This window comes from Bradyrhizobium sp. HKCCYLS3070 (genome assembly GCF_051167575.1).
GTDB lineage: Bacteria > Pseudomonadota > Alphaproteobacteria > Rhizobiales > Xanthobacteraceae > Bradyrhizobium.
Map to the genome: position 1 here is coordinate 172205 of NZ_JBNPTI010000004.1, position 227135 is coordinate 399339.

At 65.6% G+C, this 227135-nt stretch carries 211 protein-coding genes and 1 other RNA gene (1 of these 212 cut by a window edge); 95 read left to right on the top strand and 117 right to left on the bottom strand.

All coding sequences use genetic code 11. The features are described from left to right. Window positions 1-237, top strand: partial view of a pyrroloquinoline quinone-dependent dehydrogenase gene (locus ACQR03_RS15850; protein ID WP_434841711.1) — the final stretch only. It extends 1638 nt beyond the left edge of the window; 237 of the gene's 1875 nt are visible here — the last part of the coding sequence; the start codon falls outside the window, past its left edge; its stop codon occupies window positions 235-237. 182 nt (window positions 238-419) lie between these two features. On the opposite strand, the gene ybgC is transcribed toward ACQR03_RS15850, so the two are convergent. The 7 genes from ybgC to ACQR03_RS15885 all read right to left on the bottom strand — a co-directional run bounded on the left by ybgC (window position 420) and on the right by ACQR03_RS15885 (window position 5427). Beyond that, window positions 420-869 (bottom strand): tol-pal system-associated acyl-CoA thioesterase, encoded by a 450-nt coding sequence (gene ybgC, locus ACQR03_RS15855; RefSeq protein WP_316194797.1) that lies wholly within the window; start codon window positions 867-869, stop codon window positions 420-422. Between the two features lie 80 nt (window positions 870-949). Then, window positions 950-1870: a metallophosphoesterase gene (locus ACQR03_RS15860; protein ID WP_316194798.1), complete on the bottom strand. Its 921-nt coding sequence runs from the start codon at window positions 1868-1870 to the stop codon at window positions 950-952. 84 nt (window positions 1871-1954) lie between these two features. Continuing rightward, window positions 1955-3004 carry a Holliday junction branch migration DNA helicase RuvB gene (ruvB, locus tag ACQR03_RS15865; protein WP_315713926.1) on the bottom strand — a complete coding sequence of 350 codons (1050 nt, stop codon included), beginning with the start codon at window positions 3002-3004 and terminating at the stop codon, window positions 1955-1957. Beyond that, a complete protein-coding gene (locus tag ACQR03_RS15870) occupies window positions 3001-3420 on the bottom strand; it encodes a cytidine deaminase (RefSeq protein WP_315713925.1) in 420 nt (139 codons plus the stop codon). The genes ruvB and ACQR03_RS15870 overlap by 4 nt, the downstream gene beginning before the upstream one ends. A gap of 45 nt (window positions 3421-3465) precedes the next feature. Beyond that, the gene (ruvA, locus tag ACQR03_RS15875) at window positions 3466-4083 is read right to left on the bottom strand and encodes a Holliday junction branch migration protein RuvA (protein WP_008961684.1); all 618 of its coding nucleotides are present in this window, start codon (window positions 4081-4083) and stop codon (window positions 3466-3468) included. Then, window positions 4080-4607 carry a crossover junction endodeoxyribonuclease RuvC gene (gene ruvC / locus ACQR03_RS15880; RefSeq protein WP_315713924.1) on the bottom strand — a complete coding sequence of 176 codons (528 nt, stop codon included), beginning with the start codon at window positions 4605-4607 and terminating at the stop codon, window positions 4080-4082. Before ruvC ends, ruvA begins: the two co-directional genes overlap by 4 nt. 73 nt (window positions 4608-4680) lie before the next feature. Next, complete coding sequence (locus ACQR03_RS15885) at window positions 4681-5427, bottom strand: YebC/PmpR family DNA-binding transcriptional regulator (RefSeq protein ID WP_316201434.1); 747 nt, start codon at window positions 5425-5427, stop codon at window positions 4681-4683. A 222-nt stretch (window positions 5428-5649) separates the two neighbouring features. Here ACQR03_RS15885 and ACQR03_RS15890 point away from each other — a divergent pair, with 222 nt between their 5' ends. Together ACQR03_RS15890 and ACQR03_RS15895 are read left to right on the top strand one after the other, a co-directional pair. Continuing rightward, on the top strand, window positions 5650-7398 hold the full coding sequence (locus tag ACQR03_RS15890; RefSeq protein ID WP_316225849.1) for a methyl-accepting chemotaxis protein: 1749 nt from the start codon (window positions 5650-5652) through the stop codon (window positions 7396-7398). A gap of 45 nt (window positions 7399-7443) precedes the next feature. Further along, entirely contained in the window at window positions 7444-8874 is a 1431-nt protein-coding gene (locus ACQR03_RS15895) for a methyl-accepting chemotaxis protein (RefSeq protein WP_315713921.1), read from the top strand. A gap of 9 nt (window positions 8875-8883) precedes the next feature. Here ACQR03_RS15895 and ACQR03_RS15900 read toward each other — a convergent pair whose 3' ends face one another. From ACQR03_RS15900 to ssrS, 3 genes are all read right to left on the bottom strand, one after another. Further along, complete coding sequence (locus ACQR03_RS15900) at window positions 8884-9708, bottom strand: TIGR00282 family metallophosphoesterase (RefSeq protein WP_315713920.1); 825 nt, start codon at window positions 9706-9708, stop codon at window positions 8884-8886. A 1-nt stretch (window position 9709) separates the two neighbouring features. After that, entirely contained in the window at window positions 9710-10291 is a 582-nt protein-coding gene (locus tag ACQR03_RS15905) for a 5-formyltetrahydrofolate cyclo-ligase (protein WP_315714372.1), read from the bottom strand. Window positions 10292-10401: 110 nt separating this feature from the next. After that, a non-coding RNA gene (gene ssrS, locus ACQR03_RS15910) (6S RNA) lies at window positions 10402-10563 on the bottom strand. Window positions 10564-11621: 1058 nt separating this feature from the next. Between ssrS and ACQR03_RS15915 the strand changes: the two genes are divergently transcribed. Together ACQR03_RS15915 and ACQR03_RS15920 are read left to right on the top strand one after the other, a co-directional pair. After that, window positions 11622-12077, top strand: coding sequence for a DsrE family protein (locus ACQR03_RS15915; protein WP_315826031.1), 456 nt, complete (start codon window positions 11622-11624; stop codon window positions 12075-12077). 116 nt (window positions 12078-12193) lie between these two features. Further along, the gene (locus ACQR03_RS15920; RefSeq protein WP_315713918.1) at window positions 12194-13441 is read left to right on the top strand and encodes a TAXI family TRAP transporter solute-binding subunit; all 1248 of its coding nucleotides are present in this window, start codon (window positions 12194-12196) and stop codon (window positions 13439-13441) included. Window positions 13442-13759: 318 nt separating this feature from the next. Here the strand turns inward: ACQR03_RS15920 and ACQR03_RS15925 are convergent, their stop codons facing one another. Continuing rightward, window positions 13760-14401, bottom strand: a complete 642-nt coding sequence (locus ACQR03_RS15925; protein ID WP_316193527.1) for a glutathione S-transferase family protein — start codon at window positions 14399-14401, stop codon at window positions 13760-13762. A 3-nt stretch (window positions 14402-14404) separates the two neighbouring features. Then, entirely contained in the window at window positions 14405-15673 is a 1269-nt protein-coding gene (locus ACQR03_RS15930) for a serine hydrolase domain-containing protein (protein ID WP_316193526.1), read from the bottom strand. Between the two features lie 210 nt (window positions 15674-15883). Between ACQR03_RS15930 and ACQR03_RS15935 the strand changes: the two genes are divergently transcribed. Both ACQR03_RS15935 and ACQR03_RS15940 read left to right on the top strand, forming a co-directional pair. Further along, window positions 15884-16087 (top strand): hypothetical protein, encoded by a 204-nt coding sequence (locus ACQR03_RS15935; RefSeq protein ID WP_315713915.1) that lies wholly within the window; start codon window positions 15884-15886, stop codon window positions 16085-16087. A 161-nt stretch (window positions 16088-16248) separates the two neighbouring features. Then, complete coding sequence (locus ACQR03_RS15940; protein ID WP_315713914.1) at window positions 16249-16635, top strand: ester cyclase; 387 nt, start codon at window positions 16249-16251, stop codon at window positions 16633-16635. Window positions 16636-16773: 138 nt separating this feature from the next. Here the strand turns inward: ACQR03_RS15940 and ACQR03_RS15945 are convergent, their stop codons facing one another. Continuing rightward, on the bottom strand, window positions 16774-17157 hold the full coding sequence (locus ACQR03_RS15945; protein ID WP_284423241.1) for a cell division protein ZapA: 384 nt from the start codon (window positions 17155-17157) through the stop codon (window positions 16774-16776). Further along, on the bottom strand, window positions 17154-17504 hold the full coding sequence (locus ACQR03_RS15950; protein ID WP_315713913.1) for a DUF4164 domain-containing protein: 351 nt from the start codon (window positions 17502-17504) through the stop codon (window positions 17154-17156). The genes ACQR03_RS15945 and ACQR03_RS15950 overlap by 4 nt, the downstream gene beginning before the upstream one ends. A gap of 268 nt (window positions 17505-17772) precedes the next feature. On the opposite strand from ACQR03_RS15950, the gene tkt reads away from it, so the two are divergent. The 10 genes from tkt (at window position 17773) to ACQR03_RS16000 (ending at window position 28161) form a co-directional block, all read left to right on the top strand. After that, on the top strand, window positions 17773-19758 hold the full coding sequence (gene tkt, locus ACQR03_RS15955; protein ID WP_434841712.1) for a transketolase: 1986 nt from the start codon (window positions 17773-17775) through the stop codon (window positions 19756-19758). Between the two features lie 213 nt (window positions 19759-19971). Next, window positions 19972-20979, top strand: a complete 1008-nt coding sequence (gene gap, locus ACQR03_RS15960) for a type I glyceraldehyde-3-phosphate dehydrogenase (protein WP_315826029.1) — start codon at window positions 19972-19974, stop codon at window positions 20977-20979. Between the two features lie 104 nt (window positions 20980-21083). Continuing rightward, complete coding sequence (locus ACQR03_RS15965; RefSeq protein ID WP_315713910.1) at window positions 21084-21227, top strand: hypothetical protein; 144 nt, start codon at window positions 21084-21086, stop codon at window positions 21225-21227. A 26-nt stretch (window positions 21228-21253) separates the two neighbouring features. Beyond that, window positions 21254-22444: a phosphoglycerate kinase gene (locus tag ACQR03_RS15970; protein ID WP_315826028.1), complete on the top strand. Its 1191-nt coding sequence runs from the start codon at window positions 21254-21256 to the stop codon at window positions 22442-22444. A gap of 46 nt (window positions 22445-22490) precedes the next feature. Beyond that, window positions 22491-22760: a hypothetical protein gene (locus ACQR03_RS15975; RefSeq protein WP_434841713.1), complete on the top strand. Its 270-nt coding sequence runs from the start codon at window positions 22491-22493 to the stop codon at window positions 22758-22760. Window positions 22761-22950: 190 nt separating this feature from the next. Then, the gene (fba, locus tag ACQR03_RS15980) at window positions 22951-24018 is read left to right on the top strand and encodes a class II fructose-bisphosphate aldolase (RefSeq protein WP_316201453.1); all 1068 of its coding nucleotides are present in this window, start codon (window positions 22951-22953) and stop codon (window positions 24016-24018) included. 429 nt (window positions 24019-24447) lie between these two features. Then, a complete protein-coding gene (locus tag ACQR03_RS15985) occupies window positions 24448-25470 on the top strand; it encodes a class I fructose-bisphosphate aldolase (RefSeq protein ID WP_434841714.1) in 1023 nt (340 codons plus the stop codon). Further along, window positions 25470-26147, top strand: coding sequence for a thiamine phosphate synthase (locus ACQR03_RS15990; protein ID WP_316169472.1), 678 nt, complete (start codon window positions 25470-25472; stop codon window positions 26145-26147). The genes ACQR03_RS15985 and ACQR03_RS15990 overlap by 1 nt, the downstream gene beginning before the upstream one ends. Window positions 26148-26157: 10 nt before the next feature. Beyond that, window positions 26158-27240, top strand: a complete 1083-nt coding sequence (locus ACQR03_RS15995; protein ID WP_316193523.1) for a tetratricopeptide repeat protein — start codon at window positions 26158-26160, stop codon at window positions 27238-27240. A gap of 129 nt (window positions 27241-27369) precedes the next feature. Continuing rightward, window positions 27370-28161 (top strand): inositol monophosphatase family protein, encoded by a 792-nt coding sequence (locus ACQR03_RS16000; RefSeq protein ID WP_315713903.1) that lies wholly within the window; start codon window positions 27370-27372, stop codon window positions 28159-28161. A 268-nt stretch (window positions 28162-28429) separates the two neighbouring features. Here the strand turns inward: ACQR03_RS16000 and ACQR03_RS16005 are convergent, their stop codons facing one another. From ACQR03_RS16005 to ACQR03_RS16025, 5 genes are all read right to left on the bottom strand, one after another. Continuing rightward, window positions 28430-29026 carry an outer membrane protein gene (locus tag ACQR03_RS16005; protein ID WP_434841715.1) on the bottom strand — a complete coding sequence of 199 codons (597 nt, stop codon included), beginning with the start codon at window positions 29024-29026 and terminating at the stop codon, window positions 28430-28432. A 185-nt stretch (window positions 29027-29211) separates the two neighbouring features. Continuing rightward, complete coding sequence (locus ACQR03_RS16010) at window positions 29212-32367, bottom strand: multidrug efflux RND transporter permease subunit (protein WP_434841716.1); 3156 nt, start codon at window positions 32365-32367, stop codon at window positions 29212-29214. Between the two features lie 6 nt (window positions 32368-32373). Further along, complete coding sequence (locus ACQR03_RS16015) at window positions 32374-33570, bottom strand: efflux RND transporter periplasmic adaptor subunit (protein ID WP_316172751.1); 1197 nt, start codon at window positions 33568-33570, stop codon at window positions 32374-32376. 294 nt (window positions 33571-33864) lie between these two features. Then, a complete protein-coding gene (locus tag ACQR03_RS16020) occupies window positions 33865-34893 on the bottom strand; it encodes an SAM-dependent methyltransferase (protein ID WP_434841717.1) in 1029 nt (342 codons plus the stop codon). A 12-nt stretch (window positions 34894-34905) separates the two neighbouring features. Beyond that, window positions 34906-35718: a DUF1295 domain-containing protein gene (locus ACQR03_RS16025; RefSeq protein ID WP_315826019.1), complete on the bottom strand. Its 813-nt coding sequence runs from the start codon at window positions 35716-35718 to the stop codon at window positions 34906-34908. A 180-nt stretch (window positions 35719-35898) separates the two neighbouring features. On the opposite strand from ACQR03_RS16025, the gene ACQR03_RS16030 reads away from it, so the two are divergent. The 3 genes from ACQR03_RS16030 to ACQR03_RS16040 are packed head-to-tail and all read left to right on the top strand — an operon-like array spanning window position 35899 to window position 38438. Further along, window positions 35899-36888 (top strand): flagellar motor protein MotA, encoded by a 990-nt coding sequence (locus tag ACQR03_RS16030; RefSeq protein WP_315713897.1) that lies wholly within the window; start codon window positions 35899-35901, stop codon window positions 36886-36888. Between the two features lie 42 nt (window positions 36889-36930). Beyond that, complete coding sequence (locus ACQR03_RS16035) at window positions 36931-37959, top strand: peptidoglycan -binding protein (protein WP_315734445.1); 1029 nt, start codon at window positions 36931-36933, stop codon at window positions 37957-37959. Beyond that, window positions 37956-38438, top strand: coding sequence for a GNAT family N-acetyltransferase (locus ACQR03_RS16040; protein ID WP_315713895.1), 483 nt, complete (start codon window positions 37956-37958; stop codon window positions 38436-38438). Before ACQR03_RS16035 ends, ACQR03_RS16040 begins: the two co-directional genes overlap by 4 nt. A gap of 227 nt (window positions 38439-38665) precedes the next feature. Here ACQR03_RS16040 and ACQR03_RS16045 read toward each other — a convergent pair whose 3' ends face one another. Together ACQR03_RS16045 and ACQR03_RS16050 are read right to left on the bottom strand one after the other, a co-directional pair. After that, window positions 38666-38866, bottom strand: coding sequence for a hypothetical protein (locus ACQR03_RS16045; protein ID WP_006614616.1), 201 nt, complete (start codon window positions 38864-38866; stop codon window positions 38666-38668). A gap of 147 nt (window positions 38867-39013) precedes the next feature. Then, window positions 39014-40870, bottom strand: coding sequence for an ABC transporter ATP-binding protein/permease (locus ACQR03_RS16050; protein ID WP_316169477.1), 1857 nt, complete (start codon window positions 40868-40870; stop codon window positions 39014-39016). A gap of 223 nt (window positions 40871-41093) precedes the next feature. Between ACQR03_RS16050 and rpmE the strand changes: the two genes are divergently transcribed. Then, window positions 41094-41321 carry a 50S ribosomal protein L31 gene (gene rpmE, locus ACQR03_RS16055; RefSeq protein WP_012046762.1) on the top strand — a complete coding sequence of 76 codons (228 nt, stop codon included), beginning with the start codon at window positions 41094-41096 and terminating at the stop codon, window positions 41319-41321. A gap of 159 nt (window positions 41322-41480) precedes the next feature. Here rpmE and ACQR03_RS16060 read toward each other — a convergent pair whose 3' ends face one another. Further along, window positions 41481-41993: a DUF1465 family protein gene (locus ACQR03_RS16060; protein WP_315713893.1), complete on the bottom strand. Its 513-nt coding sequence runs from the start codon at window positions 41991-41993 to the stop codon at window positions 41481-41483. 614 nt (window positions 41994-42607) lie between these two features. Continuing rightward, a complete protein-coding gene (locus tag ACQR03_RS16065) occupies window positions 42608-42799 on the bottom strand; it encodes a DUF1192 domain-containing protein (RefSeq protein ID WP_315713892.1) in 192 nt (63 codons plus the stop codon). 87 nt (window positions 42800-42886) lie between these two features. Here ACQR03_RS16065 and ACQR03_RS16070 point away from each other — a divergent pair, with 87 nt between their 5' ends. Both ACQR03_RS16070 and ACQR03_RS16075 read left to right on the top strand, forming a co-directional pair. Beyond that, complete coding sequence (locus ACQR03_RS16070; RefSeq protein ID WP_434841718.1) at window positions 42887-43885, top strand: NAD(P)H-quinone oxidoreductase; 999 nt, start codon at window positions 42887-42889, stop codon at window positions 43883-43885. 169 nt (window positions 43886-44054) lie between these two features. Further along, window positions 44055-46934 (top strand): EAL domain-containing protein, encoded by a 2880-nt coding sequence (locus ACQR03_RS16075; protein ID WP_316172631.1) that lies wholly within the window; start codon window positions 44055-44057, stop codon window positions 46932-46934. A 163-nt stretch (window positions 46935-47097) separates the two neighbouring features. Here ACQR03_RS16075 and ACQR03_RS16080 read toward each other — a convergent pair whose 3' ends face one another. Continuing rightward, complete coding sequence (locus tag ACQR03_RS16080) at window positions 47098-47577, bottom strand: MarR family winged helix-turn-helix transcriptional regulator (protein WP_434841719.1); 480 nt, start codon at window positions 47575-47577, stop codon at window positions 47098-47100. 288 nt (window positions 47578-47865) lie between these two features. Between ACQR03_RS16080 and ACQR03_RS16085 the strand changes: the two genes are divergently transcribed. Beyond that, window positions 47866-49722 carry a feruloyl-CoA synthase gene (locus tag ACQR03_RS16085; RefSeq protein WP_434841720.1) on the top strand — a complete coding sequence of 619 codons (1857 nt, stop codon included), beginning with the start codon at window positions 47866-47868 and terminating at the stop codon, window positions 49720-49722. A gap of 165 nt (window positions 49723-49887) precedes the next feature. Then, window positions 49888-51873 (top strand): cache domain-containing protein, encoded by a 1986-nt coding sequence (locus ACQR03_RS16090; RefSeq protein ID WP_434841721.1) that lies wholly within the window; start codon window positions 49888-49890, stop codon window positions 51871-51873. A gap of 16 nt (window positions 51874-51889) precedes the next feature. Here ACQR03_RS16090 and ACQR03_RS16095 read toward each other — a convergent pair whose 3' ends face one another. From ACQR03_RS16095 to ACQR03_RS16125, 7 genes are all read right to left on the bottom strand, one after another. Continuing rightward, window positions 51890-52888, bottom strand: coding sequence for an ABC transporter ATP-binding protein (locus ACQR03_RS16095; protein ID WP_315713886.1), 999 nt, complete (start codon window positions 52886-52888; stop codon window positions 51890-51892). Then, the gene (locus tag ACQR03_RS16100) at window positions 52888-53886 is read right to left on the bottom strand and encodes an ABC transporter ATP-binding protein (RefSeq protein WP_316186665.1); all 999 of its coding nucleotides are present in this window, start codon (window positions 53884-53886) and stop codon (window positions 52888-52890) included. Before ACQR03_RS16100 ends, ACQR03_RS16095 begins: the two co-directional genes overlap by 1 nt. Continuing rightward, a complete protein-coding gene (locus tag ACQR03_RS16105; RefSeq protein ID WP_315826014.1) occupies window positions 53886-54827 on the bottom strand; it encodes an ABC transporter permease in 942 nt (313 codons plus the stop codon). Before ACQR03_RS16105 ends, ACQR03_RS16100 begins: the two co-directional genes overlap by 1 nt. Beyond that, a complete protein-coding gene (locus ACQR03_RS16110) occupies window positions 54793-55752 on the bottom strand; it encodes an ABC transporter permease (RefSeq protein ID WP_315713883.1) in 960 nt (319 codons plus the stop codon). The genes ACQR03_RS16105 and ACQR03_RS16110 overlap by 35 nt, the downstream gene beginning before the upstream one ends. 43 nt (window positions 55753-55795) lie before the next feature. Continuing rightward, window positions 55796-57589 carry a peptide ABC transporter substrate-binding protein gene (locus tag ACQR03_RS16115; protein ID WP_316172635.1) on the bottom strand — a complete coding sequence of 598 codons (1794 nt, stop codon included), beginning with the start codon at window positions 57587-57589 and terminating at the stop codon, window positions 55796-55798. A gap of 508 nt (window positions 57590-58097) precedes the next feature. Then, window positions 58098-58223: a hypothetical protein gene (locus tag ACQR03_RS16120; RefSeq protein WP_410051199.1), complete on the bottom strand. Its 126-nt coding sequence runs from the start codon at window positions 58221-58223 to the stop codon at window positions 58098-58100. An 88-nt stretch (window positions 58224-58311) separates the two neighbouring features. Continuing rightward, window positions 58312-58569 carry a DUF7662 domain-containing protein gene (locus ACQR03_RS16125; protein WP_315713880.1) on the bottom strand — a complete coding sequence of 86 codons (258 nt, stop codon included), beginning with the start codon at window positions 58567-58569 and terminating at the stop codon, window positions 58312-58314. A 143-nt stretch (window positions 58570-58712) separates the two neighbouring features. Here ACQR03_RS16125 and ACQR03_RS16130 point away from each other — a divergent pair, with 143 nt between their 5' ends. Beyond that, entirely contained in the window at window positions 58713-60221 is a 1509-nt protein-coding gene (locus ACQR03_RS16130) for a sensor domain-containing diguanylate cyclase (protein ID WP_316172636.1), read from the top strand. 46 nt (window positions 60222-60267) lie between these two features. Here ACQR03_RS16130 and galU read toward each other — a convergent pair whose 3' ends face one another. Further along, window positions 60268-61149: a UTP--glucose-1-phosphate uridylyltransferase GalU gene (gene galU, locus ACQR03_RS16135; protein ID WP_315713878.1), complete on the bottom strand. Its 882-nt coding sequence runs from the start codon at window positions 61147-61149 to the stop codon at window positions 60268-60270. Window positions 61150-61367: 218 nt separating this feature from the next. Here galU and ACQR03_RS16140 point away from each other — a divergent pair, with 218 nt between their 5' ends. Both ACQR03_RS16140 and ACQR03_RS16145 read left to right on the top strand, forming a co-directional pair. Then, window positions 61368-62762, top strand: a complete 1395-nt coding sequence (locus ACQR03_RS16140; protein ID WP_315713877.1) for a lytic murein transglycosylase — start codon at window positions 61368-61370, stop codon at window positions 62760-62762. A gap of 140 nt (window positions 62763-62902) precedes the next feature. Next, complete coding sequence (locus ACQR03_RS16145; RefSeq protein WP_316169486.1) at window positions 62903-64642, top strand: SGNH/GDSL hydrolase family protein; 1740 nt, start codon at window positions 62903-62905, stop codon at window positions 64640-64642. Window positions 64643-64775: 133 nt separating this feature from the next. Here the strand turns inward: ACQR03_RS16145 and ACQR03_RS16150 are convergent, their stop codons facing one another. The 3 genes from ACQR03_RS16150 to ACQR03_RS16160 form a co-directional block, all read right to left on the bottom strand. Beyond that, window positions 64776-65147 carry a CsbD family protein gene (locus ACQR03_RS16150; RefSeq protein ID WP_315713875.1) on the bottom strand — a complete coding sequence of 124 codons (372 nt, stop codon included), beginning with the start codon at window positions 65145-65147 and terminating at the stop codon, window positions 64776-64778. A 74-nt stretch (window positions 65148-65221) separates the two neighbouring features. Then, window positions 65222-65956 (bottom strand): SDR family NAD(P)-dependent oxidoreductase, encoded by a 735-nt coding sequence (locus ACQR03_RS16155; protein ID WP_315713874.1) that lies wholly within the window; start codon window positions 65954-65956, stop codon window positions 65222-65224. A gap of 121 nt (window positions 65957-66077) precedes the next feature. After that, window positions 66078-67220, bottom strand: a complete 1143-nt coding sequence (locus ACQR03_RS16160; protein ID WP_315713873.1) for a PQQ-dependent sugar dehydrogenase — start codon at window positions 67218-67220, stop codon at window positions 66078-66080. A 136-nt stretch (window positions 67221-67356) separates the two neighbouring features. Here ACQR03_RS16160 and ACQR03_RS16165 point away from each other — a divergent pair, with 136 nt between their 5' ends. After that, on the top strand, window positions 67357-68136 hold the full coding sequence (locus ACQR03_RS16165) for an SDR family NAD(P)-dependent oxidoreductase (RefSeq protein WP_316172638.1): 780 nt from the start codon (window positions 67357-67359) through the stop codon (window positions 68134-68136). 136 nt (window positions 68137-68272) lie between these two features. Continuing rightward, the gene (locus ACQR03_RS16170; RefSeq protein ID WP_316172639.1) at window positions 68273-69160 is read left to right on the top strand and encodes a TauD/TfdA dioxygenase family protein; all 888 of its coding nucleotides are present in this window, start codon (window positions 68273-68275) and stop codon (window positions 69158-69160) included. A gap of 238 nt (window positions 69161-69398) precedes the next feature. Here the strand turns inward: ACQR03_RS16170 and ACQR03_RS16175 are convergent, their stop codons facing one another. After that, the gene (locus ACQR03_RS16175) at window positions 69399-70049 is read right to left on the bottom strand and encodes a YqgE/AlgH family protein (protein WP_316172640.1); all 651 of its coding nucleotides are present in this window, start codon (window positions 70047-70049) and stop codon (window positions 69399-69401) included. A 136-nt stretch (window positions 70050-70185) separates the two neighbouring features. Here ACQR03_RS16175 and ACQR03_RS16180 point away from each other — a divergent pair, with 136 nt between their 5' ends. From ACQR03_RS16180 to ACQR03_RS16190, 3 genes are all read left to right on the top strand, one after another. Beyond that, window positions 70186-71025 (top strand): protein-disulfide reductase DsbD domain-containing protein, encoded by an 840-nt coding sequence (locus ACQR03_RS16180; RefSeq protein WP_316172641.1) that lies wholly within the window; start codon window positions 70186-70188, stop codon window positions 71023-71025. 112 nt (window positions 71026-71137) lie between these two features. Continuing rightward, entirely contained in the window at window positions 71138-72514 is a 1377-nt protein-coding gene (locus ACQR03_RS16185) for a lipopolysaccharide biosynthesis protein (protein WP_316172642.1), read from the top strand. Between the two features lie 175 nt (window positions 72515-72689). After that, on the top strand, window positions 72690-73349 hold the full coding sequence (locus ACQR03_RS16190; RefSeq protein ID WP_316172643.1) for a L,D-transpeptidase: 660 nt from the start codon (window positions 72690-72692) through the stop codon (window positions 73347-73349). 14 nt (window positions 73350-73363) lie between these two features. Here the strand turns inward: ACQR03_RS16190 and ACQR03_RS16195 are convergent, their stop codons facing one another. The 13 genes from ACQR03_RS16195 to cysG all read right to left on the bottom strand — a co-directional run bounded on the left by ACQR03_RS16195 (window position 73364) and on the right by cysG (window position 85549). After that, a complete protein-coding gene (locus tag ACQR03_RS16195; RefSeq protein WP_315713865.1) occupies window positions 73364-73615 on the bottom strand; it encodes a SemiSWEET transporter in 252 nt (83 codons plus the stop codon). Window positions 73616-73728: 113 nt separating this feature from the next. After that, window positions 73729-74520: a 3-hydroxybutyrate dehydrogenase gene (locus ACQR03_RS16200; RefSeq protein WP_172134430.1), complete on the bottom strand. Its 792-nt coding sequence runs from the start codon at window positions 74518-74520 to the stop codon at window positions 73729-73731. A 4-nt stretch (window positions 74521-74524) separates the two neighbouring features. Then, a complete protein-coding gene (locus ACQR03_RS16205; protein ID WP_316172644.1) occupies window positions 74525-75700 on the bottom strand; it encodes a patatin-like phospholipase family protein in 1176 nt (391 codons plus the stop codon). A gap of 140 nt (window positions 75701-75840) precedes the next feature. Then, window positions 75841-76356, bottom strand: coding sequence for a CAP domain-containing protein (locus tag ACQR03_RS16210; protein WP_315714371.1), 516 nt, complete (start codon window positions 76354-76356; stop codon window positions 75841-75843). A gap of 363 nt (window positions 76357-76719) precedes the next feature. After that, window positions 76720-77757, bottom strand: a complete 1038-nt coding sequence (locus ACQR03_RS16215) for a sulfate/molybdate ABC transporter ATP-binding protein (RefSeq protein ID WP_315713863.1) — start codon at window positions 77755-77757, stop codon at window positions 76720-76722. Next, window positions 77747-78655, bottom strand: a complete 909-nt coding sequence (cysW, locus tag ACQR03_RS16220; RefSeq protein ID WP_315713862.1) for a sulfate ABC transporter permease subunit CysW — start codon at window positions 78653-78655, stop codon at window positions 77747-77749. Before cysW ends, ACQR03_RS16215 begins: the two co-directional genes overlap by 11 nt. Window positions 78656-78663: 8 nt before the next feature. After that, complete coding sequence (gene cysT, locus ACQR03_RS16225) at window positions 78664-79500, bottom strand: sulfate ABC transporter permease subunit CysT (RefSeq protein ID WP_315713861.1); 837 nt, start codon at window positions 79498-79500, stop codon at window positions 78664-78666. A gap of 207 nt (window positions 79501-79707) precedes the next feature. Then, window positions 79708-80700 carry a sulfate ABC transporter substrate-binding protein gene (locus tag ACQR03_RS16230; RefSeq protein WP_434841722.1) on the bottom strand — a complete coding sequence of 331 codons (993 nt, stop codon included), beginning with the start codon at window positions 80698-80700 and terminating at the stop codon, window positions 79708-79710. Between the two features lie 211 nt (window positions 80701-80911). Next, the gene (locus ACQR03_RS16235) at window positions 80912-81637 is read right to left on the bottom strand and encodes a phosphoadenylyl-sulfate reductase (RefSeq protein ID WP_315826006.1); all 726 of its coding nucleotides are present in this window, start codon (window positions 81635-81637) and stop codon (window positions 80912-80914) included. Next, the gene (locus ACQR03_RS16240) at window positions 81634-82152 is read right to left on the bottom strand and encodes a DUF934 domain-containing protein (protein WP_434841723.1); all 519 of its coding nucleotides are present in this window, start codon (window positions 82150-82152) and stop codon (window positions 81634-81636) included. Before ACQR03_RS16240 ends, ACQR03_RS16235 begins: the two co-directional genes overlap by 4 nt. After that, window positions 82139-83794, bottom strand: a complete 1656-nt coding sequence (locus ACQR03_RS16245; RefSeq protein ID WP_434841724.1) for a nitrite/sulfite reductase — start codon at window positions 83792-83794, stop codon at window positions 82139-82141. Before ACQR03_RS16245 ends, ACQR03_RS16240 begins: the two co-directional genes overlap by 14 nt. Before the next feature lie 9 nt (window positions 83795-83803). Next, window positions 83804-84118, bottom strand: a complete 315-nt coding sequence (locus ACQR03_RS16250; protein WP_434841725.1) for a DUF2849 domain-containing protein — start codon at window positions 84116-84118, stop codon at window positions 83804-83806. Beyond that, window positions 84119-85549, bottom strand: coding sequence for a siroheme synthase CysG (cysG, locus tag ACQR03_RS16255; protein WP_434841726.1), 1431 nt, complete (start codon window positions 85547-85549; stop codon window positions 84119-84121). It abuts the gene before it with no gap. A gap of 204 nt (window positions 85550-85753) precedes the next feature. Between cysG and cysD the strand changes: the two genes are divergently transcribed. Both cysD and cysC read left to right on the top strand, forming a co-directional pair. Further along, window positions 85754-86578, top strand: a complete 825-nt coding sequence (gene cysD, locus ACQR03_RS16260; RefSeq protein ID WP_315826002.1) for a sulfate adenylyltransferase subunit CysD — start codon at window positions 85754-85756, stop codon at window positions 86576-86578. A 14-nt stretch (window positions 86579-86592) separates the two neighbouring features. Beyond that, complete coding sequence (cysC, locus tag ACQR03_RS16265; RefSeq protein ID WP_315826001.1) at window positions 86593-88509, top strand: adenylyl-sulfate kinase; 1917 nt, start codon at window positions 86593-86595, stop codon at window positions 88507-88509. A 203-nt stretch (window positions 88510-88712) separates the two neighbouring features. On the opposite strand, the gene ACQR03_RS16270 is transcribed toward cysC, so the two are convergent. Beyond that, window positions 88713-89705, bottom strand: coding sequence for a cytochrome-c peroxidase (locus ACQR03_RS16270; protein WP_315826000.1), 993 nt, complete (start codon window positions 89703-89705; stop codon window positions 88713-88715). 380 nt (window positions 89706-90085) lie between these two features. Here ACQR03_RS16270 and ACQR03_RS16275 point away from each other — a divergent pair, with 380 nt between their 5' ends. The 3 genes from ACQR03_RS16275 to ACQR03_RS16285 all read left to right on the top strand — a co-directional run bounded on the left by ACQR03_RS16275 (window position 90086) and on the right by ACQR03_RS16285 (window position 94874). Then, on the top strand, window positions 90086-90814 hold the full coding sequence (locus ACQR03_RS16275; RefSeq protein WP_315825999.1) for an MgtC/SapB family protein: 729 nt from the start codon (window positions 90086-90088) through the stop codon (window positions 90812-90814). A 187-nt stretch (window positions 90815-91001) separates the two neighbouring features. Next, the gene (locus tag ACQR03_RS16280; RefSeq protein ID WP_434841727.1) at window positions 91002-91463 is read left to right on the top strand and encodes a hypothetical protein; all 462 of its coding nucleotides are present in this window, start codon (window positions 91002-91004) and stop codon (window positions 91461-91463) included. Window positions 91464-92711: 1248 nt separating this feature from the next. Next, a complete protein-coding gene (locus ACQR03_RS16285; RefSeq protein ID WP_434841728.1) occupies window positions 92712-94874 on the top strand; it encodes a malate synthase G in 2163 nt (720 codons plus the stop codon). A gap of 64 nt (window positions 94875-94938) precedes the next feature. Here ACQR03_RS16285 and ACQR03_RS16290 read toward each other — a convergent pair whose 3' ends face one another. Beyond that, window positions 94939-95094: a Thivi_2564 family membrane protein gene (locus ACQR03_RS16290; RefSeq protein WP_315713847.1), complete on the bottom strand. Its 156-nt coding sequence runs from the start codon at window positions 95092-95094 to the stop codon at window positions 94939-94941. 178 nt (window positions 95095-95272) lie between these two features. Here ACQR03_RS16290 and ACQR03_RS16295 point away from each other — a divergent pair, with 178 nt between their 5' ends. Further along, window positions 95273-97366 (top strand): methyl-accepting chemotaxis protein, encoded by a 2094-nt coding sequence (locus ACQR03_RS16295; RefSeq protein ID WP_434841729.1) that lies wholly within the window; start codon window positions 95273-95275, stop codon window positions 97364-97366. A 13-nt stretch (window positions 97367-97379) separates the two neighbouring features. On the opposite strand, the gene ACQR03_RS16300 is transcribed toward ACQR03_RS16295, so the two are convergent. Together ACQR03_RS16300 and ACQR03_RS16305 are read right to left on the bottom strand one after the other, a co-directional pair. Beyond that, a complete protein-coding gene (locus tag ACQR03_RS16300) occupies window positions 97380-98039 on the bottom strand; it encodes a DUF2865 domain-containing protein (RefSeq protein WP_315713845.1) in 660 nt (219 codons plus the stop codon). 15 nt (window positions 98040-98054) lie between these two features. After that, on the bottom strand, window positions 98055-98804 hold the full coding sequence (locus tag ACQR03_RS16305) for a L,D-transpeptidase (RefSeq protein WP_316193507.1): 750 nt from the start codon (window positions 98802-98804) through the stop codon (window positions 98055-98057). Window positions 98805-99022: 218 nt separating this feature from the next. On the opposite strand from ACQR03_RS16305, the gene ACQR03_RS16310 reads away from it, so the two are divergent. The 3 genes from ACQR03_RS16310 to ACQR03_RS16320 all read left to right on the top strand — a co-directional run bounded on the left by ACQR03_RS16310 (window position 99023) and on the right by ACQR03_RS16320 (window position 101139). Continuing rightward, a complete protein-coding gene (locus tag ACQR03_RS16310) occupies window positions 99023-100141 on the top strand; it encodes an AI-2E family transporter (protein WP_315713843.1) in 1119 nt (372 codons plus the stop codon). Window positions 100142-100221: 80 nt separating this feature from the next. Next, entirely contained in the window at window positions 100222-100593 is a 372-nt protein-coding gene (locus ACQR03_RS16315; protein WP_315713842.1) for a DUF883 family protein, read from the top strand. Window positions 100594-100695: 102 nt separating this feature from the next. Further along, complete coding sequence (locus tag ACQR03_RS16320) at window positions 100696-101139, top strand: hypothetical protein (protein ID WP_315713841.1); 444 nt, start codon at window positions 100696-100698, stop codon at window positions 101137-101139. Window positions 101140-101230: 91 nt separating this feature from the next. Here ACQR03_RS16320 and ACQR03_RS16325 read toward each other — a convergent pair whose 3' ends face one another. Beyond that, window positions 101231-101671 (bottom strand): hypothetical protein, encoded by a 441-nt coding sequence (locus tag ACQR03_RS16325; RefSeq protein WP_315713840.1) that lies wholly within the window; start codon window positions 101669-101671, stop codon window positions 101231-101233. A gap of 378 nt (window positions 101672-102049) precedes the next feature. On the opposite strand from ACQR03_RS16325, the gene ACQR03_RS16330 reads away from it, so the two are divergent. Continuing rightward, window positions 102050-102535 carry an energy transducer TonB family protein gene (locus ACQR03_RS16330; RefSeq protein ID WP_434841730.1) on the top strand — a complete coding sequence of 162 codons (486 nt, stop codon included), beginning with the start codon at window positions 102050-102052 and terminating at the stop codon, window positions 102533-102535. Between the two features lie 78 nt (window positions 102536-102613). Here ACQR03_RS16330 and ACQR03_RS16335 read toward each other — a convergent pair whose 3' ends face one another. After that, window positions 102614-103417 carry a response regulator gene (locus tag ACQR03_RS16335; RefSeq protein ID WP_315713838.1) on the bottom strand — a complete coding sequence of 268 codons (804 nt, stop codon included), beginning with the start codon at window positions 103415-103417 and terminating at the stop codon, window positions 102614-102616. Window positions 103418-103613: 196 nt separating this feature from the next. Between ACQR03_RS16335 and ACQR03_RS16340 the strand changes: the two genes are divergently transcribed. Both ACQR03_RS16340 and ACQR03_RS16345 read left to right on the top strand, forming a co-directional pair. Further along, on the top strand, window positions 103614-103850 hold the full coding sequence (locus ACQR03_RS16340; protein ID WP_315713837.1) for a NepR family anti-sigma factor: 237 nt from the start codon (window positions 103614-103616) through the stop codon (window positions 103848-103850). Continuing rightward, on the top strand, window positions 103851-104399 hold the full coding sequence (locus ACQR03_RS16345; RefSeq protein WP_006612137.1) for a sigma-70 family RNA polymerase sigma factor: 549 nt from the start codon (window positions 103851-103853) through the stop codon (window positions 104397-104399). A gap of 130 nt (window positions 104400-104529) precedes the next feature. Here the strand turns inward: ACQR03_RS16345 and ACQR03_RS16350 are convergent, their stop codons facing one another. The 15 genes from ACQR03_RS16350 to urtA form a co-directional block, all read right to left on the bottom strand. Then, window positions 104530-106185, bottom strand: coding sequence for a CHASE domain-containing protein (locus ACQR03_RS16350; protein WP_315713836.1), 1656 nt, complete (start codon window positions 106183-106185; stop codon window positions 104530-104532). Between the two features lie 293 nt (window positions 106186-106478). Then, window positions 106479-107102 carry an urease accessory protein UreG gene (gene ureG / locus ACQR03_RS16355; RefSeq protein WP_315713835.1) on the bottom strand — a complete coding sequence of 208 codons (624 nt, stop codon included), beginning with the start codon at window positions 107100-107102 and terminating at the stop codon, window positions 106479-106481. A 68-nt stretch (window positions 107103-107170) separates the two neighbouring features. Continuing rightward, window positions 107171-107893 carry an urease accessory protein UreF gene (locus tag ACQR03_RS16360; RefSeq protein ID WP_316201597.1) on the bottom strand — a complete coding sequence of 241 codons (723 nt, stop codon included), beginning with the start codon at window positions 107891-107893 and terminating at the stop codon, window positions 107171-107173. Next, window positions 107880-108497, bottom strand: a complete 618-nt coding sequence (locus tag ACQR03_RS16365; RefSeq protein ID WP_316201471.1) for an urease accessory protein UreE — start codon at window positions 108495-108497, stop codon at window positions 107880-107882. The genes ACQR03_RS16360 and ACQR03_RS16365 overlap by 14 nt, the downstream gene beginning before the upstream one ends. Window positions 108498-108539: 42 nt before the next feature. Then, window positions 108540-108839 carry a putative quinol monooxygenase gene (locus tag ACQR03_RS16370; protein WP_315713833.1) on the bottom strand — a complete coding sequence of 100 codons (300 nt, stop codon included), beginning with the start codon at window positions 108837-108839 and terminating at the stop codon, window positions 108540-108542. A gap of 47 nt (window positions 108840-108886) precedes the next feature. Next, window positions 108887-110602 carry an urease subunit alpha gene (gene ureC / locus ACQR03_RS16375; protein WP_316169510.1) on the bottom strand — a complete coding sequence of 572 codons (1716 nt, stop codon included), beginning with the start codon at window positions 110600-110602 and terminating at the stop codon, window positions 108887-108889. 54 nt (window positions 110603-110656) lie between these two features. Beyond that, complete coding sequence (locus ACQR03_RS16380; RefSeq protein ID WP_434841731.1) at window positions 110657-111196, bottom strand: HD domain-containing protein; 540 nt, start codon at window positions 111194-111196, stop codon at window positions 110657-110659. 4 nt (window positions 111197-111200) lie between these two features. Continuing rightward, window positions 111201-111506 carry an urease subunit beta gene (locus ACQR03_RS16385; protein WP_315713829.1) on the bottom strand — a complete coding sequence of 102 codons (306 nt, stop codon included), beginning with the start codon at window positions 111504-111506 and terminating at the stop codon, window positions 111201-111203. 128 nt (window positions 111507-111634) lie between these two features. Continuing rightward, a complete protein-coding gene (locus ACQR03_RS16390) occupies window positions 111635-111937 on the bottom strand; it encodes an urease subunit gamma (protein WP_315713828.1) in 303 nt (100 codons plus the stop codon). A gap of 48 nt (window positions 111938-111985) precedes the next feature. Continuing rightward, window positions 111986-112822, bottom strand: coding sequence for an urease accessory protein UreD (locus ACQR03_RS16395; RefSeq protein WP_316172656.1), 837 nt, complete (start codon window positions 112820-112822; stop codon window positions 111986-111988). A 58-nt stretch (window positions 112823-112880) separates the two neighbouring features. Further along, window positions 112881-113576: an urea ABC transporter ATP-binding subunit UrtE gene (gene urtE / locus ACQR03_RS16400; RefSeq protein WP_315713826.1), complete on the bottom strand. Its 696-nt coding sequence runs from the start codon at window positions 113574-113576 to the stop codon at window positions 112881-112883. A 3-nt stretch (window positions 113577-113579) separates the two neighbouring features. Continuing rightward, window positions 113580-114341 carry an urea ABC transporter ATP-binding protein UrtD gene (gene urtD, locus ACQR03_RS16405; RefSeq protein ID WP_316172657.1) on the bottom strand — a complete coding sequence of 254 codons (762 nt, stop codon included), beginning with the start codon at window positions 114339-114341 and terminating at the stop codon, window positions 113580-113582. Window positions 114342-114345: 4 nt separating this feature from the next. Continuing rightward, window positions 114346-115509: an urea ABC transporter permease subunit UrtC gene (urtC, locus tag ACQR03_RS16410; protein ID WP_315713824.1), complete on the bottom strand. Its 1164-nt coding sequence runs from the start codon at window positions 115507-115509 to the stop codon at window positions 114346-114348. Then, the gene (gene urtB / locus ACQR03_RS16415) at window positions 115506-117119 is read right to left on the bottom strand and encodes an urea ABC transporter permease subunit UrtB (RefSeq protein WP_410051200.1); all 1614 of its coding nucleotides are present in this window, start codon (window positions 117117-117119) and stop codon (window positions 115506-115508) included. Before urtB ends, urtC begins: the two co-directional genes overlap by 4 nt. Before the next feature lie 88 nt (window positions 117120-117207). Beyond that, window positions 117208-118530 carry an urea ABC transporter substrate-binding protein gene (gene urtA, locus ACQR03_RS16420; RefSeq protein WP_316172658.1) on the bottom strand — a complete coding sequence of 441 codons (1323 nt, stop codon included), beginning with the start codon at window positions 118528-118530 and terminating at the stop codon, window positions 117208-117210. 508 nt (window positions 118531-119038) lie between these two features. Here urtA and ACQR03_RS16425 point away from each other — a divergent pair. The 3 genes from ACQR03_RS16425 (at window position 119039) to ACQR03_RS16435 (ending at window position 121276) form a co-directional block, all read left to right on the top strand. Continuing rightward, window positions 119039-120448: a DEAD/DEAH box helicase gene (locus ACQR03_RS16425; protein ID WP_316172753.1), complete on the top strand. Its 1410-nt coding sequence runs from the start codon at window positions 119039-119041 to the stop codon at window positions 120446-120448. Between the two features lie 24 nt (window positions 120449-120472). Continuing rightward, a complete protein-coding gene (infA, locus tag ACQR03_RS16430; protein WP_315804701.1) occupies window positions 120473-120763 on the top strand; it encodes a translation initiation factor IF-1 in 291 nt (96 codons plus the stop codon). 300 nt (window positions 120764-121063) lie between these two features. Then, a complete protein-coding gene (locus tag ACQR03_RS16435; protein ID WP_006612155.1) occupies window positions 121064-121276 on the top strand; it encodes a cold-shock protein in 213 nt (70 codons plus the stop codon). Between the two features lie 198 nt (window positions 121277-121474). On the opposite strand, the gene ACQR03_RS16440 is transcribed toward ACQR03_RS16435, so the two are convergent. The 4 genes from ACQR03_RS16440 to ACQR03_RS16455 all read right to left on the bottom strand — a co-directional run bounded on the left by ACQR03_RS16440 (window position 121475) and on the right by ACQR03_RS16455 (window position 124426). Next, window positions 121475-122035 (bottom strand): TadE/TadG family type IV pilus assembly protein, encoded by a 561-nt coding sequence (locus ACQR03_RS16440; RefSeq protein WP_316172659.1) that lies wholly within the window; start codon window positions 122033-122035, stop codon window positions 121475-121477. Between the two features lie 68 nt (window positions 122036-122103). Then, window positions 122104-122649: a TadE/TadG family type IV pilus assembly protein gene (locus ACQR03_RS16445; RefSeq protein WP_315713819.1), complete on the bottom strand. Its 546-nt coding sequence runs from the start codon at window positions 122647-122649 to the stop codon at window positions 122104-122106. 314 nt (window positions 122650-122963) lie between these two features. Continuing rightward, the gene (locus ACQR03_RS16450) at window positions 122964-123464 is read right to left on the bottom strand and encodes a pilus assembly protein N-terminal domain-containing protein (protein WP_316172660.1); all 501 of its coding nucleotides are present in this window, start codon (window positions 123462-123464) and stop codon (window positions 122964-122966) included. A 134-nt stretch (window positions 123465-123598) separates the two neighbouring features. Next, entirely contained in the window at window positions 123599-124426 is an 828-nt protein-coding gene (locus ACQR03_RS16455) for a sterol desaturase family protein (protein ID WP_316172661.1), read from the bottom strand. 452 nt (window positions 124427-124878) lie between these two features. On the opposite strand from ACQR03_RS16455, the gene ACQR03_RS16460 reads away from it, so the two are divergent. The 11 genes from ACQR03_RS16460 (at window position 124879) to ACQR03_RS16510 (ending at window position 135127) form a co-directional block, all read left to right on the top strand. Beyond that, the gene (locus ACQR03_RS16460) at window positions 124879-125043 is read left to right on the top strand and encodes a Flp family type IVb pilin (RefSeq protein ID WP_231317342.1); all 165 of its coding nucleotides are present in this window, start codon (window positions 124879-124881) and stop codon (window positions 125041-125043) included. Window positions 125044-125125: 82 nt separating this feature from the next. Beyond that, a complete protein-coding gene (locus ACQR03_RS16465; RefSeq protein WP_316172662.1) occupies window positions 125126-125260 on the top strand; it encodes a hypothetical protein in 135 nt (44 codons plus the stop codon). 108 nt (window positions 125261-125368) lie between these two features. After that, on the top strand, window positions 125369-125893 hold the full coding sequence (locus ACQR03_RS16470; protein ID WP_315734617.1) for an A24 family peptidase: 525 nt from the start codon (window positions 125369-125371) through the stop codon (window positions 125891-125893). Window positions 125894-126019: 126 nt separating this feature from the next. Next, window positions 126020-126820 carry a Flp pilus assembly protein CpaB gene (cpaB, locus tag ACQR03_RS16475; protein WP_315713815.1) on the top strand — a complete coding sequence of 267 codons (801 nt, stop codon included), beginning with the start codon at window positions 126020-126022 and terminating at the stop codon, window positions 126818-126820. Window positions 126821-126837: 17 nt separating this feature from the next. Next, window positions 126838-128319, top strand: a complete 1482-nt coding sequence (locus ACQR03_RS16480) for a type II and III secretion system protein family protein (protein ID WP_315714366.1) — start codon at window positions 126838-126840, stop codon at window positions 128317-128319. Window positions 128320-128341: 22 nt separating this feature from the next. Next, on the top strand, window positions 128342-129082 hold the full coding sequence (locus ACQR03_RS16485; protein WP_315713814.1) for a CpaD family pilus assembly protein: 741 nt from the start codon (window positions 128342-128344) through the stop codon (window positions 129080-129082). Further along, window positions 129079-130347: an AAA family ATPase gene (locus ACQR03_RS16490; RefSeq protein WP_315713813.1), complete on the top strand. Its 1269-nt coding sequence runs from the start codon at window positions 129079-129081 to the stop codon at window positions 130345-130347. The genes ACQR03_RS16485 and ACQR03_RS16490 overlap by 4 nt, the downstream gene beginning before the upstream one ends. A gap of 21 nt (window positions 130348-130368) precedes the next feature. Then, entirely contained in the window at window positions 130369-131832 is a 1464-nt protein-coding gene (locus tag ACQR03_RS16495) for a CpaF family protein (RefSeq protein WP_315713812.1), read from the top strand. Window positions 131833-131843: 11 nt separating this feature from the next. Further along, window positions 131844-132818, top strand: coding sequence for a type II secretion system F family protein (locus ACQR03_RS16500; RefSeq protein ID WP_315713811.1), 975 nt, complete (start codon window positions 131844-131846; stop codon window positions 132816-132818). A gap of 8 nt (window positions 132819-132826) precedes the next feature. Beyond that, window positions 132827-133801: a type II secretion system F family protein gene (locus ACQR03_RS16505; protein WP_315753445.1), complete on the top strand. Its 975-nt coding sequence runs from the start codon at window positions 132827-132829 to the stop codon at window positions 133799-133801. Window positions 133802-133885: 84 nt separating this feature from the next. Next, complete coding sequence (locus ACQR03_RS16510; protein ID WP_315825980.1) at window positions 133886-135127, top strand: Zn-dependent hydrolase; 1242 nt, start codon at window positions 133886-133888, stop codon at window positions 135125-135127. Window positions 135128-135152: 25 nt separating this feature from the next. Here the strand turns inward: ACQR03_RS16510 and ACQR03_RS16515 are convergent, their stop codons facing one another. After that, a complete protein-coding gene (locus ACQR03_RS16515) occupies window positions 135153-135962 on the bottom strand; it encodes a tetratricopeptide repeat protein (protein ID WP_316172663.1) in 810 nt (269 codons plus the stop codon). A 193-nt stretch (window positions 135963-136155) separates the two neighbouring features. Between ACQR03_RS16515 and ACQR03_RS16520 the strand changes: the two genes are divergently transcribed. From ACQR03_RS16520 to ACQR03_RS16540, 5 genes are all read left to right on the top strand, one after another. Further along, window positions 136156-137535 (top strand): leucyl aminopeptidase family protein, encoded by a 1380-nt coding sequence (locus tag ACQR03_RS16520; RefSeq protein WP_316172664.1) that lies wholly within the window; start codon window positions 136156-136158, stop codon window positions 137533-137535. Then, the gene (locus ACQR03_RS16525) at window positions 137528-138367 is read left to right on the top strand and encodes an NlpC/P60 family protein (RefSeq protein WP_316172665.1); all 840 of its coding nucleotides are present in this window, start codon (window positions 137528-137530) and stop codon (window positions 138365-138367) included. Before ACQR03_RS16520 ends, ACQR03_RS16525 begins: the two co-directional genes overlap by 8 nt. A gap of 1159 nt (window positions 138368-139526) precedes the next feature. Further along, entirely contained in the window at window positions 139527-140711 is a 1185-nt protein-coding gene (locus ACQR03_RS16530; RefSeq protein WP_316172666.1) for a hypothetical protein, read from the top strand. A gap of 38 nt (window positions 140712-140749) precedes the next feature. Next, entirely contained in the window at window positions 140750-143239 is a 2490-nt protein-coding gene (locus ACQR03_RS16535; RefSeq protein WP_316172667.1) for a hypothetical protein, read from the top strand. Between the two features lie 87 nt (window positions 143240-143326). Next, window positions 143327-144133, top strand: a complete 807-nt coding sequence (locus ACQR03_RS16540) for a DsbA family protein (protein ID WP_316172668.1) — start codon at window positions 143327-143329, stop codon at window positions 144131-144133. A 481-nt stretch (window positions 144134-144614) separates the two neighbouring features. Here ACQR03_RS16540 and ACQR03_RS16545 read toward each other — a convergent pair whose 3' ends face one another. The 7 genes from ACQR03_RS16545 to ACQR03_RS16575 form a co-directional block, all read right to left on the bottom strand. Further along, a complete protein-coding gene (locus ACQR03_RS16545) occupies window positions 144615-144896 on the bottom strand; it encodes a hypothetical protein (RefSeq protein ID WP_316172758.1) in 282 nt (93 codons plus the stop codon). Between the two features lie 39 nt (window positions 144897-144935). Continuing rightward, a complete protein-coding gene (locus tag ACQR03_RS16550; RefSeq protein WP_316169637.1) occupies window positions 144936-146573 on the bottom strand; it encodes an ABC transporter ATP-binding protein in 1638 nt (545 codons plus the stop codon). 5 nt (window positions 146574-146578) lie between these two features. After that, entirely contained in the window at window positions 146579-147757 is a 1179-nt protein-coding gene (locus tag ACQR03_RS16555) for an ABC transporter permease (RefSeq protein WP_316172669.1), read from the bottom strand. Continuing rightward, window positions 147757-148869, bottom strand: coding sequence for a microcin C ABC transporter permease YejB (locus ACQR03_RS16560; protein WP_315713801.1), 1113 nt, complete (start codon window positions 148867-148869; stop codon window positions 147757-147759). Before ACQR03_RS16560 ends, ACQR03_RS16555 begins: the two co-directional genes overlap by 1 nt. Window positions 148870-148872: 3 nt before the next feature. Next, window positions 148873-150858, bottom strand: a complete 1986-nt coding sequence (locus tag ACQR03_RS16565) for an extracellular solute-binding protein (RefSeq protein WP_410051201.1) — start codon at window positions 150856-150858, stop codon at window positions 148873-148875. After that, on the bottom strand, window positions 150747-152654 hold the full coding sequence (locus ACQR03_RS16570; protein ID WP_316172671.1) for an extracellular solute-binding protein: 1908 nt from the start codon (window positions 152652-152654) through the stop codon (window positions 150747-150749). The genes ACQR03_RS16565 and ACQR03_RS16570 overlap by 112 nt, the downstream gene beginning before the upstream one ends. A gap of 327 nt (window positions 152655-152981) precedes the next feature. Further along, entirely contained in the window at window positions 152982-153530 is a 549-nt protein-coding gene (locus ACQR03_RS16575; protein WP_315825971.1) for a c-type cytochrome, read from the bottom strand. Between the two features lie 240 nt (window positions 153531-153770). On the opposite strand from ACQR03_RS16575, the gene ACQR03_RS16580 reads away from it, so the two are divergent. After that, window positions 153771-154511: a 3-deoxy-manno-octulosonate cytidylyltransferase gene (locus ACQR03_RS16580; protein WP_316172672.1), complete on the top strand. Its 741-nt coding sequence runs from the start codon at window positions 153771-153773 to the stop codon at window positions 154509-154511. Window positions 154512-154532: 21 nt separating this feature from the next. After that, window positions 154533-155393: a prephenate dehydratase gene (locus ACQR03_RS16585; protein WP_316169528.1), complete on the top strand. Its 861-nt coding sequence runs from the start codon at window positions 154533-154535 to the stop codon at window positions 155391-155393. Here the strand turns inward: ACQR03_RS16585 and ACQR03_RS16590 are convergent. Beyond that, on the bottom strand, window positions 155374-156297 hold the full coding sequence (locus ACQR03_RS16590) for a LysR family transcriptional regulator (RefSeq protein ID WP_316172754.1): 924 nt from the start codon (window positions 156295-156297) through the stop codon (window positions 155374-155376). The genes ACQR03_RS16585 and ACQR03_RS16590 overlap by 20 nt on opposite strands. A 101-nt stretch (window positions 156298-156398) precedes the next feature. On the opposite strand from ACQR03_RS16590, the gene ACQR03_RS16595 reads away from it, so the two are divergent. Beyond that, on the top strand, window positions 156399-157256 hold the full coding sequence (locus ACQR03_RS16595; RefSeq protein WP_316172673.1) for an SDR family oxidoreductase: 858 nt from the start codon (window positions 156399-156401) through the stop codon (window positions 157254-157256). A gap of 78 nt (window positions 157257-157334) precedes the next feature. Next, window positions 157335-158000 (top strand): NAD(P)-dependent oxidoreductase, encoded by a 666-nt coding sequence (locus tag ACQR03_RS16600; RefSeq protein WP_316169531.1) that lies wholly within the window; start codon window positions 157335-157337, stop codon window positions 157998-158000. Window positions 158001-158372: 372 nt separating this feature from the next. Here ACQR03_RS16600 and ACQR03_RS16605 read toward each other — a convergent pair whose 3' ends face one another. Beyond that, window positions 158373-159392, bottom strand: coding sequence for an LLM class flavin-dependent oxidoreductase (locus ACQR03_RS16605; RefSeq protein WP_315713793.1), 1020 nt, complete (start codon window positions 159390-159392; stop codon window positions 158373-158375). A gap of 371 nt (window positions 159393-159763) precedes the next feature. Between ACQR03_RS16605 and metF the strand changes: the two genes are divergently transcribed. From metF to ACQR03_RS16630, 5 genes are all read left to right on the top strand, one after another. After that, window positions 159764-160681, top strand: a complete 918-nt coding sequence (gene metF / locus ACQR03_RS16610; RefSeq protein ID WP_315713792.1) for a methylenetetrahydrofolate reductase [NAD(P)H] — start codon at window positions 159764-159766, stop codon at window positions 160679-160681. Continuing rightward, window positions 160681-164550: a methionine synthase gene (metH, locus tag ACQR03_RS16615; RefSeq protein ID WP_434841732.1), complete on the top strand. Its 3870-nt coding sequence runs from the start codon at window positions 160681-160683 to the stop codon at window positions 164548-164550. Before metF ends, metH begins: the two co-directional genes overlap by 1 nt. Before the next feature lie 325 nt (window positions 164551-164875). Beyond that, window positions 164876-166009, top strand: a complete 1134-nt coding sequence (locus tag ACQR03_RS16620) for an ABC transporter permease (protein ID WP_316169534.1) — start codon at window positions 164876-164878, stop codon at window positions 166007-166009. Further along, on the top strand, window positions 166006-166725 hold the full coding sequence (locus ACQR03_RS16625; RefSeq protein ID WP_315713789.1) for an ABC transporter ATP-binding protein: 720 nt from the start codon (window positions 166006-166008) through the stop codon (window positions 166723-166725). The genes ACQR03_RS16620 and ACQR03_RS16625 overlap by 4 nt, the downstream gene beginning before the upstream one ends. After that, window positions 166722-167744, top strand: a complete 1023-nt coding sequence (locus tag ACQR03_RS16630) for an HlyD family secretion protein (RefSeq protein WP_434841733.1) — start codon at window positions 166722-166724, stop codon at window positions 167742-167744. Before ACQR03_RS16625 ends, ACQR03_RS16630 begins: the two co-directional genes overlap by 4 nt. A gap of 238 nt (window positions 167745-167982) precedes the next feature. Here ACQR03_RS16630 and ACQR03_RS16635 read toward each other — a convergent pair whose 3' ends face one another. Together ACQR03_RS16635 and ACQR03_RS16640 are read right to left on the bottom strand one after the other, a co-directional pair. Beyond that, window positions 167983-168615 (bottom strand): glutathione S-transferase family protein, encoded by a 633-nt coding sequence (locus tag ACQR03_RS16635; RefSeq protein ID WP_316201481.1) that lies wholly within the window; start codon window positions 168613-168615, stop codon window positions 167983-167985. Window positions 168616-168675: 60 nt separating this feature from the next. Beyond that, window positions 168676-169269, bottom strand: coding sequence for a GNAT family N-acetyltransferase (locus ACQR03_RS16640; protein WP_316169537.1), 594 nt, complete (start codon window positions 169267-169269; stop codon window positions 168676-168678). Window positions 169270-169379: 110 nt separating this feature from the next. Between ACQR03_RS16640 and ACQR03_RS16645 the strand changes: the two genes are divergently transcribed. Continuing rightward, window positions 169380-170270, top strand: a complete 891-nt coding sequence (locus ACQR03_RS16645; RefSeq protein WP_316169538.1) for an alpha/beta fold hydrolase — start codon at window positions 169380-169382, stop codon at window positions 170268-170270. A gap of 21 nt (window positions 170271-170291) precedes the next feature. On the opposite strand, the gene glpK is transcribed toward ACQR03_RS16645, so the two are convergent. The 7 genes from glpK to ACQR03_RS16680 form a co-directional block, all read right to left on the bottom strand. Then, entirely contained in the window at window positions 170292-171794 is a 1503-nt protein-coding gene (glpK, locus tag ACQR03_RS16650) for a glycerol kinase GlpK (RefSeq protein WP_316169539.1), read from the bottom strand. Between the two features lie 282 nt (window positions 171795-172076). After that, window positions 172077-172850 carry an SDR family NAD(P)-dependent oxidoreductase gene (locus ACQR03_RS16655; RefSeq protein ID WP_316169540.1) on the bottom strand — a complete coding sequence of 258 codons (774 nt, stop codon included), beginning with the start codon at window positions 172848-172850 and terminating at the stop codon, window positions 172077-172079. Window positions 172851-173086: 236 nt separating this feature from the next. Further along, the gene (pimD, locus tag ACQR03_RS16660; RefSeq protein ID WP_316169541.1) at window positions 173087-174229 is read right to left on the bottom strand and encodes a pimeloyl-CoA dehydrogenase small subunit; all 1143 of its coding nucleotides are present in this window, start codon (window positions 174227-174229) and stop codon (window positions 173087-173089) included. A 161-nt stretch (window positions 174230-174390) separates the two neighbouring features. Then, window positions 174391-175584 (bottom strand): pimeloyl-CoA dehydrogenase large subunit, encoded by a 1194-nt coding sequence (pimC, locus tag ACQR03_RS16665; RefSeq protein ID WP_316169542.1) that lies wholly within the window; start codon window positions 175582-175584, stop codon window positions 174391-174393. Between the two features lie 136 nt (window positions 175585-175720). Beyond that, entirely contained in the window at window positions 175721-176908 is a 1188-nt protein-coding gene (locus tag ACQR03_RS16670; RefSeq protein WP_315825956.1) for an acetyl-CoA C-acyltransferase, read from the bottom strand. Window positions 176909-176927: 19 nt separating this feature from the next. Beyond that, window positions 176928-178592 (bottom strand): dicarboxylate--CoA ligase PimA, encoded by a 1665-nt coding sequence (gene pimA, locus ACQR03_RS16675; RefSeq protein ID WP_434841734.1) that lies wholly within the window; start codon window positions 178590-178592, stop codon window positions 176928-176930. 178 nt (window positions 178593-178770) lie between these two features. Continuing rightward, window positions 178771-180864, bottom strand: a complete 2094-nt coding sequence (locus ACQR03_RS16680; protein WP_434841735.1) for a 3-hydroxyacyl-CoA dehydrogenase NAD-binding domain-containing protein — start codon at window positions 180862-180864, stop codon at window positions 178771-178773. 213 nt (window positions 180865-181077) lie between these two features. Between ACQR03_RS16680 and ACQR03_RS16685 the strand changes: the two genes are divergently transcribed. The 9 genes from ACQR03_RS16685 (at window position 181078) to ACQR03_RS16725 (ending at window position 191033) form a co-directional block, all read left to right on the top strand. After that, window positions 181078-181962 (top strand): IclR family transcriptional regulator, encoded by an 885-nt coding sequence (locus tag ACQR03_RS16685; protein WP_315713776.1) that lies wholly within the window; start codon window positions 181078-181080, stop codon window positions 181960-181962. Window positions 181963-182028: 66 nt separating this feature from the next. Beyond that, window positions 182029-182826 carry an ABC transporter ATP-binding protein gene (locus ACQR03_RS16690; RefSeq protein WP_315713775.1) on the top strand — a complete coding sequence of 266 codons (798 nt, stop codon included), beginning with the start codon at window positions 182029-182031 and terminating at the stop codon, window positions 182824-182826. Beyond that, the gene (locus tag ACQR03_RS16695; protein WP_315713774.1) at window positions 182823-183536 is read left to right on the top strand and encodes an ABC transporter ATP-binding protein; all 714 of its coding nucleotides are present in this window, start codon (window positions 182823-182825) and stop codon (window positions 183534-183536) included. The genes ACQR03_RS16690 and ACQR03_RS16695 overlap by 4 nt, the downstream gene beginning before the upstream one ends. 13 nt (window positions 183537-183549) lie before the next feature. Then, window positions 183550-184428, top strand: coding sequence for a branched-chain amino acid ABC transporter permease (locus ACQR03_RS16700; RefSeq protein ID WP_315713773.1), 879 nt, complete (start codon window positions 183550-183552; stop codon window positions 184426-184428). Window positions 184429-184430: 2 nt separating this feature from the next. Next, entirely contained in the window at window positions 184431-185447 is a 1017-nt protein-coding gene (locus tag ACQR03_RS16705; RefSeq protein ID WP_315713772.1) for a branched-chain amino acid ABC transporter permease, read from the top strand. 10 nt (window positions 185448-185457) lie between these two features. Then, a complete protein-coding gene (locus tag ACQR03_RS16710) occupies window positions 185458-186681 on the top strand; it encodes an ABC transporter substrate-binding protein (RefSeq protein ID WP_315713771.1) in 1224 nt (407 codons plus the stop codon). Between the two features lie 346 nt (window positions 186682-187027). Further along, a complete protein-coding gene (locus ACQR03_RS16715; RefSeq protein WP_434841736.1) occupies window positions 187028-188251 on the top strand; it encodes an ABC transporter substrate-binding protein in 1224 nt (407 codons plus the stop codon). A 249-nt stretch (window positions 188252-188500) separates the two neighbouring features. Beyond that, window positions 188501-189724, top strand: coding sequence for an ABC transporter substrate-binding protein (locus tag ACQR03_RS16720; RefSeq protein WP_434841737.1), 1224 nt, complete (start codon window positions 188501-188503; stop codon window positions 189722-189724). 28 nt (window positions 189725-189752) lie between these two features. Next, a complete protein-coding gene (locus ACQR03_RS16725) occupies window positions 189753-191033 on the top strand; it encodes a glycerate kinase type-2 family protein (RefSeq protein WP_316200334.1) in 1281 nt (426 codons plus the stop codon). 18 nt (window positions 191034-191051) lie between these two features. Here the strand turns inward: ACQR03_RS16725 and ACQR03_RS16730 are convergent, their stop codons facing one another. Further along, the gene (locus ACQR03_RS16730) at window positions 191052-191558 is read right to left on the bottom strand and encodes a MarR family winged helix-turn-helix transcriptional regulator (RefSeq protein ID WP_315713766.1); all 507 of its coding nucleotides are present in this window, start codon (window positions 191556-191558) and stop codon (window positions 191052-191054) included. A 197-nt stretch (window positions 191559-191755) separates the two neighbouring features. On the opposite strand from ACQR03_RS16730, the gene ACQR03_RS16735 reads away from it, so the two are divergent. The 3 genes from ACQR03_RS16735 to ACQR03_RS16745 are packed head-to-tail and all read left to right on the top strand — an operon-like array spanning window position 191756 to window position 195291. Next, window positions 191756-192796, top strand: coding sequence for a branched-chain amino acid ABC transporter permease (locus ACQR03_RS16735; RefSeq protein WP_316174607.1), 1041 nt, complete (start codon window positions 191756-191758; stop codon window positions 192794-192796). A gap of 3 nt (window positions 192797-192799) precedes the next feature. Further along, window positions 192800-194569, top strand: coding sequence for a branched-chain amino acid ABC transporter ATP-binding protein/permease (locus ACQR03_RS16740; RefSeq protein WP_315825947.1), 1770 nt, complete (start codon window positions 192800-192802; stop codon window positions 194567-194569). Further along, a complete protein-coding gene (locus ACQR03_RS16745; RefSeq protein ID WP_315713763.1) occupies window positions 194566-195291 on the top strand; it encodes an ABC transporter ATP-binding protein in 726 nt (241 codons plus the stop codon). Before ACQR03_RS16740 ends, ACQR03_RS16745 begins: the two co-directional genes overlap by 4 nt. A gap of 29 nt (window positions 195292-195320) precedes the next feature. Here ACQR03_RS16745 and ACQR03_RS16750 read toward each other — a convergent pair whose 3' ends face one another. The 7 genes from ACQR03_RS16750 to ACQR03_RS16780 all read right to left on the bottom strand — a co-directional run bounded on the left by ACQR03_RS16750 (window position 195321) and on the right by ACQR03_RS16780 (window position 203014). Then, entirely contained in the window at window positions 195321-196127 is an 807-nt protein-coding gene (locus ACQR03_RS16750; RefSeq protein WP_316201487.1) for a shikimate dehydrogenase family protein, read from the bottom strand. Window positions 196128-196223: 96 nt separating this feature from the next. Further along, on the bottom strand, window positions 196224-197369 hold the full coding sequence (locus tag ACQR03_RS16755; RefSeq protein WP_315713761.1) for an ABC transporter substrate-binding protein: 1146 nt from the start codon (window positions 197367-197369) through the stop codon (window positions 196224-196226). A 214-nt stretch (window positions 197370-197583) separates the two neighbouring features. Next, window positions 197584-198003, bottom strand: a complete 420-nt coding sequence (locus ACQR03_RS16760; RefSeq protein WP_315825945.1) for an acyl-CoA thioesterase — start codon at window positions 198001-198003, stop codon at window positions 197584-197586. 258 nt (window positions 198004-198261) lie between these two features. Then, window positions 198262-199026: an SDR family NAD(P)-dependent oxidoreductase gene (locus ACQR03_RS16765; RefSeq protein WP_315825944.1), complete on the bottom strand. Its 765-nt coding sequence runs from the start codon at window positions 199024-199026 to the stop codon at window positions 198262-198264. A 26-nt stretch (window positions 199027-199052) separates the two neighbouring features. Next, window positions 199053-200954: a feruloyl-CoA synthase gene (locus ACQR03_RS16770; RefSeq protein WP_434841738.1), complete on the bottom strand. Its 1902-nt coding sequence runs from the start codon at window positions 200952-200954 to the stop codon at window positions 199053-199055. Between the two features lies 1 nt (window position 200955). Next, the gene (locus ACQR03_RS16775; RefSeq protein WP_434841739.1) at window positions 200956-201759 is read right to left on the bottom strand and encodes a crotonase/enoyl-CoA hydratase family protein; all 804 of its coding nucleotides are present in this window, start codon (window positions 201757-201759) and stop codon (window positions 200956-200958) included. 730 nt (window positions 201760-202489) lie between these two features. After that, complete coding sequence (locus ACQR03_RS16780; RefSeq protein ID WP_316172685.1) at window positions 202490-203014, bottom strand: hypothetical protein; 525 nt, start codon at window positions 203012-203014, stop codon at window positions 202490-202492. Between the two features lie 253 nt (window positions 203015-203267). Here ACQR03_RS16780 and ACQR03_RS16785 point away from each other — a divergent pair, with 253 nt between their 5' ends. Beyond that, entirely contained in the window at window positions 203268-203594 is a 327-nt protein-coding gene (locus ACQR03_RS16785) for a hypothetical protein (protein ID WP_316172686.1), read from the top strand. Window positions 203595-203965: 371 nt separating this feature from the next. On the opposite strand, the gene ACQR03_RS16790 is transcribed toward ACQR03_RS16785, so the two are convergent. The 4 genes from ACQR03_RS16790 to ACQR03_RS16805 all read right to left on the bottom strand — a co-directional run bounded on the left by ACQR03_RS16790 (window position 203966) and on the right by ACQR03_RS16805 (window position 207542). Beyond that, window positions 203966-204445 (bottom strand): DUF3237 domain-containing protein, encoded by a 480-nt coding sequence (locus ACQR03_RS16790; RefSeq protein WP_434841740.1) that lies wholly within the window; start codon window positions 204443-204445, stop codon window positions 203966-203968. Continuing rightward, a complete protein-coding gene (locus tag ACQR03_RS16795) occupies window positions 204445-205764 on the bottom strand; it encodes a TRAP transporter large permease (protein ID WP_315713755.1) in 1320 nt (439 codons plus the stop codon). The genes ACQR03_RS16790 and ACQR03_RS16795 overlap by 1 nt, the downstream gene beginning before the upstream one ends. A 6-nt stretch (window positions 205765-205770) precedes the next feature. Next, the gene (locus ACQR03_RS16800) at window positions 205771-206280 is read right to left on the bottom strand and encodes a TRAP transporter small permease (RefSeq protein ID WP_315713754.1); all 510 of its coding nucleotides are present in this window, start codon (window positions 206278-206280) and stop codon (window positions 205771-205773) included. A gap of 245 nt (window positions 206281-206525) precedes the next feature. Continuing rightward, the gene (locus ACQR03_RS16805) at window positions 206526-207542 is read right to left on the bottom strand and encodes a TRAP transporter substrate-binding protein (protein ID WP_434841741.1); all 1017 of its coding nucleotides are present in this window, start codon (window positions 207540-207542) and stop codon (window positions 206526-206528) included. Window positions 207543-207954: 412 nt separating this feature from the next. Between ACQR03_RS16805 and ACQR03_RS16810 the strand changes: the two genes are divergently transcribed. Continuing rightward, entirely contained in the window at window positions 207955-208368 is a 414-nt protein-coding gene (locus tag ACQR03_RS16810) for a PaaI family thioesterase (protein ID WP_434841742.1), read from the top strand. Window positions 208369-208499: 131 nt separating this feature from the next. Here ACQR03_RS16810 and ACQR03_RS16815 read toward each other — a convergent pair whose 3' ends face one another. Beyond that, the gene (locus ACQR03_RS16815) at window positions 208500-209384 is read right to left on the bottom strand and encodes a LysR family transcriptional regulator (RefSeq protein WP_434841743.1); all 885 of its coding nucleotides are present in this window, start codon (window positions 209382-209384) and stop codon (window positions 208500-208502) included. A 120-nt stretch (window positions 209385-209504) separates the two neighbouring features. Here ACQR03_RS16815 and ACQR03_RS16820 point away from each other — a divergent pair, with 120 nt between their 5' ends. Beyond that, a complete protein-coding gene (locus ACQR03_RS16820; protein WP_434841744.1) occupies window positions 209505-210137 on the top strand; it encodes a pyridoxamine 5'-phosphate oxidase family protein in 633 nt (210 codons plus the stop codon). Between the two features lie 120 nt (window positions 210138-210257). On the opposite strand, the gene ACQR03_RS16825 is transcribed toward ACQR03_RS16820, so the two are convergent. Continuing rightward, complete coding sequence (locus tag ACQR03_RS16825) at window positions 210258-210986, bottom strand: glutathione S-transferase family protein (RefSeq protein ID WP_315713749.1); 729 nt, start codon at window positions 210984-210986, stop codon at window positions 210258-210260. A 218-nt stretch (window positions 210987-211204) separates the two neighbouring features. Here ACQR03_RS16825 and ACQR03_RS16830 point away from each other — a divergent pair, with 218 nt between their 5' ends. Then, the gene (locus tag ACQR03_RS16830) at window positions 211205-211903 is read left to right on the top strand and encodes a helix-turn-helix transcriptional regulator (protein WP_315713748.1); all 699 of its coding nucleotides are present in this window, start codon (window positions 211205-211207) and stop codon (window positions 211901-211903) included. Further along, entirely contained in the window at window positions 211896-212216 is a 321-nt protein-coding gene (locus tag ACQR03_RS16835) for a YkgJ family cysteine cluster protein (RefSeq protein ID WP_315713747.1), read from the top strand. Before ACQR03_RS16830 ends, ACQR03_RS16835 begins: the two co-directional genes overlap by 8 nt. A gap of 23 nt (window positions 212217-212239) precedes the next feature. Here the strand turns inward: ACQR03_RS16835 and ACQR03_RS16840 are convergent, their stop codons facing one another. The 4 genes from ACQR03_RS16840 to ACQR03_RS16855 form a co-directional block, all read right to left on the bottom strand. Continuing rightward, window positions 212240-212632 carry a hypothetical protein gene (locus tag ACQR03_RS16840; protein WP_315714362.1) on the bottom strand — a complete coding sequence of 131 codons (393 nt, stop codon included), beginning with the start codon at window positions 212630-212632 and terminating at the stop codon, window positions 212240-212242. A 141-nt stretch (window positions 212633-212773) separates the two neighbouring features. Beyond that, window positions 212774-213124 carry a DUF3307 domain-containing protein gene (locus ACQR03_RS16845; protein WP_315714361.1) on the bottom strand — a complete coding sequence of 117 codons (351 nt, stop codon included), beginning with the start codon at window positions 213122-213124 and terminating at the stop codon, window positions 212774-212776. Between the two features lie 307 nt (window positions 213125-213431). Next, window positions 213432-214313 carry a DUF6537 domain-containing protein gene (locus tag ACQR03_RS16850; RefSeq protein WP_315713746.1) on the bottom strand — a complete coding sequence of 294 codons (882 nt, stop codon included), beginning with the start codon at window positions 214311-214313 and terminating at the stop codon, window positions 213432-213434. 20 nt (window positions 214314-214333) lie between these two features. Beyond that, on the bottom strand, window positions 214334-215002 hold the full coding sequence (locus ACQR03_RS16855; protein WP_434841745.1) for a Crp/Fnr family transcriptional regulator: 669 nt from the start codon (window positions 215000-215002) through the stop codon (window positions 214334-214336). 294 nt (window positions 215003-215296) lie between these two features. Between ACQR03_RS16855 and ACQR03_RS16860 the strand changes: the two genes are divergently transcribed. The 4 genes from ACQR03_RS16860 to ACQR03_RS16875 all read left to right on the top strand — a co-directional run bounded on the left by ACQR03_RS16860 (window position 215297) and on the right by ACQR03_RS16875 (window position 218858). Then, window positions 215297-216409, top strand: a complete 1113-nt coding sequence (locus tag ACQR03_RS16860; RefSeq protein WP_315713744.1) for a cyclic nucleotide-gated ion channel — start codon at window positions 215297-215299, stop codon at window positions 216407-216409. After that, window positions 216406-217200 (top strand): enoyl-CoA hydratase/isomerase family protein, encoded by a 795-nt coding sequence (locus ACQR03_RS16865; protein ID WP_316193496.1) that lies wholly within the window; start codon window positions 216406-216408, stop codon window positions 217198-217200. Before ACQR03_RS16860 ends, ACQR03_RS16865 begins: the two co-directional genes overlap by 4 nt. Before the next feature lie 157 nt (window positions 217201-217357). Next, entirely contained in the window at window positions 217358-218092 is a 735-nt protein-coding gene (locus ACQR03_RS16870; protein WP_315713742.1) for a LuxR family transcriptional regulator, read from the top strand. Window positions 218093-218174: 82 nt separating this feature from the next. Next, a complete protein-coding gene (locus ACQR03_RS16875) occupies window positions 218175-218858 on the top strand; it encodes an acyl-homoserine-lactone synthase (protein ID WP_315713741.1) in 684 nt (227 codons plus the stop codon). A gap of 632 nt (window positions 218859-219490) precedes the next feature. Here ACQR03_RS16875 and ACQR03_RS16880 read toward each other — a convergent pair. The 6 genes from ACQR03_RS16880 to ACQR03_RS16905 form a co-directional block, all read right to left on the bottom strand. After that, window positions 219491-220138, bottom strand: coding sequence for a nitroreductase (locus tag ACQR03_RS16880; protein WP_316172756.1), 648 nt, complete (start codon window positions 220136-220138; stop codon window positions 219491-219493). Window positions 220139-220312: 174 nt separating this feature from the next. Next, window positions 220313-221560, bottom strand: coding sequence for an acyl-CoA dehydrogenase (locus tag ACQR03_RS16885; RefSeq protein WP_316167346.1), 1248 nt, complete (start codon window positions 221558-221560; stop codon window positions 220313-220315). 123 nt (window positions 221561-221683) lie between these two features. Continuing rightward, entirely contained in the window at window positions 221684-222928 is a 1245-nt protein-coding gene (locus ACQR03_RS16890; RefSeq protein ID WP_315825935.1) for an acyl-CoA dehydrogenase, read from the bottom strand. Window positions 222929-223084: 156 nt separating this feature from the next. Next, window positions 223085-224212, bottom strand: a complete 1128-nt coding sequence (locus ACQR03_RS16895) for an acyl-CoA dehydrogenase family protein (RefSeq protein ID WP_315825934.1) — start codon at window positions 224210-224212, stop codon at window positions 223085-223087. A gap of 135 nt (window positions 224213-224347) precedes the next feature. Then, window positions 224348-226216, bottom strand: a complete 1869-nt coding sequence (locus ACQR03_RS16900; protein ID WP_316172693.1) for an AMP-binding protein — start codon at window positions 226214-226216, stop codon at window positions 224348-224350. Window positions 226217-226257: 41 nt separating this feature from the next. Then, entirely contained in the window at window positions 226258-227064 is an 807-nt protein-coding gene (locus tag ACQR03_RS16905) for an enoyl-CoA hydratase/isomerase family protein (protein ID WP_316167344.1), read from the bottom strand. Window positions 227065-227135 lie beyond the last annotated feature (71 nt).

Genomic DNA, 227135 nt, shown 5'->3' on the forward strand with positions numbered 1-227135 from the left:
CCGGCGGTTACGGCCGGAGGCGTGATCTTCATCGGAGCCTCGATGGACGCCAAGGTGCGGGCCTACGCGCTGGCCGACGGCAAGGAGCTCTGGTCCGACATCGTCCAGGCTCCCGCGGTCGCCAATCCCGCCGTCTATGAGTACAAGGGCCGCGAATACGTCGCCTTCATCGCGGGCGGCAACACGATCCTCAAGGACCAGGTCGGCGATCAGGTCGCCGTCTACGCTCTACCGTAGTGCGGCGGTGCTCGCCAGCTGGCTTGCGCTGAACCGGAGCAATGGCTTCCGTGCCTACGCCGCGGCGATACAGCTGCCGTCGCATTCGCTGCGCAAATGGCGCGGCCGACTGGACCGCGGCGAGGTCGCGATCGCCGGCGGGCGCATCCTCATCCCTTCGCCCGCCCACCGTTAGGACGTCTTTAGGCGAGGTCCGCCTTCATCAGGTCGCGCAGCGCTTTCGGTATGGGCTGCGCCCTGCCGCCGCTGATGAACGCAACTCTCACGTCGGCCTTGACGAGCACCTCCTCGCCGCGCCTGACCTCCTGCGCCAGCGTGATCGACGCGCCCTTCACCGCCACGGGCCAGGTGACGACGTCGAGCACGTCGTCCATACGGGCCGGCCGCAGGAAGTCGAGCGTCATCGAGCGCACCACGAAGGCGAAGCCCGGGGCTTCGCTTGCCGCCTCCGCGAACAGCGCGTGCTGCTCGGCGCCCATCAGCCGCAGATGATTGGTGCGGCCGCGCTCCATGAAGCGGAGGTAGTTGGCGTGATAGACGATTCCGGAGAAATCCGTGTCCTCGTAGTAGACCCGCACCTGCATGTGGTGGCGGCCGTCGCGGATCGCGCCGTCGAGATGTTGTTGGGTCAAGGGAAGCCCTCGATAGCCGGAAATGGCGATCGTTTCGCCCAGTTCAACGGCCAGCGCAAGAGCAGGCCAGCAAGAGCCGGCTAGGACGTCACCTCGACGGGTTCCCTGCCGACGGTGACCAGCACGATCTCCGGCGGCATGCCGATCCGGACTGGCATGATGCTGCAGCCGAGGCCGCCGGAGACGATCACGTCGCATTGGGTGCGGATGTGGCCGTAGGCCAGATTGACGCCATTGCGCGCGGGAACAGCCGGAGACCAGCCGAGCACGCGGATCTGGCCGCCATGCGTATGCCCCGACAGCTGCAGCGCCACGCGTGGTGGCACCCGGAGCGCGACGTCGGGCTCGTGCGCCAGCAGAATTACCGGGGCGCTGTCCGTCACCTTGCGCAGCGTCCCTGCGAGATCATCGATGCCGATCCGCGGCATCGGCCGGAAGCGCCGCGCTGGCATGTAGGCCAACTGATCGCCAAGGCCGGCAAGCCAGAAGGCATGGCCATTCTTGGTGAGACGCACGACGTCGTTCTCGTAGACGGGAATGCCGGCGGCCTCGAGCGCCTTCTGGGCATACGGCGCGCCGCGGCCGTCGCGCTGCACGGTTCGATCATCCCAATAATCATGATTGCCCAGGATGGCGTGCACGCCCAACGGCGCCTTCAGGCCGCCGAGCACCGGCGCCCAGGCATCGGCGTCGATGCGTCCGATGTGATGACGATGACCGGCGACGTAGTCGCCGAGCAGAACGATCAGATCCGGCTGCAGCGCGTTGGTTCGCTGGACGATCCCGTCGATATGAGCGAGCGACATCCAGGGATCGCAGGCATGGATGTCGGCGATGGCCGCGATCTTCAGTCTTAGCCCAGCCGGCCAGTTGCGTGGATGGATGTGATAGTCGGTGACGCCCAGGCGGAGCGGCTCGACGCCGACGCCGTAGGTCGCGGTCGAAAAACCGGTGGCGGCAAGACCGCCTGAGAATGACAGAAAGCGACGGCGTGACAGCATCGATAAACTCCTCGCAGCGGCTCCCTTCTCCCTGATCATTGCAACCGATTTCGGGTGCGTCTGTGCAGATTGTCAGCAGTTTCGTTAATCATCGTCCTCGCTGCCGAACAGACCGAACTGGCCGGGATCGCGGTTCGAGGGCTCGGCCAGGCCGAGATGCCTGAACGCGTGCGACGTCAGCAGCCGGCCGCGCGGCGTACGCTGCAGATAGCCGCATTGGATCAGATACGGCTCGATGATGTCCTCGATGGCATCGCGCGGCTCCGACAGCGCTGCCGCCATGGTCTCGACGCCGACCGGCCCGCCGCCGTAGTTCAGCGCGATGGTCGAGAGATAGCGCCGGTCCATCGCGTCCAGCCCGGCGGCATCCACTTCGAGCGCGCTCAGCGCGTGATCGGCGATGGCGCGATCGATCGCACTGGCGTTGGCGGCCGACGCGAAGTCGCGCACGCGGCGCAGCAGCCGGCCGGCGATCCGTGGCGTGCCACGGGCGCGCCGCGCGATCTCGTTGGCGCCGTCGGCGGTCATGCCGACCCCGAGCACGCGGGCACCGCGCGTGACGATGCCTTCGAGCTCCTCCACCGTGTAGAAGTTCAGTCGGATCGGAATGCCGAACCGGTCACGCAACGGATTGGTCAGCAGGCCTGCGCGCGTCGTCGCGCCGACCAGCGTGAACTTCGACAGGTCGATCTTGACCGAGCGGGCCGCGGGGCCTTCGCCGATGATGAGATCGAGCTGGAAATCCTCCATCGCCGGATAAAGGACCTCCTCGACCGCCGGGCTGAGACGATGGATCTCGTCGATGAACAGCACGTCGCGCTCTTCGAGATTGGTCAGCAGCGCGGCGAGATCGCCGGCCTTGGCGATGACCGGGCCCGAGGTGGCGCGGAAGCCGACGCCGAGCTCACGCGCCACGATCTGCGCCAGCGTCGTCTTGCCAAGTCCGGGCGGACCGACGAACAGCACATGGTCGAGCGCCTCGCCGCGCTTGCGCGCCGCCTCGATGAAGATCGAGAGGTTGGCGCGCGCCTGCTGCTGGCCGACGAACTCCGACAGCTGCTGCGGACGCAGCGCAGTGTCGCCGACATCGTCGGAGCGCCGCTCCGGACTGACCATGCGCGCCGGCGGCTTCATTCGTTGCCGCGCCTGTATTTGTTCGGCAGCAATTCGCCGATGGTCACCGCCGCAGGCCCCTTGCCGTTCGACGGCACGATGACGCGCGCCTTGGCATCATAGTCGTGGATCAGCTCGCGGCAGGTGCCGCAGGGCGAGACCACGGCGACCTCGCCGGGCTCGCCGGGCTTGGGATGGCGCACGGCAACGATGGTCTCGATGCCGTGGTCGCCAAACTCGGTGATGGCGCGGCCGATCGCGATGGCCTCGGCGCAGACAGCGTTGCGGCCGAGATAGGCATCGATGTTGACGCCGGTGATGATGCGGCCGTCGCGCGTGCGCATGGCGGCGCCGACCTCCTGCCAATCGTTGCGATAGCGGCTCTTGACCGCTGATGCGGCCGCCTCGATCAGCTCCTTGTCCTTCTTGCTCACCATGGGGAAACGGATGTCCTTCTGCTCGCCCGGCCGGGCGACGATAGCCTATTTCGCCAGCTCCTTGAGGCCGAGGCGAATGAGTTGCGCGGTCTCGGCCTTGTCGCCGGCCGCGCGTGACGCGGCGGCAATGGCGGCAGCCGCCTGCGGCTGGCCATAGCCGAGATTGATGAGCGCGGAGATCGCGTCCGCGATCGGCTGCGGCGCGCGGGATTCTTCGATGGCGCCGGACAGCCTGACGACACCGGGATCGACATCGGCGAACGCCGGCGCCTTGTCCTTCAGCTCGGTGACGATGCGCTCGGCGACCTTGGGGCCGACGCCCGGCGTGCGCGCCACCGCGGCCTTGTCGCGCAGCGCGATCGCATTGGCGAGGTCCGCCGGCGGCAGAGTGCCTAGGACCGCGAGGGCGACCTTGGCGCCGACGCCCTGCACCGTCTGCAAAAGGCGAAACCATTCCCGTTCGACATCCGAGCGAAAACCGAACAGCTTGATCTGGTCCTCGCGCACATAGGTCTCGATCGACAATGTGGCGGCTTCACCGGGCGACGGCAAGGCCTGCAGCGTCCGCGCCGAGCAGTGCACCTGGTAGCCGACGCCGCCGACGTCGAGGATGACGAAATCCTCCGCGTAGGAATCGATCAGCCCCTTCAGCTTGCCGATCATAGCCCGGCCACCTTCATGCGCAGCGCCTGGCCCTGGCGGTGATGGGCGTGGGTGATGGCGATGGCAAGCGCGTCCGCCGCGTCGGCCGATGGCGGCTCGGCCTTCGGCAGCAGGATCTTCAGCATCACCGCGATCTGGCCCTTGTCGGCATGACCGGCGCCGACCACGGTCTTCTTGACCTGGTTGGGGGCGTATTCGGCGACCGAAATTCCGAACATCGCCGGCGCCAGCATGGCGATGCCGCGGGCCTGGCCGAGCTTCAGGGTGGCGACGCCGTCCTTGTTGACGAATGTCTGCTCGACCGCAGCTTCCATCGGCGCGAACCGGCCGAGCACCGCCGAGAGCCCCTCATGGATCGCCAGCAGCCGGCTCGCCAGCGGCAGATCATCGGGCGGCTCGACCGAGCCGCAACCGACATAGATCAGCCGGTTGCCCTCGCTCTCGATCACGCCCCAACCGGTGCGGCGGAGGCCGGGATCGATCCCGATGATGCGGATTGCTGCGCGAATCGGCTGGGCTTTCATGGATTAGAGATAGCCTCGCGCCGCACCGATGGAAACATAAACGGAACACACGAACGACGTGGTTGAGCGTCCGTCAACCGCCCATCTTCGCCATCAGGGCGTCCGAGATCTCGAAATTGGCGTAGACGTTCTGAACGTCGTCGTGTTCGTTCAGGAGGTCCATCAGCTTCAGCAGCTTCTCGCCGGTCTCGTCGTCGACCGCGACCGTGTTCTGCGGCTTCCAGGTCAGCGCCGCCTTGCGCGGCTCGCCGAACTTGGCTTCGAGGTTCTTGGCGACTTCATGGAAACTGTCCGGCGAGGCATAGACCTCGTGGCCGCCCTCGCCCGAGATCACGTCGTCGGCGCCGGCCTCGATCGCGGCGTCCAGCACGGCATCGTCGGAAGCGACGCCGCGGTCGAATTCGATGATGCCGACGCGGTCGAACATGAACGAGACCGAGCCGGTCTCGCCGAGGTTGCCGCCTGATTTGGTGAAGAAGGAGCGGATGTCGGACGCGGCGCGGTTGCGGTTGTCGGTCAGCGCCTCGACGATGACGGCGACGCCGCCCGGGCCGTAGCCCTCGTAGCGGATCTCGGCATAGTTGTCGCCCTCGCCGCCGAGTGCCTTCTTGATGGCCCGCTCGATGTTGTCCTTGGGCATGTTCTCGGCCCGGGCGGCGACCACGGCGGCGCGCAGCCGCGGGTTCATCGCCGGGTCGGGCGTGCCGAGCTTGGCGGCGACGGTAATTTCGCGCGCCAGCTTGCCGAACAGCTTGGACTTCATCGCATCCTGCCGGCCCTTGCGATGCATGATGTTCTTGAATTGGGAATGGCCGGCCATGCGAGGTCTCTTGCAATCGTAGGGGATCAGGTGGGGAAGCGCGGCCTTATAGGCCGGGAATCGTCAAAATCAAAGATTTGAGGTGGTTTCAGGGTGGCTGCCCCCTCCTCGGAGAGCCAGTTGGCTGCCCCGCACCATAAGCCAAATGTTAACCATGGCTTCACAGTCAAGTGCAACGATGCCGCCCCTCTGCACCTTTTCACCCGCACCGGGGCCTACCCCATGGCGTTTGGTTTCTTTGCAAGACGAGCCTCTGCGCCCGAGCCGGTGGCCGAACCGAAGCCGGTAGCCGCGCCGGAGCCGCTGGCGTCGTCGGATGCCGATTCGGCCAAGGCCATCCTCGACCTGCTGGAGCTGGAACTCGGCGGCATGATTCGCCAGCTGGAGCGCGCCGCCGATGCGGTCGCCAGCGGCGCCGAGGCGACGGCGGGGACGCTGACGGACATTCGCCAGCGCGCCGATGCGCTGAGCGGACGCAGCAGCACCGCGCAAGGAACGGCGGCGACGTTCGCCCACGCCGCAGAGAAGGTGACCCAATCCGCCCACGGTATCCGTGCCCAGGTCCAGGACGCCGGCCAGCTCGCCGACCAGGCCAGCGCCGCCGCCTCGGAAGCCCGGGCCAACGTCGACCGCCTGCGCGAATCCTCGGCGGCGATCGGCAACGTCGTCAACCTGATCTCCCAGATCGCGCGCCAGACCACCTTGCTCGCGCTCAACTCGACCATCGAGGCCGCCCGCGCCGGCGAGGCCGGCCGCGGCTTTGCCGTAGTGGCCACCGAGGTCAAGGCGCTTGCCGTCCAGACCCAGAACGCGACCGAGGAGATCACCCGCAAGATCGAGGCACTGCAGAAGGACGCCGCCGGCTCGGCCGACGCCGTCCACCGCATCGCCCAGGCGATCGAGGCGATCCGCCCCGTCTTCACCAACGTCAACGGCGCCGTCGCCGAGCAGAACCAGACCACCGGCGAGATGTCGAACAATGCGGCCCAGGCCTCGCAGTTCATATCCTCGGTGGTCGACAGCGCCGCCGACATCAGCAGCGCCACCCAGCAGGCCGAGAGCTATGGCGAGCGCGTCACGAACGCCGGCCGCGCCGTGACGATGTACGCCCAGAAGCTGAAGGCGCGCTGCGCCGTGCTGCTGCGGCAGGGCGATCGGCCCGTGCGCAGCGGCAGCGAGCGTCTGCCCTGCCACCTCAAGCTCGAGATCAAGTCGGGCGCACGCACGATCGGTGCGCCGGTCTATGAGATTTCCAACGACGGCCTTCTGATCACCGGCCCGGATGCGAGCCGCCTGCCCGTGAACGAGCGTCTCGACGCCGTGCTGGAGGACGTCGGTCCGTGCCGCCTGCGCGTCACCGAGCAGGTCAAGGCCGGCGCCCAGGCGCGGTTCGATGCGCCAAGCGCCGAGCTGCGCGAGAAGATCGAGGACAAGCTCTGGGCGCTGCACGAGGAGAACAACGAGTTCGTCACCCGCGCCATGGAAGCCGGCACCGAGCTGAACCGGATGTTCGAGAGCGCCGTTGCGCGCGGCGAGATCACGCTCGAGGACATGTTCGATACCAACTATGTCGAGATCCCCGGCACCAATCCGCAGCAGCACCGCAGCCGGATCCTCGACTGGGCCGAGCGCGTGCTGCCGTCGTTCCAGGAGGCCTTCCTCGCCAAGGACCAGCGCATGGCGTTCTGCGTGGCGATCGACCGCAACGGCTATCTGCCGGTGCACAACCGGATCTATTCGCATCCGCAGCGGCCGGGCGACACGGCCTTCAACACCGCCAACAGCCGCAACCGCCGCATCTTCAACGATCCGGCCGGGCTCGCGGCAGGCCGCAGCCAGCGGCCCTATCTGATCCAGAGCTACGCGCGCGACATGGGCAACGGCAACACCGTCATGATGCGCGAAATCGACGTGCCGATCCGGGTTCGCGGCCGGCACTGGGGCGGCTTCCGCACCGCCTACAAATTGTGAGCCAAGCCGTGATTTTCTGATCCTTTCAAGCCCGGGAGTCTGGACATGTCGGTCGCGCAACGCGCCATTCTGGAAAGTCACGACGCGCGCACCGGCGCCGAACGGCTGATGGACGAGATCGCCGACCGCATCGGCGGTCTCGGCGTCGAGCTCGCCGATGTCGCCGGCAACGTCCAGGAGGTCGCCAACCGCGTCAGCTACCAGTCGCAGCGGTTCGGGCATCTCCAGGCCACCGCCAAGACCATGGTCGCGGCCAATCACGACATCGCCACCGCCTCGCAGGCGGTGCAATCGGCCACGACCGCCGCGGTCGGCGACATCGCCCAGTCGCGCAACGTGGTCGACACCGCGGTGCGGCACATCGCCGAATTGGTCGAGTCCGTCGAGCGCATCGAGCAGCGGCTCGGCTCGGTCGGCGATGCGCTGTCGCAGGTCGCCAAGGTCTCGGTCGCGATCGAGGCGATCGCCAAGCAGACCAACCTGCTGGCGCTGAACGCAACCATCGAGGCGGCCCGTGCCGGCAGCGCCGGCCGGGGCTTCGCTGTCGTCGCAAGCGAGGTGAAGTCGCTCGCCGAGGCGACGCGGCAGGCCACCCAGGAGATCGGCGATACCCTGCGCGGGCTCGACTCGCAGGTGAAGAGCCTGCTCGGCGAGAGCGGCCAGGCCTCCTCCCGCGCCAAGACCGCGGGTGAAGGCGCCCAGCAGATCGGCGGCATCATCGTCCGCGTCCAGGACGGCTTCACCAGCGTCGGCCAGGAGATCGACGGCGTGGCGAAGGCCGCGACCTCCAACCTCGCGCATTGCGACGCCGTGATCAGCGAGCTCAACGAGCTCGCCAAGGGCGTCGACCAGTCCTCGGTCGAGCTCAAACAGGCCGACAGCCGGATCGCCAAGCTGCTCGATCATTCCGAGGCGCTGATCGGGCTGATCGCCGAGAGCGGCGTACAGACCGCGGACGCGCCGCTGATCAAGACCGTCGTCGACACCGCCCGGCAGATCTCGGCGACCTTCGAAACGGCGATCGACCGCGGCGAGATCACGCTCGCCGACCTGATGGACGAGAGCTATCGCGAGATCCCCGGCACCAATCCCAAGCAGTACATGACGCGCTACGTCGAATTCACCGACCGCGTCCTGCCGGCGATCCAGGACCCGATCCAGGGCAGCGATCCGCGCATCGTGTTCTGCGTCGCCTGGGCGCGCGGCGGCTACCTGCCGACGCACAATCCGAACTACCGCAAGCCGCAGGGGCCCGATCCGGTCTGGAACAACGCCAACTGCCGCAACCGCCGGCTGTTCGAGGACCGCGCGGTGAAGAAGGTCGCCGCCGCCAGCAACAAGCCGTTTCTGCTGCAGACCTACCGCCGCGACATGGGCGGCGGGCAGTTCGTGCTGATGAAGGACCTCTCGGCGCCGATCTTCATCAAGGGCCGGCATTGGGGCGCGTTCCGGATGGGTTTTCGGCTCAAGGCCTGATCCAGGCTCTCATCCTCCCCAGAACGAAGGCTTCGCCGGCGACAGCCGGCCGCCGATGCGCACCGGCGCGATCTTGATCGCAAGCCCGGTGCCGTTGTCGGTCTCGACCGCCACGCCGCTCAACGTCGCCTCGCCGGAGGCCGGCTCGAAGCGCGCCGACGGGATGCCCGACTGGAAGCGGCGCAGCGGCTCGTCCTTCTGCATGCCGATGATGGAGTCGTAATCGCCGGTCATGCCGGCATCGGTCATGTAGGCGGTGCCGCCGGGCAGGATCTGGTGATCGGCCGTTGGCACATGCGTATGGGTGCCGACGACGAGGCTGGCGCGGCCGTCGCAGAAATAGCCCAGGCCCTGCTTCTCGCTGGAGGCCTCGCAATGCACGTCGACCACGATCGCATCCGCCGCCTCGCGCAGCGGGCAGGCGCCGAGCTCGCGGCCGACAGCCGCGAACGGGTCGTCGAACGGCGTCATGAACACGCGCCCGAGCACGTTGACCACCAGCGCGCGGGCGCCGTTCTTGGCGTCGACCAGCGCCGCGCCACGGCCGGGCGTGCCCGCCGGATAATTCGCAGGGCGCACCAGGCGCGGTGCGCGCTCGATGAACACCAGCGCCTCGCGCTGGTCCCAGGAGTGGTTGCCGAGCGTGACCGCGTCGGCGCCGGCATCGACCAGCTCCTGATAGATCGCCTCGGTGATGCCGAACCCGCCGGCCGCGTTCTCGCCATTGACGATGACGAGATCGAGCGCCCAATCGCGGATCAAGCCTGGCAGGTGGTCCGAGACGGCGCTGCGGCCGGCCCGGCCGACGACGTCGCCGACGAAGAGAATTCGCAACTCAATTGCTCCGGAAATCCAAGGTCTCGCGCTCGGTTAGCACATAATCCAGCGCCGCGTCGTGGGCCAAGGCCGGGATCGCCTCGGTTTCCTGCACGGCAAAGCCGAGGCCGACGCCGATGAGGTGATGCGATTTACGCAAGTGCGAGAAGGTGTAGTCGTAGTAGCCGCCGCCGTAACCGATGCGATGGCCGGTGCGGTCGAAGGCGGCGAGCGGGACCAGCATCACGTCCGGCACCAGCTCGGCCGCAACGGGCGACGGCTCGGGGATACCGAGCGAGCCCAATGTCAGCCGATCACCCGGCGACCACGCCCGGAAGGAGAGCGAATGGCCGCGCGCCAGGATGACCGGCAGTGCCAGCCGCGCGCCCTTCGCCGCCAGCACGCGCATCAGCGGCACCGGATCGAGCTCGTTGCGAATCGGCGCATAGCCGGAGACCACCTGGCCCGGCTCCAGCGCGAAGGGGAGCCCGCGCGCCGCGATGGCCTGCGCGGCGGCGCTGCGCGCCTCGTCGCTCAGCGCGTCGCGCGCGGCGAGGGCTGCAGCCCGCAGCTGCTGCTTGGTGTGCTGGACGGCCTTCATCGGCATGCGGCGGGATCTCCGTCAAGAGCTCGCGGACGCGGGCACTCCAACGTTCTCAGAAACGCAGCAGATCGGCAATCAAGGGGACAGAACAGAGGGAGAGAGACAAGCGCGAAGCCGCAATCGCCGTTGAAACGCTCGATCCCGGAGTTCCCTACGAAAGTAGGTGGGCACCATATGTCCAGGTCCACGGACCTGGCCAGGGACAGTTCCCTAAAGGATCGATAAGGCCCCGGGGATATGTTGGTTCCGGACGCGCGTCGCAGCCTCGCTGACGCAATGTAACCATGGCGGGGTGATTTTGCCAGCGGTGGAAGCGGATTGACGCGCGCTGCCGTTGTCCAACCTCGGCGTCGTCGCCCGGCTTGACCGGGCGCCCCCGTACGCCGAGGCAGCAGTGGTTGAGCCGACAGGCCGCGGCGTACCGGATCGCCCGCTTTTCGCGGGCGATGACAGTTGTCGGGTGGTAGGAGCCGGGCCGAACACGGCAGAGCAGATCAGAATAGGCATGGCATCGCGTCCTCGTGGCGCTCGGCGTCCGAGTTGTTCATTTGGCTCGCCCTCTCGACACAGAGGGCACAGGGAAGGCCGGGCGTCGGCTGACGCCCGTGGCCCGCCTGCGTAAAAAATGCAGGCGGCAGGTACCACAGGTGCAGCCGGAAACACCCGGCCTTCCCTGCGCGACGGTTTGAACGGCTGCTTCGCGATCTCCCTGGTGCGCCGGGCTTGTTGGCCACCATGCGCGACAACGCGCTTGCGCGCGTTGCGCGGGACACCAGCATCGGGGTGTCAGGACCACGCGACTTGACCGTACGTGCATCGCCGTTCGTCCGCGCGATCAACTCACGCTGCGGCAATCCACGCCCATCGCATCCCACTGCCAACGCCTCGTGACGGTCGCGACACGCCCCTCATGCGGCAGCAGGACGAGCGGAAGCATCCGCCTGATTTGCCCGACACGGCAAGCCCTGCGGCCTGCGACATCGTAACGCGACGGGCAGTTTACGCATGATCGACATGCGCGGTTTGCCCGTCGTGCAGTTTACGACGTGCATCTGCTCCCGTGCCGCCAGCTCAACATTCCGCCGTCGTCCCGGCCTCGCGCGCCCTTGCGCCGAGGCAATTCAGGATCTCTCCGCAGATGCAGCCTGGATTGCTTCGCCTCGCCACTGCGCTCGCAATGACGCCGTGGTGATGACGGCGCTCCCGCGGCAGCGCCGCGTCGGCAGCGCATAGTCTTGCCACGATTCAGGCTCATCGACTTGGAGCTGAGGTTGTGGCAGATCATGCCTACATCCCAATGCCCTGTATCGTACATTGGAGTCCTGGCATGCGCTTCGATCTCAAAACCGTCACGGCCGCCTGCGCGCTACTGATCGCGTCGGCTGCTGCGAGCCTCGCCGCCGACGTCAAGATTCATCGCGTCTCGATCCAGGTCGATCAGAACGATCCGGCGATCATGAATCTCGCGCTGAACAACGCCACCAACATCATGGAGACGTTCAAGGAGAAGGGCGAGGAGGTCGAGATCGAACTCGTCACCTATGGACCCGGGCTGAACATGCTGCGCGAGGATACCTCGCCGGTGAAGGACCGGCTCAAGCAGATCGCCGAGCTCAGCTTTCCCGCCAAGATCAAGTTCTCCGCCTGCAACATCACCAAGCGCGGCATGGAGAAACGCGAAGGACATCCGATTGCGATCGTCACCGAAGCGAGCCTGGTGCCATCGGGCGCCGTCAGGCTGATGGAACTGCAGGAGAGCGGCTGGAGCTACCTGAAACCTTAGGTAGTTTCTGCCCCAAAACTGCCAGCTTTAGGGCTCATTGAGATACGACCTTGGATTGAGCTGTGTCATCAGTCTGCTCGGGGGATGGCGAGCAGACGCGATCGGGGACTAGTCACATGCACAGAGTACTCGCCCGGCCGGCGCTGCTGGCGCTGGCAACGCTTTCGGCTGCCTTGCTCACCCCCGTCGGCGCGGTGCTTGCGCAAGGGCAGTCCGCCGCTCCGCTCTCGATCAAGCCTGCGCGCGCGTCGGAACGGCGGGCCGTCGAGCCTCGGGTCTCCGAGACCCGCGCGCCCGAGCCACGGAGCGCCTCGGACGAAGCCGCCATCAAGACGCGCATGAACCAATGGACCGTCGGCCTGGCCGCGGGCCTGCCCGACGGTGGCTTCGTGCGCTTCGCCAGCGAGATGGCGCGGACCATGGACGACGGCGACAACATGCGCCTGATCCCGATGGTGACGCGCGGCACCACCTCGAACATCGCCGACCTGCTCTATCTGCGCGGTGTCGACGTCGCGATCACCTATGCCGATGCATTCGACTTCTATGCCAGGCAGGCAGGCCTTTCCAACATCAACGACCGCATCCGCTACGTGCTGCGCTTCTTCATCTCCGACGTGCACATCTATGCGCGCGAGGAGTTCAAGTCGCTGCAGGACCTGAAGGGCCAGAAGGTCGCGGTGGGCACGGCGGGCGTGGCCGCCGCCCACACCGGCCCACTGATCTTCCGGCGCCTCGGCATCGACATCGAGCCGGTCGCGGTCGGTGGCCCCGTCGCACTGGAGAAGCTGCACAAGGGCGAGATCGCCGCGATGGTATATGTCGCCTCCAAGCCCGGCGAACTGTTCAGCGGCAAGAAGGCGGATCCTGGATTCCACTTCGTGCCGGTGCCGTACACGCAGCAATTCTCGGACTTCTACTATCCGACCAGCATCAAGGCCGACACCTATCCAGGGCTGGTCGCACCCGACACCGCCGTGGAAACCATCGCCGTGCCGTCGGTGCTGGCCGTCTACAACTGGAAGCCCGGCAGCGACCGCGCCGACCGCGTCAACCGCTTCGTCGACACGCTGTTCACCAACCTCGCGCGGCTGCAGCAGCCGCCGTTCCATCCGGGCTGGAAGGATCTCAATCTCGAGGCCCAGGTGCCGGGCTGGCAGCGCTATCCGTATGTCGACGCCGTGCTGGAGCGGATGAAGAAGGAGGCCAATGTCGGCCTGCCGCCCGCCGCGGCCGGCAGTCTCTCGCAGCAGGAGCGCTTCGATGCCTTTCTCGAATCGCAGGCCAAGGCGCCGACCTCGAAGGCGGAGAAGGAGGAGCTGTATCGCTCCTTCCTGGACTGGAGCCGCAAGCGGCAGAAGTGAGCAGGCGATGGGCTGATGACAGCGGGCGAGGTGGTGGGCTGTCGACCATAAGTTCATTTGCATTCTCGCCCTAACGCTGGCGTGTTGCGAGACGCTGAAAAATAGTGAGACGAGATATGGCGGCTCGGGCAGTCAGCTCTCTCTCCCTGTTCTCGCGGGGAGAGGGTTGGGGTGAGGGGCCGACGCACGGGGAGTGCACGTCGTGAGACCTGTACTCCCTCACCCGGATTGCATCTGACGATGCAATCCGACCTCTCCCCGCAAGCGGGGCGAGGTACACCGAGCAAGCCGCCAAAGCGATCTTCCGACCCGCGACGATCAGCTCAACAACAACGCCATCCCCGGATCCCCCTTGGCCATCGCGCGCTGATAGGCCGGGCGCGCAGCGATGCGGGCGAGATAGGCGCGGATGTTGGGGAAGGGTCCGAGATCGTAGGGCAGGAAGTAGCGCATGGTGGTAAGCGAGAACACGGTCATGATGTCGGCGGTGGTGAGCGCGTTTCCCGCGAGATAATCCACCTCGCCGCAACGCGCCTCGACCAGCGCGAAGGCACGGTCGAGCCTCGCCCTGATGGCGCCGAGAACCGGATTGTCGTCGGGCAGATGCAGCCGGTTGAGGATCATCAGTCGGCCCATCGCCGCCTGCAACGTACCGTTGGCGAAATGAAGCCAGTAGAGGAACGGCGCGAAGCTGGGATCATCAGGCCCAGGCCGCAAGCGGTCTTGGCCGTAGGTCGCGGTAACGTAGTCGACGATCGCGCCGGATTCGGCGAGCACGAGATCGCCATCGGTGATCACGGGCGCCGCGCCGATCGGATGCAGCGCCTTGTACTCGGGCGGCGCCAGCATCGTCCGGGCGTCGCGCGTGTAGCATTTCAGTTCGTACGGAATTTCCAGCTCCTCGCAGAGCCAGACGATACGTTCGGACTGCGACTTGCCGAGGTGATGAACCGTGAGCATGCGCTATTTCACCATCGCGCCATAGACGATGTCCTGCACCTGCTCGCGATAATATTTGCGCAAGTCCCCGGGCGCCGCCGTGCCGACCACGACGACGAGACGCTCCCTGGGATCGCAGAAGAACTGCGTGCCATAGGCGCCGTTCCAGCTGAACTCACCGGGATTGCCGGGCACCGCCGACAGGCCCTCGCTGACGCGCACGGCGACGCCGAGCCCGAAGCTGAAGCCGGCGCGATGCGGCTCCACATTGGCGACGGTGTTCTTGATCTCGGGCCCGAGATGGTTGGAGGTCATGTGGTGCACCGTCTTCGGACTCAGGATGCGCGCGCCGTCGAGCTCGCCGCCATTGAGCAGCATCTGGCCGAAGCGGACGTAGTCGCCGATGGTGGCGAACGAGCAGACGCCGCCGCAGTCCGACTTGGTCGGCGTGTCCAGCAGCTTGATCGCCTGCGGCTTGCCGGTCAGCGGATTGTTCGGAAACGGATGCGCCAGCCGCGGGCGCTGTGCGTCGGTCGGCGCGAACGTCGCATCGGCCATGCCGAGCGGCTTCCAGAGATTGGCCGACAGATATTCCCCGAGCCGCTGCTCGCTGACCTTCTCGATCACGGCGCCGAGCACGTCGATGGAGAAGCCGTATTCGAACTGCGTGCCGGGCTGATGCGCCAGCGGCAGCTTGGTGATGCGCTCGATGAACGCCTGGGTGTCGCCTTCGATCGCAGGCGCGGTGCCGTCGGGATAGAGCCGCGCCACCGCGCTCGAGCTGTCCGGCCGGCCGCCATACATCAGGCCCGAGGTGTGGCGGTAGAGATCATGGATCAGGATGGGGCGGGCCTGCGGCACCAGCAGCAGCGCTCCGTTCTCCTGGGTGACGCCGACCTTCATGTCGGCGAATGCCGGATAGTAGTCGGCGAGCCTGGCCTGCAGCGGCAGCCGCCCCTGCTCCATCAGCATCAGCCCGCCGACCGCAGTCATCGGCTTGGTCATCGAGGCCAGGGCGAAGATCGCGTCGAGCGGCATCGGCGTGCCCTTGACCGGATCGAGCTGGCCGTAGGCCTTGTAATGCACGAGCTTGCCGTCACGCGCGATCGCCACGACGGCGCCGGGCACGCGCTTGGCGGCGATCTCGCGAGCGAAGAAATCATCCATGCGTGCGAGACCCGCCGGCGAGAAGCCGACCTCGTCGGGCTTGGCTTCCGGCAGCGGCGCGGCCGCGAGCTGCGTGATGATCATGGTGAAGGCTGTGGCTACGGCCGCCTTGAGCAGCGTCTTCATGGGCACTCCCTGATGCGCGGGCGATCCCGTTTGTCGCCACGGGATTCAATGGCTCCGCCTGGACAATGAGTAGAGGACACAGGGAGGAACGACAAGCGGTCGCAACACGATCGCATCGCGATGACGTGATCGGCTTCGCTGCCGCACAACGGCGTATCCGCGCGACCAATCGGAGGGGACGGGTGAGACCGCTGACACGCGAGATCACGCATGCTGAGGACAATCGGACTCATCCTTCACACGCTCTGGGCCATTTGTACGCTTGCGACCGGAGCCTTCGTCGGCGCAGCCGTCGGCTTTCACTATCATGGCTGGATCGGCGCCATTGTCCTCGGCGTCATCGGCCTGGGCGTCGGTAGCCTGGCGGCGGCCTACCCGCTGGAGACGATCGCGACGCTGTTGGAGGGTCTTTGACGCGAGGGCCATGTAGCCCGCATGAGCGAAGCGACGCCCGGGAAAGCGCGGGCACCGAGATGGTCTCGGATATCGCTGACCTTCATTGAGGCTACGGGCTGGGAACCGCCATGCCGGCCCCGTGTTGTTCGATGCAACGCGTTCGTCCAAACAGCCGCGCCATGACCGGACCCGAGCTCGCCAATCACTATCGCGGCTATATCGTGTGCCTGAATGCGCAGGCTTGGCCGCAGCTCGGCGATTTCGTGCACGAGCACGTCGTTCACAACGGCCGGCAGCTCGGACTCTCCGGCTATCGCGACATGCTGATCGGAAACTTCGCCGACATTCCCGATCTCCGTTTCAACATCGGCCTGCTGCTATCAGACCCGCCCCGCGTCGCGAGCCGGCTGTACTTCGACTGCACGCCATCCGGCGAATTTCTCGGGCTCGCCATCGACGGCCAGCGCGTCGCCTTCACCGAGAACGTGTTCTACGAATTCCGCGAGCGCAAGATCGTGGAGGTGTGGTCGGTCATCGACAAGGCCGCAATCGAGGCGCAGCTGTGAATGCGAACGCGTGGCGGCACCAGCCGCCCCAATGGGCTCAAGGCCGGGACGACACCTTGGATGAGGCGGCAGGTCAGACAATCGCTGATGGAGAGACCCACAACACGATGATACGTTGTCGCGAGGGCTTGAATCGTCTCACCCGATCGCCACACCACCGCCGATGGTGCGGTTCAGCACCTGTGTGGTGCGCTCGATGCGCTCGGCGGCGGCGTTCAGCGCCTTCGCCACCGCGACCTGCGTGGCACGGGCGCGGTCGCTGGCCTGGTTGCGGACGTTGCGCAGGCCTTCGAGCTCCTGCTCCAGCACCTGGACGCGCTGATTGGCATCGATCAGCTCATCGCACACGGTGAGCGCCGCCATCACGGTGAGTCGGGCGTCGCCGATCTCGCCGAACTTGCCGCGCAGATTGGTGATGCGCGTCTCGAGACTCTCCGCGAGCTTCAGCAGCCGCAGCTCCTGGCCCTCCTCGCAGGCCATGCGATATTGACGGCCGTTGATGGTGACGTTGATGTGGCTCATTCCTCGTCCTCATCATCATGCGCGGCGTCCTGCCCGTCGCCGCCAGCGAGCACCGCGCGGATGGTGCCGATCGCGGTGTCCAGGCGTTCGGCGATCTCGCGGTTGGTGCGCTCGAGCCGGCGCGTCTTCATCAGGGAGCCGTCGAGCTCGTCGGCGAGACGCGAGCGGTCGGCGCCGAGCGCCTGGATGCGCGTCGCCAGCTCGTCCTCGTCACGATCCGCCTCGCGCCGCCGCTCGACCGCGCTCTCCAGCGCGTCGAGGGCCGTCATCAGTCGCCGCGTCGCCGCCTCGAGATCGGCGGCGCCGGGTTCCACCTGGCCGGTAAGATTGGCAGGGTGATCGTTCATGGCACGGATGCGAGGCCCTCGGAGCAAGCGGGATGCGACAAAAGCGCTGTCCGGCAAGCGGTTACGGGCAAAATCTTACGTGGTGGGCGAGCCAAGCGCAACGCTCGGCCGAAACTATGCACTACTAAGCAACTTTTGGGAGGTTCCCGGCGTTGCAGAACCTTTGATTCCCGGAACCGAGGTGCTAATCAGCCCGCAAAATCCCGGCCCGCCAGCAATACCGGCGGCGCTCCTGTCATCAGCATTTCACGTTTGGACGGATTCCAGCATGACGCAGGTCGATCACTCCCGCATGGCCAACGCCATCCGCGGGCTCGCAATGGACGCCGTCGAGAAGGCCAAATCGGGCCATCCCGGCCTGCCGATGGGCGCGGCGGACGTCGCCACCGTGCTGTTCACCCGCGTGCTGAAATACGATGCCGCAGCGCCCGCCTGGCCGGACCGCGACCGCTTCGTGCTGTCGGCCGGCCACGGCTCGATGCTGCTCTATGCGCTGCTGTATCTGACCGGCAACGAGGAGATGACGCTCGACCAGATCAAGCGCTTCCGCCAGGTCGGTTCGCTCACCCCCGGCCATCCGGAGAATTTCCGCACCAAGGGCATCGAGACCACCACCGGCCCGCTCGGCCAGGGCATCTCCACCGCGGTCGGCATGGCGCTGGCCGAGAAGATGCTGCAGGCGGAATACGGCAAGAAGATCGTCGACCACCACACCTATGTGCTGGCCTCGGACGGCGACCTGATGGAGGGCATCTCCCAGGAAGCGATCGCGATGGCCGGGCACTGGAAGCTCAACAAGCTGATCGTGCTGTGGGACGACAACGGGATCTCGATCGACGGCCCGCTGTCGATCGCCGACTCGGTCGACCAGGTGAAGCGCTTCAAGGCGTGCGGCTGGGCCGCCGAGCTGATCGACGGCCATGATCCCGAGGCGATTGCGGGCGCGATCGCGCGGGCGCAGAAGTCGTCGAAGCCGTCGCTGATCGCCTGCAAGACCACCATCGGCTACGGCGCGCCGACCAAGGCCGGCACCTCCAAGGTGCATGGCGAGGCGCTCGGCGCGGAGGAATTGAAGGGCGCCAAGGAGAAGCTCGGCATTTCGCAGGAGCCGTTCTCCGTGCCCGACGACGTGCTCGCCGCCTGGCGTGAGGCCGGCCGCCGCGGCGCAACCGCACGGGCGGAGTGGGAGACCCGGCTCGGCGAGATGGGCCCGCGCAAGCGCGCCGAGTTCGAGCGCCGGCTGCGCCACGAGCGGCCCGCCGCGCTGGCGAAGGCGCTGAAGGACCACAAGAAGGCGCTGCTGGAGACCCCGCTCAACGTCGCCACCCGCAAATCGTCGGAGGCCGCGATCGAGGTGATCGCAGCCGCCATGCCGTTCGAGTTCGTGGCCGGCTCCGCCGACCTCACCGGCTCCAACAACAACAAGGCGAAGTCGGCCGTCTCGTTCTCGGCCAAGACGCCGAAGGGGCGCTTCATCCATTACGGCATCCGTGAGCACGGCATGGCCGCCTGCATGAACGGCATCTTCCTGCATGGCGGCTTCGCGCCGAACGGCGCCACCTTCCTGGTGTTCTCGGACTACGCGCGCGGTGCTATCAGGCTGTCGGCGCTGATGGGCGCGGGCGTCGTCTATGTGCTGACGCATGATTCGATCGGCCTCGGCGAGGACGGCCCGACGCACCAGCCGGTCGAGCATCTGGCCGCGCTGCGCGCGATCCCGAACATGCGCGTGTTCCGGCCGTGCGACGCGGTCGAGACCGCCGAATGCTGGGAGCTGGCGCTGAACCGCACCAACGGCCCGACGGTGCTGGCGCTGACGCGGCAGAACCTGCCGCAGCTGCGCACCTCCGCGCCGGCGGACAACCCCTGCAGCCGCGGCGGCTACGAGCTCGTCGCCGCGCAGGGCGAGGCCAAGGTCTCGCTGTTCGCGACCGGCTCCGAGGTCGAGATCGCCGTTGCGGCGCAGAAGCAGCTCGCCGAGCGTGGCATCCCAGCCCGCGTCGTCTCGGTGCCGTCGCTGGAGCTGCTGCTCGAGCAGCCGGCCGAGGCCAGGGCCAAGATCATCGGCAACGCTCCGGTCAAGATCGCCATCGAGGCCGCGGTGCGCTGGGGCTGGGATGCGGTGATCGGCCAGGACGGCATCTTCATCGGCATGCATTCGTTCGGCGAGAGCGGCCCGGCCAAGGAGCTCTACAAGCATTTCGGCATCACCGCCGAGGCGGCTGTTGCGGCGGCCGTACAGCGGCTGGCGTAAAGCCCGCTCGCTCCTCCGCGGCGGTTCACCAAATCAGGAGCGCCGCGCGAACATGATTCGCGACGGTTGAGCGAGCGCAAAAAAAGGACTACGAAAGGGCCATATCGTCCGCTCGCGCCCGGCAGAACCGGGCGTCAACAGGTCCAAACCCTCGTAGAGCCCTTGCCAGGGGCCGGCTACGAGGGACGAGAAACGTCATTGAAGGAGACGAAAATGGCAGTCCGGGTCGGGATCAACGGGTTTGGCCGCATCGGCCGCAACGTTCTGCGCGCCATCGCGGAATCGGGTCGCAAGGACATCGTGGTGGTCGGCATCAACGATCTCGGCCCGGTCGAGACCAACGCCCACCTGCTGCGCTTCGACAGCGTGCACGGCCGCTTCCCCCATACCGTGACCGTCGACGGCGACACGATCGATATCGGCAACGGCAAGATCAAGGTCACCGCCGAGCGTGATCCGTCGAAGCTGCCCTGGAAGGACCTCGGCGTCGACATCGCGCTGGAATGCACCGGCATCTTCACCTCCAAGGACAAGGCCTCCGCGCATCTGACCGCCGGCGCCAAGCGCGTGCTGGTCTCGGCCCCGGCCGACGGCGCCGACGCGACCATCGTCTACGGCGTCAATCACACGACGCTGACCAAGGATCACCTCGTCGTCTCCAACGGCTCCTGCACCACCAACTGCCTGGCGCCGATCGCCAAGGTGCTGAACGACACCGTCGGCATCGAGACCGGCTTCATGACCACGATCCACGCCTACACCGGCGACCAGCCGACGCTCGACACCATGCACAAGGATCTCTATCGCGGCCGCGCGGCGGCAATGTCGATGATCCCGACCTCGACCGGCGCGGCCAAGGCGATCGGCCTGGTGCTGCCCGAGCTGAAGGGCAAGCTCGACGGCGTCGCGATCCGCGTGCCGACGCCGAACGTCTCGGTGGTGGATCTCAAGATCGTCGCCAAGCGCAACACCGACCCGAAGGAGATCAACGAGGCGATGAAGCGCGCCGCCGAGCAGGAGCTCAAGGGCGTGCTCGGCTACACCACCGCGCCGAACGTCTCGATCGACTTCAACCACGATCCGCACTCCTCGACGTTCCACATGGACCAGACCAAGGTCATGAACGGCAACCTCGTGCGCGTGATGTCCTGGTACGACAACGAGTGGGGCTTCTCCAACCGCATGGCCGACACCGCCGTCGCGATGGGCAAGCTGCTCTAACTCTCGCCCAGTCATTCCGGGGCGCCTTGCAGAGAGGCCCCCGGAATCTCGAGATCCGGGTGCGGTCCTGCGGACCGCCCCGGAACGACGGCTGAGGAAGCGCGATGACCCTTCCCAACTGGCTTGGAATCCCCGGCGCGCTGCTGCTGATCGGCCTGATTGCCTATGGTTTCCGCCAAGGCATGCGGGTGACGACGAAGCAGGAAGGCGATCCGCCGGAAAACACCAACGGCTACAATCAGCCCTGATAGTCCCTCGTTCAACGGTGGCTTCAATGAAACAATTCCGCACCCTCGACGACGTCGACGTCAAAGGCAAACGCGTGCTGCTGCGCGTCGACCTGAACGTGCCCATGGAGAATGGCCACGTCAGCGATGCGACGCGCCTGGAGCGCGTCGCGCCGACCATCAATGAGATCGCGACCAAGGGCGGCAAGGTCATCCTGCTCGCGCATTTCGGCCGGCCGAAGGGGCGCGATGCCAAGGACTCGCTGAAGCCGGTCGCCACTGCGCTCTCGCAGGTGATCAAGCGTCCTGTCGCCTTTGCCGACGATTGCATCGGCGAGCCGGCGGCGACCGCCATCGCCGCGATGAAGGACGGCGACGTGCTGTGCCTGGAGAACACGCGCTTCCACAAGGAGGAAGAGAAGAACGATCCGGCGTTCGTCGCCGAGCTCGCCAAGCTCGGCGACATCTGGGTCAACGACGCCTTCTCCGCCGCGCACCGCGCCCACGCCTCGACCGAAGGCCTCGGTCACAAGCTGCCGGCCTATGCCGGCCGCACCATGCAGGCCGAGCTCGACGCGCTCGACAAGGCGCTGGGACGGCCGGCCAAGCCGGTCATCGCGATCGTCGGCGGCGCCAAGGTCTCTACCAAGATCGACCTGCTGGAAAACCTCGTCACCAAGGTCGATGCGCTGGTGATCGGCGGCGGCATGGCCAACACCTTCCTGCATGCCCAGGGCGTGCAGATCGGCAAGTCGCTGGCTGAGAAGGATCTCGCCGCCACCGCGCTCAGGATCATGGAGAAGGCCGAGGCCTCGAACTGCGCCATCATCCTGCCGGTGGATGCCACCGTCTCCTATCACTTCGCGGCCAACTCGCCGTCCTTCGCCTATGGTCTCGACGCCATCCCGCCGGACAGCATGATCCTCGACGTCGGCCCGCAGTCGACCGCCCGCATCCATGCCGCGATCGACGACGCCGCGACGCTGGTGTGGAACGGTCCGCTCGGCGCCTTCGAGCTGACCCCGTTCGACCGCGGCACGATGGTCGCCGCCAAGCACGCGGCCGAGCGCACCAAGGCCAAGAAGCTGGTTTCGGTGGCCGGCGGCGGCGATACCGTCGCCGCGCTCAACCAGGCCGGAGTTGCCTCGGACTTCACCTATGTCTCGACCGCCGGCGGCGCCTTCCTGGAGTGGATGGAAGGCAAGCCGCTGCCGGGCGTCGAGGTGCTGAAGGCCTGATCTTTCCACGCTTGTCGGCCATGGATGTTTCTGTTATGTTCCTTCCATGGCTGACACCCCGATAGACGCTGTGCACTCGATCCTGATCAAGATTCAGGAAAGCATCGTTGCGCTCCGGGCTGAGTTTCGATCTGAGCTTGGGTCGTTTAGGCAATCGACCGAGACGCGGTTCGATAGCTTGGAAACCTTGATCCGCAAGCAGCGTCGCGATTCCGCTGGCATGCTGGTCATGATGCGCGCGGCGGCGAGCGACTTCGACGAGCGGGTCAGCGAGGTCGAAGAGCGCATCGCGGCTCTCGAAGCCAGGAAGACCTGAGCCCCACCGCGCTACCCGTTGCGACGGATTTCACCGCCAACCTCAGCGGCGCCCGATGGTGCTGCCTGGTCGCCTGCGTCGCCCGCAACCCTTGGAATCTCCCGACCACCGCGTTATGCACGGTGCAGCAGTTTCGACGCGTGCGTCAGCCGCCGCACGGTCCAATCCTTAATCTCAGGGAGTTCCAGCCATGGCTCGTATCACGTTGCGTCAATTGCTTGATCACGCGGCGGAGCACGATTACGGCGTCCCCGCCTTCAACATCAACAACATGGAGCAGGCGCTGGCGATCATGGAGGCCGCGAATGCGGTCGACGCGCCGGTCATCATCCAGGCCTCGCGCGGCGCCCGCTCCTATGCCAACGACGTCATGCTCAAGCACATGATGGACGCGGTCACCGAGATCTATCCGCACATTCCGGTGTGCGTGCATCTCGATCATGGCAACGGTCCCGACACCTGCATGACCGCGATCCAGTCCGGCTTCACCTCGGTGATGATGGACGGCTCGCTGAAGGCCGACGGCAAGACCCCGGCTGACTGGGACTACAATGTCGGGGTCACCAAGACGGTCGCCACCATGGCGCATCTCGGCGGCATCTCGGTCGAGGGCGAGCTCGGCGTGCTCGGCTCGCTCGAGACCGGAATGGGCGACAAGGAGGACGGCCACGGCGCCGAGGGCAAGCTGTCCCACGACCAGCTGCTGACCAATCCGGACGAGGCCGTGAAGTTCGTGCGTGAGACGCAGGTCGACGCGCTCGCGATCGCGATGGGAACGTCGCACGGTGCTTACAAATTCACGCGCAAGCCGGACGGCGACATCCTCGCCATGAACGTGATCGAGGAGATCCACCGCAAGCTGCCGAACACGCATCTGGTGATGCACGGCTCGTCCTCGGTGCCGCAGGATCTGCAGGAGATCATCAACACCTATGGCGGCAAGATGAAGCCGACCTGGGGCGTGCCGGTCAGCGAGATCCAGCGCGGCATCAAGAACGGCGTCCGCAAGATCAACATCGACACCGACAACCGCATGGCGATGACCGGCCAGATCCGCAAGGTGCTGTCGGAGCACCCGGAGGAATTCGATCCGCGCAAGTACCTGAAGCCGGCGATGGAGGCGATGGCCAAGCTGTGCAAGCAGCGCCTGCAGGAGTTCAACACCGCCGGCCAGGCCTCGAAGATCAAGCGCGTGCTGACGACGGCCGAGATGGCCAAGCGCTACGCCAACGGCGAGCTCGCCCCGAAGGTCGCGTGAGCGTTCGTCGTGTAGTTCGACCTTCGCCCTGAACTCGGTGTGCTCCCCTCCCCCTTGCGGGTAGGGCTATCGCATCTGGCGCTTTACGTCTTGCGCCCGCCTTTTTCCACTTCGTCATGGCCGGGCTTGTCCCGGCCATCCACGTCGTCCGGCGACCTTGGAACGACGCGGATGCCGGGGACAAGCCCGGGCATGACGGAGTCGCTCGTTGGCAGCAGTTCGTGCCGCGATTGCCGAATTTCGTCAAATGCGATCGCCCTGCCCGTGCGGGGAGGGGAGCCGACTGCCGCTGAGTTGACAAGGTTGCCCCATCAGCAACCTCCCTTTCACCTCTCCGAGAGTCCGCCTCACCTGCGGCCAATGTTTGCTCGGCAACCGCCCGAGAACCGTCTATTTTGATGGGCAGGGCAGGTGCGTCTGGAGCCAAGCATGAATCTCTCCGCACTGAACACCACGGCCCTTGCCATGGTCGCGCCGGGCAAGGGCATTCTCGCCGCCGATGAATCCACCGGGACGATCAAGAAGCGCTTCGATGCCATCAAGGTCGAATCGACCGAACAGAACCGCCGCGACTATCGCGAGATGCTGTTCCGCAGCGCAGGCATGTCGTTCATCTCCGGCGTCATTCTCTATGACGAAACCATCCGGCAGAACGCCGCCGACGGCACCCCGCTGGTGAAGCTGATCGAAGCGGCCGGCGCCATTCCCGGCATCAAGGTCGACGAGGGAACGCAACCGCTGCCCGGCTGCCCCGGCGAGCGGGTCACGGCCGGGCTCGACAGGCTTGCGGATCGGCTGGCGACGTACTACGCGCTGGGTGCGCGCTTCGCCAAATGGCGGGCCGTGATCGATATCGACAAGGACAACATCCCTTCGATGACAGCGATCCATGTCAACGCGCATGCGCTCGGCCGCTATGCCGCCCTGTGCCAGGCCGCGAACATCGTGCCGATCGTCGAACCGGAGGTGCTGATGGACGGCGATCATGACATCGCTCGCTGCTTCGACGTCACGCGCCGCATCCTGAACGAGGTGTTTCGTGAATTGCGCATCCAGCGCGTCGCGTTGGAAGGCATGATCCTGAAGCCCAACATGGCGGTCCCGGGCAAGCAATCGCCGGACCAGGCCGGGGTGCAGGAGGTCGCCGAAAGGACCGTCCAACTGCTGAAGGAATGCGTGCCTGCGGCGGTGCCCGGCATCGCCTTCCTGTCCGGCGGACAATCCGACGAGAGCGCGACCGCGCATCTCGACGCGATGAACCGGCTCGGTCCGCTGCCCTGGAGGCTGACCTTCTCCTATGGCCGTGCCTTGCAGGCCGCGCCGCAACAGGCATGGGCCGGCAAGGCGGCGAACATCCCCGTCGGCCAGCGGGCCTTCACCCACCGCGCTCGCATGAACGCGCTTGCCAGCCGCGGCCAGTGGACCGCCGCGCTCGAGAAAGAGGCCGCCTAGTGTCCGGCAAGACGACATCCGCGCGGCCCGCGCCGCGCCTGTATCTGGCAACGCCGGTCGTAACCGACGCAGCGGCGCTGGCCGCCGGCCTGCCGGCGATCCTCGCCAGCGCCGATGTGGCGGCGGTGCTGGTGCGGCTGAAGGAGAGCGATCCCCGCAGCATGATCACGACGGTCAAGACGCTGGCGCCGGCGATCCAGGGCGCCGGTGCGGCGCTGCTGATCGACGGCCATCCCGACATCGTGGCCCGCGCCGGCGCCGATGGCGCGCATCTGACCGGCGTCGCCGCGCTGGAGGAGGCGCTGCCCGGCCTGAAGCCGGACCGCATCGCCGGCTGCGGCGGCCTGTCGACACGCCATGATTCGATGCGCGCCGGTGAGCTCGGCGCCGACTATGTGCTGTTCGGCGAGCGCGACGCGCAGGGACGGCGGCCCTCGCCGGATGCCGTCAATGAGCGCCTGGCCTGGTGGGCCGAGCTGTTCGAGCCGCCCTGCGTGGGCTATGCGATTTCGCTCAAGGAAGCCGCGGACTTCGTCGCCGCGGGAGCCGATTTCGTGCTGGTCGACGACCTCGTCTGGAACGACGCCCGCGGTCCGGCCCCTGCTCTTGACGAGATCAGCGCCGCGATCCGGAGCGCGCATACGGCCGTGCCGGCCGACGCGCCGGGACAGAGCTGAACCGCTGCCAATGACGATCCTGCGCTTGACATGTCTTGTTGCTGCGCTCGCCATGGCGACGACGGGCGCGGCCGCGCAGATCTCGTTGACGCCGCCTGCTCAGCAGCCGCCGACGGAAAAGCCCAAGCCGGTCGAAAGGCCGGCGGAGAGGCCCAAGCCGCCGGCACCGTCCGCTGCGAAGAAGCCTGCTCCTGCCCCGCCGGCCAAGCCGGCCGCCCCGGCGCCGACCGCGACGCCACAGCCCGCCGCCAATGATCCCAATGTCGACGTGGTCTACGGCGCCTATCAGCGCGGCCAGTACAAGACCGCCTTCGATCTCGCCACGCCGCGGGCGCAGGCCGGCGATCCCAAGGCCATGGCGATGCTCGGCCAGCTCTACGAAAACGCCATGGGCATCCGCCGCGACTACGACAAGGCGGCGATCTGGTACAAACGCGCCGCCGAGGCCGGCGACCGCGAAGCGATGTTCGCGCTGGCGATGATGCGGCTGGCCGGGCGCGGCGGCCCTGTCGACAAGCTCGAGGCGGTCAAGCTGCTGGCCTCCGCCGCCAAGCTCGGCGAGCCCAAGGCGGCCTACAATCTCGCGCTGCTCTATCTCGACGGCCAGACCTTTCCGCAGGACCTCAGACGCTCGGCCGAGCTGCTGCGCCTTGCTGCGGATGCCGGCAACGCCGAGGCGCAATACGCGCTGGCGACCTTCTACAAGGAAGGAACCGGCGTGCCGAAAGACCTCGAGAAGGCCGCTCGCCTGCTGCAGGCCGCGGCGATCGCCGACAATGTCGACGCCGAGGTCGAATACGCGATCGCGCTATTCAACGGCACCGGCGTGCCGAAGGACCAGCCCGCGGCGATCGCGCTGCTGCGCAGGGCCGCGCGGCAGAACAGCCCGGTCGCCCAGAACCGACTGGCATGGGTGCTGCTGTATGGAATCGCCACCCAGATGGACAAGGTCGAGGCCTACAAATGGCACCTGGTGGCCAAGACCGCCGGCAAGGGCGACCCCAAGCTCGACGAGAAATTCGCCGACATGCCCCCCGAAGACCGCGCCAAGGGCGAACAGGCCGCCAAGCGCTGGCTGGGCACCATCAAGTGACCGGCCGCTGATCCGGCCTTGACGCGGCGGCCCCGGCAGGGCACCCACAGCCAGCCATTTCACCCGCCTTCGTCCGCTTCCGGGGAAGGCGCGCACCGCGAGGTGCGGTCAGCCCAGCGCATCGAGCTCATGATCCATTCCGCCCTCATCAATGTCATGGTCAAGGCCGCGCGCCGCGCCGGCCGCAACCTCAAGCGCGATCTCGGCGAGATCGAGCACCTGCAGGTGTCGCTGAAGGGACCGGCGAACTTCGTCTCGCGCGCCGACAAGAAGGCCGAGGAGATGCTGTACGAGGACCTCTCCAAGGCCCGGCCCGGCTACGGCTTTCTCGGCGAGGAAGGCGGCAAGCGGGAAGGCAGCGACAAGTCGCACACCTGGATCGTCGATCCGCTCGACGGCACCACCAACTTCCTGCACGGCATCCCGCAATTCGCGATCTCGATCGCGCTCCAGCGCGAGGACACCGTGATCGCCGGCGTGATATACAACCCCGCCAATGACGAGCTCTACATCGCCGAGCGCGGCAAGGGCGCGTTCCTCAACGACCAGCGGCTGCGCGTCGCCGCACGGCGCCAGCTCCATGAATGCGTCATCGCCTGCGGCCTGCCGCATATCGGCCGCGGCGACCACCAGCTGTTCCTGCGCGAGATGACCTCGCTGCAGGTCAAGGTCGCAGGGCTCCGCCGCTTCGGCGCCGCCTCGCTCGACCTCGCCTTCGTCGCCGCCGGTCGCTTCGACGCCTATTGGGAACGCGACCTGCAGCCCTGGGACATCGCGGCCGGCCTGATCATGGTGCGCGAGGCCGGCGGCACCGTATCGGGCATCGACGGCAAGGAGGACGCGCTGGCGACTGGGCACGTCGTGTGCGGCAACGAGGTCATTCACCGCGAGCTCGTGAAGGTGCTGAAGGCGGCGGCGTAGTTTTGATTCTGCGCGGCCACGCCGTTCGCCTTCTTATAGAATGCCACACCGCTCGCGTCACATACGGTGTCGTCCCGGCCTTGAGCCGGGACCCATAACCACCGGCTGTTCTGATGGAGCGAGATGGGGCGACCTGCGCGCCTCAAACATCTCCCTGGGGGTATGGGTCCCGGATCTGCGCGCGCATACGCGCGCTTGTCCGGGACGACGCCGAGGATGGAGTTGGCGGCCGAGCTCTACCGCCGGAAAGCTATCTACAGCCTGAACGCTATCTGCGCCCGCTGGTGAACGCCTGCGGCGTCGCGCCGGGCAATGCCGGGGAATTGATGTCGCTGTCGATGCGATCGGACGACTGGCCGGCATAGCTGAAGCCGAGCGACAGGCTGACATTGGACGTCGGCTTGAACTCGACGCCGCCATTGATCGCGTAGGCCGGCGTAGACGTCGAGCGTCCGTCGAATGTTGCGAACGGGCCGCCCAGGCCGGGATTGTATTTCAGCGTGTCGAAGCCGCCGTAGAGGCTGACCCCGCTCTTGAACGTGTAGCCGTACTGCGCGCCCTCGGTGGTGTACGAGCCGAGCGCCCCATAGCGATTGACGATGTTCGAACTCAGGCCGACTCCCGAAAGCGCCGCCCAATTGTTCGTCACGCTGTAGCGCCGCGCGAAGAAGCCGCTGTCGCTGCCGTTCGTCGTGAAGCTCGGAAAGTTGCCGTAGGAGTCGAGGCTGCCGGCATCGCTGAAGCCGACCGGCCAGCCCGGCAGCCAGTATTTGACGGGACCTGATTGGCCGTGAGCCGCGTGGCTGACGAAGGAGAGACCAGCAAGCGCGATTGCGAAGACAGATTTGCGAGAGACCATCGACATGCCGTGACCGTTTAGATGCTGTGGGAGCATACACGCGGAGAGTGGCGAACTCCAGCCGGCGTCGGTGGAGTTCCGTTCTCCCGGCACGAGCGGTGTGCTCCCCTCCCCCTTGCGGAGAGGGGAGCGGACCGCCTGCGAGGCAAGACCGCAGCACAATCCTCCGAAAAAGGCCTATTCGACCTCACTCACGGCTTCGCCGGTGCCGGCGGCCCATAAGCCTCAAGCTCCGCCACCGGCTCCGTCTTCTCCCGATCCCCCGCGAGCACGCGCTGGACCGAGACGAAGAACACGGGGACCATCAACAGCGCCAGGATCACCACCGCGATCATGCCGCCCATCACATTGGTGCCGAGCGCCTGCTGGCTGGCACCGCCGGCGCCCGTCGCCATCGACATCGGAAGCACGCCGCAGACGAAGGCGAGACCGGTCATGATGATCGGGCGGAAGCGCAAGGAGCAGGCCTCGATCGTCGCCGCGACCAGCGGCTTGCCGTGGGCGCGCAGATCCTTGGCGAACTCGATGATCAGGATCGCGTCCTTGGCGGCGAGACCGATGATGGTGATCAGCGCCACCGTGAAGTACACATCGTTGGACAGGCCGCGCAGATTGGCGGCGACGACGGCGCCGAGGATGCCGAGCGGCACGGTCAAGAGCACCGCGAGCGGGATCGTCCAGCTCTCGTAGAGCGCAGCGAGACACAGGAACACGACCAGCGCCGAGAGACCGAGCAGCAGCGGCGCCTGCGAACCCGACAGCTTCTCCTGCAACGACTGTCCGGTCCATTCATAGCCGAAGCCACGCGGCAGCTTGCCGGCGAGGCGCTCCATCTCCTTGAGCGCGTCGCCCGAGGTGTAGCCCGGCTTGGCCTCGCCGGAGATGCGGATCGCCGGATAGTAGTTGAAGCCGGCGATCTGGCTCGGTCCCTTGGCCCATTGGATGGTCGCGAACGACGAGAACGGCACCAGCTGCCCCTTCGCGTTCTTGACGCTGTAGTTGAGGATGTCGTCCGCGTTCATGCGGCTGATGCGGTCGGCCTGCACGACGACGCGCTGCATGCGGCCGCGGTTCGGGAAGTCGTTCACGTAAGTAGAGCCGAGATTGGTCGAGATCGTGGTGTTGATGTCCTCGAAGGTGACGCCGAAGGCGCCGGCCTTCTCGCGGTCGATCATCAGATTGACCTGGGGTCCCGGCGGCAGACCCTCGACATAGACCTTCTGCAGCACCGGGCTCGCATTGGCCTCGGCGATCAGCTGGTCGGCGGCAGCGATCAGCGCAGCATAGCCCTTCTGGCCGCGGTCCTGCAGGCGGAAGCTGAAGCCCGAGGAGTTGCCGAGATTGTCGATCGGCGGCGGCTGCAGCGCCGTGATCTTGGCGTCGCGCAAGCCGGCGAGATCGCGATTGATGTCGGCGACCAGCGCCGCGGCACTGTCACGCTTGCCGCGCTCCGACCAGTCCTTCAGCGAAATGAAGGCCTGGGCGGTGTTGACGCCCTGACCGGCATAGCTGAAGCCGGTCAGGAAGGTGACGTCCTCGATCCCTTCGCGCTTGGCGAGATACTTCTCGACCGCCTCCACCGCGGCCTGCGTCCGCGCGTAGGACGAGTCCGCCGGCGTCTGGACGTCGGTGGTGATGAAGCCCTGGTCGTCGACCGGCAGGAAGCCGCCGGGCAACTGGATGAAGGCGAAGGTCAGCCCGACCAGGAAGATCGCATAGATCAGCATCAGCCGTCCGGTGCGCTTCAGCGCGCCGCCGACCACGCCGGTGTAGCGGTTGCGGCTGTTGTCCATGAAGCGGTTGAACCAGCCGAACACACCCTTCTTTGCGTGGCCGTGGCCGGCCGTGACCGGCTTCAGCAGCGTCGCGCACAACGCCGGGGTCAGCGACAGCGCCAGCAGCGCCGAGAAGCCGATCGCCGCCACCATGGTGACCGAGAACTGCCGATAGATGATGCCGACCGAGCCGGGGAAGAACGCCATCGGCACGAACACCGCCATCAGCACCAGCGTGATGCCGATGATGGCGCCGGTGATCTGGCCCATCGCCTTGCGCGTCGCCTCCTTCGGCGACAGCCCCTCCTCGGTCATGATGCGCTCGACGTTCTCGACCACGACGATGGCGTCGTCGACGAGGATGCCGACCGCGAGCACCATGCCGAACATCGTCAGCATGTTGATGGAGTAGCCGACCAGCATCAGCGTTGCGCAGGTGCCGAGCAGCGCCACGGGCACCACGATGGTCGGAATGATGGTGTAGCGGATGTTCTGCAGGAACAGGAACATCACCACGAACACCAGCACCACGGCTTCGACCAGGGTCATCAGCACCCGCTTGATCGACGCCTTCACCACCGGCGTGATGTCGTAGGGAATCTCATAGCTGATGTTGGAGGGGAAGAAGCGCGACAGCTCCTTCATCTTGGCCTCGACCGCGCTCGCGGTCGCCAGCGCATTGCCGGTCGGCGACAGCAGCACCGAGAGACCCGCAGTCGGCCTGCCGTTGAGGCGGGTGTTGAACTGATAGCTGAGGCCGCCGATTTCGACGCGCGCGACATCGCGCAGCCGCACCGTCGAGCCGTCGGGATTGGCACGCAGGATGATCGATCCGAACTCGTCGGGCGAATCGAGCTGGCCCTTGACCAGCACCAGCGCCGAGGTGCGCTGCGAGGTCGTCGCGGGCTCGGCGCCGATGCTGCCCGAGGCGACCTGCGCGTTCTGCGCGCCGATCGCCTTGGTGACGTCGTCGGCAGTGAGGCCGTAGCCGATCAGCTTGGCGGGATCGAGCCAGACGCGCAGCGAGCGCTCGGTCGAATACAGCGTGGCGCGGCCGACGCCGGGAATGCGCCTGACTTCGCCGAGCACGTTGCGGATCATGAAGTCGCCGAGGCCGACCTCGTCGAGGCTGCCGTCGGTCGACTGCAGCGTGATGATCTGCAGCACGGCGGCGGAGGCTTCCTCGACCAGGATGCCCTGCTGGATGACGGCGCGCGGCAGCCGCGCCTCGACACGCTTGAGGCGGTTCTGCACCTCGACCGAGGCGTCATTGGTCGACGTGCCCGGCACGAAGTTCGCGGTGATCTCGACCTGGCCGAGCGAGTCGCTGGTGGATTCGAAGTTGAGAATGCCGGAGGCGCCGTTGAGCTCCTCCTCGATCAGGCGCGTGACGCTGTTGTAGAGGTTTTCGGGCGAGGCGCCGGGATAGCTGGTCGAGATCGAGATCGAGGGCGGCGCGATGATCGGATATTGCGCCACCGCCAGCAGCGGAATCGCGATCGCGCCGATCAGGCAGATGAACAGCGCGACCACCCAGGCGAAGATCGGCCTGTCGATGAAGAAGCTCGGCATGGCGACTTACCGCGTCGCCGACTTCGATTCGAGCTGCGACGCGGCGCTGACCTCGGTCCAGAGCTGGGGCGCGACCCTGTCGCCGGCGGCGAACTTCTGGAAGCCGTCCACCACGACCTTGTCGCCGGCGCGCAGACCGTCGGTGATCAGCACCAGGCCATCCTGAGTCGGACCGGTGCGCACCGGCCTGGCGATCGCGCGGTTGTCGTCGCGGATGACGTAGACCTCGGACCCGCCGGCCGCGTTGCGCTGCACCGCCTGCTGCGGCACGCCGACGGAGTCGCTGTCGATGCCCTGCTCGATGCGGACGCGGACATACATGCCCGGCAGGAGCTCGCGCTTCGGATTGGCGAACTCGCCGCGCAAGGTGACCTGACCGGTGGCGGCATCGACCTTGGCGTCGGAGAACAGCAGCTTGCCCGGGATCGAATACGGCGTGCCGTCGTCGAGCACGAGACGAACCTTGATCGCGTCGGACGCGATCTGGTCGAGGTCGCCCGACTCGAACGCTCGGCGCAGGCGGTTGAGCTCGCTCACCGACTGGGTGAAGTCGGCATAGATCGGATCGAGCTGCTGGATCGTGACCAGCGAGGTCTCGTTCTGGACCGCGATGGCGCCCTCGCTGACCTGGGCCGCGCCGACGATGCCGTCGATCGGCGCGCGCACGGTCGCATAGTCGAGATTGAGCTGGGCACGCGCAAGATCGGCCTTGCGGGCCTCGATGTCGGCCGCTGCCTCGCGCTCGGTCGAGATCGCCTTCTCGTTCTCGACCGCCGGGGCTGCGCGCTCCTTGAACAGCAGGCTGATGCGGTGGGCCTGCTGCACCGCGCGCTCATGCACCGCCTCGGCCTTGGCCAGCGCTGCCCGGCTCGACAGGATCTCCACCTCGAACGGCTTAGGATCGATGCGATAGAGCGGATCGCCCGCCTTGACCTCGCTGCCCTGGCGGAACAGCCGCTCGACGATGATGCCCGAGACGCGCGGACGGACGTCGGAGACGCGGGTCGGCGCGATGCGGCCGGGCAGCTCGCGCACGATCGCTCGCGCCTTCTGCTCGACGGTCACGATGCCGACGTCCGGAATGACGATCTGCTCATTGGCGGAGGCCTGAGCCTGGATGGGGTCGTTACAGCCGGCCAGCAGCGGCGCGGCGGCCGCGAGCATCAATGCACTGCTGACCAGCGACGCGCGAAAACGTGACATGCGTGGAGGAGCCCCCTCGATGATGATGATGATGATGATGAAAACCAGTCGACTGGATGGCCCAGTCATGGCGCCATTCTGGCGCTCGCCTTGCTGCAACATAGAAAAGAGCTGCTGCGACGCAACGCGAAACCCGGGCGGCTTGATGTCACACGAACTACATAACTGATAGATCAAGCTTTTTCGGGACTCACCTAATTGTGAGTACTTTGTGGCAGCAGGTTCCCAGCAGGTTCCGCGGAGCGAAACGCGAATCCCCCTCCAGCACTGCGGCATCCCGCCGCAGCGAACAAATTAGTTCGCCGGCCGCAGGCGGTAGTGACTGACGCCCCATTCACGGCCTTCGTCGTGCCCGAACAGACCCGCGGTGGCGAGGAAGAACCAGCGCCAGCGGCGCATCCACAGCGCCGTGTCGTCGCCATAGACCGGCTGCAGCACCTGCAGGATGCGGTTGTAATCGGCATCGAAATTGGCGAGCCAGTCCCGTGCCGTGCGCTGATAATGCGTGCCGCTCCAGCGCCATTCCTTCTCGACCGCGAACAGATCCGCGTACTGCCGGATCAGGCCGTGGCTCGGCATGATGCCGCCGGTGAAGAAGTGCTGCGCGATCCAGTCCTCGCGATCGTTGCGGTCGAACAGGTAGGATCCGGTGCGGTGGGTGAAGATGTGCATGAACAGGCGGCCGTCCGGCGCGAGCCATGATCTGACCCGCGACAGCAGCTCGCGCCAGTTCATCATGTGCTCGAACATCTCGACCGAGACGATGCGATCAAAGCGCGCGTCGGGAGCGAACCCGTTCATGTCGGCGGTGACGACCCGCAGGTTGAGCAGGCCGCGCGCGGCCGCCATCTCCTCGATCGCGCGGCGCTGCGAGTGCGAGTTGGAGACCGCCGTGATCTTCGCACGCGGGAACTGCCGGGCCATGAACAGCGACAGCGAGCCCCAGCCGCAGCCGAGCTCCAGAATGGTCTGGCCATCCTGGAGATCGGCATTGGCGACGGTCTGGCGCAGCGCCTCCTCCTCCGCCTCCCGCAGGGTCGAGACCGGCTCCTTGTAGAAGCAGCAGGAGTATTTGCGGTTCGGCCCGAGCACGCGGGCGAAGAACGCCGCCGGCACCTCATAGTGCTGGCTGTTCGCCGCGTCGGTATGCTCGGCGATCGGCCGCGTCGTCAGCAGGCGGGCGAACTCTGGGTCACCCATCGCATCGGCCCCGCCGAGCCGCGCCGCCGTGCGCGAGCACAATTCGGAGATCGCGGAGCGGATGACGGCATCGGGCAGCGGCACGCGCTCGGCGGCGCCGATGATGGTCGAGATGAAGCTCATGCGGTGGCTCCGTTACTTCGTAAAAGGATTTGGCGGCAGGGGAAAGAACGCGCTGGTGCGCGCCTGATAGGCCCGGTAGCGATCGCCGCGCGAGCGCAGCATCTGCTGTTCCAGCGGCGGGATGCCGGTGACGTGGACCAGGATCCAGTACATGAACAATGGCGCGAGCAGGCTGGCGAGGCCCCACGGATGGTCGAACGACAGCGCGATGACCGGATAGGACAGCCAGCACACCCACTCGAAGAAATAGTTGGGATGGCGCGACCAGCGCCACAGGCCGACGTCGCACACCTTGCCCTTGTTGGCAGGATCGGCGCGGAACGCCTTGAGCTGAGCGTCGGCGACGCCCTCGCCGGCGATGCCTGCGAACAGCACGAGGATGCCGAGATAGTCCTGCAGCCGAAGCTCGGCGGCCGGCGCATGGGCGGCGACGAACATCGCGAACACCAGCGGGATCGAGCCCCAGGCCTGCTGCTGCAGGAACAGGAACATCTTTCGCGGTGCGGCCGCACCCCATTGCCGGGCAAACTCCGCGTAGCGCGGATCGTCGGAGATGCCGCGGCTGCGCGCTGCGACATGGCCGCCGAGCCGCAGCGACCAGACCGCCACCAGCACCGCGACCAGCCACTGCCGCGCGTTGGGGGCGGCGCCGCCGGCGGGCCAGATCGCGCCGGCGGCGCCGACCAGCCCGACGGAAAATGTCCAGATCGTGTCGACCCAGCCGGAGTTGCCGGTGCGCTGCTGCACGACCCAGGCGAGCCCCATCAGCACCGACATCGCCACGGCCATCGCCAGCAGCGCCTGCAGATATTCAACGACGGTCATGACAAAGCCAGGGCGTTCCCGTTAGATATGAGCCACGGGACTAACTACGCCGCGGATGCCCGCCGGTTTCAGCCATAGTTCCGCGCAGGGACGGGATTGCGCTGATCGCGGCTTTTTTCCCGCTGCTGCTGTGCCATAGTGGATTTCAGGGACCGGTCCCCGCAACGGATGTCATCGACAATGCCTCAAGGCTCCCCTTCCCGCTCCGCGATGGATCTCGAACCGACCAAGCTGTCCACGCCCCGGATCTTCCTGGTGCGGATGCTGGTCTTCCTGGTGCTGTGCGCCCTGGTCGGTGTCGTGCTGTACAAGCAGATCATCCTGGCGTTCTTCGCCAATCCCGGCCTGAACGCGCTGATCGGGGCGGTACTGTTGATCGGCGTCATCCTGGCGTTCCGCCAGGTGGTCCGGCTCTATCCGGAAGTGTCCTGGGTCAACAATTTCCGCATCGCCGATCCCGGCCTGGCGGTGCCTCGCCACCCGGTCCTGCTGGCGCCGATGGCCGCGATCCTCGGCCGCGAGCGCTCGGGGCGAATGTCGATCTCGCAGCAGACCATGCGGCACCTGCTCGACTCGATCGCCACCCGGCTCGACGAGGCCCGCGACATCTCGCGCTACATGACCGGCCTCCTGGTGTTCCTGGGCCTGCTCGGCACGTTCTGGGGCCTGATCGAAACGGTCGGCTCGGTCGGCAAGGTGATCGAGGGGCTCAAGGTCGGTGGCGACGCCGGCGCGCTGTTCGATACGCTGAAGGGCGGCCTTGCCGCGCCGCTGGGCGGCATGGGCATCTCGTTCTCGTCCTCGCTGTTCGGCCTCGCCGGCTCGCTGATCCTCGGTTTCCTCGACCTGCAATCGAGCCAGGCGCAGAACCGCTTCTATACCGATCTGGAGGACTGGCTCGCTGGCACCGTGCGGGAATATGGCGGCAGCGGCGACACCGGTGCCGACCTCTCGGTTGCCATCGAGCGGCTGCGCACCGCCTTGGAGGACGGCTCCAACCGCGGCGCCACCGCGGCGATGGCCAACCTCGCCGAGGCGATCCAGGGCCTGGTCGGGCACATGCGCACCGAGCAGCAGATGATCCGCGAATGGGCCGATGGCCAGGGCGAGCAGAACCGCGAGATCAAGCGGCTGCTGGAGCGGCTGGCGCGGCAGACCGAGAAGAGTTGAGCTGCTCCGCCGGCCGGCCGAAGACGAACTAGGAGACGCTGAATGGCGCTTGCCCGTACCCGCCGTGGAGATTCCGGCCTCAACTACTGGCCGGGCTTCGTCGATGCGCTGTCGACGCTGGTGCTGTCGATCGTGTTCCTGCTGACCGTGTTCCTGGTGGTGCAGTTCTTCCTGTCGCAGGAGGTCACCGGCAAGGACAAGGCGCTGGAGCAACTCAACGCCAAGATCGCGCAGCTCAACGAGATGCTGTCCCTGGAGAAGCTCGGCAAGCTCTCGCTGGACGACCAGGTTGCGCAACTGCGCGCCGGGCTCGCAAGCGCCGAAGCTGAGCGCGACCGCGTCAAGGGCCTCTATGACGGGCTCGCCAATGCCGGCAGCAATGCCGCCGGCCGCGCCAACGAACTCAACCGGGCACTCGACTCCGAGAAGCAGGTCACGGCGCGGGCGCTGGCCCAGATCGAGGTGCTCAACCAGCAGATCAGCGCACTGCGCCGCCAGCTCGCCGCGCTCGAGGATGCGCTCGATGCCTCGGAGAAGCGCGACAAGGAATCGCAGAGCCGCATCGCCGATCTCGGCTCGCGCCTCAACGTCGCGCTGGCGCAGCGGGTCCAGGAGCTGACCCGGTACCGCTCGGAGTTCTTCGGCCGGCTGCGCGCCATCCTCGGCAACCGTCCCGACATTCGCGTCGTCGGCGACCGCTTCGTGTTCCAGTCCGAGGTGTTCTTCGACACGGGGCAAGCCACCCTGCTGCCCGAGGGCCAGCAGGAGCTGAACTCGGTGGCGACGGCGCTGGTCGATCTCGACAAGCAGATCCCCGCTGAGATCTCCTGGGTACTGCGGGTCGACGGCCACACCGACGTTCGTCCGATCAACAGCCCGGTGTTCAAGTCGAACTGGGAGTTGTCCTCGGCGCGCGCCATCTCGGTGGTGCAGTATCTGATCTCGCTCGGCGTGCCGGCGCAGCGCCTGGTCGCGGCGGGCTTCGCCGAATTCCAGCCGCTCGACCCCGCGAACACAGAGGACGCCTTCCGCCGCAACCGGCGTATCGAGCTGAAGCTGACGGAGCGGTGACGTCGAGCTCCACCCTGCGCCCCTATCGCGCCGACGACGAGGACGCGGCAATCGCGCTGTGGCAGGAGACGTGGCAGCTCGCCTATCCCGCCATCGACTTCGCCGCGCGCGTTCCGTGGTGGCGCGAACGCTGGCGCAGCGAGCTGGTGCCGAAGGCCGATGTGATCGTGGCCGAGGCGGAGGGCGTGCTCGCCGGGTTCGTCACGATCGATGCGACGGGCTATCTCGATCAGCTGGTCGTCTCGCCCGAGCATTGGGGCTCGCCGCTCGCTACTCAGTTGGTCGATGCAGCGAAGGAGCGATCACCTCACGGCATCACGCTGCTTGTGAACAAAGACAACGCGCGCGCGATCCGCTTCTACAAGCGCAACGGCTTCATTGAAGCCGGCGAGGACGTCAACCCGACCTCGGGCCGTCCCGTGCTGCGGATGGTGTGGATGCCAACACAATCTGTTGAATCCGAGATGGTGCCGCAATGACGCTGCGCTCCCTCTCCCCGTTCTTACGGGGAGAGTGTTGGGGTGAGGGGCAGCCACGCGCACCGACCGTGCGGAGAGCCCCCCTCACCCGGATTGCATCTGACGATGCAATCCGACCTCTCCCCGCACGCGGGGCGAGGTGCACCGAGCGCGCCGCGATTTCTATTCACACAATTGCTGGCGCAGGGAGCTAACGACTTCTCTGCTCGACCCGTTTCGTATTGTCCTCAAACGCCGCGAAACAGCACACCGATCGTCAGCACCACGAACGCGATCGCCAGCGCGTCGAAGGCGTGGGCGGCCGACAGCAGCGGCACCGAGGCGTGCATGTAGTGCGCGAGCATCGCGACGAGGGCGAGCACCAGCGCAATTGCGAAGATGACGAACGAGGGCGGCGTGAGGGCAAAACTGCCACGACGATAAGGCATGTCCGTTGCTCCTGTTGGGACCCGGCACGCCTGCTACGAGCGGCGCGCCATCTGTTCCGGCAGGGAACGTACAAGGCGGGAGAAAGGTTGCAGGGTCGGGAACGAGAATTCCGAGGGTGTTGCCGGCCGTCCACGGTGTTGCAGGAACTACACGCCCTCGAACTGCAGCCGGGCCAGCCGCGCATAGAGGCCGTTGGCCGCAACCAGCGACGTGTGGGTGCCCTGCTCGACGATGCGGCCGCGATCCATGACCAGGATGCGGTCGCAGGACAGCACCGTCGCGAGGCGATGCGCGATCACCAGCGTGGTACGGTCCTTCATCAGCCCCTCGAGCGCGGTCTGCACCAGCGTCTCGCTCTCGGCGTCGAGCGCCGAGGTCGCCTCGTCGAGCAGCAGCAGCGGCGCATCGCGCAGGATGGCGCGCGCGATGGCGATTCGCTGGCGCTGGCCGCCCGAGAGCGTGACGCCGCGCTCGCCGAGCGAGGTGTCGAAGCCGTCCGGCAAGCGGCGGATGAATTCGCTGGCATGAGCGAGATCGGCGGCGCGCTCGACCTCGGCGTCGGTCGCCTCCGGCCGGCCGAAGCGGATGTTCTCGCGCGCACTGGCGGCGAACACCACGGATTCCTGCGGCACCAGCGCGATGCGCTCGCGCATCCTGCGCGGGTCGGCCGCGCGCACCGGCACACCGTCGAACGAGATCGAGCCGGAGGCGGGATCGTAGAAGCGCAGCAGAAGATGGAACAGCGTGCTCTTGCCGGCGCCGGAGGGGCCGACGATCGCGACCTTCTCACCGGCGCGGATCGCAAACGAGACGTCATCGAGGACGCGGACATCGGGGCGGCCCGGATAGGCGAAGCTGACCCGCTCGAAGCCGAGGTCGCCACGCGCCGGCTCCGGCATCGGGCGCGGCTGCGCGGGCGCCGTGATTTCCGGCTGCACGTGCAACAGCTCGAACAGCCGCTCGGCGGCGCCGGACGCCGCCGACACTTCGCCCCAGACCTCCGAGAGCTGGCCGAGCCCGGCGGCGGCGAAGGCCGCGTAGAGCACGAACTGACCGAGCCGTCCGGCGCTGATCGCACCGGTCAGCACGTCGTGGGAGCCGACCCAGAGGATCGCGACGACGCTGGAGAACACGATGAAGATGATGATCGCGGTGAGCACGCCGCGCGCCTGGGTCGAGACCCGCGCCGCCTCGTAGGCCTGCTCGACCTCGCCGCCGAAACGCGCCGCCGCGAGCCTCTCGCTGGTATAGGCCTGCACCGTCCTGATCGAGCCGATCAGCTCGGACGCATAGGCCGAGGCGTCGGCGAGCGTGTCCTGGGCGTTGCGCGACAGCCGCCGGACCCAGCGCCCGAACGCCACCAGCGGCAGCACGATCAGCGGGATCGCCAGCAGCACGAAGCCGGACAGCTTCGGGCTCGTGATCACCATCATTGCGGTGGCGCCGATGAACAGCAGCAGATTGCGCAGCGCGATGGAAACGGAGGCGCCCGCCGCCGATTTGATCTGGGTGGTGTCGGCGGTGAGCCGCGACACCAGTTCGCCGGAGCGGGCGGAATCGAAGAAGGACGGCGACAGCGACATCAGATGCGCGAACACGTCGCGCCGGAGATCGGCGACGATGCGCTCGCCGATCGTCATGACGAGGTAGTAGCGGGCCGCGCTTGCCAGCGCGAGCACCGCCACGACGGCGATCATGACGCTGAAATAGCTGTTGATCAGCTCGATGCCTTTCGGCGTGAAGCCGAAATCGATCATGCGGCGGACCGCGATCGGCACCAGAAGCGTGGTCAGGGCCGCGACCGTGAGCGCGATCAGCGCCAGCAGGGCGCGGCCGCGATAGCGCAGGACATAGGGAGACAGCGCCAGCAGCGGGCGCAGCTTCGAGCGCCGCACAGGGCTTGCCGGCTCGGCCAATGCCTCGACGGCCGCAACGGCGTCTCCAACCGGATCCTGCCCTGGGGCAGCGCCCTGCCGCTCGTCAAGCCGTTCCACTGCGCTCATGGGCCACCTGAGAATTCTTCCAAATACCGATCTGCCGTCCTGATAGGCCCGCCGGGCCGGGCTTGGCAAATCCGGAAACGTACCAAGGTGTTCATCCGCGACCTTGGCTTGTTTTAGGCAGAACCTTGGGCTATAGAGCCCGCCAATTGTCCCCCTTCAGTGACGACAGGATCAGGCGCGGCCGCGTCGCATCATGTCTTCGCATCGTGCCGTAGGATCAGCCATGAAAGCCGACATTCACCCGAATTATCATACGATTACGGTCGTGATGACCGATGGCACCGAGTACCAGACCCGCTCGACCTGGGGCAAAGAGGGCGACAAGCTCAACCTCGACATCGACCCCAAGTCGCACCCGGCCTGGACCGGCGGCACCCAGCAGATCATGGATCGCGGCGGCCGTGTCTCGCGCTTCCAGAAAAAGTTCCAGGGCTTCCTCAAGAAGGATTGATGCCTTCTTGCCCTCGGCACCGGCCTTCCTGGCCTGCGCCTGATCGACAGCTCACAGCAAAACGCCCCCGGAAACGGGGGCGTTTTTGTTTCTGAGCTGGTCGCAACGAGACCTTCGGCTGGGGGAGCGGCCCCGGCGGGGGCCGTCCGATGCCGGGGCCTACTGCTCGAACGCGGCCTTCAGCCGGTTGAGATGCGGCACCAGCGGATTGCCGATCGCGCTCTGGTCCGGCGGCGGGGAATGAATGGTCGAGTCGAGCCGGCGGACCCGCACCTGCAAGCTCATCGAGCGCGAGATCAGGCTCTGCAGCTGCTGCGGCAGCTTCTCCAGCAGATCATCCGGCCCGGGATCTGCGGCGGTGAGCTTGACCTTGGTCTTCTCGCGGTTGGCCTGGCTCAGGGTCATCTCGCCCTCCTTCACCGCGCGGTGCAGGAGCAGCCAGGACGCCAGTTGCATCAGGCGGGTGGTGAGACGCATGCTCTCGGTCGCGTAGGTCAGGCTGACGGCGCGGTCGAGCGCCTTGGCCTCGTTGCGGCCGTCGCCATCGAGATAGGCGGCGGTCTCCTCGACCAGATCCATGCCTTCCCGGAACAGCGCGCCGAATGCAGCAGAATTGGTGAGCCGCTCGTTGAACTGAACCAGAGCGCCATCGCCCAGCAAACGGTCCGACATGGTTAACGCCTCTTAAACGCGACTGTTTACGCAACCCGGCAACGTCGCCGGTATGATGAACAAATCATTGCGCGGCCGGTTTCGAGAGTCCAGCAGCAACGCCTTTTATGGTTTCCACGGCGTGGGCCATGCCGTGCCCTCGTACCATTTGCGACTGCAACACGGCCGATCGCGGCCGAGTCGCACGATCAGCTCAACTAGCAACCATGATCACGGCAATAGTTTGCAGTCGTCGAAACGAGGATCGTCACGCCTGCCGCGGCGCACAGGATTTTCGCGCCTGACCTGCTGGCGACCGAAGACCGGCACGGGCGCAATGAGCCGGCACGACGTTCGTTCCACGATCGCCGCCTGCGCATGGGGGAGCGCGCCACGGGCGACCGCCCGGTTCGCCCGGCTCGGCGCGGGCGCAAAAAAAGAGCCGCCGTTTCCGGCGGCTTTGAAGTTGATAACAGGGAGGCGTCAAACAGAGTGGACAGGAGCCACTCGGTGTCCAAACGAGGACGGTTCCGGTTGTAAACGCGAAAGCTTAATCAACCGTAAATGGCGAAAATTTTTCAATCTTCGTTAGCCATGTCGGCCACTGGCCGACCGCGTTTCTACGGCTGCGAGGTTCACGACTTGAAGATGCTGGCGGCGGCATCACGCGAGGCGCGCTTTTTCGCCACCGCCTGCTCGATGCGCTCGATCTCGGCCCGGAGCAGCGCCACCCGGCTGGTCAGCTCCTCGACCGACAGCATCGACAGATCCTGCCCGATCTCGTGCGAAACGGCCTTGCGGGGCCGATCGTCGTCCTCGTTCGCCATCTCACCCTCCTCCCGGTTGCCAGCCATGCCCCGGCTGGCTTAAGCACGCGGCAGCACCCGCTTTCAGCCCTCGCCGAAGGATTTCTCATGGAACAGCTGCCCGCGCAAATGACCGTGGTCGCCATCAGCCAGCCGGGCGGACCCGAGGTGCTCAAGCCGGAAACCCGGCCCGTGCCCAAGCCCGGCCCCGGCGAGATCCTGATCAAGGTGAAGGCCGCCGGCGTTAACCGTCCCGACGTCGCCCAGCGCTCCGGCAGCTATCCGCCGCCGCCCGGCGCCAGCGACCTGCCGGGGCTGGAAGTGGCCGGGGAGGTCGTGGCGCTCGGCGAGGGCGCCGTCCGGCACAAGCTCGGCGACACCGTGATGTCCTTGGTCGCCGGCGGCGGCTATGCGCAATACTGCATCGCACAAGATGCGCAGGCGATGGCGGTGCCGCCGGCGCTGTCCCTCCTGGAAGCCGGCGCCCTGCCCGAGACCCTGATGACGGTCTGGCACAACGTGTTCGAGCGCGGCGGCCTGAAGACGGGCGAGACCCTGCTGGTGCATGGCGGCTCCTCCGGCATCGGCACCATGGCGATCCAGCTCGGCAAGGCATTCGGCGCCAAGGTGCTGGTCACCGTCGGCTCGCAGGACAAGGCCGACGCCTGCGTGAAGCTCGGCGCCGACCGCGCCATCAACTACAAGACGGAGGACTTCGTCGCCGTGGTCAAGGAAGCGACCGGCGGCAAGGGCGCCAACGTCATCCTCGACATGGTCGGCGGCGACTACATCGAGCGCAACTACGACGCCGCGGCCACCGATGGCCGCATCGTCCAGATCGCCTTCCTCGCCAGCCCCAAGGCGTCAGTCAATTTCGTCAAGCTGATGGTGAAGCGCCTGACCCATACCGGATCCACGCTGCGCCCGCGCAGCAACGCCGACAAGGCGGCGATGGTGGCGGCGATCGAGGCCAAGGTGATGCCGTTCCTGCGCGAGGGCCGCATCAAGCCATTGATGGACTCGACCTTTCCCCTCGCAGATGCAGCCAAAGCGCATGCACGCATGGAGACGAGCCAACATATTGGCAAAATTGTGTTGGAAATCTAGGCGCAGTCTAAACACAGCGTGTTTGGAAACTCTTTGATTCTCCTCGCTTTCGTGCCAATGATCGCGCACAGCTGAACCGTGCCTGGAACGGCTCCAATTAGCCCGGCGACGACCTCTTTCGATTTGGCTTGTTTCGCTTTGGATTGGTGTCGAACGCGGAGATTTGACATTGCGTCTGATCAGGTGCCTCGCGTCGTTGGCGGCGCTGGGCCTCGTGATGTGTGGTGCCGCTGCCCCCGCTCAGGCCGTTGACGCCGTCAGCGTTCGCAGCGACGCGCCTGCGATCGACCTCACGGGCATCCTCGATCATCAGCGCAGCGAGAACGACCGCATCCAGGTCTCGACCGCGCCCGGCACCGACGGCATCGTCCGCCGCATCGAGGTGCGGGCCCGCGAGGGCGGCCAGAACTGGATCGTGTTCGCACTGGCCAACAACACCGACGACCAGCTCGACCGCCTGATCGTGGCACCGCACTACCGCGTGGTCGGCTCCGGCGTGTTGTGGCCCGATCTCGGCCTGTCGCGCATCGCCACCATCACGCCCTCGGTCGGCGACCTGCCGGAGCGGCAGGAGAGCCCGACCGCCGACGTCTTCCGCGTCACCCTCGATCCGGGCTCGGTCGTCACCTTCGTGGCCGAGCTGCGCACGGACAAGCTGCCGCAGCTCTATCTGTGGGAGCCCGAGGCCTACAAGGACAAGGTCAACTCGTTCACGCTGTACCAGGGCATCGTGATCGGCATCTCCGGTCTTCTCGCCCTCGTTCTCACGATCCTGTTCGTGGTCAAGGGCAGTATCATGTTTCCGGCGGCCGCGGCGCTGGCCTGGGCGGTGCTGGTCTATATCGGCGTCGATTTCGGCTTCTGGGGCAAGGTCCTGGACATGTCGAACAATGCCGAGCGCGTCTGGCGCGCGGCGGGCGAGGCGATCCTCGCCGCGACCCTGCTGGTGTTCCTGTTCGCCTATCTCAATTTGTCGCGCTGGCACGTTCGCTACTCGCACATCACGCTGGGCTGGCTGTTCTTCCTGGGCTCGCTGGTCGCGGTGGCGCTGTTCGACCCGGCGGTGGCCTCGGGCATCGCGCGCATGTCGTTGCTCTTGATCGCCGTGCTGGGCTTTGCGCTGATCGTCTATCTCTCCAGCCACGGCTTCGACCGCGCGGTGCTGCTGATCCCGACCTGGTTCCTGCTCACGGTGTGGGTCGCCGCCGCCGGCATGACGGTTGCGGGCCAGGTCACCAACGACATCGTCGGCCCGGCGCTGCTCGGCGGCCTCGTGCTGATCGTGATGCTGATCGGCTTCACCGTGATGCAGCACGCCTTCGCCGGCGGCGGCGCCTCCACCGGCATCGTCTCCGACGTCGAGCGCCGCGCGCTGGCGCTCGCCGGCTCCGGCGACCTGATCTGGGACTGGGACGTCTCCGCCGACAAGGTGTTCACCAGCCCGGAGACCGAGAGCCTGCTCGGCCTCAAGCGCGGCACGCTCGAAGGCCCGGCCGCGAAATGGCTCGAGGTACTGCATCCGCTCGATCAGGACCGCTTCCGCGCCGCCCTCGACAGTGTCCTCGACCAGCGCCGCGGCCGCCTGGTGCAGGACTTCCGGCTGCGCACGCCCGATGGCCATTTCATGTGGTTCGCGCTGAAGGCGCGCCCCGTGGTCGGCTCCGACGGCGAGGTCTCGCGCGTGGTCGGCACCTTGACGGACGTGACCGAGTTCAAGAATGCCGAGGAGCGCCTGCTCCACGACAGCGTGCACGACAATCTGACCGGCCTGCCCAACCGCAAGCTGTTCATCGACCGTCTTGCTGCCGTCGCCAATTTCGCCAAGTCGATGCCGGCCATGCGGCCGACCCTGATGGTGATCGATCTCGACCGCTTCAAGCAGGTCAACGACTCCGTCGGCATCGCGGTCGGCGATTCCATCCTGCTGACCCTGGCGCGGCGGCTGTCGCGCATCCTCAAACCCCAGGACACGCTGGCGCGGCTGGCCGGCGATCAGTTCGGCCTGATCCTGCTGTCCGAGCAGGACCCCGCCCGCATCACCGCCTTCGCCGAGACCATCCGCAAGACCATCCGCGCGCCGATCGCCTTCAACGAGCGCGAGATCTTCCTGACCGCCTCGATCGGGCTCGCTTTGTCCGATCCGCAGACGCAGCTGTCGGAGGACATCATCAAGGATGCCGAGCTTGCGATGTACCATTCCAAGCGCATCGGCGGCGACCGCATCGACGTCTACAAGCCGGCGATGCGCGCGCGCAAGAACGACCGCCTGACCCTGGAGAGCGAGCTGCGCCGCTCGATCGAGCGCCAGGAGATCACCATCCTTTACCAGCCGATCGTGCGGCTGGAGGATCGCTCGATCGCCGGCTTCGAGGCGTTGGCACGCTGGGACCATCCGAAGCTCGGCCGGATGTCGCCGATCGAGTTCATCACCATCGCGGAAGAGATCGGCCTGATCGTCGATCTCGGCACCTTCGTGCTCGACCAGACGGCGCGGCAGCTCTCGGTGTGGCAGCGCGCGACACGGCTGCGCGAGCCGATCTTCGCCAGCGTCAACGTCTCCTCCCGCCAGCTCCTGCGCCACGACCTGATCCACGACATCCGCTCGGTGCTGGCGCGCTCTTCGGTGGCGCGCGGCTCGCTCAAGATCGAGCTGACGGAATCGCTGGTGATGGAAAACCCCGAGCACGCCGCGCAGATGCTGGCGCGCATCCGCGAGCTCGGCGTCGGCCTGTCGATCGACGATTTCGGCACCGGCCATTCCTCGCTGGCCTATCTGCAGCGCTTCCCGTTCGACACCTTGAAGATCGACCAGTCGTTCGTGCGCACCACCGCGCGCGGCACCCGTCCCGTCATCCTCAAATCGATCATTGCGCTGGCGCACGACCTCGGCATGGACGTGGTGGCGGAAGGCGCGGAGACCGACTCCGATGCCGTCGAGCTCTATCAGCTCGGCTGCGAATACGCCCAGGGCTACGCCTTCGGCGAGCCGATGGACGCCGACGCCGCGATGCGGCTTCTCACGGAAGAGCGGCTGGAAGCGGCGAGCTGAGGCTGCAATGCATCCAGGACGGCAACAGCCTCAGGATGCATCTTTCATTTTGCTTCGTTTGAGGTAGATTTACCGCGGTACCGCGTAAAGGGTGCCGTGTGAGTGATGACCGATGCGTGCTTGCGGGGCAGAAGGCTCGCGACATGGCCCGTTCGCGACGAGCCTAGTCCGTCTCGAACTGCGACAGCGCCGTGAGCGCGCGGCGATAATTGTCGCCCCCGAGCCGGCGTGCCACCCGCTTCTCGTGCGCGGCGACCAGTGCATTGGCCTTCTTGAGAATCAGGCGGCCACGCGGCGTCAGGCCGAGCGCATGGGCCCTGCGGTCGTGCTCGGAGCGCTCGCGCACGATCAGGCCGGCCTGCTGAAGGTCGTCGAGCAGCGCGACCATGCGCGCGCGCTCGATGCCCAGCGCGCCGGCGATCGCGATCTGCGCGGCGCCGGGATTGGCCGCGATCGTCTCCAGGATCGAATAGAGGATGACGTCGAGGTCGATCGTCGCGAGCGCGGCGTTGACGTCGCGGAAAATCCAGTGCTGCAGGCGGCGGACGAAATAGCCGAGATGGTTCTCGAGCTCACCGAGACCGATCCCGGAATCCTGGCTGGTTGCGTGTCGCTGCGCTCCGGTGCTCGCGCTCTTGGGCATGCTGGCTCGCTGACATGAGGCATCCCTGCCTAGACCGATGCCGTCGCAGGGGCAAGCCGCTCCAATCGGTCACATCCACAATAATTGCAAAGTACAACCATTCTGTTAGTCTCGCGGTCAACGAATACAACATGGGAGGGAAACGCATGCCGTCATCGATGGCGATGGTTGCCTGCATTGCAACCGCAATGCGGCAGCGCATTACACCCGATCGCGGCGCTCGCCGCGCAGCGTGTTCCTCCCGCACTGCAGCTTCAGCGATCACCTCCCGCAGCCCGGAGACGCGCCATGGCTGATGCAGAACGCCGCGCCTCCGAGCCTGCGATGTTCGCCGAGCCGTCGATCGAGGCTGTCAGGCGCGACGACGGCGCGATCATCCTGCGCTCGCGCATGCCGCTGCAGCCGGCCGCGCGCTGCACCGGCGAATGGCTGGAGCATTGGGGCCGCCATTTTCCGGATCGCACGTTCCTGGCCGAACGTCGTGGCGACAACTGGACCTGGCTCACCTACGGCGAAACATTGATGCAGGTCCGCGCCGCCGCGGCCTGGATGCTCGCGCAGGGCCTCGGTCCCGAGCGTCCGCTGGCGATCCTGTCCGACAACAGCATCGCGCATGCCGTGCTGGCGCTCGCCGCGCAGCACGTCGGCATCCCCGTCTGCGCGATCTCCCCGGCCTATTCGCTGATGTCGACGGACCACGAGAAGCTGCGTGCGATGATCCGTCTGCTCGATCCCGGCGCCATCTTCGTCGCCCAGCGCGAGCCGTTCGCGCGCGCGCTCGCCGCCGTCGACGGCCTGCATCGGGCGACGGTCATCGCCGGCGACGGCGATGCAACGAGCGCGCTGTCGCTGCAGGCCCTGCTCGCGACAAAGCCCGGGCCGGAGGTCGACCGCGCCTTCGCCGCGGTCACGCCGGACACGGTGGCCAAGCTGCTGTTCACCTCCGGCTCGACCGGGCAGCCGAAAGCGGTGATCAACACGCACCGGATGCTGACGATGAGCCAGCAGGCCAAGGCGCAGTTGTGGACGTTCCTGCGCGAGGTCGAGGGCGGCCCCGTCATCGTCGACTGGCTGCCATGGAGTCACACCTTCGGCGCCAACCACAATTTCAACCTGGTGCTGAGCCACGGCGGGTCGATCTACATCGACGGCGGCAAGCCTGCGCCGGGCCTGTTCGAGACGTCGCTCGCCAATCTACGCAGCCTGGTGCCGACGGTCTATTTCAACGTGCCGCGCGGCTTCGACATGCTGGTCGCGGCACTCAGGTCCGACGACGATCTGCGCCGCAGATTTTTCTCCGGCGTCAGGTGCATCCTCTATGCGGCCGCGGCCTTGCCGCAAAATCTGTGGGATGCGCTCAACGAGATGAGCCGGGCCACGATCGGCCGTCCTGCACCGCTGGTGTCGGCGTGGGGCGCCACCGAGACATCGCCGCTCGCGACCGACTGCCACTTCTTCGCCGAGCGCGCCGGCAACATCGGCGTGCCCATCCCCGGCACAGAGCTCAAGCTGGTGCCGACCGGCGAGAAGCTCGAGGTCCGCGTGCGCGGGCCGAACGTGATGCCGGGCTATTGGAAGGCGCCCGAGCTCACGGCCGCGGCTTTCGACGAGGAGGGCTTCTACAAGATCGGCGACGCCGTGAAGCTTGCAGATCCCGAGCATCCGGAGCGCGGCCTGTTCTTCGACGGCCGCATCACCGAGGATTTCAAGCTCAGCTCCGGGACATGGGTGAACGTCGGCGCGCTGCGCGTCGCCGGCATCGCGGCGCTGGCGCCGTTGGCGCAGGATATCGTGATCGCCGGCCACGGCACCGACGAGGTGCACTTTCTCATCGTGCCCAACATCGCAGCGTGCCGCGGCGCTGCCGGGATGACCGAGGCCGTCCCGGCCGGCGACGTTCTGGCACATCCATCGGTGCGCACCGCCATCGCGCGAGGATTGGCCAAGCTTCGCACCGAGGCGGTCGGCTCGTCGCGCTATGCGACCCGTGCGCTGTTGATGGCGGAGCCGCCCTTGCTCGATGCCGGCGAGATCACTGACAAGGGCTATATCAACCAGCGCGCAGTGCTCACCCGCCGCGCCGATCTGGTGGCACGACTGAAGGATGAAACCGCGACCGAGCTGATCAGGCCCGACATGTCCTGACCCAGAACTACGTAACTACTCAACTCACTCACAAGATGGCGCCCGTATTAATACGGGAACGCCTCGCGAGTGCGGAAATTAATTACCATCCACACTTAACCGGGCATCAACTGCGAATCCTTAAAATCACTCGCATCTAGCTCCCTCATTTGCCCGGACCGCCCCATGGCTCAGCCGCGTTTCTCTCTCGCTTTCCGCATCTACGCGATCATCGGCCTGTCGTTCTGTGGACTTGTCGGGCTCGCCGCAACGCAGAGCCAGAACCTCGAGACCGCTCTCAAGGATCAGCGGCAGAGCGAGCTGAGCCATCTGGCGCAGACGGCAGTCAGCATCGCCCGCGAGGAATATGACGCGATCGCGCGCGACAAGGTGGCGCCCGAGGTCGCGCAGAAGAAGGCGGCCGAGCGGATCGGCAAGCTGCGCTACGGCAGCGGCGACTACTTCTGGATCAACGACATGGGTCCGAAGATGGTCATGCATCCGATCAAGCCGGAGCTGAATGGTCAGAACCTCGCTGACAACAAGGACCCGACCGGCAAGCGGCTGTTCGTCGAAATGGTCGACGTCGTCAAGCGCCAGGGCGCCGGTGTCGTCGACTACATGTGGCCGAAGCCCGGCAAGGATGCGCCACAGCCGAAGATGTCCTATGTCGCCGGCTTCGAGCCCTGGGGCTGGATCATCGGCACCGGTGTCTATGTCGATGATCTCGAAGCCCAGATGTGGGAGAGCAAGCGCAGCGTGTTCATTGCCGCCATGCTGGTGATGCTGATCATCGGATCGATCACGCTGATCATCGCGCGGCGGATGTCGTCGGCGCTGGCCGCGATGAGTGGCGCGTTGACCGAGCTCGGCAATGGAAACTTCGACATCAAGCTGCCGGGCCAGAACCGCAGCGACGAGCTCGGCGACATGGCGCGCTCGATCGAGCAGTTCAGGCAGAAGACCGAGGAGAAGGCGCGGCAGACCGCGATGCTCGAAGACGAGCAGCGCCAGGTCGCAGAGCGCATCAAGTCCAAGGCGCTGCAGGAGATGGCCGAAGCCGTCGAGCAGGCCGCCAGCAGCGCGGTCGGCGAGGTCGCGCAGGGGACCGGCCACATGGCCGACAACGCCAAGTCGATGACCGACAGTGCGCTGACGCTGGAGCGCAACTCGAGCAGCGTTGCGGCGGCGGCCGAGCAGGCCCTCGCCACCACCCAGACGGTCGCCAAGGCGTCGGCCCAGCTCGCCGCCTCGATCTCGCAGATCTCCAGCCAGGTCAGCTCGTCGCGCGAGCTCACGCGCAAGGCCGTCGCCGCCTCGTCCGACGCCCAGGCCACCATCGCGAAGCTGTCGGAAGCCGCCGACAAGGTCGGCGCCGTGACCAGCCTGATCAGCGAGATTGCCGGCCAGACCAACCTGCTCGCGCTGAACGCCACCATCGAGGCCGCCCGGGCCGGCGATGCAGGCCGCGGCTTTGCGGTCGTCGCCTCCGAGGTGAAATCGCTTGCCGAGCAGACCGCCAAGGCGACCAGCGAGATCGCGCAGCAGATTGCCGAGATTCAGGACTCGACCCGCGCCTCGGTCACCTCGATCGGGGCGATCGGCGAAGTCATCCGCAACGTCGAAGCCGTATCCTCCGGCATTGCCGATGCGATCCAGGCGCAGAACAGCGTGACCATCGAGATTTCCCGCACGGTCGAGGAGACGTCCGCCGCCGCGCGCGAGGTCGCCAGCCAGATCGCCGAGGTCTCTCGCGAGGCCAGCGAGGCCGGCCGGCGCTCGACCGACATCCGCGACGGCTCGATTGTTGTCGCCGACAAGGTGCAGCGGCTGCGCACCGAACTGGTACGGGTGATCCGGACGTCGACGGCCGACGTCGATCGCCGGCTGTCGACGCGGCTCAACATCAACCGCCCGGGCACGCTGCAGGTGAACGGCGAAGCGATCCCTGTCACCGTGCGCAACCTCTCGCTCGGCGGCGCCCTGCTCGAAGCCGTTCCGGTTCGTCTGACGATGAACACGTCGGTGACGCTTGCCATCACCGGCATGGTATCCGATCTGCCGGGGACCGTGACCCGCGTCGGCGACCGCACCGCGTTGGTCCAGTTCGCACTGAACCCGGAGCAATCGGCGCGGCTGACGGCGCTGGTCTCGGACCGTCAGGCGGCGTAACGCGCCGATCTCCGCCTCAACGGAAATGGCAGGCGACGAGATGCCCCTCGGCGCTTGCCTTCAATGGCGGCACTTCCTTGCTGCAGACGTCCTTGGCGATCGGGCAGCGGGTATGAAAGTGACAGCCCGATGGTGGATTGATCGGGCTCGGCACCTCGCCCTTGAGCCGCACGCGCTTGCGCTTGACACTCGGATCCGGGATCGGCACCGCCGACAGCAGCGCCTCGGTGTAGGGATGTTTCGGCGTCGAATAGAGCTGGCGTGACGGCGCGGTCTCGACGATGCGGCCAAGATACATCACCGCGACGCGGCGGCTGATGTGCTCGACGACCGAGAGGTCGTGGGCGACGAACAGATAGGCGATGCCGAACTTCTGCTGCAGATCCTCGAGCAGGTTGATGACCTGGGCCTGGATCGACACATCGAGCGCCGACACCGGCTCGTCGCAGATGATCAGCTTGGGCTCGACCGCGATCGCCCGCGCGATGCCGATGCGCTGGCGCTGGCCGCCCGAGAACTCGTGCGGATAGCGCGTCATGTGGTCGGCCTGCAGGCCGACGGTCTCCAGGAGATGAACGATGCGCGCCTCGTATTGCTGGCGTGAGGTCGCCAGCCCATGGATGGTCAGCGCCTCGCCGATGATGGCGCCGATGGTCATGCGCGGGTTGAGCGAGGCATAGGGGTCCTGGAAGATGATCTGAATGTCGCGGCGAAGCGCGCGCAGGCTTTCGCCGGACAGCGCGATGACGTCCTTGCCCTCGAAATTCAGTTCGCCCGAGCTCGGCTCGATCAGCCGGAGGACGCAGCGCCCGGTGGTCGATTTGCCGCAGCCGGACTCGCCGACGAGGCCGAAGGTCTCGCTCGGCTCGATGTCGAAGTTGACGCCGTCCACGGCCCGCACGCTGCCAATCTGGCGCTTCAAGAGCCCGCCCCGGATCGGGAACGCCTTGGTCAGGTTGCGTACGCTGAGCAGCGGCGCGGGTACGACGGGGGTGGCAATGGCAGCTTCGGTCATCACAGCAACGTCTCTTCGGCGCGGATGCACGCCACCTTGTGGCCGGGCTCGATCTCGCGCAGCAGAGGCTGCGCGGTCCTGCAATCGGGAATGGCGAAGCGGCAGCGAGAGGCGAAGCGGCAGCCCTCCGGCGGATTGACCAGCTTCGGCACGCTGCCGGGGATGCTTTCCAGCCGGCTCTTCCTGACCGCGTCGAGATCGATCCGCGGGATCGAGCGGATCAGGCCCTGCGTATAGGGATGGCGCGGATTGGCAAACAGCCGCTCGACCGGCGCCTCCTCCGCGACCCGGCCGGCATACATCACCACGACGCGCTGCGCGACTTCGGCGACGACGCCCATCGCGTGGGTGATCAGCATGATCGACATGCCGAGCCGCTCCTTCATGTCGAGCAGCAGATCGAGGATCTGCGCCTGGATCGTGACGTCGAGCGCGGTGGTCGGCTCGTCGGCGATCAGGAGCTTCGGGTTGCACGACAGCGCCATCGCGATCATCACCCGCTGGCGCTGGCCGCCGGAAAAGTGATGCGGGTAGTCGTGAATGCGGGCTTTCGGATTGGGAAGCTGCACCAGCGCCAGCATCTCCGCCGCCCGATCCATCGCCGCCTTCTTGGACAGGCCCTGATGCAGCCGGATCACCTCGGCGATCTGGTCGCCGACGGTGTAGACCGGGTTGAGCGAGGTCATCGGCTCCTGGAACACGATCGCGATCTCGCTGGCGCGGATCTTGTTCATCTCGGACGAGCCGAGCGGCACCAGGTCGCGGCCCTGCCACAGGATCTGGCCGCCGGCGATGCGGCCGGGCGGCATCGCGATCAGCTTCAGCACCGACATCGCGGTGACGGTCTTGCCGGAGCCGGACTCGCCGACCACGCACAGGGTCTCGCCGCTGCCGATCGAGATGTCGACGCCGTCGACGGCCTGGACCTCGCCCTCGTCGGTGTTGAAATAGGTCTTCAGCCCCTTGATCTCGAGCAGCGGAGCCACGCGCGCGTCCATCACATCACCTTCCGCGGATCGAGCGCATCGCGCAGGCCATCGCCGATGAAGTTGATCGCGATGACCGTGAGGAAGATCGCGCCGCCGGCGAACAGCGCCCAATGCGGCGCGATGTCGAGATAGTCCTTGGCGTCGAACAGCAGCCGGCCCCAGGTCGGAATGTCCGGCGGGAAGCCGAGACCGAGGAACGACAACGTCGATTCCGCGATGATCGCGGCCGCGACGTCGATGGTGCCGGCGACGATCACCGGCCCCAGCGCGTTCGGCAGGATGTGGCGGACGACGAGACGGGTGTTGGAGGCGCCGAGCGCGCGCGCCGCCTCGACGAATTCCTTCTCGCGCAGCGACAGGAACTGGGCGCGGACCAGACGCGCCACATGCATCCAGCGGAAGCCGCCGATCACGAGCACGATGAGCACGAACACGCCGCCTTCCGGGCCGAGCCAGCCCTTGAGGAAATCGCGGAACAAATAGATGATCAGGAGCAGCAGCGGCAGTTGCGGCAGCGACAGAAACAGATCGGTCAGCCACATCAGCGCGGCATCCACCGGTCCCTTGGCCGAGCCGGCGATCGCACCGACGAGAATGCCGACGAACAGCGCCACGCCCATCGCGGCAAAGCCGACCGCAAGCGAGATGCGGCCGCCATAGATCATGCGCGCCAGCAGATCCTGGCCGAGATCGTCCGTGCCGAACGGGTGCTCCCAGGACGGCGGCGCGAGGCGTGCCGTGAAGTCGATCTCGTTGATCGGAATCCGCCACAGCCACGGGCCGAGCAGGATCGAGAGCGCGAGCAGCAGCAGCACGACGATGCTGGCCGCCGCGAGGCGGTGACGGAGGAAGCGGCGGAGCGCGTCGCGGCCCGGCGAGAAACGCCGTTTGGGCGATGCGACGACCGGCACCGTCTCAACGGAAGGAGATGCGTGGGTCAAGCCAGCCATACAGAATGTCTGCGATGAGGTTGAAGAGGACGACGAGGCAGGCGAACACGAAGGTCACCGCCATGATGACCGGCGTATCGTTGGCGAGGATCGCGCTGATCAGGAGCGAGCCGATGCCGGGAATGCGGAAGATCTGCTCGGTGACGATGGCGCCGCCGAACACCGTCGGCATCTGCAGCGCGACCAGCGTCACCACCGGGATCAGCGCATTGCGCACGACGTGCTTGACGATCACCTTGCGCTCGTCGAGGCCCTTGGAACGCGCGGTCGTGACGTAGTCGAGCTTGATGACGTCGAGCACGGCGGAACGGACATAGCGCGTATAGGACGCCGCCTGGTAGAGGCCGAGCACCATGACCGGCATGATCGCCTGCTTGATGCTCTCCCACCACCATTGCCAGCCGGTCGCCTGCAGGTCGGCGCGATAGACGAACGGCAGCCAGCCGAGATTGACGCTGAAGATCAGGATCAGCAACAGGCCGGTGAAGAAGGTCGGCAGCGAGAAGCCGATGAAGGCGAAGGTGTTGGCGATCTGGTCGAAGATCGAATACGGCCGCCGCGCCGCGAGCACGCCCACCGGCAGCGCCACCGCCAGCGCCAGGATCTGCGCGGTGCCGACCACGTAGAGCGTGGTCGGTATCCGCTGCAGGATCAGCGTGTCGACGTTGACGCGGCTGGCGAAGGAGAAGCCCCAGTCGCCCTGGAACATGGCGACCAGCCAGTGGACATAGCGCAACAGCACGGGATCGTTCATCCCGAACTTGATGCGCAGCGCCTCGCGCACCTCGGGCGGCACGTTCGGGTTGCTCGCGAGCTCGCCGAATGGATCGCCCGGTGCCAGCGCGAGCAGCACGAACAGAATGAGACTGATGCCGAGCAGGCTCGGCACAGCGACGATGAGGCGCCTGAGAAGATAGTTTCCCATCGCTCCACCCCTACAATGTCTGGCTGGTCATGCTGGCCGCGCGTCAGCTCGCCCGATACCAGGTGGCGATGAACGCCAGATCGTTGTCCCAGCCGCTCTTGTACAGCACCATGCCGTTCTTCACGCCGATCGCATTGAGCCGGTTGATCTCCGGCAGGACGTAGTTGTCACGCACGACGAGATCGTTGAGCTTGATGAACAGCGCGGCGCGCTTGACCGGATCGAGCTCGCTCTGGGCCAGCATGTAGGTCTCGTCATACTCCTTGTTCTGCCAGCGGCAGATGTTGCGGCCCTGCCACTTGTTCTCCTTGGTCGCGGCCTCGGTGGACACGAACTGGTTCATGAAGAACTGCGGATCCGCCTGCGGCATCGTGGTCTGATACATCTGCATGTCGCAGTAGAAATGCGAGTAGGTGTCGGGGTTCGCGACGTCCGAGGAGAAGAACACCGACGCGACCACCGACTTCAGCTCGACCTCGATGCCGGCCTTCTGGAACGCCTGCTTGATGATCGCCTGGTTCTTCTGGCGCGGGCCGTTGATCGAGGTCTGGAACACGAATTTGAGCGGCTTGCCGTCCTTCTCGCGGATGCCGGAGGCGCCCTTCTTCCAGCCGGCGGCGTCGAGGATCTGGTTGGCCTTCTCGATCGAGAACTCGAAAGTATTGTTCTTGGAGCGGAAGCGCTCGGGGTTGTTGAGAAAGTTGGGCGTCGCGACGCCGGCGCGTCCATAGATGAATTTCTGCACCGACGCACGGTCGATCAGGAGATTGATCGCCTTGCGCACCTCGGGATCGGAGAACAGCGGGTGCTTGGTCTTCAGGCTGGCGCGCTCGCCGTCGACCTCGACATTGGGGTCGGTGACGTTGAGGCCGATATACTCGATGTTGCCGGTCAGCGTCAGCTCGGTCTTGCCCTGGCCGCCCGCCTCGAGCTTGGTCAGGATCTCGTCCTCGACCTGCAGATTGTAGGCGTAATCGTATTCACCGGTCTGCAGCACTGCGCGCGCAGCGGAGACCGCGTCGCCGCCGCCCTTGATCTCGACCGTGTCGAAATAGGGCTGCGTCGGCACGTGATAGTCCGGAAAGCGCTTGCCGGCGACGGTGTCGCCCGGCTTGAAGTCCACGAACATGTAGGGACCGGTACCGACCGGCTTCAGGTTCGCCGGCGCCTCGCGCGACTTCGCGCCGATATAATCCGCGAAGTGATGCTTGGGGATGATGCAGCCGAACGAGGCGACGAAGGCATCGGCCCAGAACGGCGTCGGCTGCGGAAAGATCAGCTTCACGGTCAGATCGTCGATCTTCTCGATCGACTTGACGTTCTTGTAGCTGCCGATCGAGACCGCCGAGGTCTCGGGGTTGTTGGCGTATTCCCAGTTGAAGACGACGTCGTCGGCGGTGAACGGCTTGCCGTCGTGCCATTTGACGCCCTTCTTCAGCTTCCAGGTCACCGACATGCCGTCGGCGGCAAGACCGCCATTCTCCTTGCTCGGAATCTCGGCCGCGAGAATCGGCACCAGATTGCCCTCCTTGTCCCATCCGGCCAGCGGTTCGTAGAACAGGCGGCTGGCCTCCTGGTCCTTGGTGCCGATGGCGAAATGCGGATTGAGCAGCGTCGGCGCCTGCCAGAGCAGCAGCTTGAGCGGACCGCCGCCACCGGCCTTGGTCGGCTTGTAGGGGATGGCATCAGCAGCGACCGCGGCACCTGAGTAGGAGAGCATCGCGCCAGCCATCGGCGCGGTCAGCCCCACGGCAATCATCCGCTGCACAAATTCGCGCCGTGACAGGCGTCCTGCTTTGACATCAGCGATCTGGCTACGGAGGTCACGCTCGTTCATCCATCGACTCCAAAGGTGGTGCTGAATGCCAAAAACGCGTCCCCGTCCTGGATCGATCGGGAACTGCATAAAATTGGATCAGCCTTCGAAGCGACTGTCAAAGCAGAATCCGGGCCAATTCCGCAATAAAGAACGGATCGATTGTCGCACTTCGCAGATGCGGAAAGATTGACTGCGAGTCACATCCCGGAAAATGGAACTACGTCGCTCGCGACGGTCGCCACACACCGGAATGTTCTGCTTCGGAATGAACGCTCTTGATGTGCGCTCAGCTCTCGCGACACCAGTTCGGCAACTGCCAGATGTCATTGTCCCATTCCGAGGAATGGCTCGACAAACCTTTGCGGATGCCGCTGACGCGCGGACCCGGCGACGCCATCGTTGATCATCAGCATCTCCATGTCGCAGTAGACGTGCGTGTAGGTGTCGGAATTGGCGACGTCGCTGGAGAAGAACGCCGAGCCACCACCGACTTCGGCTCGAGCTCGATGCCCGCCTTCTGGCAGGCCTACGTGACGATGACATGGTTCTTCGGCCGCGGGACGTTGGTGGAGATCTGGACCACGAGCTTGAGCGGCTTGCCGCCCTTCTCGCGAATGCCGCTCGCGCCCTTCTTCCAGCCGGCGTTCTCCAAAACCTCGATCGCCTCGTCGACGTTGAGCGCGAAGCACTACCGCCGGAAAATCAGGACACAGCCCCAGTGCCGCGGACACAGATGCAGCTCAGCGCTCCGGCTTCAGCTTGCGGAAGCGGACGCCCTTGCCATCGGGCAGCCGGGTCGCGACATAGCCTGCCGCCAGGCAGGCCTCGCGCTGCGGCATCTTCTCCTGCGGACTTCGCAGGCTGTCCCACCACGAGGCGCGCTGCGCGGCGCGCGGCAGGCCGTCGCCGATCAGCTCCTCGATCTCGTCGAGGCTGAGCACCAGCTCGGGGCGGGTCTGCCGCTTGAGATAGTCTCGAAGCGCATCATAGTCCGGCAAGTCTCGACTCCATCGTACCAGCGCGTGTGCGGCCGCCTTGACGACAGGCGCGGCGAACGCAACGACTCGTTAACCTAACATGCGTTACTTCGGCTTTATCCGTCAGTCTACGGACGGGACTCCACGGGGGACGGGACGATCCGATGCGCTGGACACGCCGAACGGGCCGGGCGACGCAGCCTTGGCGGCTCTCGGCGCGCACGCTGATCACCTGCTCCATCTCGACCATCATCGGTTTCTCCGCCATCTGCGCCAGCGTCATGATCGACCTGCGCCGGAGCGAGGAAGTCCGCGCCCGGCAGGCGCTGGAGAACATGGCCGCCAGCATCGGCGCCGACATCAGCCGCACCGTCGAGCTCTACGATCTCTCGCTGCGGGCGGTGGCCAGCAACATGTTGCTGCCCGAAATCAACGAGGTCAGCAAGCACGTCCGCCAATTGATCCTGTTCGACCGTTCGTCCACCGCGAAGAATTTCGGCACCATCCAAGTCTTTGATGCCCGCGGGCGGCTGTCGCTCGAGTCGTCGACGCTCGACCCGCTGCCGGAGGACCGCAGCGACGCCGATTTCTTCCAGGTGCATCGCGACCGGCCCGACACCGGGCTCTATGTCGGGCGGCCCGCTCAGCATCATGGCCAATATTCCATCGTTCTCAGCCGCCGCATCTCGACGCCGGACGGACGCTTCGCCGGCGTCGTCGCCGGCTCGATCCGCCTCGGCTATTTCCGCGACCTGTTCGCAAGGCTCACGCTCGGGGCGGGCGACAACATCACCGTGCTCCGGCGCGACGGCACCGTCATCGTCAGCGCGCCGTTCGATTCCGGCGCGATCGGGCGCAACCTGGCGCGGGCGCCGGCCGTGACCCGCGCGCTCACCGAGCCGGCCGGCTGGTCGAGCAGCTATGGCGCGCTGGACGATCTGCCGCGGCTGCTGGTCTGGCGCAATGCCAATGAGCCGCTGGTCGTGATCGCCAGCAAGTCGTGGGACAGCGTCTATGCATACTGGCGCCATGAGGCTGCAGAGATCGGGGCGATGATGCTGGCGCTGATCGTGTTCGTCCTGGCCGCGACGCAGGTCGCCGCGCGCGAGATCCAGCTCCGGGCGAAGGTCGAATCCAGACTGGAGCAGCTCGCGACCACGGATCCGCTGACGGGCCTGAAGAATCGGCGCAAGTTCGACGAGACCATCGAACTCGAATGGCGGCGGGCGCAGCGCGCCGGCGCGCCGCTGGGGCTGCTGATGATCGATGCCGATCACTTCAAGAGCTACAACGACACCCATGGGCACCAGGCCGGCGATCAGGTGCTGGTCGGCATCGCCGTGTGCATCTCCGATTCGGTGCGGCGCGCCGGCGACTGCGCCGCGCGTTATGGCGGCGAGGAGTTCGCGGTGCTGCTGCCGGGGACCTCGGAAGCGGATGCGCTGCGCGTCGCGGAGACGATCCGCAGCAAGGTCAAGCTGTGGGCGGGAGAAGCGTGCACCACCTCGATCAGCATCGGCGCCGCCAGCGTCACGCCGTCGCGCGACACGGACTGGACCGGCCTGCTCAATGCCGCCGACCGCGCCCTATACATGGCCAAGGCCGCGGGCCGTAACCGCTGCGCCAGCGCAGCGGTGCGTCATCCGTCACCCGCGGCTTCGCTGGCGGCGTGATGCCGCCAACCGCCTCGAAGGCGCGGCATTTCGCGCCGGCTTGGCCTCAGCCCTTGCCTTCGAGATAGCGCTTCATGTCCGCGCGCAGGCCATCGCGCAGGTCGGCTCGCGCCATGGCGAAGGCGATGTTGGCCCTCAGGAAGCCGGACTTCGAGCCGCAATCATGCCGCTCGCCGTCGAAGTCCACGCCGTAGAATTTCTGCGTCTTCGACAGACCGATCATCGCGTCGGTGAGCTGGATCTCGCCGCCGGCGCCGCGCTCCTGCGTCGCGAGGATCTGGAAGATCTCCGGCTGCAGGATGTAGCGCCCGGTGATCGAGAAGTTCGACGGCGCGGTGCCCTTGGCCGGCTTCTCGACCATGCCGTCGACCTCGAACATCTTGCCGTCGCGCTTGCCGACGCCGCAGATGCCGTATTGATGGGTCTGATCGGCCGGCACCTCCTGCACGGCGAGCACGTTGCTCTTTTCCGGCAGCTTGCTGGCGGCAGCAATCATCTGCGCCAGGCACCCCGGCGCGTTCAGCACCAGCTCGTCGGGCAGCACCACCGCGAACGGCTCGTCACCGACGATGTCGCGCGCGCACCACACGGCATGGCCGAGCCCGAGCGGCGCCTGCTGGCGGGTGAAGCTGACCGCGCCGGCCTCCGGCTGGTCGCGCGCGAGGATTTCCATCTCGGTCTTCTTGCCGCGCGCCGCGAGCGTCGCGTCGAGCTCGTACATGCGGTCGAAATGATCCTCGATCGCGGTCTTGTTTCGCCCGGTCACGAACACGAAATGCTCGATGCCCGCCTCCTTGGCTTCGTCGAAGACGTATTGGATGAGCGGCTTGTCGACGATCGTCAGCATTTCCTTCGGCATCGCCTTGGTGGCGGGCAGGACGCGGGTGCCGAGACCGGCGACCGGAAAAACGGCTTTGCGGATCTTCATGGGGATGACTAGACCTTGTGGCGATATGAATGCGAAATCGATCGCATTTTAGGTAGCTCGTTTGCAGCCGAGAACAAAGGCGGATGTTGGTCCAGTGTTCCGCTCGACACGGACCGAACGGCTAAATTTCGCTGCGGAAATCGTTAACCTTGTTAATCTCCCGTTAAGCAGGACCGGGCCTCGTGGAGGCCGATCTTCCATGCGATCTGGATCGAGACATGATGCGACGGAACGTGATGCTGACAGCTCTGAAGGCCGGTGCTGGCGCGGCGGTTCTGGTCACGGCGTTGACGGTGGTGTCTGGTTCCGCTGTCGCGCAATCCTCAGGCGGGCCGCTGAACTTTCTCGACGGCCTGTTCACGGGCACCCTGACGAAGGGCGACCCCGCCCCCAACCAGCCCCCTGCCGCCGGCGGGCCGCAGCCGTGGAGCGGCCAGGACGGCGCCTCCGGCCATCCGCTGATGACGGCGGCGGCGATCCGCGAAGCCGCCGGCAATTTCGACAATTGCGTCGCCGGCATGTGGCCAGATGCCGCACGGCGCAACATCACGCAGGACAATTTCCAGCGCTTTACCGCCGGCCTGTCGCCGGACCTGCGCATCATGGACCTGCTCGACGCGCAGCCCGAATTCACCAAATCGATCTGGGACTATCTCGACATCCTGGTGAACGACAACCGGCTGGCGAAGGGCCGCGAGGTGCTGGCGAAGTACAAGCCGCAGTTCGATGCGGCCGAGCGTACCTATGGCGTCGACCGCTACATCGTCGCTTCGATCTGGGGCATCGAGTCCAACTACTCGACCCAGATCGGCGACCGCAGCGTGCTGCAGTCGACCGCGACACTCGCCTGCATCGGCCGCCGCCAGGCCTATTTCAAGGATGAGTTCCTCTCCGCCCTGGAAATCCTCAATCGCGGCGATTTGCGCCCCGAGCAGTTGCGCGGCTCCTGGGCAGGCGCCTTCGGCCCGACCCAGTTCATGCCGACCGCGTTCAAGCGCTTCGCCGTCGATGCCGATGGTGACGGCCGCCGCGACGTCGTCGACAATCCGGCCGACCTGATCGCCTCCACCGCCAACAATCTGAAGAAGGACGGCTGGCAGAGCGGCCAGAGCTGGGGCTACGAGGTCGTGGTGCCCCAGGGCTTCAACTACATGCTCGCCGACCGCGCCAAGAGCATGAGCTTCGCCCAGTGGGAACAGCTCGGCCTGCGGCGGGCCAACGGTCAGCCGTTCCCGACTGGCGCCGAAAAGGCCTATCTGCTGGCGCCGGCCGGCGCCCAGGGCCCCGGCTTCCTGATGCTGCAGAACTTCCGCGTCATCATGAAATACAACCCTGCGGAAGCCTATGCGCTGGCGATCGGACACTTCGCCGACCGCCTCCGCGGTGCACCGCCGTTCGTTCAGGCCTGGCCGCGCGAGGAGCGAACGCTGTCGCGCGGCGAGCGGCTCGAGCTGCAGCAATTGCTCGCCGAGCGCGGATTTTACCGCGGAACGCCGGACGGCCAGTTCGGCGGCCAGACGCGCGAGGCGCTGCGGAACTTCCAGGCCTCGATCGGGGCGCCGGCGGACGGATTTGCCACCTCGGATGTGCTCGAACGGCTGCGGACGCGCTGATCGCAGCCCCAATCTGCCCTGCCGGTAACCTTCTGGGGCGATTACCGGCGCCGTCAACACCATCCGGTGAATGCCCGTTTGCGGCCTGATTCGCGTCCTATTATATGAATCGTCACGATCACGCCGCGCGACGGGTGCGCATGTCAAAGCTGAAGTCCATCCTCAAGCTGTTGAACGAGCCCGGCCCGCTGGTCGTGCTGGCGGTCGTCATCGCCATGCTCGTCGGCATCGCCGGTCCCGCCTCGGCCCAGTTCTTCAACTTCAACCCGTTCGCTTCGCCCCGCCCGGCACCGCGCGGCGGTGGAGGTGGCGGAGGTTGGTTCGGCGGCGAATTCTTCGCTCCGTTCCCGCAGCAACAGCCGAAGAGGGTGATCCAAGACTATTCCAAGGCGCCGCCGCCGGAGAAGCGTGATGGCGCGCCGGACCGCTACGTGCTGGTGCTCGGCGACGCCATGGCCGACTGGCTCGCCTATGGCCTGGAAGAGGCCTATGCCGAGCAGCCCGACATGGGCGTGACCCGCAGGATCCGGACCACGTCGGGCCTCATCAAGTATCAGCCCAGGGGCGAGCCGGCCGACTGGGCCGCCGCCGCCAAGGGTATCCTGGCGACCGAACGCGCCGACGCCATCGTCATCATGCTCGGCCTCAACGACCGCATCTCGCTGCGCGAGCCCGCGATCGAGAAGACCGACGACAAGAAGGGCGACAAGGCCAAGAAGGATGCCAAGGCCAAGCCTGGTGAGACAAAGCCTGGTGAGACCAAGCCGGGCGAAGCCAAGCCGGATGGCAAGGCCGACACGGCGGCCAAGCCCGACGACAAGGCTGCCGATACCGATCTGCCGCAGGACGAGGCCGACAACGACACGCCCGCGGTCGCGGCACCGGAGAAGGCCGCCCGCTCGCCGGGCGGCCTCTACGAGTTCCGGGACGAGCGCTGGGTCGAGCTGTATACGAAGAAGATCGAGGAGATGATCGCGATCGCCAAGAGCAAGGGCGTGCCCGTGCTCTGGGTCGGCCTGCCCGCGGTTCGCGGTCCCAAGGGGACGGCGGACACGCTGTTCCTCGACTCGCTGTATCGCGATGCCGCCGGCAAGGCCGGCATCACCTATGTCGATGTCTGGGACGGCTTCGTCGACGAGGCCGGCCGCTTCCTGCAGAAGGGCCCGGACTTCGAGGGCCAGATCCGCCAGCTGCGCTCCTATGACGGCGTCTATTTCACCAAGCCGGGCGCGCGCAAGCTCGCCCATTATGCCGAGCGTGAGATCAACCGGCTGCTCGCGGCGCGTTCCGCGCCGCTCGAGCTGCCGAACGAGCCGGCCACGCCGGACGCCAATGCCGTACCGGGCCAGCCGGCGCCGCGGCCGGTCGCCGGCCCGATCCTGCCGCTGGTGGCGTCATCCGTCGGCACCGATCAGTTGCTGGGCGGCCCCGGCTCCCGACCTGCGGCGGTCGACGCGCTGGCGGCCCGAACCCTGGTCAAGGGCGAGGCGCTGAGCCCGCCGGCCGGCCGCGCCGACGATTTCGTCTGGCCTCGCCGCGAGGTCGGCCGTGAGCAGGCCAAGGAGCCGCCGAAGGAGCCGACCCGGCCCGAAGCGCCGATGGCAGCGACTTCGCCGGCGGAAGCGACGCCGGCAGCACCTGGGCCGGTGTCGCCGCAGCCGCGGCAAAGGCGGCTGACCACGCCGGGGGCGCCCACCCAGCAGCCGCCAGCCCAAACGCCGCAGCCAAATCAGGGCGTTCGTGAGTTTTTTGGCTTCGGCGCGCCTCAGCAGCAACAGCAGCCGGCGCGGCCGCCCGCCGCGCGCAATCCGAACGCGCCGCCGCGGCCGCCAGGATTGGTCGGCCGCTCGGCAGCATCGCTGGAGACCCAGGGCCGCTGATCGTGACCACATTTCGGCGCTGAGGGCGATCGCCGCGGATCATTCCGGACCAAGGTACCAATGACAAATCGGCCTGCATTCGAGAGCGAATGCGGGCTGATTGTCATCTGATCGTCAGCGGGTCTTTGCAGGCTCAGTAGCGCCAGCGCTGCGGCGGCTGCGGCCGGCTCGGCGAGCGCATCAGCATCGCCAGCAGGAAGCCGATGCCGCCGGCGACCAGCAGCGCGCCCATCGGATTGTCCTGAACCCGCTTGGTCAGCGCCTGCGTGCCGTCACGCAGCGTCTCGGAGCCGTTGCCGAACGTATCCTTGGCGAAATCCATCGCCGCATCGCCGGCCTCGCGCGCCGCGTCCTTGGCCTGGCCATACATGTTCTGCACGACGCCCGAGGCCTCGCGCGCACGCCCCGACGCCTGCGTGCTCTTGTCGCCCAACATCTCGCCGACGCCGCCTTCGATCTTGCCTGCGACATCCTTGGCCGTACCGGTCAGCCGATCCTGATCCATTGCCGCTCTCCTTCTCTGCATTGTGCGGGATTGCTGGCCTGCTAACCGGCCAGCACGGCGCAGGTTCCGGACGACTACAAAATCAGGCCGCCGTCGACGACGAGGGTCTGGCCGATGATGTAGGACGACAGCGGCGAGGCCAGGAACAGCGCCGCACCGGCCATGTCCTGCGGCGTCCCCAGCCGCCGCAGCGGAATGCGCTGCAGCGCGCCCTCGAGGCGCTTCGGATTGGCGGTCGTCACCTTGGTCATCTTGGTGTCGACGAGCCCGGGCGCGATCCCGTTGACGCGGATGCCGTCTTCCGCCCACGCCTCGGCCAGGGTTCGCGTCAATCCCATCGCGCCGGTTTTCGAGGCGTTGTAGGCCGGATTGCCCATGGTCGAATGATAGGCCGCGGTCGACGAGACGATGATGAGCGCGCCCCTGGCATCGCGCAGCAGGCCGTGAAATTTCGTCGCACAGGCCATCAGGCTGATGAGGTTGACCTCGACCACCTTGCGAAAGCCCTCCATGGCGAATTCGCCGCGCCGGTACAATACCGCGCCCTGCGCCAGCACCAGCACATCGAGCCGATCGAGCCGCGGCGCGAAGCTCTCGATCGCGCCGGGATCGCTCACATCGAGCTGATGGTAGTTCACCCCTGCGAGATCGGAGCCCTCACCTTCGGCATAATCGGCGGCGCTCGCCCGCGTGCCGCTGACGTCGACGCGCGCGCCCTGCGCGCGAAACGCCTGCGCGATGCCGTTGCCGATGCCGCTCGATCCGCCGATCACCAGCACCGAGCGTCCCGTGAAATCGAGCGCGTTCATCTCCCCACTCCTTCTCTTGTTGTTTGTCGGATGGTGTGGGGATCGGCGCAGGCCCTGTCAACGGCATCGCGGGCTGTGGCGACCCCGGCATCGGCGCCTTCGCATCAATGCTGCTGCGCAGCTACTTCATCGGTGTCAGCCGCAGCAGGCGGCCGGGCGAGTCGTCCTCGATGACCCAGACGGCGCCGTCCGGCGCCACGGCGACGTCGCGGATGCGCTCGCCCATGTCCCAGCGCTCGGCCTCGTCAGGCTGACCATCGGTCCGGAAGGCAACGCGGACCAGCGCGTGCACCCGCAAGCCTCCGATCAGCGCCGATCCCTTCCATTGCGGAAACATCGGACCATCATAGAAGACCAGGCCGGCCGGCGCGATCACAGGATCCCAATAGAGCGGCGGCGGCGCGAGGTCGGGCCGCGTCGCATGCCGCGGGATCGGCGTGCCGTTGTAATTGTCGCCGTTCGACACCAGCGGCCAGCCGTAGTTCTTGCCCGGCTCGATCAGGTTCAGTTCGTCGCCGCCGCGTGGTCCCATCTCGTGCAGCCAGAGCTTGCCATCTGATGCGAAGGCGAGCCCGTAGGGATTGCGGTGGCCGGTGGTCCACGTCTGGGCCGGCACGCCCTTGTCCTCGGCCATGGGATTGTCCGACGGAGTCGCGCCGTCGAGATCGAGCCTGAGCACCTTGCCGCGCGCCTGACGTGGATCCTGGGCGCTGTTCGGCTGCATGCGGTCGCCGACCGTCAGGAACAGATGCGTTCCCGACGGATCGAACGCGATGATGCCGCCGGGCTGCCCGCCGCCGCCGGCGGGCGTCTGGCGCCAGATGACGGTGGGGTCGGTCAGCGTGGCGTTGTCATTCGAAACCGACAACACGGCACGGGTCAGGACGAGCCGGCTGCCTTCGCTGCTCGGCTCGGTGTAGGTGAGATAGATCTGCGACGTCGTCGCGAAGCTCGGCGACACCGCAATGTCCAGGAGGCCGTTCTGTCCGCGCGCCGCGACGGCAGGCACGTTGCCGATCTGGATCTTCTGCCCACCTTGCGTGACGAGAAAGATCCGGCCTGGCTTCTCCGTGACCAGCATCCGCCCATCCGGCAGGAAGGCGATGGCCCAGGGCGTATCGAACTCGGCAACGCTCCGCGCCTCGAACGGGCGCACGGCGCTTGCCTTGCGATCGCCGGCATTGATGCTCTCGGCTCGCGCGGCCGTGGTCGCAACGAGTCCCATCACCAATGCCAGGCGCAGGAAGGTCGTGGAGAGCACCATGATCACTCCGGTTTGTTGATCCGTGTCGTCGGCAACGAGAATTCGGCCATGCCGGATCGGTGCCTACCGAATGCGTCCGATCAGTGATAATCCCGACGGCGAGCATGCGATCCGCATTTTTCCGTGAGCCGCAAATATGCACCAGCACAGGCAACTCAGCCGCTCGGTCAAGGGATTGACCGTCCTGATCACCGGCGCCGCGTCGGGGATGGGGCGCGCGACCGCGCGCGTGTTCGCCGATGAAGGCGCCAGGGTCGCAGTCACCGATGTCGATGAGAACGCGGCCCGCGCGGTGGCGGCAGACATCGAGGCCAGCGGCGGAACGGCGCGCGCCTGGCGGCTCGACCTCGTCGACCGCAACGCCATCGCGGCCGTCGTCGGCGATGCTGCGACGCATTTCGGCGGGCTCGACGTCATCGTCAACAATGCCGGCATCTCGGTGCATGTCGCGATCGACGACGAATCCTACGACGAGGCCTGGGCAAGAGGGCTTGCCATCATGCTGACGGCGCAGCAGCGCGTCATCCGTGCCGCGCTGCCGCATCTGCGCCGCTCGAACAGCCCGCGCATCGTCAACATCGCTTCGACCGAGGCGCTCGGCGCAACCGCGCGGCACAGCGCCTATTCGGCTGCAAAGGCCGGGGTGACCGGATTGACGCGCTCGCTCGCGGTCGAGCTCGGCCGCGATCGCATCACCGTGAACTGCATCTGTCCGGGCCCGATCACCACGGCGATGACCGCGCGCATTCCAGATGAGCAGAAGGCGGTCTACGCACGGCGCCGCACCGCGCTTGGCCGCTACGGCGATCCCGAAGAAGTCGCGCACATGACCTTGAGCCTGTGCCTGCCGGCGGCCTCGTTCCTCACCGGAGCGGTGATCCCCGTGGACGGCGGGCTGATGGCCCGCAATGCATGACGTCTGACGCGCCGGCATGACAGCCGTGCGGTCGGCGATCCGCGCCTTGCGTTGACTTCGCGCATCGCCGGCGTAGCCTCTTCCATCAGAAGAAGCGGACAGGAGTCCGCCCTGATGAGGACGCGAGGAGGAGACCATGGCGATCGCCATCCGGCAGTTGCATCGGCATTTCGTCGGCGAAGTATCCGGTGTCGATCTGCGAAAGCCTCTCGCTCGGGACGAGGTCGCGCAGTTGCAGGCCGCGATCGATCACTACGCCGTTCTCGTATTTCACGATCAGGACGTCACCGACGAGCAGCAGCTCGCCTTCGCGCTCAGCTTCGGCGACCGCGAGCAGGCGCGCGGCGGCACCGTCACCAAGAAGGAGGATTACCGCCTCACCACCGGCCTCAACGACGTCTCCAATCTCGGCAAGGATGGCAAGCCGCTGCCATCAGACCATCGCACGCATCTGTTCAATCTCGGCAACTGCCTGTGGCACTCCGACAGCTCGTTCCGGCCGATCCCGGCGAAATACTCGATCCTCTCGGCGCGGATCGTGAACCCGAAGGGCGGCAACACCGAATTCGCCGACATGCGCGCCGCCTATGACGCGCTCGACCGGGAGACCAAGGCCGAGATCGAGGATCTCGTCTGCGAACATTCGCTGATGTATTCGCGCGGCGCGCTCGGCTTCCTCGACTACACCGACGAGGAGAAGGAGATGTTCAAACCGGTCAGGCAGCGGCTGGTCCGCATTCATCCTGCCCATGGCCGCAAGTCGCTCTATCTGTCATCGCATGCCGGCGCCATCATCGGTATGAGCATGCCGGAAGGCCGGCTGCTGCTGCGCGACCTCACCGAGCATGCCACCCAGCCCGAGTTCGTCTACGTCCACAAATGGACGCTGCACGACCTGATCATGTGGGACAACAGGCAGACCATGCATCGCGTGCGCCGCTACGATCAGTCGCAACCGCGCGACATGCGCCGCGCCACGGTGGCCGGCACCGAACCGACGGTCGCGCAGCAGGCGGCGGAATAGTTCTGCCTTCAGCAGAGATGCGCGGCCTCATCCCTCTCCATGTCGTCATTGCGAGGAGCGAAGCGACGAAGCAATCCAGACTGCATCCGCGGGGGGACATTCTGGATTGCTTCCGCCTACGCTCTCAAAGCTTCGGCGGACAAGTCGCTGCGCTCGCAATGACGGCGGAGAGGCAGAGCGCCCCATTAAGCCTTCTCTGATCCCAGCGAGCGCGGGGGCTCCAACCGGACAATAAGGCCTATGCGTGCCCGGCGGCGTTGGACAGCATGCCGGGATCGATGCCGATCTTGCGCAGCGCAAGATCGTATTTGGCGTCGACATTGTCGCCGAAGATCAGCTCCGGATCGGCGTCGCAATGCAGCCAGCCATTGTCCTGGATCTCTTCCTCCAACTGGCCGGCGCGCCAGCCGGCATAGCCGAGGGCGAGGATGGCGTGCTTCGGACCGTCGCCCTTGGCGATCGCCTTGAGGATGTCGATCGTCGTCGTCAGGCAGACGCCGTCGTTGATCTTCAAGGTCGCGTTGGCGATGAAGTAGTCGCTCGAATGCAGCACGAAGCCGCGCCCGGTATCGACCGGGCCGCCGCTCAGCACCTTCATCGTCTCGGCGCTGTCGGGCAGGCTGATCTGATCGCTCTTCTCGATGATATTCAGTTGCATCAGGAGCTGAGGGAAGTCGATGCTGCCCGCCGGCCGGTTCACCATGATACCCATGGCGCCCTCGGCCGAATGCGCGCAGAGATAGATCACCGAGCGCTCGAAACGGGAATCGCCCATCACGGGCATCGCAACCAGCAGCTGACCGTCGAGGTAACCACCGTGAGAGGTGTGATCCCCGATCCCTGTCACTTTGCGGCGAATGTCGCTCAGCCTTTTTGCCTCAGGATTCATCCGCAAGGACTCTCATGATCATCGATATCCTGATATTGGGATGCGCATCTGTCAATCAAGGTTCAGGTCCTCGCGAGGAAATCTGCTCACAAGCATTTCAATGGTTTGCGCCCGAACCGCACTCTAAAGACGTCTCATGTCCGCCTTGGTTCCTCACCACTCTGCCACACTGCTCGTCGCGACCGTCGTATCATCCTGCCTTGCGTTCGGCGCGCAGGCGCAGGATTCCTCGCCCTGGCAGCGCGACAGCCACTCCGCGGTGCGCCTGCTCGCGGGCTCGCGCAGCGGTCCGGTCATGCTGGGCGGCATCGCCTTCGCGCTGCAGCCGGGATGGAAGACCTATTGGCGAACGCCCGGCGATTCAGGCGTGCCGCCGCGGTTCGACTTTTCCAAGTCGGAGAACGTCGAAGCGGTGACGGTTCTGTGGCCCGCGCCGACAAAGTTCGACGACGGCGCCGGCGGGCACTCGCTCGGCTATCATGATCAGGTCGTGCTGCCGCTGCGCATCGTCGCCAAGAACCCCGACAAGCCGATGACCTTGCGCGCCGACGTCAGCTACGCGGTCTGCGAGAAGATCTGCATTCCCGTCGAGGCAAAGGCCGAGCTCGCCTTCACCAGCGTCGCCAGCACCGAGGATACGGCGCTCTCGGCGGCCCTCGACACGGTGCCGAAGCCGGCCACTGTCGGCGACGCCATCCCCTTGACGATCCGCGACGTCAAGCGCGACGGCCCGAAGGACGTCGTCGTCGACGTCGCCGTCGCCGATCCGCGCGGCGTCCAGCTCTATGTCGAGGGGCCGACGCCTGACTGGGCACTGCCGATCCCGACCGTGCGCGACAGCGGCATGCCGGGCATCAAGCGCTTCGCCTTCGAGTTCGACGGCGTTCCGCCGGGCGTGAAGCCGGACGGCGCGGCCCTGAAATTCACGCTGGTCGGCCCCGACAAGTCTTACGAGTTCAACTTCACTCTGCCGTGACGGCTGTAGCGCCGCGCGACCGACGCGGCGCCGGCCCAACTCAATCTTAACGTTGCGTTGATAGGGAAGCACCATCGCCGCCATCCGCGCGGCCGTGGAGCCGGACCCCGCCGTGGCCGTGATGGATGCCCGCAACGCCCCCGCATCGACCGGCCTCGCGGCCCGCCTGAAGGCGCGCCTGGCCGCGCTCGGCGGCAGCGGCGAGGCATCGCTGACGCGCCGCCTGGCCGGCACCATCTTCCTGATCCGCGTGCTCAGCGCGGGCCTCGCCTATCTCAGCCAGATCCTGCTCGCGCGCTGGATGGGCGGCTCGGACTACGGCACCTATGTCTATGTCTGGACCTGGGTGCTGCTGCTCGGCAGCATGCTGGATGTCGGCATCGCCTCCTCGGCGCAGAAGATCATTCCGGACTACCGCACCGCGGGCCAGCAGGCGCTGCTGCGCGGCTTCCTCTCCGGCGGACGCTGGCTGACGCTGGCGACGTCCACCGCTGCGGCGCTGCTGCTCGCCGGCCTGATCGCGCTGCTGTCGCCCTGGATCGACGCCGGCGAGCGCATGCCGCTCTACATCGGCTGCCTCACCTTGCCAGCCTTCGTCGTCGCCAACACCCAGGACGGCATCGCCCGCTCGCACGACTGGATGACGCTCGGCCTGATGCCGCAATTCATCATCCGCCAGACGCTGATCATCGGCTTCACGGCGGGCGCCTTCGTGCTCGGCCTCGATCTCGGCGCCACCGCTGCGATGGCCGCGAGCGCGGCCGCGGTGTGGCTTGCGATGCTCGGCCAGATGCTGGTGCTGAACAACCGGCTCCGCGGCCACGTCGAGCCAGGTCCCAAACAATATGATCTCCGCGGCTGGCTCGCGATCTCGCTGCCGATCCTCATGGTCGAGAGCTTCTATCTGCTGCTGTCCTACACCGACGTGCTGGTGCTGCAGCAATTCCGCTCTTCCGAGGAGGTCGGCATCTATTTCGCGGTGGTGAAGACGCTCGCGCTGGTGTCGTTCATCCACTACGCGATGTCGGCGACGACGGCGCATCGCTTCGCCGAATACCACGCGCTCGGCGACAAGGCGCGGCTGTCGGCCTATGTCGCGCATGCGATCAAGTGGACGTTCTGGCCCTCGCTCGCGGCGACGCTGGTGCTGCTCGCGCTCGGCAAGCCGCTGCTGTTTCTGTTCGGCGCGCAGTTCACCGCCGGCTACGACATCATGTTCATCGCCGCAATCGGGCTCGTCGTACGCGCCGCGATCGGACCGGTGGAGCGGCTGCTCAACATGCTGGGCCAGCAGCGCGCCTGCGCCATGGCCTATGCGGCGGCCTTCGTCATGAACCTCGTGCTCTGCATCCTGCTGGTGCCGCAGTTCGGCGGCCACGGCGCCGCGGCGGCGACCTCGCTGTCGCTGGCCTTCGAGACCGTGCTGCTGTTCCGGATCGTCAAGCAGCGGCTCGGGCTGCATGTCCTCGCCTTCGGCAAGGCATCTTGAGGAAACCATATTGACGCATCTGTTGCGTCATCTTGGCCTCGCCTTGGCGGAACTGCGAGCGTCGTGCCGCCACGTCTCGTCTCGCCCGGCGATCACGCAAGTGTTGGGTGCAACGCCTTGATATTGGCGCGATCCTCCGGGCACATGATTTGAATGCGCGCTGGGGGAGAATGAGATGTCGAGACTGGGGGTCGCACTATCGCTGGCCGGAACCGTGATGCTGGCCGGCTGCATGGAAGCGACGCTGTCGCCGACGTCAGACGCGGCGTTGACGCCCCGCGACCGTCAGTTGCTGGCGCACGCGCCCTATGTCGAGGCGCAGATCCCGCAACAGTTCCAGCGCCACATCGTCGACTACACCCGGCAGGAACAGCCGGGCACGATCGTCGTCGATACCGATGCGCGCTTCCTGTACTACGTGCTGCCCGACCGCAAGGCGATCCGCTACGGCGTCGCCGTCGGCGAAGAGGCGATGGCCTTCTCCGGCGTCGCCACCGTCGGCAAGCTCGCGGAATGGCCGGACTGGGTTCCCACCGCCGACATCCAGGCGCGCCTCGGGCCGTATCCGAAGCGCGTCGCCGGCGGCCCGGCGAATCCGCTCGGCGCCCGCGCCATCTATCTGTACGAGGGCAACAAGGACACCCTGTACCGCATCCACGGCACCAACCAGCCCGAATATATCGGCCAGGCGATCTCGTCAGGCTGCATCCGCATGACCAATACCGACGTCGCCGACCTCTACAACCACGTCCAGCTCGGATCGACCGTGGTCGTGCTGCCGCCGGGCCAGAGCGTCGCGTCCACCACCGCGAACGTGTTCGCCCGCCGCAGCTGATCGGCTGAGGTTTCCTAGCCGTAGCGCAGCTTCAGGCCGAGGATCGCCGCCACCAGGCCGAGCGTGATCGCGTTGGCGACGACCAGCGGCAGGTCGCTGATCAACGCGCCGTAGAGCAGCCACATCGAGTTGCCGGTGGTCTGCAGAACGAACATGCCCATCGAGATGTCATGGGTCGAGCGCGACCGCCAGGCCTTGATGACCTGCGGCAGGAACGAGCTCGTGGTGCAGATGGCGGCGCCGAGGCCGATGATGGTGGTCAGCAAGGTGGAGGATCCGTGCGCTGGTCGTGGAAACGCACGCTTGTAGAATGGACCGCGCCGAAGCGAAACCCGCCTCGGCGCGAAACTGGTGCCTTGTTCAGCGCTCCCTGCGATCGTTACGCCGCCGTCCAACCGCCGTCGATCGAGAGGTTGGTGCCGGTGATCTGCGCCGCATCGTCGCCGCACAGGAACAGCGCCAGCGCCGCGACCTGCTCGGAGGTCACGAACTCCTTGGTCGGCTGCGCCGCGAGCAGCACGTCGTTGATGACCTGTTCCTTGGTGAGGTTGCGCGCCTTCATCGTATCGGGAATCTGCTTCTCGACCAGCGGCGTCCACACATAGCCCGGCGAGATGCAGTTGCAGGTGATCTTGAAGGTCGCGAGCTCGAGCGCCACGGTCTTGGTGAGGCCGGCGATGCCGTGCTTGGCCGAGACATAGGCCGACTTGAACGGCGAGGCGACCAGCGAATGCGCGGACGCCGTGTTGATGATGCGGCCCCAGCCGCGCTTCTTCATGCCGGGCACCGCGGCGCGGATGCCGTAGAACGCGGACGACAGGTTGATCGCGATGATCTGCTCCCACTTCTCCGGCGGAAAGTCTTCGACCGGCGAGACGAACTGGATGCCGGCATTGTTGACGAGGATGTCGACCGAGCCGAACGTGGTCTCGCCGAGCGCGATCATGCCGGCGATCTCGGCCGGCTTGCTCATGTCGGCCGGCGAGTGCACGGCCTTGACCTTGAAGTCGCTCTCGATCGCCGCACGCTCCTTCTCGATGTCGGCTGGCGCGCCGAAACCGTTGAGCACGATGTTCGCGCCGGCGGACGCGAAGGCGCGCGCATAGGCCAGCCCGATGCCGCTGGTCGAGCCGGTCACGACCGCGGTCTTGCCCTTCAGATTCGTCGTCATTGCTTCACTCCTTCTTGGCGGCAGCGAGACTGCCGTCCTGCGTGAGATCGTAGGTGACCATGGTCTCGCCGGACTGCGGCCGCTCCAGCCAGTCCTTGTGGCGCATCGACTGGTGGACATCGCGCACGCCCGCTTCCCAATGCTCGACCATCGCGACATGGGAAAAATCGTAGTCCTTGGAGGACGTCTCGTAGTTCTTGCTGCGATAGATCAGGTGCACCACCGTGACGGTGTTTTCCTGCGCCGCCTTGCACAGGACCTCGAGCGAGGGATCGTTGCGCAGCTCGTCGGGCAGCTTGGCATAGAGCTCGCGCAGCGCCTTGCGCGTGTTGTGGATCATGCGGTTCTTGTCGGTGTTCATCCGCGTCCGGCTGGAATAGCGGATGTCCTTCTCGCGCTCGGCGGCCTCCAGCAGCGTCCGCGGCAGATCGCCGCGCGCGGAGAACAGATCGACCTGGAAGATCAGCAGATCACGATCGGTCTCGGTATCGAGCACGTAGTCCAGCGGCGTGTTGGAGGCGATGCCGCCGTCCCAATAGTGCTCGCCGTCGATCTCGACCGGCGGGAAGCCGGGCGGCAGCGCGCCCGACGCCATGATGTGCTCGGGCCCGATCCGCTTGCCCTGCTTCCTGAATTCGACATTGTCGAAATAGGTGAAGTTGCCGGTGGTGACGCCGACGGCTCCGACGGAGAGCCGCGTCTTCAGATCGTTGATGCGGTCGAAATCGACCAGCCGTTCCAGGGTCCGCTTGAGCGGCGCGGTGTCGTAATAGCTGACCGATTGCAGCGTGCCTGACGGCCACAGCGGCGCCGGTGGGAAGCGCGGCGTGAAGAAGCCGGGCACGCCGAACGCCGCGATCAGCCCGGCGCTGACTTCGTTGAAGGCCGAGCGGTGATGATCGCCATTGAGCAGCGGCTTCCACGGCACCGGCGACGACACCATCTCCCAAAATTCCTTGAGACGGCCAATGCGTTTCTCCCGGTCGTTGCCGGCGATGATCGCGGCATTGATGGCGCCGATCGAGATACCGGCGACCCATTCCGGTTCGAAATCGAAATGGCACAGTGCCTGATAGGCGCCGGCCTGATAGGAGCCGAGCGCGCCGCCGCCCTGCAGGACGAGCACGCGTTGCGATTCGGCGGGGGTTGCAGGCAGCGGGGGAAATGGATGTTGCGTCATTACCGCGGTCATTAGCAAAGCAAGGCGCCACCGTGGCGTCACTTCGCGGTGACGTCAATCCACCCCAAGGGCTAGGCCGGCCTGACTCGCGCGCGAGCCATGCGCACGCGGCCTGCGCAGGGCGGCGGCAGCCCAGCCTGTCAGGAGGGCTTCTTGCCGTCCGGCGCGGCCAGGATCATGGTCCAGAACACTTTGTACTTGGTGTTCGGAGCATAGCTCGCTGCGATGCCTATTTTTGTGACACCGCTCTTGAGCATGTTGGCGCGATGCGGCGGCGAGTCACGCCAGCCGGAAAACGCTTCCGCCAGCGTGTGATAGCCGGCCGACACGTTCTCGACCGCGACGACAGCGTCATAGCCGGCACCCGTCAGGCGCTTCGCCAGCGGGGCGCGCACGTCATGATCGAGCTTGTTCTTGTCGGCCATCGCCTGCGACTGCGATTCCGCCAGCCGCATCAGCTCGGGGTCGACCTCGACCGTGCCGAGCCCGTTGTTCTGGCGGTATTGCGAGATCATCGTCGCCGCAGCCACCGCATCGAGCTTGGCGCCCGCGACCGCCATATCGGCATACATGGTCGGCGCCTGCACGACCGGCGTCTCGGCCGCACAGCCGGCGAGCAGGAATGCAATGGAGAGAGCGAGAGCCAGACGCTTCAATGAACCAATCCCTATGCCGATGCGAGAGGCGGGTTGTTGCACATCAACCGTGGCTGAAAGGTGAATCGGCGGTAAGTTCCGTCGCGACAATTGCGGCCATTCCTGCCGGCAACCGTTCGTCAACCATAGGAGCAGTTCGGTCAAGCCAGGAACGGCACGACGCCCTCGGTGTCGTCCTGGCCTTGAGCCGGGACCTTACTCCGCAGCGGTCGTGGTGAGACCCGATGCCGCTCCGGCGTGCCTCAAGCAAGCTTCACGGCGTATGGGTCCCGGATCAGCGCCCGCCAACGCTTTCGCGTTGCCGGGCTTGTCCGGGACGACACCGCATGTTTGGCAGCGATCCGGGACGAGCCCGAGCAGCCCCTACCCGGCCGCGAAAATCCGATAATGCCGCGGCTTCAGGCCGATGCGGTCGCCGATGCGGAGCTCGCGGTCGCGGGGGGCGTCGATCTCGATGGTCGAGCCTTCAGTCAGCGCGATCTCGGCGCGCTGCACTGGGCCGAAGCTGCGGACGTGGGTGACGGCGCCGTGCAGCGTGCCGCTGTCCGCGGAGCCGATCAGCATGTCGTGCCGGCGCACGAACAAGGTCGAGGCGCCCGCGGCCACGCCCTCTGCAGCCAGGTCCAGCGGCCGCCCGTTCAGATGCACGGCGCCGCCGGAGATCTCCACCGGCAGCATGATCGATTCGCCGATGAAGCCGTGCACGAAGGCCGTCGCCGGACTGTCGTAAACGTCGCTCGGCGAGCCGACCTGCTCGATGCGGCCCTTGTCCATCACCACGACGCGGTGCGCGACCTCGAGTGCCTCCTCCTGATCATGCGTCACGAAGATCGAGGTGACGTTGATCGAGTGATGCAGGGTGCGCAGCCATTGCCGCAGCTCCTTGCGCACCTTGGCGTCGAGCGCGCCGAACGGCTCGTCGAGCAGGAGGATGCGCGGCTGGATGGCGAGCGCGCGCGCCAGCGCGATGCGCTGGCGCTGGCCGCCGGAGAGCTGGCTCGGATAGCGATCGGCGAGCCAGTCGAGCTGGACGAGGTCGAGCAGCTCCTTCACGCGCGCGCGGATCTCAGCCTCGCTCTTGCGGATGCGGCGCGGCTGCACGCGCAGGCCAAAGGCGACGTTCTCGAACACGTTCATGTGCCGGAACAGCGCGTAGTGCTGAAACACGAAGCCGACGTGACGCTCGCGCGCGCCGCGATCGAGCGCGCTCTCGCCGTCGAACAGGATCTCGCCGGAATCGGGCCACTCCAGCCCGGCGATGATCCGCAGCAAGGTCGTCTTGCCCGACCCGGACGGGCCCAGCAGCGCCAGCAATTCGCCGTCGGCGACCTTGAGATCGACGCCGTCGAGCGCCTTGAACGTGCCGAACGTCTTGACGACACCCCTGACTTCAATGGTCACGCGGACCTCCCTCATCGAGTTGCCGTTCGAGGACGGTTTTGACGACCAGCGTGATCAGCGCGAGCATCGCCAAGAGCGAGGCGATCGCGAACGAGGCGACCATCTGGTATTCGTTGTAGAGGATCTCGACCAGCAGCGGCATCGTATTGGTCTCGCCGCGGATATGGCCGGACACGACCGAGACGGCGCCGAACTCGCCCATCGCGCGCGCGTTGCAGAGCAGCACGCCATACAGCACGCCCCATTTGATGTTCGGCAGGGTGACGCGGAAGAACGTCTGCAGGCCGGACGCGCCGAGCGAGATCGCCGCCTCCTCCTCCTGCGTGCCCTGCTCCTGCATCAGCGGGATCAGCGCGCGCGCCACGAACGGGAAGGTCACGAACACGGTCGCCAGCGCAATGCCGGGAAAGGCGAACAATATCTGCAGGCCATGGCTCTGCATCCACGGACCGAAGAACCCCTGCGCGCCGAACAGCAGCACGAACACGAGGCCCGATATCACCGGGCTCACCGAGAACGGCAGATCGATCAGGGTGATCAGGAACGTCTTGCCCGGAAAGTCGAACTTGGCGATCGCCCAGGCGGCGCACAGGCCGAACACGAGATTGGTCCCGACCGAGACCAGCGCCACCAGCAGCGTCAGGCGGATCGCGTCCCACGCCTCGGCGTCGGCAAGCGCGGTGAAATAGGCCGCGATGCCCTTGCCGAACGCTTCCACGAACACGACGATCAGCGGCAGCACCACGAACACCGACAGGAACGCCAACGCCAGCGTCGTGATAACGATGCGGACCAGGCGCGGCTCGGTGCGCGGATCAGGGCGGCCGGCCTGCGCGACGTGCGGGCTGGCCGCGGACGATGCCACGGATGGCGCCTGCAGGGTCATCTCCACGCTCATGTCGGGTCCTAGTTCAAGGGCGCCCGGCTCTGCGCCCAGCGCTGCAACCGGTTCACGGCAAAGATGATCAGGAACGCCACGACGAGCATCACCACCGCGATCGCGGTGGCATCGGCGTAGCGGAATTCGGACAGCCGGATCACGATCAGCAGCGGCGCGATCTCGGAGACGTTCGGCAGATTGCCGGCGATGAAGATCACCGATCCGTACTCGCCGACCGCGCGCGCAAAGGCGAGTGCGAAGCCAGTGAGCAGCGCCGGCGTCAGGCTCGGCAGGATCACGCGGGCCACGATCTGCCAGCGCCCGGCGCCGAGGCTCGCCGCCGCCTCCTCGATCTCCGGATCGAGATCGATCAGCACCGGCTGCACGGTGCGGACGACAAAGGGGATCCCGATGAAGATCATCGCAACGAAGATGCCGAGCGGCGTGAACGCCACCTTGATGCCCATTGCGGCGAGCGGCGCGCCGAGCCAGCCCTTCTGTGCGAACAGCGCCGTCAGTGCCACGCCCGCCACCGCCGTCGGCAGCGCGAACGGCACGTCGACGATGGCGTCGAACAGGCGGCGCCCGGGAAAGCGGTAGCGCACCAGCGCCCAGACGACGATGGTGCCCATCACCAGATTGACGCAGGCGGCGGCGAAGGCGAGCCCGAACGAGATCTTCAGCGCGCTCAAGGTGCGACGGCTGGTGACGATGCCCCAGAACTGCTCCAGGCTGAGATCGGTCGAGCGGACGAACAGTCCCGCCAGCGGAATCAGGACGATCAGCGACAGCCAGGTCAGCGTCAGCCCCATGGTGAGACCAAAGCCCGGCAAGGTGCTGCGACGTGGTGCAAGTACGTTCAAAAAAAGGCCTGGTCCGTTGATGATCGGTGTCGATGGGCTTCAATCGATTGTGGTGTCCGCCCGCCGCCCCCAGCCTCGTCTCGGCAATCGAGACCGGGGACCGCGTCTCATGCGCGATATCGCAGATCGCCGCAACGCCAGCTTCTTGCCTTGTTGTCTCGAAGCCGTATCAGACCTGCGGTCACCAACTCGTTCCTTCTGATTCGATCAATTCTTGTAGATTTGATCGAAGATTCCGCCTTCCCCAAAATGCTCTTTCTGGGCCTTGGTCCAGCCGCCGAACACCTCGTCGATGGTGAACAGATCGACCTTGGCGAAGGCAGCCTCGTACTTCTTGGCCACCTCGGGATCACGCGGACGGTAGGAGTTGCGTGCGGCAATTTCCTGACCTTCCTTTGTATACCAGTATTTCAGGTAGGATTCAGCCACACTTCGCGTGCCCTTCTTGTCGGTCACCGAGTCGACCACCGCAACTGGCGGTTCGGCCAGGATCGACAGCTGCGGCGCGACGATCTCGAACTTGTCCTTGCCGAACTCACGCAGGGCCAGATGCGCCTCGTTCTCCCAGGCGAGCAGGACGTCGCCGACACCGCGCTCCACGAAGGTCACGGTGGCGCCGCGGGCGCCGGTGTCGAGCACAGGGACGTGCTGATAGAGGTCGCCGACGAACTGCTTGGCCTTGTCGGCCGAGCCGAACTTCTTCAGCGCATAGCCCCAGGCGGCCAGGTAGTTCCAGCGCGCGCCGCCGGATGTCTTCGGATTGGGCGTGATGACGTCGACGCCCTTCTTGAGCAGGTCGTCCCAGTCCTTGATGCCCTTGGGATTGCCTTTGCGCACCAGGAAAACGATGGTCGAGGTGTAGGGCGAGGCATTCTGCGGCAGTCGCTTTTGCCAATCCTTGTCGAGCAGACCCTTGCCCGCGATCGCGTCGATGTCATAGGCGAGCGCCAGGGTCACGACGTCGGCCTGCAGCCCGTCGATGACGCTGCGGGCCTGCGCGCCGGAGCCGCCATGCGACTGCTTGACCTCGACGCTCTTGCCGGTCTCCTTCTGATACGCGGCTGAAAACGCCTTGTTGAACTCGACGTAGAGCTCGCGGGTCGGGTCATAGGAGACGTTGAGCAGACTGATGTCCGCGGCATAGGCCGATCCTGCCCATGCCAGGCCTGCGACCGCTGCCAGAAGACGTCGCATCTTCATCCAAGCTCTCCGTTCCATTCACCGCCCAAAATGTTGCAGGCGCGCACTGCAGATCGCCAAATGTTCACGTCGGAGTCAACGGAACCGGATTTTCTTGTTTCCGGCCGGACATAGGCATTTTGCTACGAAGCGCTCGGCGTTGGGATAGCTGTTCTTGCCGCGGCACAATGTCGTCATGGGCTGCCAGGTCAGCCGGCCGGTGAGTTTCGAACTACACCGTCGAGGTCGCGACCGTGTGGATGCCGCATTCGGTCTTGTCGCGACCGCGCCAACGGCCGGCCCGCTCGTCCTCGCCGGAGTCGGCGCGGCTTGTGCAGGGCATGCATCCGATCGAACGGAAGCCGGCGGCGACCAGCGGATGCTGCGGCAGATCGGCAGAGCGGTAGATCGCCGCGATCTCCTCGCGGGTCACATTGGCGAACGGATTGAATTTCACCCGCACGCCGTCCTGCTCGACGACCGGGATCGCCGCCCGCAAGCCGCCTTGGAAACGCTTGCGGCCATTGATCCAGGCGGCGAACGGCGCCAGCGCGCGTGCCAGCGGCTCGACTTTGCGGATGCGGCAGCAGGCGTCGGGATCGGAGAACCACAGATCGTTGCCGGCGTCCTCGCGCTCGAGCGTGGCGGCGTCCGGCTTCATCGAGCGCACGTCTTGCAGGCCGAGGATCTCGATGAGCCGGTCGCGATAGGCCAGCGTCTCCGCGAACATGTGCCCGGTGTCGAGGAAGATCACCGGGATCGCCGGATCGACATCGGACGTCACCTTCAGGAGCGCGGCCGACTCCGTTCCAAACGACGACACCACCGCCAGCCGCTCGCGACCGATCGCCGCGAGAGCAGCGGCAATGACCTCATGCGGCGCGGCGGTGCGCAGCGCGGCGTCGAGCGCCGCGACCGGGATCTCCGCAACGGAAGGCGATGCAGCCAGCGTGCTCACAGCCCGGCACTCTCCGAATGGCGCAGTTGCAGGCGCTGATGCAGCGCCGAGATCCGGCCGTCGCCGGTCGGCTGGTAGAACACCGAATAGCGCTTCACGGTCTCGGTGAAGGCCTCGGCATCCGCCTGCTTCTTGACCTCGAAGGCGTCGAAGCCGGCGCGCAGCATGAACACGAACTGGTCACGCAGCACCTGCCCGGTCGCGCGCAGCTCGCCGCGGAAGCCATGGCGCTCGCGCAACAGGCGCGCCTGGGTGTAGGCGCGGCCGTCGCGAAAACTCGGAAACACCAGCGCGACCAGCGCGAGCCGGTCGAGATACGGCACGAGATCGTCGACGTCGCGATTGTTCGGCCAGATCACGCCGAGCTTGCCGGTGGCGCGGCCGACCAGCCCGTCGGGGCCGGCGAGGAAGCGCGTCTCCGAGACGAGGATCGCGCCCTGCGCCGGCAGCTCGGCATCGTCGGTGAGGCGGACGAACGCGTCCGCAATGATGTGTCCGCCCTTAACGAGTGGCATAGACCCGCTCCCTGAATGGTTCGACCCCGAGCCGCTTCACCGTGTCGACGAACAGCTCCTCAGGGCTCGCGCGCAGCGCAAGATAGGCTTCGACGATGTCCTCGACGACATCGGCAACTTCGGCATAGGGCACCGCGGGTCCGATCAGGGTGCCGAGCACGGCGTCCTCGTCGGCGCGGCCGCCGATCGTGATCTGATAGAATTCCTCGTTGTTCTTTTCGACGCCGAGGATGCCGATGTGACCGACGTGATGGTGGCCACAGGCATTGATGCAGCCGGAGATGTTGATGTGCAGCCGGCCGATCAGGTTCGCCGTGTCGTGATTGGCGAAGCGGCGCGTGACCTCCTGCGCGATCGGGATCGAGCGCGCGTTCGCCAGTGAGCAGTAGTCCAGGCCCGGACAGGCGATGATGTCGGACACGAGGTTGACGTTGGGAATCGCGAGGCCAATGGCCTCGAGCGCCTTCCACACCGCCGGCAGGTCGCGCTTGCGGACGTGCGGCAGCGCCAGGTTCTGCTCATGCCCGACCCGGATCTCGCCGAACGAGTATTTGTCGGCGATGTCGGCCAGCGCATCCATCTGGTCGGCGGTCGCATCGCCAGGCGGCTTGCCTATGGGCTTCAGCGACACGGTCACGATGGCATAGCCCTGCACCTTGTGCGGGAAGACCGAGTTCTTGCGCCATGCCTCGAACTTCGGATCGTGCGCCGCCTGCTTCAGCTCCTCCGGCATGTGCGGCAGCGTCTCGTAGGCCGGATAGAAGAAGCGCGAGCGGATGTCCTCGATGATCCCCTGATCGAGCTTGAGCACGCCGTCGCGGATCTGCTGCCACTCCTCCTCGACCTCGGCGGCGAACTTCTCGATGCCGAGCTCATGCACCAGGATCTTGATGCGCGCCTTGTAGATGTTGTCGCGGCGGCCGTACTGGTTGTAGACGCGCAGGATCGCCTCGACATAGCTGAGAATGTCGTGGCCGTGGACGAACGGCTTGATGGTCTTGGCGATGAACGGCGTGCGGCCAAGGCCGCCGCCGACCAGCACCTCGAAGCCGGTTTCGCCCTGCTCGTTCTTCTTGAGACGCAGGCCGATGTCGTGGATCTTGATCGCGGCACGGTCGTGGTCGGACGCCGTGATCGCGATCTTGAACTTGCGCGGCAGGAACGAGAATTCCGGGTGAAGCGTCGTGAACTGGCGCAGTAGCTCCGCCCAGATCCTGGGATCCTCGACCTCGCCCGGCGCGACGCCCGCCCACTGATCCGAGGTGACGTTGCGCATGTTGTTGCCGGAGGTCTGCATCGACTGGATGCCGACCTCGGCGAGGTCGGCCATCGCATCCGGCAGCTCGGCGAGCTTGATCCAGTTGAACTGGATGTTCTGCCGCGTCGTGAAGTGACCGTAGCCGCGGTCGTAGCGGCGCGCGACATGGGCCAGCCGGCGAAGCTGGTTCGACGCCAGCGTGCCGTAGGGGATGGCGATGCGATACATGTAGGCGTGGAGCTGCAGATAGACGCCGTTCTGCAGCCGCAGCATCTTGAACTCGTCCTCGGACAATTCGCCCGACAGGCGCCGCTTCACCTGGTCGCGGAATTCGGCGACGCGCTCGTTGACCAAGGTGCGGTCGATTTCGTCATAAGCGTACATGACAGGCCTTCAGACTTGAGCCGGGAGCGCGATGGAGGCGCCCGTGAGCCGGATGTGTTCGCGCATGTTGCCGGGCTTGACCGCACCGTCGGCGCCCACCTCGACCGGCGCGATGTAGGGACCGATCGCACCGAGATCGTCGGCCACCGCTTCCGACAGCAGGGCGCGCGCCTCGTCGGCGGTGCGCACGATCGCCGCATCGGAGAGCTCATCCGACCAGCTCTTGGCGCCGGTGCGGTAGATCACCGCGCCGTCCCAGGTCCGGTTCGCGGTGATGATCGAGGGACCGGTGATCTTGATCTTCTGTTGCAGCGGGGAGGTCATTCAGACGGGTTCCAGGAGTTGTGCGATCACGCCACTGATAGTCTGCTGACGCCACGGCGCGGAGTGCGCCACGACGTCACCGATGATGAGGATGGCCGGACCGCCATCGATTTGGCCGACGAGATCCGGCAACTGATCGAGCGTGCCGACCGCCGCCTGCGCATCGGGGCGCGTCACCTTCGCGAACACACCGACCGGCGTCTGCGGCGAGCGGCCCGCCGCGAGGAGCCCTGCGCGCACCGCCGGCGCCGCGGTCATGCCCATGTAGACGACGACGGTCATCTTGGTGTCAGTCAGCGCCGACCAGTCGACCGCCTCGGCATCGCGCTCCTTGTGCGCGGTGAGGAAGGTGATGCGCAGCGCCTTGCTGCGGAAGGTCAGCGGCACCTCGAACTGCGCGGCGGCGCCGAGGCCGGCGGTGATGCCGGGCACGATCGTGTAGGACACGCCCGCCTTGCGCAGCGCATCGACCTCCTCGCCGCCACGGCCGAACACGTAGGAGTCGCCGCCTTTCAGCCTGACCGCGCGCTTGCCCTCGCGCGCCGCCCCGATCAGGAGTTCGTTGACGGCGTCCTGGCCGATGCCGGGCTTGCCGACCCGGCGGCCGACCGGCACGCGCGCGGCGTCGCGGCGGATGCGGTCGAGAATCTCAGGAGTCACCAGTTCGTCGTAGTAGACGACGTCCGCGTCCTGCAGCGCGCGCAGCGCCTTGACGGTCAGAAGATCGGGATCTCCCGGACCGGCGCCGACCAAGGTCACATGGCCGTTGCTGCGGCCGGCATGATCGGCGCCCGCAAACGCCGCGGGATCGGCAATGCCATGCAGCGCCGCCTCCGCTTCCTGCTTGCGGCCCGCCAGCACCAGTGCACCGATCGGGCCGTCGACGATGCGCTCCCAGAAGCGGCGGCGCAGCGTCATCTCGGCGATCTGCGGGTTGATGGTCTTGCGGAAGTCGCCGATGAAGCTCGCGAGCTCGCCGATCCGCGCCGGCAGCAGCGCCTCGATGCGTTCGCGCACGCGGCGTGCCACGACGGGCGAGGAGCCGCCGGTGCCGATCGCCACCACCACGTCGCCGCGATCGACGATCGCCGGAAAGATGAAGCTGGAATGCGCGAGGTCGTCCATGACGTTGACGGGCAGACCAACGCTGCGCGCCCGCGCCGACATCGCAACGCCGATGTCACCAGCGCCCGCGCACAGCACGGCGATGACGCCAGTGAGATCGGCGCTCAGCGGGTCGCCTTCGGCGCGCTCGATCTGGCCGTGCTGATCGCGCAGACCCGCGAGATCGAAGTCGCCGTCGGTGGCGAACCAGCGAATCCGTGCGCCCGCGGACAGCAACACGCGAAGCTTGGCGCGCACGAGCTCGCCCGCGCCGATCAGCAGCACGGGGCCGGTCTTCAGATCGAGAAACACCGGCAGATATTGCATTGCGTTCTTCAGCTTCGGCACTTGGGGGTTGACTGGAATTATTTTCTATATAAGTGTCCCGCCTACGACGTAAAGAGAAAATTATTCCTTGGCTCCGCCATAGAATTTTCTCCCAGGCAGGCGATGGCTGATAGCATGCACATTCTCACCAACGACGTTTCCAGAGATCGGTTACCCTCCTCCGAGATCGAGCAAGCATCTTCCATGCCGCGCGTCCTCAACGCCGCACCGACGATGGACCATCTCGACGAGCTGGAGGCGCAGAGCATCTACATCCTTCGCGAGGCCTTTGCACGGCTGAAGAAGCTGGCGCTGCTGTGGTCGCTGGGAAAAGATTCCAACGTGATGATCTGGCTGGCGCGCAAGGCGTTCTTCGGCCGGGTGCCGTTTCCGGCCATGCATGTCGATACGGCCAAGAAGTTTCCCGAGATGTACGCCTTCCGCGACACCTACGCGAAGGAATGGGGCCTCGATCTCAAGGTCGAGCCGTGCCCGCCGATCGATGCCGTCGATCCCACCCTGCCGCCCGCCGCACGCTCGGCTGCGCGCAAGACCGAAGGCCTGAAGATGGCGCTCGCCAAGCATGGCTTCGACGGTCTGATCGCGGGCATCCGCCGCGACGAGGAGGCGACGCGCGCCAAGGAGCGCGTGTTCTCGCCGCGCGGGGCCGAGGGCCATTGGGATGTGCGCGACCAGCCGCCGGAATTCTGGGATCACTTCAACGCCTCGCCGCCGCAGGGCGCTCACTTGCGCATCCATCCGATCCTGCATTGGACCGAGGCCGACATCTGGGCCTACACGGCGCGCGAGAACATTCCGATCATCCCGCTGTATCTGTCCAGGAACGGCAAGCGTTATCGCTCGCTCGGCGATCAGGACATCACCTTCCCGGTCGCATCGAACGCCTCGAACATCCCCGAGATTCTCGCCGAACTCGAAAGCACCAAGGTGCCGGAGCGTGCCGGCCGCGCGCTCGACCACGAGACCGAGGACGCCTTCGAGCGGCTCCGCGTCGCCGGCTATCTGTGAGGGGGGATAAGGCGATGAACATGCGAGTCCCGTCAGCCGCCCCCGCCACGCCGAACGGCACCACCCGTCCGCAGGTCCGCATCGTGATCGTCGGCCATGTCGACCACGGCAAGTCGACCTTGGTCGGCCGCCTGCTGCATGAGACCGGAAGCCTGCCCGAGGGCAAGCTGGAGATGCTGCAGGCCGTCTCCGCCCGCCGCGGCATGCCGTTCGAATGGTCGTTCCTGCTCGACGCGCTGCAGACCGAGCGCGACCAGGGCATCACCATCGACACCACGCAGATCCGCTTCCGCACCAATGCGCGCGAGGTCGTGCTGATCGACGCGCCCGGCCACGCCGAATTCCTGCGCAACATGATCACCGGCGCCTCGCAGGCCGATGGCGCTGTGCTGATCATCGACGCGCTCGAAGGCGTGCGCGACCAGACCCGCCGCCACGGCTATCTCCTGCATCTGCTCGGCGTGAAGCAGGTCGCAGTCGTCGTCAACAAGATGGACCGCGTCGATTTCGGCGAAGACCGCTTCGACGCGATCAAGGCCGAGATCTCGGCGCATCTCGAAGGCCTCGGCGTCAAGCCGGTCGCCGTCATCCCGATCTCCGCGCGAGACGGCGACGGCGTCGCCGAGCTGACCTCGCGGATCGGCTGGTACGACGGCCCGACCGTGGTCGAGGCGCTCGACGGGCTGGAGCCGGCCAAGCCGCTGTCGAGCCTGCCGCTGCGCCTGCCGGTGCAGGCGATCTACAAGTTCGACGACCGCCGCATCGTCGCCGGCCGCGTCGAGGCCGGCGAGTTGCGCGCCGGCGACGAGATCGTGATCATGCCCGCCGGCAAGATCGCCAAGATCAGGACCGTCGAGGGCTGGCCGCAGACCCCGGTGACCACGGCGCAGGGCGCGGGCCGCTCGGTCGGCATCACGCTCGATCGCGAGCTGTTCATCGAGCGCGGCGACGTCATCGCCCATGTCGGCCGCGAGCCGCAGGCGGCGCGCCGGCTGCATGCCCGCATCTTCTGGCTGCACGACCAGCCGCTGTCGAAAGGCGACAGCATCCTGGTCCGGCTCGGCACCCGCGAGGCGCGCGGCAGCGTCGTCGCGATCGCGAAGGCGGTCGACCCGGGCTCGCTGTCCAACGAAGAGAACGCTTCGATCGCGCGCAACCATGTCGGCGAGATCGAGATCGCACTGACCCAGCCGGTCGCCGTCGATCCCTACACCGAGAATGCGCGCACCGGCCGTCTCGTCATCGAGGTGCAGGGCCGCATCGCCGGCGGCGGGCTGGTGCTGTCGATCGCCGCTGGCAAGCGCGCCGCACCGGTCGACATCATGCCGGTGGAATCGGCGCTGCAGCCGCAGGAGCGCGCCGATCGCTATCGCCACAAGGGCGCCGTCGTGTGGATGACCGGCCTGCCCGGCGCCGGCAAGTCGACCCTGGCGCGCGCGCTGGAGCGGCGGCTGTTCAGCCGCGGCGGCGCTCCGGTGCTGCTCGACGGCGACACCGTCCGCGCCGGCCTCAACAAGGATCTCGGCTTCACGCCGGAGGACCGCGCCGAGAACATCCGTCGCCTCGCCGAGGTCGCGACCCATCTCGCCCGTAACGGCCACATCGCGATCGTCGCCGCGGTGTCGCCCGCGCGCGAGGACCGCGCGGCTGCGCGCCGCGTCGCCGGCGACCTGTTCCGTGAGGTCTACGTCGCGACGGCCGCCGAGATCTGCGAGAGCCGCGACCCCAAGGGCCACTACGCCAAGGCCCGCGCCGGCAATCTGCAGAACTTCACCGGCATCGGCACCGACTACGAGCCGCCGCTCGATGCGGAACTGGTGATCGACACCGCGACGCGCGGGATTGCGGACGCCACCGACGAGCTCGAGGCGCTGCTGTCGCGGACATCCGTGCTGTTCGACGACATCGCCGATCTCGGCGCGAATATCTGACGTCTGCTTCCAGACTTGTCATGCACCCCGTCATTCCGGGGCAAGGCCGCAGGCCTTGAACCCGGAATCTCGACATTGCCTTGCGCTCAATCCCCAATCACTTCGAGATTCCGGGTTCGATCGTCAACGCACAGCCGCTTCACGGCTGCGCATTGTCAATCGCCCCGGAATGACGGTGAAGCGCGACCCAGCTCAGCCCGAAGCTACAGCGCGCCGACATAGGCGGTGAGATCGTCGAGCTCGGCCTCGGTCGGCAGTCGCGTCTCCATCTTCTTGGCATAGAACTCCCACATCAGCTTGACGGCGTCGCGCAGCGACGCCGTGCGGCCGTCGTGGAAATACGGCGCGGTCGACGCGGCCGCATGCAGGGTCGGCACCTTGAACTTGCCGCCGGTGCCGATGTCGTCTTTGCTCTTCTTGTCGAAGCTCGGCAATTGATGGCAGGTGCCGCAACCGCCGTCGCCGATATAGAGCTCATAGCCGCGCCTGACGGCCGCGCTGGCATCCTCCCTCGGCGTGCCGTCCCCCTTGACCTGCCAGTTCGCCGGATAGTTCAGCGTGCGCACATAGGCGACCAGCGCCGCCAGGGTCTCCGGCGACGGCTCCGGCCCCTTCATGCGATTGACGATGATGCCGCGGATGCTGTCCTCCAGGGTCGGCGCCTGGCCGGCCCAGCCGAACACCGCACGCTCGCCGACACCCCACAGCGTCGGCGTATTCCGGCCATTGGGATCGCCGTCGGCGACCACGTCGAGGCCGACATAGGTCTTGTTGTTGGTATGCCCGGTCGAGAAGTGGCAGGTCGCGCAGGACGCCTTGCTGCCGCCGGAGAGGCTCGCGTCGTTGAACAGCTCCAGCCCCTTGGCGGCGAGTTCGGCTTCGGAGAGCTGGGCCGGTGGCGCCACGGCGGCGCCGACCGTGGTGGGCTCGGCCACCGGCGCCTCGGTCACGGCAGCTGCTGACGGCGCCTTCGGCTGCTTCCTCACCGCCGCGGTGGCGTGGCGGATTCTCGGCCTGTGCTCGGACGACGCCGCGTGCGCCGATTTCGGCTTCAACGCTGAAGCCAGCATTTGCAGCAAGGTCGGCTTTTGCGGAGCTGCCGCGAGATAGGGCGCTACAGATTTGTCCGCCGCAAGCGCGGGCAGGGCGAGCAGGCCAAGACACAAGACGACCGACCGCAGCCCCGTGAACGACATCGCCCGTCTCCCCCGACATCCCCTTGATGCAAATCGTTATCGATAGCTTTTACGTCCGAAGTGGGACTGTGCGGGGGCAATGAATCGGCGCAGGCGGGATTGAGCGGCGTCAGTGCACGGCCTGACCGCCATCGGCGGACGCGATGCCGGCGTGCGTCGAGAACAGCCGGCGCGGCGAATGTGAGAACCTGTCGCCTCCATCGACGACGGCGCGCCGGCGCGTCAGGCGCTGCGCGCATCCTGGCCGGAGAACTACGGAGGAGTGCGCCGGCTCGTGCCTGGACAGCAGTTTGCCCACGGCGCGGCCGCCGCATCGGCAAGCAGAAATTAGCACTTGATCCGCACAGTTCACGCCACCCGCAGCAACGCGGTCGAGGCGCATGATGGAGCATCTGGCGGCCTATTGGTCGACGGCCGAACTGGAGACGAACGGGATTCTGCTGCTGCACCTGATGGGTGCGGCGGCCGTCGGCCTGCTGCTGGGCTACGAGCGCACCTATCACGGACGCGCGGCCGGCATGCGGACCTACGCCCTGGTTTGCGTCGCATCGACCTTGCTGACGGCGATCAACGGCTTTCCCGGCAGCTGGTATGGCGGCATGGCGGTGTCGCCGACCGTCTCCGATCCGACGCGCGTGATCCAGGGCCTGATGACCGGCATCGGCTTCCTCGGCGCCGGCGTCATCATCAAGGACGGCTTCACCATCCGCGGCGTGTCGACGGCCGCCTCGATCTGGATGACGTCGGCGATCGGCATCATCATCGGCATCGGCTTCTACGGCACCGCGCTGTGTGCCACGGCATTGTCGCTGGCCGCGATGACCCTGCTCGGCCAAGTCGAGAAATGGCTGCCGCATCAGACCACGCTGTCGCTGTCGGTCGTCTACCGCCACGGCCTGCAGCCGAGCGAGGCAGAACTGCGCGAATGCATGCGGGCCTATGGCTTCGACGTGCTGGACTGGTGCTACGAATACAGCGAGGCGAAGCGGCAATTCCATTTCGAGCTGGTGCTGCAGGCCGCCGGCCGGTTCGAGACCGCAACGATGGCGCGCGACCTGTCCACGGCCGAGGACGTGGTGGAATTCCGGCTGGCGCCGTCAAGGGCGTGAGGGGAGCAGCGTTGCTGCGGTCATCGCTGTCCATCGCAAGATCCTCCCGACCTGCCTCTGAATCTGCTCCATTGATCAGACCCAAAGGCTGATGCCGAGAGTTCGAGCGCGGTCTCGAAGCACGGTTCCCGTCCGGCTCGAAGGTGGTATGCTCAATCGTGAGCGATCCGACGGAGGGCCAGAGCCGATGTGGAAGGCGCTTTGGAGAAAATGGACCATCGATCAGCCAGCTCTCCTTGGCGATTGGCTGTGGGACGTTTTCGTCGTCCAGTTCGCCGCCTTCCTGGACCGGCTGACACTGAGGCGGATCGTCGCCTTCCTGCCGGTCATCATCCTCGGCCTGGCCTATTATCATAGCATCCCGATCCCGCCCGAACTGATGCTCGTCGGCGATATCCTGGCCTATATCGATATCTTCTCCGTCCTGCTTCTCGTCGGCATCCTCAGTCGCGTCACGACGATCCTGTTTCTCATCAAGCAGGCGACCGCATCGATCGGACGCCTTGCCAACAGCTTGACGACGGTAGCGAGGCGCTTGGATCGTCGCCATCGGCGCGAGCGCGGCGCACAGGTCCGCAGGCGCGTGATTGAGGGACCCAACAAGGAAAGCGACCGTCCTGCGATCGTGATCGGCATGGCGTGGGCATAGCTCCGCAGTGGCGGAGGGAGGCAATGCGATGCCGCAGGCGGCGTGTACTCACCGCGCCGAGCCGACCAAGCGCATGCATGGCATCCTGCTCGAAGAGCGTGGCGAAGAGCCGACACACAGCCGCGACCAACATTCGAGCTCACCCTGCGTTCGTTTGCAGCCTCCATCTCGTCACGGCTGCACGCCGGCATGATTCCTGTGCACCAAGAAACGAATTCTTTGGGTCCCATCAAGCTGCGCGCGCCGTCCAATCCTCCCGCCCAAAAATTCTACTTTCTTTTTTTCAGAAATCATGATAGGTCTATGTTCATCCCGTCCCACACGAGGGACAGTTCGCGACCGTCACGGACGTCGGGTGCGGGATGCGGTGGGCGCTTTGGGCTGCGGCGTGAGCAATCATGTCGACGGACAGTCCCGAGGCGCACGGCCAAGCCGTGGGGTCCTGGCATCCCGACGCTGATGCCACGCAAGCTGCGACGCCGACGCGTCGCGCGGGCAACGGTGACCAGAAAGCCCGGCGCACCGGGGAGACCACGGAGCAACCGTAGAGCCATCGCGCAGGGAAGGCCGGATGTCCGGCTGAACCTGTGGTGACTGCCGCCTGCATTTTTTTCTGCAGGCGGGCCATGGGTGCAGCCTGCACCCGGCCTTCCCTGCGCCTCTCGTGACCGAGAGGCGGCAAGTGTGCAAAGCTCGGACGCGAACAGGCGCCGCGAGGACGAAGTTGCATGAGCCATCACCACCACGAGCGATCACCTTCGTTGAGTTGTCCGCAGCCGTTTGGTGTACGTCGAAACGCCATTTGCGGCACGCTGTGCGTTGTCACCCTACCCTGGAGGGGGAGGGTCGGCGCGCGTCGCGGCAGCGATGCGCGGCGGGGTGGGGTGATGCCACGGGCACCGGCGCTCGTGGAGAGATCACCCCACCCCGCCTCGCATCTCGCTTCGCTCGTTGCGAGTCGACCCTCCCCCTCCAGGGGAGGGTGGCAGCGTGCCCGATCCGAGGGCTCTGCACGGCTGTGGGCTCGCGGCCGAACTCTGAGGCGGTCGTGCGAAATTACTTGTCATCACTCCGCCCGGAACCAGCCCGCCTGTCCGCTGCCCTCCCCCGACCAACTGCGATACCCCTCCCCCCTTCCTTGGCCCCCGCTTTGGCGCTAAATGCACTGCACACGCCGCCTTCGAGGCGGCCATTTCAGCACGCCCAAGACACGCGCAACGTCGCCCTATTCGAGAGAAACGTCTCATCATGACCCGTATCGACGCCCATGGACTGAAGATCGCCCCCGTTTTGTTCGACTTCATCACCAAGGAGGCCGCGCCGAAAACCGGGATCGATCCGGACGCGTTCTGGGCCGGCCTTGCCACGATCCTGCGCGATCTCGGCCCTAAGAACCGCGAGCTTCTCGCCGTCCGCGACGCCCTGCAGGACAAGATCGACGCCTGGCACCTCGCCAACAAGGGCAAGGCCTTCGACCTCGGCGCCTACACCGCATTCCTGAAGGAGATCGGCTACCTGCTGCCCGAGCCGGCCACGCACAAGGTCGAGACCGCCAATATCGACGAAGAGATCGGCAAGATCTGCGGGCCGCAGCTCGTGGTGCCGCTCACCAACGCCCGCTACGCGCTGAACGCGGCGAATGCGCGCTGGGGCTCGCTCTACGACGCGTTCTACGGCACCGACGCCATCCCGCACGATCCGAGCGAAGCGGGCAAGGGCTACAACAAGGCCCGCGGCGACAAGGTGATCGCCAAGGCCAAGGCCTTCCTTGACGCCGCCGTGCCGCTCGCCACCGGCAGCCACACCGACGTCACCGCCTACAGCGTCATTGCCGGCCAGCTCTCGGCCAAGCTGAAGAGCGGCAACGCCACTGCGCTCAAGAACGCCGACCAGTTCGCCGGCTATCAAGGCTCGGCCGACGCGCCCTCCGTCATCCTGCTTGCCAACAACGGGCTGCATGTCGAGGTCGTGATCGACCGCAGCCATGTCATCGGCAAGGACGATCCGGCCGGCGTCTCCGACATGATCCTGGAAGCCGCGGTCTCGACCATCCTCGACATGGAGGACTCGGTCGCCGCCGTCGACGCCGAGGACAAGGTGCTGGTCTACCGCAACACGCTCGGCCTGATGAACGGCACGCTGTCGGCCGACTTCGAGAAGGGCGGCAAGACACTCACCCGCGCGCTGAACAGCGACCGCAGCTACACCACGCCGTCCGGCGGCAGCCTCACGCTGCACGGCCGCAGCCTGCTGCTGATCCGCAATTGCGGGCATCACATGTTCACCGACGCGGTGCTCGACTCCGAGGGCAAGGAGGTGCCGGAGGGCATTCTCGACGCCGCCGTCACCGGCCTGCTCGCGATGCACGACCTCAAGGGTCTCTCCAAGGTCAGGAACAGCCGCACCGGCTCGATCTACATCGTCAAGCCGAAGATGCACGGCCCGGACGAGGTGGCGCTGACGGTCGAGCTGTTCGCGCGCGTCGAGAAGATGCTCGGCCTGCCCGAGAACAGCATGAAGGTCGGCATCATGGACGAGGAGCGCCGCACCACGGTGAACCTCAAGGCGTGCATCCAGGCCGCGTCCAAGCGCATCGTCTTCATCAACACCGGCTTCCTCGACCGCACCGGCGACGAGATCCACACCTCGATGGAAGCCGGTCCGATGATCCGCAAGAACGAGATGAAGGCGCAGCCCTGGATCAAGGCCTACGAGGATTGGAACGTCGACAACGGCCTGACCTGCGGCCTGCCTGGCCATGCCCAGATCGGCAAGGGCATGTGGGCCGCGCCGGACAAGATGGCCGACATGCTGTCGCAGAAGATCGGCCACCCGCAGGCCGGCGCCACCACCGCCTGGGTGCCTTCGCCGACCGCGGCGACGCTGCACGCTTTGCACTATCACCAGGTCAACGTTCACGCCCGCCAGGCGGAACTCGCGAAGGGCGGCCCGCGCGCCAAGCTCGGCGACATCCTCACCATTCCGGTGTCGCAGTCGAACTGGGCGCCCGACGACGTGCGCCAGGAGATCGACAACAACTGCCAGGGCATTCTCGGCTACGTCGTGCGCTGGATCGACCAGGGCGTCGGCTGCTCCAAGGTGCCCGACATCCACGATGTCGGCCTGATGGAGGACCGCGCCACCTTGCGCATCTCGAGCCAGCATCTCGCCAACTGGCTGCACCATGGCGTGGTCAGCAAGGAGCAGGTGATGGATTCGCTGAAGCGCATGGCCGTCGTGGTCGACAAGCAGAATGCCGGCGATGCGCTCTATCAGCCGATGGCGCCGTCGTTCGACGGCGTGGCGTTCAAGGCGGCCTGCGACCTCGTGTTCGAAGGCCGCACCCAGCCAAACGGCTACACCGAATACATCCTCACGGCGCGCCGCCGCGAGGCGAAGGCAAGCGCCTGATGCGAAAAGCCCCGGCCATCCGCCGGGGCTTTTTTTGATCTGCCGGAGGTAACATGATGCCAGATCATATCACCGCGATGAATCGAAGCAGCGAGATCACGCCGAGCACGATGACGATCACGCGGCAGATCTGCTTGGCCCGGCCGTCGATCGGCAGCAGGTTGATCAAATAGAGGATGAGGATGACGACGAGAAAGGTGACGAGAGCACTGACGAGCATGAATGAGCCCCTGAACGAGAGGAGGATGCGCTGGCGGTGATCAGCTAACACGCTCGGCGGCTGGTAGTTCCACTCCCGGAACCTGAGTGCTCAACGACTGTCTCCGTAGTTCAACGGAGCCAGCCCTCATCCAGATTTTTACGGGTCTGCGGTCAAATGCGGTGAATCGGAGATCAACATGCTGAACCGCCTGACCATTTCCACGACGTTGAAGGCCATCATCCTGGTGACGGCATGCCTGTTTGTCGGCCTGTTCGCCTCGCGGGCCTACAATTCGTGGCAGCAGCTCAAGCTCACCGCGCGCATCAGCTCGATCGTCGATGCCTCCGAAAGCATGTTCAAGGCGATGGACAAGCTGCGGGCCGACCGCTCGACCTCGAACCGCATGGTGACCGTGGACGAGAAGGTCGAGCCAGAGACCGAGCGATACGTCCGCGGCCTGCGCGACGTCGCCATGCCCGCCATGGGCCGCGCGCTGGGCACCCTTCCGGGCATCGAGTTTGCTGACAAGGCGGCGCTGCTCTCGCAATTCCAACAACTGCTGACAACGCTGAGCGATCAGCAGAGGGAATTCTGGCAGGAGGTCGCCAAGCCGAAGGCGTCGCGCCGATTGGCGCTCGGCAAGGAATACATGCAGACCGAGGACAGGCTGCTGGAGACGCTGGAGAAGATCCAGGCCATTCTCGCCGCCGAGGTCAACCATGCGGATCCGACCATCGATCAGCTGTTGCAGATCAAGCAGATCGCATGGCTGCTGCGCAACACCGCCGGCGATGCCTCCTTCCTGGTTTCGAACGGCCTCGCCGCAGGCAAGATCACGCCCGAGGCGCGGCTGAACTATACCAAGGCGGTCGGCGGCGCCGAGGCCGCATGGAAGGCGCTCGAACTCGCGACCAGCGGCGCAAAATGGCCGGCCGCGATGACGGCCGCGCTGGAGGCCACGCGCAAGGCCTATTTCGAGACCGAGTACACGGCGCTGCGCGATCGCCTCGTCAACGCGCTCGCGAGCGGCGAGACGCCGGAGATGGTCGCCAACAAATGGAGCCCGTTCACGGTCGGGCGCCTCAATGCGGCGGTTGCGGTCGCCGAGACCGCACTCGAGACCGCAAGGACCTATATCGAGGAGCAGCATGCGGCGGCCATGCGGACCCTTGGGGTCGAACTCTGCCTCCTGATCGCGGCGACCGTGATCGGCGGCACCGCGCTGATGCTGGTGAGCCGCCGGGTGATCCAGCCCCTCAACAGGATGCGCGATGCCATGCTGGCGGTTGCGGGCGGCGACCTCAGCGTCGAGACGGGCTACATGCAGCGACAGGACGAGATCGGTGCGCTGGCGGGCGCGCTCGAAACGTTCAAGCAGCAGGCCAAGGACAAGCTCGCGATCGAGGCCCAGGAGCGCCAACGCAACGAAACGACGGTCGCGCGCCAGCGGGCGATCGAAAGCTATGTGAGCGAGTTCGAGGGGCTGGTCCGCGACTCGCTCGAGCAGCTCGGCCGCGCCTCCACCGACATGCAGGCGACGTCCGCCGGACTGACCAACGTCTCGCGGCAGACCAATGCCCGCGCCGAGGAGGCCTCGAAGGCCTCCAGCGATGCGTCGACGAGCGTGCAGACGGTCGCCTCGGCCGCGGAGGAACTGAACGCCTCGATCGCCGACATCAGCAAGCAGGCGTCGCATGCGGCCGGAATCGCCAGCCGCGCGGTGGAGCAGGCCCGCATGACCGACGGCACGGTGCAGGGGCTGGCACAATCGGCCAATCGGATCGGCGAGGTGGTCGGGCTGATCAACAGCATCGCCTCGCAGACCAACCTGCTCGCGCTGAACGCGACCATCGAGGCAGCGCGCGCCGGCGAGGCCGGCAAGGGTTTTGCGGTCGTCGCCTCCGAGGTGAAGACGCTGGCGAGCCAGACCGCGAAGGCGACCGACGAGATTTCCGAGCAGATCGCCGACATCCAGCGCGTCGCCAATGACGCGATCGACGCGATCAAGCGCATCGGCGGCATCATTGGCGAGGTCAACGAGGTGGCGACTGCGATCGCCGCGGCGGTGCAGGAGCAAGGGGCGGCGACGCAGGAGATCTCACGCAGCACCCAGTTCGCCGCCGACGGCACCAAGAACGTTTCCGACAACATCACCGGCGTCAAGTCGGACGCCGATGCCGCTGCGGCGGCGGCCGACGACGTGCGCACGGCCTCAGAGACGCTGGAGAGCCAGAGCAGGAATCTCGGTCATCAGGTCAGGGACTTCCTCGGCAAGATCCGCGCCGCCTAACGACCTCGCAGGATCAGTCGGACGCCGTCACCGGCGCGCGCTCGTATTTCGCGCGCAACGCCGCGGGCGCCGGCGAGAAGTTCAGCTCGGCGCGCTTGCCGCTGCCGGTCCGGTTGGCGACCTTGAGGCCGTCGTCGCTGGCGACGACGTCGCCCTTGCGCAGGGTCGGATCGTTGTCGATCGACACCTTGGCAAGGCCGAAATGGTCCTTGCCGTTGCAGGTGCAGCCGTCGACGATCTCGGTGCGATACTTGAAGGCGTTGGGCAGCGCCGAATACGGCTTGCCGCCATCGGTCTCGGCACCGTCGATCGAGCTGCCATAGACAATCTCGGTCTTGGCCGCCGGGCAGAAGCTGTTGCAGGCGGCTTCCTTGCTCTGGTCGCCGGTCGCGCCGAGCGGGAAGTAGCGGCCATCACAGGTGCGGACACACCAGGCGACGCTGCTGCTGCCGCCGCGATAGGTGACGTCGCCCCGCGGGGCCGGCCGTGGCGCCGGTGGCGCCTCGTCGGCGAACGGCATCCGGATATAGGGCGCCTGACGCTGCGGTGCGTTGAAGCCGCCGAACAGCGCCGAGAAAAAATCCTGCGCGCCCGCTGTGGTCGGCGCTGCCAACGCACCCGCGGTTGCCATGGTTGCCACTGCAATGGCGGCGAGTGCACGTCGACCGTTCATCATTCCGCTCCCATATCAATTGACGGCCGAGACGGGCAGCGACATCGCCTGCCGCCCCGACGGCAGCGACGTCACGCGCGGCGTACGGCCGGCATTGGTGCGCGCCTGCAGCGAGCCGGCCTTCGGCAGCACCACGACCTTCGTCCCCACCTGCACGCGGCTGAACAGGTCGGAAACATCCTCATTGGTCAGGCGGATGCAGCCCGACGACACGAACTTGCCGATCGTCGTGGGGTCGTTGGTGCCATGGATGCGATACTCGCTGGACCCGAGATACATGGCCCGGGCGCCGAGCGGATTGCCCGGGCCGCCGGCCATGAAACGCGGCAGATAGGGCTGGCGCGCGATCATCTGCGCCGGCGGATGCCAGTCCGGCCATTCCGCCTTGCGCGTCACCGTCTGGACACCCGACCAGGTGAAGCCCTGGCGCCCCACGCCGACGCCGTAACGCAGCGCGCGGCCGCCGCCGAGCACGTAGTACAGATAGGTATTGCCGGTATCGATGATGATCGTCCCCGGCGCCTCCCGCGTATCGAGATTGACGATCGTGCGCCGCAACCTGTCGGGCAGCCGGCTGTCCTCGTCCTGCTCCACGGCGGGTGCAGTCGCCTCGTCCGGCGGGAAGGCCTGCTGCTGTTCGACCGACGCATATCCGAGGCTCTGTGCGTGAGACGCGGTGGGACCAGCAACAAGAAGAACCGCGACGCAGGCGATCAGCGAAGCGGTCCGCGCAAAGCTGCGGTGATCGGAAACGAGCTGTGTCATGGAGTGCCCCTGTCAGACGAGCATCGCGGTACGATGCGTGATTGCTTTCCAAACGCCGAACGTCTCGCCGTAGTTCCGGCCCGGTGTGGTCGCCCTGCGTCAGTCAAGCGTATGAGTTCTCACGTTTGCGCGACGGAACCGGATGGCCCCTCGGCTGTTGGATGACGAGAACGTCACCACGCGAGCTGTGCGCGAACGACTCGATCGGGAGATTCATGGTGCGTGTACTTCCCACCGAGCGGCTGCTCGCCAGCGGGAACGACGATTCAGCCTTGAATGAAAGTCACCAAGAAGTACCGCCCGTGATCAGGCGGGCTGACGTCGTCGCCATCGCTCTCGTCATCCTCACGGCCGTCTGCGTGACGGGTGTCCTCTATGTCGCCCGGGGGTTTTTCCTGCCGATCGTCATGGCCTTCGTGGTCGGCACCATGCTGTCGCCGGCCGCCAACTTCCTCGAACGCCATCACGTGCCGCGCGGCGTCGGCGCCGTGTTGATCGTGATCGCCGTTGCCACCGGGCTCGCCTTCATCATTGGCCTGATTTCGGCGCCTGTGCTCGACTGGACCAATCGCCTTCCCGAGCTTGCCACGACGCTCAAGGCCAAGCTGCACGTCTTCGATCGACCGCTGGCGCTGTGGCACGAAATGCAGGCGGCCGTCGGCGGCGGAAGCGCACAAGCCTCGGCCAGCCTGGAGCTCCCCAAGTTCGATTGGGTTCAGCCAACGATCGAATTCCTGTCGCCGACCTTCACCGAATTCCTACTGTTCTTCGCGACGCTCGTGCTGTTCATCGCAAGCTGGCGCGATCTCCGGCGAGCGCTGATCATGACCTTTGGTGATCACGAGGCACGGCTGCGGACGCTGCGCATCCTCAATGAGCTCGAGCTGCACCTCGGCAACTACCTCCTGACAGTGACGCTCATCAACACCGGTGTCGGTATTGCAGCCGGCCTCGCCTGCGCCCTCGCCGGCATGCCCAATCCCGCCGGCCTCGGGGCGCTTGCGGCAACGCTGAACTTCATCCCCATCATCGGGCCGATCGCGATGTTCGCGGTGCTCGTCCTGGTCGGCGCAATCGCATTCCCGACCTTGAGCGCCGGCATGGTCGCGCCCGCCATCTTCGCCGTGATCACCTTCATGGAAGGCCACTTCGTCACGCCGACCATCATCGGCAGGCGGCTGGCTCTCAACGCACTCGCGGTGTTCATCGCGCTGGCATTCTGGACCTGGCTGTGGGGCCCGATGGGAGCCTTCCTTGCCTCGCCGCTCCTGATCGTCGCCCTCATCGTCAAGGAGCATCTGCTGCCGGACGATTCGCCGCAACTGCCGGCAGACTAATTCGGTTTCCACCGTCGGAACTTCGGCTGAGACCCCGCGTTTGTCGAGCAGACGCAATCACCTTGCTCCGGGAGCTTGCCATGCCACCGACTGACGGTGAGACCGCCCTGAAAGATCTCGTCGACAAAGCGAACTACGAACGCCTGCAGAAGGATGTCCACGCCGTGAAAAACGATATCGCAGCTCTCACCGAACAGATCACCGACGCGCTCAATGCTTTCGCTGGGCAGGCCAGCAAGCAGGCCCGCAGCGGCTATCGTCAGGCACGCGAGAACGTGGACCAGACGTTCGACGACATGTCCGAGCGCGGCACTGCGATGTTTGGTGCAGCCCAGGATGCCGCAAACTCGCTGGAGGAGCGCCTCGAGGACGTGATCTCCCATCGCCCACTCGCCACCGTGGGTCTTGCGCTCGGACTCGGATTTCTCATCGGCGCCGCCTGGAGACGCTGAGGGTTGGCCCCTGAAATCCAGAGGTCGTCTTGTTTCGGCGCCGCGTTATCGGCGCCGATTTGAGTTTGTTGCGCAGATGAACGAGACGAGGAGGAGAATGACATGCTGCAGCGCCTGATTGCGGACTTCCAGGAATCGACCGGGCATGCCGTTCGGCTCACATCGCTCGCAATCGCTGCAGCGGTCGGACTGTTCGTAACCACGAGCTTTCTGTGCGCCGCAGCTTTTGTCGCCGTCCTGGATCGTTACGGGCTCGTGGCCGCGTGCCTCACAGGTGCCGCCATCTTCTTCGTGGTGACGTTGATGGCCGCAATCAGCTACATGGCGCGCAAGCGCGCAATCGAGAGTCGTGCCGCGCGGACCGCGGAAACGGCGCGGTCGGCAGTCCAATCTGCTTTCGCAGACCCGATGTTGTTGGCTAGCGGCCTGCAGATCGTCCGCATGATTGGCATCAAGCGGCTGATTCCCATTCTGGCTTTGGGCGGTCTGGCGCTCGGATTCATGGTCAGCCGCCCAGCCGCGGAGGAGCAAACTCCCGCAGAGTGAGGACTGCCCCTGACCGTCATCGGACGGCTTTTATCATTTGCCAGGCGTTGATCCGCCGCTTGAGCCGCGGGCCTGGTGCGAGGGGCTGTAACTAAGTCACACACCGTCCCGGTTGCAGGCGCTTGGCGATCTCCGTCAGCACGGACACCGACGGCTCGCACGCCACCGGATGCTTGACGGCCTGCCGCTCGTTGCCGGTGGTGATGAGCTGCGATCCCTGCGGCGATGGTAACGAGCCCGCGCTTACACCCGTGGGGTTGAAGGGAAGCCGCACCAAGAAGGAGGTCTCCGCGAAGGCTGCCAGCTTGATCGACACAGTCTGCGACGGCGCCGCAGTACCGTTTTGTTTGGCGCGGTCAGCCTTGGCGGCCCGGTTCACGTCATTCGCGGTTGCGACGATCGGCTGGGGAGAGGGGCTCTGAACCGGCAGGTTGGCGCCAAGATCATGGCCTGAAGCCAGTTGCATTGCGCCCACGAGCATCGCGGAAGCCGCAAGCGAACCCAAAACGATAACCTTCCTGGTCTGCGACATGTCTCTGCTCCCCTCGCCGTAAGGCGATCGGCATACCAACGTAAGTCGCAGGAACTGGGTTCTCGGTTGGGCAAATCACTTAACCGTGTGTAAACTGCGGCGGTATTCTTCAATTTCATGGCGCCAAAAAATTCGATCTCACGCGGAACGACTTTTCGGGTCGCGCGTCATCTCGGCAGCCGGTTATTCCCCCTGCCCCATTGACCGGCGACGCGGGGCACCGCCGTGGTGATGCCGGCGGTGCCCCGCATTCTTTCCTGATCCACCCTTCCGGTCAGATCGCGGCCCCGACATTCGCGGCGCTTTATCCCCTTTTCGTCCCGGTTATATGTTGAAGCAGCGCGGCTGCGTTCATGGTCCGCGCACGTGGGGGCAGGGATGCTGAGCTCGCTGGATCGCGTCGGCGTATGGAGAGGGTTTGGACTGGCGCTGGTTCTCGTGTGCCTGTTTCCCGGGATTGCAGCGGCCTACGGCGCCAGGGAAACTTGGATCAAGAACCTCGTCGCACAATTGAAGGTTCAGCGTCGCTATCCGCCGCAGGCCTCGGATCAGGGCGGGACGGCCAAGGTCCTGTTTCACATCGACCGCGAAGGCCACCTCATCTCGGCGGCGCTGGCCGAAACGACCGGTGACCCCGCGCTCGACCGGGAAGCGCTCGCCATGGTGGAGCGAGCCCAACCATTTGCGCCACCGCCGCCGGAACTGGCGGACGGCGATCTCACTTTTCTCGTGCCGATCGTGTTCGCGCCTCGACGGACGTCCGCAATCATCCGGCTTGAGGAGACAACGTTGAAGCTCCAAGAGACCAAGCCGAATGACGCGACGCTGAAGGCACGGCTCAACGGCGTGTGCCGCGGCTGCTGATCTCGTCTTCGATGCTGCAACGAAATCCGGCGCGCTCCGTGAGGAACGCGCCGGGGCGACGTTGTGCGCGCGGCTTGATCAGGCCGCCGGCTTGGGCATCCTGTTGCGCGAGTTGCGCTGGAAGAACAGAGCCTGGCTGGCGACTGCCGACACCATGGCCGGCTGGAACGGCTTTGAGATCAGGAACGCCGGTTCGGGCCGCTCACCCGTGAGGAAGCGCTCCGGATAGGCGGTAATGAAGACCACCGGCACTTCGAAGGTGCGCAGCAGCTCGTTGACGGCATCCAGGCCGGACGAACCATCTGCGAGCTGAATATCAGCCAGGATCAGACCGGGCTTCTTGTTCTTGGCCAGAGCCACCGCGTCGGCATGGGTGCGGGCCACGCCGATCACGTTGTGACCGAGATTCTTGACGAGGCTCTCAAGGTCCATCGCGATGAAGGTCTCATCCTCGATGATCAGGACATCGGTGGCGATCTCGGCGGCGAGCTCACGTCCGGCTGCATCCGCCAGCCGGCGGGTTTCCGCGACGTCGATGTCGAGGATGAAGGCCACTTCCTCCTCGGGAAAACCCTCGAGCGAGAGCAGCAGGAAGGCCTGGCGGGGCAAGGGGGTGATGTTGGAGAGGCGCCGCTCCGGCGGCATCGGCAGAGTCGCCACTTCGGCGTCGTCGTTGAGCGCCACCGAGTTCCAGATCTGCGTGAACAGCCTGAACAGCGCAGCCCGCGGGCCATAGCGCTCGTCCAGCAGAGCGGGATCCTGAATCAGCGCCTCGAGCATCGCTCCGACATAGGCGTCTCCGGAACCCTGGCTGCCGGTGAGGGCCCTCGCATACCGGCGCAACAGCGGCAAATGTTCAGCAACAAGCTGTGATCGGCTCATCCCCACTCCATTCGGTCATCTGGGCTTCCCGCCCGGGTTCCATGATGGGCTGATTACGCCCGAACCGACGAAAAGTTCCCCAAACGCGTGGAACTTTTATCGCCCCGTCGCATTAGTTCCCGACAGACCCTCTCGGTGGCGAGAATAATTCTTGAAGCTTCAGGGACTTAACTCTCGGGGAAACGTGGAAAAGGTCATGAAAGATGTAAAGTCTCAAGCCAGCAAGAATGCGGCACCGCGCAAGCCCGGCGGACTGAACGCGGAAATTCAATCCAGAATCGGTCATCAACTCCGCGCGATGTACGACGACGTCGTCCGTCAGGGAGTGCCGGACCGCTTCGCGGATCTGGTGCGGAAGCTTGATGCGCCGGCAGCACAGTCCCACGTGGAGAACGGCGGGGGATCCAACGACCAAACCGACGGGAGGGAGTGAATGCCTCTCACTGATTCCTTGCGGGACGATATCCTCGCGGCCGTCCCCAGCCTTCGCGCATTTGCGATTTCCTTGAGTGGTAACAGCGATCGTGCCGACGACCTCGTGCAGGAAACCCTGCTCCGGGCGCTGGCCAACATCGACTCGTTTCAACCGGGATCGAATCTGCCTGCCTGGCTGTTCACGATCCTGCGCAACCTGTTCCGATCCGACTACCGCAAACGCCGGCGCGAAGTGGAGGATGCCGAAGGGAACTACGCCAAGACGCTCAAGACGCATCCCTCGCAGGGCGCGCATCTCGAGTTCGAGGAGTTCCGCGCGGCGCTCGAGAAGCTGCCTCAGGACCAGCGCGAGGCGCTGATCCTGGTCGGTGCATCGGGCTTCTCCTACGAGGATGCGGCAGCGATCTGCGGCTGCGCGGTGGGCACCATCAAGAGCCGCGTGAACCGCGCGCGCTCGAAGCTGGCAGCGCTGCTCTATGTCGAAGGCGCCGAGGATTTCGGCCCGGACGAGACCGTGCGGGCGGTGATCGGCGGCAGCGGCGGCTGATCAGCCAAGCCGTCGCAAACGAACCAGCAAAGAGGCGGCTCGCGAAAGAGCCGCCTCTTCTTGTTGTTGTTGATCACTTGCACTCGGGCATCGTGCGCCCTGGCATCCTGTTTGCCGACGAGCGCTGCGGCTATCGCGCCGGATGCACCGGCGCGGAGAACTGCTCGGTGCGATCGCGCTCGGTCATGTCGATCACCGTCTCCATCGGAGCGGTCAGCTCATACACATAGCTCGCCTCGGTGAAGAAGCGCTTTGACGTGCCGCCGAGCGCCTCCGGTGCCACGCGATCGAGCAGGATCAGTCCGAAATCGCTGTCCGGCCGCCGCGTTGCTTCACTGGTGTTCAATTCCTCCCAACGGAAGTGGAAGACGGCATTCGGCTCCTCGCCGGTCACCTCCCATTTGGCGGTGATGTGCGGGTGCTTTCCCACGAGCGAGAGGCCTTCGTCCGAGTGCGAGGCGAGTTCGAAAAACAGCAGCGACAGGCTCTGCGCGGCACGCGCGCTCACGGTGATGTCGGGTCCGTTGACCGCAATCCTGTCCGCATGCGGGATCGCGCGAGCTTCGAACAGTCCGCGCAATTGCACGCCTTGCCATTGGCTCTCGCTGAGCAGCGTGACGACGTTCGACATCGCATGGATCCGTCCGATCAGCAGCTCGCGTGCGACGTCCATGTCGCTGCCATGACGCAGCGTGCGCGTCACGATGGACTGGATCACCGCCAGGATGTTCTTGACCCGGTGGTTCAGCTCGTCGATGACCGCCGTCAGTCGGCGCTCGAAGCCGATCCGCACCTGGATTTCGCGGCTCAGGCGCAGATTGTTGTAGGCGACGTAGCCGAACAGGCCGCAGATGATACCGGTCAGCGCCATCCCGATGACGCCGACGATCGCCGCGGTCTGTTGCGCGCGCCGGACCGCATTGCCCTTGGCGTAATAGACCAGCGACCAGTCGTGATTGCCGAAGGCCACGGTGCGGGTCGACGACGGAGCAGGATCGTCCGGCCTGCGGGTCCGGCTCGTCACCGCCCCCTGATCGTTGGCAACCAGCTCATCCGAGGCGTTGCGCGGATCCTTCAACGCCACCGAGAACAACGACAGATCGTCATTGGTGAGCAGCAGTGGCCCGATCTCGTAGGAAAACGTCACGAAGCCCGCCGGCGCAGTGGCACCTTGCGGGACGACCGGGGCTGCCAGCACGATCCCGATCGGACCATCGCTCCGCACCAGCGGAGTGGGATCGGATGCGACCGGCTTGCCCTCGGCCATGGCACGCGCGAGCATCGGTCCGACGATCGGCTGCCGGTCGAGTGCGATACCGGGAAGCTTCGAGGTCTCGGCATTGCGTGGCTCGAGATCCATCAGAACGTCCAACGGACGATCGACGTTCGGCCCGAGCGGCATGTCGTCGAAATTGCGAATGGTTGGATTCGGGAAGCCAGCCTGACGCAGCTCGGCTTGCGCGATGGGGAGCTCATCCGGCCGCAGCCGTGCGATCCACGATGCCACCACGAAGTCGGTCTTGAACGCGTAGATCGACGATCGCAGCGGCTCCAGCATATTTGCCTTGATCACGGAGGGAGCGCGGAACAGCCCGGAGGCCACCCGGGCCAGCAGCTCACGTTCGGTCAGCCGGTCCTGGACGAGGCTGGCATGGACGTCGATGGCACGGGCCAGCGCAATGCGATCGAGCGCCAGCTCCTGGTCGTGTACGCGATAGGCGGCCAAGCCGGACAGCGCCGTCCCGACCAGCGCGATCAAACCGATGATGACACCCAGCCGGAGCACTCGTTCACTCTGAAGTAAAGGGTTGGCGAAGGAGGAGACGAGTCATCCAATAACCGGGCCTGCAACTCAAGGACGCACCTCGGGGCGATCGGAAGTGATCGGAGCGATCAGCGGATAGCGATCCCAGGATACCGGTGCATCGGCGCCGAGACGCCTTGGGCAAGGCGCACCCCGGGTCGAGGCAACACCCGAGGGCTCAAGTTGTTCCGGCCGGATGAGGCTTTTTTGCGTCGGTCATTCCAGCAGACGCATCGAGCAACGAAGAGCCGTGCGACGCAGATCCGTCCCCGCGCTCAGGCCGACGGCTTCAGACCGCCCTTGGCTTCGATGAAGCCGATGATCCGGTCAAGCCCCTGGCTCTTCTTCAGGTTGGTCATGACGAAGGGCCGTGAGCCGCGCATGCGCTTGGCATCCGTCTCCATCTTCTCCAGAGAAGCGCCCACATGGGGTGCCAAGTCAATCTTGTTGATCACCAGAAGGTCGGAGCGGGTGATACCCGGTCCGCCCTTCGACGGGATCTTGTCGCCCGCCGCGACGTCGATGACGTAGATCGTGATATCGGCGAGTTCCGGCGAGAACGTTGCGGCGAGGTTGTCGCCGCCCGACTCGATCAACACCAGGTCGAGTCCGGGAAACTTGGCTCGCATGTCGGCCACGGCGGCGAGGTTCATGGACGCGTCCTCGCGGATCGCAGTATGCGGGCAGCCGCCGGTCTCCACGCCGGCGATACGATCCGGAGTCAGCGATCCCGAGCGAACGAGAAACTCCGCGTCCCACTTGGTGTAGATGTCGTTGGTGATCGCAGCGATGTCGTAGTGCTCCCGCATCGACTTGCAGAGCAGATCCATCAACGCAGTCTTGCCGGACCCGACCGGGCCACCGACGCCAACGCGGAGCGGACCGTGAGACGATGCCATGTCATTTATCCTTCTGCCGTGCGCGCGACCGCGCGGGGCCGTGATCGAGCAGCCGTTGCCCCGCTTCATCACGACCGAAACAGCCTTGTATATTGCGTCTCGTGATGAAGGCTTGCGAGATCGGAGCGGAACGTTGCGCCGCCGATGTGATCGAGCGAGGCGAGCAGAGCGCGGTCCGCCGTCGCGGCGACGACCGGTTCCAACGCGGCGAGCACGCGCTGGCTGTCGGTCTGCCCCAACGGTACGAGACGACTGCCGGCGGAAATCCAGTTCGACGTCAGGGCGTGCAGAAAGCCGTGCAGCAGGGGTCCCAGAGGAACGCCGTGAAGCGCGCCGACCAGCCCCACGGCGACCGGATAGACGATGGTCTCACAGCGCGCCACCGCCTCGTCGAGGCCTGCGCAGTTCCAGGCGGACCGCGCGATCTCGATGAAGGCCCGGCCCTGCGCGGTGGTCTCGAGCTGACGCTCGCGCGACGGTACGAACGCGGCCGCAAGCTCGGCCACCTCGCGGAGGCTGGCCATATCGTCGAGCTCGACCGCGCGATACGCGTGCGCGAGGAAAGCCGCGTCGCAGAAGCCGGAGCCGTTGGTCAGCATCGTCGCGAGCCAGCCGCGCAGCTCCCCCGCATCGCCGATGTCGCCTGCCTCCACGGCCCATTCGATGCCGCTCGAATAGGAGAAGCCGCCGATCGGAAACGCCGGCGACAGCCATGTCAGCAGCCGATACAGCGCAGCCGAATCCGCGGCCCTGATTGCAGCCGGCCGAGCCCCCTCCTCATTTGTGCCCATGAGCATGGGAATGACCGTGATCGTGATGGTCATGGCCGCAGTGCTCGTCATGCACGTGATGATCATGTGCATGGCCGTCGTCGTGGCCGTGATGCGCGTGATCGTGCCCGGCATGATCGTGATGATGATCGTGGCCATGGTGATCATGATCATCATGGCCGTGCGCATGGCTGGGCTCGGCGTAGGCGCCGCCTTCCGGATCGAACGGTGCCTCGATCTCGATGACGCGCGCGCCGAGACCCTTGACCATGGCCTCGATCACGTGGTCGCGGCGGATCCGCAGGCTCTTGGCCATGATCTGCGTCGGCAGGTGCCGGTTGCCGAGGTGCCAGGCCAGCCGCACCAGATGATGCGGATCGGAAGCCCGGATCTCGAGCAGCGGCTCGGCCGCCGCCACGACCTCGATCAGCCGGCCGTCCTCCAGCACCAGGGCATCGCCACCGCGCAATGCGGTAGCGTGCTCGAGGTCCAGCAGAAACTCCAGCCCACGCGTTCCGGTCATCACCAGCCGCCGCCGGTGCCGGTCATCGAAATCGAGCAGGACGGAATCGGCGGCAGCCTCCTTCCAACGATGCTGCCCGAGCACGCGTGTCGCGCGGATCATGCTGAAACTCTCATTCTCTTATTGCGCTCACTCTTATTCCGCTCAGCGGACATCGACCTTCTCAGGCGTGATGATCTCGATCTTCGGCGGGGCCGACATGCATTTGACCGCGACGCGCCCGAACGTCTTCATGTGCTCGGTCGCGCGGTGCGGCACCAAGGCCTCGGCGTTCTCCCACTGCTCGACGAAGACCATCTTGCTCGGGTCGGTGACGCTCTCATGCAAATCATAGGCGATATTGCCGGGTTCTTTGCGGGTCCCCGCAATGCAGGCAGCCGCAGCGGCGATGAATTCCGCACGGGTTTCGGGCTTGATGGTCAAGGTGGCAACGACATAGATCACGAACTCGTCCTCCCGGTACTTTTCTGGTTCTGGTACCGGGCGGAAGCTTAGTACATGAAGTAGCGCTGCGCCATGGGCAGCACCTCGGCCGGCTCGCAGGTCAGGAGCTCGCCGTCGGCCCGCACCTCGTATGTCTCCGGATCGACCTCGATGTTGGGCGTCGCATCATTGTGGATCATGCTCTTCTTCGAGATCCTGCCGCGGGTGTTCTGCACCGCGTAGAGCTTCTTCGAAAGGCCGAGCTTGCGGGCGAGCCCGCCGGTGATGGCCGCCTTCGAGGTGAAGATCACGGACGAAGCCGTCAGCGACTTGCCGAACGCGCCGAACATCGGCTGGTAATGCACCGGCTGCGGGGTCGGGATCGAGGCGTTCGGATCGCCCATGGGCGCGGCGACGATGGTGCCGCCCTTGATGACGCAGTCCGGCTTGACGCCGAAGAAGGCGGGCGACCACAGCACGAGGTCGGCGAGCTTGCCCTTCTCGACCGAGCCGATCAGCTTCGACACGCCATGCGCAATCGCCGGGTTGATCGTGTATTTGGCGATGTAGCGCTTGACGCGGAAATTGTCGTTGTCCTTGCCCTTGTCCTGCGGCAGCGCGCCGCGCTGCTTCTTCATCTTGTCGGCGGTCTGCCAGGTCCGGATGATGACCTCGCCGAGCCGGCCCATCGCCTGCGAATCCGATGACATCATCGAGAGCGCGCCGAGATCGTGCAGGATGTCCTCCGCCGCGATCGTCTCCTTGCGGATGCGGCTCTCGGCAAAGGCGAGATCCTCGGCGATCGACGGATCGAGATGGTGGCACACCATCAGCATGTCCAGATGCTCGTCGATGGTGTTGCGCGTGAACGGACGCGTCGGGTTGGTCGAGGACGGCAGCACGTTCTTCAGCCCGGCGACCTTGATGATATCAGGCGCGTGCCCGCCGCCGGCGCCTTCGGTGTGGAAGGCATGAATGGTGCGGCCCTTGAAGGCCTTGATGGTGTCCTCGACGAAGCCGGATTCGTTGAGCGTATCCGAGTGCAGCATCACCTGGATGTCGTGATCGTCCGCGACCGAGAGACAATTGTCGATCGCCGCCGGCGTCGTGCCCCAATCCTCGTGCAGCTTCAGCGCACAGGCGCCGGCCTTGACCATCTCAACCAGCGCGGCCGGGCGCGAGGCGTTGCCCTTGCCGGAGATGCCGAGGTTCACAGGGAAGGCGTCGAACGACTGCATCATCCGCCCGATGTGCCACGGGCCGGGCGTGCAGGTGGTCGCGAAGGTGCCGTGCGACGGGCCGGTGCCGCCGCCGAGCAGGGAGGTGACGCCCGACATCAGCGCGTGCTCGATCTGCTGTGGGCAGATGAAATGGATATGGCTGTCGAAACCGCCGGCGGTGAGGATCTTGCCCTCGCCCGCGATCACGTCGGTCCCGGGGCCGATCACGATGGTGACGCCGGGCTGGATGTCCGGATTGCCGGCCTTGCCGATCGCGCTGATCATGCCCTCTTTGATCGCGACGTCGGCCTTCACGACACCCCAGTGATCCACGATCAACGCATTGGTGATGACCGTGTCCGCGGCGCCCTGCTTGTTGGTCGCCTGCGACTGTCCCATGCCGTCACGGATGACCTTGCCGCCGCCGAACTTCACCTCCTCGCCATAGACAGTGAAGTCCTTCTCGACCTCGATGATCAGGTCGGTGTCGGCGAGCCGGACCTTGTCGCCGGTCGTGGGACCGAACATGTCGGCGTAGACGGAACGCTTGATCTTGACGGACATCGTTGGCCCCCAATTAGCTCTGCTTGTCGTGATGTCGAGACACCGGCGATCCGCTCACAGCGTTCCTCGCGCATTCGCAACCGTCTCATCGAACAGCACATCGAGCCGCGCGTTGACACCGCGGCAGCCGGCGACGACCTGCTCGGCCCAGCCGAGATACTCCATCAGCTCGAGCTGCTGCTCCAGGTCCGGCTCGAAGAAGATTCGGGCGCGGATGTTGCTGATCTTGTCGGCGATCTTGATCTGCTTGGCACCAGCGGACTTGCCGGGCGCGGCGATGACCTGGACCTGGCGCCGCTCGCTCTTCGGCAGGGTCATGTCATCAGTGACTTCCACGACGAGGTCGGCGACACGACACCCAAAGCGCTCCGCCAGCTCATCAGCGGCCGTATCGGTGTCCTCGATGGTGTCGTGCAGCCAGCCTGCCGCGACGAGCTCGGCATCCTCGCCGTCGCAGGTTGCCGATAGGATGTTTGCGACCTCGGCGAGATGATTGATGTAAGGCTCATCGTCGCGGCCCTTGCGCTGCTGGCCGGCGTGACGGCGCGCCGCCAGCTCGGCGGCTTCGGAAACGAGGCACAATCCGGTCAGCATCGGCTTACAACTTGCCCATGACGTCGCCGCGGAAGCCATAGACCATGCGCTTGCCGGCGAGCGCGACCAGTTGCACGTCGCGGGTCTGGCCCGGCTCGAAGCGCACGGCCGTGCCGGCCGCGATGTCGAGCCGCATGCCGCGCGCGCGTCTGCGGTCGAACTTCAGCGCCGGATTGGTCTCGAAGAAATGGTAGTGCGAGCCGACCTGGATCGGCCGGTCGCCGGTGTTCGCGACCGACAGGGTCACGGTCTTGCGGCCGGCATTGAGCTCGATCTCGCCGTCCTGGATGAAGAGTTCGCCGGGGATCATTTCGCTTTTTCTCCGTCATTCCGGGGCGGTCCGCAGGACCGAGCCCGGAATCTCAAACGATTGTTTTCAAGCCACCTCTGGATTCCGGGCCCAGCGCTGCGCGCTGTCCCCGAATGACGTGCAATGACTTAGCGGATCGGCTCGTGCACCGTGACCAGCTTGGTGCCGTCCGGAAACGTCGCCTCGACCTGGATGTCGTGGATCATCTCGGGGATGCCGGGCATCACCTGGTCACGGGTCAGGACCTGCGCGCCGGCCTGCATCAGCTCGGCCACGGTGCGGCCGTCACGCGCGCCTTCCAGGATGAAGTCGGAGATGATCGCGACCGCTTCGGGGTGGTTCAGCTTGACGCCGCGATCCAGCCTGCGGCGGGCCACGATGGCGGCCATCGAGATCAGGAGCTTGTCCTTTTCGCGGGGAGACAGGTTCATGCGGACTCTCTGGTGATGGTCTTTTGGTAGTCATCAGTTGGTAAACGTCTAGTTGAGCCACAGCCGCGGCAGCGGTCCGGCCGATGCGCAGCCGAGCACCGCCATCATGTCGGCGCGCAGGCTTGCGGCATCTTGGGCACAGAAGCGGGCCATTGCAAATCCATTCCAGGCCGATAGCCCGGCCTCTCCCCGGAAGGCCGGCAGGCTCTCCCGGATACGCTCGACCAGCGCGGCGTCCCCGGGCGCGATCAGCGCGGTCCCGATCGCCGCGCCGCCGTTGGCGATGGCGGGCTGCGCCAGCTTGTCGCCGATGTCGCCGTCGAGGCGGACCGTCTCGGCGAACACCAGCTTGCCGCCGCGCCGCACCCGCCAGCGATCGACGAACTCGCCCTCGCGCATGCGCTCGCCCATGGCCGTGCGGCCGAACACGACGATCTCGCACAACAACAGCGAGGCGGTATCGGCAAGGTCGATGTCGATCCGGCGATGGATGCGAGCGCGGTCGAACAGGATGGTCTCCTGCGGCAGCCAGGAGATGTGGGCACCCGCATGGACGGTCAGCGCGATATCGAGCTCTGCGGGCTTGCCAGCGGCGCGATAGACCTTTTCGGCCGCGGCGCTCGACAGCGTGACGCGGCTGCCCTCGCCGGCCGCGACCTCGATCGCAAAGCGGTCGCCGCCGGCGATGCCGCCGGCCGTGTTGACGAACATCGCCGACAGGCCATCGTCCTCGGGCGAGGGAAAGCGCACCCGCAGCGAGCCGGATTCATGCAGATGATGGCGCCGCGTCACGCCGTCCTGCAGCCGCACGTCGAAGCGCACCGCGCCTCGGGCGCGGTTGGCCTCGAAGATGTCGGCAGCGGCGCTGGCGGGATCGGCCCGCATCGATCCCCTCCCCTGGGACCAGACGCGGGCGAGACCGCGTCGAGAAGCTACGTGATGATCACAGCGCCATTTGGCGGCTGATCTCGGCCTGATCGAGATTGGCGCGGGTGCAGGTGAACTTCACCGCGCCGCGATCCATGACGGCGAAGTTGTCGCCGAGTTCGCAGGCAAAGTCGAGATACTGCTCGACCAGGACGATCGCGATGTTGCCGAGATTGCGCAGATACGAGATCGCCCGGCCGATGTCCTTGATGATCGAGGGCTGGATGCCCTCGGTCGGCTCGTCGAGAAGCAGGAGCTTTGGCCGCATCACCATGGCACGGCCGATCGCAAGCTGCTGCTGCTGGCCGCCGGAAAGATCGCCGCCGCGGCGGCCGAGCATCGATTCCAGCACCGGAAACAGCGAGAACACGTCGTCCGGGATGCTGCGATCGCTGCGCTTCAGCGGTCCGAAGCCGGTCTTGAGGTTCTCCTCCACCGTGAGCAGCGGGAAGATCTCGCGCCCCTGCGGCACGAAGCCGATGCCCTTGCGCGCCCGTTCATAGGGCTTGAGATGGGTGATGTCGGCGCCATCGAAGGTGATGCTGCCGGAGGCCAGCGGATATTGTCCGACCAGCGCCCGCAGCAGCGAGGTCTTGCCGACGCCGTTGCGGCCGAGCACGCAGGTGACCTTGCCGGGCTCCGCCGCGATCGAGACGCCGCGCAGCGCCTGGGCGGCGCCGTAATAGAGGTTGATGTCCTTGACGTCCAACATCGCCTAGCGCCCCAGATACACTTCGATCACCCGATCGTTCGACGACACCTGATCGATGGTGCCCTCGGCCAGCACCGTGCCTTCGTGGAGGCAGGTGACCTTGACGCCGAGCTCTCGCACGAAGGTCATGTCGTGCTCGACGACCATGACGGTATGATCCTTGTTGATTTCCTTGAGCAGCTCAGCCGTCTGATGCGTCTCGACGTCGGTCATGCCGGCGACCGGTTCGTCGACCAGCAACAGCTTCGGGTCCTGTGCCAGGAGCATGCCGATCTCCAGCCACTGCTTCTGGCCGTGCGACAGGCTGCCGGCGAGCTTGCGTCTGGCATCCTTGAGCCGCACGGTTTCGAGCACCCGGTCGATCTGCTCGGACTCGCTCCTCGAGCCGCGCCAGAACAGCGTGCCCTTGACGCTGTGATCGACATTGAGCGCGAGCAGCAGGTTGTCCTCGACCGACTGGCTCTCGAACACCGTCGGCTTCTGAAACTTGCGGCCGATCCCGAGCTCGGCGATGCGGGTCTCGTCGAGGCGGGTGAGATCCGTCTTGCCGTCGAACAGCACCGTGCCCTCGTCGGGCTTGGTCTTGCCGGTGATGATGTCCATCATCGTGGTCTTGCCGGCCCCGTTCGGACCGATGATGGCGCGCATCTCGCCGGGCTCGAGCGTCAGCGACAGATTGTTGATGGCGTGGAAGCCGTCGAAGGAGACGTGCACGCCGTCGAGATAGAGCAGCGACGACGTCGCGCGGGTGTCCATCACGTTCATGCGCTCACTCCGCCATCTTGGGTTCGGTGACGCCGTCCTCGCGGGCGGCGCTCTCGGCGTTCAGCCTCCTGCTGCCGAGCTGATCCCACCAGGAATTGAAGGTGCCGATGATGCCTTTGGGCAGCAGCAGAGTGACGAGCACGAACAATGCGCCGAGCATGAACAGCCAGTACGGCGCCAGCACGCCCGAGGTGAAGAACGTCTTCGCGTAGTTCACGACGACGGCGCCGAGCGCAGCACCTACCAGCGTGCCTCGGCCGCCGACCGCGACCCAGATCACGGCCTCGATCGAATTGCCGGGCGCGAACTCGGACGGATTGATGATGCCGACCTGAGGAACGTAGAGCGCGCCTGCGACGCCGGCCATGCACGCCGACAGCGTGAACACGAACAGCTTGTAGGACTCGACACGATAACCGAGGAAACGCGTCCGCGACTCGGCGTCGCGGATCGCGATCAGCACCTTGCCGAGCTTCGACGACACGACGGCCCGGCAGATCAGGAACGCCAGAATGAGCGCGAGACAGCTCAGCGCGAACAGCGCGGCGCGGGTGCCTTCCGCCTGGACGTTGAAGCCGAGGATGTCCTTGAAGTCCGTCAGGCCGTTGTTGCCGCCGAAGCCGAAATCATTGCGGAAGAAGGCGAGCAGCAGCGCGTAGGTCATCGCCTGGGTGATGATCGACAGATACACGCCGGTGACGCGCGAGCGGAAGGCGAGCCAGCCGAAGCAGAAGGCGAGCAGGCCGGGCACCACGAGCACCATCAAAGCCGCGAACCAGAACATGTCGAAGCCGTGCCAGTACCAGGGCAGCTTGGAATAATTCAGGAACACCATGAAGTCCGGCAGGATCGGATTGCCATAGACGCCCCGGGTGCCGATCTGGCGCATCAGATACATGCCCATCGCATAGCCGCCGAGCGCGAAGAACGCGCCGTGACCGAGCGAGAGGATGCCGCAATAACCCCAGATCAGGTCGATGGAGAGCGCCAGGATCGCGTAGCAGACATATTTTCCCCACAGCGCGACCAGATAGGTCGGCACCTGCAGCGCCGAACCGGCCGGCAGCAGCAGGTTGGACAGCGGGATCAGCACGCCGCAGGCGGCGACGACGAGCACGAAGACGGTCGCAGCGCGGTCCAGCGACCGGGTGAGGACGTGCGGCATCATGCTTCCACCGCCCGGCCCTTGAGCGCGAACAGCCCGCGCGGGCGCTTTTGAATGAACAGGATGATCAGCACCAGGATCGCGATCTTGCCGAGCACGGCGCCGGCGACCGGCTCCAGGAACTTGTTGGCAATGCCGAGCGTGAAGGCGCCGACCAAGGTGCCCCAGAGATTGCCGACGCCGCCGAACACCACGACCATGAAGGAGTCGATGATGTAGCTCTGGCCGAGATTCGGACTGACATTGTCGATCTGCGACAGCGCCACCCCGGCGATGCCGGCAATACCGGAGCCGAGCCCGAAGGTGAGCGCATCGACCCGCGAGGTCGCGATGCCCATCGACGCCGCCATGCGCCGGTTCTGCGTCACTGCACGCATCTCCAGGCCGAGCGCGGTGTAACGCAGCATCGCCAGCAGGATGGCGAACACGGCCATCGTGAAGCAGAGGATCCAGAGCCGGTTGTAGGTGATGGTGATCTGGCCGAGTTCGAACGCACCGCTCATCCAGGAGGGATTGCCGACCTCGCGGTTGGTCGGACCGAACGCCGTGCGCACCGCCTGCTGCAGGATCAGCGACAGGCCCCAGGTGGCGAGCAGCGTCTCCAGCGGACGCCCGTAGAGGAAGCGAATGATGGTACGCTCGATCAGCACGCCGATCGCGCCGGCCACCAGGAAGGCGAGCGGGACGGCAATCAGCAGCGAATAGTCGAACAGCGCCGGGTAGCGCGTGCGGATGACCTCCTGGACGACGAAGGTGGTGTAGGCGCCGAGCATCACCATCTCACCATGGGCCATGTTGATGACACCCATGACGCCGAAGGTGATGGCAAGGCCGATGGCCGCCAGCAGCAGCACCGAGCCGAGCGACAGGCCGTACCAGGCGTTCTGCACGCCGGACCAGATTGCGAGCGAGCTCTGGATCGACGAGATCGCGCTCGCCGCGGCCTTGGCGACGGTTGCCGGCTGGTCCGCGCCGCCGATCTCCGTCAGCAGCGCCAGGGCTTCCTGGTCGCCGCGCGCCCTCACGGTGGCGACGGCTTCGAGCTTGTCGACCTCGCTGGCGTCAGACTTGAACAGGAGGATGGCGGCACGCGCCTCGGTCAGCGCCTGCTTCACGGCGCGATTGGTTTCCTTGGCGAGCGCCGACTCCACCGTCGGCAACGTCGCCTCGTCATGCGACTTGAACACCGATCTTGCGGCGGTCAGGCGCGTGTTGGTATCCGGCGACAGCAGCGTCAAACCACCGAGCGCGGCATCGACGCTGCGGCGCAGCCGGTTGTTGAGGCTGACGGCGGCGGCATTGTCGGGCAGTTTGTCGACGGCGGCGCCGGTGGCAGCATCGATGATCCTGCCGTCGGCCTGCTTGATGAAGACCTTCTTGGTGTCGGCATCGAACATCAGCCGCTCGTCCTGGAGCGCGCTGATGATCGGGAAAGCCAGCGGGTTGCCCGACACGGCGATCTCGCCGACGGCCTCGTCCGTGTCCGAGAAATCATCGTTCGCGAACTTCGCGACGGACTCTTCGAAACTGGCTGCGAAGGCGGGAACGGAAACGGCGATCAGGGCGAGCAAAACAAGCAGACGGCGAATGATCGCCAGAAAAAGAGCAGGCACTGGACAACCCCGGCAGGAGTTCAGGAGGTCAGGAGAAGGCGGCAACATCGCCGCCTTCTCCTGTCGTCATGGTCGCGTCAGGTCGAGATCAGGAGCCCGAGCCCAGGCACTTGTTGGTCTTGACGTTGAAATTGCCGCACTTCTTGCCGACCCAGTCGCCGATCAGGTCCTTCGAGCCCTCGAGCTCCTTCGACCAGGCGTCGCCGGGGACGAGGTCCTTGGTCTTGTAGACGACACTGAACTGGCCATCGCCCTTGATCTCGCCGATGAACACCGGCTTGGTGATGTGGTGGTTCGGCAGCATCTTCGACACGCCGCCGGTCAGATTCGGCGCCTCGGTGCCCGGGAGAGCGTCGATGACCTTGTCCGGATCGGTCGACTTCACCTTCTCCACCGCCTTCACCCACATGTTGAAGCCGATCACATGCGCTTCCATCGGGTCGTTGGTCACGCGCTTCGGGTTCTTGGTGTAGGCCTGCCAGTCCTTGATGAACTTCTCGTTCGCCGGGGTCTTGATCGACTCGAAGTAGTTCCAGGCGGCGAGATGGCCGACCAGCGGCTTGGTGTCGATGCCGGCGAGCTCTTCCTCACCCACCGAGAATGCGACGACCGGAATGTCCTTGGCCTTGATGCCCTGGTTGCCGAGCTCCTTGTAGAACGGAACGTTGGCGTCGCCGTTGATGGTCGAGACCACGGCGGTCTTCTTGCCGGCCGAGCCGAACTTCTTGATGTCGGCGACGATGGTCTGCCAGTCGGAATGACCGAACGGCGTGTAGTTGATCATGATGTCGTCCTGAGCCACGCCCTTGGACTTCAGGTAGGCTTCGAGGATCTTGTTGGTGGTGCGCGGATAGACGTAGTCGGTGCCGGCCAGCACCCAGCGCTTCACCTTCTCTTCCTTCATCAGGTAGTCGACCGCCGGGATCGCCTGCTGGTTCGGCGCCGCACCGGTGTAGAACACGTTGCGCTCGCTCTCCTCGCCTTCGTACTGGACCGGGTAGAACAGGATGCTGTTCAGCTCCTTGAACACCGGCAGCACCGACTTGCGCGACACCGAGGTCCAGCAGCCGAACACGACCGCGACCTTGTCCTTGGTGATCAGCTCACGCGCCTTCTCGGCGAACAGCGGCCAGTTCGAAGCGGGGTCGACCACGACGGCCTCGAGCTTCTTGCCGAGTACGCCGCCCTTCTTGTTCTGTTCGTCGATCAAGAACAGGATCGTGTCCTTCAGCGTGGTCTCGCTGATGGCCATGGTGCCGGACAGAGAATGCAGAACGCCAATCTTGATGGTGTCGTCAGCGGCCTTGGCCGGGCCAAAGCCGGCTGCGCCGAGCGCCAGGCCGGCAGCAGCAGCCAGCCAGCGACGGCGGCTGAACGGCGCCGTTAATTCCTGAGTGAGTCGAGTAAGCATGAGGTAATATCTCCCTGACGCAGACATGCTTCGCAGCCAAGGCGGCCGGCGGTCTGCGCAGGAAGAATCGCAAGAAGTGTGCCATGCCGTGCACATCTGGTAAGGCATTGACACAAAAGTGGAACTTGGCGTTCTCGTAGAGAGGCGCCGCGGCCTTCTGCTGCCGGATTGAGCAAGCCCGATGATTAATCAGATGGCATACAGCGCAGGATTTGTGCACTTTGTTTCGAATGGCTAAATTTAAAGCAGCCGAGTACCACCCGGAAAGCCAATCCGTTGCGCACCGGCCTTGAAAGTGCCGTCCATCTGTTCCATATAGCTGGTAGATCAAGGCGAATCGGCCGGATCTTTGCAAGCCGCGTGTTCTTTAGCTCGACCAGAGCTTCTGGCTTCGCATTCTCACCCATCCAATCTAGGCGCTCCAAACACGCGGGTGTCTCTCAACCACCCACCCGCGTCCGGCTGCCTGCCGACACGGGCCTTATCCTCTTATGGAAAGCCCCATCTTTTGACATCCTTCCAGGATTTTAACCTCGCCGACGCGCTGACGCGCGCGCTGAAGGAAGAGAACTACACCACCCCTACCCCGATCCAGGCCCAGACCATCCCGCTCGCGCTCGAAGGCCGCGACGTGATCGGCATCGCCCAGACGGGAACCGGCAAAACGGCCTCGTTTGCGCTGCCGATCCTGCACCGCTTGCTGCTGAACCGGATCAAGCCGCAGCCGAAGACGGCACGCGTGCTGGTGCTGAGCCCGACCCGCGAATTGTCGGGTCAGATCCTCGACAGCTTCAACACCTATGGCCGGCACATCCGGCTGAGCTCGGCGCTCGCGATCGGCGGCGTGCCGATGGGGCGCCAGGTCCGCGCTATCATGCCCGGCCTCGAAGTGCTGGTTGCCACCCCTGGCCGGTTGCTCGATCTGGTTCAGAGCAACGCTTTGAAGCTGACCCATGTCGAGTTCCTGGTGCTCGATGAAGCCGACCGCATGCTCGACATGGGCTTCATCAACGACATCCGGAAGATCGTGGCCAAGCTGCCGATCAAGCGGCAGACGCTGTTCTTCTCGGCCACCATGCCTAAGGACATCGCCGAGCTCGCGGACGCCATGCTGCGCGACCCCGCGCGAGTCGCGGTGACCCCCGTCTCCTCGACGGTCGAGCGCATTGCCCAGCGCGTCATCCACGTTGACCACTCGGCCAAGCCGAACCTTCTGGCTCAGTTGCTCAAGCAGGAGCCGGTCAACCGCGCGCTGGTGTTCACCCGCACCAAGCACGGCGCCGACAAGGTCGTGAAGAGCCTCGAAAGAGCCGGCATCCCCGCCCAGGCGATTCACGGCAACAAGTCGCAGAACCACCGCGAGCGCACCCTGGCGGCGTTCCGCACCGGCGAGATCCGAACCCTGGTCGCAACCGACATCGCGGCCCGCGGCATCGACGTCGACGGCGTCAGCCATGTCGTCAATTTCGACCTGCCGAACGTGCCCGAGACCTACGTCCACCGGATCGGCCGCACGGCGCGCGCCGGCGCCGAGGGCGTTGCGATTTCGCTCGTGGCCGGATCGGACGAGCTGTCCTACCTTCGCGACATCGAACGGCTGATCAAGATCTCGCTGCCGCGCGACGATCGCCGCACGCCCGGCCTCCGCGAGGCCGCTGCACCGGCCAAGCCGCCTCAGCGCGGTGGCCGTCCTGGCATGCAGAATGCGCGGACCAACGACGGTGGCACCGCCGCAAAAGGCCCTCGCCGTCACCGTCGTTCCAATGCTAAGATGGCGTCTCTGCCAGGCAATCGTCAGGAGCCCCAGCGGCCGTCGCAAGGCGGCGGCAAGGCCGGGTCGATTCAAGGCGTTGCTTTCCTGCATCGCGAGGGCAGACCCAAAAACCACGCTCAAAACCGCAACCAACGGCCAAACTAGACGTCTATCGATCTGGAGAAAGACATGGCTAAGGAAGAGCTGATCCAGTTCGAAGGGCTGGTCACCGAAATCCTTCCCGACGCACGCTATCGGGTACAACTCGACGCGGGGCACGAGATCGTCGCCTACACCGCGGGCAAGATGAAAAAGAATCGCATCAAGACGCTCGCGGGAGACCGCGTGACGGTCGAGATGTCGCCCTACGACCTCGAAAAGGGCCGGCTGATCTTCCGCCACAAGGACGAGCGTCCCAGCTCGCCCGGCGGTCCTCCGCGTGGCGCAGCGCAGCGCGGCGGCCAGTTCCGTCGGCGCTAGGGGCATTGGGCGGAGCAATGTTCCGCCCGGCCCGGCGGATTGATCAAGCCTTGCGCAATCAGCGACAATTCAGCGCGTCGGCGTCGAGCCGGCGCGTCAAAAAATCATGCACTCTCGCGCAGCTCAGGATTGTTTTGCGCGGGCATTTCCAATAATATATCCCGCAATCGATTTTCGGCCGGACGAGATTAGCTATTACCGGTACAGCCGGTTCAGACGCTGACGACCCTTCCAAAAATTCGATCTAACCAGCCCAGGAGACTGGGCTACGCATTTGGTATCTGAGAAGGGAACTACCCCGTGAGCATGGGAACCGTGAAGTGGTTTAACGCAACCAAGGGCTATGGCTTCATTCAGCCGGACGACGGCGGCAACGACGTGTTCGTGCACATCAGCGCCGTCGAGCGCGCTGGTCTCGGCACGCTGCGGGAAGGCCAGAAGATCTCCTACGAGATCGTGGCGGACCGCCGTTCGGGCAAGTCGTCGGCCGACAATCTCCGCGCCGCCAATTGAGCGACGCCGGGCGATCGCGCATGCGATTGCCCATCTGGACAACGAAAGGCCGCCTTGCGCGGCCTTTTTTATTGCCTTGATTGTTTGCCGCCGAGTTCTGCTCGTCCAAATGACCGTAGTGTCGGTCGCTCCGGTTCGCAGGCGCGTATGCGACTGCGGCCCCGGGGCCGGGCGGGCTCCGTTGCGGCAGCCCTCACCTCAGCAGGAAGTCGCCGGGCTATACATCACACAGGTCGACTGCCGCGGGCGGGTATAGGCGACGTCGCTGAGATTGACGCCCGTCTTGCCCATGACGTAGCCGATCGTCGGAACGTACTGGTAGTTCACCTCGCTGAAGATCAGATAGGTGCCGGACACCAGCAATTCAGCCGGCACGCCGACCGTCATGCCGACGGTTCGCGGCGTCGATCCCTTGCTCCACTTCACCGTCGCCTGCTTGGTGGTGGGATCGACATAGAGCTCGGTGATCGTCGCATTCACCGGCGTCGTGGAATACGGGTACATGATGCCGGTCGAGGCGGCGAAGAAGTTCGACATGTCGCTGTCGCCGACCGAGGTCGATTGCGAGGTCAGATCCGACAGGGTGCGCGCCATCAGGGTGACCTTGCGGTCGACGGCGATGGCCGAGCAGAATTCGACCGTGCCGAAGAACATCACCAGCATCAGCGGCACGATGAATGCGAACTCGGTGGCCGCGACACCGCGACGATCGGCAGCGAAGGCGTCGATGCGACGCCACAGGCGCAGGCTCGAAGACATACCCGGCATTCTTCCCAACGGCATGATGAATTCCTGGTGTCCCTCAGACGCAGCTCGCGAGGTCAGTGTTATGAATACGGCTCGTTCTTGAATGCGGCCGTACCCACCAGCAGCCGCTTACTGCCGCTCAGATTGGCGATGTTGTAGCCGAGCCCCGTCACGAAGATCGGCCATTGATAGAACAGCCTGACGACGACGATGTCTCCGGCCGCGCCCGGGCTGTAGGTCATGTTGTTGACGAAGTTGCCGCTGTTGTCGATCTGGTTGCTGATGGAGACGCTCCCGAACGAGGAGTAGCTCTTCACGTCGATATAGATCTTGTTGCAGTCGAACAGCGCGGGAACCTGGGTGCAGACGTAGCTCGCGAACTGCGACTGCGTATAGGCGCCCTGTTGCGCCTGTCCGGTCAGGATCATGCGCGCCGAGTCCTGCGTGATCGTCTCGAGCACCTGGCCGGCAAAGAACATCAGCGCCGTTTCGATGATCGCGAACAGCAGCGCAAAGAAGACCGGCGCGACCAGCGCGAATTCGAGCGCGGCCGATGCCCGCCGGTTGCGCCGGAAGCGGCGCAACAGCCGGCGCATCGAAGCGGTCAAGGAGACGGGGGCTTGCATGGGGTCATCCGGACTGGGAAGGCACATCAACCTGGGTGAAACGAATAGCGGAAACTCCTTGGGAAAGAGTTTCCTACAATACGGACAGTATGGCCCGCCGCATCAACGTCCCGCTAACCATGCTTGGGGGGTCGCTCGCAGTCGGCCCCTCCGAGGCAGCGCGCCACCTGCCCGACCCGATCATCGAAACCAAACGAACCAGGCGATCCAGCCGCAGCACCGGCGGCGAGGCTCACCGCATCGTCGGTGCGGAGGCGCGTGGAGATGCGGTCAGGCGCTGCCATCGACCCGGCCAAGCATGGCCAGGCCAGCGTTCAGTTGGTCTTCGAGGCCGCTGCCGCGTTGCCGCTCGCCGTGCTGGACATCGTTCCAGCCTGGTCGAGCACCGATTTGAAGTAGTTGTCGCCGTCGCCCAAGGTCACCCGGCGCTGGCAGATCGGCATGCAGCTATAGGTCTCGCGATCGACGCCCCGATACACCGTCACGAGCTGGTCGGTGGGTCCGGCGACCTGGATCTGGCGATCGATCAGCACCTGTCCACCGCGATCCATCGCAATGAAGTTGGTGGCACCGTAGCTCTTGCCGGTGACGACGATGATGCCGCCGCTCTGCAAGGTCACATCGGCGATCATCGGATTGCCGACGACGAGCGTGGCGACCCGGTCGGGCAACTTGACCAGCTTGGCCTGGTCGACATTCACGGCGATGGCGGGATCAGGCTCCGCCGAGGCGGCAGCCGGCCACAGCAGCACCGCGGCGACGGCCGCCCGCAATGCGAAGGAAACACTAGGACGACGCGACACAAAGAACGACATACTCAACCCCGGGACATTGACGAGCCGTCTCAAGCGATACGCAGCGGTGACGGCGCCCGACGCGGCAAATCTGCGCTCAATTGGTGAATGATCTGCAAACGTCGCGACGAAGCCTCGGGCGGTTGCAGAACACGTCATCTTCGGAACGGAAACGCGAGCTGACCGCCGAACTCACCGGGCATCGTCGCCTCGTCCTTGCCGTAGGCCATGGGCAACTGCCCCTCCGGCATCCGAAACGTGCCGAACAGGATGTCCCAGATCGGGAACGTGCCGGCGAAATTGGTGTTGCCGCCCTGCTCCATCGACGTGTGGTGCCAGCGATGGAAGACGGGTGTGGCGAGGACATATTTCAGCGGGCCCAGCGTCCAGTTGAGATTGGCGTGGACGAAGGCCGAATGGAACGTCGTGAACGGTCCGACCCAGATCATGACGTTGGGCGAGATGCCGGCCATCAAGAGGAGGACGTCGACCGCGATCGTGCCGAGGATCAGGTTGATCGGATGGAAGCGGGCCGCCGAAATCCACTCGAGATCCTCCGACGAATGGTGAACCGCGTGGTATTTCCAGAACTCGCCGCCATGGAACAGACGATGCATCCAGTACAGCATGAAGTCGGAGAGCACGAGGAAGAGCACCCCCTGCAGCCATTCGGGAAGCTGCGCCAGCGGGCCGTGCCCGTTTTCATAGAAGGCGATCAACTCGTCGGCGTCGCGGATCTTGAAGACAACGCTGGCGCCGAGCACGAGAAAGCCGATGCGGAGCACCCGCGCGAACACCGGTACGAAGAACCAGTAGACCACGTCGGTGACGAGCTCGCGCTTCTGCCACCACGGCTTTCCGGGATTGCAGGCCCAGAAGTGACTGAGCACCGAGAACACCACTGCCAGCATCAAGGTGATCGGCAACACCTTCTCGATGGTCTGGCCGAGCATCAGCGCGACTTCCCATGGCAGACCGGACATCACATTCCTCATCTCATGAACTGTTCCGAGGGGTACTCCCAGGCGCTTAAGGAGCCGTGAACCTGCGCGCCCGCAGAACCGCCCTGCCGATCGGCCCAGCGCGATCGACATCGAGCCACATGCTCCACCAGCCAGGTCGACACGGCCCCATGCATATAGTGTGGAATGCGGAGCAGGCCCGGCGATGGATGGGGCCGGGCATGACGGCCCAAACCCTGCGCTCGTCTTTCAGCGAGACCGACTGCGGCGTGGCCATGCGTTATTTCGAATGGTCGTGCCGCGCTTCATCCAATGTTTACTCTGCACAATAACAGCCATTTGTCGCCGTGTTTCGGCGACCGAATTAACTACGCCGAAATTCCTGCCCCCTACGGTGGCCGCATGGTCACGGTGCTGAGAACGCCGCAACGACCAGAGTTTGTTCGACCAGCCACGTGTACATGGAGTTACCTATGAAGAATCTTCTTGCTCGCTTCGTGAAGGATGAATCCGGCGCGACCGCGATCGAATACGGTCTGATCGCCGCCGGCATCTCGCTCGCGATCATTGCCGCGGTGAACGGTCTCGGCTCCAGCCTGAGCTCCAAGTTCGGCGCGATCAACACCTCGCTGAAGTAAGCGGTCGTCACGGCCGAGCAAAAAAGGCCCCGGACATCCGGGGCCTTTATCATTTCCACATTCAGCTTCGCGGCGTTCAGTGATGCGTAACCACGTTTTGTCCGCAGCCGCGTCCCGGCCTCCGTCCAGCGGGGCCGACGTCGCCTTGCGCTGGATCTGCGGCGGCCTCGGCCTGTCCATCCTCGCTCTGGCGGCCCGCATCGTCAGCGTCTGGTGAGAACGACAACCAGCCGGCCATTCCGGCTGTTTCCCGATCGTTTATTTCTTGCAGCTAGGCTCTGGCGCAGCGGCGCACCCATGCCCGCGTCGATGCCATTGAGAGCCCATGACCCTCGATCTCGCGCGCCTTCTGCTGTTTCCGGCCCTGATGGCCTTTGCCGCGGCGAGCGACCTGTTCACGATGACCATTTCGAACCGGGTCTCCCTGGCGCTCGTCGCCGGCTTCCTGGTTCTGGCGCCGCTGAGCGGGATGAGCATGGCTGACATGCTGATGCATCTGGGCGCGGGCGCGACCCTGCTGGTGATTGCTTTCACCTGCTTTGCATTCGGCTGGATCGGCGGCGGTGACGCCAAGGTCGCATCCGCCGCCGCCCTGTGGTTCGGCTTCGCCCACCTGATGAACTACCTGTTGTACGCCTCGATCTTCGGCGGCGTGCTCACCCTCGCCCTCATGCAGTTCCGGCAATGGCCGTTGCCCTACATGCTGGCGGGGCAACCCTGGCTTGCACGCCTGCACGCCAAGGAGAGCGGCGTGCCCTATGGCATCGCGCTCGCCCTGGGCGCTCTGATGGTCTATCCGGAGACCGATTGGGTGAAGGCGATCGACGCTGCGCGCCTTGCATTGCTCTGAACACACCGTGTCAACGCGGTGTTAAGGCGATTTAGATACGCCTCATTAACCATGCTTTGACGAATAACTGCTCAACTCCCATCACGGCGGCGGAAACGTCGCGGCGTCATGTGGAAAGTGAAGCGTATGAATACCGCACGCATTGTGGTTCTGACCATCGCTGTAGGCGCTGGCGGCGTGGCCGCATATCTCGCGAGCGGGTCCGACGACCGGCCGGCTCAAGTCGCCGCGCCCGCGCCGCAGATGCCGACCGTCGACGTTCTCGTCGCCAAGGGCGACATCGCCCTCGGCCAATCCCTCAAGCCCGAAGATCTGCAGTGGCAGAGCTGGCCGGCGGCCACGGCCAGTGCCAGCTTCATCCGCCGCAACGAGCGGCCTGAAGGACAGACGCAGATAACCGGCACGATCGCGCGGGCGCCGTTCATTGCCGGCGAGCCCATCCGCGAACAAAAGCTCGTCAAGGCCGACGGCTCGGGCTTCATGGCCGCGATCCTGCCGGCCGGCATGCGCGCCGTTTCCACCGAGATTTCTCCGGAGACCGGCGCCGGCGGCTTCATCCTGCCGAACGACCGCGTCGACGTGATCCTGTCCAAGCGCGAACGCAATCCGGATCAGCCCAACGCGGGCGACGTCGTCAGCTCCGATATCATCCTGTCGAACATCCGTGTGCTGGCGATCGATCAGGCCCCCAAGGAAAAGGACGGCCAGACCACGGTGGTCGGCAAGACCGTCACGCTGGAGCTGAAGCCGGAACAGGCCGAGACGCTCGCGCGTGCCCGTCAAACCGGAACGCTGTCCCTGGCGCTCCGCAGCATCGCCGACGTCAACGTGGCCGAGCGCCGCACGGACGAGACCAGCCGCAAGCGCAGCGACAGCGTTGCCGTCGTCCGCTTCGGCATTCCCAGCACGATGACGACGCAGAAGTGAGCAAGAGGACCACCCAGATGACCTGCAGCGAAAATCAGCGGAAGATGCGGACCCTGCTGGTCCGCGCGCTGTCGTTTTCGGCCGCCGCTGCGCTGACCCTCAATCCGGCGATCGCGCCGGTGATCGCGGCAGACTATCGCCCGGCGACTGCAGCCGCCGCCGCGGACGGCCAGATCAATGCACGTTTCCTTGCGCTCGGCATCGGCAAGTCCGTCGTCATCGATCTGCCGCGCGACATCAAGGACGTTCTTGTCGCCGATCCGAAGATCGCGAATGCCGTCGTGCGCTCCTCTCAGCGCGCCTACATCATTGGTGCGGCGATCGGTCAGACGAATATCGTCTTCTTCGACGCGCAGGGCCAGCAGATCGCGGCCTACGACATCGCGGTCAAGCGCGACCTGAACGGCGCCCGGGCGGCGCTGAAGCAGTTGCTGCCGAATGCCGATATCCAGATCGAGGGCCTCGCCGACAGCATCGTGCTGACCGGCTCGGCGTCGAGCCAGATCGAAGCCCAGCAGGCCGGCGAACTGGCCGCCCGGCTCGCCGGCGGCGCCGACAAGGTCGTCAACTCGATCACCGTGCGCGGCCGGGACCAGGTGATGCTGAAGGTGACCGTCGCCGAGGTGCAGCGCTCGGTCGTCAAGCAGCTTGGCATCGATCTCTCCGGCCAGCTCAACTACGGAACTGCTGTCGTCAAATTCGCGAACTCCAATCCGTTCACCGCCTACGGTAGCAATCTCGTCTCCAACAACGCCGTGACCGCAGCGTTGGGCGGGGCGACCCCGACGGTGCAGGCGACGCTGCGCGCGATGGAGAACGCGGGCGTGATCCGTACGCTCGCCGAACCCAATCTGACCGCCATCTCGGGCGAGTCCGCGACCTTCATCGCCGGCGGCGAGTTTCCGGTTCCCGCCGGTTACTCCTGTGATCCGACGACCCATGTCTGTACGACGCAGATCAGCTTCAAGAAGTTCGGCATCTCGCTCAACTTCACGCCCGTCGTGCTCAGCGAGGGCCGGATCTCGATGCGGGTGATGACCGAGGTTTCGGAGCTCTCAAACGAGAACTCGATCACGCTGTCGCAAGCCGTCAGCTCGACGACGGTCAACTCGTTGACGGTTCCATCGATCAAGACCCGGCGCGCCGAGACCACGCTCGAAATTCCGTCCGGCGGCGCCATGGCGATGGCCGGCCTGATCCAGCAGCAGACCAAGCAGGCGATCAGCGGCATGCCGGGCCTGATGCAGCTGCCGGTCCTCGGCGCGCTGTTCCGCAGCCGCGACTACGTCAACAACCAGACCGAATTGATGGTTCTGGTGACGCCGTTCGTCGTCCGCGCCGTGGCACAGAAGGATCTCTCCCGCCCTGACGACGGCTTTGCGGCCGCGTCCGACCCCCAGGCCGATCTCCTGGGTAGCATCAACCGCATCTACGGCGTACCCGGCCGGGTCGAACCCGGACGCAACTATCGCGGCACCTATGGCTTCATCACGGACTGAGCCGGGACAAGGACCTGCAACGATGACCACCACATCCAGCCCCGCCCGATACCGACGCCTGCCCCTTGCCGCAGCGCTCGCCGGAGCCGCAGCCCTGCTCGGCGCCTGCAACTACACCAGAGACGCCGCCACCACGGCGAGCATCCCCGACGACTACCGGCTGCGCCACCCGATCGCGATCCAGGAGGCCCCGGACTCCCTGGTGGTCTTCGTCGGCCAGGGTCGTGGCGGCCTGACGGCCGAGCAGCGCGCCGACGTGATGGGACTGGCCCAGAGCTGGATTCGCCAAGGCACGGGCGCGATCAGCGCCGACGTGCCGAGCGGCACCCCCAACGCACGGGCGGCCGCCGACTCGATGCGGGAGATCCACTCCCTGCTGGCCGCCGCCGGCGTCCCGCCGCACGGCATCACCGTACGCAACTATCAGCCGAAGGACCCGCGCCAGATGGCCGCGATCCGGCTGAGCTACCCAAAAATGTCGGCCACGGTGGGGCCCTGCGGGATCTGGCCGGATGACCTCGGGCCGTCGATCAAGAACAAGAACTGGTTCGACAACAAGCCTGACTGGAACTACGGCTGCGCCTACCAGCGCAACATGGCGGCAATGGTCGCCAACCCGTCGGATCTCGTGCAGCCGCGATCCGAAACGCCGTCCTATACCACCCGGCGCACGGCATTGTTCGACAAATATCGCAAGGGACAATCAACCGCGATCACGTATCCAGAGGCCGACAAGGCCAAACTCAGCGACACAGGCAAATGATCAGCTACGCCCGACAGACCCAAGAGGAGCAGCCTGACGTCGTGCCGCCGCCGGCCGACGATCACATCGCGCCCGCGCCGCGCGTGTCCGTGCAGGCGTTCTGTGAGACGGTGGAAACCGCCGCGACGGTCCAGGCCGCCGGTGAGGACCGGCGCCTCGGCAAGGCCCATCTGAAGGTTCAGATGGGTGGCATGGCGGCGGCGATCGAGGCCTACCGGTCTGCCCCGACCCCGAACGTCATCATTCTGGAGACGGATGCACGCACCGACATCCTGGCCGGCCTGGATCAGCTCGCGACGGTTTGCGACCCGGGCACGCGCGTCGTCGTGATCGGCCGCGTCAACGACGTCACGCTGTATCGCGAGCTCGTTCGGCGCGGCGTCAGCGACTATGTGCTGTCGCCAGTGACGCCGATCGACGTCGTCCGCTCGATCTGCAACCTATTCTCCGCGCCGGAAGCCAAGGCCGTCGGGCGCATCGTTGCCGTCGTCGGCGCCAAGGGCGGCGTCGGAGCCTCGACCCTGGCCCATAACATTGCCTGGGCGATCGCGCGCGACCTGTCGATGGACTCCGTGGTGGCAGATCTCGATTTGGCGTTCGGCACCGCCGGCCTCGACTACAACCAGGATCCCGCGCAGGGCATCGCGGACGCCGTCTTCTCACCGGACCGGATCGACATCGCCTTCATGGACCGGCTGTTGTCGAAATGCACCGATCATCTGAGCCTGCTGGCCGCGCCTGCGACGCTCGACCGGGTCTACGATTTCGGCGCCGAGGCATTCGATGCGGTCTTCGACACGCTGCGGGCCTCGATGCCATGCATCGTGCTCGATGTTCCGCATCAATGGGCAGGCTGGACCAAGCGGGCGCTGATCTCCGCGGACGACATCCTGATCGTCGCGGCGCCGGATCTCGCCTCGCTGCGCAACACCAAGAACATGTTCGATCTCCTCAAGGCCGCCCGGCCGAACGATCGCATGCCGCTCTACTGCCTGAACCAGGTCGGCGTTCCCAAGCGGCCCGAGATCAATGCGAGCGAGTTCGCCAAGGCGATCGAAAGCCCGCCGATCGCAACGATCCCGTTCGAGCCGCAGATCTTCGGCGCGGCCGCCAACAACGGCCAGATGATTGCGGAGATGTCTCCCAGCCATCGGACGACGGAGATGTTTCTCCAGATCGCGCAGCGGCTCACCGGCCGCAGCGAGACAAAGAAGCCGAAAGGCTCCTTCCTGTCGCCTCTGCTGGACAAGCTGAGGGCGAAGTAAGCACGCGTGGAGTTCTAAGTCGTGTTTGGTAAGCGTAGCGGATTGGACAACGATACCAGGGCCCTCAGGCCGGCCGCGCCGGCGCCCGAGCCGGCGCCGGCTGCACCACGCGCGGCGTCTCCGGCCGTGCCGTCGCCACCTCTAGCTCCGACCCGGCAGGCTCCGCCGCCGCCACCACCGGTTGTCGAGGCCCGGCGTTCGGACAGTTACTATCAGGTCAAGGCGACGATCTTCGGGGCGCTGATCGAGGCGATCGATCTCGCTCAGCTGGCCAAGCTCGACGGCGAATCCGCGCGCGAGGAAATCCGCGACATCGTCAACGAGATCATCGCGATCAAGAATATCGTGATGTCGATCGCCGAGCAGGAAGAGCTGCTCGACGATATCTGCAACGACGTGCTCGGCTATGGCCCGCTGGAGCCGCTGCTGTCGCGTGACGACATCGCTGACATCATGGTCAACGGCGCCGGTACGGTCTTTATCGAAGTCAACGGCAAGATCCAGCGCACGGGCATCCGGTTCCGCGACAACCAACAGCTCCTGAACATCTGCCAGCGCATCGTCAGCCAGGTCGGCCGCCGCGTCGACGAATCGTCACCGATCTGCGACGCGCGTCTCGCTGACGGCTCGCGCGTCAACGCCATCGTTCCGCCGCTGGCGATCGACGGCCCCGCGCTCACCATTCGTAAGTTCAAGAAGGACAAGCTGACGCTCGATCAGCTCGTCAAGTTCGGCGCGATCTCGCCGGAGGGCGCGGAGATCCTGCAGATCATCGGCCGCGTCCGCTGCAACGTGCTGATCTCCGGCGGTACCGGTTCGGGCAAGACCACGCTGCTGAACTGTCTGACCAATTATATCGATCACGACGAGCGCGTCATCACCTGCGAGGACGCCGCCGAGCTCCAGCTGCAGCAGCCACATGTGGTGCGCCTCGAAACCCGGCCGCCCAACATCGAGGGCGAAGGCCAGGTGACGATGCGCGAGCTGGTGAGAAACTGCCTGCGTATGCGGCCCGAGCGCATCATCGTCGGCGAGGTCCGCGGACCCGAGGCCTTCGACCTGCTGCAGGCCATGAACACCGGTCACGACGGATCGATGGGCACGCTGCACGCCAACAACCCGCGCGAGGCGTTGTCCCGCTGCGAATCCATGATCACGATGGGCGGCTTCTCGCTGCCGTCGCGGACCATCCGTGAGATGATCTGCGCCTCGATCGACGTCATCGTCCAGGCGGCACGCCTGCGCGACGGCTCCCGCCGCATCACGCACATCACCGAGGTGATGGGCATGGAAGGCGACACCATCATCACCCAGGACATCTTCCTCTACGACATGATCGGCGAGGACGCGAACGGCAAGATCATCGGGCGCCACCGCTCGACCGGAATCGGCCGGCCGCGGTTCTGGGAACGTGCGCGCTACTACGGCGAAGAGAAGCGGCTTGCGGCTGCACTCGATGCCGCCGAAGTTGCGAGCAAGGACTGAGGAGAGACCCCATGAAGCTCCAGGCTCTCGCCCTTGCCTTCCTCGCCGCCACCGCGATCGGCGGCATCGCCTGGGTGTTTCTTTATCCCCTGCTGTCGGGTGAGCGGAAGGCCGAGCAGCGGCGCAGCACCGTCGCCAAGTCCGAGCCGGTGGTCCGACAGGCCGAGCGCAGCCAACGCTCGCGCCGCGAGCAGGTCGAGTCCTCGCTGAAGGATCTCGAGGCGAAGGCCCAGAAGCAGAGCAAAGTCCCGCTGAACATGCGGATTTCGCAGGCTGGACTCGACTGGACCGTGCAGAAATTCTGGATCGTTTCCGGTGTCCTCGGCTTCGTCGTCTGCGCCGTTGCCTTCTTCGCCGGTGGCGGCCCGCTCGGCGCGCTCGGGCTCGGCTTCGCCGCCGGTCTCGGTCTGCCGCGTTGGATCCTCGGCTACCTCAAGAAGCGTCGCGAGAAAAAATTCCTGGCGGCATTGCCGGACGCCGTCGACGTGATCGTGCGCGGCATCAAGGCGGGCCTGCCGCTGTTCGAATCCATCAAGGTCGTCGCCGCCGACGCGCCGGAGCCTTTGCGCAGCGAGTTCCTCGGGATCATCGAGACCCAGGCGATCGGCATGCCGCTCGGCGAGGCTTGTGCGCGGCTCTATGAACGGATGCCGCTTCCCGAAGCCAACTTCTTCGGCATCGTCATCGCGATCCAGCAGAAGTCGGGCGGCAATCTCTCCGAAGCGCTCGGCAACCTCTCGAAGGTGCTGCGCGACCGCAAGAAGATGAGCGAGAAGATCCAGGCGATGTCGATGGAGGCCAAGGCGTCCGCGGGCATCATCGGATCGCTGCCGCCGATCGTGATGCTGCTGGTCTATCTGAGCACGCCCGACTACATCTCGTTGCTCTGGACCCATCCGACCGGCCAGTTGATGCTGGTCGGCTGCGTGATCTGGATGTCGATGGGCATCCTGGTCATGAAGAAGATGATCAATTTCGATTTCTGAGGTGGACCATGGTCGACATTCTGGTCTCCAAGCTGCACGACCCGCACTTCATGACGATGTTCTTCGCCGCCATCGCGGCGACGGCCACCGTCTATACGCTGATCATGCCGCTGTTTGCAGGCGAGAACCTGAACAAGCGCATGAAGGCGGTCGCCAGCGAACGCGAGCGGATCAAGCAGCGCGAGCGCGAGCGGTTGAACGCCGGCGAGAAGGTCTCGTTGCGGCAGACGCCGAAGCAGCTCATCTCTCGTGTGGTGGAGGATTTCAACCTCACCAAATGGCTCGCTCAGGAGGCGGCCCGCGAGAAGCTCATCATGGCGGGCTACCGCGGCCAGGCGCCCTACATCACCTTCCTGTTCGCGCGCCTGGTGACGCCGCTGGTTCTGTTCGTCGGTTCCGTGCTGTACGTCTTCGTGATCGCGCATCTGCAGAAATCGATGCCGGTCAAGATCGGCATCTGCGTCGGCATGGCCTATCTCGGCCTGCAGGCTCCGATGCTGTTCCTGAGCAACGCGATTTCCAAGCGGCAGCTGTCGATCAAGCGCGCGTTTCCCGACGCGCTCGACCTGCTGCTGATCTGCATCGAATCCGGCATGTCGATCGAGGCCGCCTTCCGCCGCGTGGCGATCGAGATCTCGAGCCAGTCGATCGCGCTGTCGGAGGAGTTCACGCTGACCACCGCGGAGCTCTCCTACCTGCAGGACCGCAAGGTGGCCTACGAGAACCTCGCCCGGCGCACCGGCCTCGAAGGCGTGAAGTCGGTCTGCCTCGCGCTCCAGCAATCGGAGCGCTACGGCACCCCGCTCGGGCAATCGCTGCGCGTGATGGCGCAGGAAAATCGCGACATGCGCATGAACGAGGCCGAGAAGAAGGCGGCCGCGCTGCCGCCGAAGCTGACGGTGCCGATGATCCTGTTCTTCCTGCCGGTGCTGTTCGTGGTCATTCTGGGACCGACCGGCATCAAGGTCGCGGCCATGCAGTAGAGGTAGACCGCTCGCGAAAAATTTCGCTTGCGGTCGCGGCTCTACGCTGGAAGCTAGGCGGCGCATGATCGAGGTCTCCGCCTGATGTCCGACAAGCTCCGCCGCGCCGATGGCGCCCGCGTCCTCGCCGATCTGAACGCACTGCGCGCCTTCGGCACCTACAAGACCGGCGTGCACCGGCCGACCTTCTCCGACGCCCATCGTCAATCGCTCGCTTGGCTCGCCGAGCGCCTGCCCGACGCGCAGCTGACGCCTGATATCGACGGCATCGGCAACGTGCTAGGCACCAGCGCCAAGCCAGGCCCCAAGCTGCTGGCCGGATCGCATCTGGAGAGCCAGAACCAGGCCGGCTGGCTCGATGGCCCGCTCGGTGTCGTCTACGCGCTGGAGGCGGCGCGCGTGCTCAATCCCGATCCGTCCATTGTCGGTGCGGTGGAGGTCGCCTCCTGGTGCGACGAGGAGGGCCATTTCGGCAGCATGCTCGGCAGCCGGTCCTATGTCGGCGACGTCAGCGAGGCCGAAATCGATGCTGCCCGCGACCGCAGCAGCCCGCGTACGATGCGGGAGGCGCTTGCCGAGATGGGCCTCGCCGGACGGCCGCGCCTGCAGGCCGAGCGCGGCCGGCATATCGGCTATCTCGAAGCTCATATCGAGCAGGGCGACACGCTCGAGGCGAGCGGGCTCAAGATCGGTGTCGTCACCTCGATCGTCGGCATCTGGCAATACCGCATCACCTTCACCGGCGAGCAGAACCATGCCGGCACGACGCGGATGGCGGTGCGCAAGGATGCCGGGCTCGCGCTCGCCAAGTTCTGTGTGGCGATCGATACGCGCTTTCCGGCCGCCTGCGGCCCGCGCACGGTGTGGACCACGGGACGCATCACGCTCGATCCGGGCGCACCGAGCATCATCCCCGGCCAGGCCGAGATGCTGTTCCAGATCCGCGACGACAATGCCGCCGTCGTCGACCGGCTCGAAGAGCTGCTGCGTGAGATGGCTGCGCAGGCGTCAGCGGCAGGTCCATGCCAGGTCGTGGTCGAGCGCATCCGGACCGGCGCGCCGGCCATGATGGACGGCACGTCCCAGGATGCGATCGAGGCCGCCAGCCGCGATCTCGCCGCCGGCAAGTCGCTGCGGATGCCGAGCGGCGCCGGACACGACGCGCAGGTGCTGGCCACCATCATGCCGGCGGGCATGCTGTTCGTGCCGTCGATCGGCGGCATCAGCCATCACTGGACCGAGAACACCTCCGATGCCGACATCGTCACCGGCGCCGCCGTGTTCGTCGACACCTGCCGCCGCCTGCTGACAGGAGCGACACGATAGGCCACGTCATCAGCGAGGCACGTCGTCAGTCCGGCTGGTTGAGCGCGGCCATCGGCGCGGCATTGCGCGCCTTGCCCTTGCCCTGGCTCTGCCCTTGAATCATCTGCTTGAGATAGGCGACGTTGGCGGCGGCCTCGTCCGGCGGCAGATCGGCCCGTGCGATCTGCTCGGCCTCCGCAAAGCGTCCCTGCAGGCCGACGACGAGCGCGAGGTTCTGGCGCACCCGCGCGTCCGCCCCCTGCGAGCCGTAGGCCTGCCGCAGCACCTCCTCGGCCTTCGGCAGCTCCCGCGTCAGCATGTAGGACAGGCCGAGATTGGACAGCACCGAGGGCTCGCCGGGCACGATCTTCAGCGCGCTATCGTAATAGCGCCGCGCCTCCTCGTGGCGGCCCATCTGGTCAAGCACCGTGCCCTGCACCGACAGCAGCTTCCAATCGGGATTGTCCGGCGAGTGCGCGCGCGACAGCACGTCGAATGCGAGCTTGAAATTGCCGTTGTCGGCCAGCGCTCGGCCATAGGCGGCGAGCACGGTCTTGTTGCCGGCGTTGGCGAGCGTCGCCTGCTCCAGCACCGCAACCGCCTGCTCGCGCTGGCCGTTGTTGCGCAGCGCCTGGCCGTAGGCGACCGCGATGGCCGCATCCTTGGGGTTGGCCCGGTAGCGCTCGCCATACACCTCGACCGCGCGCTGCGGGGTCGCGGGCGGCGGCGGCTCGGCCCGGCTGCGCAGCGAGCCCGTGACGTCGGACATGGTCTGGCAGCCGCCGAGGCCCGCAGCGACGAGCGCGGTGAGGGCAACGGACGCAAGCAGCCGGGGAATGGAAGACGATTGACGCATGTCACGTGGACTCGAACGAGCGAATTGAACGCGCCAGCAATAAACTGTTAACGCTAACAGCCGGTTAATGGCGCGATCCAGGCGCAGTCGTCACATCCGCGTCGGTTTGCGGGCCAGGCGGCCGGCGTGATTGCAGCGGCCTTCAAACTCTGCGAAGTCTGGCTGCCGCGCGCCAGTTAGGGAACCATTAGGCATGCCGTCGATGTTCGAGACCGCCTCCACAACGTCCGCCATCCCGATCACCTTCGTAACGAAGGCGAGCTGGCCGGGGATCAAGGAGAGCCTGTCGGCTGAAGCACGCAACTTCGCCGAGGCCAACGTCTACACCGCAAAGCCAGGCAGCTATCTGGCGTTGCCCGCCGCCGACGGCCACATCGCGCAGGTGCTGTTCGGCCTCGACGACGACGCCAAGCACCGTGACCTGTTCCGGCCGGGCGCCCTGCCCGGCCTGCTGCCCGCCGGCACCTACCGCTTCGCCAATGCGCCGCATGATGCACGGCTCGCCGCGCTCGCCTTTGCGCTCGGCAGCTACCGTTTCGGCCGCTACCGCAAGACCGAGACGCCGGAGGTCCGCCTCGTTCCGCCGGATGGCGTCGACGCCGCCGAGCTGAACCGCCTTGCCGACGCGGCGACATTGGCGCGCGACCTCGTCAACACGCCGTCCAACGACATGGGACCCGAGGAGCTCGAGGCCGCGGCGAAGCAGGTCGCCGACCGCTTCGGCGCGCGCTTCACCAGCATCGTCGGCGACGATCTGCTGCGCCAGAACCATCCGCTGATCCATGCCGTCGGTCGCGCCTCGACCCGCGCGCCGCGGCTGATCGAGCTCGTCTGGGGCGATCCATCGCATCCCAAGGTGACCCTGGTCGGCAAGGGCGTCTGCTTCGACACCGGCGGGCTCGACCTGAAGCCGTCGAGCAGCATGCTCTTGATGAAGAAGGACATGGGCGGCGCCGCCAACGTGCTGGCGCTGGCGCAGATGGTGATGGACGCCAAGCTCAAGCTGCATCTGCGCGTGCTGATTCCAGCGGTCGAGAACGCGGTCGCCGGCAACGCCTTCCGTCCGCTCGACGTGTTTCCCTCGCGCAAGGGCCTCACCGTCGAGATCGGCAACACCGATGCCGAGGGCCGGCTGGTCCTGGCCGATGCGCTGGCGCTGGCCGACGAGGAGAAGCCCGACCTGCTGATCGACATGGGCACGCTGACCGGCGCCGCGCGCGTCGCACTCGGTCCCGATTTGCCGCCGTTCTACACCCAGGACGAGGCGCTCGCCGCGGACGTCGCGCGCTGCGCGGCCGCCGAGAACGATCCGCTGTGGCGGATGCCGCTATGGGCGCCTTACGACTCGTGGCTCGACTCCAAGGTCGCGACCATCAACAACGCGCCCTCGGGCGGCTTCGCCGGCTCAATCACCTGCGCGCTGTTCCTGCAGCGCTTCGTCGAGCACGCGAAGAGCTGGCTGCATCTCGACATCTTCGCCTGGACGCCGTCGGCCAAGCCGGGCCGGCCCGAAGGCGGCGAGTGCCAGGCCGCACGCGCGCTCTACAAGCTCCTGAGCGAGCGCTATGGCTGATCCGCGCCTCACGCCCGCGCGCGGCGACATCGCGGCGAAGCATCTCCAGGGACAGGTGACGGCCGCGCGCTTCGTCGAGGGCGAGGCGCTGGTCGTCATCGATCCGATCGCGCCGCTGCGCCAGCAGCCATATTCGGGCGCCGAGCTGGCGACGCAGGCGCTGAAGGGCGAGCGCGTCATAGTCTACGATCGCAATGGCGAGGGCTGGGCCTGGGGCCAGCTTGCAGCCGATCAGTATGTCGGCTGGCTGCCGGAGGCGGCGCTGGCAACGCCGGCTGCGGCGCCAACGCACAAGATCAGCGCACTGCGCAGCTTCGCGTTCCCGGGTCCGTCGATCAAGCTGCCGCCGGTCGCGACGCTGCCGATGGGGTCCGCTGTCGCGGTGGTCCGCGAGGACGCGAGCTTCGCCGTGACGGCCGAGGGCTGGTTCGTGCCGAAGCCGCACGTGGCGCTGCTCGGTGCCATCGAGCCCGATTATGTCGCGGTCGCCGAGCGCTTCGTCGGTACGCCCTATCTGTGGGGCGGCAAGAGCAGCCTCGGCATCGACTGCTCCGGCCTGGTGCAGGTGTCGTTGAATGCTGCGGGTGTGCCGTGCCCGCGCGACAGCGACATGCAGCTCGCCGCGCTGGGGCGCTTGCTCGACGGGGGAGAGCCGCTTCGCCGCGGCGATCTGATGTTCTGGAAGGGCCACGTCGCCATCGTGCGCGATGCTGACACGATCGTCCACGCCAACGCGTTTCATATGGCCACGCAGATCGAGCCGATCGGCGAAGCGATTGCCCGTATCAAGGCGAGCGGGAGCGATGTGCTCGCGATCAAGCGGCTGGATTGACTCGCCTCATCGCGCTGGCGCGTCCTCCCGATGAGGTTTTGAGACGCAGGCTCCCTCCTCCGTCATTGCGAGCGTAAGCGAAGCAATCCAGAGTCCCGCCCACGACTCTGGATTGCTTCGCTGCGCTCGCAATGACGCGGAGAGAGCGGCGCAAGAGTCCGATATACCTATCAAACAGCAACAGGCCGCGCCAAACAGCAGGGCAAGCATCCGCATTCTCGCGGCCGCATCGGTCCGAGTCCTGCTGCAATCATCCGCCCTCGGCAACATGAGAGGGCGCAGGGAAGGCCGGGTGCCGACCGCACCCGTGGTTGCGTGCAACAAGCACGCGGTAGTCACCACAGGTACGGGCCGAACATCCGGCCTTCCCTGCGCGATGTTTTGCGACTTACTTCGTGATCTCCCCAGGGACCGGCTTTCTTGCCCCTGTCGGCCGCAGGCCTCATCGGCTCCCGCGACCTTGACGCCAGCATCGGGGCGCCAGGACCACACGACTTCGCCGTCCGCATGACGCCGTTCGTCGGTGCGCACATGCACACTGCAACATCATCGCGGCCATCGCATCCCGCACCCGACGTCCGTGACGACGCGTACGTCCCTCTCGTGGGGCAGGACGGGGCGGAGTATGCACGATTTCCGAAAAAAAGAAAGATGAATATTTTTCGCGAGAGGACTGGACAGGCGTTCGCGGACCGCGCCCGTCGGCCAAATCACCCGCAATCGCGTGGGTTCTCGCCGCAGCCCAAGAGAGCTGAGATTCTGACTGTCGGCGCTTTTGGTAATTCGCCCGATCTCGAGAGTATAGCGACAGATTCGTGGCCCGGCAGACGATTGCCGCTTCTGTGAAGGGTTTCGGATGCCGGCCGCACGATTGACGGCGCGGCATGTTCGGGCGGCCGGCGTCCGAAAGCTTCCAAGGGAGGAAGCCGCGCATGGTGGGCAGGACTGGTGCGGAGGCGCTTTCCACCGTGGCCGGTCGATGAGCGGCGGGCACGACGAGCAGCTTTGCAGAACGGCGGTCGTGCGGTGATGAGGTGTCGATCCTGATGGCGCCGGTTGGCGCAGTCGGTCGATGGCGCGGCTGCCGTCGCCTCTGTTGATCTAGCGCAAGGCTGGAATTGAGAAGAACGCCCACGTTGATGCGACAGAGGGGCGGACCATGGTGTGCGCAGGACGCTGGCGGGTTCAAGGAGCGGCCATCGTCGCCGCGATGATTCTGCTGGCATCGCCGGCGCGGGCGGGCTGCAGTCCAGAAGACATCGCGGATGCCTTTATCGGGACGCTGTCCGCCGCATATGAGTGCAAGTCGGTCTATGAGAATGACGCAAGCCGCTACGCAGCGATTGCACTGACCGCAGCACTCAGCGGCGTCGCCTTGTCAGGGTCGGACACGGGGAAAGGGCAAGCCCTGGTCAATCAATTCTGCGCAGAGGCGCAGGGCAACGCCGACCAAGTCGTCAGCAAGCTGAACACGATCTTTGGCAACGCGATCGCGGAAAATGTTCTCGGCGATCTTTCCAAGGAGCTCGCAGCCATTGGCGCGGCCGCAGACGTCGTGAAATGCGCCTGCAAGAGCGAGCAGAGCACCGTTGGATTGGGTTCCGAAATCGGCTCATGTCTTCAGGAGGCGCTGTGCTGGGGGCAGGAAAAGCTTGGCATGCAGTCCTGCGGGGATTGCGAGGTCCTTCCGCCTGTTCAAGCCACATGCGCAGCGATCAACGCGACGTGCGAAAAAGTACCTTACATGGAGTGGTGGAGGTACCCGGAATGTCAAGGCATCGGCGGTCCCGGCTCGATCTTCAGCCCTTCCAGCAAAGGCGTCTATCAGGATCAATACGATCGATATGGCGTGGGCATGGTGGAAACCGGCGACGGGACGCTGGTGGTCACGGATCCCGGCGCCTATGCCTGCCACACAGGGAGCAGTTACTGCACCTGTCCGAAACCGATGGTGCCGCACTGGCAACAGGTCCCCAACCCCGGATCCGGCGATAGCAAGTACGTGTTCTCGTGCGATTGCCCGAAGGACACCCATCCCGGCGCGTTGAAGTCGGACGGGCTCTCCGAGTGCCTGTGCGACGACACCAACCAGGTGGCGGTCTTCGGCTTTGCGCCCTACGGCATGTGTCCGCCCGCGGCCTGCCCGGCCGGACAGACAAGACTCGGCGGCGACAAGAACAGCCCCTGTGTCACGCCCTGCTCCGACAAGAGCCAGGGAATGGCCTTTGACGGGAGCTGCTGCAATCCCGCGCAGATGACCAATTGTGGAGAATGTTGCCCGCCGGACACCGTGCCCAACGTCAAGACCGGCTCCTGCGAGCCGCGGCCCAAGCAGCCGAAATGAGGCGGACCGACATGATGGAGCTTGGCCGACAGACGTCCATGACAGCCGCCGTCCGTGCGATGCGGCACCTCGCCTGGCTGCTGATCCTGCCTCTCGCACTCGGGGGGCCCGCGTCGGCGCAAACGCCGCCCGGCGTTTACACCCCCGGCGATGCTGCAGTCACCGGATTCTCCGGGGCTATTCGCCCGTTCGAGATCGAGCCCGGTCAGGATCCCGACGTTCGGACCATCATCAATCCTGGAGGGCCGTCGCTGCGCATCGTCGATCTAAGACGCATGGGCGGTCCGCCCCAGGCGCAATTGGTCGGTGCGCCGAAACCGTTCACCGTCAGCGCGAAGTCGATCGGGCAGGTGTTTGGCGTCGCTCTGGACGACAGTTCCCCCGCCAACATTTACGTCGCGGCGACATCCGCCTATGGTCTCTCGATCGTCGCGCCGGGACCTGAAGGTCGACCGCAACATGTCAGGCTCGGGACTAGCGGCGCGACCTTCATGCCGGCACAATGGGGTCCGGGCGGCGGTCCGGGATCGATCTGGAAGATCAATGGCGCCACCGGCGCGGTGACGCTGTTCGCGAATGTCACCACGGGCGACAAGGCCAATTCGGGCGCGGCGCTCGGGGGATTGGCCTATGATCCGGCGACCAAGTCTCTGTTCGTCGCCGACCGTGAGACCGGGCTGATCCATCGCTTCGGCCCGAACGGCGTCGACCTCGGTGTCTATGATCACGGCGTCGCCGGCAGCGCAGCCGCGGAACTTCCAACGGCGCCGGCGCCAGCCGGGCCAGGCGTCGATATTACGAGTCCTCAATTCGACAGCGCGCAGCCCGAGACCTGGGGCTACGCGGCACCGGATCGGCGAGTGTTCGGCCTCGCCATTCGCGACGGCCGGCTCTACTACGCGGTCGCCGAGGGCTTGCGGGTGTGGTCGGTCGGGCTCAACGCGAACGGCTCGTTCGGTGCGGACGCCAGAATCGAAGTCGTCGTACCGTCCGCCGCCGGTCCCACCGAGATCTCCAGGATCACTTTCGACGATGAGGGACGGATGTTTTTGGCCGAGCGGCCGGCGCCGACCGGGGCGCAGGATTTCGAGGCCTTGTCCGCGCCGTCGATCGGCCGCGTGCTGCGCTATACGCTGATCGGTGTCACTGAGATCAAGCAGCCGATCTGGCAGCCCTTGCCGGACGAATATGCGGTGGGATTCCCCGAACGTTTCCGCAATGGCAATGGCGGCGTCGCGATCGGCTACAGCTACGACATGGGCGGGACCATGAATCCGGCCTCCTGCGGCGGCTTCGTCTGGACCACCGGCGAACAATTGCGCAACGCCACCGATCCCAAGCTCGTGGCTCAACTCGGCCAGAACGACGCGCTTGCGATCGACGGACTGCAGGGGAATCCGATCTGGCGCATCCGCCGCGGCGATGAGCCACCGCTGCTCAGTTACTTCATCGACTATGCCGACGCGCCGCCCGATCTATCAGCTCGCGGGCACATGGGAGATATCGCCATCTTGCGCGCGTGTACAAGGGAAGCCGCACGGATACGGCTGGCGCCTCGTCCAGCCGGCGCGCCGCCTCCCGCCGGCATGCCGAGGCCGCCGGGTCTGCAGACCTGCAAGACCCATGTCTGCGGTTCGGACGGATCGGTTTGTCCGCCCAATCAGATCTGGATCATCAAGACCAAGAGCTGCGCGTCGAGCTGCGCCCCGCCCAATGTTCTGGTCAATGGCCAATGCTGCTCGCCCAAAGACCTGCAGCCGGGGGGCATCTGTTCGAACAACAATCCGTCGACTGATATCGCCAAGCCGATGTGCGGCGTCAACCAGACGGCGATCGGCCCGAACAATGAATGCTGCGAGAACAGCCAGATCTATTCCGGCCCGATTGGCCAACAACTTTGCTGCGGGACGACCGTGGTGAACGGCGTGTGCGATCCGTTGAAGCCGAAAATTCCGGACTGGAAATGCCCCGGCTGCTGTGCGCCCGGCTATATGAAGATCGCCGGCAAGTGCTGTCTCAAGAGCCAGGCGACATCGAAGGGACAGTGCTGCCCGGCCGGCCAGATTGCGAGCCCCGACGGCACGCTATGCATACCGCTGCACTGGCTGCCGAGACTTTCACAGTGTTGCGCCTCGGGCTTCGTGCCGACTGCGAATAGCAAATGCTGCGCGTCCGCGAATCTGACGACGAGCGGCGAGTGCTGCGCGGCCCCGGTCGACCCAAAGGATCGAAGCCAGTGCTCCAAGACGATCGAGAAGAAGTCCACCACGGTCGTCCCCGTGATTCCGAAGCTGCCGACGACGTGCCAACCTGGTGAGCGGCGCAATGCCGACGGCGTGTGCGTGGCCCGCAAGCCGGGGGTGACGCGGGACCGGCAGGCGCCGGATGTCGGTCGCCCGATCGTCTGCCCCCCCGGTTGGATTCCGGGGCCGCTTGGCGCGCGCTGCCGGCCGACCGGCCGATTTGCGCCGCGCATGCGGGGGGTCAGACCGGTCCCCCCGCCCGGCATGATGATGCCGCGACGATGAAGGAAGCAGCGATGCACGAGGACACGAATTCGCAAATCATTGCTGCACGCCAACTGCGGAAGTCGGCAGCCATATGGAGGATGACCGATGACCAATTTGATCCGTAGCGTTGCCACGGCGGCTGCCGTCTTCACGCTGTCTTTGCTTTGCGTGCAGCCCGGCCGAGCGGAGAGTTCGCGCAGCGACATCGAGGCGATCGTCAAGGACTACATAGCGACCCATCCCGAAGAAATCGAGCAGGTCGTGAAGGACTACCTCGCCAAGCACCCCGAAGCCGTGCAACAGGCCATCTCCGACCTGATCAAGAAGCGGCAAGCCGCGATGCCGGCGGCAGCGCCCGGCTCCGACAAGACCGCACTGGTCAAGCAAAATGCGCCGGCCTTGTTCGCGTCCGCGCACCAGGTCACGCTCGGCAACCCGCTGGGTGATGTCACCCTGGTCGAGTTCTTCGATTACAGCTGCGGCTACTGCAAGCGCGCGCTCGGCGAGATACTCGAATTGTTGAAGAGCGACCCCAAGCTCAAGATCGTGCTCAAGGAATTTCCGATCCTCGGCCCCGGCTCGCTGGAGGCGGCGCGCGTCGCGGTAGCGGTACGCATGCAAGACCCGACGGGCGCGAAATACCTCGACTTTCATCAGCGGCTGCTCCAAAGCAGCGGACCCGCCGACAAGGCGCGCGCGTTGGCCATCGCGCAGACGATCGGTCTCGACGTTGCTCAGCTTGAAAAGGACATGGACAGCCTGGAGGTGCGCCAAAGCCTCGATGAGAGCGGCAATCTTGCGCAGAAATTGGGATTGAACGGGACGCCGAGCTATGTCATCGGCGGCAATGTCATCGTCGGCGCGGTCGGACTTGCCACGCTGAAGGCCAGAATTCAGCAGGCTCGCCAGTAGTACGCTCCGATCGCGAAGATATGCATCGACGCCCGAGGTCTCGATTTGTGCAGCGCGCGAGTCCGCTGCTGTGAAGGGCTTCGGATGCCGGCAGCATGATTGACGGCGCGGCACATTCGGGCGGCCGGCGTCCGAAAGCCTCCAAGGGAGGACACCACGCATGGTGGGCAGGACTGGTGCGGCGGGCTCTATGGGGATTTGAGCGCCGCAGGCGATCTGGCTGATTGAGCTCGAAATGATGCAGCGAGCTTCGCGACGATGGCGCCGCGTTGCGCCTCGCGTGAAGTCGGTCTGCCTCGCGCTCCAGCAACCGGAGCGCTACGGCACCCCGCTCGGGCAATCGCTGACGACGCGTACGTCCCTCTCGTGGGCAGGACGGGGCGGAGCACGCACGACTTCCGAAAATAAGAAACAGAAATATTTTTTCAGGAGGGGCTGGACGGGCTTTCGCAGACACGACCCGTCGGGCAAATCATCACACCTATCCGCCGTCGTCGCCGGCGGCTTGGCTTTGATGGATCATGACTGCCCTGGCCGCGATCAGGCGATCCGCTTCAGGACGACCCGGAAGTGACATTCTGTCGGTGACGACTTCGGTGAGATAGTTCGCGATCGACTCGGCATCGGCACCATCGTCAAGCATGCTGAAGACCTGCAGAGCGTAGCGGTCATATTCGTCTTCGGCGCCCTCGCAGCCCGAAAGGCCGATCGGGTCCCACTCGGACAGCAGAAGAGCTCTGATGAGATCCAGCTTGGATGGCATTGTCTCGCGATTGCTCGGCTGCGGAGGTCCGCTGATCCTCTACGAAGCCGCCGCGCCGTTCCCCGCCGTCTCGTTCCGGAACGCCGCCGCAAACAGCGCGCGAGTGTAGTCGGTCTTCGGCGCCTTGAACAGCTCCACCGCCGGCCCCTCCTCCACCACCTTGCCGTGGCGCATCACGATCAGGTGGCTGGCGAGTGAGGCGACCACGCGCAGATCATGCGAGATGAACATGTAGGTGAGATCGAGCTTGCGCTGCAGGTCGCGCAGCAGCGCGACCATCTGCGCCTGAAACAGCATGTCGAGCGCCGAGGTCGGCTCGTCCAGCACGACGAAGCTCGGCTCGAGCACGACGGCGCGCGCGACCGAGATGCGCTGGCGCTGGCCGCCGGAGAATTCGTGCGGATAGCGGAAGCGCGTCGCCGGATCGAGCCCGACCTCGTTCAGCGCCTTGATGACCTTGGCCTCCCGCTCCTCTTCGCTGAGCCTGGGCTGATGCACGCTGATGCCCTCGGCGATGATGTCGCCGACCGACATGCGCGGGCTGAGCGAGCCGAACGGATCCTGAAACACGATCTGCATGTCGCGGCGGAACGGCCGGACATCCTTGAAGGACAGGCCCTGGATCTCCTTGCCCAGGAACACGATCGGACCGTCGGAGGAGATCAGCCGCAGCAGCGCCAGGCCCAACGTGGTCTTGCCGGAGCCGGACTCGCCGACGACGCCGAGCGTCTCGCCCTTGCGCACGGCGATGCTGACGCCGTCCACGGCCTTGATGTGGCCGACCGTGGAGCGGAACAGGCCGCGCTTGATCGGAAACCAGACCTTGAGGTCCCTGGCCTGCATCACGACCGGCTGATCGGGCCGCGGCGGCGCCGGGTCCGGCTTCGGCTCGGCCGCGAGCAGCGCCTTGGTGTAGGGATGGGAGGGCGCGGTGAACACCTGCTCCACCGGCCCCTGCTCGACGATCTTGCCACCGTTCATGACGCAGACGCGATCGGCGATGCGCCGGACGATGCCGAGATCGTGGGTGATGAAGAGCAGGCTCATGCCGAGCCGCGCGCGGATGTCGGCGAGCAGCGCCAGGATCTGTGCCTGCACGGTGACGTCGAGCGCGGTGGTCGGCTCGTCGGCGATCAGCAGATCCGGCTCGTTGGCGAGCGCCATCGCGATCATCACGCGTTGGCGCTGGCCGCCGGAGAGCTGATGCGGATAGCTGCCGAGCCGCGTTTCCGGCTCGGGGATGCCGACCTGCGTGAGCAGCTCGAGCACGCGCGCCCGCGCCGCGCCGTTCGAGATCGGTCGATGCAGATGCAGGATCTCGCCGATCTGCCGCTCGATCGTGTGCAGCGGATTGAGCGAGGTCATCGGCTCCTGGAAGATGATGGAGATGTCGCTGCCGCGGATGCCGCGCATCTCGCCCTCCGACAGCGGCAGCAGATCGCGGCCGTTGAAGCGGATGCTGCCCGACGGGTGCGAGGCGACCGGATAGGGCAGCAGCTTCAGCACCGACAGCGCGCTGACCGATTTGCCCGAGCCGGATTCGCCGACGAGGGCAACGCACTCGCCGCGCCTGATGTCGAACGAGACGTGGTCGACGGCGGTCGACACGCGGCCCTGCTGGTGGAAGGTCACCGAGAGATCGCTGACCGAGAGCAGCGGCTGGCTGATCGCATCCATGTCGGTCACCTGAACGTCTTGCGCGGATCGAACGCGTCGCGCACGGCCTCGCCGATGAAGATGAGCAGCGACAGCATGATCGCGACCGAGAAGAAGCCGGTCAGGCCGAGCCACGGCGCCTGCACATTGGCTTTGGCCTGCGACAGCATCTCGCCCAGCGACGGCGAGCCGGGCGGCAGGCCGAAGCCGAGGAAGTCGAGCGCGGTCAACGTCATCACCGAGCTCGACACGATGAAGGGCAGGAAGGTCATGGTCGCGACCATCGCGTTCGGCAGGAGATGCCGCCACATGATGACGGCATTGGAGACGCCGAGCGCGCGCGCGGCCTGGATGTATTCGAAATTGCGGCCGCGCAGGAATTCGGCGCGGACCAGGCCGACCAGCGACACCCAGGAGAACAGCAGCATGATCCCGAGCAGCGTGAAGAAGCCGGGCACCAGCACCGCCGACAGGATCAGGAGCAGATAGAGATAGGGAATCGCGTTCCAGATCTCGATGAAGCGCTGGAACAGGAGATCGACCCAGCCGCCGAAATAGCCCTGCACGCCGCCGGCGGCGATGCCGATGATCGAGGAGAAGAACGTCAGGGACAGGCCGAACAGGACGGAGATGCGGAAACCGTAGATCAGCCGCGCGACGACGTCGCGACCCTGATCATCGGTGCCGAGCCAGTTGTATTCGAGATCCCGGCAGCTCTTCAGCCCCTTTCTCTCGACCACCGCCTTGCACTGCGATTCCTTCAGCATCCAGGTCGGCGGCGACGGCGCGGGCGTCGGCAGGTCGAGATTATGCGTGGCGTAGGAATAGCGGATCAAAGGCCAGATCACCGTACCGCCCTTGTCGGCGATCAGCTTCTGCAAATAGGGATCGCGGTAGTCGGCCGCGGTCTCGAAGTCGCCGCCGAATGCCGTTTCCGGATAGGAGACGAACGCAGGGAAGTAAAGGTGGCCGTCGAACTTGATCAGGAACGGCCGGTCGTTGGCGATCAGCTCGGCGAACAGCGACACGACGAACAGGAACAGGAACAGCCACAGCGACCAGTAGCCGCGGCGGTTGGCCTTGAAGTTCTGCCAGCGGCGCTGATTGAGCGGCGACGGCCGGAAACGATGCCGCGTCGGCGGCACGGCCTCGCCGAGCGGGGCCTGCGTCGTGGTCTCGACCGGAGGGGGGGCTGTGATCGTCATCAGACCTCCCGCGCCTCGAAGTCGATCCGCGGATCGATCCACATGTAGGTCAGATCCGAGACCAGGTTGATGGCGAGGCCGAGCAGCGAAAAGATGAAGAGATTGCCGAACACAACGGGATAATCACGATTCAGAATGCTCTCGAACGAGAGCAGGCCGAGCCCATCCAGCGAGAAGATGGTCTCGATCAGCAGCGAGCCGGAAAAGAACGCGTGGATGAAGGTGCCCGGAAAGCCGGCGATCACGATCAGCATGGCGTTACGGAAGACGTGGCCGTACAGCACCTGGTTCTCGCTGCAGCCCTTGGCGCGCGCAGTCATGACATATTGCTTGCGGATCTCGTCGAGAAACGAGTTCTTGGTCAGCAAGGTCATGGTCGCGAAGGCGCCGAGCGCCATCGACACCAGCGGCAAAGTGAGATGCCAGAAATAGTCGATGATCTTCCAGTACCACGGGAAGTCCGACCAGCCATCCGAGGTCAGCCCGCGCAGCGGGAAGATGTTGAGGAACGAGCCGCCAGCGAGCAGGATGATCAGCAGGATCGCGAACAGGAAGCCCGGAATGGCGTAGCCGACGATGATCACGGCCGAAGTCCAGACGTCGAAGCGCGAGCCATCCTGCACCGCCTTGCGGATCCCCAGCGGAATCGAGATCAAATAGGTCAGCAAGGTCATCCAGATGCCGAGCGACATCGACACCGGCAGCTTCTCCTTGATGAGCTGCAGCACTGACGTGTCGCGGAAATAGCTCTTGCCGAAATCGAAGCGCGCGAAGTTCCAGACCATCAGCGCGAACCGCTCCGGCGCCGGCTTGTCGAAGCCGAACTGCTTTTCGAGCTGCTTGATGAAGGCGGGATCGAGCCCCTGCGCGCCGCGGTATTTCGAGTTCAGCTCGCTGCCGGATCCCACCTGTCCCGGCGGCCGCGCGCCGAAATCCGAACCGCTGCCGCCTGAAATCCGCGAGGTCCCGCCGGTGTCGGCGCCGGTCAATTGCGCGATGACGCGCTCCACCGGACCGCCCGGCGCGAACTGCACCACGACGAAGGAGATGAAGAGGATCCCGAGCAGGGTCGGGAGCATCAGCAAGATGCGACGGGCAATATAGGCAGCCATGAACTACTTCGCCTGCTCCAACTTTGCGGCCTTGGCGGCATCGTACCACCAGATGTCGGGAGCGCCGACGCCCGAGGCGTATTTCGGCGGCTTCGGCGGATGGTCGAACTGATCCCAATAGGCAATCGGGTGGGTCTGGCGATACCATTGCGGTATCCAGTAGTGGCCGGCGCGGAACACGCGGTCGAGCGCCCGGCAGGCCAAGGTCAGCTCGCTGCGCGTCTCCGCGGCGATGGCCTTGGCGACCAGCGCGTCGAGCGCGGGATTGCTGATCCCGGCGAGATTGTAGGAGCCCTTGGTCTTTGCCGTGTCCGAGGTGAAGTAAGCCCGGAGGCCGTCGCCGGGGGTCGGCGACATCGACATCCGCTGAATGGCGATGTCGAAATCGAAATCCTCGACCCGCGCGCGATATTGCACGGCGTCGACGATCCGCAACTCGGCGTCGATGCCGAGCGTCTGCAGGTTCTTGATCAGCGTGCCGTGGTGCGGCTTGAACGAGACCTCGTCGATCAGGAACTCGATCGCGAACACCTCGCCGGACGGCAGCAGCCGCTTGCCGTCCTTGACCGGCAGGCCGGCCTGCTGCAGCAGTTGCGTCGCCTTGCGCAGCAGCGCGCGATCCTGGCCGGAGCCGTCCGAGACCGGCGGCACGAACGGCTCGCCGAACACATCGTCGGGCACCTGGCCGCGGAACGGCTCGAGCAGCTTCAGCTCCTCGGGCGAGGGCGGCCCGACCGCGACCATGTCCGAGTTCTGGAACGGCGACACCGTGCGCGCATAGGCGCCGTACATGATGGTCTTGTTGGTCCACTCGAAGTCGAACGCGTAGGTCAACGCCTGGCGGACGCGGGGATCCTTGAACTTGTCGCGGCGGGTGTTGATGAACCAGCCCTGCCCGCCGGACGGCGTCTCGTCCGGCAAGAGCTCGCGCTTGACGCGGCCGTCCTTGATCGCCGGGAAGTCGTAGCGCGTGGCCCAGATGCGGGCGGTGAACTCCTCGCGGAACAGATAGCTCTTGGCCGTGAAGCCCTCGAAGGCGACGTCGCGGTCACGATAGAACTCGTAGCGCACGATGTCGAAATTATACATGCCGCGGCTGACCGGCAGGTCGGCCGCCCACCAGTCCTTGACACGCTCGAACTCGACGTAGCGGTTGATCTCGTATTTGCCGACCTTGTACGGCCCCGAGCCGAGCGGCACGTCGAGCGGACCCTCGTCGAACGCGCGGTTGGCGTACCAGGCCTTGGAGAAGATCGGCAGGGTCACGACATAGAGCGGCACGTCGCGCGCGCGCTTCTCGACGAAGCTCACCACGACGGTCGCATCGTCGATCGCCTCGGCCTTCACGAAGTCGCGCAGCTGAACAACGATCAGTGGATGGCCCTTCTCCTTCAGCGTGTTCAGCGAGAAGGCGACGTCTTGCGCGGTGATCCTGCTGCCGTCATGGAAGCGCGCCTCGGGCCGCAAGGTGAAGCGGTAGGCCAGCTTGTCCGCGGAGATCGCCACGGATTTCGCGACCAGCCCGTACACCGCGTCCGGCTCGTCGCTCGCGCGCACCATCAGGGTCGCGAACGTCATGTCCATGCCCTGCGCGCCCTCACCTTTCAGGACGTAGGCATTGAACGAATTGAAGGTCTGATAGGACTGGTTATAGGCGCGCACCGAGGGGATCAGCGAGAACAGCCCGCCCTTCGGCGCGTCCGGATTGACGTAGTCGAAATGGCGGAAGTCGGCCGGGTACTTCAAGTCGCCGAAGGCCGACATGCCGTGCGACTCGGCACCGAACTCCGCCGCCAAAACCGGCTTCAGAAGGGGAACGCTCAACGCGCCCAGGCCGAGCCCGAGCACGCTGCGACGGGACAGATCGCGATGGGTGCTCAAGAGCGTCCACCCGTCTTGGCCGCCTTCGCAGCGTCCCACCACCAGATGTCGGGAAACCCCGATAGGCCGAACTTGGGCAGTTGATCCGGGCGACCAAATCGGTCCCATCGTGCCGCCCGCAGTTTCGGGTAATTCCATTGCGGCACGACATAGTGATTCCACAGCAGCACTCGATCGAGCGCGCGCGTGGAAGCGATGAGGTCATCACGGCTCTTGGCGAAGATGACCTGTTCGATCAGCTTGTCGATCGCTGGATTCTTGATGCCAATGTAATTTTCAGACCCGCTGGCGTCGGCCGCCTGAGATCCCCAATATTCACGCTGCTCGTTGCCGGGCGAGAGGGACTCGCCCCACGAGTGGAGCGCGAGCATGTCAAAGTCGCGATTGCGCAGGCGATTTTCATATTGGATGGCATCGACGGCGCGAACGGAAACCGAGAAGCCAAGACGCTCGAGCGAAGGCTTGTAGAACAGCGCGACGCGTTCATACGCCGGATCATCGGTCAACGTGAGCAACTCGATGCTCATGGGTTGCCCCGTCTTCGCGTTCACGAGCTTTCGCTCGCGAACCTCATATCCCGCATCCTTCAGGAGGCGCAGGGCCTCCAGAAGGTTACGCCGAACGGCCTCCGGGCTGCCGCCCACCGGATTGCTGTATTCCGTCGTGAAAACCTCCGCAGGCACGTCGCTGCGGACCATCTCCAGAATCTCAAGCTCGCGCCCTTGCGGAAGCCCAGAGGATGCGAGCTCCGTTCCGTCGAAGTAACTCGATATCCTCTTGTAGGCGCCGTAGAAGAGTTGCTTGTTCATCTCCTCGAAGTCGAAAGCGAAATTGAGCGCCCGCCGGACACGAGGGTCCGTGAACTGACTCCGGCGGGTATTCGGTACAAACGCCTGCATCACGCCGGAGCTGCGATTGGGAAACTCCTCCAGCACCACACGCTTGTCCTTGACAGCCGGAAAGTCATAGGCCGTCGCCCAGTTCTTCGCCGAGCTCTCGGTCCGCCAATCGCATTGATCGCCCTTGAACGCCTCCAGTGCCACTAGGCTGTCGCGCACGTAGTCGAAGCGCAGCTCATCGAAATTATAACGACCGACATTGACGTTGAGGTTGCGAGCCCAGCAATCATTCACGCGCTGCAGAACGATCGTACGTCCGGCGACGAACTCCTTAATCCGGTAAGGCCCGGATCCGAGCGGCGGCTCCAAAGTGGTTGCGGAGATATCACGCTTCTGCCCGTTGCTGTTTGACCCTTCCCACCAATGTTTTGGCAGCACCATCAGTTCACCGACAATCTGCGGCAGTTCGCGATTGCCCGGTGCATCGAAAGTGAACTTTACGTCACGCTCGCCAACGGCCTCTGCTCCCACGACATGCTTGTAGTAGGCGCTATAGCGTGGATGGTGTGTCTTGAAGGATTGTAGCGAAAAGATCACGTCGGCTGGCGTGACCGGCCTCCCGTCGTGCCATTTGGCATCCGCCCGCAGACGGTAAATGACCCAGGAGTAGTCGCTGGGGTACTGCGCCGCCTCGGCCAGCAGTCCATACTCCGTGGCCGCCTCGTCGAGAGAACGCGCCATCAAGGTCTCGTAGATGTAGGCCGTGCCGACCCCGAGCGAACCTTTGACGCCCGAAACGACAGGATTGAAGTTGTCGAATGTTCCGGCCGGCGCCAACCTTACGGTGCCGCCCTTTGGGGCGTCCGGATTGACGTAGTCATAAAGCTTAAAGTTCACCGGATATTTGACATCCCCAAACAGCGACAGAGCATGCCGCCAGGCTGGATCTTCGCCGGCCTGCGCCTGCGCGGCGTCGAGCGGGGCAAGGCTGGCGGCGGTGCCGAGCGCCGGGGTCATCGCAGCGAAGACGCTGCTCTGCAGGAGCTGTCGTCGGGTAATCGTCAAATGAGACTTCCTCTGAATAAGACCGCTTGAAGCAGGTGGTCGGCCGTGGCCGCTGCTGCTCCCAGATCCAACGTTCGATCGTAACCCAATTCGCAAGGGCAGGTTTCGCCGGCCTCAGCCAGGGTGCTCCGGCCCCGCGAACCCGTTCCATTCAGGGGACCAATATACGGCAAGGTTTCGACCAATAACCTTGCTTTTTCCTCATGATACCGGGTTGTGAACGAGGTGGATGCGACCAAAGGTCCCAAATGCGGCGAATTTCGTCCCGCAAAGCAAAACGGCCGGGCTTGAGGCCCGGCCGTCGGAAATTGGGGGGTTAGCAGCCGATCACTTGGCTGCGGTCGGCAGCGGCGCCGGATTGTCCGACAGCGAGTTCAGGTAGGCCAGCACGTCGGCGCGCTCCGAGTCCTTCTGGATGCCGGCAAAGCCCATCGCGGTGCCCGGGATGTAGCCCTTCGGATTGGCGATGAAGTGGTTGAGATCCTCGATCGTCCAGGTGCCGCCCTTGGCCTTCATCGCGGCCGAGAAGTTGAAGCCGCGGCCTTCGCCGATCTTGTCGCCGACGATGCCGTAGAGGTTGGGGCCGACGGCATTCTTGCCGCCCTTGTCGAAGGTGTGGCAGGCCGCGCATTTCTTGGCGGCGGCAGCGCCCTTCTCAACCGAGGCGGTTTGCAGCAGCTTCTCGATCGGCTCGGCCGCGGCCGGCGCAGCGGCTTCCTTGCCTGCGCCCTGGGCCTCCTTCACGGCGATCTCGAACCCCGGTTTCTCCGGCATTTTCGGCGCGAAGATCGCGCCAGCGGAGAAGCTCGTGACCAGCACGACCAGACAGGCGGCCAGAACGGCGCCGAGGATTTTGTTCAGTTCGAAGGAGTCCATTTTGGAATCAGGCTCCGAGGGCGGATTTCATTGCTTGGAAGGCCGCGGGGCCGCGACCGTGAATCGCCCCAGGATTCGTCAAGGCATCGAGCGGAATCGAGCCGTCGCGCCTCCCCCTGCGGCAGAAGTGAGATATCGGTTTGCCCGTGCTCTGGCAACCCGTATAAGCGGGCCGCCCCTGCTGTCCCCATCCAGTCCGGCCCGCGCTGTTGCGACCGGCTCCGACCTGCCGTTTCCCGGATGACCAAGTCCAAAATCCTCGTGCTGATCCCTGCCCGCATGGCCTCGACCCGCCTGCCCGGCAAGCCGCTGCTCGACATCGCCGGCCAGCCGATGATCGTGCAGGTGCTCCGGCGCGCGCAGGAGGCCGCGATCGGCCGCGTGGCCGTGGCAACCGACACGCTGGAGATCGCGAACGCCGTGACGGCGGCGGGTGGCGAGGTGGTGATGACCAAGCCCAATCATCCCTCCGGGTCGGACCGCATCTACGAGGCCATGTGCAAGCTCGACCCTGCGCGCGAGGCCGAGATCGTGGTCAATCTGCAGGGCGATTTCCCGACCATCGACCCGCAGAACATCAGCGACGTGCTGCCGCCGCTGGACGATCCCGCCGTCGACATCGCGACCCTTGCCGCGCAGATCCATACCGAGGAGGAGAGCCTCAATCCGAACGTCGTCAAGGCGGTCGGCTCGCCTCTCGGCGGCCGGCGCATGCGCGCGTTGTATTTCACCCGGGCCACGGCGCCGTATGGCGACGGACCGAGGTACCATCACATCGGGCTTTACGCCTACCGCCGGGCGGCGCTGGAGCGCTTCGTCAGCCTGCCGCCGTCGCCGCTGGAGCAACAGGAAAAGCTGGAACAGCTGCGGGCGCTGGAAGCCGGCATGCGCATCGACGTGATGGTCGTCGACGCCGTGCCCCGCGGCGTCGACACCCCCGCCGACCTCGAAACCGCACGCCGGCTGCTGTCCAAGTCCTAAGCTGCTGCTACAAGGCCCCTCATGAGCAAGATCTTGAAAATCGCATTCCAGGGCGAGCCGGGAGCCAATTCCCACATCGCCATTTCCGAGGCCTATCCGACCGCCGAGGCCATGCCGTGCGCGACCTTCGAGGACGCGCTGAGCGCGATCTCCTCCGGCGAGGCTGACCTGGGCATGATCCCGATCGAGAATTCGGTCGCCGGCCGCGTCGCCGACATCCATCACCTGCTGCCGGCCTCCGGCCTCTACATCATTGGCGAGTGGTTCCTGCCGGTCCGCCACCAGCTGATGGCGCTGAAGGGCACCAGGCTCGCCGACATCAAGACGGTCGAGAGCCACGTCCATGCGCTCGGCCAGTGCCGCCGCATCATCCGCCAGCTCGGCGTCCGGCCGATCGTCGCCGGTGACACCGCGGGCAGCGCCCGGGACGTCTCCCAGCGCGGCGACAGGAGCGTCGCGGCGATCGCCTCGCGCCTCGCCGCCGAGATCTACGGCCTCGACATCCTCGCCGAGGACATCGAGGACGAGGCCCACAACACCACCCGCTTCGTCGTGCTGGCGCGCCAGGAGCAATGGGCCGAGCAGAACTCCGGGCCGTTGGTCACGAGCTTCGTGTTCCGCGTCCGCAACCTGCCGGCTGCGCTGTACAAGGCGCTCGGCGGATTCGCGACCAACGGCGTCAACATGACCAAGCTCGAGAGCTACATGGTCGACGGCAATTTCTTCGCGACGCAGTTCTACGCCGACGTCGACGGCCATCCCGACGACAAGGGGCTGGCCTTCGCCCTGGAGGAATTGAAGTTCTTCTCGCGCGAACTGCGCATCGTCGGCGTCTATCCGGCGCATCCGTTCCGCGCGACCTTCAGCGAGCGGATGGAATGATCGGACCGTCATCCCGCGGCTCCACATAGGCCGCCAGCTCGGCCGGCGTTCCCACCGGGAATGCCTGCTTCAGATGGTCGAGAAAGGCGGAGACGCGCGCGCTCAACAGCCGCCGCGACGGATACAGCGCCCACAGCGCAACCGCTGGCGCGTCCAAATCGCCCCAATGCGCCAGCCGGCCAGCCGCCAGATCGTGGCTGACGAGCGAGAGCGGCAGGCATGCGGCACCGACGCCGGCACGGACCGCATCGCGCACCATGATCAGCGATGACAACCGCAGGATCGGATCGATCGCGATGCGCGACGATCCCGTTGCAGCCATGACGTCCCACGCTGCGATCTGCTCGGTGCTACGAACAACCGCAGGAACGAGCGCGCCGTCCGCCGGCCGCGTCAGGCTTGGGCTGGCCACGACCACCAGCCGATCGCGCAGGAAGATGCGGCCGACGAGGCTCTCATCGGGATCGGGATTGACCCGGATCACTAGGTCATAGCCCTCCTCGACCATGTCGACGGCGCGGTCGTCGGTCGTCACCTCGAGCCGGACCTCCGGATATCTGAGCGCGAACGTAGCGGCGAGCTTACCCATCGCGGTCTGCGAGAACAGCAGCGGCGCGCTGATCCGCAACCGGCCGCGCGGCTGATCGCCGCCTGAGGCTATCGCACCGACGGTCTCGTCGAGCTCGGTCAGCAGCGCGCCCGTGCGCTCGAACAGCGCCCGCCCTTCCTCGGTCAGCCTCAGTGTGCGCCCGCCGCGCTCGATCAGCCTGATGTCCAGGCTCGCTTCGAGCTCCGCGACGCGGCGGGACAGCGTTGCCTTCGGACGACCGCTGGCGCGGGCGGCCCGGCCGAAGCCGCCGTGGCGGGCGACGAGCGTGAAATCGGCGAGCGCGAGCAGATCCATCTGTTCCATCAATGAGACGACATGTCCAAATATAGCGCCTATTGGCTCGCGTTTGGATCGATATCTTCCGGGTGTCTCAACACCAACCCCGGAGTGATCCCATGACCATCCTCGTGACCGGTGCCACTGGAACCGTCGGCCGTCGCGTCGTCGAACAACTCGTCAGGCGCGGGGCCGATGTCCGCGCCCTCGTCCGCGATCCTGGGAAGGCCAAGCTTCCGGCGGGCGTTCAGATCGCCCAAGGCGACCTGCTCGACGTCGATTCGCTGCGCGGCGCGTTCTCGGGCGTCTCGACCCTGTTCCTGCTCAACGCCGTCACGCCTGATGAATTCACTCAGGCGCTGATCGCGCTCAATCTGGTCCGCGAGGCCGGCATCGAGCGCATCGTCTATCTGTCGGTGATCCACGGCAACGTCTACGTCAACGTGCCGCACTTCGCCGGCAAGTTCGCCGTCGAGCGGATGGGCCTGAACGCCACCATCTTGCGCCCCGCCTACTTCATGAACAACGATCTCGCGATCAAGGACGTCGTGCTCGACTACGGCGTCTACCCGATGCCGATCGGAGCCAAGGGCCTCGCGATGATCGACGTCAGCGACATCGGCGAGATCGCAGCGATCGAGCTGATCCGCCGCGAGCAGTCAGCCGTGCCGCTGCCGCTCGATCGCATCAACCTGGTCGGTCCGGACACGCTGACCGACGCTGATGCCGCTGCGATCTGGTCTGACGTGCTGGGCCGCACGATCGCCTATGGCGGCGACAACACCGCGCAGTTCGAGACCAACCTCCGGCAGGTCATGCCGAGCTGGATGGCGTTCGACATGCGACTGATGGCCGAGCGCTTCCTGACCGACGGCATGGTGCCGGGCGAGGGCGACGTCGCGCGCCTCACCACGCTGCTGGGCCGGCCGCGGCGCTCGTACCGCGACTTTGTCGCCGAGATCTCGGCCACGGCCTGAAGCCGAGCCGCTCATCATCCCCCGAAACCAAATTGCGCGGCGCGCTTCCGCGAATGCGCCCCCTCCATGGAGATCATCATGACCAGTCAAGATAGCAATGTCACCACACCCAAGTCTAACATCCTCGTGCTTGGCGCCACCGGCGGCACCGGACGGCTGATCGTGCGCGACGCGCTGGCGCGCGGCCATCACGTCACCGCGCTGGTGCGCTCGCCCGACAAGGCCGGGGACCTGCAAGGCGCGCAACTGATCGTCGGCGATGCGCGCGACGAAGCCACGCTTCGCAAGGCGCTCAAGGGACAGGATGTCGTCATCAGTTCCTTGGGCACCTCGCTCAGCCCGTTTCGCGAGGTCACCACGCTCTCGACATCGACGCGGGCGCTCGTCAAGGCGATGGAGGCCGAGAATGTTGCGCGCCTTGTCGCCATCACCGGGATCGGCGCAGGCGACAGCCGGGGACATGGCGGCTTCGTCTACGACCGGCTGATCCTGCCGCTGCTGCTGCGCAACGTCTATGCCGACAAGAACCGGCAGGAGGCGATCATCCGCGATAGCGGGCTCGACTGGGTCATCGTCCGTCCCGCCATGCTCAACGACAAGCCGGGCGGCCAGACGGTCCGCGCGCTGACGGACCTCACAGGTTTTCACGGCGGCACGATCGCGCGGGCCGATGTCGCGCGCTTCGCGGTGGACCAGGTGAGCGACGACAGCTTCCTGCGTCGTTCGCCGCTAATCACGTGGTGAGACCGGCACGGCGCGCTTCGAAGTCCCGATCACGCCATTGTTCGCCTCAACTCTCTGCACGAACTCCGTTCGTCCAAGTGGGGGCTAGTTCGAGCACACATCTTCGCGGCGACGGGATTTTACCTCGCCCCGCTTGCGGGGAGAGGTCGGATTGCATCGAAAGATGCAATCCGGGTGAGGGGGGCTCTCCGCGAATGCGGTGCTCGCGGAGAGCCCCCCTCTCCCCGCAAGCGGGGCGAGGGAGCCCACCGTCCGTGCCTTGAAGTGACTGGATCCGACTTCGAGATGCGTGCTCACGCTAGCCCCGTCGGGGAGAGCTGAATCTTGATGCTGCACGATCCAGAACTCATCGGCTGCTGGGCTCGTGCGGGACTACGCCGCCGCCTTCCGCTCCAGGCCGAAGGCGTCGGCAAGCAGGCTGTAGGAGCGCTTGCGGGCGTCGTGGTCGAAGGTCGCCGTGATCACCATCAGCTCGTCGGCCTGGCTTGCCGCGATCATCGGATCGAGCTTGGCTCGCACCGTCGCCGGGCTGCCCACGAACAGCCGCGACCGGTTGCGTGCGATCGAGGCGCGGTCGGCGTCTGTATACATGTACGCCGCGGCCTCCTCGGGGCTCGGCAGCGGCAGGAACTGGCCGCGGTCGCGCCTGAGGCGGTTGAGGTCCATCGACGACGCCAGCCGCTCCGCCTCGGCGTCGGTCTCGGCCGTCACCACCGCGACCGCCAGGATCGCATGCGGCTGTGTCCGCCAGCGCGACGGCGTGAAATGGGCGCGGTAGGTTCGCATCGCGTCGACGGCGTCGTGGCTGGCGAAATGATGTGCGAAGCCGAACCCCATGCCGAGCTGCGCCGACAGCTCGCTGGAATAGTCGCTGGAGCCGAGCAGCCAGATCGGCGGCAATGGCGCGTCGTCGGGCATGGCGATGACGTTGTTGTAAGGATGACCGGCAGGGAACTCGCGGGTCTCCCACAGCATCAGCTCATGCAGCCGCTCCAGGAAGTCGTCGCCCTCGCGGCGGTCGAGCCGGCTGCGCAGCGCATAGGCCGTGGTGCCGTCGGTGCCCGGCGCGCGGCCCAGGCCGAGATCGATCCGGCCGGGAAACAGTGCCTCCAGCATCTTGAAGCGCTCCGCGACCACCAGCGGCGCATGGTTGGGCAGCATGACGCCGCCGGAGCCGACGCGGATGTGCTGCGTCGCTGCCGCGATCTGCCCAATCATGATGTCGGGCGACGGGCTCGCCACCGACGGCAGGCTGTGGTGCTCAGCCAGCCAATAGCGGACGTAGCCGAGCTGATCGACATGGCGGGCCAGATCGATGCTGTTGCGCAGTGCCGCCGAGGCAGGCGTGGCGGTGGTCGTGACGGAGAGGTCGAGCACTGAAAGCGGGATCATGGCTTCAACCTAATGACTGCGCGGCGTGCCACAATGGGCCAACCGCGGCGGAGCCCTGCTGGAAATGCAGGGATCGACATCATCCCGAGTTGGGACGCGGACATTGTATACAACGTCGCCCTCGAAACATCCCACACTCGATCTCGATCAAATCCGTTCACCCACAGCCAACACACATTGAAACATCAACATTTTATCTGCCCATCACATGATCGATGATAGCGGACAAAAGTCATCAAAATACATACAAGTGGGCTAAATCCCATTTAGGGTGGGCTGTCTATTGCGACGCACTTCCCTTATCTTCCCACATCCAAAGAGCGATCCCCTCTTGAGTTGAAATTTACGCGCCACCGGGAACCTGCGCTGCCATGACCGACCTCGCCACCGCCATCGCCGACGGCCACTCCGCAATCATCCGGCCGAAGATCTCGTTCGAGTTCTTCCCGCCGAAGACCGAGGAGATGGACCGGACGCTGTGGGCCTCGATCGAGCGCCTCGCCCCTCTGGAGCCGAGCTTCGTCTCGGTGACCTACGGCGCGGGCGGCTCGACCCGCGAGCGCACCCACGCCACGATCGCGCGCATCCTGAAGGAGACCGCGCTGCTGCCGGCGGCGCATCTCACCTGCGTCGGCGCTTCGCGCCACGAGATCGACGAGGTCGTCGACCGCTATCACGAGGTCGGCGTCCGCCACATCGTGGCGCTTCGCGGCGATCCGCCCGGCGGCATCGGCACGCCCTACTACACCCATGCCGAGGGCTATCAGAGCTCGCCCGAGCTGATCGCCGGCATCAAGAAGCGCCATCCCGACATCGAGGTCTCGGTCTCGGCCTATCCGGAGAAGCACCCCGAGAGCCGCGACTTCGACGCCGACATCGACATGCTCGAGGCCAAGGTCGACGCCGGCGCCACCCGCGCCATCACCCAGGTGTTCTTCGACAACGATCTCTACTTCCGCTACCTCGACCGTGTCCGCGCCCGCGGCATCACGATCCCGATCGTGCCCGGCATCATGCCGATGCACAATTTCAAGCAGGCGCGTGGCTTCGTGACGCGCGCCGGCACGACGGTGCCGGACTGGCTGGCCGAAAAATTCGACGGTCTCGACGACGATCCCGAGACCCGCAAGCTGGTCGCGGCGACCGTCGCCGCAGGCCAGGTGCAAAAGCTCGCCAAGCATGGCGTCGACACCTTCCATTTCTACACCATGAACCGCGCCGACCTCGTGTTCGCGATCAGCCATCTGCTCGGCATCCGTCCGAAGTCCGCCAACAAGGCTGCCGCCTGATGTCCACCCCTGTATCTCCAGCGCGTACCGCCTTCCTTGCCGCTGCAGCCAAGCGCATCCTGATCCTCGACGGCGCCATGGGCACGATGATCCAGGCGCTGCAGCTCGACGAGGCCGCCTTCCGCAGCGAGCGGTTCAAGGACTTCCATCGCGACCTCCGCGGCAACAACGACCTGCTGATCCTGACGCAGCCCGACGCCATCGAGGACATCCACGCGCAATATCTGCGCGCCGGGGCCGACATCGTCGCCACCAACACCTTCTCGGCAACCTCGATCGCGCAGGCCGATTACGACCTCTCCGACATCATCTACGAGCTGAACCGCGAGGGCGCCCGGCTCGCCCGCAATGCCGCGACCCGCGTTGCGGCCGAGGACGGCAAACAGCGCTTCGTCGCCGGCGCAATGGGCCCGACCAACCGCACCGCCTCGATCTCGCCCGACGTCTCCAACCCCGGCTACCGCGCCGTGACCTTCGACGACCTCCGGCTCGCCTATGGCGAGCAGGCGCGCGGGCTCCTGGACGGCGGCGCCGACATCCTGCTGCTCGAGACCATCTTCGACACGCTCAATGCCAAGGCGGCGCTGTACGCCATCGCCGAGCTCTGCGAGGAGCGCGGCATCGACGTGCCCGTGATGATCTCGGGCACCATCACCGACAAGTCCGGCCGCCTGCTCTCGGGCCAGATGCCGGAGGCGTTCTGGAATTCGGTGCGGCATGCCAGGCCGCTGACCATCGGCTTCAACTGTGCGCTCGGCGCCGAGGATCTGCGCGCCCATGTCGCCGACATCGGCCGCGTCGCCGACGCGCTGGTGTGTGCCTATCCCAATGCCGGCCTGCCCAACGAGTTCGGCCAGTATGACGAGACGCCGGCCTACATGGCGCGACTGATCGGCGAATTTGCGCGGGACGGCCTCGTCAACATCGTCGGCGGCTGCTGCGGCACCACGCCCGAACATATCGCGGCGATCGCCGCCGCCGTCGCCCCGCACAAGCCTCGCGCCGTGCCGGAGATCGCGCCGCGGCTGCGGCTGTCGGGCCTCGAGCCGTTCGAACTCACGCCCGCCATTCCGTTCGTCAATGTCGGCGAGCGCACCAACGTCACGGGCTCGGCCAAATTCCGCAAGCTGATCACCGCCGGCGATTACACCGCGGCGCTGCAGGTCGCGCGCGACCAGGTCGAGAACGGCGCCCAGGTCATCGACGTCAACATGGACGAGGGCCTGCTGGATTCGGAAGCCGCGATGCGGACCTTCCTCAACCTCGTCGCTGCCGAGCCGGACATCGCCCGCGTTCCCGTGATGGTCGACTCCTCGAAATTCCACGTCATCGAGGCCGGCCTGAAATGCGTGCAGGGCAAGCCGGTGGTGAACTCGATCTCGCTCAAGGAAGGCGAGGAGAAGTTCATTCACGAAGCGAAGATCGCGCGTCGCCACGGCGCCGCCGTGGTCGTGATGGCGTTCGACGAGACCGGCCAGGCCGACACCTACAAGCGCAAGACCGAGATCTGCGCCCGCGCCTACAAGATCCTGGTCGAGCAGATCGGCTTTCCGCCTGAGGACATCATCTTCGATCCCAACATCTTCGCCATCGCGACCGGACTTGAGGAACACAACAATTACGGCGTCGACTTCATCGAAGCGACACGCTGGATCCGGCAGAACCTGCCGCATGCGCATGTCTCGGGCGGCGTCTCCAATCTCTCCTTCTCGTTCCGCGGCAACGAGCCGGTGCGCGAAGCCATGCATTCGGTGTTCCTGTATCACGCCATCAAGGCGGGCATGGACATGGGCATCGTCAATGCCGGCCAGATGATCGTCTATGACGACATCGATCCGGAGCTGCGCCAGGTGTGCGAAGACGTCGTGCTCAACCGCGACCCCGGCGCCTCGGAGCGGCTGCTGGCGCTGGCCGAGAAATTCCGCGGCCAGGGCAAGCAGACCAAGGAGGCCGATCTGGCCTGGCGCGAATGGCCGGTCGACAAGCGGTTGAGCCACGCGCTGGTGCATGGGATCACGGAGTTCATCGAGCAGGACACCGAAGAGGCGCGCGCCGCCTCGACGCGGCCGCTCGACGTCATCGAAGGCCCGCTGATGGCCGGCATGAACGTGGTCGGCGACCTCTTCGGCGACGGCAAGATGTTCCTGCCGCAGGTCGTGAAGTCCGCGCGCGTGATGAAGCAGGCGGTGGCCTATCTGATGCCGTTCATGGAGGCGGAGAAGGCTGCCAACAAGGGCCGGGCCAACGAGCGCTCCAACGCCGGCAAGATCGTGCTCGCCACCGTCAAGGGCGACGTCCACGACATCGGCAAGAACATCGTCGGCATCGTGCTCCAGTGCAACAATTTCGAGGTCATCGACCTCGGTGTCATGGTGCCCGCGGCCAGGATCATCGACACGGCCAAGGCCGAGAACGCCGACATCATCGGTCTCTCCGGCCTGATCACGCCCTCGCTCGACGAGATGGCGTATCTCGCCTCGGAGATGGAGCGCCAGGGTCTCAACGTGCCGCTCCTGATCGGTGGCGCGACGACGAGCCGTGTCCATACTGCGGTCAAGATCGATCCGAACTACCAGAATGGCCCGGTCGTTCACGTCAACGACGCCAGCCGCGCCGTCGGCGTCGCCTCCTCACTGCTGTCGCCGGAGCGCAAGGATACCTACGCCACGGAGGTTCGCAGCGAGTATCAGAAGATCGCCGCTGCGCATCTGCGCGGCCAGGCCGACAAGAAGCGGCTGAAGCTCGCGGACGCCCGCGCCAACGCGCCGAAGATCGACTTCGCCAAGGTGAAGCCGGTGAAGCCGACCTTCCTCGGCACCAAGACGTTCGTCGACTACGACCTCGCCGAGCTCGTGCCCTATATCGACTGGACGCCGTTCTTCCAGACCTGGGAGCTTGCCGGTCGTTTTCCTGGCATCCTCGACGACGCCAAGGTCGGCGAGGCCGCGCGCGCGCTGTATGACGACGCGCTGAAGATGCTCAAGCGCATCGTCGACGAGAAGTGGTTCACGGCCCGCGCCGCGATCGGCTTCTGGCCGGCAAATGCGGCCGGCGACGACATCGTGCTCTATGCCGACGAGGGCCGCACCAAGCAGATCGCGACGCTGCACACGCTGCGCCAGCAGCTCGAGAAGCGCGAGGGTCGCTTCAATACCGCACTCTCCGACTTCATCGCGCCTGTGGGTTCCGGCGTGCCGGACTATGTCGGCGGCTTCGTCGTCACGACAGGCCTCGGCGAGGATGCCGTCGCCGACCGCTTCAAGAACGCCAATGACGACTACTCCTCGATCCTGGTGAAGGCGCTGGCCGACCGCCTCGCCGAGGCGTTCGCCGAGCGCCTGCATGCCCGCGTCCGCCGCGAGTTCTGGGCCTACGCCCCGGACGAGGCGCTCTCGCCGGACGATCTGATCCTGGAGAAGTATCACGGCATCCGTCCCGCGCCCGGCTACCCGGCGCAACCCGACCACACCGAGAAGGCGACCTTGTTCGAGCTGCTCGACGCCGAGAAGAATGCCGGCGTGCGGCTGACCGAGAGCTTTGCGATGTGGCCGGGCTCGTCGGTGTCGGGCCTCTATTTTGCTTCGCCGGAGAGCTTCTATTTCGGCGTCGGCAAGATCGAGCGCGACCAGGTCGAGGACTACGCCGCGCGCAAGGGCATGACTGTCGCCGAAGTCGAGCGCTGGCTGGCGCCGATCCTGAACTACATTCCGGCAAGGGGCGGCCAGCAGGCCGAGGCGCCTCGCGCAACCGCTGCGCCCGCTCCCGCCGCAGCCAACGACGCCGCCCCTGCCGAGCTCGCCAGCCACCCCGCGGGCTGCACCTGCGCGGTGCATCTTGCCTGGCGCAAGAAGGCGGTTGGCGCGAAGTAGCCGGCGCGGTCGCCCCATCCACAGCTGTCGTCCCCGCGAACGCGGGGACCCATACCGCGTGATCTACCCGTCGTCCGCGGTGGCTGATATCGCGCAAAACGACATCTCCCTGTGGTTATGGGTCCCTGCGTTCGCAGGGACGACAGCGGTTATGACGCCCCCTGCTCGGCTCACACGCTGCACTTGGACGCCCCTCCTCCGTGTCCCCCGCGCCACGGCCGCCGCGAATGACAAAGCGCCACAGCCGGTGCCATGCGATGCAGCGTGGACTTATCCCCGGTAACCGGCTGAAATGCCGCCGGGGCCTCCGGGTGGTTTTTCGTTCATGTCGTTGCAGTTCAGGCTTGCGTCCCGAAACCTGTTCCATGACAGGCTTCGCTTCATCGCGACCATCATCGGCATCATCTTCTCGATCGTGCTGGTAACCGTGCAGATGGGTCTCTATGTCGGCTTCCGCCGGATGGTCACGACCATGATCGATCATTCCCCGGCCGAGCTGTGGATCATGCCGGTCGGCACCAAATGCTTCGAGGACCCCTCGCTGCTCGACGAGCGGCAGCGGTTCCGCGCGCTTGCTGTTCCCGGCGTGGCGGAGGCGACGCCGCTGGTGATCGGCTATGCGCAATGGCGGCTGCCGCAGGGCACCACGACGCCGGTCTTCGTGGTCGGCTCGGAACTGCGCGGGCTCGGGCTGCATCCCTGGAACGTGGTGGAGGGACGGCTGGACGACCTGTCCGTGCCGGGCGCGGTCGCCATCGACCAGACCTATTTCGAGCGGCTCGGCATCGGCGGCGCCGGCCAGGCTGCGGAGCTCCGCGACCAGAAGGTGCAGGTGATGGCTGTCACCAAAGGCATCCGCTCGTTCACGACAACGCCTTACGTGTTCACCGACGTCGACCGCGCCCGCGCCTATACCGGCATCGCCTCGAACAAGGCGTCCTATCTGGTGGTCAAGCTGGCGGCCGAGGCCGACCTCTGGACCGTGCAGCGGGCGCTGCGCGACAGCCTGTCCAATGTCGACGTGCTGACCGCAGCCGAGTTCGCGAGCCGCAGCCGCTCGTTCTGGCTGTTCGGCACCGGCGCGGGTGCCGCGCTGTTCGCCGGCGCCCTGCTCGGCCTCATCGTCGGCACCGTGATCGTGGCGCAGACGCTCTATTCCAGCACCAAGGATCACATCAACGAGTTCGCGACCCTGCGCGCGATCGGCTCGTCCAGCCGCTACATCTACACCGTCATCATCTGGCAGGCGCTGCTCAGCGCCATCGTCGGCTTCGCCGGCGCTGCGGCGATCGGCAGGATCGTGGCGGCCGCGACCGCGGAATCGGCGCTGCCGGTCATCATGACCCCGACGCTGACGGTCGCGCTGTTCGTGCTGACGGTGACGATGTGCGTCGGCTCGGCGATCGCGGCGATCCTCAAGGTCATGCGCATTGACCCGACCCTGGTGTTCTCGCGATGACCGACACCGTGCTCGAGGCCACCGATCTCGTGCATCACCTCGGCCAGGGGGCCGGCCGGGTGCAGGCGCTGAAGGGCGTGAGCCTGTCGTTGAAGGGCGGCGAGCTGGCGCTGCTGATGGGCCCCTCAGGCAGCGGCAAGACGACGCTGTTGTCGATCCTGGGCTGCCTGATGACGCCGGATGGCGGTGCCGTGCGGGTTGCCAACCAGCCGGTCGCGGGGCTCGATCCCGAGGCGCTGGCGAAGCTGCGCCGCGAGCGCATCGGCTTCATCTTCCAATCCTATCATCTGTTTCCGACGTTGAACGCCGAGGACAATGTGCGGCTCGCGCTCGACGTGCGCGGCGAACGCGCGCGGGCCGCGAAACTGGCGGCGCGCGAGGTGCTCGAGCGGGTCGGCCTCGGCCCGAAGAAGCGGTCGTTCCCGCGCCAGCTCTCGGGCGGCGAGCAGCAGCGCGTCGCGATCGCCCGCGCCATCGTCGGCAAGGCGCAGGTCATTCTCGCCGACGAGCCGACCGGCGCACTCGATACCGCCAACGGTCAGGCGATCATGACCCTGCTCGCCGATATCGCCAAGGATCCGTCGCGCGCGGTGCTCGTGGTGACGCACGATCCGCGCATCCTGCCGTTTGCCAATCGCGTCATTCACATCGAGGACGGCCGCATCGTCCGCGAGGAGAGCGGCGGCGAGTCCATGAAGAAAGTCTCGCACGCATGATATCGGGAATTCCAGAACGCGCTCACCTGCTCGGGCTCGTCGCCGCGGCTGCATTGGCTATCATCGTCACGCCGACCTCGATTCCACCGACGGCGCGTGCCGCCAATGCCCAGGAGGAACGCTGGCTGGCCGTCGCACCCGGCCGGGTCGAGCCGGCATCCGGCCTGATCAAGCTCGGCGCGCCGGTGGTTGGGCTGATCCAGGAGGTGCTGGTCAGGCCAAACGAGACCGTGTTCGCCGGCCAGGTCCTGGTGCGGCTCAGCGATGGCGAAGCTCGCGCGCAGCTCGCCAGCGCCGAGGCGCAGGTCGCGATGCGCAAGCGCGTGCGCAACAAGGAGTCGACGCCGTCTGGCGCGGGTCCCCGGCGCCGCGCCGAAGACGGCCTCGCCGATGCGCAGGCGGCGGTGTTCGACGCGCGTGCTGCGCTCGACAAGGCCGTGACCGAGCGGCGCGCCGGGCGCGGCACCGATGCCGATGTCGACACCGCACGCACGCAATTGACAGCCGCGCAGGCGAAGCTGGAGCAGCAGGCCGACGAGCTGCGCAAGGTCACCGCTGATGCGCCACTGCCGATCAGCGCCGAGGGCCAGCTCAACGTCGCCCGCAGCGAACTGCAGGGCGCCCGCGCCACGTTGGAAAAGCTCACCATCCGCGCGCCGCTCGACGGCACGGTGCTACAGGTCAATGCGCGCACCGGCGAGATCGCTTCGCCGCAGACGACGCCACCGCTGGTGCTGCTCGGCGATACGTCCTCGCTGCGCGTGCGCGCCGAGCTCGACCAGCGCGACCTCGACAAGATCAAGGTCGGCCAGCAGGCGGTGGTCCGCTCCGACGCCTTCCGCGGCCGCGACGTCGCCGGCAAGGTCGCCGCCATCGCCCCGCTGGTCGAGAGCAGCCGCACTGCTGCGCTCAGCCAGCGCAACATGACCGACGTCGACGTGGTGGAAGTGCTGGTCGATCTCGCCGAGCCGGGCCCGTTCGCGGTGGGTATGAAGGTGGACGTGTATTTCAAGCCGTGAGGGGCGCGCCGCTCGGCCCACGCCTCTTGCGCTGCTGCCCACCCTCCCCTGGAGGGGGAAGGTCGCTCGCACGCGCAGCGGGCGAGCGGGGTGGGGCGAAGCCACGAGCACTGCTGCTGATGGAGAGATCACCCCACCCCGCCTCACGTTTCGCTTCGCTCATCGTGAGGCGCCCCTCCCCTCCAGGGGAGGGTGAGCACCGAGCAAGCGGCACGGTCTGGCGTCTCGATGGACTCCATCAATCCCCGCTCGGAGGGGCCAGCGGCTGGACGATCTCCTGGAATGGCGGCAGCGCCTCGCACCTTGCGGCCTGGGCCGCCAGCGCCGGATAGCGCGCGGCGTCGAACAGATGCGGATGCGCCTCGCGTGTGAAGCGCAGCACGCAGGCGACGGCGATGTCGGCGTGGCCGATGTTGTCGCCATACCAATAGGAGCTCGTCACATCTGCGCGCTCGGCCTCCAGCATTGCCAGCACGCCGGAGATCTGGGCCTCGCAGCGCGCGACCCACAGCGCGAGGCGGTCCTTGCGCAGCACGCGCTCGTAGATCAGGCTGACGGCCTTGTCGCCGAGACCGGTCGCGAGCGCGATCGTATGCAGCTGCCTGCGGCGCAGCGCGCCGCTCCGCGCCAGCATCGCGCGCTCGGGCCCGACGGTCTCGTCGAGATGATCGAGGATCGCCACCGAGTCGATCAGCGCCTCGCCGTCATCCAGCACCAGCACCGGCACGCGCAGCAGCGGATTGTACGGCGCGATCTTGTCGGCATCGCCGAAGGTCGACCAGGGCTTGTGCTCGAACGGCACGCCGTAGAGCTTGAGCGCGATCGCGGTGCGGCGGACGAAAGGCGAGTCGTATTGGCCGATCAGGAACATCGGTTATCCTCCTGTGCGGCGCATTGAAGCGCCGTTCGGCGCCGTTGTCAGCTCCGATGTTCAGGCCAACAGCGGCACATGCGCTGCGACGTCGCGCGGCAGCGTGCCGTCGAGGCGCGGGTCGGGGGCGATCTCGATCTGGCGGCGATAGGGGCGGAAGCCGGAGCGCTGGTAGAAGACGAGCGCGCGGGGATGATCGAAGCTGCAGGTGTGGACCCAGAGCCGCGTCAGCGGCTGCGCCCAGGCGCGGCGCAGCGCGTGGTTCATCAGCAGCCGTCCGGCGCCGGTGCCGATCAGCTTCGACGTGACGCCGAACAGCACCAGCTCGCAATCGGTCTTCTTGCGGAAGTCGAGCTCCAGCAGGGCTTCATCACCGCCGCCATGCGCCAAGGTGTAGATCTCGACTCCGTCAGCGCGAATCGTCTTGGCAAGCTCCGCATCGCTCATCCGCGTGCGCTGCGACCACAGCCACTCCCAGCCGACACGGGCATAGAGGTCGCGGTACCAAGCGAGATCGGGCTGCGCGACGCGGCGAATGCTCCAGTCGCCGACCGGATCGGGCGGCAGCACTGGCGGTGCCAGCATTTCCAGCGAGGTCACCACGGCCGCGACCTTGCCGGGCGGGACGTCGACATATCCGTCGGGAATGGTCACTCAAGACGACCTGATTGAAGGGTGATCGGCAACCAGCTTACCCCGGACGTAATTGGAACCGCATAAGGGTCCCGGCATGGTCGGCGCATTCAACATCAGGAGCCATGCCCATGCAACGACGAGACGTGCTGCTGACCGCGGCAGCAGCCAGCTTCGCGGCGACGGGACCGAGCCTCGCCGCCGCACCGACCGCGGCGCGCCCCCGTATCCGCTGCAGCGACGGCGTGACGCTCTATCACGAGGAGTGGGGCAGCGGCCGGCCGGTGCTGTTCGTACATGCCTGGGCGCTGACCAGCGCGATGTGGACCTACCAGATCTCCGATCTCAGCCAGCGCGGGCTGCGCTGCATTGCCTTCGACCGCCGCGGCCATGGACGCTCCGACGTGCCGGGCAGCGGCTACGAGCTCGACCGCCTGGCCGACGACATCGCCGAGGTCATCGCGCAGCTCGACCTTGATGATGTCGCGCTGGTCGGCATGTCCATGGGCTGCAACGAGATCCTCAACTACGTCGCGCGGCACGGCACGGGACGCATCTCGCGCATCGCGATGCTCGGACCGACGACGCCGTTTCCGCTGCAGACCGCGGACAATGCGTTCGGCGCGCCCCACGGCTATTTCGAGCAGTGCTGGGCCGCGTGGCAGAGCGACTTTCCGAAATGGATCGAGGACAACAAGCTGCCGTTCTTCACGAAGGACGCCTCGCCGCAGATGATGGAATGGGTCGCGGCGATGATGCGCCAGATGCCCATTCCCGTCGCGGTCGCCACCAACCGCGCGCTGATCGCGACCGACCTGCGGCCGGTGCTTGCGAAGATCGACCGTCCCGTGCTGATCCTGCACGGCGACAAGGACGTCTCAGCGCCGCTCGACATGACGGCACGGCCGACCGCCAAGGGCATCAAGGGCGCCGAGCTGAAGGTCTATCCCGGCGGCCCGCATGGGCTATTCGTGACCCACATGAAGCAGGTCAATGCGGACCTTGCTGCGTTCCTGGCTTAGCTGCTGTGGGAGGCGAGCGCCCTACTCGCCCTCGCCGCTCGCCAGCACCCCCTTCACGGCGCGAGCCCAGCCGGCGAGCTTGCGCTCTCGCGTCGCCGCGCTCATCGCCGGCCGGAAGCGGTGCTCGAGCCGCCAATTGTCGGCGAACTTTTCCGGCTCCGGATAGACGCCCGCGTGGAGGCCGGCGAGATAGGCGGCGCCGAGCGCGGTGGTCTCCTGGATCATGGGACGGTCGACTGGTGCGTCGAGCAGGTCGGCGAGACGCTGCATGGTCCAGTCCGAGGCGGTCATGCCACCGTCGACGCGCAGCACGATCGTGGCGGCGGACGCATCGGGCCAGTCGGCGCGCATCGCGGCCCACAGATCGTAGGTCTGGTAGCACACGCTCTCCAACGTGGCATGCGCGAGCTCGGCCGGGCCGGTATTGCGGGTCAGGCCGAACAGCGCGCCGCGCACGCGCGGATTCCAATACGGTGCGCCGAGGCCGACGAAGGCCGGCACCAGATAGACCGACTGCATCGAGTCGGACTTGTCGGCGAGCGGGCCGGTTTCGGCGGCATGCTTGATGATGCCGAGCCCGTCGCGCAGCCACTGCACGGCCGAGCCGGCGACGAAGATCGAGCCTTCGAGCGCGTAGGTCCTGACGCCGTTGAGCTGATAGGCGATCGTCGTCAGCAGCTTGTTGTTCGATTTCACCGGCGTGGCGCCGGTGTTGAGCAGCGCGAAGCAGCCGGTGCCGTAGGTCGACTTCATCATGCCCGGCGTGAAGCAGGCTTGGCCGATGGTGGCCGCCTGCTGGTCGCCGGCGATCCCCGCGACCTTGATCGGGCCGCCGAACAGATCGGGCGTGGTGGTGCCGAAATCGGCGGAGGAATCCTTCACCTCGGGCAGCATCGAGCGCGGCACGCGCAAGAGCTTCAGCAGCGTCTCGTCCCACGCACCGGTGTGGATGTTGAACAGCAGCGTGCGCGAAGCGTTGGTGGCATCGGTGGCATGCACCTTGCCGCCGGTCAGCCGCCACAGCAGGTAGCAATCGACGGTGCCGAACATCAGTTCGCCGCGTTCGGCGCGCTCGCGCGCGCCAGGGACGTGGTCGAGGATCCAGGCGACCTTGGTGCCGGAGAAATAGGGATCGATGATCAGGCCGGTTTTGGCGCTGACATCCGGCTCGTGGCCATCGGCCTTGAGCTTGGCGCAGATGTCGGCGGTGCGGCGGTCCTGCCAGACGATGGCGCGGTGGACGGCCTGGCCGGTGGCGCGGTCCCATACCACGGTGGTCTCGCGCTGGTTGGTGATGCCGATCGCCGCGATGTCCTTGGCCGTCAGTCCCGCCTTCTCAAGCGCATCGCGGCAGGTCATCACCGTCGAGGTCCAGATGTCCTCCGGCTCGTGCTCGACCCAGCCGGAGGCCGGGAAATGCTGCGGGAATTCCTGCTGCGCGACCGCGGCGATCGAGATGTCGGAGCGGAACACCATCGCGCGCGAGGACGTGGTGCCCTGATCGATGGCCAGCACGAAGGACATGGGTTTTCTTCCCGGTAGGTTGACGACGTTGGGCCGACAAGCAAGCGGATCGGGCGGGCGAGGTCAAGGTGGAGCGGCACGTGTCTATCCACCCTCCCCTGGAGGGGGAGGGTGGATCGCCCGCGCAGCGGGCGAGCGGGGTGCGGTGAGCCACGGGCGATGGTGCTTGTGGAGAGATCACCCCACCCCGCCTCACGTCTCGCTTCGCTCGTCGTGAGGCGACCCTCCCCCTCCAGGGGAAGGTGAACACCCGCGATCAGCACCGCCGCTCGGATACGAAGGCTACACCGCGGCCGTTGTCACGCCGCCGTCGACGACGATGGTCTGGCCGGTCATGAAGGTCGACGCATCCGAGGCGAGGTAGGCGACCGCGCCGGCGATCTCGTGCGGCTCGCCGATGCGACGCAGCGGGGTGGTGGCGCAGCGCTGCTTCAGGCGGGCTTCGTCCTCCCACAGCGCGCGGGCGAAATCGGTCTTGATCAGGCCGGGCGCGACGCAATTGATGCGCACGCCGTGCGGCCCCCATTCGCCGGCAAGGCTGCGGCACAACGCGAAGTCGGCGGCCTTGGAGATGCCGTAGGCGCCGATCACGGTCGAGCCGCGCAGGCCGCCGATCGAGGAGACGATGATGACCGAGCCCTTGCCCCGCGCGGCCATCGGCGGGATCGCCTTGGCGCAGAGCCAGAGATTGCTCTTCACGTTGGAGGCCATGATCTTGTCGAAGGCCTCGTCGGTGATGTCGAGCAGCGGACCGTAATACGGGTTGACCGCAGCATTGCAGACGAGGATGTCGATCTGGCCGCAATGCTTCACGGCGCCGTCGATCAGCGCGTCGACCTCGACCCGCCGGGAGATGTTGCAGGGGATGACGTGGGCCTCGCCACCATTGGCGCGGATGGCGCTCGCGACCTCCTCGCAAGCGTCGGCCTTGCGGCTGGAGATCACCACCTTGGCGCCGAGTTGCGCGAGCAGCTCCGCCGACGCCCGGCCGATTCCGCGGCTCGAGCCGGTGATGACGGCGACCTGGCCGGAGAGGTCGAAGGGATTGGGGGTCATGTCTGCTTCCTCCGCGTCATTGCGAGGAGCGAAGCGACGACGCAATCCAGATCAAGCATACCGCCCTGGATTGCTTCGCTTCGCTCGCAATGACGGCTCGATCGATCAAATCACTCCGGAGCCGGTCGACACCGGCAGCGTAGCCCTCTCAAATCCGTCATGCGCGGGCTTGACCCGCGCATCCATCTTCAGAAAGCGATGGGTTGCCGGGTCAAGCCCGGCAACGACCAAGCTTTCTAGATCAACCCGCCCGCCTCGCTGACGCGGCGCATGTGGTAGTCGGTGTCGCCGAAGGTGCTCTCGATCATCGTCAGACGCTTGAAGTAGTGGCCGATCTTGGCCTCCATGGTCATGCCGATGCCGCCATGGAGCTGGATCGCCTGCTGGCCGACGAACTTAGCCGACTTGCCGATCTGCACCTTGGCCGCGGCGATCGAGGTGGCGCGCTCCTTGGCGTCGTCGAACTCGGCGGCCATGGTCGCGAACATCGACATCGAGCGGGCCTGCTCCAGCGCGACGAACATGTCGGATGCCCGGTGCTGCAGCGACTGGAACGAGCCGATCGCGACGCCGAACTGCTTGCGCGTCTTGATGTACTCGACCGTGGTCTTCAGCGACTCGTCCATCAGGCCGACGGCCTCCGCGCACAGCGCGATGCGGGCCTCGTCGACGACGCGTTCGATCAGCGGCAGGGCGTTGACCGGATCGCCGATCGCGGCGTCGGCGCCGATTTCCACACCGGTGAAGGTGATGTCGGCGGCATGCAGACCGTCCTGGGTCGGATAGCTCTTGCGGGTGACGCCCTTGGCGTCGGCCGGCACGATGAAGACGCCGATGCCCGACTTGTCGCGCTGGCCGCCCGAGGTGCGCGCGGTCACGATCAAGGTGTCGGCGTTCTCGCCGTTGAGCACGACGAACTTTTCGCCGTCGATGACCCAGCCATCGCCCTTCTTCTTCGCAGACGTCGCAACGTCGAACAGGTCATAGCGCGACTGCTTCTCGAGCTGGGCGAATGCAAACGTCCTGCTGCCGTCGATGATCCCAGGCAGATGCGCGGCCTTCTGCGCCGCCGAGCCGCCATGACGGAGGAAACCGCCGGCCAGCACCACGGTTGCGAGATACGGCTCGAGCACCAGCGCGCGACCCATCGCCTCCATCACGATCATGGTCTCGACGCCGCCGGCGCCGAAGCCGCCGTCGTCTTCCGAGAACGGCAGGCCGAGCAGGCCCTGCTCGGCGAGCTTGGACCACATCGCGCGGCTCCAGCCGCCCTTCTCCTTCATGTACAGCTTGCGCTTGTCGAAATCGTAGGCATCCGCCAGCAGGCCGTCGATGCTGTCCTTGAGGAGACGCTGCTCCTCGGTGAGATCAAAATCCATGCTCTCTATCCTCGTACCCGGAATTCATCATCGGCGTCATTCCGGGACGCGCCGCAAGGCGCGGGCCCGGAATCCATACTCACGATGGTGGTTATGGATTCTCCGACGCGCAACTGCGCGTCGTAGCTCGCCGCTTCGCGGCGCCCCGGAATGACAGCAACTCAAAGCCCCAGCACCGCCTTGGCGATGATGTTGCGCTGGATCTCGTTGGAGCCGCCGTAGATCGAGACCTTGCGGTTGTTGAAGTAGCTCGGCGCGATCTGCGCGGTCCAATCCATGGTCTCGTTGCTGCTGTCGTCGTCACCGTGGACGTCGTAGGGCGCGGCGAACGGACCGATGACCTCCATCAGCAGCTCGGTGGTGGTCTGCTGGATCTCGGAGCCCTTGATCTTCAGCACCGAGGAGGCCGGGTTGGGCTTGCCCTTGCCGTGCTTGCCCTCGTCGGCGACGACGCGCAGCTGCGTCAGCTCCAGCGCCTTCAGCTCGACCTCGCAGGCCGTGAGCTTCTCGCGGAACGACGGGTCCTCCAGCACCGGGCGGCCGCCGGATTCGATCTTGGCGGCGAGCTCCTTGATGCGGCGGATACGCTCCTTGGAGACGCCGACGCGGGCGATCCCCGTGCGCTCATTGCCGAGCAGGAACTTGGCGTAGTCCCAGCCCTTGTTCTCCTCGCCGATCAAGTTCTCGATGGGCACTTCGACGTCGTCGAAGAACACCTCGTTGACCTCGTGGCCGCCGTCGATGGTCTGGATCGGACGCACCGTGACGCCCTTCGACTTCATGCTGAACACGATGAAGGAGATGCCCATCTGCTTCTTCGCGGACGGATCGGTGCGGCACAAGCAGAAGATCATGTCGGCGTGCTGCGCGAGCGTGGTCCAGGTCTTCTGGCCGTTGATGATCCACTTGTCGCCGCGGCGCTCGGCCTTGGTCTTCAGCGATGCGAGGTCGGAGCCCGAGCCCGGCTCGGAGAAGCCCTGGCACCACCAGTCGTCGACATTGGCGATGCGCGGCAGATACTTCTTCTTCTGCTCCTCGTTGCCGAAGGTGTAGATCACCGGGCCGACCATGCTGACGCCGAAGGCGAGCGGCTGCGGCGCCGGATAGGCCTGCAGCTCCTCGTTGAAGATGTAGTGCTGCACGGAGGTCCAACCGGTGCCGCCATATTCCTCCGGCCAGTGCGAGACACCCCAACCCTTCTTGTTGAGGATGCGCCACCAGGTCACCATCTCGTCCTTCGACAGATGGCGGCCTTCGATCATTTTGCGCCGGGTCTCCGGCGGGACATTGTCCTTGAAGAACTGCCGGACTTCCTCGCGGAACGCCTGCTCTTCCTTCGTGAATGCAAGATCCATCGGATCCTCCCGTGTGTATATATTCGTCGACAAATCGAGCTGTCATTCCGGGGCGCCTCGAAGAGGCGAACCCGGAATCCATAACCACCATCGTGAGTATGGATTCCGGGCTCGCGCGCCCCGGAATGACGAAGACCTATTGCAGCACCTCGAACAGGCCGGCGGCGCCCATGCCGCCGCCGACGCACATCGTCACCACCGCGTACTTGGCCTTGCGGCGGCGGCCTTCGATCAGCGCGTGGCCCGTGAGCCGCGCGCCCGACATGCCGTAGGGATGGCCGACCGCGATGGCGCCGCCATTGACGTTGATCTTGTCGGGGTCGATGCCGAGCTTGTCGCGGCAGTACAGCACCTGCACGGCGAACGCCTCGTTGAGCTCCCACAGGCCGATGTCGTCGACGGTCAGCCCGTGGCGCTTGAGCAGGCGCGGCACCGCGAACACCGGGCCGATGCCCATCTCGTCGGGCTCGCAGCCATGCGCGACGAAGCCGCGGAAGATGCCGAGCGGCTGCAGGCCGCGCTTCGCCGCGGTGGCGTCGCTCATGATGACGCAGGCGGAGGCGCCGTCGGAGAGCTGGCTGGCATTGCCGGCGGTGATCGAGAAGCCGTCGCCGCGCACGGCCTTGAGGCCGGCGAGACCTTCGGCCGTCGTCTCGGGACGCGGACCTTCGTCCTGCGACAGGGTGACGTCCTTGAACGAGACGTTGCCGGTGGCCTTGTCGGTGACCGCCATCTTGGTCGAGATCGGCGCCAGCTCGTCGTTGAACTTGCCGCCCTGCTGCGCGGCAGCGGTGCGGCGCTGGCTCTCCAGCGCATATTCATCCTGGCGCTCGCGGGAGATGCCGTAGCGCTTGGCGACGATCTCGGCGGTGTCGATCATCGGCATGTAGACGTCGCCCTTGATCTCGAGCAGCGCCGGATCGGTGGCCTGGAACGTGTTCATCTTGTCGTTCTGGACCAGCGAGATCGATTCACCGCCACCGCCGACCGCGATCTCGACGCCGTCGAAGATCACCGAGCGCGCCGCGAGCGCAATCGCCTGCAGGCCGGAGGCGCACTGGCGGTCGATGGTGGTGCCGCCGACCGACACCGGCAGGCCGGCACGCAGCAGCGCCTTGCGCGCGATGTTGCCGCCGGTCGAGCCCTGCTGCAGGGCTGCGCCCATCACGACATCCTCGACCTCGGCCGGATCGACCTTGGCGCGCTTGACGGCCTCGCCGATGGCGTGGCCGAGCAGCGTCGCGCCGCCGGTGGCGTTGAGCGCGCCGCGATAGGCCTTGCCGATCGGCGTGCGGGCGGTGGAAACGATGACGGCATCGGTCATGGGCGACCTCCTGTTGTTGTTACGGATGTTTGCTGTGAGACGTGGGTGATTGCTGCTGGCGCAGTTCGTGACGCGACAGCTTGCCGACCGGCGTGCGCGGCAGCTCGTCGACGAACTCGACCGCCGCCGGCAGCTCGTGCTTGCCGAGCTTGCCGGTGAGGAAGGCACGGAGATCCTCGACCGGGAACGGCGCGAAGCCGTCGCGCAGCTTGATGAAGGCCTTGGCCGCCTCGCCGCGATAGGCGTCGGGAATGCCGATCACGATGACCTCCTGCACCGCCGGATGGGTGTAGATCGCCTGCTCGATCATCTGCGGATAGACGTTGAAGCCGCCGGAGATGATCATGTCCTTCTTGCGGTCGACCAGGAAGTAGAAACCGTCGGCGTCGACATAGCCGATGTCGCCGGTCAGGAAGTGATCGCCGACGAACGACTGCGCCGTTTCGTCCGGCCGGTTCCAATAGCCCTTGGTGACGTTCGGCCCCTTGATCCGGATCTCGCCGACCTCGTTCACGCCGAGCACCTTTGCGGGATCCTCGAGCGACACGACGTCCATCTCGATGCCGGGCAGCGTGATCCCGATCGAGCCGGGCTTGTCCGGGCCACCCTTCGGATGGGCGGTGCCGGGCGAGCAGGTCTCGGTCATGCCCCAGCCGCTCTTCAGCTTCATGCCGACGCGGCGCTCCAGGATGCGCGCGACCTCGACTGGCAGCGGCGCGCCACCGGAGCCAACGCTGGTCAGCGACGACAGGTCGCGCGTGTCGAGATCGGGCAGGTTGGCGATCGCGATCCACATTGTCGGCACGCCGGGAAAATAGGTCGCGCGCTTGACCTCGATGTCGCGCATCACGGCGTCGAGATCGAAGCGCTGGTGCAGCGAGATCAGGCTGCCGAGACGCAGCGAAGTCAGCAGCACCACCGTCAGTGCATAGATGTGGAACAGCGGCAGCACGCAGATGACTCGGTCGGAGCCGTTGCCGTTCGCGCGCGTCGCGCGGCCCCAGATTTCGGCGATCGACACCGCCGAGGTGAGATTGCCATGGGTCAGCATCGCGCCCTTGGGCAGGCCGGTGGTGCCGCCGGTATATTGCAGCAGGGCGATGTCGTCGGGCGAAATCGAAGGCCACTCGGCAGGCGGCACGGCGCCCTCGACGAAGGCGCGGTGGGTGATCACGGCGGGGCTATCCGGCAGCGCCGTCTGCGACGTACCGACCTTGCCCCAGTGATCATCCTCGCAGACGATCAGGCGGTCGAGCAGGCCCTTGGCGAGGAACTTCAGCGCGGTCGGCAGCAGCGCCGACAGGTTCGAGGTGACGAGAATGCGTGCGCCGGAATCGCTGAGCTTGTGCGACAGCGCGATCTCGCCATCGAGCGGCGACAGGTGCACGACGCGGGCGCCGGCCTTGAGCGCGCCGAAGAAGTTGATCGGATGATCCGGCGTATTGCCGAGGAACAGCGCGATCGACGCGCCCTTGCCAAAACCGGCACGCAGGAACGCGGCGGCAGCCTGGTCGACGAGCGCCGCGAGTTGCTTGAAGGTGATGGGGCGGTCGCGGAATTCCAGCGCGTCACGATCGCCGAAGTCACTGACCGCCTTTGCCAGCAGATCTGGCAAGGTGCCACGCGCGATCGGCGCGTCCCAGCGGACGCCTTCGGGATAGAACTGTTCGCCAGGATGGGTCATGCGGACTCTGTGTTTCTTGCCGTAAGGCGGCCCCGCTCTTCCCGTTCCCTCTCCCCTTGTGGGGGAAGGCCAGGGAGGGGGGTGGCTCCGGGCGAGACTGCTGTTGTGGACCCCCACCCCCAACCCCTCCCCGCAAGGGGGAGGGGGGCGCAGCTGTGCACGGAGCTAGGGCAAAGCCTCAAGCGGCCTTCCCCTGCGCCAGCGAGGCGAACGTCTTGCCTTCCTCCGCGAGCTGCTTCAGCAGCGGCGCCGGCTCGAGCGAGGGATCGTTGGTCTCCTTGGCATAGAACGCCAGCCGCTCGGCGATGTGCTTCAGGCCGACGCTGTCGGCCCAGTACATCGGGCCGCCGCGATAGATCGGCCAGCCATAGCCGTACAGCCAAACCACATCGATGTCGGACGGACGCGCGGCAATGCCTTCGGCGAGGATCTTCGCGCCCTCGTTGATCATCGGATACATCATGCGCTCGAGGATCTCCTCGTCGCTGACCGCGCGCCGCTTGAGGCCGAGCTTGGCGAGCGTCTCGCCAATCAGCTTCTCGACATCGGGATCCGGCAGCGGCGCGCGCGAGCCCGCCTCATATTTGTAATAGCCCTTGCCGGTCTTCTGGCCGAAGCGGCCGGCCTCGCACAGCGCATCCGCGATCTCGCTCTTGATGCCGCGGTCCTTGCGCGAGCGCCAGCCGATGTCGAGGCCAGCGAGATCGCCCATCGCGAACGGGCCCATCGGCATGCCGAACTTGGTGACGACCGCATCGACCTGCTGCGGCAGCGCGCCTTCGAACAACAGCTTCTCGGCCTGCTTGCCGCGCTGCGCCAGCATGCGATTGCCGACGAAGCCGTCGCAGACGCCGACCACGGCCGGCACCTTTGCGATCTTGCGCGCGATCGACACCGCGGTGACGAGCGCATCCGGCGCCGTCTTCTCCGCACGCACGATTTCGCACAGCTTCATGACGTTAGCCGGCGAGAAGAAATGCATGCCGAGCACGTCCTGCGGCCGGCTGGTCTCTGCGGCGATGGCGTCGATGTTCAGATAGGACGTGTTCGAGGCCAGCACCGCGCCCGGCTTTGCGTATTGATCGAGCTTGCCGAACACTTCCTTCTTCACCGCCATGGTCTCGAACACCGCCTCGATGACGAGGTCGGCGTCCTTGACGTTCTCGAGACCGACCTTGCCGTCGATCAACGCCATGCGCTTGGCCGGTGCATCCGCCGGGATGCCGCCGCGCGCGGCGGTCGCCTCCCAGTTCTTCTGCATGACGCCCATGCCGCGCTTCAGCTGCTCCTCGGCGGTCTCGATCAGCGTGACCGGAATGCCAGCATTGGCGAACGACATCGCAATGCCGCCGCCCATGGTGCCGGCGCCGATGATCGCGACGCGCTCGACCTTGCGGCCCTTGGTGCCCTCGGGCACGCCGGCGATCTTGGCGGCCTCGCGCTCGGCGAAGAACGCATAGCGCTGCGCCTTGGACTGATCGCTGGTGAGCAGCTTGAGGAAACCTTCGCGCTCCTTCTTCAGGCCCTCGTCGAACGGCAGGTCGATCGCATAGCCGACCGCGTCGGCCGCTGCGAACGGCGCCTCGAGCCCACGCGACTTCTTGGTGATCGCCGCCACCGCACTGGTGAAGATCGTGCGATCGGCCTTGGCGGCCGCCAGCTTGGAATCGTCATCGCGCAATTTGCGCAGCGGACGGTTCTCCGCCACCACCTTGCGCGCGAAGGCTTCGCCGCCCGATGCCGGCCCCTCGACGATCTCCTCGATCAGGCCCGCCTTCAGCGCTTCCACTGCGCCGATCGGGTCACCGCCGACGATCATCTTGACTGCGAGCTCGGGGCCTACGGCGCGCGGCAGGCGCTGGGTGCCGCCCGCGCCCGGCAGCAGGCCGAGCTTCACCTCGGGCAGTCCGAGCTTCGCCTCCTTGGTGGCGACACGATAATGACAGGCGAGCGCCACTTCGAGACCACCGCCCAGGGCCGTTCCATGAATCGCCGCAATGACCGGCTTGGGGCTGTTCTCGATCGTGCTCAGCACGTCGTTGAGCGCCGGCGGCTTCGGTGGCTTGCCGAACTCGGTGATGTCGGCCCCGGCGATGAAGGTACGGCCGCCGCAGGTCAGCACGATCGCCTTGATCGCGGGATCGGCGATCGCCGCCTTGACGTTGTCCAGGATGCCGCCGCGAACTGCGGCACTCAGCGCATTGACGGGCGGGCTGTCGATGGTGACGATGCCGATGATGTCATGACGGTCAAGCTTTGCCACTTCGCTCACGCGTAAGCTCCTTGGGATGTCGTTTCTTTGCGGCCGGTTAACGCACCGGCCAATTCTTGGCTCTTCATTTGCGCAGAGTATCAGCCTTGCTTGCGTCTACCCGCTGCCGAACATCAATTCCGCAGTGCGAAATCTAATTCCACATCTTGACATCCAGGGTTATTTTGAAGCACGAGCGTTGTCAACGAGGCTCATCAATCAACAGCCGATGACATGAAACGCCCAGGGAAGAAACCCGCGACCGATCGGAGCTTCGTCGTCGCGCTGGCGCGCGGCCTCGACGTGCTGCGGGCGTTCCGGCCGAATGACGGCCTGCTGGGCAATCAGGAAATCGCCGCGCGCACCAACCTGCCGAAGGCGACGGTCTCGCGCCTCACTTACACGCTCACCAAGCTCGGCTATCTCACCCCGGTGCCGCGCTTCGAGAAATACCAGCTGGCCCCAGCGGCGCTGGCGCTGGGCTACGCCGCGCTCGCCAATCTCGGCATCCGCCATCTTTCCGAGCCGTTCCGCGAGCAGCTGATGCGCGAGACCGGCGGCGCGGTGGCCATCGGCGGCCGCGACCGGCTGAGCATGATCTATTTCGGCCAGAGCCGTCACGGCGTCATCAACGTTCAACTCGACGTCGGCTCGCGCATTCCGATTGCAACGACCGCGATGGGCCGCGCCTACATCTGGGCGCTGCCGGACGAGGACCGCGCCGCGTTGATGCGGGAGATGCGCGAGCATTACGGCAGCCGTTGGCCGAAGATCCGCGACGGCATCGAGCGCGCCGGCGAGACCGTTGCGAAATATGGCTTCACGATCTCCGCCGGCGAATGGCAGGACGACGTTCATGCGGTCGGCGTCGCGTTGCGGCTGAACGACGGAACCGGTCCCTACGCCGTGAATTGCGGAGCACCGGCATTCCGCTTCACGGAAGAGCGCTTGCGCACCGACATTGGACCTCGTCTCGTCGCGATGGTAAGGAACATCGAAGCGGCGCTCGGCGGCCTCGCGCCGTCAACTAATCAAACAAGCAGCCCATCAAACAAAGAACTCAATAAAAAGCCGAAGCCAGGAGGAAAAGTTGCCCGTGTTGCCGAGGGTATCAGATAGCCTGCATCATCGCGGTCGGCTGGCGCCGCGTCCTGACCTGAACGATTTGGGGAGGGGCGAGACGAGATGACGCAGGCACAACTCGCCCAGACCAACGATCCGCTGCTCGTCGTCCGCGACGTCAGCGTCGTGTTCGGCGGCATCGTGGCGCTGAACGGCGTCTCGTTCGAGATGCGCGAGGGTCAGATCCTCGGCCTCATCGGCCCGAACGGCGCCGGCAAGACCACCCTGTTCAACTGCCTCAGCCGGCTCTACCAGCCGAGTTCCGGCGACATCCTGATGGAAGGCCACAGCATCCTGAAGCGGCCGCCGCACCGCATTGCCGAGATCGGCATCGGCCGCACCTTCCAGAATGTCGCGCTGTTTCCCAATCTCTCCGTGCTCGACAACGTCCGCGTCGGCACCCATGCGCGCACCTCCAGCGACATCATCTCGGATTCGCTGCGTCTGGCCTGGGTCCGGCGCAGCGAGAATTCCGTCAACACCAAGGTTCACGAAATTCTCGCCTATCTCGACCTCGAGGAGGTCGCGCACAAGACCGTGTCCGGGCTGCCGTTCGGCACCCAGAAGCGCGTCGAGCTGGCGCGCGCGCTCGCCGCCGATCCCAAGATCCTGCTGCTCGACGAGCCCGCCGGCGGGCTCAATCATGAGGAAGTCCATGTGCTGGGCGATCTGATCCGGCGCATTCGCGACGACCGCAAGGTGACCGTGCTGCTGGTCGAGCATCACATGGGACTGGTGATGTCGATCGCCGACCACGTCGTGGCGCTGAATTTCGGCCGCAAGCTCGCCGAGGGCACGCCCGCCCAGGTGCAGGCCGATCCCGACGTCATCAAGGCCTATCTCGGGAGCAAGGATCAATGACGCCGCTGCTCAACGTCAAGGACCTGCGCGCCTATTACGGCCAGGTCCAGGCCCTGCACGGCCTCTCCTTCTCCCTCAACGAGGGTTCGCTGACGACCCTGCTCGGCGCCAATGGCGCCGGCAAGACCACCACCCTGCGCGCCATCTGCAACATGGTGCGCTCGACCGGTGCGATCGAGTTCGAGGGGAAGCCGCTCAACAACAAATCGACCGAGAGCATCGTGCGCTTCGGCATCGCGCACGTGCCGCAGGGCCGCGGCACCTTCACCAACATGACGGTGGAAGAAAACCTGCAGCTCGGCGCCATCACGCGCAGCGACAAGGCGGGCATCGTCGCCGACATCGAGCGGATGTACTCCTACTTCCCCAAGCTGAAGGAACGCCACACCCAGCAGGCCGGCACCTTATCCGGCGGCGAGCAGCAGATGCTGGCGGTGGCCCGCGCGCTGATGCTGCGACCCAGGCTGATGCTGCTCGACGAGCCGTCGTTCGGCTTGGCACCGCTGGTGGTCCGCGACCTTTTCGGCATCCTCGGCAAGATCAACCGCGAGGAAAAGGTCTCGATCCTCGTGGTCGAGCAGAATGCGCAGCTCGCGCTCGAGCTCGCCGATCGGGCCTATGTGATCGAGACGGGCCGCATCGTCATGTCGGGCGCGGCCTCGGACATCGCGAAAGACGAGAACGTCCGCAAATCCTATTTGGGCTACTAACGGAGGCGGGACAATGGAGCTCTTCACCAACCAGGTCCTGGCCGGCATTGCGACGGGCGCGATCTACGCCTGCATGGCGCTCGCCGTCGTGATGATCTACCAGGCCATCGACCATCTCAACTTTGCGCAAGGCGAGATGGCGATGTTCTCGACATTCATCTCCTGGCAGCTGATGCAATGGGGCCTGCCCTACTGGGTCGCCTTCGTGGTGACGCTGGCCTTCTCCTTCGCCGGCGGCATCGTGATCGAGCGGGTGCTGTTCAAGCCACTGACCAAGGCGCCGATCCTGACCCAGGTCGCCGGCTTCATCGCGCTGTTCTCGATCATCAACTCCTGCGCCGGGCTGATCTGGGACTTCACCATCAAGCAGTACCCGACGCCGTTCGGCTCCTCGCCGTTCCTGGGCAGCCAGCTGATCTCGACCCATCAGGCCGGCATGATCGGCATCACCCTGCTGCTCCTGATCGGGCTGTACTTCTTCTTCCAGTACACCCGTGTCGGACTTGCGATGCGCGCGGCCGCAGCCTTGCCGGAATCGGCGCGGCTGGTCGGCATCAACACCTCCTGGATGATTGCGCTCGGCTGGGGCATGGCGGCCGCGATCGGCTCGATCGCCGGCATGCTGATCGCGCCGGTGGTGTTCCTCGAGCCCAACATGATGGGCGGCGTGCTGATCTACGGTTTCGCCGCGGCCGTGCTTGGGGGCCTCACCAGCCCCTTCGGTGCGGTGCTCGGCGGCTTCCTGGTCGGCATCTTCGAGAATCTCGCCGGCACCTACATTCCCCACGTGGGCAATGAGATGAAGCTGCCGATCGCACTGGCCCTCATCATCTCCGTCCTAGTCATCAAACCGGCCGGCCTGTTCGGCCGCAACATCGTGAAGCGAGTCTGATCATGAGCGCAGTCGAGGACATCGCATCCCAGGCGCCCGCGGTCGATGCCGTTCCGAAGCGGGCCATGACCTTGAGTTCCGGCACCACCTTCGTCGTCGTGCTTCTGCTTCTCGTGGTTCCGCTGTTCGTCAAGAACTTCATCATCTTCCAGATGACGATGCTCCTGATCTACGGACTCGCCGTGCTGGCGTTGAACATCCTGACCGGCGGCTCCGGACAGTTCTCTCTCGGGCAGAGCGCGTTCTATGCGGTCGGCGCCTATACGTCGGCGATCCTGATGGAGCAGTACAATGTCAACTACGCGCTGACCCTGCCGGTCGCCGGCGTCATCTGCTTCGGCTTCGGCTTCCTGTTCGGCCAACCGGCGCTGCGGCTCTCGGGCGTGTATCTCGCGCTCGCCACCTTCGCGCTCGCCACCGCGATGCCGCAGATCCTCAAGCTCGGCTTCTTCGAGGAATGGACCGGCGGCGTGCAGGGCCTCGTCGTCACCAAGCCGGACGCGCCGTTCGGCCTGCCGATGTCGCAGGACATGTGGCTGTACTACTTCACGCTGGCGATCACGATCGCGATCTACGTGTTCTCGGTGAACCTATTACGCTCGCGTTCGGGGCGGGCTTTCATGGCGATCCGCGACAACGAGATCGCAGCGTCCGCCATGGGCATCGACGTCGCGACCTACAAGACGCTGGCGTTCGGCGTCAGCGCCGGCATCACCGGCGTCGCCGGCGGCCTCGGCGCCATCGCCGTGCAGTTCGTGGCACCCGACAGCTACACGATCGTTCTCGCGATCTCGCTGTTCCTCGGCATGGTCGTCGGCGGCGTCGGCTGGCTGCCCGGATCGTTCGTCGGCGCGGCCTTCATCATCTTCGTTCCCAACATCGCCGAAGGCATTTCGAAGGGCCTGTCCGGCGCGGTGTTCGGCGTGCTGCTGTTCCTCGTCATCTTCCTCGTGCCGCACGGCTCGCGGCAGGTGGCGATGGTGGCGCAGCAGCTGCTCGGCAAACTCAGAAAGAACTAAGGAGGAACTCTTGCAGGTCGTTCAACAACTACGAATCGCCGCGATCGCGACGGCGGTCATCGCCCTCACCTCGGGCGCAGCACTCGCCCAGAAGAAATACGACGCCGGCGCGTCGGATACCGAGATTAAGATCGGCAACATCATGCCCTATAGCGGGCCGGCGTCCGCCTACGGCGTGATCGGAAAGACCGAGGAGGCGTATTTCAAGAAGATCAACGCCGAGGGCGGCATCAACGGCCGAAAGATCAACTTCGTCAGCTATGACGACGCCTATTCGCCGCCCAAGGCGGTCGAGCAGGTGCGCAAGCTGGTCGAAAGCGACGAGGTCCTGTTCGTCTTCAACCCGCTCGGCACGCCCTCGAACTCGGCGATCCAGAAATATCTCAACGGCAAGAAGATCCCGCAACTGTTCGTCGCCACCGGCGCAACCAAGTGGAACGACCCGAAGAACTTCCCCTGGACCATGGGCTGGCAGCCGAGCTACCAGAGCGAGGGCCGCATCTATGCGAAGTACCTGCTCAAGGACAAGCCCGGCGCCAAGGTCGGCGTGCTGTTCCAGAACGACGATTTCGGCAAGGATTATCTGAAGGGCCTCAAGGATGGCCTCGGCGACAAGGCCGCGTCCATGATCGTCATGGAAGAGAGCTACGAGACCTCCGAACCCTCGATCGACGGCCACATCGTCAAGCTGAAGGCCTCCGGCGCCGACGTCTTCTTCAGCGTCACGACGCCCAAGTTCGCGGCGCAGGCGATCAAGAAACTTGCCGAGATCGATTGGCATCCGACGCATCTGGTCGTCAACGTCTCGGCCTCGGTCGGCAGCGTGATCAAGCCGGCCGGCTTCGAGAACTCGCAAGGGATTCTTTCGGCCGCCTATGCCAAGGACGCTGCGGATCCGCAGTGGAACGATGATCCCGGCATGAAGAAGTTCTTCGACTTCCTCGCGCAGTATTATCCCGACGCCAACAAGCTCGACAGCTCGACCGTCTATGGCTACGGCGCCGCACAGACGCTCGTGAAGGTGCTGCAGATGTGCGGCGACGACCTCACCCGCGCCAATGTGATGAAGCAGGCCGCCAGCCTGAAGGACTTCGCGCCCGACACCTTGCTGCCGGGCGTCAAGATCAACACCTCGGCGACCGACTTCGCGCCCATCGAGCAATTGCAGATGATGCGGTTCAAAGGCGAGAAGTGGGAGCTGTTCGGCGAGGCGATCAGCGGCGCCATCGAGTAATCGTGCAATCGAGCATCGCCGCCGAGAGCGGTGCCGATCTCAACCTCGCCCTCCGCGCCATCCGCGCGGAGGGCTTTTTCGTAGGTCGCACCGACGATGCCATGAACGGTGGACAGACACCGTTTAGCTGATCTCAGGCTGTTCTCGCAGAGCAATCACCCGCCCAAATTGTGCGCGCTTCTCGCAACTGCGCAGATGTTGCGCGGACGCGGACCGATAAAACACGGACCGTGCCGTGATGTCGCAACCACGCCGCGGCGGCTCTGCTATAGTCCCCCGACACACGAGAGCTTCCGTCAAGGAGGCCACGGCACGTCATCCAGAACCAACACGGGAGAAACGCACCATGATGATCACGCGACGGGCCGCCCTTGCCTCGGCTGCCGCCATCGTTCTCGCCTCGAGCTCCGCAATCGCCGCCGACAAGAAATACGATACCGGCGCCTCCGACACCGAGATCAAGATCGGCAACATCATGCCCTATAGCGGGCCGGCCTCGGCCTACGGCATCATCGGCAAGACGGAAGCGGCCTACTTCAAGAAGATCAACGCCGAGGGAGGCATCAACGGTCGCAAGATCAACTTCATCTCCTATGACGACGCCTATTCGCCGCCGAAGACGGTTGAACAGGCGCGCAAGCTGGTCGAGAGCGATGAAGTGCTGTTCATCTTCAATTCGCTGGGCACGCCGCCGAACTCGGCGATCCACAAGTACATGAACTCGAAGAAGGTCCCGCAGCTGTTCGTCGCCACCGGCGCCACCAAGTGGAACGATCCGAAGGATTTCCCCTGGACCATGGGCTGGCAGCCCAACTACCAGAGCGAATCCCGAATCTACGCAAAATATCTGCTGAAGGAAAAGCCGGACGCCAAGATCGCGGTGCTGTATCAGAACGATGATTACGGCAAGGACTATCTGAAAGGGCTGAAGGATGGGCTTGGCGCCAAGGCCGCCTCAATGATCGTCATGGAGGAGAGCTACGAGACCGCCGAACCCTCGATCGACAATCACATTGTCAAACTCAAGTCCACCGGGGCCGACGTATTCGTGAACATCACCACGCCGAAATTTGCGGCGCAGGCAATCAAGAAGGTCAAGGAGATCGACTGGAAGACGCTGCATATCCTCAACAACGTCTCCGCCTCCGTCGGCAGCGTGCTGAAGCCGGCCGGCTATGAGAATTCGCAGGACATCATCTCGGCGGCCTATCTCAAGGACGTCTCCGATCCGCAATGGAAGGATGACGCCGGGATGAAACAATTCCTCGACTTCATGGCAAAGGATTTCCCCGAGGGCGACAAACTCGATGGCGGCACCGTCGTCGGCTACAGCGTGGCCCAGACGCTGGTGCAGGTGCTGAAGCAATGCGGCGACGACCTCACTCGCGAGAACGTCATGAAGCAGGCCGCATCGCTGCGCAACTTCCGCACCGAGATGCTGCTGCCTGGCATCACGATCAACACCTCGGCGACCGACTTCGCACCCGTCAGCCAGCTGCAACTGATGCGCTTCAAGGGCGAGAAGTGGGAGCTGTTCGGCGACGTGATCTCCGCGGACGTCGGCGGCTAACGACGAGACGCAGTTGAAACCGCCGCCTGCGGCCTCGCGCCGCAGGCGGCGCTCTCTCCAAGCATCTTTGCTGTCTTTGCCAAGAATTTCTTAAGCTAGGAGTTGAAAGAGAGGCGGTCATGCAGCGGCGGCGGTTACGCCGAGCGCGCGGCTGCGCTATGGGGACTCGTCCAGAGTGAAACGAGTCGCCCGCCTTGCGGGCGGATCCAACAACAAGGCCAAGCTCCAAGGCCGAGAAGGAGTCCCCAAGTGACCAGTGCCCTCACCCGCCGCACCGTCTCCAGCATGCTCGGTCTCGCCCTGGCTAGCGCAGTTGCCGGCAGCGCTCATGCCGACAAGAAATACGACACCGGCGCCAGCGACACCGAGATCAGGATCGGCAACATCGTGCCCTATAGCGGCCCCGCCTCGGCCTACGGCTCGGTCGGCAAGGCGATGTCGGCAGTGTTCAAGAAGGTCAACGACGAGGGCGGCATCAACGGTCGCAAGATCAATTTCATCTCCTACGACGACGCCTATTCGCCGCCGAAGACGGTGGAGCAGGCACGCAAGCTGGTCGAGAGCGACGAGGTGCTGTTCCTGTTCGGTGTGCTCGGGACTGCGCCCAACACGGCGATCCAGAAATACATGAACGCCAAGAAGGTGCCGCAGCTATTCGTCGCCACCGGCGCCACCAAGTGGAACGAGCCCAAGACCAATCCGTGGACCATGGGATGGCTGCCGAGCTATCAGTCGGAAGCCCGCATCTATGCCAAATATCTCACCGCGCAGCAGCCGACCGGCAAGATCGCAGTGCTCTACCAGAACGACGACATGGGCAAGGACTATCTGAAGGGTCTCAAGGACGGCCTTGGCGACACCTCCCGTGTGGTGCTGGAGGAGAGCTATGAGATCGCCGAGCCCACGATCGAGTCGCACATCGTCAAGATGAAGTCGGCCAATCCGGACATCGTCGTGCTGTTCACCACACCGAAATCCGGCGCACAGGCGATCAAGAAGCTCGGCGAGATGAACTGGAAGCCGCTCACCATCATCTCGAATGTCAGCGCCTCGACCGCGGCGGTGATGCGGCCGGCCGGCGTCGAGAACTCGCAAGGGGTGATCTCGGCCGCCTATGCCAAGGATGCCTCCGATCCGCAATGGGCCAACGACCCCGGTCTTGGCGCGTTCAGGGAGCTGCTCGCCAAATATCTGCCGGAAATCAACCCCGTGGATTCGTCGGCGCTGACCGGTTACAACATCGCCACCACAATGGTCGAGGTGCTGAAGCGATGCGGCGACGAACTGACCCGCGCCAATGTCATGAAGCAGGCGGCAGGCCTGAAGCAGTTTGCGCAGGGCGGGCTGTTGCCCGGCATCACGCTGACCACCGGTCCGGACGACTTCCAGCCGATCGAGCAGCTGCAGCTGATGCAGTTCAAGGGCGAGCGCTGGCAGTTGTTCGGCGAGGTCATGAGCGGCGAGCTGAAATAGGCTCTGCACGGCAGACGGGCGGCGCCGCATGACCAGCCGCCGTCCGTTGTTGCGCTCGATCTTCGATGCCGCCGTCGCCGCGGCGCATCCCGACGTCGTGCTGCCGGCATTCCTGCCGGCGGCTCCCAAAGGACGAATCATCTGCCTCGCCGCCGGCAAGGGCGCGGCCGCGATGGCGCTCGCGGCCGAGCGCCATTACCTGGACACGCTCGGGTTCGATCCCGCGAAGCTGACCGGCATCGCAACCACCCGCCACGGCCATGGTGTGCCGACCCGGCGGGTGAAGGTGATCGAGGCCGGACATCCGATGCCGGACGAGGCCGGGCTGAAGGCCGCCGACGAGACGCTGCAATTGGCGGCAACCGCCGAGCCCGGCGACCTGATGCTGGTGCTGCTCTCCGGTGGTGGGTCCGCCAATTGGGTCGCGCCGGTGAACGGTGTCAGCTTCGCGCAGAAGCAGCAGCTGACCCGCGCGCTGCTCCGCTCGGGCGCACCGATCGGCGAAATGAATACGGTCCGCAAGCATCTGTCGCGAATCAAGGGCGGCCGGCTGGCGCGGGCCGGGCAGAAGGCCGAGATCGTGACGCTGGCGATCTCCGACGTGCCGCATGACGATCCCTCGGCGATCGCATCGGGTCCGACGGTGCCCGATCCGACCACGCTGGCCGATGCCCGCGGCATCGTCGCCAAATACAAGCTCGAGGTCGACCCGGCGATCGGTCGGGCGCTCGATGATGCCGCCAATGAGAGCTGCAAGCCCGGCGATGCCGCCTTCGCCCGCGCCTCGTTCGAGCTGATCGCGCGCCCCGCCAGCTCGCTGGAGGCGGCCGTGGCCAGCGTCAAGGCCGCGGGCTACGACGTGCTCGATCTCGGCGCCGATCTCGAGGGTGAGGCCCGCGAGGTCGCGGCCGATCACGCCAAACTGGCACGCGAGGCCCGCGCGCTCGGCCGCCGCATGGCGATCATTTCCGGCGGCGAGCTCACCGTGACGGTGCGCGGCCAGGGCCGCGGCGGCCCGAACCAGGAATATGCCCTGGCGCTCGCCGACCTCCTCAAGGACATGGAGGGCGTCGCGGCGCTCGCCGGCGACACCGACGGCGCCGATGGCGGCGGCGGCAGCGCCTCCGATCCGGCCGGTGCGCTCGTCGATGCCGAGGTCATCGCCGCGATGCGGGCGCAGGGGCTGGATCCGCAGGCCTATCTCGCCAACAACGACGCCACCGCGTTCTTCGCCGCGACCGGCGGCCTGCTGCAGACCGGACCGACCCTCACCAACGTGAACGACGTCAGGGTCATCCTGGTCGATTGAGGGGCGCGACTGCGTCCTTCAGAACTCCTCCGCGATCTTGGTGAGCATCGCCAGCAGCGCGTCGCGACCATCCGGGCCCAGCAGCTCGTTGAGCCGCGCCTCATGCTTCGACACCACCAGCTTCTTGGCGCGGGCCAGCACGGCGCGGCCCTTCTCGGTCAGCATCAGGATGTGCGAGCGCCGGTCGTTGGCCGAACGCACCCGCGCACACAGGTCGCGGCTCTCGAGGCTGTCCAGCAAGGACACGAAGTTCGGCCGCAGGATGCCCAGGGTGTTGGCGATCTCGGTCTGGTTACGGCCCGGATTGGCGTCGAGCAGCAGCAGCACCGAGAACTGGGCCGGCGTCAGTTGCAGCGGCGCGACGCAGCGCAGGAAGTCCTCGAACACCTTCAACTGCGCCCGTTTCAGCACATAGCCAAGCAGATCCGACAGCTCGCCGAGCTGGACCGCTTGCGTCTCGTCGGCCGCTACGGCAGCTTCCTTGCGGCTTTCCCTCTTGCTGACGGGCTTGGCGCTATCGGCCATCACGGTCCGCCAAATTCATCGCATTTGCTTCCATCCCTGGTCTCGAATGCCGCAGCCGGAACAGCGGCCTTGAGATTATAATCGATAATTGTTATCCACTATATCAAACACGGGCAGCCCAATTCAACTGCCCAAGACCGGCGGACGGCGCAGGGCGCCGGCCGCGCCCGGTCACCACAGAGGGGGAGCGTCCTGTCTTGAACACAACGATCTTGCTGTTCCTGTTGCAGGACGGCATTACCAATGGCGCGATCTACGCGCTGCTCGGGCTGGCGCTCGTGCTGGTGTTTGCCGTCACCCGGGTGATCCTGATCCCGCAGGGCGAATTCGTCACCTACGGCGCCCTCACCTATGCCTCGCTCGCGGCCGGCCAAATGCCGGGCACCGCGAAGCTCGCCGTCGTGATCGGGCTCGCGGCCTTCGCCTTCGACCTCTACGCCATGCGCAAGACGCTGCACGCGCCGAAGATCGCGCGCACCTTCGGCCTCAACGTCGCCCTCCCTGTCGTCATTCTGCTCGCCAGCATGTGGGCGGCGAACCAGCGCATGCCCGCCGGCGTCAGCCTGGTGCTGTCGCTGCTGATCGTGGCCAGCATCGGCCTGTCGCTCTACCGCATCGTGTTCCAGCCGCTCGCGCACACCTCGGTGCTGGTGCTGCTGATCGCCTCGGTCGGCGTTCACCTCGCACTGCAGGGCCTCGGCCTGCTGTTCTTCGGCGCCGAGGGCCAGCGTGGCCCGACCCTGCTCAATGCCACGGCGACGCTCGGCTCGCTGCGCTTCACCGGGCAGGGCATGGCGGTCTACGGCATCACCATCGCCTTCATCGTCGGCCTCTGGCTGTTCTTCGGCCTGACGCTCTACGGCAAGGCGCTGCGCGCCACCGCCGTCAACCGGCTCGGCGCCCGCCTCGTCGGCATCCGCACCACGCTGTCGGGCCAGATCGCGTTCCTGCTGGCCTCCACCATCGGCGCGCTCTCGGGTATCCTGATCGTCCCGATCACGACGCTCTATTACGACACCGGCTTCCTGATCGGCCTCAAAGGCTTCATCGCCGCGATCATCGGCGGCCTGATCAGCTATCCGCTGACTGCGGTCGCCGCGCTCGTCGTCGGCATCGTCGAGGCGTTCTCCTCGTTCTATGCCTCCAACTTCAAGGAGGTGATCGTCTTCACGCTGCTGATCCCGGTTCTGCTGCTGCGTTCGCTCGCCGCGCCCGCGGTCGAAGAAGAGAAGGATTGAGCCGTGCGCGAGCGTTGGCCTCTCATCATCTTTGCCGTCATCGTCGCGGCGATCCCGTTCATCCCGGGCATGCCGCCGTTCTGGATCGTGCTGCTCGACAATATCGGCCTGTCGGCGCTGGTCGCGATGGGGCTGGTGCTGCTGACCGGCGTCGGCGGTCTGACCTCGTTCGGCCAGGCCGCTTTTGTCGGCTTCGGCGCCTACACCACTGCGGTGCTGTCGGCCAATTACGGCGTATCGCCGTGGCTGACCCTGCCGCTGTCGCTGCTGGTGTCGGGCCTCGCCGCCGTTCTGCTCGGCCTCGTCACGGTCAGGCTGTCCGGCCACTATCTGCCGCTCGGCACGCTCGCCTGGGGCCTCGGCCTGTTCTATCTGTTCAGCAAGCTCGCCTTCCTCGGTCGCAACGACGGCATCTCCGGCATCCCGCCGCTGTCGATCGGCAGCCTCAAGATGCTCGATCCCGGCACGATCTATTTCGCGATCTGGGCCGCCGTTCTGATCTCCGCACTGTTGACGATGAACCTGCTGGACTCCCGCACCGGCCGCGCCATTCGCGCGCTGCGCCGCGGCCACATCGCGGCGGAAGCGTTCGGCGTCTATGCACCTCGCGCCAAGCTGCTGGTGTTCATCTACGCCGCCGTGCTCGCCGGCCTCTCGGGCTGGCTCTATGCGCACTTCACCCGCGCCGTCAACCCGACGCCGTTCGGCGCCCAGGCCGGAATCGAATATCTGTTCGTCGCCGTGGTCGGCGGCGCCGGCTATGTCTGGGGCGGCGTGCTCGGCGCGGCGATCGTCGTCGTGCTGAAAGAGGTGCTGCAAAGCTACCTCCCGCTGCTGCTGCATGGCGAGGGCCAACTCGAGACCATCGTGTTCGGCATTCTCCTCGTCACGCTTCTCCAGCTCGCCCCGACCGGCCTGTGGCCGTGGCTGACGGCGCGGCTGCCTTTCAAGCCGGTTGCCAAGCAGCCGGACACGTCGGTCAAACTGCCGGCGCGGGAGCGATCTGCGACGACTCCAAACGTGCTGCTCCAGGTCGACAACGCGCGTAAGCAGTTCGGCGGCGTGGTCGCGGTCAACAACGTCTCGTTCGATGTCCAGTCCCGCGAGATCGTCGCGCTGATCGGCCCGAACGGCGCCGGCAAGAGCACGACCTTCAACCTGATCACCGGCGTGCTGCCGCCGACCTCCGGCAACATCTCGGTGCTCGGCAAGGCCGTCGGCAACGCCCCGCCGCAGGACGTCGTCAAGCTCGGCATTTCCCGTACCTTCCAGCACGTCAAGCTGGTGCCGGACATGACGGTGCTCGAGAACGTCGCGATCGGCGCGCATCTGCGCGGCCATTCCAACGCGCTCACGAGCATGTTCCGGCTCGATCGCGGCGACGAAGCCAAGCTGCTCGCGGAAGCCGCGCGGCAGATCGAGCGCGTCGGGCTCGGCGACCAGATGCACCAGCTTGCCGGCTCGTTGTCTCTCGGCCAGCAGCGCATCGTCGAGATCGCCCGCGCGCTGTGCGTGGATCCGATGCTGCTGCTGCTCGACGAGCCGGCCGCCGGCCTGCGCCACATGGAGAAGCAGCGCCTCGGCGCGCTGCTGCGCGACCTCCGCGCCGGCGGCATGTCGGTGCTGCTGGTCGAACACGACATGGGATTTGTCATGGACCTCGCCGACCGCATCGTGGTGCTCGATTTCGGCACCAAGATCGCCGAGGGCACACCTGCCGCGATCAAGACCAATCCGGAGGTCATCAAGGCGTATCTCGGAGCCACCGCATGAGCACGCTGCTGGAAGTCACCGACGCCCATGTCTCCTACGGCAAGGTCGAGGCGGTCCGCTCGGTCTCGCTCACCGTGGCCGAGAACGAGATCGTCACCATCATCGGCGCCAATGGCGCCGGCAAGACCACGCTGCTCAGTGCCATCATGGGCGTGTTTCCGCTGAAGGGTCGCGTCTCCTTCCTGGGCGAGGACATGGCCCGGCTGGAGATCGAGGACCGCGTCGCGCGCGGTCTCTGTCTGGTGCCGGAGCATCGCGAGCTGTTCGCCACCATGAACGTCGAGGACAATCTGCAGCTCGGCGCTTTCAGAATGTCGAAGGCCCACGCCGCACGCGGCTTCGAGCACGTCTACACGCTGTTTCCGAAGCTCAAGGAGCGGCGCAAGCAGCTCGCCGGCACGCTCTCCGGCGGCGAGCAGCAGATGCTGGCGATGGGGCGCGCGCTGATGGGCGCGCCAAAGATGCTGATGCTGGACGAGCCCAGCCTTGGCCTGGCGCCGATCATCGTCGCCGGCATCTTCGAAATCGTCGCCAAGCTGCGCCAGGAAGGCGTCTCGGTGCTGCTGGTCGAGCAGAACGCCAAGGCCGCGCTCAAGGTCGCCGACCGCGCCTATGTCATGGAGCTCGGCGAGTTCGTGCTCAACGGCAAGGCCAGCGAGATCGCCACCGACGAGCGCGTAGCGGCGAGCTATCTCGGCTTTGCCGAGGCGGCTGCGAGCTGAGCCTGATGTCGATGGGGTGAGGCGCTGCTTCAGGAGGGCGCCTCCTTCGACAGCAGGAAATCGACCATCACGCGCTCCAGCGCCCGGTACATGTCGGTGCCGGTCGCCGTCAGGCAGCCGCGCTGGCGCGCAGCGGCGATGAAGGGCGAGACCTCGGGCCGGGTGATGACACAGCCGCAATAGGCCGACGGGCTGACGGTCGTCATGTCGACCGGCAGAGGATCGCCGGGCTGCATGCCTGCCGGCGTGACGTTGGCAACCATGTCGAAGCCTGTTGCGTTCATCGAGCCGACAAAGGCGCGGCCTTTGCCCCGCTCGTTGAGGCGCGCGATCAGCACATCGCGGCGTCCGGCATCGCTGTCGTGAATGGCAAGCTCGCGCACGCCGGAATCGATCAGCGCCAAAGCGATTGCCGAGCCCGCACCGCCCGCGCCAATCTGTAGCACGCGGCAGCCTGCAGGATCGAAGCTCGCCCCCTTCGCAGCGCCGATGAAGCCAAGGCCGTCGACCATGTCGCCATGCCAACGGCCGTCAGGACCACGCCGCATCAGATTCACGGCGCCGATGAAATGCGCGCGCTCGGTGGCCGTCGCACAGGCGCGGTAGCAGGCGAATTTGTGCGGGATGGTCGCGACGATGCCGTCGAGATTCTTCACCCGTGTCATCGTCGCCAGGAAGTCAGTCAGGTCACCCGGCGCGACTTGGACCGCAACCAGGATCGCATCGCTGCCGCGCTCCGAGAACGCCTGGCTGACGCCGGCCGGCGCGCGCACCTGCGCGACGGGATCGCCGATGATGATGTGGAGCCGCGTGGCTCCGCTGGGGGCGGGAATCATGGTGGGGCTTCCAAAACGACAAAGATCATCGTCCAAATGGCCGAAAGGCCGGCTCACCGAGCCGGCCTTCCTCACTCGAAGATATCGTCCGTCCGGTTACTTCGCCGGGACGTATTTGCCATCCTTCACCGTCAGGATGATGCGGGCGCGGTCGTCGAGGCCGGAGCGGTCCTTTTCGGTGAAGTTGTAGACGCCCTGCGAGGCCGCCAGGTCCTTCTCGGTCAGCAGCGCCTGGCGGATGGCCTCGCGGAACTCCGGCGTGCCGGGCTTGGCGGTCTTCAGCGCCACCGGGATGATGCGCTTGAGGATCTCGAACGCGTCGAACGAATGGCCGGCGAACTGGCTGCGGCTGTTCGGGCCATACTTGCCCTCATACGCCTTGTTCAGCTCCATGCCCGGCTTCTTGGTCAGCGCGCTGTCGTCCTGCGTCTCCGGCGACATCACCGGACCTGACGCCATGATCACACCCTCCGCCGCCTTGCCGGCGATGCGGATGAAGTCCATGCTCGCGGCGCCATGGGTCTGATAGATCAGGCCGGTGTAGCCACGCTCGCGCAGCTCGGTCTGCGGCAGCGCCGCGGCGGTGCCGGAGGCGCCGACCAGGATGGCGTCCGGATTGGCGGCGACCAGCTTCAGCACCTGGCCGGTGACCGAGGTGTCGGGACGCGCAAAGCGTTCCTCGTCGGCGATGGTGATGCCCATCGGCACAGCCTGATTCTTCAGATCGTTGAACCAGAGGTCGCCGTAGGAGTCGGAGTAGCCGATATAGCCGACGGTCTTGATGTTGTGCGCCTTCATGTGCTCGTACAGCACCTTGCCCATGATCGGCACCGGCTGCGGCATCACAACCGACCATTTCATCCGCTCCGGCGTGACCGGGAACGGCGCCAGGCCGAAATGCGGAATGCCGGCCTCGTTGGCGACGTTGGACACCGCGATGGTCGGCGGCGTCAGCGCCGAGCCCATGATGATATCGGCCTTCGATTCCGTCACGAAGCGACGGGCGTTGGTCGTGGCCGTGGTCGGATCGCCGCCGTCGTCGAGCACGATCACCTTGAGCGGCACGCCGCCGATCTCCTTCGGCACGAACTCGAGCGCATTGCGCTCGGGGATGCCGAGCGCCGCGCCCGGCCCCGTCGTCGTCGTGGTGATGCCGATGGTGATCTCGCTGGTCTGCGCCAGCGCCGGCGCTGATGCCAGCATCGCGATGACGCCAGCCGCCGCCAGATAGGCCTTCCTCATAAAATCCTCCCTCAATCTTTTCGGTTCAGCTCGTGATCCGCCGATCCTGTTTGCAGTCGCGCCCCCGTCTGGGGCATCTTCCAACACGACCGGCCGATATGTGTCCAAACGTGATCATAGCATTGAACACGAGAAGATCACTCCTCACCAGTCGACCAAAGCACGACAGCTGAACATCCTTAAGACGGCCGCATGTCGCACCCATTTCCGCGCCTCATTCCCCGAGAAACTTGGCTCGCATCTCCTCCGGGAAAGGTGCCGATTTCAGCTTGTCCGGGTCGGCCGGATCGCGCCCGACCAGCACCCGGGTCTCGAACCCTTCGATGGCCAGCGCCTCACCCTTGAACACCTTGTGGGTGACGTCGAAGGACGAGCGCTTGATGCTCTCGATCCGGCTCTCGATCGTGATCCAGTCGCCATAGGTCGAGGGGATGTAGAACTTGGCGCGGGTGTCGACCATGGGGATGCCGACCAGGCCGTAGCGGCGGACGATGTCCTGCTTGGAGAACCCGGCCGCCTCGAACATCACCGAGGTCGCATCATCGAACATCGCGAAATAGCGCGGGTAGTAGACGATGTTGGCGGGATCGCAGTCGCCCCACTGGATCTGCACGTCGCGGCGGTGAACGAACATGTCTTGAAAGCCTCACACCATCGCCGATAGCGATCTGGAGAGTGGGCAACGGCGCGCAGCGCCGAGCCCACCATTTTCAGCGGCGGTGGGCACGCTACGCTTTGCCCACCCTCCGTTTCTCTACGTCGTCATTCCGGGGCGCGCGGAGCGCGAGCCCGGAATCCATCTCTCAGCAGTGCTAGACGCCGAATGGATTCCGGGCCCGACGCTGGCGCGTCGTCCCGGAATGACAACCACGTGGACGTCGGCGCGCGGCACTTACTTCGGCGCCATGCGCAGCGAGCCGTCGAGGCGGACGACCTCGCCGTTGAGGTAGGCGTTCTCGACCATGTGCAGCGCCAGCGCGGCGAACTCATCGGCATGACCCAGACGGCGGGGGAACGGGATCGCGGCGGCGAGCGAGTCCTGGGCCTCCTGCGGCAGGTTGGCGAGCAGCGGCGTCAGGAACAGGCCCGGCGCAATGGTCAGCACGCGGATGCCGAACTGCGCGAGCTCGCGCGCGATCGGCAGGGTCATGCCGACGATGCCGCCCTTGGAGGCCGAATAGGCCGACTGTCCGATCTGGCCGTCATAGGCGGCGACGGACGCGGTGTTGATGACGACGCCGCGCTCGCCGGTCGCCTGCGGCTCCAGCTTGGTCATGCCGTTGGTGACCAGACGCAGCATGTTGAACGAGCCGATCAGGTTGACCTTGATGACCTTCTCGAAATCGGCCAGCGGCATCGGGCCGTCACGTCCGACGACGCGCTTGGCGACGCCGATGCCGGCACAGTTCACCAGCACGCGCGGCTGCTGGCCGAGCGCCTCGACGGCCTTGGCAACGGCCGCTTCCGCGCCGGCGGCGTCCGAGACGTCGCAGACCACCGGCACGCCCTTGATCTCGGCCGCGACCTCCTCCGCCAGCTTGGCATTGAGATCGAACACCGCGACCTTGGCGCCCTGCGCAGCGAGCTTGCGGGCGGTGGCGGCCCCGAGGCCGGAGGCGCCGCCGGTGACGATGGCGGCCTGGTCCTTCAACAACATTGTCGTTTCTCCCTTGGATGCGTCGATCAGCCGGCGATGATGATGTCGTCGTCCGGCGTCGCGGCGTAGATGCGTTCGATCAGGTCCTTGCGGTTCTCCAGCACGGCGCGCTGGTTGATCGATCCCTTGTCGGTGACCTCGCCCTTGTCGATCGACAGCGGCTCGCCGAGCAGGACGGCGCGCGTGATGCGCGTCGACGAGCCGGTCGCGGTCTGCAGGAATTTTGCGAAGCGCTGACGGAAGGCCTCGATGATCAGCGGATCAGCCGCCGTGGCGGCGAGGTCGTCGAACGGCAAGGTCGCGTTGATCAGGCGGCAACCATCGAGATCGAGCACGACGATTGCGGCGATCTCGTCGCGGTTGATGCCGGCGATGATCACGTCGCGCGCCAGCGGCGCGCACGCAGCCACGAAGCGGGCCCGCAACGGGCCGACGGAAACCCAGGTGCCGCTCGCCAGCTTGAAGTCCTCGGCAACACGGCCGTCAAAGTCGAAGCCGGCATTGAAGTCGTCGGGATCGACGGGCTTCAGCGCGTCGCCCATCTTGTAGTAGCCTTCGTCATCAAAGGCCGCGGCCGAGACCTCCGGCAGGCGCCAATAGCCCGGCGTCACGTTCGGCCCCTTGGCGCGCACTTCCATCTTGCCGTTGTTGGGAACGAGCTTGGCCTCGTTGCCGGAGACCGGCAGGCCGACATGGCCGGAGCGGCTGGTGCGCGGATTGACCGACATGAAGAACGGCGCGGTCTCGGTGGAGCCGAGGCCCGTCAGCATCGGCACGCGAGTGCCCGTCTCGGCCACCGAGAGCTCGTCGAGCTCGTTCCAGACATGCGGCGCCAGTGCGGCACCGGAGAAGAACATCGCGTGCAGCCGCTGGAAGAAGGACTTCCGCAGCGCCGGGTCCTCGCGGAAATAGGGCAGCAGCGACTCGTAGCCCTTGGGGACGTTGAAATAGACCGTCGGCGAGATCTCGCGCAGGTTTCGCACGGTCTCCTCGATGCCGCCGGGCACCGGCTTGCCCTGGTCGAGATACATCGAGCCGCCGTTGAACAGGGTCAGGCCGATGTTGTGGTTGCCGCCGAATGTGTGATTCCAGGGCAGCCAGTCGATGATCACAGGCGGCTCGTCCTTGAGGAAGGCGAGCGTCTCGCGGATCATCACCTGATTGGCGCAGATCATGCGCTGGGTGTTGATCACGGCCTTCGGATTGCCGGTCGAGCCCGAGGTCAGCAGGAATTTCGCGATCGTGTCCGGGCCGATCTTGTCATGGGCGGCGTCGAGGCCAGGAAACAGCGGCGATGCGATCAGATCGGCGAGCATCGTGATCTTGCGGCCCGGCACCGAGCCGAACGACGCCACGATCTCGGTGCCCTCGGGCACGTTGGCGATGAGCGCGTCGGCGAACTTGTCGGCGTCGTCGACGAAGACGAGGCCCGGCGTCAGCAGCTTCATCAGGTAGGCGAGCTTGCCGTAGTCGCGCGACACCAGCGAATAGGCCGGCGACACCGGACAGAACGGCACGCCGGCATAGAGCGCGCCGAACGCGACCAGCGCATGGTCGATCGAATTGCCCGACAGGATCATGACCGGCCGGTCTGGCGACAGCCCGCGCGCGAGCAGCCCGGACGCGATGTGCCGGCTCGCCGCCAGCAGCGTGGCATAGCTCAGCTCGCGCCAGCCCTCCGGGCCAACGCGCTCGGCCATGAACACGCGCTCGGGCGTGGCTTTGGCGAAGTGATGCAGCCGGTCGGTGATCCGCGGCGGATAGTCGCCGAGCGGCTGCTTCGGACGGAGATAGATGGTGCCGTCGTCTCGGCGGTCGACCGTGACGACCGGGTCGTTGAACGAGATCGCGCGCAACGGATGAACACTGGCGCGGCGCGCCGTGTCGTCCGTTCCTCCCTGTGTGCTTGTTATTGTTTGTGCGGTCATGTCACGTCGGCTTCACTTTGGCGGTCTTGTGATCGAGGAAGGCGCGGATGCGATTCTTGGCCTCCTTGTCGCTCTGCGCGACGGTGGCCATCAGCGATTCCATCAGCAGGCCGGTCTGCGGATTGGCCTCGGCGATCATCGGCAGCGCCTGCAGCACCGCGAAATTCGTCAGCGGCGCGTTGTTCGCGATCTTCGCCGCCAGCTCCATCGCCTTGGTCATCGAGGCGCCGGCCTCGACCAGATATTGCGCGAAGCCGTAGGACGAGCCTTCGGTCGCCGAATAGACCCGGCCGGTCAGCATCATGTCCATCATGCGGGCGACGCCGATCAGGCGCGGCAGCCGCACCGAGCCGCCGCCGCCGACGAAGATGCCGCGCTGGCCCTCGGGCAGCGCGAAGTAAGCCGACGGCTCGGCAACACGGATATGCGCGGCGCAGGCGAGCTCGAGACCGCCGCCGATGACGGCCCCCTTCAATGCGGCGATCACCGGCACGCGGCAATACTGGATGCGGTCGAACACGCGATGCCACATCTGCGAGTGCACCAGGCCTTCGGTGGCGTCACGTTCGCGCAGCTCGGAGAGATCGAGGCCGGAGGAGAAATTGTCGCCGATCCCGTGGATCACGATGCAGCGGACGCCGTCAGGCAGGCTGGTGAAGCACTCGCCGATGGCGAGGATGATGCCGTCATTCAGCGCGTTGCGCTTGGCCGGGCGGTTGAGCCCGATCGTCAGGACGGCGCCCTGCTGTTCGATCTGCAGCAGAGACGGATCGCCCGCTGGCGTGGCGGTGTCGGCGTTTCCCATCGCTTGATTGTGTCCTGTTCAGAATAGTTATGTTTTATAACGATCTCGGCAGGAGTCAATAAGCGGTGGCCGAGATCGTATTGTGCAATGCGAAACGAACGGCGCCGGAATGAACGATGCGGGGGCGGCGCATGTCGCATCGTAAGGCGCGTCAGCACAAAGGCAAATGACATGATGCGGCGTTCCCGCGGCGGATTCGCGCCCGGGGCTTGCTGATCACGTTCACCCTCAAATGCAGAGGGCGCAGGGAAGGCCAGGCGCCGGCTGACGCCTGCGGCCCGCCTGCTGAAAAAATGCAGGCGGCAGGTACCACAGGTGCAGCCGGGAACGCCCGGCCTTCCCTGCGCGATGGTCTTCACGCTTATACGCAGTCTCCCTGGTGCACCGGCTTGTTGGCCACCATGATCCACGCGGCGCGTTGGCGCCATCGCGAACGTAACACCGGCAACGGGGTGTCAGGACGCTGCGACTTCACGTCCGCGTCACATCGTTCGTCCGCGCGCCCGAAGACACGCTGCGACATGATCGCGGCCACCGCTCCCCGCCCCGCGTGTCGTGACGATCGCGCGCTACGCCCCTCGGCTTGGGACGGGATGGCGGAGATAAGATCACAAATTCTGAAAATACGCAAGGCCTTTTCTTTTTTGCAGAATCGAACTCAGCCATAGCGGCCGTTCGCACTGCGTCGGATTCGCGATCCGTCGCTCCGTTCGATCGCGAGCGCAGTAGATCAGCTTCTGGCCGCCGCCGCGCGACACCGTGCCAAGTCTTGCAAGAGTTGCTGCGTCGTGACCCGCTGCTCGCCCGCCTCGGACGAGTCCAGAACGTCCACGATCAGAACCGACTCTCCATCGGCCTGGAGGGACAGTTCAAAGCGATTGAACTCGAAGTGCCATCGAGATGCCGAAGCCTCGGCCATTGCGCGCGTCAAAAGATCCTTCACATGGGGTGTGCATTCATCCGTCAGAAACTGCTCGAGGAGACTAGGGGGGCCTTTGATCTGCCTGAGCATCTCAGCGGCCGACTGTTGTTCATCACAGTCGCGCTTCGGGCCGAGTTCAGTTGCAAGCTTCCTTGCCATCTCGACCGACCCGCCTGCATGGAATAAGACGGATATGCGCTCATCTTCCCACGCGGGTCCATTGATATAGACGGCCCAGCGCCATTGCCCGTCGTCACAGGTCCCGATGATGCGTCGTCCATTGATTGGGTGCGTGACGCATAAGGGCCCCTCCCACCAGATTTCGTCTTGCATCGCGCGACCCGCCGATTGAGATCGTTCTTATAGCATCTCGCTCCGACGATGTCGTCCGCCTGCCCAGGTCGCGTGGATGCCGATTCCGGATGTCCAGGCGGAAGACCGCTTATCGCGGCCCACCGCTCCGCAGTCCTCATGCTGCAGCAACGCGATGTCAAAAGTGAACGGCCGGCAACGTCGCATTCAGCGTGGCTTCAAAGCACGCGCTGTAGAACGTTGACCGTCACCACACTTCGCAATGGAGGGGACCATGGTTTCGCTGAAGACATCTCTCGCCGGCGGCGTTGCCGCGCTCGCCGTGACCGCAACCCTGTTCGCCGGCGCGGCGCCCGCTCAGGCGCATGATGGCCGCAACGCGGCGCTCATCGGCGGCCTGGTGGTCGGAGCTCTCATCGGTGGTGCGCTGGCGTCGGACGCGCAAGCCTATGAGCCCGCGCCGGTCTACCGATCCCACTACCGCGACGCGGCGTATGACGGCTACGGTTACGAGCGCTACCGTTACGTGCCGGCTCGCCACTACCGCCCTTGCGACCACGACGGCTACGGCCGGACGTCGAGCTGGGACGACGAGGACTAGTCGTCAACCTCACAGGAATTCGGGCGTCCCGGTTGTCTTGCTGAACGCCGGGGCGTCCGGACGGCGCTGCTCCAAGCTCCGCCGTCGTTTGTGGCGACCGCCCGCGGCCACAAATTCCGCTGTCGTCCCTGCGGACGCAGGGACCCATACCGCGGAATTTATCGGTGAAGCATAACTGCCAGTCATCGTCCCATTGAAGCCAGTGGTTATGGGTCCCTGCGTCCGCAGGGACGACGGCGGTGATTGGAGCGACATCTCGCGGCATACCGTCATTGCGAGGAACGCAGCGACGACGCCATCCAAGGCTCGGGTGGGATTCTGGATTGCTTCGCTGCGCTCGCAATGACGGAGTTTGTCGCAGGCAGCCGGGCCTACAGCACCACATGCACGTCGATGAGGACGCGATCGGCGTGGCGGGCGGCGGAGCCTATGAAGACGTGCTCCATCAGCCAGCGATACTTCTCGTGGCCGGTCTCGAAGCGCGGGTGGGTGCGGAAGTAGATCAGCCTGGGGTCCACCGGCTCGCCGCGCTTGAGCTTCTGCAGCAAGTCGACCGGCCCGAAGCGGATGCCGCGGTTCTCGACGTAGATGGTCGCGCCGTCGTCGGTCTCGAAGGCGTATTTGGCCTCGAGGTCGATCAGCTCGTTGGGGCGGATGATCTGGAAGTCGGCGCCGAAGTTGCAGATCCTGCCGCTGATGCCCTCACCGGCGCGGCCGGGGCCCTTCATCTCGCCGCCATGGATCGGGATGATCCGGCGCACGCCGATGCCGGTCTCGCCGGCACTGGTGACGTCGCCGATCATCACGGTGAGGGTGAAGACGTAGCGGGTCTCGAGGATCGGAGTCGTCATCAGCGGGCCATCATCTGTTGCGGCAGCCAGGTGGCGAGCAGCGGGAAGGCGATCAGGATCACCAGCCGGATCAGGTCGGTCGCGACGAACGGCAGCACGCCCTTGAAGATGGTCGAGAACGACACGTCCTTCACCACGCTCTTGATCACGAACACGTTCATGCCGACGGGGGGATGGATCAGGCCAAGCTCGACGGTCATCACGATGATGACGCCGAACCAGATCGGATCGAAGCCGAGATGCGAGATCACCGGGAAGATGATCGGCACGGTCAGGATGATCATCGCCATCGCGTCCATCAGGCAGCCGAGGACGAGATACATCACCATGATCAGCGCCAGCACCCCGTAGGGCCCGAGACCGAGACCGGTGAGGAACTCCGTCACCTTCTGTGGCGTCTGCGTCACCGTCAGGAAGTAGCCGAAGATCAAGGCGCCGATCAGCACCGTGAACACGGCCGCCGCGGTGCGCGTCGCCTGCAGCAGCGAAGCCAGGATCTTCTCCTTGTTCAGCCGGCCGGTGAACACGCCGATCAGGAACGCGCCGGTGGCGCCGACGCCGCCGGCTTCCGTCGGCGTGAAGCGCGGCAGGAACGGAAGACCATAGAGACCGCCGATCACGAACAGGAACAGCAGCACCGGCGCCCAGATGCCCTTCAGGCCCGCGATGCGCTCGCGCCACGGCGGCGCCTCGCCCCTGGGCAGGAAATCCGGCCTGACACGGCCGATCACCGTGATGGTGATCATGTACATGGTCATCGCCAAGAGGCCGGGGATGATGCCGGCGATGAACAGCTTGCCGATGTCCTGCTCGGTGATGATGCCGTAGACGGCGAGCACGGTCGACGGCGGCAGCATCGCGCCCAAGGTGCCGCCAGCGGCGATGACGCCGGTGGCGAAGGATTGCGGATAGCCGAAGCGGCGCATCTCCGGATAGGCCACGGCCGAGAAGGTCGCGGCGGTCGCCACCGACGAGCCGCAGATCGCGGCGAAGCCGCCGCAGGCCGCCACCGTGGCGATGCCGAGCCCGCCGCGCAGATGGCCGACGAAGCCGTTGGCGGCGCGGAACAGCTCGCGGCTCATGCCCGAGTTGGACACGAACGTTCCCATCAGCAGGAACATCGGGATCACGCCGAACGTGTAGTCCGTGACCGTGCGCATCGAGGTCTGGCCGACCAGCTTCAGCGCCGCCGTACCGTTGACGAGATAGGCGAAGCCGGACACGCCGACGAGTCCCATCGCCATGCCCACCGGCACGCGCAGCAGCATCAGCGCAAACAGCGCAACGAAGCCGATGACGGCAACCGCATCCGTGCTCATGCGGCGCTACTCCGTGGGCTTGACTTGAGGGTCATGAATCTCCTCGGGGTGGAAGATCAGGCGATAGGTCCGGATGGCGATCAGGAGCACCGCCGAAACGTCGCCGATCCAGGCGACGGCGAAGAACGGCCAGGTCGGCATGTGCAGATCGAAGGTGAGGACGTTGTCCTCATAGGTGCCGCGCACCTTGTCGAACAGGGTCCAGGTCTGCACCGTGACGACGAACAGCAGTACCAGCGTTGCGAAGATGTCGATCCAGCGCTGATAGCGCGGGCCAACATTGCCCCAGATGAGATCCACGGTGATGTGGGTGCCGCGGTATGACGTCGCAGCGATGCCCCAGAAGATCAGGATGCCGAGCAGCATGCGCCCGATGTCGAAGGAATCGGGGATCGAATAGTTCAGCGTGTTGCGGAGCAGCACCGACAGGAAGATGTCGAGCGCGACGATGCCGACGAAGAACGCGGCGATCCACTCGATCCCGTCGATGATCCGGTCCATGAAGGCGCGCTGCATGGCGTCCCCGTGTCAGAAAGCTTGGTGGTTATGGTGGATGCGAAGCGAGCTGCTGCGTAGCGGGCGGTTCTTAGCCTCTCCCCGCTCCCGGGGAGAGGCCGGATTGCATCGTAGATGCAATCCGGGTGAGGGGCTCTCCGCACGGTCGGTGCGTGCGGCTGCCCCTCACCCCAACCCTCTCCCCGTAAGGAACGGGGAGAGGGAGCGCACCGTCCGCCGCGCAAGAGCTTGGGTATGAAAAGAAGCTACTGTGCCAGCGCCTTGTACTTGACGAGCGAGGCCTTCAGCTCGGTCATGGCGGCCTCGGCATCGACGCCGGTCTTCTTGACGCCATCGGCCCAGGTCTTGAACAGCGGCTCGGAGGCCTTTTTCCACAACGCGGTCTGCTCCGGCGTCAGCTTGTAGACCTCCTGGCCGGACTCGGCCTTGATCTTGTCGACGCCGGCGTCCTCGAACTTGCCCCAGGGCTCGCCGACCTTGCCGGCGGCCTCCGTGTTGCAATTGTCGTCGATCGCCTTCTTCTGCATCGCCGACATCTGGTTGTACTTGTCCTTGTTCATGACGAACACGAAGGTCGTCACGTAGAACGGCGCATCCATGTGGTACTTCGTGACCTTGTCGACTCCGAACAGCACCAGCGAGCCCGCCGGAAAGGTGACGCCGTCGGCGACGCCGCGCTCGATGATGTCGCGCACTTCCGGCGCCGACGACTGCACATTGGTGCCGCCGAGCAGGGTGACGAAATTGGCGATCGTCGCATCGGCCGGGCGGATCTTCATGCCCTTGACGTCCTCGGGCACGACGACCTTCTTGGTGCGGGTGTGGAAAGCCGACGGCGTGTGGACGAAGGCGAGGCAATACTTGACGTCCTTCATCTCCTTCTCGGCATATTTGCGATACCACGCGTCCAAACCTTCCGAGCCGCCCTTGGCGTCGGAAATCAGGAACGGCAGCTCGCCGGCGCCGATGATCGGGAAACGGCCAGGCTGATAGCCGGGATTCACATAAGTGACATCGGCGATGCCGTCGCGCGCCATGTCGTAATGGTCGAACGCCTTGCCGAGCTGCTGGGCCGGGAACACCTTGCCCTTGATGGTGCCGCCCGAGGCCTTTTCGACCGACGCGGCCCAATCCTCCAGCGCCTTCTGCAGCGGATGGCTCGCCGGCACCCAGTGCGAGATCTTCAATTCGAATGTCTTGTCCTGCGCGAGCGCGGGGGTCACACCGGCGGCCAGAGCCAACGCCAGAAGCGTCTTCCTCATCGGGATCGTCTCCTCCATCAGTGGGCCTTCGAGGGCCCTTTGCTTCATTGTTATAGCATATAAGCATCATTGCAAGCGCGGCGGCAGGTTGGCCACCAGTGCACGCGCCAAGCGGAGCCTAGCGCGCCCGCCAGCGCAAGTCTGGCAGACGAAAGTTGCAGGCCCGTGGCCATTTCATTAACACGTTAAGGATCTCGCCTGCACCCGAAATTGCACGGCGGGAGCATCGCACCACGAAATTGCCGCAGGGCCGCACCGGACGCCCGGCGACATCGCGCGCGCCCCATCCGCGTGCATCCGATGCGCAACGTGTCAAACGCCCGCGCAAAAGACGTTTGAAACTTTGTAGGCGGTGCAAAATCCGCGCTGATGTCGTTGACTGCGGACATCGCCAGCAACGATCGAGACACGCATGAGCAGCGTCCCCGCCGGATTCGAACCGCATTTCCGCAAGAGCCCGTTCACCGATCCCTGGGAGCCGCTCTACGCCAAGAAAACCGACAAGGCCATCATCCTCGGCCTGCGGCTCGCCACGCCGCACACCAATTCGCGCGGGCTGATCCATGGCGGGCTGATCGCATCGCTGGCCGACAATGCGATGGGCTATAGCTGCGCCCAGGCGCTTGGCTGGAAGGCGTCGCTGGTGACGATCAACCTCGCGGTGGACTACATCGGCAGCGCCGGGACCGGACAGTGGCTCAGCGTCGAGAGCGACGTCATCAAGAGCGGACGCACCGTCTGCTTCGTCCAGAGCCTGGTGCTGGCCGACGACGCCGTGATCGCGCGTGCAAACGCGACCTTCCGGGTGGTGCCGAAGAAGGGGTGATCGAAACCGCCGATCTTTCGCATCAAGACCAGTGCCGCACCAAGGTCGGCGCAATCGCATCCACTCGTCATTCCGGGTTCAAGGCCTTCGGCCTTGCCCCGGAATGACGGGGTGTGGCGTCGTAGTCGCTTTCAGTCGAAACGCCAGTCGCAGGTTGCGGTGATCAGGTCGATGAAGGCGCGCACTTTGGCGGAGAGCAGGCGGGAGCTCGGAAATACGATGTGGATCGGGAGCGGCGGAGGCTCGTATTTCGCCAGCACCCGCTTGAGACGGCCGCCGCGCAGCGTGTCCGCGGCCTGATAGGCCATCACCCGTGTCACGCCGCCGCCCGCCTCGGCATACTGGATCGCGGCGTCGGCATTGTTGGTGACGAGCCGCGGGCTGACCGCCATCCGCAGTTCCCTGCCGTCCTTGATGAAGCGCCATTCGTCGGACGGACCGAACTGGATGGTCTGGTGCTTCGTCAGCGCCTCGGGCGTCCGAGGCTCACCATGGACCTTGAAGTAGGCGGGAGCTCCGACCACGATCCGGCGCATGCTGCCGACCTGGCGGGCCACGAGCGACGAATCGCCGAGATGCCCGATACGAACGGCACAGTCGACGCCATCCTCCACCAGATTGATCTGGCGGTCCTCGAGGCGCAGCTCGGCCGCGACCTCGGCATAGCGGCTCAGATACGCGGCCATGACCGGACCGACATGGAGCCGGCCGAAGCCGACGGGCGCCGAGACCACCAGCCGCCCCACCGGCTGCAGGCGCTCGCTCTCCGCGGCGCGCTCCGCCTCCGCCAGATCGGCCAGGATGCGGCTGGCGCGGTCGAGATAGCGTCGTCCGGAATCGGTCAGCGTCACCGAGCGCGTCGTCCGCTGCAGCAGGCGGACGCCAAGATGCGATTCGAGCGCGGCGACCAAACGGGTGACCGCCGATGGCGACAGCTTGAGCCGGCGCGCCGCCGGTGCGAAGCCGTTCAGCTCGGCGACGGTGACGAAAGCCTGCATGGCATCGATGCGGTCCATGGGATTATTGCAGCATCTGCAACGATCCAATGTCAACTGGCCAGATTATTTCCGAAGAGGATTGGGACCATATTGGCTCCACGGCGGCAGTCACTGCCGCAGCGACAAGGAGTCATTGCGATGACCCAGACAACCATCCAGGCACCCGGCGACGTCATGTTCTCCCCCGCCGTCAAGGCGATCCAGGCGCGCAAGGGGTCGCGCGAGAGCTACGCGCATGTGGAGCAGAGCCGCGGCTTTCGCCACGAGGTCGACGCCGATCTCGCCGGCCGCCTCGCCGAGGCCACGAGCTTCTATCTCGCGACCGCCTCGGCCGACGGCCAGCCCTATATCCAGCACCGCGGCGGACCGAAGGGCTTTCTCAAGGTGCTCGACAGCCACACGCTGGCCTTCGCCGACTTCAGCGGCAACCGGCAATATATCACCCAGGGCAATCTGTCGGAGAACCCGCACGCCTACATCTTCATCATGGACTACGCGCATCGCCGCCGGGTGAAGATCTGGGGGACGGCGCGGGTGGTGGAGGATGATGCCGCGCTGACGGCCACGCTGATGCCGAGAGGCTACAAGGCGCGGCCCGAGCACGTCATCCTGTTCACGATCAGCGCGTGGGACACCAACTGCCCGCAGCACATCCCGCAGAAGTTCGACGCGGCCGACGTCGCGGAAGCGCTGGCCGTTCGCGATGCTCGCATCGCGGAGCTCGAGACCGAACTGGCGCGGTTGAAGGGCGAGAGCAAGCCCTCCGCCTAGGTCCTGCGCGCTGCGGGCTATGCCTTTGGCTTGTTAGTCATTCCGGGGCAGTCGCCAGTGCGCAGCGGCGCACTGGCGATTGAACCCGGAATGACGGTGAGTGGGACTCGACTGATCAGCTCACGCCGCCTCGGCCGCCCTGCCCCATTCGAACTCCGGAAAATATTGCGCCATCATGCGCTCGGCATAGGCGACCAGATTGCCGAAGCTTTCGGTGCGGCGGCGTAGCTCGGACTCGAAGAACGGCGTGAGGATGCCGGCGACGACGGCGAACGCCGTCGCGTCGGTGCCGCAAGGACGATCGCCCATCAGATAGGGCCGGTCGCCGAGCTGCACCGACAGCGCGCGCAGCGAGCGTGCGGCGAGATCGACGTCCTCGTCCGGCGCGTGGCGGCCGAGCCCGGAGATCAGATAGTTCTCGGCGACGCGAAACTGCGCGTCCTCGCGCAGCTTCTCGCGCTTGTCGGCCGGCACGCCGTCGAAGAAGTGGGCCGGCCCCTTGGCGAAGTTGACCGGATCGACCCAGCGCGCCCCGACCAGCGCGAAATACAGGTGATGCTCGATCATACGCTCGAACCCCCAGGCCTGCGCCCGCGCGCGCACGTCGAGCCCATGATCGAAGTCGAAGCCATATTTGCGCTCGACATGGGCGCGGATGAAGGTCGAATCGGCGATCAGCTCGCCGCTGTCGTCGATGAAGGGCAGCTGCCCCTTCGGCGATGCCGGCGGCATCGCCCGCTGCTTCCGAAAAGCGAGGCCCGCCATCTTCAATTGCACCTCCGTCTTGGTGACGAAGGGGCTGATCTCCGGCAGGCCGAAGCCCGCGCCCAAACCGAACAATGTGATCATGACAGCACTCCCGACTTCCTGAGCAGACGCCGGACGCTACGAGCATGCTGCTGCCACCATGGTGTCAGCAGCGGCAGTAGCGTGGTGGCAAGGCCAAGGCCATAAAACATCATCATCGACATCACCCCTTCAATCTCGTTGTTGGCCCGGTATAAGGACAGGCTGCTGCCAGCATCCTGTCAGCATCGGCGGGGGTGCTCGCCCATGCAGGACACACCATGAGACGCGCCGACCGGCTATTCCAGATCATCCAGGTGCTGAGACGCACGCGCCGCCCATTGACGGCGGATGCGATCGCGGCCGAGCTCGAGACCTCGAAGCGCACGATCTATCGCGACATCGCCACCCTGATCGGCCAGCGCGTGCCGATCCGCGGCGAGGCCGGCATGGGCTACATCCTGGAGAAAGGTTTCGATCTGCCGCCCTTGATGCTGACGCCGGACGAGATCGAGGCGGCGGTGCTTGGCGCGCAATGGGTCGCGGTCAACGCCGACCCGGTGCTGGCGCGCGCGGCGGAGGACCTGATGGCCAAGATCGCCGACACCGTGCCGGAGCGGCTGCGGCCATTCGTGCTGGAACCGGCGAGCCGCGCGCCGCGGCCGTGGATGCGCGAGCCGGACCGCATCGACATGTCGCGCACGCGCTCGCAGATCCACGAGGGACGCAAGATCAGGCTGCGCTATCGCGACGAGCAGGGCCGCGACAGCGAGCGCGTGATCTGGCCGATCGCGATCGGCTATCATGACGCGGTGCGCATCCTCGCCGCCTGGTGCGAGCTGCGCCGCGACTTCCGCAGCTTCAGGACCGACCGTGTCGTCGAGGCGGATTATCTCGACGATAAATATCCCGAAAGGCGCGAGGCGCTGCGCGCCAAATGGCGGCGCAGCCTGGTGTGGGAGGTTCCCAAGGATGTCTGAACCGATGTCTGGCGAGACTGACAGCAGCCCCTGTCAGAGCTGCGGCGCGTGCTGCGCCTATTCGTCGAATTGGCCGCGCTTCACGATCGAGGAGGATGCCGCGCTCGACCTGATCCCGGCCGAGCTGGTCAACGAGCGGCTGTCGGGCATGCGCTGCGACGGCAACCGCTGCTGTGCGCTCGATGGCGAGATCGCGCGCGCCGTGGCGTGCCGGATCTACGCGATCCGCCCCGAGGTGTGCCGCATTTGCATGCCGGGTGACGCCGAATGTGCGATGGCCCGGCGCAAGTTCGGGCTGCCCGTGCTCGCCTGAGCAGAGGCAAGGAAGACGGGGAGTCAGGCCGTGACCGGCTCGGGGCTGTCGTCGAGATCGTCCTCGAACGGCTTCATCACCGAGAGTGGCTTGGTCGACAGCGAGATCGGCTTGCGGCTCGAGGTCGCGCCGGCCGGACCCGCCCGACCGCCGCGGGACTGCGCATACAGCGCCGATCCGACCCGGCCACCGAACTGCGACAGGACCTGCTCGCTGCACGTGGATGCAATCGCAAGCGCCAGCGGGTGAAGATGCGTGCGCCGGTAACAGAATAGCGCCAGCATGGCCCTCACATCGGCGGAGACGCTCTCGACCAGCGCGGGTAGCCCGTTGGCGTCGGCACGGTAGAGTTCACCGAGAAGCTCGTCGCCGACCGGGCACGAATCGCTGTCGAACGCATCGCGGCTTTGAAGCATCGGTTTGATTGCCATGACGCGACGATGCAGCGCGAATCGCTAATGACCGGTTAACCAAACCGAACGGTCGTCCCACCCCCGGCTTGACACGGGACTGCCGCGGTCGGTGCGGCTTCGCCGCGACGCACCGTGGCCGAACGCTCAGCCATTTGCGGCCATGAAGATCGAGAGCCCGAATCCGGTGAGGTGATGCAGCGCCTGGTCGACGCCGATCAAGGTCCAGAACCAGGGGTGCTCGGTGTTCATGCCGAACCGCGACGAGCAGATGCCCTTGATGCGATCGATCGTGATGTGAATGGCGAAGTCGATCACGGCGACGAACCAGAATCTTGGCGCGACGATCAAGATCAGGACCATGGCGACGGCGAGATGGATCAGGCAGTGCACCAACAGCGGCAGCGCCCAGCCCTTCCGCTGGTCCTTGCCATAGGCCATCCAGGCGTTCTGCAGCACGAAGTCGCCAATGATGTGCTTGAAGGTCAGCAGCAGCATCCAGCCGACCAGCGCACCAACCGGAACCTGCGACGACAAAGAGGGAAAAGACAAAGCTGACGCTCTCGCTACGACTAACCCTTGGAACCAACCTTGGACGCACGGGGAACTGGAGGCGTTCAGCGCAATCTGATGAGAATACCCGGCCAATTCGACGCGTATGCGACGCTTATGACATCTCCGGTAGCGAATTGCACGCGAAAGGGAACTTCAAATCGCACCTTGCTACCCTTCGCGGCAATCCCGCCGGGGGTAAGGTTACCCACGCCGCGCGGCGCATCCGGCGGCAACCGTCGCAGCGGCGGCGTCATTCCGCGGCGTTGGTCTTCGGCACTGAGAGCGCCCTCGCCCGGATCTGCGCGATGGTCCGCTTCAGCGCCCCCTGTCCCGGCTCTGCCAGCGCAACGGCGCGCGCCTCGGCGATGGCGGAGGCGAGATCCGAGATCGGCAGGACGCCATCGAAGGTGGGCTTGGCCAGGCCATCGATGATGGCATGCCAATCAGCGAGACCCTGCCGGTAGCCGTCGCCCTGCCCCTGGATCATGGTCGCCGTCGCGATCACGGCGGGCGCCGCCGCAGGCTGCTTGTCCAGCGCGCGCGCGATCATGTGCAGCCACCGCTCGGCCCAGGCGCGCTCCTCGCCATAGCGCACCGACTGCAGCCGCCAGCGCCGCAGGCCGGCCATCAGCTTGAGGCGGCGAATGGCCAACCGCGATCGGACCGAAAAGCGGACCTTGACCCGGCGCCGACCTAACCAGCCGATCTGCTCGAAGGCTGCCAGCAACGATTCCGCCACGGCTTGCGGCAGCGCACCGATCAGCTCGTCGAGGCGAAACCTCCTGACGTCGTCGCTCTCGCGTCCCTCCGGCCGCTTCCCCATGTCGAGGCTGATCAATCTGAGCTGGGCGATCCGGATCGGATCCTCGTAGGCCATGCGGGCAGCCAGCAGCTGCGCGATCTGAGACAGCATGCCGGCATCGACGTTCGATCTGCGCACGAACCGCTTGATGCGATCGACATAGAGCTGCGCGTAGCTCGCGCCCTGATACTCCATCAGCAGATGGATGCCATCGCTCACCGCCGGCACGGCGGCGTCAGGAAGGCCCTGAGGCAGAAAAGGCGGCTCGCCATCGTCGACGCCGATGACGTCGGCGAACAGATATCGCAGCGAGGACCGGACGCTTTCCACTGGGCTTCAGGCTCCCCGGATCACGCCGGCTTGGCGACGGGCGCCGGCGCGGTGGTCTGTTGCGCCAGCCGCCGCTCGAGCGTTTCGATGTTCTGGAACAGCCGGGCGCTGGCGAGGCGCAGGAAGTAGAAGGCGAAGGCGGGGTTCTGGACGTAGAGCTGCTCGACCTGGTCGTAGGAGACCGACAGGATCAGACCGCCCTCGACGCATTCCAGCGTCTGCGTGCGCGTATTGGACGGCGAGATCATGCCGAACTCGCCGACGATCGCACCGACCGGCAGCTCGATACCGGATTCGACCAGGCGGAAGCGGCCGCTGACGATGTAGTACATGCTGTCGGCCTTCTCGTCCTTGTAGAACAGCACCTCGCCTGGACCGCATTTGCGCTCGGTCATGAACGGCTTCAGCCATTCCATGGAGAGGTCGCTGTTGACCGACTGCTTCACGTCGCGGACCAGCTGCAGCATCTGGTGGAGCCGGTAGCTGTTGAGCGGCAGCAGCACCCCGTGCAGGATCAGGACCGGGTAGTTGTGCATCGGCACCGCGGTCGCGATCAGGACGATATTGGTGAGGATGGCGAATACCCGCAGCGGAATCATCGTCCGCATCGACAGCGTGGCGACCACGAAGATCGAGGCGAAGAGGCTGCCGGCGGCGCCCGCATGTTCGGCCAGGTGTGAGGTATCCATCGGGATCAACCAGACTCTTGGGACGCAGGAGGGCGGACGCTCGGTTCCGAGCCTCCTTTTGCCTAATTTAGCGTGTCCATGCCGACCTCTGATATACGGCGAACAGACGACGTTTGAACCGGTATTTGAGCCGGTACGGAAAAATTCCCCGGTCGAAGTAGAACGGTTGGACCTGCCGGATGACGCTGCAAAACCGATCCACCCGCATCGTTGACGGGATTCCCCCGATCGGGGCACCTTGACGCCGCCGCGATCTCCTGCGGCTCTGAGATCAGCGACTGACGCCCGCCCGCAATGACCAAACCGCAGCACCCTGCCCTGGCGGCATTCGTCACCGCGCTGACCGGACGCAACATGACCAGAGCGGCCTATGTGGCCGTGGCGCTCGGCATGAGCGCCATGGTGTTGTTGACGATGGACCCCGCCTACGAGGCCGGGGGGCGCTGGATCATCGCCCTGCTGTGGGGATGCCTTGTCTTTTTCGTCGTCGAATGGGCCGCTCGGGTTCAGCAGGCGGTGCGGGCGCATCGCGCCGCCACCTACCTGATGTCGGGCCGGGGACTGCTGGACACGCTCTCCGCCCTCGCCGTGCCGGTTGCGCTGGTCTCGGGCATGGAGTCGCGCGCCGCGTGGCTGCTGGCGGTCATCTGGGTGCTCAAGGTGATCCCCGGCGTGCCTGGCCTGCGCCAGCTCCGCCGGGTGCTCGTGGTCGAAGCACGCCCGCTGCTGTCGGTGCTGGTGCTGTTCCTGCTGGTGCTGTTTCTCGGATCGGTCGCCGAATACGCGCTCGAACATGACGAGCAGCCGGCCACCTTCGGCACCATCCCCTCCGCGCTATGGTGGGCCGTCGTGACCCTCACCACCACGGGCTATGGCGACGTGGTGCCGATCACGCCGCTCGGGCGGGTGGTTGCCGCCACGGTGATGATCTCCGGCCTCGGCGTGTTCGGCCTATGGACCGGCATCCTGGCGACCGGCTTCGCCGCGGAAACCCGGCGCGACAACTTTCTGAAGACCTGGGAATCGGTCAGCAGGGTACCGTTCTTCGCCAGCCTCGGGCCCGCCACGATCGCCGACGTCGCGCAGATGCTGCGCACCATCGACCTGCCGCCGCGCGCCACCGTGATCCGCAAGGGCGAGCCGGGGGACTGCATGTATTTCATCGCCGCCGGCGAGGTCGAGGTCGACCTTCCCGGCAAGAAGGTCCGGCTCGGCGAGGGCGCGTTCTTCGGCGAGATGGCGCTGCTCGGGAACAACCTGCGTTCGGCCGACATCAGCACGACCGGACTGTCGAAGCTGCTGGTCCTCGACCTCGTCGATTTCCGCGTGCTGATGGCACGCCACCCCGATCTGGCGCAGAGCATCGATGCCGAGGCCAGGCGCCGAACCATGGAGAACAGGACATGACGACAGGACGGACCACCCAGGCCGATGACGCACCGAGCATGCCGCTCCTGACCATCGACGGCGCACGCGCCACCATTCGGCTCAATCGTCCGCAGCATCTCAACCGGCTCCAGCCGGAGGATCTCGGCGAGCTGCTGGCGCTGTTCGACCGGGTCGAGGCCAACGCCGCCTTGCGCGTGCTGGTCCTGACCGGCACCGGGCGGGCGTTCAGCGCCGGCTTCGACCTTGGCGCCATCGGCGCAACGCCGGCGGATACGGCCGAGGCTTCCAGCCCGGCATTCGAGGAGGTCGTCGACCGGCTGGAGGACCTCGCGCTGCCGACGATCTGCCGGCTCAACGGCGGGGTCTATGGCGGCTCGACCGATCTGGCGCTGGCCTGCGATTTCCGGATCGGGGTCGATACCAGCGAGATGTTCATGCCGGCAGCGCGGCTCGGGCTGCACTACTACCCGAATGGCATCAAGCGCTACGTGTCCCGCCTTGGTATCGACAATGCCAAGCGTCTGTTCCTGACGGCGGAGAAGATCGACGCGGCCGAGATGCTGCGCATCGGCTATCTCACCGGCGTGGCGACGGCCGATGCGCTCGACGCGGAGGTCGACCGGCTGGCGGCCATTCTGGCCGGCAACGCCCCGCAGGCCATGCGCGGCATGAAGCGCGCCATCAACGAGTTTGCACGCGGAGCCCTCGACGATGCGGCGGCTCGTCGCAGGCATCGGGACAGCATGAGCGGCGCCGAAATCCAGGAAGGCATGAAATCGTTTGCAGAGAAGAGAACGCCGAAATTCTGAGCGCAGCCGCGCCCCGAACTGATAAATTTTGCATGCAAACGTCTGTATCCAGCCGGTGTTCTGACACACGCTCAACGAACTATCGACCTGAATCTCCAATTTGCGGTTGACAGCCTTTTGTCCGTGGCTAGCTTGAACCACGGGCGGAGACTTTCACATGCAAGTGATGGACGCGTATTGGGGACGACGAGCTCTGGAGTACGTCGATGCGATCGAAGCGTCGAAGACCAGCGCGAGCGTGCTCTCCCAGTTCGAGAAGATGATCAGCAACCTGGGCTTTCACGCCTACATCATGGCCGGCGTGCCGACCTCGGGCCAATCGCTGCAGCAAACCATTCTCGCCAACGGCTGGCCGCGGGAATGGTTCGACATGTATGCGCGCGAGCAGTTTCACCGCTGCGATCCGATTCCGCGGCACTGCATCTCGACATTGAATCCATTTGCGTGGTCGGAGGCTCCCTATGACCGCGAGGACGAGCCCGGCGCGCACGAGGTGATGACGCGCGCGAAGGACTTCCGATTGAACGAAGGCTTCTGCGTTCCCATCCACTACGACGATGCCGTGGGCGCCGTCAGCATTGCAGGCGAAAATCCGAATCTCGCTCCCGATGCGCGGGGCGCGCTGCACCTGATCAGCATCTTCACGCACAGCAGGCTTCGCGCACTGGCGCGCTCCGCCGCGAGCAACCAGAGCCGACGCCTGTCGCGAATCGAGGCCGAGGTGCTGGGCTGGGCGGCGCGCGGCAAGACCGCGTGGGAGACGGCGCGCATCCTCGGTGTCTCCGAACGCAACGTCCGGTGGCATCTGGAAGAAGCACAGCGCAAGCTAGCAACCAAGAACAAGACGGCGACGGTTGCGACCGCTCTTGTCAACGGCGAGATCTCGATCTGATCTGTCGTTTCTCCCACTGGATCAATTCGAGCGCATCGGCAATCTGCAAACCCCAATTTGATTCAGACGACCGGGGGTTTCGATGCCTGAGATTCATGTCGTTCGAAAAGATAATCGCGCTCTGTACGAGAAATATTTCGATCCGTATTACCGGCTGCGCCACGAGATCTACGTCAAGCAACGCAAGTGGATGGCACTCGATCGTCCCGACGGGCGCGAGATCGATCAGTTCGACACCGAGGATTCGGTCTATCTGTTCTGCATCGACAACGGCCAGTTGATCGGCTCGATGCGCGCGGTGCCGACGCAGTTGCCGACGCTGATGAGCGACATCTTCCCGTATCTGAATCTGCGCGGCCCGATCCAGCGCCCCGACGTCTACGAACTGTCGCGCATCTTCGTGATCCCGGAGCGCCGCGGCGAGCATGCCGGCCCGCGGATCGACATGCTGCTGCTCACCGCAATCATGGAGTACGGCATCTCGATCGGGTTGACCGGCTTTTCGATCGTGCTCGAAACCTGGTGGCTGCCGCGGTTCGAGAAGTGCGGCTGGAAGGCGCGGCCGCTCGGCGTACCTCACATGATGGACGGGATGTCGGTGATGGCCGTGCTCGTCGACTGCGACGAAACGACATGGAAGTCACTCTGCGAGCAGATCGGCCTGACGCGGCCAACCCTCACGTGGCAGGGGCTCGAAGACGTCAGCCGCCAGGCCCTGCCGGATATCTTTCTTCATCTTCCACCAGCCGCTCAGCCAGCGCAATGATCTGTTCCCTGTGCCGCTTCAGCCTGAGCTTATGGAAAGCCTTCAAGAGGCGGTGACCAAGGAGCGTCGCCTCGTCCACCTCGAGGGCATAAAGGTTGGACGGCGTGTTCATGGAATCCATCGCTGACACTTCAGGTTTTGAGCCGTGACTGAACCTTCAATCGAGAAGATCATCGAGCGTCTGCAATTTTGCATCGTTGACGCTCGGGCGATGCAACTCAAAATGTTAGAGAGAATTTTGTCAATATCATTGCTTGAAGCCCACGAGCTGAAGGAAAAGTGCGCGCCCAATTCGACCAACAGCAGCCATTAGCGCTCCTGCACCGACTCTCGCAACACGTCCGGTCCTGCAGCGGCGCGTCTCGACTGGTGCATCGCAGACACAAACTGTTGATTTCAGGGCGGCTTTCGATGTGAAGGTCGGACAGGAGAGCACGAGCATCGTTGCCGAAACGCGCTCGCCGAACGTGGACGACACCTCGGCAAAATCATGGCGCCGCCGCCGGAGCTGCTCCCTGTTCAGCAAACTCGGTTTACAAAAATGGACTCGTGGGGCGTCTCGCCCCTCCGGAGTCCCGGATAACGGAACTCCGCCGGCAACAAATACGCGCGTGCGACCGACGGACGGGAAGTCATTCGTCGTGAAAGCGGACCGTTTCGGCGACCGTGGCGCGGCTGGTGCGGTAGGAGTTGGCCTTGTCACCGAGATCGGGACAACCGAACGAGATGCCGCAGACCACCTTGCGGTCGGCGCCAAGCCCGAAGTGCTGCCGCACCACGTCGGAGTGAAACGCGAGCGCCGCCTGCGGCACGGTGGCAATGCCGAGCGCCTGCGCCGCCAGCATGAAGCTCGTGACGTAGCCGCCGCAATCGATCGCGCCATAGGTGCCGAGCGCCTCGTCGCTGTGGATGACCGCCACATGCGGCGCGCCGAAGAAATTGTAGTTCTCCAGCGCCTGCCGGGCATAACCCGCCTTGTCGCCGCGCGGGATGTCGAGCGCGTTGTAGAGCTGGAAACCGCTCTCGCGCCGCCGTTCCAGATAAACGCCGGTGTATTCGCGCGGGAAAGGAAAGTCGCCCGACGCCGCCTTGCCGCTGGAGGCCGCCGCATACATCACCTTCCGGAAAGCCTCGGTCGCCGCACCAGAGGTGATCTCGACACGCCACGGCTGGCTGTTGCACCAGGACGCAGTTTTTTGCGCCGCCGTCAGGATGCGCTCGATGGTCGCGCGCGGCACGGGCTCGGGCCGGAACCTGCGGCAGGAGAAGCGCGCGGCCATCAGCTCTTCGAGAATGGTGATGGGATCCTGCTCTGACTTTGGCGCCGCAGATGACATGACAACCTTCCGTACGACCGGCGACGCTCGCTTTGTGCTCGCCCTCCACCCCCCGTCTTTCCGGACCGGTCGCCACAGCGACCGCCCCCGGAAGACGGCCGTCGTGATGCCGTCGGATCAGCTGCGCCCCTTGGTCGGCACCTTGTTGAACGGCACGTCCTTGTCGACCCGGATGTCACCGGGCAGACCGAGCACGCGCTCGGCGATGATGTTGCGCAAGATCTCGTCGGTGCCGCCGGCGATGCGCATCGAGGGCGAGGTCAGCAGCATCTGCTGAAACTGGCCCTGCGTCACCGTCTCGTCCGCGCCGGTCAGCACGCCAGCGCCGCCTTCGAGATCCATCGCGTAGGTTGCGATATCCTGCAGCATGACGCCGGCGACCAGCTTGCCGATGGAATTCTCAGGTCCGGGCCGCTCGCCCTTGGACAGCGCCGAGATCGCGCGGTAGCTCGTGTATTTCAGCCCGCTGGCCTTGACCGCCCACGACGCCAGTTTCGAGCGCGTGGCGCGATCGTCGATGGCGAGTCCGCTCTCGGTCATCAGATTGGCGCAGAACTCGAACATCTCCGGGAAGCCGGTGGCGAGCCGCGCGCCGATCGACATGCGCTCGTTCATCAAGGTGGTCAGCGACACGTTCCAGCCGTCGCCGACCGCGCCAAGGCGCTGCGAGTCCGGGATCACGACGTCGGTGAAATAGACCTCGTTGAACTCCTGCATACCGTTGGCCTGCTTGATCGGGCGGACCTCGACGCCCGGGCTCTTCATGTCCAGGAAGAACATCGTCAGGCCCTTGTGCTTGGGCACATTGGGATCGGTGCGCGTGATCAGCAGGCCGTAATCCGAGTAGTGCGCCCCCGACGTCCAGATCTTCTGGCCGTTGATGAGCCAGTCGTCGCCGCGCTTCTCGGCGCGGGTGCGCAGGCCAGCGACATCGGAGCCGCCGGCGGGCTCGGAGAACAGCTGGCACCAGATCTCCTCGCCGGAAGCGAGCTTCGGCAGATAGCGCCGCTTGTGCTCTTCGCTGCCATAGGCCATCACGGTCGGGCCGCACATGCCCTCGCCGATCTGGAACGGCTGCGTCAGCTTGCCATAGACGCCCTCCTCCTGCTGCCAGATCACCCGCTCGATCGGCGTCGCGCCGCGGCCGCCATACTCCTTCGGCCAGTGCAGGCAGGCCCAGCCGGCATCGGATTTCTTCTTCTGCCAGGCCTTGCCGACCTCGACGATGTCGGCGTGCTTGAGCCGGATGCGGCCGAGCGAGGAGCTCGCGAGCTCCTCCTCCAGCTCCCTCGGCGCGTTGGCCGCGATCCAAGCGCGCGCGGTGTCGCGAAAAGCGGCTTCCTGCGGGGTGTCGTCAAAGTTCATGCCTGACCCTCACTTGATATGCGTAGGGCGGGGGTTGGCCGAAGGCGTAACCCGCCACTTGATCAGCGTTGTACGAGCTAGCGGCGGGTTACGCTGCGCTAACCCGCCCTACGACTGCACTTGTTAGCTTCGTCCCTTGGTCGGAACCTGGTTGAACGGCAGGTCCTTGTCGACGCGGATGTCGCCAGGAAGACCCAGCACGCGCTCCGCGATGATGTTGCGCATGATCTCGTCGGTGCCGCCTTCGACGCGGGTGCCGGGCGCGCGCAGCAGCATCGCCTGGAATTTTCCGGCGAGCTCGGCCTCGGGACCGCTGAGCACGCCGGCGGCGCCCTGCAGGTCGAGCGCGTAGGTCGCGACGTCCTGGATCATCGGTCCTGCGACCAGTTTACCGATCGAGTTCTCAGGTCCCGGCCGCTCGCCCTTCGACAGCGCCGAGATGGCGCGGATGCTGGTGTATTTCAGCCCGCTCGCCTTCACCGCCCAACTCGCGAGCTTCGAGCGCACGTTGCGGTCCTCGATCGCGGGACGATCGTCCAGCATCAGGTTGGAGCAGAAGTCGAACAGCTCCGGGAAGCCGGTGGCGACGCCGGCGCCGATCGACATGCGTTCGTTCATCAAGGTGGTGAGCGCGACGTTCCAGCCGTCATTGACCGCGCCGAGACGCTGCGAGTCCGGGATCACGACGTCAGTGAAATAGACCTCGTTGAAATCCGAGTGCCCGCTCGCCTGCTTGATCGGCCGGACCTCGACACCCGGGCTCTTCATGTCCAGGAAGAACATGGTGAGGCCCTTGTGCTTCGGCACCGTCGGATCGGTACGCGTCAGCAGGATGCCGTAGTCGGAATAATGCGCGCCCGAGGTCCAGATCTTCTGGCCGTTGATCACCCAGTCGTCGCCGCGCTTCTCGGCGCGGGTGCGCAGGCCGGCGACGTCGGAGCCACCGGCCGGCTCGGAGAACAGCTGGCACCACACCTTCTCGCCCGAGGCCAGCGGCGGCAGATACTCTCTCTTATGCTGCTCGGAGGCATAGGCCATCATCGTCGGGCCGCACATGCCGTGGCCGATGATGAACATGCCGGACAGCTTGCCGTAGGGCCCCTCCTCCTGCTGCCAGATCACGCGCTCGATGGGTGAGGACCCGCGACCGCCATATTCCTTTGGCCAGTGCAAGCAGGCCCAGCCGGCCTCGGCCTTCTTCTTCTGCCAGGCCTTGGCGACGTCGAGAATGCTGGCGTTCTTCAGCGCGGTGCGGCCAAGCGAGGACGCGCGCAGTTCGTCCTCGTACTGCTTCGGCGCATTGGCGGCGATCCACGCGCGCGCCTCGGCGCGAAACGCGGCCTCCTGCGGAGTGTCATCGAAGTTCATGAGAATTCCTTTCAGATCGTCATTCCGGACGACCCGCAACGCGGGTCGATCCGGAATCCAGAGGTGAGTCATCTCGAGATTCCGGGTTCGCTCACTCCGCGCAAAATGGCATGGTCATTTTGTCGCGCGCGAGCGCCCCGGAATGACGGGCTTGGGTCACGCCGCATTGCGCTTGCGCATGCGGTCGATCAGTTGGTCTTCCCAGTAAGAGAGGCTGCCGAGGCCGAGCGCGAGCGCGTTGGCGCGTCGGTAGTACATGTGACAGTCGAACTCCCAGGTGAAGCCCATGCCGCCATGGACCTGGATGTTGTTCTTGGCGCAGTGTTGAAAGGCTTGCGTCGCGCTGATGCGCGCTGAGGCCGCGGCCTCCGGCAATTCCGGCGCATTGGTCGAGAGCGCCCAGGCGCCATAATAGGAGTTGGAGCGCGCCAAGGTCGCCGAGACGTACATGTCGGCCAGCATGTGCTTGACCGCCTGGAACGAGCCGATCGGACGGCCAAAGGCGATCCGGTCGAGCGCGTAGTCGCGGCCCATCTCCAGCGCGCGGTCGGAGCCGCCAACCTGCTCGAACGCCGTCAGCACCGCGGCGCGATCGAGCACCTGGGTGATGATGCTCCAACCCTCGCCGGCGGCGCCGAGCGGCTCCGCCTTGCAGTTCTTGAAGGTGAGCTCGGCCTGGCCGCGCGTCGGATCGAGATTGGTCAGCGCCTTGGCTTCGACGCCGCCCGCCTTGGGGTCGACCAGGAACAGCGAGATGTCGCCGTCGCGGCCGGTCGAGCCGGTACGCGCGGCAACGATGATGAGATCGGCGATGGCGCCGTCGGCGACCGGCTTCTTGGTGCCGTTGAGCACGCCGTTGGCGGCCTCACACTTGATCGCTTTGGGCGACGGATTGCCGGTGCCCTCGAACAACGCCAAGGTGCCGATCGCCTCGCCATTGGCGATCTTCGGCAGCCAGGCCTGCTTCTGCGCATCGCTGCCGGCCAGCATCAGGGCCTCCGCGGCAAGATACACGGTCGACGAGAACGGCACCGGCGCCAGCGCGCGGCCGACCTCTTCGGCGATCACGCAGAGCTCGAGATGACCGGCGCCCGCGCCGCCGTACTCCTCAGGAATGGCGACGCCGAGGAAGCCCATCTCGGCGAAGCCTTTCCACAGCGCTCGGTCATACGGCTCCTTGCCATCGAGCACGACACGCACCGCCTTGGGCGGACACTTCTCGGCGAGGAATTTCCGCGCCTGGTCCCGCAACTGCTTCTGGTCGTCGGAGAAATCGAAGTTCATGGCCTCACCTGCTTCCTGATCGTCATTCCGGGGCGATGCGCAGCATCGAACCCGGAATCTCGATCTGATTTATCTCTGGATTCCGGGTTCACTCGCTTCGCGAGTGCCCCGGAATGACGGTTTCAAAATGCGTCGTCACAGCACGATCACGTCGCTGTCGGGCTCGGCCGCGTAGAGCCGCTCGACCAGCGCGGCACGGCGTTCGAGACCGGCGCGCTGGTTGATGTAGCCCTTGTCGGTCAGCTCATGGCCGTCGATCGAGGGCGGCTCGACCATCAGCATGGCGCGGCCGATGCGCCGGCTGGTCGCGCCCTCGCACTCTTTATTATGGGCTTCGAGACCACGGCGGACGCAGTCGATGACGGCCGGATGCTTCACCACGTCCTCGAACGTCGCGTTGGGATCGCCGACCAACTGGCGGCAGGCGTGCAGATTGGGCCAGGCCAGGAGACCGACATATTCGCGGTCCTGCCCGGTCACCAGTGCATCGTGGATCGCCGGCGTTGCGGCTGCGATCGCATCGGTGCGAAGCGAGCCGACATGGACGAAGGTGCCTGTCGTGAGCTTGAAATCCTCGACCACGCGGCCGGCGAAGATGATGCCTTGCGCCGGGTCATTGGGATCGACGAACACGCCGGCATCGCCGATGCAGTAGAACCCTTCCTCGTCGAACGCCTTCTTCGTCAGCTCGGGCTGGCCGAAATAGCCGGGCATCACGTTGATGCCGCGCAGGCGCAGCTCGTATTTGTCGCCGGTCGGCACCATCTTCAGCTCGACGCCGGGGAACGGCAGGCCGATGAGCCCGACCCGCTCCGTGTTCCAATAGGTGCCGGTCGAGGTCGGCGCCGTCTCGGTCGAGCCCCATCCGGTGTAGAACACGATGCGCTCGCCGGTGGTCTTGACCGCCAGCGCCTGCATCCGCTCGTACAGATCGTCCGGCAGCCGCGCGCCGCCATAGGCCATGATGCCCAGATCCTTGAAGAAGGAGCGGCACAGCGCATCGTCCTTCTCCATCGCCGCCGCCAGCGCCGCATAGCCGGCGGGCACATTGGCGTAATAGGTCGGCGACACCTCGCGCAGGTTCCGGATGGTCTCGTCGAACATGCCGGGCATCGGCCGGCCGTCGTCGATGTAGAGCGTGCCGCCCTCGATCAAGAGCGGATTGAACAGCGCATTGCCGCCCATGGTGTGATTCCATGGCATCCAGTCGAGCACCGTCGAGATCGGCGCATCAGGCCCGCGCGGCCGCGTCTGCATCATCATCGCTGCATTGGCGCACATCATGCGCTGGGTGTTGATGACCGCCTTGGGCATGCCGGTCGAGCCGGAGGTGAACAGGAGCTTGCCGACCGTGTCCGGTGTGATCTGCGCAATCGACGCGTCGACCGCGCCGGTGACCGGCGTCGCGGCGAGATCAGCGAAGCTGATGCTCGCAATGCCCTCGCACGGACGCGCGACATGAACGACGGTGACGCCGTCGAGATCGAGCGCCTTGAGCGCCTTCTCGAAGGTCGGGCCGTCCTGCACCATGACCACGCCCGGCTTCACGAGGCCGAACAGATATTTGAGCTTGAGATGATCGTGGCTCATCAGGGAATAGGCCGGCGACACCGGAGCGGCCGGCGAACGGGCCTGCATCGCGGCCATGGTGATGAGCGCATGCTCGATCGAATTGCCGGAGAGGATGGCGACGGGGCGGCCGTCCAGCTTCAAATCGAGCAGGCCCTGCGTCAGCCCATCGACGGTGCGCTTGGCCTCGGCATAGGACAGCTTGCGCCATTGCCGCTCGGCTCCGCTGCGTTGCGCGAGCCAGGTCCGCGTCGGCGCCTCCTTAGCCCAGCGGGCGAGCGGCGCCGCCAAATGCGGCTCATAGGCCTGCAGCGGAATGCGCGATTTGATGACGATGACGCCGTCACCGCGTCTCTCGATATCGATGTCGCGCGCCAGCCAGTTGACCTTGCGGAATGCCGGCTTCTCCAACACCTTCGCTGCCGTCCCGTCCATTTTGCGTCTCCCGAAATATCGTCCTTTGCGGATCTTGATATCTAGCGGTTGGTATAGACCGGCTTGCGCTTCTCGAGGAAGGCTTGAATGCCCTCCTTGAAATCCTCCGAGCGGCTGCACAGCACCTGGTTGCGATCTTCCATCGCGATGACGGCTTCGATCGACGACGCATCGACGCTCATGTTGAGACATTCCTTTGAGAGTCGAAGTCCGACCGGCGAGGCCGTCATCATCGCATCGACGAAGGGCGCAGCCGCGCCCTCGAGCATATCGTCCTCGACGATTTCCGACACCAGCCCGACCATGAGCGCGCGCTCGGCTCCGATGAAGCGGCCGGTGAGGATCAGCTCCGATGCGACGGAGACGCCGACGAGGCGCGGCAGGAAATAGCTGGTGCCGATGTCGCAGCCCCCTAAGCCAAGCTTGATGAAGGCACAGTTCATCCGCGCCGAGCGGCTGGCGATGCGGATATCGGCCGCGAGCGCCAACGCAAAGCCGCCGCCGGCGGCTGCGCCCTGCACCAGCGCAATGATCGGCTGCGGGCAACGCCGCATCAGCATCACGATGTCGGCGATGCGGCGCTGCGAGTCCAGCGACTCGGTCACGCTGGGCGGCTCATTGACGCCGCCGCGCCGCTGCATCGCGGCCTTCAGATCGAGCCCCGCGCAGAAGTTCTTGCCGGCACCCTTGAGCACGACGACTCGCGTGGTGCGATTGCGCTGCAGGCTTTCGAAATAAGTGTTGAGCGCGTCGATCAGCGCCGGGTCGAGCGCGTTCAGGCTCTCCGGGCGATTGAGCGTCACCCGGTCGACGCCATTGTCGTGTTCGATCAGCAGCGGTTGGGACATGGCGCGCGCTCCACCCTCAGTGTCATCCCGGCGAACGCCGGGATCCATAGCCACCGGCTTGATTGGTAAGA

What these genes read in the sequence shown, in the direction of transcription:
- ACQR03_RS15860 (WP_316194798.1), bottom strand. Translation starts at nt 1,870, where the DNA reads ATGCTGTCACGCCGTCGCTTTCTGTCATTCTCAGGCGGTCTTGCCGCC.
- ruvB (WP_315713926.1), bottom strand. Translation starts at nt 3,004, where the DNA reads ATGAAGCCGCCGGCGCGCATGGTCAGTCCGGAGCGGCGCTCCGACGAT.
- ACQR03_RS15870 (WP_315713925.1), bottom strand. Translation starts at nt 3,420, where the DNA reads ATGGTGAGCAAGAAGGACAAGGAGCTGATCGAGGCGGCCGCATCAGCG.
- ruvA (WP_008961684.1), bottom strand. Translation starts at nt 4,083, where the DNA reads ATGATCGGCAAGCTGAAGGGGCTGATCGATTCCTACGCGGAGGATTTC.
- ruvC (WP_315713924.1), bottom strand. Translation starts at nt 4,607, where the DNA reads ATGAAAGCCCAGCCGATTCGCGCAGCAATCCGCATCATCGGGATCGAT.
- ACQR03_RS15885 (WP_316201434.1), bottom strand. Translation starts at nt 5,427, where the DNA reads ATGGCCGGCCATTCCCAATTCAAGAACATCATGCATCGCAAGGGCCGG.
- ACQR03_RS15890 (WP_316225849.1), top strand. Translation starts at nt 5,650, where the DNA reads ATGGCGTTTGGTTTCTTTGCAAGACGAGCCTCTGCGCCCGAGCCGGTG.
- ACQR03_RS15895 (WP_315713921.1), top strand. Translation starts at nt 7,444, where the DNA reads ATGTCGGTCGCGCAACGCGCCATTCTGGAAAGTCACGACGCGCGCACC.
- ACQR03_RS15905 (WP_315714372.1), bottom strand. Translation starts at nt 10,291, where the DNA reads ATGAAGGCCGTCCAGCACACCAAGCAGCAGCTGCGGGCTGCAGCCCTC.
- ACQR03_RS15915 (WP_315826031.1), top strand. Translation starts at nt 11,622, where the DNA reads ATGCGCTTCGATCTCAAAACCGTCACGGCCGCCTGCGCGCTACTGATC.
- ACQR03_RS15920 (WP_315713918.1), top strand. Translation starts at nt 12,194, where the DNA reads ATGCACAGAGTACTCGCCCGGCCGGCGCTGCTGGCGCTGGCAACGCTT.
- ACQR03_RS15925 (WP_316193527.1), bottom strand. Translation starts at nt 14,401, where the DNA reads ATGCTCACGGTTCATCACCTCGGCAAGTCGCAGTCCGAACGTATCGTC.
- ACQR03_RS15930 (WP_316193526.1), bottom strand. Translation starts at nt 15,673, where the DNA reads ATGAAGACGCTGCTCAAGGCGGCCGTAGCCACAGCCTTCACCATGATC.
- ACQR03_RS15935 (WP_315713915.1), top strand. Translation starts at nt 15,884, where the DNA reads ATGCTGAGGACAATCGGACTCATCCTTCACACGCTCTGGGCCATTTGT.
- ACQR03_RS15940 (WP_315713914.1), top strand. Translation starts at nt 16,249, where the DNA reads ATGACCGGACCCGAGCTCGCCAATCACTATCGCGGCTATATCGTGTGC.
- ACQR03_RS15945 (WP_284423241.1), bottom strand. Translation starts at nt 17,157, where the DNA reads ATGAGCCACATCAACGTCACCATCAACGGCCGTCAATATCGCATGGCC.
- ACQR03_RS15950 (WP_315713913.1), bottom strand. Translation starts at nt 17,504, where the DNA reads ATGAACGATCACCCTGCCAATCTTACCGGCCAGGTGGAACCCGGCGCC.
- tkt (WP_434841712.1), top strand. Translation starts at nt 17,773, where the DNA reads ATGACGCAGGTCGATCACTCCCGCATGGCCAACGCCATCCGCGGGCTC.
- gap (WP_315826029.1), top strand. Translation starts at nt 19,972, where the DNA reads ATGGCAGTCCGGGTCGGGATCAACGGGTTTGGCCGCATCGGCCGCAAC.
- ACQR03_RS15965 (WP_315713910.1), top strand. Translation starts at nt 21,084, where the DNA reads ATGACCCTTCCCAACTGGCTTGGAATCCCCGGCGCGCTGCTGCTGATC.
- ACQR03_RS15970 (WP_315826028.1), top strand. Translation starts at nt 21,254, where the DNA reads ATGAAACAATTCCGCACCCTCGACGACGTCGACGTCAAAGGCAAACGC.
- ACQR03_RS15975 (WP_434841713.1), top strand. Translation starts at nt 22,491, where the DNA reads ATGGCTGACACCCCGATAGACGCTGTGCACTCGATCCTGATCAAGATT.
- fba (WP_316201453.1), top strand. Translation starts at nt 22,951, where the DNA reads ATGGCTCGTATCACGTTGCGTCAATTGCTTGATCACGCGGCGGAGCAC.
- ACQR03_RS15985 (WP_434841714.1), top strand. Translation starts at nt 24,448, where the DNA reads ATGAATCTCTCCGCACTGAACACCACGGCCCTTGCCATGGTCGCGCCG.
- ACQR03_RS15995 (WP_316193523.1), top strand. Translation starts at nt 26,158, where the DNA reads ATGACGATCCTGCGCTTGACATGTCTTGTTGCTGCGCTCGCCATGGCG.
- ACQR03_RS16000 (WP_315713903.1), top strand. Translation starts at nt 27,370, where the DNA reads ATGATCCATTCCGCCCTCATCAATGTCATGGTCAAGGCCGCGCGCCGC.
- ACQR03_RS16005 (WP_434841715.1), bottom strand. Translation starts at nt 29,026, where the DNA reads ATGTCGATGGTCTCTCGCAAATCTGTCTTCGCAATCGCGCTTGCTGGT.
- ACQR03_RS16010 (WP_434841716.1), bottom strand. Translation starts at nt 32,367, where the DNA reads ATGCCGAGCTTCTTCATCGACAGGCCGATCTTCGCCTGGGTGGTCGCG.
- ACQR03_RS16015 (WP_316172751.1), bottom strand. Translation starts at nt 33,570, where the DNA reads ATGTCACGTTTTCGCGCGTCGCTGGTCAGCAGTGCATTGATGCTCGCG.
- ACQR03_RS16020 (WP_434841717.1), bottom strand. Translation starts at nt 34,893, where the DNA reads ATGAGCTTCATCTCGACCATCATCGGCGCCGCCGAGCGCGTGCCGCTG.
- ACQR03_RS16025 (WP_315826019.1), bottom strand. Translation starts at nt 35,718, where the DNA reads ATGACCGTCGTTGAATATCTGCAGGCGCTGCTGGCGATGGCCGTGGCG.
- ACQR03_RS16030 (WP_315713897.1), top strand. Translation starts at nt 35,899, where the DNA reads ATGCCTCAAGGCTCCCCTTCCCGCTCCGCGATGGATCTCGAACCGACC.
- ACQR03_RS16035 (WP_315734445.1), top strand. Translation starts at nt 36,931, where the DNA reads ATGGCGCTTGCCCGTACCCGCCGTGGAGATTCCGGCCTCAACTACTGG.
- ACQR03_RS16045 (WP_006614616.1), bottom strand. Translation starts at nt 38,866, where the DNA reads ATGCCTTATCGTCGTGGCAGTTTTGCCCTCACGCCGCCCTCGTTCGTC.
- ACQR03_RS16050 (WP_316169477.1), bottom strand. Translation starts at nt 40,870, where the DNA reads ATGAGCGCAGTGGAACGGCTTGACGAGCGGCAGGGCGCTGCCCCAGGG.
- rpmE (WP_012046762.1), top strand. Translation starts at nt 41,094, where the DNA reads ATGAAAGCCGACATTCACCCGAATTATCATACGATTACGGTCGTGATG.
- ACQR03_RS16060 (WP_315713893.1), bottom strand. Translation starts at nt 41,993, where the DNA reads ATGTCGGACCGTTTGCTGGGCGATGGCGCTCTGGTTCAGTTCAACGAG.
- ACQR03_RS16065 (WP_315713892.1), bottom strand. Translation starts at nt 42,799, where the DNA reads ATGGCGAACGAGGACGACGATCGGCCCCGCAAGGCCGTTTCGCACGAG.
- ACQR03_RS16070 (WP_434841718.1), top strand. Translation starts at nt 42,887, where the DNA reads ATGGAACAGCTGCCCGCGCAAATGACCGTGGTCGCCATCAGCCAGCCG.
- ACQR03_RS16080 (WP_434841719.1), bottom strand. Translation starts at nt 47,577, where the DNA reads ATGCCCAAGAGCGCGAGCACCGGAGCGCAGCGACACGCAACCAGCCAG.
- ACQR03_RS16085 (WP_434841720.1), top strand. Translation starts at nt 47,866, where the DNA reads ATGGCTGATGCAGAACGCCGCGCCTCCGAGCCTGCGATGTTCGCCGAG.
- ACQR03_RS16090 (WP_434841721.1), top strand. Translation starts at nt 49,888, where the DNA reads ATGGCTCAGCCGCGTTTCTCTCTCGCTTTCCGCATCTACGCGATCATC.
- ACQR03_RS16095 (WP_315713886.1), bottom strand. Translation starts at nt 52,888, where the DNA reads ATGACCGAAGCTGCCATTGCCACCCCCGTCGTACCCGCGCCGCTGCTC.
- ACQR03_RS16100 (WP_316186665.1), bottom strand. Translation starts at nt 53,886, where the DNA reads ATGGACGCGCGCGTGGCTCCGCTGCTCGAGATCAAGGGGCTGAAGACC.
- ACQR03_RS16105 (WP_315826014.1), bottom strand. Translation starts at nt 54,827, where the DNA reads ATGGCTGGCTTGACCCACGCATCTCCTTCCGTTGAGACGGTGCCGGTC.
- ACQR03_RS16110 (WP_315713883.1), bottom strand. Translation starts at nt 55,752, where the DNA reads ATGGGAAACTATCTTCTCAGGCGCCTCATCGTCGCTGTGCCGAGCCTG.
- ACQR03_RS16115 (WP_316172635.1), bottom strand. Translation starts at nt 57,589, where the DNA reads ATGAACGAGCGTGACCTCCGTAGCCAGATCGCTGATGTCAAAGCAGGA.
- ACQR03_RS16130 (WP_316172636.1), top strand. Translation starts at nt 58,713, where the DNA reads ATGCGCTGGACACGCCGAACGGGCCGGGCGACGCAGCCTTGGCGGCTC.
- galU (WP_315713878.1), bottom strand. Translation starts at nt 61,149, where the DNA reads ATGAAGATCCGCAAAGCCGTTTTTCCGGTCGCCGGTCTCGGCACCCGC.
- ACQR03_RS16140 (WP_315713877.1), top strand. Translation starts at nt 61,368, where the DNA reads ATGATGCGACGGAACGTGATGCTGACAGCTCTGAAGGCCGGTGCTGGC.
- ACQR03_RS16145 (WP_316169486.1), top strand. Translation starts at nt 62,903, where the DNA reads ATGTCAAAGCTGAAGTCCATCCTCAAGCTGTTGAACGAGCCCGGCCCG.
- ACQR03_RS16150 (WP_315713875.1), bottom strand. Translation starts at nt 65,147, where the DNA reads ATGGATCAGGATCGGCTGACCGGTACGGCCAAGGATGTCGCAGGCAAG.
- ACQR03_RS16155 (WP_315713874.1), bottom strand. Translation starts at nt 65,956, where the DNA reads ATGAACGCGCTCGATTTCACGGGACGCTCGGTGCTGGTGATCGGCGGA.
- ACQR03_RS16160 (WP_315713873.1), bottom strand. Translation starts at nt 67,220, where the DNA reads ATGGTGCTCTCCACGACCTTCCTGCGCCTGGCATTGGTGATGGGACTC.
- ACQR03_RS16165 (WP_316172638.1), top strand. Translation starts at nt 67,357, where the DNA reads ATGCACCAGCACAGGCAACTCAGCCGCTCGGTCAAGGGATTGACCGTC.
- ACQR03_RS16170 (WP_316172639.1), top strand. Translation starts at nt 68,273, where the DNA reads ATGGCGATCGCCATCCGGCAGTTGCATCGGCATTTCGTCGGCGAAGTA.
- ACQR03_RS16175 (WP_316172640.1), bottom strand. Translation starts at nt 70,049, where the DNA reads ATGAATCCTGAGGCAAAAAGGCTGAGCGACATTCGCCGCAAAGTGACA.
- ACQR03_RS16180 (WP_316172641.1), top strand. Translation starts at nt 70,186, where the DNA reads ATGTCCGCCTTGGTTCCTCACCACTCTGCCACACTGCTCGTCGCGACC.
- ACQR03_RS16190 (WP_316172643.1), top strand. Translation starts at nt 72,690, where the DNA reads ATGTCGAGACTGGGGGTCGCACTATCGCTGGCCGGAACCGTGATGCTG.
- ACQR03_RS16200 (WP_172134430.1), bottom strand. Translation starts at nt 74,520, where the DNA reads ATGACGACGAATCTGAAGGGCAAGACCGCGGTCGTGACCGGCTCGACC.
- ACQR03_RS16205 (WP_316172644.1), bottom strand. Translation starts at nt 75,700, where the DNA reads ATGACGCAACATCCATTTCCCCCGCTGCCTGCAACCCCCGCCGAATCG.
- cysW (WP_315713862.1), bottom strand. Translation starts at nt 78,655, where the DNA reads ATGAGCGTGGAGATGACCCTGCAGGCGCCATCCGTGGCATCGTCCGCG.
- ACQR03_RS16230 (WP_434841722.1), bottom strand. Translation starts at nt 80,700, where the DNA reads ATGAAGATGCGACGTCTTCTGGCAGCGGTCGCAGGCCTGGCATGGGCA.
- ACQR03_RS16240 (WP_434841723.1), bottom strand. Translation starts at nt 82,152, where the DNA reads ATGCCACTCGTTAAGGGCGGACACATCATTGCGGACGCGTTCGTCCGC.
- ACQR03_RS16245 (WP_434841724.1), bottom strand. Translation starts at nt 83,794, where the DNA reads ATGTACGCTTATGACGAAATCGACCGCACCTTGGTCAACGAGCGCGTC.
- ACQR03_RS16250 (WP_434841725.1), bottom strand. Translation starts at nt 84,118, where the DNA reads ATGACCTCCCCGCTGCAACAGAAGATCAAGATCACCGGTCCCTCGATC.
- cysG (WP_434841726.1), bottom strand. Translation starts at nt 85,549, where the DNA reads ATGCAATATCTGCCGGTGTTTCTCGATCTGAAGACCGGCCCCGTGCTG.
- cysD (WP_315826002.1), top strand. Translation starts at nt 85,754, where the DNA reads ATGCCGCGCGTCCTCAACGCCGCACCGACGATGGACCATCTCGACGAG.
- cysC (WP_315826001.1), top strand. Translation starts at nt 86,593, where the DNA reads ATGAACATGCGAGTCCCGTCAGCCGCCCCCGCCACGCCGAACGGCACC.
- ACQR03_RS16270 (WP_315826000.1), bottom strand. Translation starts at nt 89,705, where the DNA reads ATGTCGTTCACGGGGCTGCGGTCGGTCGTCTTGTGTCTTGGCCTGCTC.
- ACQR03_RS16275 (WP_315825999.1), top strand. Translation starts at nt 90,086, where the DNA reads ATGATGGAGCATCTGGCGGCCTATTGGTCGACGGCCGAACTGGAGACG.
- ACQR03_RS16280 (WP_434841727.1), top strand. Translation starts at nt 91,002, where the DNA reads ATGTGGAAGGCGCTTTGGAGAAAATGGACCATCGATCAGCCAGCTCTC.
- ACQR03_RS16285 (WP_434841728.1), top strand. Translation starts at nt 92,712, where the DNA reads ATGACCCGTATCGACGCCCATGGACTGAAGATCGCCCCCGTTTTGTTC.
- ACQR03_RS16290 (WP_315713847.1), bottom strand. Translation starts at nt 95,094, where the DNA reads ATGCTCGTCAGTGCTCTCGTCACCTTTCTCGTCGTCATCCTCATCCTC.
- ACQR03_RS16295 (WP_434841729.1), top strand. Translation starts at nt 95,273, where the DNA reads ATGCTGAACCGCCTGACCATTTCCACGACGTTGAAGGCCATCATCCTG.
- ACQR03_RS16300 (WP_315713845.1), bottom strand. Translation starts at nt 98,039, where the DNA reads ATGAACGGTCGACGTGCACTCGCCGCCATTGCAGTGGCAACCATGGCA.
- ACQR03_RS16305 (WP_316193507.1), bottom strand. Translation starts at nt 98,804, where the DNA reads ATGACACAGCTCGTTTCCGATCACCGCAGCTTTGCGCGGACCGCTTCG.
- ACQR03_RS16315 (WP_315713842.1), top strand. Translation starts at nt 100,222, where the DNA reads ATGCCACCGACTGACGGTGAGACCGCCCTGAAAGATCTCGTCGACAAA.
- ACQR03_RS16320 (WP_315713841.1), top strand. Translation starts at nt 100,696, where the DNA reads ATGCTGCAGCGCCTGATTGCGGACTTCCAGGAATCGACCGGGCATGCC.
- ACQR03_RS16325 (WP_315713840.1), bottom strand. Translation starts at nt 101,671, where the DNA reads ATGTCGCAGACCAGGAAGGTTATCGTTTTGGGTTCGCTTGCGGCTTCC.
- ACQR03_RS16330 (WP_434841730.1), top strand. Translation starts at nt 102,050, where the DNA reads ATGCTGAGCTCGCTGGATCGCGTCGGCGTATGGAGAGGGTTTGGACTG.
- ACQR03_RS16335 (WP_315713838.1), bottom strand. Translation starts at nt 103,417, where the DNA reads ATGAGCCGATCACAGCTTGTTGCTGAACATTTGCCGCTGTTGCGCCGG.
- ACQR03_RS16340 (WP_315713837.1), top strand. Translation starts at nt 103,614, where the DNA reads ATGAAAGATGTAAAGTCTCAAGCCAGCAAGAATGCGGCACCGCGCAAG.
- ACQR03_RS16345 (WP_006612137.1), top strand. Translation starts at nt 103,851, where the DNA reads ATGCCTCTCACTGATTCCTTGCGGGACGATATCCTCGCGGCCGTCCCC.
- ureG (WP_315713835.1), bottom strand. Translation starts at nt 107,102, where the DNA reads ATGGCATCGTCTCACGGTCCGCTCCGCGTTGGCGTCGGTGGCCCGGTC.
- ACQR03_RS16360 (WP_316201597.1), bottom strand. Translation starts at nt 107,893, where the DNA reads ATGGGCACAAATGAGGAGGGGGCTCGGCCGGCTGCAATCAGGGCCGCG.
- ACQR03_RS16365 (WP_316201471.1), bottom strand. Translation starts at nt 108,497, where the DNA reads ATGATCCGCGCGACACGCGTGCTCGGGCAGCATCGTTGGAAGGAGGCT.
- ureC (WP_316169510.1), bottom strand. Translation starts at nt 110,602, where the DNA reads ATGTCCGTCAAGATCAAGCGTTCCGTCTACGCCGACATGTTCGGTCCC.
- ACQR03_RS16380 (WP_434841731.1), bottom strand. Translation starts at nt 111,196, where the DNA reads ATGCTGACCGGATTGTGCCTCGTTTCCGAAGCCGCCGAGCTGGCGGCG.
- ACQR03_RS16385 (WP_315713829.1), bottom strand. Translation starts at nt 111,506, where the DNA reads ATGATCCCCGGCGAACTCTTCATCCAGGACGGCGAGATCGAGCTCAAT.
- ACQR03_RS16390 (WP_315713828.1), bottom strand. Translation starts at nt 111,937, where the DNA reads ATGAACCTGTCTCCCCGCGAAAAGGACAAGCTCCTGATCTCGATGGCC.
- ACQR03_RS16395 (WP_316172656.1), bottom strand. Translation starts at nt 112,822, where the DNA reads ATGCGGGCCGATCCCGCCAGCGCCGCTGCCGACATCTTCGAGGCCAAC.
- urtE (WP_315713826.1), bottom strand. Translation starts at nt 113,576, where the DNA reads ATGTTGGACGTCAAGGACATCAACCTCTATTACGGCGCCGCCCAGGCG.
- urtD (WP_316172657.1), bottom strand. Translation starts at nt 114,341, where the DNA reads ATGAACGTGATGGACACCCGCGCGACGTCGTCGCTGCTCTATCTCGAC.
- urtC (WP_315713824.1), bottom strand. Translation starts at nt 115,509, where the DNA reads ATGATGCCGCACGTCCTCACCCGGTCGCTGGACCGCGCTGCGACCGTC.
- urtA (WP_316172658.1), bottom strand. Translation starts at nt 118,530, where the DNA reads ATGCTTACTCGACTCACTCAGGAATTAACGGCGCCGTTCAGCCGCCGT.
- infA (WP_315804701.1), top strand. Translation starts at nt 120,473, where the DNA reads ATGGCTAAGGAAGAGCTGATCCAGTTCGAAGGGCTGGTCACCGAAATC.
- ACQR03_RS16440 (WP_316172659.1), bottom strand. Translation starts at nt 122,035, where the DNA reads ATGTCTTCGAGCCTGCGCCTGTGGCGTCGCATCGACGCCTTCGCTGCC.
- ACQR03_RS16445 (WP_315713819.1), bottom strand. Translation starts at nt 122,649, where the DNA reads ATGCAAGCCCCCGTCTCCTTGACCGCTTCGATGCGCCGGCTGTTGCGC.
- ACQR03_RS16450 (WP_316172660.1), bottom strand. Translation starts at nt 123,464, where the DNA reads ATGTCGTTCTTTGTGTCGCGTCGTCCTAGTGTTTCCTTCGCATTGCGG.
- ACQR03_RS16455 (WP_316172661.1), bottom strand. Translation starts at nt 124,426, where the DNA reads ATGTCCGGTCTGCCATGGGAAGTCGCGCTGATGCTCGGCCAGACCATC.
- ACQR03_RS16460 (WP_231317342.1), top strand. Translation starts at nt 124,879, where the DNA reads ATGAAGAATCTTCTTGCTCGCTTCGTGAAGGATGAATCCGGCGCGACC.
- ACQR03_RS16465 (WP_316172662.1), top strand. Translation starts at nt 125,126, where the DNA reads ATGCGTAACCACGTTTTGTCCGCAGCCGCGTCCCGGCCTCCGTCCAGC.
- ACQR03_RS16470 (WP_315734617.1), top strand. Translation starts at nt 125,369, where the DNA reads ATGACCCTCGATCTCGCGCGCCTTCTGCTGTTTCCGGCCCTGATGGCC.
- cpaB (WP_315713815.1), top strand. Translation starts at nt 126,020, where the DNA reads ATGAATACCGCACGCATTGTGGTTCTGACCATCGCTGTAGGCGCTGGC.
- ACQR03_RS16480 (WP_315714366.1), top strand. Translation starts at nt 126,838, where the DNA reads ATGACCTGCAGCGAAAATCAGCGGAAGATGCGGACCCTGCTGGTCCGC.
- ACQR03_RS16485 (WP_315713814.1), top strand. Translation starts at nt 128,342, where the DNA reads ATGACCACCACATCCAGCCCCGCCCGATACCGACGCCTGCCCCTTGCC.
- ACQR03_RS16490 (WP_315713813.1), top strand. Translation starts at nt 129,079, where the DNA reads ATGATCAGCTACGCCCGACAGACCCAAGAGGAGCAGCCTGACGTCGTG.
- ACQR03_RS16500 (WP_315713811.1), top strand. Translation starts at nt 131,844, where the DNA reads ATGAAGCTCCAGGCTCTCGCCCTTGCCTTCCTCGCCGCCACCGCGATC.
- ACQR03_RS16505 (WP_315753445.1), top strand. Translation starts at nt 132,827, where the DNA reads ATGGTCGACATTCTGGTCTCCAAGCTGCACGACCCGCACTTCATGACG.
- ACQR03_RS16510 (WP_315825980.1), top strand. Translation starts at nt 133,886, where the DNA reads ATGTCCGACAAGCTCCGCCGCGCCGATGGCGCCCGCGTCCTCGCCGAT.
- ACQR03_RS16515 (WP_316172663.1), bottom strand. Translation starts at nt 135,962, where the DNA reads ATGCGTCAATCGTCTTCCATTCCCCGGCTGCTTGCGTCCGTTGCCCTC.
- ACQR03_RS16520 (WP_316172664.1), top strand. Translation starts at nt 136,156, where the DNA reads ATGCCGTCGATGTTCGAGACCGCCTCCACAACGTCCGCCATCCCGATC.
- ACQR03_RS16525 (WP_316172665.1), top strand. Translation starts at nt 137,528, where the DNA reads ATGGCTGATCCGCGCCTCACGCCCGCGCGCGGCGACATCGCGGCGAAG.
- ACQR03_RS16530 (WP_316172666.1), top strand. Translation starts at nt 139,527, where the DNA reads ATGGTGTGCGCAGGACGCTGGCGGGTTCAAGGAGCGGCCATCGTCGCC.
- ACQR03_RS16535 (WP_316172667.1), top strand. Translation starts at nt 140,750, where the DNA reads ATGACAGCCGCCGTCCGTGCGATGCGGCACCTCGCCTGGCTGCTGATC.
- ACQR03_RS16540 (WP_316172668.1), top strand. Translation starts at nt 143,327, where the DNA reads ATGACCAATTTGATCCGTAGCGTTGCCACGGCGGCTGCCGTCTTCACG.
- ACQR03_RS16545 (WP_316172758.1), bottom strand. Translation starts at nt 144,896, where the DNA reads ATGCCATCCAAGCTGGATCTCATCAGAGCTCTTCTGCTGTCCGAGTGG.
- ACQR03_RS16550 (WP_316169637.1), bottom strand. Translation starts at nt 146,573, where the DNA reads ATGGATGCGATCAGCCAGCCGCTGCTCTCGGTCAGCGATCTCTCGGTG.
- ACQR03_RS16555 (WP_316172669.1), bottom strand. Translation starts at nt 147,757, where the DNA reads ATGACGATCACAGCCCCCCCTCCGGTCGAGACCACGACGCAGGCCCCG.
- ACQR03_RS16560 (WP_315713801.1), bottom strand. Translation starts at nt 148,869, where the DNA reads ATGGCTGCCTATATTGCCCGTCGCATCTTGCTGATGCTCCCGACCCTG.
- ACQR03_RS16565 (WP_410051201.1), bottom strand. Translation starts at nt 150,858, where the DNA reads ATGGGACCGATTTGGTCGCCCGGATCAACTGCCCAAGTTCGGCCTATC.
- ACQR03_RS16575 (WP_315825971.1), bottom strand. Translation starts at nt 153,530, where the DNA reads ATGGACTCCTTCGAACTGAACAAAATCCTCGGCGCCGTTCTGGCCGCC.
- ACQR03_RS16580 (WP_316172672.1), top strand. Translation starts at nt 153,771, where the DNA reads ATGACCAAGTCCAAAATCCTCGTGCTGATCCCTGCCCGCATGGCCTCG.
- ACQR03_RS16585 (WP_316169528.1), top strand. Translation starts at nt 154,533, where the DNA reads ATGAGCAAGATCTTGAAAATCGCATTCCAGGGCGAGCCGGGAGCCAAT.
- ACQR03_RS16590 (WP_316172754.1), bottom strand. Translation starts at nt 156,297, where the DNA reads ATGGATCTGCTCGCGCTCGCCGATTTCACGCTCGTCGCCCGCCACGGC.
- ACQR03_RS16595 (WP_316172673.1), top strand. Translation starts at nt 156,399, where the DNA reads ATGACCATCCTCGTGACCGGTGCCACTGGAACCGTCGGCCGTCGCGTC.
- ACQR03_RS16600 (WP_316169531.1), top strand. Translation starts at nt 157,335, where the DNA reads ATGACCAGTCAAGATAGCAATGTCACCACACCCAAGTCTAACATCCTC.
- ACQR03_RS16605 (WP_315713793.1), bottom strand. Translation starts at nt 159,392, where the DNA reads ATGATCCCGCTTTCAGTGCTCGACCTCTCCGTCACGACCACCGCCACG.
- metF (WP_315713792.1), top strand. Translation starts at nt 159,764, where the DNA reads ATGACCGACCTCGCCACCGCCATCGCCGACGGCCACTCCGCAATCATC.
- metH (WP_434841732.1), top strand. Translation starts at nt 160,681, where the DNA reads ATGTCCACCCCTGTATCTCCAGCGCGTACCGCCTTCCTTGCCGCTGCA.
- ACQR03_RS16620 (WP_316169534.1), top strand. Translation starts at nt 164,876, where the DNA reads ATGTCGTTGCAGTTCAGGCTTGCGTCCCGAAACCTGTTCCATGACAGG.
- ACQR03_RS16625 (WP_315713789.1), top strand. Translation starts at nt 166,006, where the DNA reads ATGACCGACACCGTGCTCGAGGCCACCGATCTCGTGCATCACCTCGGC.
- ACQR03_RS16630 (WP_434841733.1), top strand. Translation starts at nt 166,722, where the DNA reads ATGATATCGGGAATTCCAGAACGCGCTCACCTGCTCGGGCTCGTCGCC.
- ACQR03_RS16635 (WP_316201481.1), bottom strand. Translation starts at nt 168,615, where the DNA reads ATGTTCCTGATCGGCCAATACGACTCGCCTTTCGTCCGCCGCACCGCG.
- ACQR03_RS16645 (WP_316169538.1), top strand. Translation starts at nt 169,380, where the DNA reads ATGCAACGACGAGACGTGCTGCTGACCGCGGCAGCAGCCAGCTTCGCG.
- glpK (WP_316169539.1), bottom strand. Translation starts at nt 171,794, where the DNA reads ATGTCCTTCGTGCTGGCCATCGATCAGGGCACCACGTCCTCGCGCGCG.
- ACQR03_RS16655 (WP_316169540.1), bottom strand. Translation starts at nt 172,850, where the DNA reads ATGACCCCCAATCCCTTCGACCTCTCCGGCCAGGTCGCCGTCATCACC.
- pimD (WP_316169541.1), bottom strand. Translation starts at nt 174,229, where the DNA reads ATGGATTTTGATCTCACCGAGGAGCAGCGTCTCCTCAAGGACAGCATC.
- pimC (WP_316169542.1), bottom strand. Translation starts at nt 175,584, where the DNA reads ATGGATCTTGCATTCACGAAGGAAGAGCAGGCGTTCCGCGAGGAAGTC.
- ACQR03_RS16670 (WP_315825956.1), bottom strand. Translation starts at nt 176,908, where the DNA reads ATGACCGATGCCGTCATCGTTTCCACCGCCCGCACGCCGATCGGCAAG.
- pimA (WP_434841734.1), bottom strand. Translation starts at nt 178,592, where the DNA reads ATGACCCATCCTGGCGAACAGTTCTATCCCGAAGGCGTCCGCTGGGAC.
- ACQR03_RS16685 (WP_315713776.1), top strand. Translation starts at nt 181,078, where the DNA reads ATGAAACGCCCAGGGAAGAAACCCGCGACCGATCGGAGCTTCGTCGTC.
- ACQR03_RS16690 (WP_315713775.1), top strand. Translation starts at nt 182,029, where the DNA reads ATGACGCAGGCACAACTCGCCCAGACCAACGATCCGCTGCTCGTCGTC.
- ACQR03_RS16695 (WP_315713774.1), top strand. Translation starts at nt 182,823, where the DNA reads ATGACGCCGCTGCTCAACGTCAAGGACCTGCGCGCCTATTACGGCCAG.
- ACQR03_RS16700 (WP_315713773.1), top strand. Translation starts at nt 183,550, where the DNA reads ATGGAGCTCTTCACCAACCAGGTCCTGGCCGGCATTGCGACGGGCGCG.
- ACQR03_RS16705 (WP_315713772.1), top strand. Translation starts at nt 184,431, where the DNA reads ATGAGCGCAGTCGAGGACATCGCATCCCAGGCGCCCGCGGTCGATGCC.
- ACQR03_RS16715 (WP_434841736.1), top strand. Translation starts at nt 187,028, where the DNA reads ATGATGATCACGCGACGGGCCGCCCTTGCCTCGGCTGCCGCCATCGTT.
- ACQR03_RS16725 (WP_316200334.1), top strand. Translation starts at nt 189,753, where the DNA reads ATGACCAGCCGCCGTCCGTTGTTGCGCTCGATCTTCGATGCCGCCGTC.
- ACQR03_RS16730 (WP_315713766.1), bottom strand. Translation starts at nt 191,558, where the DNA reads ATGGCCGATAGCGCCAAGCCCGTCAGCAAGAGGGAAAGCCGCAAGGAA.
- ACQR03_RS16745 (WP_315713763.1), top strand. Translation starts at nt 194,566, where the DNA reads ATGAGCACGCTGCTGGAAGTCACCGACGCCCATGTCTCCTACGGCAAG.
- ACQR03_RS16750 (WP_316201487.1), bottom strand. Translation starts at nt 196,127, where the DNA reads ATGATTCCCGCCCCCAGCGGAGCCACGCGGCTCCACATCATCATCGGC.
- ACQR03_RS16755 (WP_315713761.1), bottom strand. Translation starts at nt 197,369, where the DNA reads ATGAGGAAGGCCTATCTGGCGGCGGCTGGCGTCATCGCGATGCTGGCA.
- ACQR03_RS16760 (WP_315825945.1), bottom strand. Translation starts at nt 198,003, where the DNA reads ATGTTCGTTCACCGCCGCGACGTGCAGATCCAGTGGGGCGACTGCGAT.
- ACQR03_RS16765 (WP_315825944.1), bottom strand. Translation starts at nt 199,026, where the DNA reads ATGTTGTTGAAGGACCAGGCCGCCATCGTCACCGGCGGCGCCTCCGGC.
- ACQR03_RS16770 (WP_434841738.1), bottom strand. Translation starts at nt 200,954, where the DNA reads ATGACCGCACAAACAATAACAAGCACACAGGGAGGAACGGACGACACG.
- ACQR03_RS16775 (WP_434841739.1), bottom strand. Translation starts at nt 201,759, where the DNA reads ATGGGAAACGCCGACACCGCCACGCCAGCGGGCGATCCGTCTCTGCTG.
- ACQR03_RS16780 (WP_316172685.1), bottom strand. Translation starts at nt 203,014, where the DNA reads ATGCAAGACGAAATCTGGTGGGAGGGGCCCTTATGCGTCACGCACCCA.
- ACQR03_RS16785 (WP_316172686.1), top strand. Translation starts at nt 203,268, where the DNA reads ATGGTTTCGCTGAAGACATCTCTCGCCGGCGGCGTTGCCGCGCTCGCC.
- ACQR03_RS16790 (WP_434841740.1), bottom strand. Translation starts at nt 204,445, where the DNA reads ATGACGACTCCGATCCTCGAGACCCGCTACGTCTTCACCCTCACCGTG.
- ACQR03_RS16795 (WP_315713755.1), bottom strand. Translation starts at nt 205,764, where the DNA reads ATGAGCACGGATGCGGTTGCCGTCATCGGCTTCGTTGCGCTGTTTGCG.
- ACQR03_RS16800 (WP_315713754.1), bottom strand. Translation starts at nt 206,280, where the DNA reads ATGCAGCGCGCCTTCATGGACCGGATCATCGACGGGATCGAGTGGATC.
- ACQR03_RS16805 (WP_434841741.1), bottom strand. Translation starts at nt 207,542, where the DNA reads ATGAGGAAGACGCTTCTGGCGTTGGCTCTGGCCGCCGGTGTGACCCCC.
- ACQR03_RS16810 (WP_434841742.1), top strand. Translation starts at nt 207,955, where the DNA reads ATGAGCAGCGTCCCCGCCGGATTCGAACCGCATTTCCGCAAGAGCCCG.
- ACQR03_RS16815 (WP_434841743.1), bottom strand. Translation starts at nt 209,384, where the DNA reads ATGGACCGCATCGATGCCATGCAGGCTTTCGTCACCGTCGCCGAGCTG.
- ACQR03_RS16820 (WP_434841744.1), top strand. Translation starts at nt 209,505, where the DNA reads ATGACCCAGACAACCATCCAGGCACCCGGCGACGTCATGTTCTCCCCC.
- ACQR03_RS16825 (WP_315713749.1), bottom strand. Translation starts at nt 210,986, where the DNA reads ATGATCACATTGTTCGGTTTGGGCGCGGGCTTCGGCCTGCCGGAGATC.
- ACQR03_RS16830 (WP_315713748.1), top strand. Translation starts at nt 211,205, where the DNA reads ATGAGACGCGCCGACCGGCTATTCCAGATCATCCAGGTGCTGAGACGC.
- ACQR03_RS16835 (WP_315713747.1), top strand. Translation starts at nt 211,896, where the DNA reads ATGTCTGAACCGATGTCTGGCGAGACTGACAGCAGCCCCTGTCAGAGC.
- ACQR03_RS16840 (WP_315714362.1), bottom strand. Translation starts at nt 212,632, where the DNA reads ATGCTTCAAAGCCGCGATGCGTTCGACAGCGATTCGTGCCCGGTCGGC.
- ACQR03_RS16845 (WP_315714361.1), bottom strand. Translation starts at nt 213,124, where the DNA reads ATGCTGCTGCTGACCTTCAAGCACATCATTGGCGACTTCGTGCTGCAG.
- ACQR03_RS16855 (WP_434841745.1), bottom strand. Translation starts at nt 215,002, where the DNA reads ATGGATACCTCACACCTGGCCGAACATGCGGGCGCCGCCGGCAGCCTC.
- ACQR03_RS16860 (WP_315713744.1), top strand. Translation starts at nt 215,297, where the DNA reads ATGACCAAACCGCAGCACCCTGCCCTGGCGGCATTCGTCACCGCGCTG.
- ACQR03_RS16865 (WP_316193496.1), top strand. Translation starts at nt 216,406, where the DNA reads ATGACGACAGGACGGACCACCCAGGCCGATGACGCACCGAGCATGCCG.
- ACQR03_RS16870 (WP_315713742.1), top strand. Translation starts at nt 217,358, where the DNA reads ATGCAAGTGATGGACGCGTATTGGGGACGACGAGCTCTGGAGTACGTC.
- ACQR03_RS16875 (WP_315713741.1), top strand. Translation starts at nt 218,175, where the DNA reads ATGCCTGAGATTCATGTCGTTCGAAAAGATAATCGCGCTCTGTACGAG.
- ACQR03_RS16880 (WP_316172756.1), bottom strand. Translation starts at nt 220,138, where the DNA reads ATGGCCGCGCGCTTCTCCTGCCGCAGGTTCCGGCCCGAGCCCGTGCCG.
- ACQR03_RS16885 (WP_316167346.1), bottom strand. Translation starts at nt 221,560, where the DNA reads ATGAACTTTGACGACACCCCGCAGGAAGCCGCTTTTCGCGACACCGCG.
- ACQR03_RS16890 (WP_315825935.1), bottom strand. Translation starts at nt 222,928, where the DNA reads ATGAACTTCGATGACACTCCGCAGGAGGCCGCGTTTCGCGCCGAGGCG.
- ACQR03_RS16895 (WP_315825934.1), bottom strand. Translation starts at nt 224,212, where the DNA reads ATGAACTTCGATTTCTCCGACGACCAGAAGCAGTTGCGGGACCAGGCG.
- ACQR03_RS16900 (WP_316172693.1), bottom strand. Translation starts at nt 226,216, where the DNA reads ATGGACGGGACGGCAGCGAAGGTGTTGGAGAAGCCGGCATTCCGCAAG.
- ACQR03_RS16905 (WP_316167344.1), bottom strand. Translation starts at nt 227,064, where the DNA reads ATGTCCCAACCGCTGCTGATCGAACACGACAATGGCGTCGACCGGGTG.